The sequence below is a fragment of the Streptomyces sp. NPDC001933 genome (assembly GCF_042890955.1).
GTDB lineage: Bacteria > Actinomycetota > Actinomycetes > Streptomycetales > Streptomycetaceae > Streptomyces.
Genome location: NZ_JBIASS010000011.1, coordinates 114,450 through 342,636, shown reverse-complemented (window position 1 = coordinate 342,636; position 228,187 = coordinate 114,450). Strand labels below are relative to the sequence as shown.

Sequence of the window (228,187 nt, the reverse complement as noted above, 5' to 3'; positions counted from 1 at the left end):
CACCGTCAGGTCATCGGCGAAATGCCGGTCACCGGTGGCGTCGGGCACGTACTTCACACAGACAACGATCCTCAAGCTCACGCCGGCTCTCCTACCTGGGTGTGGTTCGTAGGGACGACATTATGGCACTCAGTACCCTCTGTAAAGGTACCCAGTGTCGGATTCGGCCTTCCGGTGCTACGTTCCCGGCATGACTGACGCGCGCAGGCCAGCGAAGAAGGCACCGATGCGGGAGGTGCTCGCCGAGGCGGCCTTCCAGCTCTTCCTGGAGCGGGGCTTCGAACAGACCACGGTGGACGACATCGTGGCGCGGGCGGGGGTCGGGCGCCGGTCGTTCTTCCGGTACTTCCCGTCCAAGGAGGACGCGGTCTTCCCGGACCACGAGCGGTGCCTCGCCGACATGACCGCGTTCCTGGAACGGGCCGGCGACGCCGATCCGGTGGACGCGGTGAGCGACGCAGCCAGGCTGGTACTGCGCATGTACTCCGCCAACCCGGAGTTCTCCGTCCAGCGGTACCGGCTCACCCGGGAGGTCCCCGGACTGCGTACCTACGAGCTGTCGGTGGTGCGGCGGTACGAGCAGACGATGGCCGGATATCTGCGTGGCAGGTACGGGGAGTCGGGCGACGGGGCGCTGCGCGCCGAGGTGATCGCCGCGTCCGTGGTCGCGGCGCACAACAACGGACTGCGGACATGGCTGCGTTCGGGTGGCGAGGGGGATGCGGAGGCCGCCGTCGACCACGCACTCGGGATGGTGCACCGGGTGTGGGGGAGCGAGGCGGAAGAGGGGGCATCGATGCCTTCGACGGACGGTGATGTGGTGGTGATGGTCGCCTCGAAGGGGGCTCCGATGTGGCGCGTGGTGCAGCAGATCGAGTCCGTCATCGGGCAGGGCTGACCATGCTGTCGGGCTCGGTCTGGCACTGAGTGTCTTTACGTTCCGGCACTCAGTGCCCTATGGTGCGGACGCGCCGACGCGAGGTGCGGCGCATCCGAGCCGAGCGCAGGGGGTCGAACGTGTCCCAGTCATCAAGTGGCACCGTGCAGACGGTGCATGAGGAAGCCGGGCTGGAGTACCACCGCTGCCGCTGGTGCGGCACGGCCTCCTTCCGCAGGCTGCTGTGCCCGGTGTGCGCGTCGGGTGACCTGAAGCCCGAGCGCAGCGCCGGCCTGGGTGTCGTGGTGCGGTCCGGTGTCATCCACCGCTACACGGACGCCGCACGCAACGAGTCCCTCGTCCGTCTCCCCGAGGGCTTCGTGTTCCGCTGCCGTGTCGTGGGCGCGGCCCCGCACCGAGTGGCGGTCGGCGCCCAGGTGCGTCCCGTCGTCGCGGACGGCCCGGACGCGGGCGAAGTGGTCTTCGAGCTCTGCGACCCGCCGAGGGACGACGGCTGGCTCTGAGGGCCCGCCCGCCCGACCTCGCCCTGCATCGGCCTTCCAGGACCCGGTTGTGGTCCTGGAGGGCCGACGTCGTTGAGGGAGGGGGAGGGGATGTTCGCCGACCTCCGGCGCGACCGCGGCTTCGGCTGCCTGTTCATCACCCACGACCTGGCCGCCGTCGAATGCCTTGCCGACCGGATCGCCGTGATGTGCCTCGGGCAGATCGTCAACAGGCCCCGGCCGCCGAACTGTTCGCCTCCCCGGCGGCCGACAGGTCTCCTGCCGCCTCCTCGGTGACGACGGCACCGCCCCGGACGCCGCCGCACGACCCCGCGTACGTACGATCCGTTCCACCCCATCCGCATGCCGCAGCAAGGAGCCGCAACCGTGTTCACCACCCGGCCCACCCTCCAGGGCACATTCGGCATGGTGTCCTCCACCCACTGGCTCGCCTCGCAGTCCGCGATGGCGGTTCTGGAGGACGGCGGCAACGCCTACGACGCAGCCGTCGCCGCCGGGTTCGTCCTGCACGTCGTCGAACCGCACCTCAACGGACCGGCAGGCGAGGTGCCGATGATCCTGGCACCGAAGGACGGCGAGGTACGGGTGCTGTGCGGCCAGGGCCCGGCCCCCGCGGGCGCGACCGTCGCCCACTACCGCTCCCTCGGCCTCGACCTGGTCCCCGGCACCGGACCGCTCGCCGCGGCCGTACCCGGCGCCTTCGACGCCTGGATGCTGCTGCTGCGCGACCACGGCACGAAGTCCGTCGCCGAGGTGCTGCGGTACGCGATCGGCTACGCCGAGGACGGCCACGCCCCCGTCGAGCGGGTCGGCCAGACCGTGGAGACCGTCCGCGAACTCTTCGAGACCGAGTGGCAGTCCTCCGCCGACGTGTACCTGCCCGGCGGCAAGGCGCCCAGGCCGGGCGAGCTGTTCCGCAACCCCGCACTCGCCGCCACCTGGCGCCGGCTGATCACCGAAGCGGAGGAGACCGGAGGCGAGGACCGGGCCGCCCAGATCGACGCCGCCCGCAGGATCTGGAGCGAGGGCTTCATCGCCGAGGCCCTGGTCCGCCAGGCCGCCCGCCCCACCATGGACACCAGCGGCACCCGCCACACCGGCACCCTCACCGCCGCCGACCTGGCCGGCTGGTCCGCGTCCTACGAGGCCCCCGCCACGTACGACTGGAACGGCTGGACGCTCGCCAAGGCGGCGGGCTGGAGCCAGGGCCCCGCCTTCCTCCAGCAGCTCGCCCTGCTCCCCGACGAACTGCCCCGGTACGGCAGCGCCGACTACGTCCACCTGCTCATCGAGGGCTGCAAGCTCGCCATGGCCGACCGCGAGGCCTGGTACGGCGACGCCACCGACGTACCCCTGGACGCACTGCTCTCGGAGCCGTACAACGCCGAGCGCCGCGCCCTCATCACCGCCGAGGCCTCGCACGAGCTGCGCCCCGGCAGCCCGGACGGCCGCACCCCCGTGCTCAGCCGCCACGCCCACGCGGTCGTCGCCGGCGGCGACGGCTTCGACGCCATGGGCATTCCGACGGCGGGCGTCGGCGAGCCGACCGTCGCCAAGGACGGCACGACCCGTGGCGACACCTGCCACATCGATGTGGTCGACCGCTGGGGCAACATGGTCTCCGCCACGCCCAGCGGCGGCTGGCTCCAGTCCAACCCGGTCGTGCCGGAGCTCGGCTTCCCGCTCGGCACCCGGCTCCAGATGGCCTGGCTGGACGAGGGCCTGCCCAACTCCCTCACCCCGGGCCGCCGCCCCCGTACCACCCTCACCCCGTCCCTCGCCCTGCGTGACGGCGTCCCGGTCATGGCGTTCGGCACACCCGGCGGCGACCAGCAGGACCAGTGGCAGGTGCACTTCTTCCTGGCGGTGGCGCTGCGCGCCGAGGTCCGCGGCGGACTCGACCTCCAGGGCGCCATCGACGCCCCGAACTGGCACAATGACAGCTTCCCGGGCTCCTTCTTCCCGCGCGGGATGCGCCCCGGCCGCGTCACAGTCGAGGAGGGCATGGCCCCGGAGGTCGTCGAGGAACTGCGCCGCCGCGGCCATGACATCACCGTCGGCGACCCCTGGTCCGAGGGCCGGATGTGCGCCGTGGCCCGCGACCCGGAGACCGGGGTCCTGTCCGCGGCCGCCAACCCGCGCGGCATGCAGGGATACGCCGTAGGACGCTGAGCGGCCACTTCCCGGACATGACCAGGTCGTCGGCGCCCCGGCGCGACATGATTGGCTGGAGACATGATCGATGAATTCCTGGCCGGAGACCTGACCGAGGTCGAGGCGGCGGTACGCGCAGCGGCCGCCGCCGAGATCATGCCCCGCTTCCGGCAGCTCGCCGCGCACGAGATCGTCGAGAAGAACGGTCCGCACGACCTCGTCACCACCGCCGACCGCCTCACCGAGGAACACCTCACCGCATCGCTGACCGGGCTGCTGCCCGGCTCGGTCGTCGTCGGCGAGGAGGCGGTCCACGCCGACCCGAGGGTGTACGAGGCGCTGGGCGGCGACGCACCCGTGTGGATCGTCGACCCGGTCGACGGCACCCGCCAGTTCGTCCGCGGCGAAGCGGGCTTCTGCACCCTGGTCGCCCTCGCCCACCGCGGCGAAATCCTGGCCTCGTGGACGTACGCCGCGGCCCTGGACGAGATGGCGGTCGCGGTCCGCGGCCGCGGTGCCACGCTCGACGGCGAGCGGATACGCTCCGGTTCGCCCGCCCCCGGGGACGCGCTGCGCGTGGCGATGTCGCACCCCGACTACACCACCGACGCCCAGAAGCGCGCCCTGCTCGGCCTGCGCACCGAGGGGATCGAGGCCCGCCCCTGCGGTTCGGCGGGGCTCGAATACCTCGCCGTCGCCCGTGGCGAGCTGGACGCGGTCGCCTTCAACTGGGAGTACGCCTGGGACCACGCGGCGGGCCTGCTGCTGGTCGCCGAGGCGGGCGGCTCCCAGGCCACCCTCTCCGGCGCACCGTTCCGCATCACCGGCGGCAACGCGCTGCCGTTCACGGCGGCCCGCGACGAGAAGACCGTCGAACGCGTCCTCCAGGCGCTCCGCGACGGGGCCTGAGCAGGACTCCGATCAGGATCGGGACCCCGATCAGGCCAGGAGCTCGCGGGCCGGCGTCGCGAGACGGGCGCGGGCCTGCGTTGCCCGTCGGCTCACCTCACCTGCCGCGGGCCCACCCCGCCCGTCGGCCCGTCTCACGCGCCGCGGACTCACTCCACCCACCGGCCCACCTCACCCGCCGCAGGCCGACCGGACCTCCCGCACGAGCTCCGCGGCCAGTTCCACCGCCTCCTCGTCCAGGCCCCGCAGCGCCTCGCCGATCCGCTCGGTGAACCGCGCGGGGGTGTCCGGCAGGGCGGCGGCCGCGGCCGCCGCGCCCTTCTCGTTCAGACACCAGGTGCGATGGTGGGCGTGCAGGGACTGGGCGAGGATGCCGAACGCCCGCGACAGGCACAGCGACACATGGAGCCGGTCGCCGCCGGGCGCCGACTTGCGGGCGGCCGCCACCGAGAACTCCGCCTCCCAGGCGGCATCGACGAGTGCCGTGCGCAGCGGCTCCGGATAGTTCCGGACCTCATCCTGAAGCACGGTCAACTCCCTTTGCGGGTCGGCGATCACCCGGCCCAGCGCGACCTCGCCGGGATACGCGGGGGACCAGAACCCGAGCGGGTGCCCCGGCTGCACGCCCACCTCGAAGCGCCCCTCACGGCAGTCGGCCCAGACCGCCTCCACCCGGTCCAGATCGCGCAGGATCCAGTCCACCGGGACGCCGTCCACCCGCAGCCAGGCCCCGCCGTCGACCCACGGCCCCCACCCGCCGGGACCGGCGACCTCGGCGGGGGAACCCTGCACCTCGGAAGCCAGCGCGGTCAGCGCGGCCACGTCGAGGGTGCCGCGGTAGTACAGACCCAGGTCCCAGTCGGAGTCCGGACGGTGGGTGCCACGGGCCCGGCTGCCGCCCAGCGCGACGGCCCGGATGCCGGGCAGTGCGGTGAGCCGGGCGGCCATGCCGGCGATACGGGCGGGCACGTCGGTGACGGGGGCGGCGGGTGCGGTCGCTTCGACGGCCGCCCGGGGCGTGGCCTGGGAGTCAGGTGTGTTCATCGCGCGGCGACCATACCCGCGCCCGCGCTGTCGGTGCCTCGGAATATCCTGGGTGCCCTGGCCGTCGGCTGACGAAGGAGTCCGAAGGTGCCGTCGATGCTCGATGCAGTCGTCGTGGGGGCGGGCCCCAACGGACTGACCGCCGCGGCCGAACTGGCCCGCCGCGGCTTCGCCGTGGAGGTCTTCGAAGCGCAGGACACCGTCGGAGGCGGTGCCCGCACCGAGGAGCTCACCCTCCCCGGGTTCCGTCACGACCCCTGTTCCGCCGTCCACCCGCTGGGCATCGGCTCACCCGCGTTCGACGCGATGCCGCTCGCCCGGCACGGCCTGGAGTGGCTCCAGCCCGAGCTGGCGCTCGCCCACCCGTTCCCGGACGGCACGGCCGCCGTGCTCACCGGTTCGGTGGGGGAGAGCGCCATGTCGCTGGGGCCCCAGGACGCGGGGGCGTACCGCAGGCTCGTCGCCCCCTACCTCGGCCACTGGGACACCCTCGCCCAGGACTTCCTGCGCACCCCGTGGGACGGGCTGCCCCGTGACCCCTACCGCTGGGTGCGCTTCGGTCTCGACGCGCTTCAGCCCGCGTCGCTGCTCTCCCGCCGCTTCGGCGGTGCGAAGGCGCGCGGCCTGTTCGCCGGGCTCGCCGCCCATGCCATAGCCCCCACCAGCGGAATCGCCACCGGCGGTATCGCCCTGCTGTTCGCGCTCGCCGCGCACGAGAAGGGCTGGCCCGTGCCGCGCGGCGGATCGCAGTCCATCTCCGACGCCCTCGCCTCGTACATACGCGAACAGGGCGGCACGATCCGTACCGGCACGGAGGTCAAGCGCCTCGACGAGCTGCCGCCCGCCCGCGCCTACATCTTCGACACCTCGCCCACCGCCCTCGCCCGCATCGCCGGACTGGGCCACGCCTACCGCGGCTACCGGTACGGAGCGTCCTGCTTCAAGATCGATTACGCCTTGTCGGGCCCCGTCCCCTGGACGGCGGAGGAGGCCCGGCGGGCCGGCACCGTCCACATCGGCCCCACGGCCGGTGAGATCGACGCCGCGCTGACGGCCGCTGTGACCGGCCGCGACCCCAGCGTGCCGTTCCTGATCACCGCGCAGCCCAGCCTGGTCGACCCGTCCCGCGCACCCGAGGGACGGCACGTCTTCTGGGCGTACGGACACGTCCCGTCGGGCTGGGAGGGTGACGCCACCGACGTCATCGAACGGCAACTGGAGCGCTTCGCCCCCGGCTTCCGCGACCTGGTGCTGGCCCGCGCGGTGGCGGGACCGCCCGAGCTCGCGACGCGCAATGCCAACTACGTCGGCGGCGACATCGCGTGCGGCGCCTTCGCCGGCCTGCAGACGGTGCTGCGCCCCAAGCTCGCCCGAGTGCCCTACGCGACGGCCCACCCCGCGGTGTTCCTCTGCTCCTCGGCCACTCCGCCCGGCCCCGGGGTGCACGGCATGTCGGGCCACCACGCGGCGAAGGCTGTCTGGCGGCGCCTGCGGGCGGCCTGAGCGGGCCGCGGGGCATCATGGTCCACATGCGTACACCCGAGGGCGTGACCGTCACCCTGGTCCGCGGCGACATCACCCGGCAGTCCGCCGATGTCATCGTCAACGCGGCGAACTCCTCCCTGCTCGGCGGGGGCGGGGTCGACGGCGCGATCCACCGCCGGGGCGGTCCGGAGATCCTCGCCGCGTGCCGGGAGCTGCGCGCGTCGCAGTACGGAAAGGGCCTGCGCACCGGCCAGGCCGTCGCCACGACGGCCGGGCAGCTGGACGCGCGCTGGGTCGTCCACACCGTCGGCCCGGTCTGGAGCAGCTCCGAGGACCGCTCGGCGCTCCTCGCCTCGTGCTACCGCGAATCACTGCGGACGGCCGGGGAGTTGGGGGCGCGTACCGTCGCCTTCCCGGCCATCTCGACCGGGATCTACGGCTGGCCGATGGACGACGGGGCCCGCATCGCCGTCCGCACGGTCCTGGAGGAGGCCGCGCCGCCCGTGGAGGAGGTGCGGTTCGTGCTGTTCGACGCGCACGCGTACGCGGAGTTCGAAGAGGTACTGGCGGCGCAGGGCTGATCCGGGGCGAAGCCGAAGGGGCCGGCCGGACCGGCGCGGGACGAAGCCGAAGGGGGCCGGCCCGGCCGGTGCGGGGCTTTCGCCGTCGGCCGGAGTCAGCGGACCGGGTCGAGGAACGAGTCGAAGGGGGCCGGGAGCCGTCTCCACGCCTCGGGGCCCGCGGCGTATTCGGCGTCGGTGAGCAGGCAGGCGTCGAGGAGCCGGGTCAGCCCGTCCCGGTCGAGGCCGGGGGAGGTGAAGACGAGGTGCTGGCAGCGGTCGCCGTGCTCGGGGTGCCAGTCCAGGGCGGCCGCCGCCCGGCGGACCGGAGGAACCAAGTCCCAGGCCGCGTCCGGCAGGGAGGCCAGCCACGGGCCCGCGCTCTCCACGCAGAGGGCGCCACCGGCGGCGTACCAGGCCAGCAGGGTGTCGGGGCGGTCGGCGAGCCAGAAGCGGCCCCGGCTGCGCGCTGCCGCACAGCACAGCTCCTCCAGCGCCTGGAAGAGCCGCTCGGGGTGGAAGGGGCGGTGGCGGTGCCAGACGAGTGTGGCGACCCCGGCCCCGTCCGCCTCCTGCGGCAGCAGCGCACAGGCCGGGTGCTGGGCCGCTGCCGCCGATTCCACGTCGAAGCCCGCGAACGCGAGCAGGCCCAATCCCTCTGATTCGACCGATACTTGACGAGCCGTCGGGTGAAGTTGTGTCAGCAGTGCGCGGTCCTCGTCGTAGGCTTCGTCGCCGTCCACGAGAACGAGCACCGGCGCGTACTCCAGCTGCCGTGCCCAGGTGTCGCCGACGGTCCGCCGGTCCGAGGCGGCCGCCGCCAGGCCGACGCCGGCCAGGTCGTCGCCGTTCCCGAGGCAGGGCATGACGAGAGCGGGGTCGACGGCCGTCATCACATTGGTGAGTTCGAGGGTGTCGCCGCCGTGCGTGACGACGGCCTCGGCCATCGCCCTCGGCTCGACGGAGTCCCACAGCTCGACCACCGCGAGCCGGGTCGCCCCGTCGGCGGCCAGCCGCTCCAGCTCCGGCACCAGGTCCTCGCGCAACGCGCAGCAGGCGCAGTCGTCGACGAGCGGGGCCTGAGCGCGCGACAGTTCGCCCGACGCGTCGCGGACGAGCCGCCGCACGGTGCCCTCGGCGGCCGTGGCCAGATCGTGGTGGAGCGCGACGCTGCCGGGGACGGTGCGCAGCAGCCGTTCCACCACCTCCCTGCGCGCGTCGGAGTGGAGCCCGCCGACGATGAGGACGGGCAGCCGGCGGGGCCTGACGGCCGGGCGTAGTTCGTTGCGAGCCATGACCGCTACTATATGGCAATGATTTCCATTTCCAATAGATGGTTCTCCGCAGAAAGCAGGTAGCACCGTGTCCGCCCACTGCCAACTGACCGGCGCCCGGCCGGGCTTCGGCAACAACATCTCCCACTCGCACCGGCGCACCTCACGCCGCTTCGACCCCAACATCCAGCGCAAGAGGTACTGGCTGCCGAGCGAGGGCCGGTACGTCCGGCTCACGCTCGCCGCCAGGGCGATCAGGACCGTCGACAGCATCGGGATCGAGGCGGCCGTCGCCCGCATCCGGGCGCGGGGAGGGAATGTCTGATGGCCAAGAAGAGCAAGATCGCGCAGAACGAGAAGCGCAGGGCGACCGTCGAGCGGTACGCCGCCCGTCGCACCGAGCTGAAGGAGATCATCCGCCGGCCGTCCACCACGGACACCGAACGCCGGGCCGCCGCGGACGAGCTCCGGCGCCAGCCGCGCGACGCCAGTGCGACCCGGGTGCGCAACCGCGACAGCGTGGACGGGCGGCCCCGCGGATACCTGCGGAAGTTCGGCCTCTCCCGAGTCCGCGCACGCGAGCAGGCGCATGCCGGATTCCTGCCGGGGGTCACCAAGTCCTCCTGGTGACAGCCGCCCCGGGCGGGGAGGCCGCGTCAGGGGTGCGGACTCCCCGCCCGGAAAACCGGGAGCCCGGGAGCCCGGGAGCCCGGAAGCCCGGGAGCCCGGCAGCCCGGGACCGGCCTCCGAAGAGTTCCTGGCAGCGCGAGGTCCATGTCGGATTCTCGCCAGCCTCCGGATGCCGGGTGACGGATCCTTGAGCCATGCACACCGACACCGAGCGCTGCGTACGGGCCGTCCACTCCAAGGACGCCCGCTTCGACGGCTGGTTCTTCACGGCGGTCCTGACCACCCGGATCTACTGCCGTCCCAGCTGCCCGGCCGTGCCGCCCAAGGTCGAGAACATGACCTTCTACCCCAGCGCCGCCGCCTGCCAGCAGGCCGGATTCCGTGCCTGCAAACGGTGCCGGCCCGACACCAGCCCCGGCTCCCCGGAGTGGAACGCCCGCGCCGACTCCGTGGCCCGCGCGATGCGGCTCATCCGGGACGGTGTCGTCGACCGCGAGGGCGTACCCGGACTCGCCGCCCGGCTCGGCTACTCCGCCCGGCAGATCGAACGCCAGCTGCTCGCCGAGCTCGGAGCCGGCCCGCTCGCCCTGGCCCGCGCACAGCGCGCCCAGACCGCGAGACTGCTCATAGAGACGACCGGACTCCCCATGGCGGAAGTCGCGTTCGCCGCCGGATTCTCCTCGATCCGGACCTTCAACGACACCGTCCGCCAGGTCTTCGCGCTCGCCCCGGGCGAACTGCGCAGCCGCGCCGCACGTTCCGGGACACCCCCGGCCACCCCGGGCGTGATCGCGCTGCGGCTGCCGTACCGGGCCCCGCTCAACCCCACCAACCTCTTCGGTCACCTCGCTGCGACCGCCGTCCCCGGCGTCGAGGAGTGGCGCGACGGCGCCTACCGCCGCACCCTCTCCCTGCGGTACGGACACGGCATCGTCGCGCTCACCCCGCACCCCGACCACATCGCCTGCCGCCTCTCCCTCACCGACCCGCGCGACCTCACCCTCGCGATCAGCCGCTGCCGCTGGATGCTCGACCTGGACGCCGACCCGGAGGCCGTCGACGAGCAGCTGTGCGCCGATCCGCTGCTCGCCCCGCTGGTGGGCAAGGCGCCCGGCCGGCGGGTGCCGCGTACCGTCGACGGCGCGGAGTTCGCCGTACGGGCGGTGCTCGGCCAGCAGGTCTCGACCGCCGCCGCCCGCACCCACGCGGCCCGCCTGGTCGGCGCGCACGGTCTGCCGGTCGACGACCCGGAGGGCGGCCTCACCCACCTCTTCCCGGACCCGGAGGCCCTCGCCGGACTCGACCCGGAACGGCTCGCCCTGCCCCGCAGCCGCCGCACCACCCTCACCACGCTCGTCTCCGCACTCGCCGACGGATCACTGCGGCTGGGCACCGACACCGACTGGGAGCAGGCGCGGACCGAACTGACCGCCCTCCCCGGCTTCGGCCCCTGGACCGTCGAGGTCATCGCGATGCGGGCGCTCGGCGACCCGGACGCCTTCCTCCCCACCGACCTCGGCATCCGGCGCGCCGCCGAGGAGCTCGGCCTCCCCTCGACACCCGCGGCGCTCACCGCCCGCGCGGCCGCCTGGCGCCCCTGGCGGGCGTACGCGGTCCAGTACCTGTGGACCGTGGACGACCACCCCATCAACCACCTGCCCACCGAGAAGAACCGGGAAGTCCAGCCATGACCGATCCGCAGCCACCCGCGGCGACCCGGCAGCACACCGTCGTCGACAGTCCGTACGGTCCGCTCACCCTCGTCGCCACCGACGGGGTCCTCGCGGGCCTCTACATGACCGGTCAGCGGCACCGCCCGCCCGAGGAGACCTTCGGTGAACGTGACCCGCGGCCCTTCACGGAGGCCGTCCGCCAGCTCGACGCCTACTTCGCCGGGGAGTTGCGCACCTTCGACCTGCCGCTGCGCCTGGACGGCACCCCGTTCCAGCGCAGCGTCTGGGAGCAGTTGCGGCTGATCCCGTACGGCGAGACCCGCTCGTACGGCGAACTGGCCGAGAACCTCGGCAAGCCGGGCGCCTCACGGGCGGTGGGGCTGGCCAACAGCAAGAACCCGGTGGGCATCATCGTCCCCTGCCACCGTGTCATCGGTGCCTCGGGCAGTCTCACCGGCTACGGCGGCGGACTCGACCGCAAGCAGCGGCTGCTGGCCTTCGAGAACGGTACGCAGGACGACACCCCGGCGCTCTTCTGACGCCGCCCGCGCCCTCTTCCATGAAGCCGACACGGGGACGGGCCCGGACACCGAGGTCCGGGCCCGTCCCCGAGCCACCTGCGTACGCGCCGGCCGTCAGCCGGTGAAGATCTCCACCAGGGTCCAGATCGCCAGCCCCAGCATGCAGAGCCCGCCGATCCGCTGGACCGTCTTCAGCGGTACCCGCTTGGCGATGAAACGCCCGGCGAGCAGCGCCAGCGCCGAGACGGACATCAGGGCGGCCGCGGACCCGATCGCCGTGGACCAGGTGCCGTTGCTCGCGGCCAGGTTGGCCGTGGTGATCTGGGTGAGGTCGCCCCACTCGCTGATGAAGACGGCCATGAACGCGGTCGAATAGACCGGCCAGAAACCGGTCACCGTCTTCGTTCCGCCGTCCTCGTCGTCATCGCCGCCGCCCGAGCGCAGCAGCATGAAGGCCCCGAACGCGAAGAGGGAGGCGGAGACGAGCTTGACGATCCAGTCGGGCAGCAGCCCGATCAGGCTGCCCGCCCCCACCGCGATGGCGACGTGCACGATGAACGCGGACGACGTGCCGAACCAGACGTACAGCGGTCGCATGCGGGTGCCCATGGCGAGCGACGCGAACATCGTCTTGTCGGGAAGTTCCGCAAGGAAGATCAGACCGAAGGCGGTGAGGATCGCCCAGGGGTCGAGGTGCATTCCGGGTGGCTTTCTGTGAGAGCCGGGCCCCGGATCTTCGCGAAGCGCCACTCGGGCTTCCGGAGGACCACTCGGCCCGGCATGACGTCAGCGCCCACGGGGGCGCGGGCGTGTCATACCTGACCGAAGGTCTCGCCCGCCCGTGATGATCCACGGGCCCGGCCACCGGGAACCCGGGGGTTCCAGTGTGTCGACGACCGGTTTGCGGGGCTACTCCCCTTCGCAGCCATCAACTGTACCCCACCTCCGCACGGGGGAGAGCAGGTGTTCGATCCGCCGGCGGGGATCGGTACAGTCCCCTGGTGATCATCCCCGCCCGCACCGGAGGCGTCCCCGCATGAGCCGCCGCACCCGAAGGGCGGCCCCCGCCGAGGGGACGCCCCGGCCCACCGTCAGCGTCTGCCGCGGCTGCTGCTGCGGGACGCCCAAGATCCCGGACGTGGATCACGCCGGTCAGCTCGCCGAGCTGCGGCGGTCGCTCGGCGCGGTCGCCGCCGTACGTGCCGTGGAGTGCCTGGACTCCTGCGAACGGGCCAATGTCGTCGTCGTGCAGCCGTCGGCCGAGGGCCGCCGGGCGGGCGGCCGTCCGGTCTGGCTCGGCCTGGTCAACGACCCGGACGCGGTGACGGACATCGTCACCTGGGTCGAGGCGGGCGGTCCCGGGCTGGTGGACCCGCCGGAGATCCTCGACCTGTACACGTTCCGCCCCTCGCGGCGCGTACAGCAGGAACTCGACCACTGAGGCCTGTCCGGCCGAGCACGGCCGGGCCGCTACGGTGCCACGGGCTTCACCATCACGAAGAAGGCCTGCGGCGTCTTCTCCCACTCGTCCGCCTCGCGGACCAGCCGGGACCGGACACGGAACCCGGCCTTCTCCAGCATCCCGGCCACGGCGTCGGGCACGAAGCGGTAGACGTCGAGCGTCACCGCGTGGCCGTACGCCTGCTCCAGGCGCACGCACTCGTCGCCGACCTTGAAGGCCATGAGCAGATGGCCGCCCGGGGCCAGGACCCGATGGATCTCGGCGAAGATGCCGGGCAGCTGCTCCGGCGGGGTGTGGACCAGGGAGTACCAGGCCAGCGCACCGGCCAGGCTGCCGTCCGCCAGGTCCAGGTCGGTCATCGAACCCTCGTCGAAGACGAGGTCGGGGTAGGTCGCGCGGGCCACCGCGATCATGCCGGGGGAGAGGTCGATGCCGAACGCGGTCAGTCCGAGATCGCGCAGATGGGCCGTCACACGACCGGGCCCGCAGCCCAGATCGCCCACCCGGCCGCCGCCGCCCGCCGTCACGATGTCCGCGAAGACGGCCAGCACGGCATTGTCGTACGGCTTCTTCGGCATCATGTCGGCCAGCAGCACGGCGTAGTCGGCGGCGACGGTGTCGTACGAGGCTCGGGTGGCGTCGAGTGGGGAGGGTTCTGTCATGCGGGGGACCGTACAGCCCTCCACCGACAACTCCCGGCCGGGCCGACCGCCTTCCGGCCCCACCCGCCCCACCGGCACCTCGGGCCCCCGTACCTCAGTCCCCGGAAGTTCCGCCCGAAGTCCCGCCGGGATCCCCGTCGGAACCCGCGACCGGCCCCGTCCCGGCGGCCAGACGGCGCAGCAGCGCGGGCAGCGCCGTGCCGATGGGCTCGCGGACGACCTCCTTGGCAAGCTCGTCGTACGGAGTCGGCTCCGCGTTCACCACTACGAGCCGCGCCCCGTTGTCCACCGCGATCCCGGCCAGCGAGGCGGCGGGCTGCACCTGGAGCGTCGTACCGACCGCGATGAACACCTCGCAGGCCTTCGCGATCGACACCGCCTGGCCCAGCACCACCGGATCGAGCCGCTCACCGAACATGATCGTGGCCGATTTCAGGATGCCGCCGCAGACCGCGCACGCCGGGTCGGCCTCTCCCGCCTCCACCCGGGCCAGCGCCTCGCTCATCGCCGAGCGGGCGTGGCAGCGGGTGCAGACCACCTCGCGCGCGGTCCCGTGCAGCTCCAGGACCTTGCGGTGGGGGAGCCCGGCGAGCTGATGCAGACCGTCGACGTTCTGCGTGATCACCCGCACCGGGACGCCGGACCGCTCCAGCTCCGCCACCGCGCGGTGCGCCGCGTTCGGCTCAGCGGACCAGGTCGAACTGGTGCGGCGCATCTGCCAGGAGCGGCGGCGGATCTCCGGATCGGCCATGTAGTAGTCGTACGTGACGAGCTTCTCGGCCTCCGGGTCCTTGCGCCAGAGCCCGTTGGGCCCGCGGTAGTCGGGGATGCCGGAGTCCGTGGAGATGCCGGCGCCGCTGAGGATCGCGACCAGAGTCATGGAGCGAGCGTAAGCAGCGCCGGTCACCGTCCGCGAGGCCATTTCGGCCTCGGGCAGCCGTCCGCCCCGTGGCGGACGTCAGGCCGCGGGGCCGGCAGGAGTGAACGGGGACGGGGTCAGGCCCGTCCAGGTGTTCAGCTCGGCCCGCGCCGTCTGCTTGGTGACACCGCCGTCCTGGAGCGTGCCGCTGCGCGCCACGTAGAACCGCCCGTCATCGAGCGAGACCAGCCCGTACTGCCCGTACTGTCCCGGCGCCGGCCACCCGTACGTACCCGTCGTGGCGTCGTGCGCCCCCTCGCGCAGCAGCGGGAGCAGCAGCCCGCGCTCCGGGCGCTGCTGCCCGCGCACCCAGCCGCGTACCGGCTTGTGCGCACCGTCCAGCGCGAAGACCGAGTAGTTGGGGAAACCGGACTTGGAGCCCTTGTAGGCGGCCATCAGCCAGTTGCCGCTGTGCCCGTCGTACTCCAGGTTCTGCACGCCGTAATTGGTGTTCCCGGTGTACGCGAAGAACTTGCCGCCGACGCGGGCGGGTCCGCTGGTGTGCGGGGCGGACTCGGTCAGCGGGCGTTCGTACTTCTTCCAGTGGGTGACGTCGTACTGGAGCAGCACCTGGTGGTCGTTGTCCGTGCGGCCGGTGTTGGCGTACACGCCGTACGCGACCGTCAGTCTCTTCGCGGCGCGGTTGCCGCGCCGGTCGCCGAAGGCCGGACCGAACGCGACGCCGTCGATGCCGCTGCAGCCGTAGCGGTGGTCGGGAGTGTTGCCCGTGTCGCCGTCGAAGACCCCGTCGCCGTTCATGTCGGCGGTGAAGTCCTTCACGACCTCCTTGAGGTAGACGGTCGAGACGACCCCGGTGGACTGGGCGTCCATGTCCATCCGGGTGATGCGGTCGACATCGAGGATCGCGATGTAGAAGGACTTCGCCTCCTTGTACTCCAGCGAGCCGTAGACCCGGCCGTCCTTCTCGTTGAAGTCCAGATCGCCGAGGTGGCCGGTGAATCCGGTGACCGAGCCGACCGGATTGCCCTTGAGGTCGGTCTTGACCAGCAGATTGGTCATCGAGAAGTACATGAAGCCCTTGCGGCGGTCGATGGCCATGCCCTGGACATGGCCGGACTGCCAGGCGCCGCCGTCGATCGACTGCGGCAGGCCGCCCGGTGCGGCCGGCACCGAGGCCGGTGCCGGTTCCGCGAGCGCCGTCGACGCCGTGGCGACAACTGCCGTACAGGCGAGCGCTGCGACGGTCGTGACCAGTCGCCCACCGAGGTGTCCCGTGTGCTTACGCATGATCCCTCCGCTGTCGTGGAGTCCGGATGATGCCGGTCGAGCGTGCACTGCGGACCAATGGCACATGAACTCAACGGTCCGGCAGCCGTCGACCGGACTATCAGTTGACGACCGGTCAGCACAACGGGACAGAAGGGTGATTCGGGTGGTATCCGGGTCCTGGCCGTCAGCGGTCAGCCGGGAGGCCGTCCTCCAGCTCCACCGCGCCGCCGCCGGATTCGAGCACCTCCAGCGCGGCCTTCACGCGCAGCGCGAGGGTGCCGAGCAGATAGCGGTCGATCTCCTCGCGCTCGACCAGCCGCCAGGACAGAAGCTCCTCCTCCTGGAGCCGGATCGCCTTCAACCGGGTCTCGTCCAGCACCCCGCCGTCGTACAGGTACGCGGCGATCGGCGGCCGTTGCGGGCCGCGAGCCCAGTCGACGGCGAGCAGCCGCCCCGGTGCCAGATCGAGGCCGATCTCCTCGGCCGTCTCACGCCGTGCGGCCTGGCGCGGGCTCTCGCCGTCGTCGGACTCGACCGTTCCGCCGGGCACCGCCCAGCCGTCCCGGTAGTTCGGCTCGACGAGCAGCACCCGCCCCCGGTCGTCCCGGAACAAGGTGGCCGCGGCGGCCAGCACCCGGGGGAGCCCCGCGATGTAGGAGGCGTAGTCAGTGGTGGTCACGCGGGAAGCGTAGTGGCAGGGGCGGAGTCCGGACGACGACCGCTCTGGGCAGCGGGTATCCGCTGCGGATAGGGTCGGGGGCGGCGCGACTGCCTGTTCGAAAGCAAGGGATGCAAGGTGGCGGACGGAGCAGTGATGGAGACCGCACGCGTGCTCGTCGCGGCGGACAAGTTCAAGGGCTCGCTCACGGCCGTACAGGTCGCGGAGCGGGTGACGGCCGGGCTGCGGCGGGTCGTCCCCGACGTGCGGGTCGAGACCCTGCCCGTGGCGGACGGCGGCGACGGCACGGTGGCGGCGGCGGTGGCCGCCGGATTCGAGCGCCGCGAGGCGCGGGTGACCGGGCCGCTCGGCGATCCGGTGACCGCGGCGTACGCGCTGCGCTCCACCACGGCGGTGGTGGAGATGGCCGAGGCATCGGGCCTCCAGCACCTGCCCGCAGGGGTGTTCGCCCCGCTCACGGCCACGACGTACGGCTCCGGCGAGCTGCTCTCCGCCGCGCTCGACGCGGGCGCCCGGACGATCGTGTTCGGCGTCGGCGGCAGCGCTACGACGGACGGCGGCGCGGGCATGCTGGCCGCGCTGGGCGCCCGCTTCCTGGACGCGGACGGCAAGCCGGTGGGCCCCGGTGGCGGCGGCCTGGCCGACCTGGCGGAGGCGGACCTGTCCGGCCTCGATCCGCGACTGACCGATGTGGACCTGATCCTCGCCAGCGACGTGGACAACCCGCTGACGGGCCCGAAGGGTGCCCCCGAGGTCTACGGCAGGCAGAAGGGCGCGACCGAGGACGACATCGCGACGCTCGACGCGGCGCTCGCCCACTACGCGTCCGTCCTCGGCCCGGACCACGCCGCGCTGCCGGGAGCGGGTGCGGCGGGCGGCATCGGCTACGGGGCGCTGGTCGCGCTCGGCGCCCGGTTCCGCCCCGGCATCGAGGTCATGCTCGACGTGCTCGGCTTCGCCCCGGCGCTGGCGCGCGCCACGCTGGTGATCACCGGCGAGGGCTCGCTCGACGAGCAGACCCTCCACGGCAAGGCCCCGGCGGGAGTGGCGGCGGCGGCCCGCGCCGCGGGGATCGAGGTCGTGGCGGTCTGCGGCCGCCTGGCCCTGCCGCCTCAGGCGCTGACCGCGGCGGGCATCCGCCGTGCGTACGCCCTCGCGGACCTGGAGCCGGACCCCGCGGTATCCATGGCCCAGGCGGGACCCCTGCTGGAGCGGGCGGCCGAGTCGATCGCGCGCGACTTCCTGCTGTAGCTGCGTGGCTTGCTCCGGTGGCCGGGCGGTGCGTCGATCCGATGCCCCGCCCGGTGGCCGGAGATCAGCCCGGCGACCCCACCGAGGGCGCCGCGTCCCCGGCGTCCCCCGTACCCTCTCCCGCCCCGTCCCCGCAGCTCAGCAGCTCGGACAGACTCTGGAGCTCCGAAGGCAGGTCCCGGCGCCAGGCCATCGTCACGAACGGCGCGAGAAGTATCATGCCGCCGTCCAGATGGGGCTTGACGGAGACGGTGACCGTCGTACCGAGCCCGCTCGGACTCAGCCGGAACTCCAGCTCCGGGGAGTGGCGGCCCAGTGGTGTCCACATGCCCGCACCGCGGAAGACGAGGTACTCGACGGGAGAGCTCGCGGTGCACCGCAGGCGGTGTGCCCGTCGTCTGCCCGGAAACTTGCAGGTGTACTCGTCACCCAGCTCGGCGGCGACCGGGCCCTCGATCACCCGGTCTATGCTCGATGACCACTCAGCAAGGTTCCGCGGATCCCGGAGGAACGAGAAGACCTCGTCGGCGGGGCGGGACACATGGACATTCGCAGACACATGGGGCATGGCTCCACCTCTTACGGCGCCCGTCCGCCTGAATTTCGGCTTCCGGTTGCCCTCGTCGCGGTGCCGTCGCCCCTCAGCCTGCTGCCGATCGCGGGCCCGCGCACCCGTCGCTGGACCGATCGAGTGACTCAGAGGTCCTGGCGGGTGACCTTCTCGGAGAGCTGCGCACAGAGCCGCTTGATCTCGCGGTAGGTGCGGTTCCGCTCGGTGACGACCGCGGCCAGCAGCAGGGAGACGAGCGCGGTGGTTCCGATGAACGCCTGAAGAGTGATCATGTTGGTCAGCAGACCGTGGTGGGCGAAGGGGCCGGTCATCCGTCCTGCGGCCAGGATCGCGAGCGTGGAGACGCCCAGTGCGCAGCAGGCGGCCCCGGCACGCTCGAAGCGGAAGGCGGCCCAGATCAGGCACGGGGAGACGAGGAAGAGCAGCGAAGTACCGGTGTCGGTCGCCACCACGGTGACGGCCACGGTGCACACCCCCAGCGCGACGGCCTCCGCCCACCTCGCCGGGTTGATGGCGTGCGGCAGGCGTGCGTTGCGCACGACGAGCAGGAATGGTGTCACGACCATGACGCCCATGGCGTCGCCCGTCCACCAGACCGACCAGGTCGGCCAGAACTCCTCGCTCGGGAGCGCCCCCGAGACGACCAGGGCGCCGGTCCCCACCGTCGCGCTGATCAGCATGCCCGCCAGCGCCCCCAGGAAGACCAGCGCCAGCGCGTCGCGCAACCGGTCGAGTTCGTTGCGGAATCCCGCACGCCGCAGCAGCAGGTAGGAACAGATGGGGGCGACCGTGTTTCCGGCGGCGATGACCAGTACGGGCAGCAGCGAGGGCCCGAGGATGATGTTGACGGCGAGTGCGCCGAGGGCGATGCCGGGCCAGATCCGTACCCCGAACACCAGCAGCGCCGCGACCGAGATCCCGGTCGGCGGCCACAGCGGGGTGACCTGGCCGCGCACCACTTGCTGGAGCAGTCCCAGACGGGCCGTCGCGTAGTAGCAGGCCGCCACCGCGAGGACCGTCAGGACCTGGACCGTGTGCTGTCGGAGCCGCGCTCTGTCCACCATTCCAGCATCGGACACCAAGCACCTGCGTGCCGCCGGGGCGGACACGCCGGTACCGGGCCGGTGAAGTCGGCGAACGCGGTACGTCCCGCCCTCGCCCGGGTACGCGAACGGGTCAGGCCCCGTCCACCGGCCCGGTCGTCCCCGACGGACCGTCGTAGCGGACGACGAGCACGGCGGCGTCGTCCTCGTGACCGGTCAGGTCCGCCACCTGGAGCACTCGCGTGGCCAGCTCGCCGGGGTCGACCCCGCCGGCCGAGGCGACCACCTCCGCCACCGCGGCGAGCCCCTCGTCGATCGGGTACGACGGCCCCTCCACGACCCCGTCGGTCAGCAGGACCAGATACCCCGGCCGCGCCAGCCGCCGACGGGTCACGGGGTACCACTGGTCGTGCAGGATGCCCAGGGGCACCCCGCCGTCGTCCTGGGAGATGCCGGAGTCGCCGTCGTCGGTGCCCCATACGAGTGGCACGTGTCCGGCCCGTGCCACGGACAGCTCGCCGCTCTGCGGGGTGACGCTCAGCAGGCAGCAGGTCGTGAACAGGTCGCCGCCCAGCGAGATCAGCAGATCGTTGGCGCAGGCCAGCACCGTGCCGGGGTCGGTCGTGACGCTGGCGAGCGCCCTGAGGCTGGCGCGGGCCTCACCCATGAAGGCGGCGGCCTCCACCCCGTGCCCCTGTACGTCGCCGATGGTGATCCCCGCGACCCCGTCCCGCATCGGGAACGCGTCGTAGAAGTCGCCGCCGACAGCCATGCCGTCCTGCGAGGGCGCGTACCGGGCCCCGATCCGGATGCCAGGGAAGTCGGGCAGTTCGGTGGGGAGCATGTGCCGCTGCAGGGCCAGGCCCATTTCCGCGCGGGCGCGCTGGAGCCTGATGTTCTCCAGGGCCTGATCGACAAGGCGCCCAAGAGTGAGAAGGAGCTCCTGGGTGCTGTCCGATGTGCTGCGGTGTCGGTGCATGGCGTCCTTGCACGGTGCGATGCGATGCGCTCCTTCTGAAACCTTAGCCCTCCCGCAGCCATCCGCAGCCGGGCCCGTGGCCGGGACACGGAGCCCGCGGCGGGTGGCCGGGAGGCCGCAGGTCTCCGGAGTCCCCCGCCGCGCCGGTACATCCTTTGACATACCTATGGCCAGATATCTATTGTCCCAGTCATGCCCGACTCCCGCGCGTCCGCCCAGGACCTCGACCGTGTGGCCGCCGCGCTCGCGGAGTGCCTGCCGACGCTGAACCGGGCTCTCGACCGCAGGGTCGCCCAGGACTTCCGGCGTCCCAGGCCGCCCGAGGGGCAGCTCGCGCTGCTGCGCTTCGTCGCGCAGCGGGAGGGCGTCACCGTCCGCGAGGCCGCCGACGCCCTGCTGATGCGGCCGAACAACGTCAGCGCCCTGATCTCCCAGCTCACCGGTGAGGGGCTGCTGGAGCGCCGCCAGGACACCGGTGACAAGCGGATCGCCCACCTGCACCTGACCGCAAGGGCCCGGCGCGAGCTGACCGAGGTCCAGCACCTGGAGCGCGCGCACATCGCCGATGCCCTCCAGTCCCTCACCGACGGCGAGACGGGCGCGCTCGGCTCGGCCGTCGGCGCGCTGACGTCGCTCACGCGCAGCCTGCGCCCCGCGCCCGCCGCCGAGTAGACCCCGCGTCCCCCGCCGAGGGGACACGACGACCACGCGCCGTACGACCGCATCCGCCGCCGTGCGTGCCCCTGGAGCCTCCCGCGCCCGAGAACGGACCGCTCCGGGGCCATCCGGGGCATCTCCGGGCACTCCGGAGCCTCCCGGCGCGCTCAGGCGCCTTCAAGTACTCCGACGTATCCCACGTAACCCAGCACTCCCGACAGACAAGGCACACCCATGCCGTCCACCACCGTGGATCACTCCTCCCTGCCCGCACCCTCCCCGCAGCCGGCGAAGCCGACCCTGGGCAGGCGCTCCAATCCCTGGCTGACCCTGCTCGCGGTCGCCTTCGGCCTCTTCATGGTCCAGCTCGACGCGTCCGTGGTGGCGATCGCCAACCCCGAGATCGGCCGCGCCCTCGAAGCCTCCACCGCGGACCTCCAGTGGGTCACCAACTCCTACCTGCTCGCCCTCGCGGCCTCGCTGATCCTCGGCGGCAAGCTCGGTGACCGCTTCGGGCGGCGCACCTTCTACATGGCGGGCATCGTCGGATTCACCCTCTCCTCGGTCGCCATCGGCCTGTCGGGCTCGATCGACGGCGTCATCGCCTTCCGGGCCGCACAGGGCCTCTTCGGCGGTCTGCTGATGCCCAACACCCTGGGCCTGCTGCGTGCCGCCTTCCCGCCGCGCAGGTTCGGCATGGCCGTGGGGATCTGGGCCATGGTCTCGGCCGTCTCCACGGCGCTCGGCCCCATCGTCGGCGGGCTCCTGGTCGAGCACGTCAACTGGGAATCGGTCTTCTACATCAACGCCCCGATCGGCGTGCTCGCACTCCTGATCAGCGCCGCGGTCCTGCCGCAGAGCAGGAACTCGACCGGGCACCACCGCTTCGACGTGCCCGGCGTCGTACTGCTCGCGCTCGGTCTGCTCTGCGTGGTCCTCGGCGTCGTCAAGGGCGAGACCTGGGGCTGGGCCTCGGCCGGCACCCTGGGCACCATCGCCGCCGGTGTGCTCGTCCTGGCGGTCTTCGGCTGGTACGAGAACCGGATCGAGCACCCACTGCTGCCGATGCGGCTGTTCCGCATCCGGGCGCTGACCGTCGGTACCGTCATCACCGCGCTCAACTTCTTCGTGATGCTCGGCGTGATCTTCTTCGTGATGCTCTACCTCCAGAACGTACGGGGCTTCTCGCCCGTGGAGGCCGGTGTGCGCACACTCCCGCTCAGCCTCGCGTCTCTGGTGGCCTCCCCGCTCGGAGCGGCGCTGACCGGCCGCTTCGGGCCCCGGCTCACGATGCCGCTGGGCATGCTGCTCCAGGCCGCCGCGACCTTCTCCATGCTCAGCTGGGACACCGCCTCTTCCTACGCCACGATGTGGCCGCCGTTCATCGCGCTCGGCCTGGGTGTCGGCATGGTGCTCGCGGCCTCCTCCGACGCCATCGTCGGCCAGGCCCCCGTCAGGGACGGCGGCGTGGCAGGCGGCCTCCAGGCCACCGCCCTCCAGATCGGCGGAGCGCTCGGCACCTCGGTGCTGGTCTCGCTGATCAGCGGCCGGGTCGGCGCCACCCTGGGCGGGGAGCTGACCGGGGCGGGCGTCCCCGCGGGCGTCGCGGCCGGACTGGAGGAGGCGGGGGACGCGGTGGCCATGGGCATCGCCCCCGTCTCGCCCGGCATGCCGACGGGGCTCAGGGCTGCGGTCGTGGAGGGCAGCAGCCAGGCGTTCATGAACGGGGTGCACACGGCCGTGCTCGTCACCGGCGTCCTCTGCCTGCTGGGAGCCGTACTCGCGGCGGCCGGACTCCGGGGCATCTCCCGGGGCGCCGGGCACTGAGCGGAACGCGACCTCGCACAGCCCTCGGCAGCGACCGCGGCGAACGCACCCACGGGGCGGCCGCGGCGGTCGCCGCTACTGGATGAACCGGGGGAGCCACCTGGCCCGGTACCCGGGGTGGCCGGCGTGTTCCGCGGCCAGCTGCCGGACGGCGAACCCCAGCCCGACGGCCCGGCCGGACCGGAAGTCGTGATCGGGGCGGTCGGTGTCCAGGCCGGAGACCTCCGCGTACTCGTCGAGGAGCACCCTGCTCGTCTCGATGCGGCGCAGCGTACGCGCCGGGTCCTGGAACGCGATGTGCTGGTCGAAACCGAGATTCCGCACGCTGAACGCGATGCCCCCGGACCGGTCGTGGACTTCGCCGGGCACATCGGCCGGACACCGCCAGCTGTCGCTGCCCGCCGCCTGCGCGACGAGCTCCTCCTCGGCGAGGCGCGCCCGTACGAAGTCGATCATGTCGGAGTTGTCTGTCATCGGGTTCCGAGTCCTTCGTCATCAAGGCCTGGTTTCCGGGGACGGCGCCCGTCAGCCGGTTGGGCCCCAACATACTGGGCGGAGCCCCACGGCAGCGCGGACCGCGGCCGTGGGCCCCGCGGATACGGAAGGACCCGGGTGCTGGGGAGCACCCGGGTCCTTCTCATGTGTCTTGCGTGCCGCTACGGCAGCTGCGCGGTCCGTGCCTCGCGCCGGTTGCCACGGAAGGTGTTCACCCGCCGTGCCGTCGCGAAGAGCGGGATGACCGCTCCCAGGACCACCTGCAGCGCACAGCCGGTCTGGAGGAGCAGCTGGCCGCCGGGGGCGTCGAACGCCCACGCGGCGAGGAGCCCCATCGCGGCCACGATCCAGCTGAGCATCGCCACCGCGAGGACACCCCGCGGCTTCGGGTACTCGACCCGGCTGACCATCAGCCACGCCACTCCGACGATCGCGAGCAGCGTCGGCACGAAGGGAAGCTCCAGGAGCACGATCGAGACGACCGTGAGCGCTCCGAAGGGGCTCGGCATGCCCTGGAACATGCCGTCCTTCATGGTCACACAGGAGAATCTCGCAAGCCTGAGCACCACCGCCAGCAGCACCACGATGGCCGCCAGCGCCGAGACCCGCTGGTGTGCGTCGTCCGCGACCATGCCGTACACGAGGACGAAGTACGCCGGGGCGAGCCCGAAGCTGATCAGGTCCGAGAGGTTGTCCAGCTCGGCACCCATCGGTGAGGAGCGCAGCTTGCGCGCCACGAGCCCGTCGAAGAGGTCGAAGACCGCCGCGAGGAGCATCAGGATCACGGCGGTGGCCGCGGAGTGCCGGGCCATGCCGCTCTCGTCGCTGCCCGTGAGGTGCGGGATCAGGATTCCGGTGGTGGTGAAGTACACCGCCATGAAACCGCACGTGGCGTTGCCGAGAGTCAGGGTGTCCGCTATCGACAGCCGCAGAGAGAGCGGCATGTCCTCGCCGGCATCCTCCTCGGACTCCGACTCGGGCACCCAGCCTGCCTGTGTGTCGGGATCAATCACGGTCAATTCGAGTCACCCCCGCGGTGGTGGCCTGGCCGACCTCGACCGCGACCTCGACGCCTTCCGGAAGGTAGATGTCGACCCGCGAGCCGAAGCGGATCAGACCGATGCGCTCGCCCTGCTCCACCTTCGTGCCCTGCGGGATGTACGGGACGATGCGCCGGGCGACCGCACCCGCGATCTGCACCATCTCGATGTCGCCGAGCTCGGTGTCGAAGTGCCAGACGACGCGCTCGTTGTTCTCGCTCTCCTTGTTGAATGCCGGAACGAACCCGCCGGGGACGTGCTCGACCGAGGTCACCGTGCCGGCCAGGGGCGCACGGTTGACGTGAACATTCAGCGGGCTCATGAAGATCGCGACGCGGGTGCGCCCGTCCTTCCACGGCATGATGCTCTGCACCACACCGTCGGCCGGCGAGATGACGCGGCCCTGGGTGATCTCGCGCTCGGGGTCGCGGAAGAACCACAGCATGCCCGCCGCGAGCGCGGTGGTGGGCACGGCCACCGCGGCCCAGCGCCCGGACTTGCGGGCCCGGGAAAGGCTGAGCGCCGCGGTGGCGACGGTCGGGAGGAGCCACGGCGAAGCTCCGCGCGCAAGGCGGACTCCGCCGCGTGGTGCAGAGGTTTGGCTGTCGGGCATGGATGACCTTCGTAGCGGATGATGCCGCGCTGGCAACGGGGGACGGCGGCTTTTCCGGCGATGTTATCGGTTGCGAGCAACAACTGGGCAAGCCAGCAGCCGAGTCGGACGGTTGGAAGGCACCGGCCGAGGGTGACAGGGTGTGATCTTCTTCGCGGCTAAATCGCCTCGAAAGGGACAATCACCCCTGGAACCGGTACTCCTCGAGGAGTCGGCGCCCGATGATCATTTTCTGGATCTCGGCGGTACCTTCACCGATAAGCAGCATCGGGGCCTCCCGGTAGAGGCGCTCGATCTCGTACTCCTTGGAGAAGCCGTAACCGCCGTGGATGCGGAAGGCGTCCTCGACGACTTCCTTGCAGTACTCGGAGGCGAGGTACTTCGCCATCCCTGCCTCCAGATCGTTTCGTTCCCCGGAGTCCTTTTTGCGCGCTGCGTTTACCATCATCGCATGGGCGGCTTCCACCTTGGTGGCCATTTCGGCCAGCTTGAACTGGATCGCCTGGTGCTGGGCGATCGGCTTTCCGAAGGTCTGCCGCTGCTGGGCGTAGGAAACACCAAGCTCGAATGCACGCTGTGCGACACCACAGCCACGCGCCGCCACATTCACCCGGCCGACCTCGACGCCGTCCATCATTTGGTAAAACCCTCGGCCGGTGGTGCCGCCCAGTACTCGATTGGCCGGAATTCGTAGTCCGTCCATGATGAGTTCGGTCGTGTCGACGCCCTTGTAACCCATTTTGTCGATTTTGCCGGGAATGGTGAGTCCGGGCCGGACCTTGCCGAAACCGGGCTCCTTCTCCACCAGGAATGTGGTCATCGACTTGTGCGGGGCGGTCCCCTCGGGGTGGCCTTCGTCACTCCGGCACAGGACGGCGACGAGCGAGGACGTGCCACCGTTCGTCAGCCACATCTTCTGGCCGTTGAGGACGTACTCCTCGCCGTCCCTGACGCCCTTGGAGGTGATCGCGGAAACGTCCGAGCCCAGCGCCGGCTCGGACATCGAAAAGGCGCCCCGGACCTCGCCCAGCGCCATGCGCGGCAGGAAGGTGTCCTTCTGCTCCTGGGTGCCGTGCTGCTTGAGCATGTACGCCACGATGAAGTGCGTGTTGATGATTCCCGAAACGCTCATCCAGCCGCGGGCGATTTCCTCCACGCACAGCGCGTATGTGAGAAGCGACTCACCCAGGCCCCCGTACTCCTCGGGGATCATCAGCCCGAACAGGCCGAGTTCCTTGAGTCCCTCGACGATCTCGGTGGGGTACTCGTCACGGTGTTCCAGCTGGGTCGCGACAGGAATGATCTCCTTGTCGACGAAATCCCGGACCGTGGAGAGGATTTCCTGCTGGACGTCGGTGAGACCGGCGGTCTGGGCGAGTCGCGTCATGGCTACTTCTCCACGTTCTTCTGCGAAGGCTGGTTCAGCTCGGGGCGGCCTGGCTGCTCACCGCCGCGCTCCTTGATGTACGTCTCGGTGGGGACCATCACCTTGCGGCGGAACACGCAGACCAGCGTGCCGTCCTGCTTGTACCCCTTGGTCTCCACGTAGACGATTCCGCGGTCGTTCTTGGACTTTGACGGAGTCTTGTCCAGAACCGTCGTCTCGCCGTAGATCGTGTCGCCGTGGAAGGTCGGGGCGACGTGCTTCAGCGACTCGACCTCGAGATTGGCGATCGCCTTTCCGGAGACGTCCGGAACGGACATGCCGAGCAACAGCGAGTAGATGTAGTTGCCGACGACAACGTTCTTCCCGAAATCCGTCGTCCGCTCCGCGTAGTTGCTGTCCATGTGCAACGGGTGATGATTCATGGTCAGCAGACAGAAGAGGTGGTCGTCGTACTCGGTCACCGTCTTCCCGGGCCAGTGCTTGTAGACCGCACCGACCTCGAACTCCTCGTATGTGCGTCCGAACTGCATGATCAGGCCTCCGGCGCTTCGAACTTGGAGGTGCGCTGCATGCCGGCCGCGCGGCCCTTGCCCGCGATGACCAGGGCCATCTTGCGGCTCGCCTCGTCGATCATCTCGTCGCCCAGCATGGCCGAGCCCTTCTTGCCGCCCTCCTCGGAGGTGCACCACTCGTACGCGTCGAGGATCAGCTCCGCGTGGTCGTAGTCCTCCTGCGAGGGCGAGAACACCTCGTTGGCCGCATCGACCTGACCCGGGTGCAGTACCCACTTGCCGTCGAAGCCCAGCGCCGCCGCACGGCCCGCGACCTCGCGGTACGCGTCCACGTCACGGATCTGCAGGAAGGGGCCGTCGATCGCCTGGAGGTCGTGCGTACGGGCCGCCATCAGAATGCGCATCAGGATGTAGTGGTAGGCGTCCGCGCCGTAGCCGGGCGGCTGCTGACCGACGACCAGGGTCTTCATGTTGATCGACGCCATGAAGTCGGCCGGGCCGAAGATCAGCGTCTCCAGGCGGGGCGAGGCGGCGGCGATGTCGTCGATGTTGACGAGGCCCTTGGCGTTCTCGATCTGCGCCTCGATGCCGATCTTCCCGACCTCGAAGCCCATCGTCTTCTCGATCTGGGTCAGCAGCAGGTCCAGCGCCACGACCTGCTGGGCGTCCTGGACCTTGGGCAGCATGATGCAGTCGAGGTTCTGGCCGGCACCCTCGACGACCGTGATGACATCGCGGTACGTCCAGTGCGTGGTCCAGTCGTTCACCCGCACGACCCGGGTCTTGCCCGTCCAGTCACCGTTGTTCAGCGCGTCGACGATGGTGTGCCGGGCGCCCTCCTTGGCCAGCGGCGCGCAGGCGTCCTCCAGGTCCAGGAAGACCTGGTCGGCCGGCAGGCCCTGGGCCTTCTCCAGGAACCGCGGGTTCGAGCCGGGCACTGCCAGACACGAACGGCGCGGACGCAGGCGGTTGACGGCAGTCATGCGGGGACCTCCAGAGGGTCGAGCTTGTTCGCTTTCCGGATCTCGTCGACGATACGGCCGATGATCTCCGTGATACCGAAATCCTTCGGGGTGAATACGGCGGCGACACCGGCCCCGATCAGGGCCGACGCGTCGGCGGGCGGAATGATCCCGCCCGCGATGACCGGGATGTCGGCGGCGCCCGCCTCGCGCAGCCGGGTGAGCACGTCCGGTACGAGTTCGGCGTGCGAGCCGGACAGGATCGACAGACCGACGCAGTGCACGTCCTCGGCGAGGGCGGCCGAGACGATCTGTTCGGGGGTCAGCCTGATCCCCTGGTAGACGACCTCGAAGCCGGCGTCACGGGCCCGTACGGCGATCTGCTCGGCGCCGTTGGAGTGCCCGTCCAGGCCCGGCTTGCCGACCAGCAGCCGCAGCCGCCCGGCGCCCAGGTCGGCCGCGGTGCGGGCGACCTTCTCGCGGACCAGGGCGAGCGGGGTGCCCGCCTCGGCGGTCACCGCGACCGGCGCTGACGAGACGCCCGTCGGGGCCCGGAACTCGCCGAAGACGTCGCGCAGCGCCCAGGACCACTCGCCGGTGGTGACACCCGCGCGGGCGCACTCCACGGTCGCTTCCATCATGTTCTCGGTGCCCGCGGCGGCCTTCTTCAGCGCCGCCAGCGCCTCCGTGGCGCGGGCCTCGTCGCGGTTGTCGCGCCACTCGTGCAGAGCGGCGACGACCCTGGCCTCGTTGGCGGGGTCGACCGTCATGATCGCCCCGTCGAGGTCCGCGGTGAGCGGGTTCGGCTCCGTCGTCTCGTAGATGTTGACGCCGACGATCTTCTCCTCGCCGCCCTCGATCCGGGCCCGGCGGGCGGCGTGCGAGGAGACCAGCTGCGACTTGAGGTAGCCGGACTCCACGGCGGCCATCGCGCCGCCCATCTCCTGGATCCGGTCGATCTCGGAGAGCGACTCCGCGACGAGCTCGTCGACCTTCTTCTCGATGACGTGCGAGCCCGCGAAGATGTCCTCGTACTCCAGCAGGTCGCTCTCGTGCGCGAGCACCTGCTGGATGCGGAGCGACCACTGCTGGTCCCAGGGCCGGGGGAGCCCCAGCGCCTCGTTCCAGGCCGGCAGCTGGACGGCGCGGGCGCGGGCGTCCTTGGAGAGCGTGACGGCCAGCATCTCCAGGACGATGCGCTGGACGTTGTTCTCCGGCTGCGCCTCGGTCAGACCGAGGGAGTTGACCTGGACGCCGTAACGGAAGCGGCGCTGCTTGGCGTCGGTGATGCCGTACCGCTCGCGGGTGATCCGTTCCCAGATGCGGCCGAAGGCGCGCATCTTGCACATCTCCTCGATGAAGCGGACGCCCGCGTTCACGAAGAAGGAGATCCGGGCGACGACATCGCCGAACTTCTCCTCGGGCACCTGCCCCGAGTCACGGACCGCGTCGAGCACGGCGATCGCCGTCGACATGGCGTACGCGATCTCCTGGACCGGAGTGGCCCCCGCCTCCTGCAGGTGGTAGCTGCAGATGTTGATCGGGTTCCACTTCGGGATGCGGTTGACCGTGTACGTGATCATGTCGGTGGTCAGCCGCAGCGAGGGACCGGGCGGGAAGACGTGCGTCCCGCGCGAGAGGTACTCCTTGACGATGTCGTTCTGCGTGGTGCCCTGGAGCCTGGTGGGATCGGCGCCCTGTTCCTCCGCGACCACCTGGTAGAGCGCCAGCAGCCACATCGCGGTGGCGTTGATCGTCATCGAGGTGTTCATCTGCTCCAGGGGGATGTCCTGGAACAGCCGGCGCATGTCACCGAGGTGCGACACCGGCACGCCGACCCGGCCGACCTCGCCGCGGGCGAGGATGTGGTCGGGGTCGTACCCGGTCTGCGTCGGCAGGTCGAAGGCGACCGACAGGCCGGTCTGGCCCTTGGCGAGGTTGCGCCGGTAGAGCTCGTTGGACGCCTCGGCGGTCGAGTGACCGGCGTACGTCCGCATGAGCCACGGGCGGTCCTTCTGACGCCCACTCATTTCAGACATTCCTGAAGCGATTGATGGCGTCGATGTGCTGCTCGCGCAGTTCCTCGTTGCGCACGCCGAGCCCCTCGCGCGGGGCGAGCGCCAGCACGCCGACCTTGCCCTGGTGGAGGTTGCGGTGGACGTCGTACGCGGCCTGGCCGGTCTCCTCCAGCGAGTAGACCTTCGACAGCGTGGGGTGGATCTTGCCCTTGGCGACGAGGCGGTTGGCCTCCCAGGCCTCGCGGTAGTTGGCGAAGTGCGAGCCGATGATGCGCTTCAGGGACATCCACAGGTAGCGGTTGTCGTACTCGTGGTTGTAGCCGGAGGTGGAGGCGCAGGTGACGATCGTGCCGCCCTTGCGGGTCACGTACACCGAGGCGCCGAAGGTCTCGCGGCCCGGGTGCTCGAAGACGATGTCGACGTCCTCGCCGCCGGTGAGTTCACGGATGCGCTTGCCGAAGCGCTTCCACTCGCGCGGGTCCTGGTTGTGCTCGTCCTTCCAGAACTTGTAGCCCTCGGCGTTGCGGTCGATGATCGCCTCGGCGCCCATCTTCCGGCAGATGTCGGCCTTCTGCTCGCTGGAGACGACGCAGATCGGGTTGGCGCCGCCGGCCAGCGCGAACTGCGTGGCGTACGAGCCGAGTCCGCCGCTGGCGCCCCAGATCAGCACGTTGTCGCCCTGCTTCATCCCCGCGCCGTTGCGCGAGACGAGCTGGCGGTACGCGGTGGAGTTGACCAGGCCCGGAGCGGCGGCCTCCTCCCAGCTGAGGTGCTGAGGCTTCGGCATCAGCTGGTTGGACTTGACGAGCGCGATCTCCGCCAGGCCGCCGAAGTTGGTCTCGAAGCCCCAGATCCGCTGCTCGGGGTCGAGCATCGTGTCGTTGTGGCCGTCCGAGGACTCCAGCTCGACCGAGAGGCAGTGGGCGACGACCTCGTCGCCGGGGTGCCAGGCGTTGACGCCGGGGCCGGTGCGCAGGACGACGCCCGCCAGGTCGGAACCGATGACGTGGTACGGCAGGTCGTGGCGCCTGGTGAGCTCGCTGAGCTTTCCGTAGCGCTCCAGGAAGCCGAAGGTGGACATCGGCTCGAAGATCGAGGTCCAGACGGAGTTGTAGTTCACCGAGCTGGCCATGACGGCCACCAGGGCCTCGCCGGGCCCGAGTTCGGGCACCGGGACCTCGTCGAGGTGCAGCGACTTGCGGGGGTCCTTGTCGCGAGTGGCGAGCCCGTGGAACATCTCGGTCTCGTCCTTGTGCACGGTCACCGCGCGGTACGACTCGGGGATGGACAGGGCCGCGAAGTCCGCGGCTGTGCTGTCCTGCGATTGGATCGCGTCCAGGATTTCCTTCACGAGGTGCCTCCGGCGGATGGGGGCGCTGAGGGAACGCTTGCGATCCCTGCGAGCAGGAGCGGGAACGGGGTGGAGGTGCTGCCGTCGGTTCGGCTGTCAAAGCTTCGGCTTGCTCTGTGGAGCAGAAGGGTTCGCCTGTGACGCAGGCGTCCGGGCGCGCAGGCAAATCGCTTGCGGGGACAGCCGGCGTACGTGAGTTCGCAGCACGCCGGCCGCCCGGACAACTTCAACGTATGGCACTCCGTGACACCTGGCAAGGCACTCGGTGCCAACAATTTCTCTCACTTGTCACCCGCCGGGCACTTATGAGCAAGGAGAGGGGGGTTTCATAGGCAAATGCCCCGTGAAATACCGCGAATGATCGATCAGCGCGAGCGGTACACATAGGGCGTCGTGGTGCTCAGCGCGAGGAATCCGAGCCGCCGGAGGATCGGAGCGCTCATGTCGGTGGCATCGACCTGAAGGTAGCCGTAGCCGCGCTCCGCCGCGATTTGGGCGCGGAAGGCCACCAGAGCCCGGTAGAGGCCCTTTCCGCGCCACGCCTCGACCGTGCCGCCGCCCCAGAGCCCCGCGAAGCCCGTGCCCCGGTACAGCTCCATCCGGGCCGAGCTCACCGGCTCGTCACCCGCCATGGCGAGCACGCCGACGAAACCGTCCGGGTCCTCGGTCAGCCGGGCCAGCACCTGATGCCGCAGCCGCGACCAGTCGGAGCCGAACGCCCGCTCATGGGCGCGGGCCATCAGCTCCACGTCGTCCGCGTCACGCACGGTGCGCAGCCGAACGCCGTCGGGGAGTGCCACCCGCGTCGAGAGCTCCGCGACCGGGGCGACCAGCAGGGTCTCCGGCTCCTCCGCCTCGAAACCGGCCGCCAGCAGCCGGCGGTCCAGATCGGCAGGCCGGTCGTGCGCGTACAGCTTCCACTCGAATTCGCCGTGCCCGAGCGCCGTGTAGTGCGCCACCTGGGCCGCGATCACCGCGTCCGCCCGAGCGGGATCCAGGTCCGGGGCCGACCAGACGACACCGTTCCAGTCGGCGGCCGCGCCGACCTGCCGTACGACGTCGCCGGTGCGTTCCACCCGGACGCCGGGGCCGTCGGGGCGGGCGTGCTCGCGCATCTCGCGGTCGAAGAGGGTCAGCAGAGCTTCGTGATCGTGATTCATCCGCCCACCACAACACCGGTGAGCGGGCCGGGCAACCAGGTTTCGGCGCGGGCACGGGCGGGGGCGTGCCCGCCCCCGCCCGCGCCCGTTCAGCGGTCCTGGAGCGCCTGCTGGATCGTGCGCATCACTTCGTCGAGCGGTGCGTCGGTCCGCGCCACGGCGACCAGCACCTCGCCCTGGGAGGCCACCGAAGCGGCGGGCTGCTTCGCGGGCTCGGCGCCGACGGTCCGGCCGGCCCCGATGCCGCTCCCGAAGGTGTCGCGGACGATCGCGAAGGCGTGGTCGAGCTGCGCCTCCACGTCGCCCTCGCCGCCCGCCCGCAGCCAGCGGCGCAGGACGTGGTTGTGCGCGGTGACCACGGCGGACGCCGCGACCTCCGCCAGCAGCGGGTCGTCGTTGCCGACATGGTGGTCGCGCTCGTCGAAATGGCCCAGCAGATAGCGGGTGAACAGCCGCTCGTAGCGGGCCACCGAGGCGATCTCCGCCTCGCGCAGGGTGGGGACCTCGCGGGTCAGTTTGTAACGGGCCACGGAGACCGCGGGCTTCGCCGCGTACATCTTCATGACTTCCTTGATGCCGCGGCAGACGGTGTCGAGGGGGTGCTCGTGCGCCGGTGCGGCATTGAGGACGGCCTCGGCCCTGACGAGGGTGTCGTCGTGGTCCGGGAAGATCGCCTCTTCCTTGGAGCGGAAGTGCCGGAAGAAGGTCCGCCGGGCGACCCCGGCGGCGCCCGCGATCTCGTCGACCGTCGTCGCTTCGTACCCCTTCGTGGCGAAGAGTTCCATCGCCGCGGCGGCCAGTTCACGGCGCATTTTGAGCCGCTGGGCGGCGGCGCGCGTGCCGGCGGCACTTTCCTGTGCGTCGGGCGCGGCGGAGACACGGGGGGACCTGGCGGGCTGGGACATGGTGTGAACGTACTGCATCGGGTCGGGGGAGTGCGCCCGTGGGGGCGGGCCGCCCGAAGGATCGAGCAGCCCGCCCCAACCGGCACCTTTCTCAGCGCCGGGCATATTCGCGGAAGCCGCGCCCCGTCTTGCGGCCGAGGCAGCCAGCGGCCACCAGGTGTTCGAGCAGCGGCGCCGGGGCCAGGCCCGGGTCGCGGAACTCGCTGTGCAGCACCTTCTCGATGGCCAGCGAGACATCGAGACCGACGACGTCGAGCAGTTCGAACGGGCCCATCGGGTAGCCGCCGCCCAGCTTCATCGCCGCGTCGATGTCGTCGAGCGTCGCGTAGTGCTCCTCGACCATCTTGATCGCGTTGTTGAGGTACGGGAACAGCAGCGCGTTCACGATGAAACCGGCCCGGTCCCCGCAGTCCACCGGGTGCTTGCGGACCTTGCCGCACACCTCGCGGACGGTGGCGTGGACATCGTCGGCGGTGAGCACCGTACGGACCACCTCGACCAGCTTCATCGCCGGCGCCGGGTTGAAGAAGTGCATCCCGATCACGTCCTCGGGACGCGAGGTGGCCCGCGCGATCGCGACGACCGGCAGCGACGAGGTGGTGGTGGCGAGCACGGCACCCGGCTTGCAGACCTTGTCCAGGGTCCCGAACAGCTGCTGCTTGACCACGAGGTCCTCGGCGACGGCCTCCACCGCGAGGTCGACATCGGCGAAGGCGTCCAGCGAACCGGCCGCGGTGATCCGGGCCAGGGCGGCGTCCCGCGCCTCGGCCGTCAGCCGCCCCTTGGTGACGGAGCGCTCCAGCGACTTGGCGATCCGGCCCTTGGCGGTGTCCGCCTTCTCCTGGCCGCGGGCGGCGAGCACCACGTCGTACCCGGCCTTCGCGAAGACCTCGGCGATGCCCGAGGCCATCGTCCCGGAACCCGCGACACCCACCGAACGCACCGTGCGCCCGGCCGATGCCGACCCGTCGTCGCCCGGCGTCAGCGCGTCCGGCACCACGGTCTGGCTGCCGGGCCCCTCGTACGTGTAGAAGCCGCGGCCCGCCTTGCGGCCGGTCAGCCCCGCCTCGCTCAGCTGCCTGAGCACCGGCGCCGGGGCGTGCAGCCGGTCGTGCGACTCGGCGTACATCGCCTCCAGCACGGTGCGGGCGGTGTCGATCCCGATCAGGTCGAGCAGGGCGAGCGGCCCCATCGGCAGACCGCAGCCGAGCTTCATCGCCGCGTCGATGTCCTCCCGGGAGGCGTAGTTGGCCTCGTACATCGCGGCGGCCTGGTTGAGGTAGCCGAACAGCAGCCCGTCGGCGACGAAGCCCGGCCGGTCGCCGACCGCGACCGGCTCCTTGCCCAGGCTGCGGGCGAGCGCGGTGACGGCCTCGACGGCCGGCGGCGCGGTCAGCACCGAGGAGACCACCTCGACCAGCTTCATCGCGGGCGCCGGGTTGAAGAAGTGCAGGCCGAGCACGCGCTCCGGGTGCAGCGACTCGGCGGCCAGCCGGGTCACCGACAGGGCGTTGGTGCCGGTCGCCAGGATCGTGGTGGGGGAGACGACCGCGTCGAGCTCCCGGAAGAGCTGCTGCTTGATCTCGTACGACTCGGGCACGACCTCGATGACGAGCTCCGCCTCCGCGGCGGCCCCCAGGTCGGCGGAGGTGCGGAAACGGGCGAGGACGTCGCCCCGCTCCTCCTCGGTGATCCGCTCGCGCCGCACGGCGCGGGCGGTCGCGGCTTCCAGGGCGGCGACGGCCCGGCGCGCGGCCGCGTCGCTGATGTCGATGCCGATGACCTCGTGGCCGGCGCGGGCCAGGACCTCGGCGATGCCGGTGCCCATGGTGCCGAGACCGACGACGGCAATGGTGCTGAGCGGGGTGTCCATCACGGGACTCCAGAGAATGAGTGACGACTGTGAGGAGGCACGGAACGCGCACTGTGAGAAGGGAGAACCGGCGCGACACGTGCGGGAGTTGCGTGTCGTGGTACTCGGGGCCGGCGCGCCGTGGGCGCGCCCGGACCCGGAAGGGGCGACGGACTCTGTCCCGGAGTCACGTCTGCAGAACTGCCGAACCGACAAGCACTCCGGGTGGCTGCGTCACCAGGCCACCGGAGCAAGCGGGGATGGTGTCCCGCTCACTTGAGGTTAACTGCCGGGTAACGAGCGCGCCAGCCCCCGGTCGCTGTGCCCCATGCCACATTTCCCCCGCCCTCGATACGCAGAGTCCCCGCCGATACGCTGACGGTCATGGACGAGGAGTTCCGGTCGCTGGCGGACCGGCTTGCTGACGAGGCGGAAGCGGCGGGGGAGTCGGCGCAGTGCCGCGGACTGCTCGCCACCGAGGACGAGGAGGAACTGGCCCGCGTCCTGGTGGAACGCGAACGCCCGCTCTGGGCCCGTGAGATCGCCGCCTTCCGGCTCGGCTGCGGCGGAGACCGGCGGGCCTTCGAGGCGCTGGTGCTGCTGCTCAACCACCGCGACCCGGAGCGCTGTGTCTCGGCCGCCCACGCCCTGGTGCGCCTGGGCGACCCCCGTACGCCCCGGGCCGCCGCGGCCCTGGCGACCAACGCCCTGCGCACCGCGTACGCCCTGCACCCGGTGCGGCTGCTCACCGCGCTCCGGGCCCCGGAGTCCGTACCGGCGCTGATGAGCACCCTGGAACGGCTGCTCGCCCCCGGCGATCCGCACTGGCGGGTGGCGCTCGCCTGCGTCGAGGGGCTCGGGCAGCTCGGGGACGGGCGGGCCCGCCCGCTCCTGGAGGCGGCCCTGCCGCACCCGAGGCTGGGCGGCGCGGCCCGCGACGCGCTCGGCAGGCTGGGCGCTTCCTGAAGGAGCGCCGGACTCAGGAGGCGGCGGAGGCGCCGAGCGTGCGCAGGTACCGCACCTCGGGCACCAGCGCGCCGCCCGCCTCGAAGGACTCCTCGGCGCCGTCGGGACCAAAGCCCGCGCGCTCGTAGAAGCGGCGGGCCGGGGCGTTCTCCTTCAGCACCCACAGCGCCAGGTCCTGGAAGCCGTCGGCCGTGGCGCGGGTGAGTATCTCCGCCATCAGGGCGCGGCCCGCCCCGGTCCCGATCTGCTCGGGCGCCACGTAGAGCGCGTACAGCTCGCCCCGCGCGATCGGCCCGCCCAGCTCCCGGCGCGGGCCCAGGGCCTGTCCGGCGGATCATGGCCGGGGTCGCGGCGTCTGGCACGGCACCTCGCGGCGTTGCCGAACCGACCGAATAGCTCCGCTATTAGGCCGCTCCGGCGCCTTGCGATGTACCGCACCAGACGCCGCGCCCTGACCGGCCCTGATCCGCCGGACAGGCCCTAGCAGCCCCAGCCGATCACTCCGAGGTCCGGGCGTTCGGCCACCACGTTCACGAGCGTGGTGCCCTGCGCGAGGGACGCGCGGCGCCGCTCCACGTCCTCGGCGACGGTGAGGTCCATCCCGTCCAGATACGACTGCGGCACCAGCCCCGCGTACGCGGCCTGCCAGCCGCGCACCCGGACCCGGGTGACGGCCTCGCAGTCGTCGACCGTCATGTCCCGCACATGTATTCGTGTCGTCATACGGGCCATCCTGGCGCATCCGCCGGGACGGCCCGTACGCGAGCCGGAGGGGGCCGTCAGCCGCGGAAGCCGAGCAGCCCGTGCAGGGTGGCGCCCCTGCTGCCGGTGCCCGTCCGCAGCACCGACTTCGAAGCCGCCTCGCCGGTCAGCGGCTGCGGGTCGGGGGACTTGGCGCACACCGCGTCGGCGCCGGCCCGGCTGCCCTCGCCGCGCGGGACGGTGCCCTTGGCGAGATAGTCCACGAGGTAGGTGTCCAGGCAGTCGTTGCCGCTCAGCGTGATGCCGTGATTGCCGCCGCCCTGCTCGACGACCAGACTGGAGCCGCGCAGGCTGCGGTGCAGGGTGACCCCGCCCTCGTACGGCGTGGCCGCGTCGTCGGTGGCCTGGAAGAGCAGCACCGGCGGAAGGTCGTTGTTGGAGACCCGCACCGGATTCAGCGGCTCCACCGGCCAGTCGGCACAAGGGGCGTTGTACCAGTTGTTGTTCCAGGTGTAGAAGGGCGCCTTGGTGTGCACCCGACTGCTGTCGGCGCGCCAGGTGTTCCACTGCCGGGGCCACTGGGCGTCGCGGCACTGCACGGCCGCGTAGACCGAGTACCCGTTGTCGTCCTCGGCGTCGGCCGCGCCGAACTTCTTGTACGCCTTCACGAGCGCGTCCTGGTCGCCGTCGGCGGTGTACGCGGCGAACGCCTCGGCCAGGTACGGCCAGTACCCGTTGTAGTAGCCGCCGGGCAGGAAGGTGTCCTCCAGCTCGCTCGGGCCTACCTGCCCGCCCGCCGGCCGTGCCTTGACGGCCTCGCGCATCGCGTACCAGGCTGCCTCGACCTTCGCCGGGTCGCTGCCGAGCCGGTACGTGGAGTCGTGTTTCGCCACCCAGGCGGCGAACGCCTTGTGGCGGGCGTCGAAGGCGTAGTCCTGGCCGATGTTGGCGTCGTACCAGACACCGTCGGGGTCCACGTTCGAGTCGAGGACGAAGCGCCGCACCCGCTCCGGGAACAGCTTTCCGTACACCGCGCCGAGGTAGGTGCCGTAGGAGTACCCGAAGTAGTTGAGCTGCCGGGAGCCGGTGGCCCGCCGGATCACGTCGAGGTCCTTCGCGGCGCTGACCGTGTCCATGTACGGCAGCAGGTCCGGGTACTTGCGCCCGCACGCCTCGGCGAACGAACGGGCCCGGTTGCGGTTGGCCGCCTCGACGCCGAGCGAGTCGGGCACCGAGTCGGGGCGCACCGGGGCGAAGTAGTCCGGTACGCAGTCCAGAGCCGGCCTGCTCTTCCCGACGCCGCGGGGATCGAAGCCGATCACGTCGTACTGCGCGGCGACCGCCTTCGGTAGTGCGGACGCCACGAATCCGGCCATCGACAGACCGCTGCCCCCGGGGCCGCCCGGGTTGACGAGCAGAGGGCCCTGGAAGGTCTTCGCGGTGTGCGGGACGCGGGACAGGGCGAGGGTGATCTGCCGGCCCGACGGATTGTCATGGTCGAGCGGTGTACTGACCGATGAGCACTGCAGCCGCGGATAGGACTTGGTGGCGCAGTCGGTCCATTCGAGCTTCGCGGCGGCGGGCCGCGCGCCGTTGTCGGCGGTTGCCGTGGCCGGTGCGGTGGTCACCAGACCGGCGACCGTCGCACCGACGGCGAACAGAATTACCGGACGTTTCGTCATATGGCCTCCCGTGGTGGGGGAAACACGGCTGCGGGTGGCGCAGCCCCCGCCGCATGCTCCCCGCATTCGCGTCGGGAAGGGCCTGTTGTGTCAAGAGTTGACCCGTTTGCCCGTGCCGGTTCCACCGGGCCGTCCGCGAAGGTCCGGGCGGACCGGGGCGGGTCGGGGCCGGCCGGGCGGATCAGAGGAGGGTCAGCTGCGTGGGCCCGGGGCCGTCGAGCGGTGCGTGCTGTTCCGGTCGCTGTTTCCGGGTGGGGAGCCGTCGTGCCGTGCCGCGGTGCGAGGGGCCGATGTCGAACTCGGCCGCCAGCTCGTGGACGTACCGGGTGATGCGGCGCTGGTACCACTTGGGCGCGTAGGCCCCCTCGGCGTACAGCCGCTCGTACCGCCGCACCAGGTGGGGGTGGTGCTTCCCGAGCCACTGCGTGTACCACTCCCGGGCGCCGGGCCGCAGATGGAGGACGAGCGGGGTCACCGAGGTCGCCCCGGCGGCGGCGATCGCGCGGACGGTGGCGCGCAGCTGGTCCGGATGGTCGCCGAGGAACGGGATGACGGGGGCCATCAGTACGCCGCAGTCGATGCCGTTCTCGCTCAGGGTGCGGACGGCGTCGAGGCGGCGCGCGGGGGAGGGGGTGCCGGGCTCCACGGTGCGCCACAGCGCCTCGTCGACGAAGCCGACGGAGACGGAGATGCCCACGTCGGTGACCTCGGCGGCCTGGCGCAGCAGTTCCAGATCGCGCAGGATCAGCGTCCCCTTGGTCAGGATCGAGAACGGGTTCGCTTGATCGCGCAGGGCCGAGATGATCCCCGGCATCAGGCGGTAGCGGCCCTCGGCGCGCTGGTAGCAGTCGACATTGGTGCCCATCGCGATGTGCGCGCCGTGCCAGCGGCCGGACGCGAGGTGGGTGCGGAGCAGCTCGGGGGCGTTGATCTTGACGACGATCTGGGAGTCGAAGCCGAGGCCGGTGTCGAGATCCAGATAGCTGTGGGTCTTGCGGGCGAAGCAGTAGACGCAGGCGTGCGAGCAGCCGCGGTACGGATTGACGGTCCATTCGAACGGCATCCGCGACGCGCCCGGCACCCGGTTCACGATCGAGCGGGCCCGGATCTCATGGAAGGTGATCCCCCGGAACTCGGGGGTGTCAAAGGTGCGCGTGGTCACCGCGTCGGCGGTGAAGAGCGCGCTGTTCCCGGGCGCGGCGGGGTTCTCGACCAGATTGTCCCAGCGCATGGACGCCTCCTCGGTAGCACTGGACAGAGAATAGAACACTTGTTCCCGTGATCGTTTTCTCCCCTTCGTCCCGGCCCGGATTTTGAGCGGCGTGCCCGAGGTGGTTGGCTCAGCACACCCCCGAACAACCGAGTGCTGGAGGAACAGCCATGGCGCAGGTCGAGGCCACGACAGAGCGAGTCATCGCCGCGGACGCGGAGACGGTGTTCGACGCGCTGGCCGACTACAAGGAGGTCCGCGGCAAGGTGTTGCCCGGACACTTCAGCGAGTACGAGGTGCGCGAGGGCGGTGACGGCGAGGGCACCCTCGTCCACTGGAAGCTCCAGGCCACCAGCAAGCGGGTCCGCGACTGCCTGCTGGAGGTCAGCGAGCCCACCGACGGCCAGCTGGTGGAGAAGGACCGCAACTCCTCGATGGTCACCACCTGGACCGTCACCCCGGCCGGCGAGGGCAGGTCGAAGGCCGTCGTCTCGACCGTCTGGAACGGTGCCGGAGGCATCGGCGGATTCTTCGAGAAGACCTTCGCGCCCAAGGGCCTCGGGCGGATCTACGACGAGCTGCTGCAGAACCTCGCCGCCGAGGTCGAGAAGTAGCCCGCCGGGCTCTTGACCGGCCTCACCGGTTCGGGTGGTTTTCCTGGCCCGTCCAGTGGTGCGCCGTAGTGGCTCCCACCGGGGGCTAAGCCCCCCGAGTGCGCCGTCAGCGCCCCCCGTCGCGTTTGCCCTTCCTTCTCGCCCGATGGCAGAAATGGGCGGCGCAGATGCGACGAGGGGAGCGGCACGTGGTGGGTGGGATCACTCTGTTGGAGGAGGAGCCGGGCGGCACGGGGACCGCCCAGGCTGCGGCCGCGTCACCCGCCGGGCCGCCCTCGCCGCCTTCCGCCGAGGCGGAAGCCGCGGAGGGGGACCGGGCGTCGGTCCCGTACGACGGACCGGAGACCAGTCCCCGGCGCATCCGGCTGATCTTCCTCGGGCTGATGCTCACGCTCCTGCTCGCGGCGCTCGACCAGATGATCGTCGCCACCGCGCTGCCGAAGATCGTCGGCGAGCTGCACGGCCTGGAGAAGATGTCCTGGGCCGTCACCGCTTATCTGCTCGCCTCCACGATCGGACTGCCGATCTACGGAAAGCTCGGCGACCTCTTCGGCCGCAAGGGCGTCTTCCAGTTCGCCATCGTCGTCTTCGTCATCGGCTCCGCGCTCGCCGGCTGGTCCCGCACCATGGGCGAGCTGATCGCCTTCCGCGCCGTCCAGGGCATCGGCGGCGGCGGGCTGATGATCGGGGTCCAGGCGATCATCGCGGATGTCGTGCCGCCCCGGGAACGCGGCCGGTTCATGGGGCTCATCGGCGCCGCGTTCGGCCTCGCGTCCGTGGCGGGCCCGCTGCTCGGCGGCTTCTTCACCGACCATGCCTCCTGGCGCTGGTGCTTCTACATCAACGTCCCGTTCGGCCTGGTCACCCTCGCCGTCATCACCGTCGTACTGAAACTCCCCAGGCCCACCGTCCGGCCCCGGCTCGACGTCCTCGGCGCGCTGCTGCTCGCGGCCGCCTCCACCTGCCTGGTGCTGCTGACCAGTTGGGGCGGTACGGAGTACGCGTGGGGCTCGCGCACCATCCTGGCGCTGGGGGCCGGCGCCCTCGGAACGGCCCTGCTGTTCCTGGTCGTCGAGCACCGGGCGGCCGAACCCATCATCCCGCTGCGGCTGTTCCGCGACTCGATCTTCAACGTCACCGCGCTCGTCGGAGCGATCGTCGGGGTGGGACTGTTCGGTGCCGCCAGCTATCTGCCGACCTTCCTCCAGATGGTCGACGGGGCCACGGCCACCGAATCCGGACTGCTGATGCTCCCGATGATGGGCGGCATCGTCATCGCGTCCGTCGTCTCCGGCCAGCTGATCTCCCGCACCGGGCGCTACCGCGTCCACCCGATCCTCGGCAGTGCGATCTCGGTGGTCGGGATGTGGCTGCTCTCCCGCCTCGAAACCGACACCCCACGGCTCGAATACAGCGTCGCGCAGGCCGTGCTCGGCATCGGGATCGGGCTGATCATGCCGGTCCTGGTGCTCGCCGTGCAGAACTCCGTCGAGCCCGCCGACATCGGCTCCGCCACCAGCGCCAACAACTACTTCCGGCAGATCGGCGGCAGCGTCGGCGCCGCCGTCTTCGGGACGCTCTTCGCGGGCCGTCTCGCGGACGCGCTCGCCGTCCGCCTGCCGTCCGGCGCCGACCTCCCCGACCCCGAGTCGATCACCCCGCAGCTGGTCCACGCCATGGAGCCCGCGCTGCGCGACAGTTATGTCCAGGCGTACGCCGACGCGATGCCGCGGATCTTCCTCTACCTCGTGCCGGTGCTCGCGCTCGGCCTGTTCTTCGCCTTCTTCCTCAAGGAGAAACCGCTGGTGTCCCATCACAGCCCCGAAAACGCCGCCGAGTCCGTGACCGTTCCGGCCGCCCGCACCACCTTCACGAACACGACCACCGAGGCCGCCGCCGCGCCGCCGCCCGTCTACCTGTCGGGAGTGCCGGTCTGCGGCAGCGTCCAGCACCCCGACGGCACGAAGGTACCGCGCGCCGCCCTCACCCTCATCGACGTCCAGGGCCAGCAGGTCGGACGGGGCGCGAGCGGCGACGACGGGCGGTACGCGCTGAGCGTGCCGGGCGCCGGTTCGTACGTGCTCATCGCCGCGGCCGGCGGTCACCAGCCGCAGGCCGTCAGTGTCACCGTGGGCGAACGGCCCGTCGAGCTCGATGTGGTGCTCGGCGGGGCCGGGCGCCTCGCCGGGACCGTCGTCACCGCCGACGGCATCCCCGTGCGCGACGCCGCCGTCACCCTCACCGACGTCCGCGGCGAGGTCGTCGCGTCCACCCGCAGCGGCCGCGAAGGCGGCTATGTGATCTCGGAGCTGGTGGCCGGGGAGTACACCCTCGCCGCCAGCGCCCCCGCCTTCCGGCCCGCCGCGCTGCCGGTGAGCGTGCAGGCGGCCAGGGAGACCCGGCAGGACATCGAGCTCGCCGGCGGCGCGGTGCTGCGCGGCGTCGTACGGGCGAGCGGCGGCCGGCCGGTCGAGGACGCCCGGGTCACGCTCCTGGACGCGGCGGGCAATGTGGTCGACACCCTCACCACGGGCCCCGACGGCGCCTTCCGGTTCGTGGACCTGTCCACCGGCGAGTACACGGTGATCGCGGCGGGGTATCCGCCGGTGGCCACCGTGCTCCAGGTGGCGGGCGGCGGACGCACCGAACGCGACCTCCAACTGGGGCACGAGGACTGAGCGTCCGGAGGGACGACGGGCCGGCCGTCGGCTTCCCCGGCCGGCCCGGACTCATGGCCGGGCCGCTCCGTGGGCTGCCCGGTGCGCCGGGCGGTCGAGCGGCGCGAGACGGTTCTTCGGCGTCACCAGGCACGAGGCGGTCGGCTGCCCCGCCGGTGAACTCCTCCCGATCTCCGGTGTGTTGGTGCGGGCGGAAGAAGAGGGCCGCTCCGGAGGCGCGCCCCGGACCGGACTGCGGACTTGGCCCCGAATTCGACGGACCGCCGGGCGGGAACCTCTCGTATCCGGCGGCGGGCCGGGCCCGGGTGGACGAGCCGGAGCGCGGCCGGATCGACGTCCTGTGGTGGGCCTGCGCACTGGTCGGTCCCGGTGCCGAGCGCCTCCTGGTGCTCGCCGCGGACGTCGGCTGGCCGGGCGGGGACCAGCGGTATCCGGCGACGTGCCTCTACGCCCTCTACGACCCGATCCGTTCCGAGGTCCAGATCGCCGACGCCTTCGAGACCGCGACCGTATGGGTGCGGCCCGGCGACCGTCTGATCCTGTGCACCGTTCGAACAGGCACTCAGTGGGATCCCGGGTCCCGGGTCGCACACCTGGTGAAGTCCCCGCCACGAGCGGGTGGATGCTGTGGGGGTCTTGCCGCGGCCGTTCCGGGAGGGTAGTCCGGTCCTGAGTGGAACGCCGCACGACGAACGGACCCGGGAGCGCGCATGGACGTGTCACAGCATTACCGCGAGGCGTGGGAGGGCTTCTGGGCCGCCACCTCGGACACGCCCGGCGAGGCGATCTGGGACTCCGACCCCTCTCTCACCTCCGTACCCGACACCGAACGTCTGCTGCCGCACGCCGACACCTCGCTGCCCGTCGTCGACCTCGGCTGCGGGAACGGTACGCAGACCCGCTATCTCGCGACCCGTTTCGCCCGCGCGATCGGTGTGGACCTCGCGCACGCGGCCATCGCGCACGCCCGCCGCGCGGACACCGCGGACGTCGCCGAGTTCGCCCAGCTCGATCTTGTCGATGAGGAAGCCGTGGCGGACCTGCACAAGCGGATCGGCGACACCAATGTGTACATGCGAGCGGTGATCCACCAGAGCGAGCCCGGGGCCAGGCCCGCCGTCGCCGCGGCGGTCGCGGCGCTGCTGGGGAAGCGCGGACGGGCCTTCGTCGTCGAACCGACCCCGGCCTCCAAGGATGTGCTCCAGCTGGTGGCGCAGGGGCCGGACGGCCCGCCGGAGAAGCTGCGCCGGGTGCTCCAGCACGGGCTCAAGCCGGCGAGCGCCACGGAGGATGAGGTACGGCGGCTGCTCCAGGAGGCCGGTCTCACCGCACTGGCCGGCGGTGCGACCGCCCTGGCCCAGACCGAGTTCCTGCCCGACGGGTCCCGCGTCGAGTTGCCGTCACGCTGGTTCGTGCTGGCGCCCGCGGTGCGTGGGGACGCAGACCGGCGGTAGCGCGGCGACCTCGATCCCGGCCCGGCCGGAGAGGAGGGCCGCCGCTGTCCGGTCTTGCGGGAGGGGGTGGTGTGGTGGGTGGTGTGCGGGAGTTGGCGGCGCCGTTCTTGGTGTCCGGGCCGTGTGGGGGTGGCCGTCCGGGACCGTCTCCAGCGCCTCACGCCCCTGGACGAGAGGGTTCTGCGCCTGGTGGGTGAGCATCAGACGTCTGGCCTCCCGCGATCTGAAGGCTCGTTGTGCGGATGGTCTGGAGCACGGTGCGGAGACGTGGGCGTCGCGCAAGCGGGGATTGACCGGCGTGTCGTCGTCGCGGATCGCGGGTGCGGCACCAAGGCCACGCGCGACCAGTGGGCGCTCGCCCGCCGCAACGACCGGGCGGACCTGCTCCGGGAGCGTATAGACGGCGCCACCGGCGAGTAGCCGGACCGGACCCGGCCGAGTCGGGCCGGGGTCCGGTCGGGTCCGGTCCTGCGGCGGTGTTCCGCTCAGGCCAGGTCCGCCGCCGGTGTCCGTGTCCCGGCTCGCTCGCCGTAGCGGTGGGCCCACGGCAGGGCCTCCTCCAGTGCGGCCGATATGCCGAGCAGCAGGTCCTCGCGGCCCCATCCGGCCGTGAGCGAGACCCCCAGCGGCAGGCCCTGCGAACTCCAGCCCAGCGGAAGGCTGATGGCCGGGAACCCGGTGGCGTTCGCCAGGACGGTGTTGCCCGTGAACGCGGTCATCGCGGCAAGCTCCGCCGCCGGGTCCGAGTCGTCGCGGAGCCGGCCGACGAGCGTGGGCGGGGCGGTCACGGTCGGGGTGACCACCACGTCCGCTTCCGCGTAGTCGAGCGCCCAGGCGCGGGCGCGGGCCTGCACCAAGCCGATCGAGGCGGCCAGCTCGGCCGCGGTGAACTCCTGTGCACGGGAACGGAGATGGCGGACGATCGGACGCAGGGCCGACTCGTCGAACGCCATGGTCCTGGACCCCACCAGAGCCGTGAACATCACCCGGAAGCCCTCGGTGAGCTCGGGGTCCGGCGCCTGGTCCCGGACGAACACGTCATGGCCGAGCCCGGCCAGCGTACGGGCGGTGAGCTCCGCGGCGGCGGCGACCTCCGGATCCACGGGCGTCCCCGAGACCGACCCCTGGGCGAGTGCGATCCGCAGCCGTGGCACGGGTGCGTCGCAGGCGCGCTCGTAGCTGCCGACCCGGGGCGGATGCACGGTGCCGGCCCCGGTACGGGTGGTCAGCGCGTCCAGGAACGCGGCGGTGTCGCGGACCGTGCGGGCCAGCGGGCCGCGCACGGAGAGCCCCATCCCGTCATTGCCGGCCGGGCCCGCGGTGACGAGCCCCCGGCTGGGCTTGAGCCCGACCACCCCGCAGGCGCTCGCGGGGGAGCGCACCGAACCGGCGGTGTCGCTGCCCTGCGCGATCGGCACCAGCAGCGCACCGACCGCCGCGGCCGCGCCGCCGCTGCTCCCGGCCGCACTCCGGGCGAGGTCGAACGGGCTGCGTGCCGGGGCGGACACCTCGGGCTCGGTGTAGCAGGCGGCCCCGAACTCGGGAACCGTCGTCTTGCCGAGGCTGATCAGCCCGGCGTCGGCCATGACCTCGACGATCTCGTCGTCGTGCTCCGGAACCCAGTCGCGGAACAGCGCGGAGCCCAGCGTGGTGCGCACCCCCGCGGTGGCCTCCAGGTCCTTGACCGCGGTGGGCACGCCGAACAGGCGCGGCAGTCCGGTGCGGTCCGCCGAGCGCAGTACGCGTTCGGCCCCGGCCGCCGCGGTGCGGGCCCGGTCGGCCGACACGGTGGTGAACGCCCCCACCCGGTCGCCGTCCCCGATCCGGGCCAGCAGGTGGTCCACCACCTCGGTCGGGCTCGTCTCGCCACGGTCGTAGGCGGCGGCCAGCTGTAGAGCCGTGAGGTCGTGCAACTCCGTCATGCGCGCTCCCATTGAAGTTTCGTTACGCGTATCGATATGGTGCGGGCATGGTGGTCGAGAAGGCAAGCACTCCCAAGAACGGCCGTCCCCGGGCGGTGACGCTCGACGCGATCCTGGACGCGGCGACCGAGCTGGCCGACGACCGGGGGCTCGATGCCGTGACCTTCCGGGCGCTGGCCGACCGGCTGGAGGTGTCACCGATGGCGATCCACCGCACGACGGGCGGTATCGACGCGCTCCAGCACGCGCTGGTGTCCCGGATCGTCGGCGAGGTGACCCGGTCGGTGGACTGGCCGCAGGACTGGCGCGGCGTCCTCCGGCTCTTCGCCGACACGCTCCACGACCTGCTCATGCGGCACCCCGTCATCCTTGAGGCGCACCGCCGCGCCTCGCTCGTCGGGCCCGGCGCCGACGACGTCGCGTACCGGGTCGTGGCGGCGCTGCGCGACGCGGGGCTCGACGAGGAGGCCGCCGCGTACGCGTACGGCACTCTGCACGACTTCGTCACCGGCCATGTGGCGATCCGCCTCGGCCGGGGCGACCTGGAACTGCACCAGCTCCCGCCGGAACGACGGTCCGCGTCGGTGTTCGCGGACCACCACGACTACGACCGCCGGTTCTCCTTCGGCCTCGACTTCGTCATCGGCGGGATCGCCGCCGCTGCCGCCACCCCCGTATCCCACGAGGAGCAGAGATGACCCCCTCCCCGCAGGACCCGCCGAAGACCTCGCAGACGCCGAAGACCTCGGAGACGCCGGATACGGAACTGCCCGTGACCGACCTGCCCGTGACCGACCTGCCCGTGACCGATCTGCCCGAGACGCACCGTCTGACGGCCCCGGGCGGGCGCCGCATCACGTACTGCTCGTACGGCGACCCCGCTGCCCCGCCCGTGATCGTGCTCCACGGCACCCCCGGCAGCCGCTACGAGGGGCTCGCGCTGCGGCAGGCGGCGACGGACGCGGGCCTGCATCTGGTCTTCCCGGACCGTCCGGGCTACGGCGGGACCGACCCCGTACCCGGTCGCGGCTTCCACCGCTGGAACGACGACTTCGTGGCCCTGCTCGACCACCTCGGCCACGAGCGGGCCACGCTCGTGGCGATCTCGGGCGGAGGCGGGTACGCGCTGTCGGCGGCCCAGCAGCACCCCGGGCGGGTCACGCGGCTGATCCTCGCGTGCGCCGCCGTCCCCGGAGCGCCCCGCTCGGCGTACGCGCGCCGGATCCCGCTGGTCAAGTGGCTGAACCGGATCGTCGTCCGGGCCCCGGTGATCGCCCGGCCGATGCTCGCGGGGAAGGGGATCTTCAAGAAGACGAGGCGCGAGCCGAACCTCGACGCCTGGCCCCGCTCCGACCGGCTGATCATGAGCACCCCGGCCTTCCGGGCCCTGTCCGAGGTGGACACCGCCGAGGGCCAGCGGCAGGGCGTGGACGCAACCATCACCGACCTCGCCGGTTACTCCCGGCCCCTGCCGGACCCGCTGGGCTCGGTCTCCGTACCGACCCTGTTCCTCCACGGCGACGCGGACGGCAACGTCCCCGTCGAGGTGGCGCGCTGGGCGCACGCGCAGATCCCGGGTGCCGAGCTGCGCACCGTCCCCGACGGCGGTCATCTGTTCCTGCTCGCGGACCCGGAGCCGCTCCTGCGGGAATTGACCTGAGCCGGTGGGTCCGGCGGTGTGAGGATGGCCGCCATGACATGGACGGCACCTCACATCGAACGCACGACGGACGACGGCGACCAGCTGAACGTCCCGAGCGCGGCGGACGAGCGGGTCATGCTGGAGGGCTGGCTCCGGTGGCATCGCCAGACGCTGCTCACCAAGTGCGCCGGGCTGACCCCGGCACAGCTCGCCCGCACCACCGCCCAGCCCTCCGGCCTCACCCTCCTCGGCCTGGTGCGGCACATGGCGGAGATCGAACGCTGGTGGTTCCGCCGGAGCTTCGCGGGTGAGCCGATCGGTGATGTCTTCACCGGTCCGGGCGACGGCGACGAGGGGATCGAAGGCGTCGACGCCGCCCACGCCGAGCGCGACTTCGCCGCCTACCGCGCCGAGACCGAGGCGTGCGAGGCCGCCGTGGCGGGGCGCGGCCTCGACGAGACCTTCGTGTACGCCACCCGCGGCCGGACCGTCAGCCTGCGCTGGGTGTACCTGGTGATGATCCAGGAGTACGCCCGCCACAACGGCCACGCGGACTTGCTGCGCGAGCGGACCGACGGCGCCACGGGCGACTACCCCGCACCTTGATGAAGGCGGCCGGCCCCCCACCGGGGGACCGGCCACCACTCGACACGAGGCATACGGTGCCGCGCCTCAGCCGGTGTCCGCCCCGGCCGGATACACGGCCGCGAAGGCCGACCGGAAGAGGGCGTCGACCTCCGGACCGCTGAGGCCCTGTGCCCGCGCCTGGTCCAGCCACTGTGCGAGCGACGTGCGCAAGGGGGAGTCGGCGCCCGCCTGGGGCGGGACGAGGGAGCGGGTGATGAAGGTGCCCGCCCCCTGCCGGACCTCGGCGAGCCCCGCGCGCTCCAGCTCGCGGTACGCCTTGAGGGTGGTGTTCGGGTTGACCTTGGTCTCGGCCGCCACCTGAGCGGCCGTGGGCAGCCGGTCCCCCTCCTCCAGGGCGCCCATGCGCAGCGCCTGTTCGACCTGGCGCACGATCTGGAGGTATGTCGCCACTCCGCTGCGCCGGTCGATACGGAACACGACCACTGCCTTCACCTCCCGTTCGAACGCCGAAACCCTGAGTACCTGCGTCGGCAGGTCCTAGAGGGGCCGACGGGACACCCGCCACAGGACGAACGCGGTGAGCACGACGGTACCCGCGAGCAGGATGCCCGCCCCGGTCCACTGCATGGCCGGCATCTGGTCGAAGCCGAGGTACTTGTACACATTGTTCACGATGCCGTGCTCCTTGACGCACGCGTCCGAGGCCGCCTCGGTCGTCTTGGCGCACAGGCCCCAGCCGTAGAGATGGCCGTCGGCGGAACCGATCCAGCGGTCCACCTCCAACGACTCGTCGAGCCGGGCGGGCATGTCCGCGTCGAGCGGATAGGTGATCGTCCGGGCCGGGGCGAGGTGGACGAGCATCTGGTCCCAGAAGACCCCGACGGCCCCGGCGAGGACGAAGGTGATCGCCATGGACATCAGGACACGGCGGACCAGCACACCGACGGTGATGCCGACGGCGGTCATGAAGAGACAGAGTGCGGGGAGCACCGGACCGGTGGCATCGAACACCGACCCGTCCGACCACTGGCTGGGGAACACCGAACGGTAGGGCTTCCACCACCAGGTGAACAGCGCCGAGAGCACCACGGTGGTCACGAGCACCGACGCGTAGACCCAGGTGAACTTCGTCGCCACCCAGCGCAGGCGTGACACCGACTGGGTGGTGACCAGCTGCGCGGTGCCCTGTTCCTGGTCCCCCGCGATGAGCGGGGCGCCGACGAAGACGGCGAGGATCAGCGGCAGTCCGCCCAGCGCTGTGAGGACGAGTCCCACACCGTCCGAGTCGAACATCGGCTGCGCCAGTTCCTTCCCCGGCCAGCCCGCGGCGTCCAGGATGTCCTTCATGCGGCCGCGCTCGTAGACGAGCCAGGCCGAGCCGAGGACCGTCGCGGCGAGCAGGCTGAGCAGCGCGGCCCGGTGCTGGCGCGCGACGAGCCAGCTCAGCCCGCGCAGCATGCGGGGCCGGGGGGTGCGCCCGGTCCGGGGCGCGTCGGTCAGGGTGGTGCTCATGAGGTGTGGCTCCCTTCGGCCTCGATACGGGCACCGGGCGTGAACAGCGGGGGCGCGTCCGGCGAGCGGAGGTGCGCCAGCAGGACCTCCTCCAGGCTCGGTTCGGCGACCACCCAGTCACCCGACAGCGGGCCGTTCGGGCGGATCAGCGCGTGGAACTGCCGTCCCTGGACGCGGTACTCGATCACGGTGTGCGGTGCCAGCGCGGCGGCCGGGTCCCCGTCCGTGGCGAGTCCGGTCACCAGCGAGTGGGCCGGGACGAGCGCGTCCGCGTCGCCCGCCATCCGGATCCTGCCGTCGGCCAGGACGAGCAGGTAGTCGCACATGTCCTCCAGCTCGGAGAGCATGTGGGAGGACATCACGACCGTGGTCCCGCGCTCGACGGCCTCCGACATCAGCAGGGTGCTCATGTCGTGGCGGGCCAGCGGGTCGAGGTCGGACATCGGCTCGTCGAGCAGCAGCAGGTCGGGCCGCTTGCCGAAGGCCAGGGCGAACGCGACCCGGGTGCGCTGGCCGCCGGAGAGCGTGCCGACCCGGGCGTCCATCGGCACCTGTCCGGACCGCACGATCCGCTCCGCCGCGGCCATGTCCCAGCCGGGGTTGAGCTCGGCGCCCATGCGCAGCGTCTCGGCCACGGTGAACCGCTTGAACAGCGGCTTGTCCTGGCCGAGGAATGCGAACTTCGGCATGACCTCGGGGTCGTCCACGGGTACGCCGAAGATACGGAGGTCACCTCCCGTGGGCTGCACCTGACGGGTCGTGATGCCCAACAGGGTGCTCTTTCCCGCTCCGTTGGGGCCGACGAGACCGCAGATCCGGCCGGCCGGCAGCCGGAACGAGATGTCCTGCAGCGCCCAGCCGCGACGGTAGCGCTTACCCAGACCGCGGGCCTCCAGGGCCCATGCTCCGGACCCGCCGTCCGGAGTGAATGCGTCTGCCATGCACCTAGCCTCAATTCCATTAGTTAATTAATGGAATCATGGTCTTGGGTGGTGGAAAGTGTCAAGGCGCGGCAGGTGGCCGCCCCGGCGGGATGTCCGTGATGCGGCTGTTCGGGGTGTGCGTCGCACTCTCTTCGGAGGACTGGACCATTGAACGTCTCTGTGGCTCTGGCCTGGCGGTTCCCGGGCGCGTAGCGTGGCCCGGCATGAAGATCCTGATCAGCGCGGACATGGAAGGCGCCACCGGTGTGACCTGGCCGGGCGATGTGCTGCCGGGCACTCCCCAATGGGAGCGGTGCCGTTCCATGTTCACCTCCGACGTGAACGCGGCGGCGCTCGGCTTCTACGACGGCGGCGCGGACGAGGTCCTCGTCAACGAGGCCCACTGGTCCATGCGCAACCTTCTGCTGGAACGGCTCGACGACCGGGTCCAGATGCTCACCGGCCGGCACAAGACGCTCTCCATGGTCGAGGGCGTCCAGCACGGTGACGTCGACGCCATCGCCTTCATCGGCTACCACACGGGTGCCGGCACGGAGGGCGTGCTCGCGCACACCTATCTCGCCAACTCCATCACCGGGGTCTGGCTCAACGGCGCCCGCGCGAGCGAGGGGCTGCTGAACGCGCATGTGGTGGCCGAGTACGGGGTGCCCGTCGTCCTCGTCACCGGCGACGACCTGACCTGCGTGGACGCCGAGGGCTACGCCCCGAGGGCCCGCAAGGTCGCCGTCAAGGACTACGTGTCGCGGTACGCGGCGGTCTGCCGCACCCCGGCCCGTACCGCAGCCGACATCCGCGCCGCCGCGAAGGAAGCCGCCGCGCTCGCCGTGCGGCACACACCGGTGGAGGGCGGACCCTTCACCGTGGAGCTGGAGTTCGACGCCGAGCACCTGGCCCAGGCGGCCACCGTCGTCCCCGGCGTTGCGGCCGGTGGCGAACGGCGCGTCGCCTACACCAGCGCGACGATGTACGAAGCAATCCGCACGTTCAAGGCGGTGACGACGATCGTGTCGTCCGCCGTGGAGGAGCAGTATGGCTGAGCCGACCGGTCCCCGGGAGAGCGTCGACCAGCAGGCGCTGGACGAATCGGTGACGTTCACCTCCGAACTGATCCGGATCGACACCACCAACCGCGGCGGCGGCGACTGCCGGGAGCGCCCGGCCGCCGAGTACGTCGCCGAACGGCTGGCCGCCGCCGGTCTTGAGCCCACCCTGCTGGAGCGCACCCCCGGGCGTACCAATGTGGTCGCCCGGATCCCCGGCACCGACCCGTCCGCCGACGCCCTGCTCGTCCACGGCCACCTCGACGTGGTCCCGGCCGAGGCGGCCGACTGGACCGTGCACCCCTTCTCCGGCGAGGTCCGCGACGGAGTCGTCTGGGGACGCGGCGCCATCGACATGAAGAACATGGACGCGATGGTCCTGGCCGTCGTACGCGCCTGGGCGCGGGCCGGCATCCGGCCCCGCCGCGACGTCGTGATCGCGTACACCGCCGACGAGGAGGCGAGCGCGGAGGACGGCTCCGGCTTCCTCGCCGACCGGCACGCCGGGCTCTTCGAGGGCTGCGCGGAGGGCATCAGCGAATCCGGCGCCTTCACCTTCCACGCCGGACCCGACCTGCCGCTCTACCCGATCGCCGCCGGTGAACGCGGCACCGCCTGGCTGAAGCTCACCGCACACGGCAAGGCCGGGCACGGCTCCAAGGTCAACAGGAACAACGCGGTCAGCTCCCTCGCCGCCGCCGTGGCCCGGATCGGCGAGCACGAATGGCCCGTCCGGCTCACCCCGACGGTCCGCGCCGCGCTCACCGAGATCGCCGCGCTGCACGGCATCCACCCCGACCTGGACGCCCCCGGCTTCGACGTCGACGAACTGCTCGGCAAGCTCGGCCCCGCCGCCGACCTGGTCGCGCCGACCGTCCGCAACAGCTCCAACCCGACCATGCTGGAGGCCGGGTACAAGGTCAACGTGATCCCGGGCCACGCCACCGCCTTCATCGACGGCCGGATGGTGCCCGGCGGCGAGGACGAGTTCCACGCCACCCTGGACCGGCTGACCGGCCCCGACGTCGACTGGGAGTTCCACCACCGCGAGGTCCCGCTCCAGGCCCCGGTCGACTCGCCGACCTTCGCGAAGCTGCGCGCCGCGATCGAACGCTTCGACCCGGCCGGCCACACCGTCCCGTACTGCATGTCGGGCGGCACGGACGCCAAGCAGTTCTCCCGGCTGGGCATCACCGGATACGGCTTCTCACCGCTGAAGCTGCCCGTCGGCTTCGACTACCAGGCGCTGTTCCACGGCGTCGACGAACGCGTCCCCGTCGACGCCCTGCACTTCGGTGTCCGGGTCCTCGACCACTACCTGCGTACTGCCTGACCGCTACAGGGGGAATCGATCATGCTGCCCACCGGGGCTCACGGAACCTGGCCGTCGCCGATCGACGCCGCGCTCGCCGCCTCCCACGACGGACGCCCGGAGTACGTCGGCGCCGTCGGCGACGAGGTGTGGTGGACGGAGCCGCGCCCGGCCGAGGCGGGCCGCCGCGCCCTGGTCCGCCGCCGGGCGGACGGGAGCACAGACACCGTGCTGCCCGCACCGTGGAACGTACGGAGCCGGGTCATCGAGTACGGCGGAGTGCCCTGGGCGGGGACCGCGCGGGCCGAGGGCGGCCCGCTGATCGTCTTCGTCCACTTCGCCGACCAGCGGCTGTACGCCTACGCCCCCGACGGGCCGGGCGAACCCGTGCCGCTCACCCCGGCCACGGCCACCGGTGGCGGGCTGCGCTGGGCCGACCCGCAGCTCCATCCCGACCGGGGCGAGGTGTGGTGCGTCCTGGAGGAGTTCACCGGAGAGGGCCCCACCGAGCTGCGCCGGGTGATCGCCGCCGTACCCCTGGACGGCTCGGCCGCCGAAGACCGCGGCGCGGTACGTGAACTCACCGACGACAGCAGCCGGTTCGTCACCGGGCCGAAGCTCTCGCCCGACGGGCGGCAGGCTGCCTGGATCGCCTGGGACCACCCCCGGATGCCGTGGGACGGCACCGAGGTGATGCTCGCGGACGTCGCCGCGGACGGCACCTTCCACCACCCCCGGTCCTTCGCCGGCGGACCCGAGGAATCGGTGCCGCAGATCGAGTGGGGCGCCGACGGGCAACTGCTCCTCGCCAGCGACCACAGCGGCTGGTGGAACCTCTACCGGGCCGATCCGGACCGGGGCATGGTCGCGCTCTGCCCCCGCGAGCAGGAGTTCGCCGGACCGCTCTGGAAGATCGGGCTCAGCTGGTTCCGGCCGCTGGACAACGGGCTGATCGCCACCATCCACGGCAAGGGCACCACCACGCTCGGCATCCTCGACCCGCAGACCGGCGAACTCGTCGACGTCGCCGGACCCTGGACCGAATGGGCCGAGACGCTGGCCGTGCACGGCAGCCGGGTCTTCGGCGTCGCGGCGAGCCCGCACAGCGCCTTCGAGGTGGTGGAGCTGGACACCGCGACCGGCCGCACCCGGGTCATCGGGGCACCGCACAAGGACGCCGTCGACCCCGCGTACTACCCCCGCCCCGAGGACCGCACCTTCACCGGGCCCGACGGACGTGAGATCCACGCCCACATCTACCCGCCGCGCAACCCCGACCGGACCGGCCCCGAGGACGAGCGGCCGCCCTACGTGGTCTGGGCGCACGGCGGCCCCACCGGCCACGCCGCACTCGTGCTCGACCTGGAGATCGCCTACTTCACCTCGCGCGGCATCGGCGTCGCCGAGGTCAACTACGGTGGCTCCACCGGCTACGGCAGGGCCTACCGCAACCGGCTGCGCGAACAGTGGGGCGTCGTCGACGTCGAGGACTGCGCGGCCGTCGCCGAGGCGCTGGCCGACGAGGGCACGGCCGACCGGCGGCGGCTCGCCGTCCGGGGCGGCAGCGCCGGCGGCTGGACCACCGCGGCCTCACTGACCGGCACCGATGTCTACGCCTGCGGGACGATCATCTACCCCATCCTCGACCTGACCGGCTGGGGAACGGACGAGACCCACGACTTCGAGTCGCGGTACCTGGAGTCCCTGGTGGGCCCGCTCGCCGAAGTCCCGGAACGCTACCGCGAACGCTCGCCGGTCGGCCGCGTCGACCGGCTGGCCACCCCCTTCCTGCTGCTCCAGGGGCTGGACGACCCGATCTGCCCGCCCGTCCAGTGCGAGCGGTTCCTGGCCGCGCTCGACGGACGCGGCATCCCGCACGCCTACCTCACCTTCGAGGGCGAGGGACACGGGTTCCGGCGCGCCGACACCATGATCCGCGCCCTGGAGGCCGAACTCTCCCTGTACGCACAGACCTTCGGGATCGACCGCACCGACGTACCGCGGCTGGAGCTGAAGAAGTGACCCTCGCACCGCTGACCCGCCCGGCCCGGCTGCGCCCGGGGGCCAGGATCGCCGTCGTGTCACCGAGCGGACCGGTGCCCGCCGACCGGCTCGAAGCGGGCCTGGACATCCTGCGCGGCTGGGGCCTGGAACCCGTCGAGGCACCCCACGCCCGCGACGTCCACCCGGAGCTGGACTACCTCGGCGGCACGGACGGGGCGAGGGCCAGGGATCTCCAGGAGGCCTGGTGCGACCCGTCCGTGGACGCGGTGATCTGCGCCCGGGGAGGGTACGGCGTGCACCGGATGGTCGACCTGGTCGACTGGGCGGCGATGCGCGCGGCCGGACCCAAGGTCTTCGTCGGCTACAGCGACATCACCGTGCTCCACGAGGCGTTCGCGCAGCGCATGGGGCTCGCCACCCTGCACGGCCCGATGGCCGGCACCGAGACCTTCCTCAAGGACCCGGACACCCAGGAGTCCCTGCGGGCCACCCTGTTCGAGCCCGAATCGGTGCGGACCCTCGGCCTGCCCGCGGCGCGGGCGCTGGTCCCCGGCCGGGCCCGCGGGATCACCTACGGCGGCTGTGTCAGCCTGCTCGCCGCCGACCTCGGCACACCGCATGCCCGGACCTCGGCCCGGGGCGGGCTGCTGGTGATCGAGGACACCACCGAGGACCCGTACAGCATCGACCGCATCCTCACCCAACTGCTGCGGGCCGGGGCGCTCGACGGGATCGCGGGGGTGGCCTGCGGCTCCTGGGCGGGCTGCGGCCCGTACGAGGAGGTGCGGGCCGTGCTCGCCGACCGGCTCGGCCCGCTGGGCGTACCCGTCGTCGAGGAGCTGGGCTTCGGGCACGGCCCGACGACGCTCACGATCCCGCTCGGGGTGCCCGCCGTGCTGGACGCCCCGGCCGGCGGCGGCCCCGCCACCCTGACCGTCGAGCTGCCCGCACTGCGCTGAACGGCGGCGAATCGTAAAGAAGTTGGGCATCGTTCGGGAAACGCCCTTCCGGTCGTTGACATCACTATGACGCGTGTCACAGCATGAGCGCGGTTCATTACTTACTGGTTGGTAAGTCGTCCTCGGTGTGGAGGTCTTCGTGTCGCGTGCTGTTTCCCGCCCCCGGTCCGGCTATCGGAGGTTCTCCCGGAAGTCGGTCGCGTACGTGGCCGGGGCCGCGCTCGCCGCACCGCTGGTCCTCACCGGTGCGGCGCGCGCGACCGCGGCCGAGCCTTCCCAATACACTGTCACCCCGCTGAAGTTCACCATTCAGGCGGGTGGCCGTTCCTGCACCGTCGACGCCGATCTGTACCGCCCCGCCGGGGTCGACGCACAGCATCCGGCCCCCGCCGTACTCGCCACCAACGGCTTCGGCGGCAGCAAGTCGGACGGCTCGACCGACGCCATCGGCAAGGCCTTCGCCTCCCGCGGCTACGTCGGCCTCGTCTACTCCGGCCTCGGCTTCGGCAGGTCGGGCTGTCTCATCACCCTCGACGACCCGGCCATCGACGGCAAGGCGGCCGCCGGGCTCATCGACTTCCTCGCCGGGACCCGCGCCGCCGACGACGGGGCCAAGGCCGACTACGTCACCCGGGACGGCAGCGGCGACCCCAGGGTCGGCATGATCGGCGGCTCGTACGGCGGCGCCATCCAGATGGCCACCGCGGCCGTCGACCGGCGCGTGGACGCCCTCGTACCACTGATCACCTGGAACGACCTCGCATACGCGCTCGCCCCGAACAACGCCGGAACCCGCGCAGGCGTCTCGTCCGACACCGCCGGGGTCTTCAAATGGCAGTGGACCAACGGCTTCTACCTCATGGGGGAGGGGCAGACGATCCTCAACGCAAGCCTCGACCCGTCCCGGTTCAACAACCTCACCTGCCTGCACTTCGCGTCCAAGGCGTGCGACACCATCCGGCTGCTCAACTCCGGCCGCTACCCGGCCGACCGGACCACCGAGATGCTCGACTACGCGCGCAGCGTCTCGCCCGTCGACCACCTCGGCAAGGTCAAGGCGCCCACCCTGCTCGTCCAGGGCCAGGCCGACAGCCTGTTCAACCTGAACGAGGCCACCGCCACGTACGAGACCCTCAAGGCGCAGGGCACCACGGCCAAGATGATCTGGCAGGCCTGGGGCCACAGCGGCGGGCAGGCGCCCGGCGAACTCGACCTGGGCAAGGGCAACCTGGAGACCAGCTACGTGGGGCAGCGCGTCCTCGCCTGGTTCGACCGCTACCTCCAGCACCGGAAGAACACCGACACCGGGCCCGACTTCGCCTACTACCGCGACTGGCAGAGCGGATACGGCACCGCGGACTCCGTACCGGCGCTCTCGCAGAAGCTGTACCTGTCCGGCGACGGGAAACTCGTCGACAACCGGTCCAAGGTCGCCCGGGGCAGCCGCCAGTACGCCAACTGGCTCGTTCCCACCAGCCATTCGGAGAGCTCGCTCGCCGGACTGATCGGGCTGCCCGACCCCAAGCCCTATGACACCAAGGGCACCTACCTCGGCTGGACCAGCGCCCCGCTGACCTCGCCCCTCGATGTCGTCGGCGCCCCGAAGGCCACCCTGAAGGTCGTCTCGCCGAAGACGGAGCGGGTCCAGAACAGCGGCGACGCCGCCGACAAGCTCGTCCTGTTCGCCAAGGTCTACGACGTCGCCCCGGACGACGGCAGGACGCTGGTGAACCGGCTGGTCTCCCCGGTGCGGGTGCCGGACGTCACCCGCCCGTTCACCGTGCACCTCCCGGGCGTCGTCCACCGGTACGAAGCGGGCCACCGGCTCGAATTCGTGATCGCGGCGAGCGACAGCGCGTACTCGGGCAACCGGGGGATCAAGCCGGTCACGGTGGTCAGCGCCCCGGAGGACACCGGTGTGCTGGAGCTTCCGGCGGTCGGCGGCCGGCTGAAGTGACGTCGTCGGCCGGGTGACCGGTCCGGACGCTCTAAGCTGCCGGGATGCCTGAAAGCGACTACCTGGCCGTGGGGCGGCGCACGGCGATCCGCCCCATCACGCAGGCCGATGCCGAGGAGTTCACCACCCGGGCGCGGGAGAGCCGGGACACGCACCGTCCCTGGCTCTTCCCGCCCGACGACGCCCGCGCGTACGCCGCCTACGCGGGCCGGCTGATCGACGACCCCACGAGGGCCGGCTTCCTCGTCTGCGAACGCGGCGGCGGCAGCACTCCCGCCGACCCGATCGCGGGGTTCATCAACATCAACAACATCGTCGCCGGAGGGTTCCGCTGCGGCGCGCTCGGCTACGGGGCCTTCGCCCACGCGCTGGGACGCGGTCTGATGAGCGAAGGGCTGGAACTGGTCCTGCGGTACGCCTTCGGGCCGCTCGGGCTGCACCGCCTCGAAGCCAACATCCAGCCCGGGAACGAGGGCTCGCTCGCCCTGGTGCGACGGGCCGGATTCCGTCTCGAAGGCTTCTCGCCGGACTTCCTCTTCATCGACGGAGCCTGGCGCGACCACGAGCGGTGGGCGATCACGGCCGAGATGGCCGGCCAGAAGTCCTGAGCGCGGTGGGTGCGCCGGCCGGCCGGTGCACCCCACTGGCCCACTCGGGGTTGGGCAAGTCTTTGCCGATGGCCGATTCGGCATCCCCGCCGGGCCCACGAGCCCTTCCCGCACGGGTTCCGGCGTACGGCACTCCGTACAGGAAGCGGAAAAGCGCGGCCGAAAGTATGGGGGCGCGCCGCCGTCCAAGTAACGACCGTGTTGACCGTACGCAACCGTAGGAAGAGGCTCGTCATATAGCTGCTAGATACAAGTGGTTCTGCCGGGCGGGACCGGATCGGGAGGACGCGTATGTGTGGCATCACGGGCTGGATCTCCTTCGACCGCGATCTACGGGCGGCGGAGGCGGCCACGACCCTGGACGCGATGACGGAGACCATGTCGTGCCGGGGCCCCGACGACCGGGGGACCTGGACCGACGGGCACGCCGCGCTCGGCCACCGGCGGCTCGCGATCATCGACCTCCCCGGCGGACGCCAGCCCATGGCCGTCGACACCCCCGAGGGGCCGGTGGCCCTCGTCTACTCCGGCGAGGCGTACAACTTCACCGCACTGCGCGGCGAACTGACCGCCCGCGGCCACCGGTTCACCACCGACTCGGACACCGAGGTCGTGCTGCGCGGCTACCTGGAGTGGGGCGAGGCCCTCGCCGAGCGGCTCAACGGCATGTACGCCTTCGCGCTCTGGGACGGCCGCCACGACCGGCTCGTCATGATCCGCGACCGGATGGGCGTCAAGCCCTTCTACTACTGGCCGACCCCCGACGGTGTGCTCTTCGGCTCGGAGCCCAAGGCCATCCTCGCCAACCCGCTGGCCCGCCCCCGGGTGACCCTCGACGGGCTGCGGGAGCTCTTCACCGTCGTCAAGACCCCGGGCCACGCCGTCTGGGACGGCATGCACGAGGTGGAGCCCGGCACGGTCGTCACCGTGGACCGCGGCGGCCTGCACCGGCACGTCTACTGGCGGCTGGAGACCCGCCCGCACACCGACGACCGCGACACCACGGTCGCCACCGTACGGTCACTGCTCGACGACATCGTCCGCCGCCAGCTGGTCTCCGACGTACCCCGCTGCGTCCTGCTCTCCGGCGGACTCGACTCGTCGGCGGTCACCGCGCTCGCCGCCCGGCAGCTCGCCGAGAGCGGCGAGAAGGTCCGCACCTTCGCCGTCGACTTCGTGGGACGCACCGAGAACTTCGTCCCCGATGAACTGCGCACCACCCCCGACACCCCGTTCGTGCACGACGTGGCCCAGCAGTCGGGCACCCTGCACCGGGACATCGTGCTCGACCCCGACACCCTCGCCGACCCGGAGGTACGGGCCAGGATGATCCGGGCCCGGGACCTGCCCATGGGCTTCGGCGACATGGACGCCTCGCTCTATCTGCTCTTCCGGGCCATCCGCGAGCACTCGACCGTCGCACTGTCCGGCGAGTCCGCCGACGAGGTCTTCGGCGGCTATCTCCAGTTCTTCGACGAGCGGGCCCGCACCGCCGACACCTTCCCCTGGCTGGTGCGGATGGCCGAGCACTTCGGCGAGGACTCGGACGTGCTCCGCGACGACCTCGGCCGCGCCCTCGACCTGGAGGGCTACGTCCGCCGCAGTTACGGGGCCGCCGTCGCCGGCATCGAACGGCTCCCCGGCGAGAGCGACTTCGAGTACCGCATGCGCAGGATCTGCCACCTCCACCTGACCCGGTTCGTGCGCGTCCTGCTCGACCGCAAGGACCGGGCGAGCATGGCCGTCGGCCTGGAGGTCCGGGTGCCGTTCTGCGACCACAGGCTCGTCGAGTACGTCTACAACGCGCCCTGGGCCCTCAAGTCCTTCGACGGCAGGGAGAAGAGCCTGCTGCGCGAGGCCACCGCCGATCTGCTGCCGCAGTCGGTGTACGACAGGACCAAGAGCCCCTACCCGTCGACCCAGGACCCCAAGTACGCCCTGGCCCTGCAGGAGCAGGCCCGCGAGCTGCTCGCACGTCCGGACCACCGCGTGTTCGACCTGATCGACCGAGACCGGCTCCGCAGGGCGGCCGACCACGGTGCGCCCCAGGTCACCGCGGCCTCCCGCCGCGGCCTGGAACGCACCCTGGACCTCGCCACCTGGCTGGACCTGTACGAACCCGAGCTGGTCCTCGGCTGAGCGGCCCGCCCGGCCGGGCGCTATCCGCCGTCGCCTCCCCGCCCACGGTCCAGCCAGGTGCCGAACTCGCTCTCCCGGACCAGCCGGCCGAGCTTGCGGTACTCCTGGATCACGGCCGAGACGATCTGCTCCATACCGAGCGGACTCCCCGATTCCGCTGCCAGGTAGGCAGCGGTCACCGCACAGGCGCGGATCGACCCGCCCGCCAGCTCGAAGCGGCCCGCGCAGAACTCCAGATCGAGCCCGGCCTCGCGCGGGAGCGCCGTCCCCAGGCAGCGGTCCCACAGGGCCAGCCGCTGCCGGGCGTCCGGCATGGGGAACTCCGCGATCACATCGAGGCGCCGGGTGAACGCCTCGTCGAGATTGCCGCGCAGATTGGTGGTGAGCACCGCGATCCCGTCGAAGGACTCCATCCGCTGGAGCAGATAGGCCGACTCCACGTTGGCATGCCGGTCGTGCGCGTCCTTGACCTGCGAGCGCTTCCCGAAAATGGCGTCCGCCTCGTCGAACAACAGGATGCCGTTGACATCGGAGGCCTCGACGAAGATCCGTTCCAGGTTCTTCTCGGTCTCACCGACGTACTTGTCCACCACCGTCGACAGATCCACGACATAGAGCTCCATGCCGAGCTCCGACGCCACCACCTCTGCCGACATGGTCTTGCCGGTGCCGGACTCACCCGCGAACAACGCGATGATGCCGCGCCCCCGGCCACCGCCCGGCCGCATCCGCCACTGACCGAGCACCTGCTCGCGGTGGCGGGCCCGCAGGGCGAGTTCGGACAGCTCGCGGCGGGTCGCGGCGGGCAGCACGAGGTCGTCCCAGCCGACCGCCGGCTCGATGCGACGGGCGAGCCGTTCGAGCCCCGCCCCGTTCTGTGCCCGGACCGCCGTGCGCAGGTCCCGCACGTCCACCGGGCGGTCCTCCAGGACGGCCAGCCGGGAAGCCACCGCGGCGGCCTTGCGCACCTGCTCGGAGTCGAGCCGGTACGAGGCGGTGGCCTCGATGAGCTCCTCGTCGGCCGACCCGCTCACGGCAGGCAGCCCGACGGACGTGCCGGCCTCCGCGAGCGCCTGCCGCCACCGCCGCGCCAGGCCCGCGGGGCCGGGGGAGTGGACCTGGACCGGGACCGGGCTCTCCCCGGCCCACAAGGGGTCCCAGTTCTTCTTCCCGTACGCGAGCAGCGGAGCACCGCCGACCGCCGCGCACAGGGCCCCGAGCAGCCGGGCCCGCTCGGGGCGTTCGGGGGCGAGCGCCTCCAGCGGCCCGAGGACGATCCCGCCGTCGCCCAGCCGGACCTCGGCCGCCAGCGTCCGTACGGCCTCCGCCGGTTCGGGAAGCGCGGCGAGCTCCGCGATGTCGACCACCAGGGGACGGCGCCCCGCGGCGAGCAGCGCCTCTACCGCCAGCCGGCCGGGGTCGCCGCCCCGGTCGAGCAGATGCACCAGCCCGCTGCCCGTGCCCAGCGCCGCCGCGACCCGCAGCACCTCCGGCCCGGTGTCCGTCCCGGAGTCCGGGGCTGCCCCGGGCCCGACCGCGCGGACCAGGCCGCGCAGCCTTCCGTCGATCTCGTCGTCGCCGAGCAGATACGCGCCGATCCGGTCCGGCACCCGCAGCACCCGTGAGAGCAGCGGGCGTTCGGCGTCGCGGACCTCCAGCAGCCCGCCCGCCACCAGCGGGGCGGACGGCGCGAAGCGGAAGCGGCCGGAACTCGCGGCGGGCAGTCCGCACAGTTCCAGTGCCAGGCCGATGGTGGGCCTGCGCCGGGTGAGGTCGTCGTTGAGATAGCCGTAGAGCTGCTCGAACCGGCTGTCGATGTCCGGGGCCAGCGCGACCAGCAGCAGGTCCACGTCCAGCTCCACCAGGCCGAAGCGCTCGGCGAGCCGTGCGATCCGGCTCCCGGGCGGGGACTGCGGCGAGGGCCCGGAGCCGTACCCCGGTACGGGCGCGAACGCGTCGCGGGCGTCCACGATCCGTTCGGCCGCCTCCGGGGTCAGGTACTGCCCCCGGTACGGATCGTCCGGCTGCGGGTCGGTGGCCCGCCGGACGGCCACGGCGTTCCTGACCCGCTGCTCGACGTGGACCAGCCGCTCCCAGAGGTCCTCGATGACCGCTGTCGGGGCCTCGGCCGGTTCGTGGACGGCACGGGTGCCCTGTGTCGTGGTCACCGGGCCGCGCCCCCGCGCCTGCGCCGGCCGGGCGGCAACTGCCGTTCCCGCTGCGCCGCGAAGCCCCGGTCGCCGGGGTCGGACGCCCCGTCGTAACGCAGCCGGCGCCCGGGCTCCGCACCGTCGCCGTCCCGGCCCGGCGCGCTCCGCACCACCAGTCCCTCGGTGACCGGCGGACCCGCGGTCGTCCGCTCACCGGCCAGCGGTGCCCACACCCGCAGGTCGATCGCGGCCTTGAGCTCACCGCCGAGCGCCGACCAGACGTCCGAGGCGGACGGCCCGTCGGTGCCCGGACCCGCCGCCTCGATCTCCACGGTCAGCCCCAGCTCGGCGAGGCTGCCGGTGTGCATGTGGGCGGGCAGCGCGTCCGACCGCACGAGACAGCGCAACGCCTCGGAGAGCAGGCGGTGTTCGTCCTGCGGGCGATTGGTCCAGGCGGTCACCAGGTACGTCAGCTCGTACCAGCGGGGCGGGGTCCGCCAGCCGATCACGACCCCCTCGTCGTCGTGCTCCTCGGCCGCGCCGGTACGGCGGCGGCCCGCGTCCTCACGGATGCGGTGCAGGAAGACGCTGATGGTGGGGGCGTTGCGCCGGGCGGACCAGTCCTTCGTCGGCGCGTCGAAGACCAGGTCGACGCCGCTGTCCTGGAGCCCGGCCTCGACCAGCAACAGCCGCAGCCCCTCGTCCACTTCGTGGATCACCGGCGTCCCACCTCGTCCGGCGGGACGATGGTGCCGGCCACTACCAGGAAGCGCGTGGTGACGGGGCCGAACCCCGGTCCCGAGGCGGTGATCGTGCGCGGCCCGGTCTGGTCCTTCGCCAGGATCAGCAGCTGCGCGATGAACGTTCCGTCACGGTGCGGGAAGGCGGGCGGCGCGGCCGCCGTGATCCCGGGTTTCCAGGTGAGCTTCACCGGTGCGCCGGGCGGGAAGTCCTTGCCCCGCACGGAGGTGACGAATCCCGGCTTGCCGACGGCGGGCACCGAGACGATCCGGGGCTGGAGGATGCGCAGCGGCTTCCTGGAGACGTTGTCACGGGTGTCGGCGTCGGTGCCGGTCGTGGTCAGCGTTCCGGTGATGGTCGTCCTCAGCGCCCGGTCGGGCTTGAGCACGACGCGGACGACCGTGGAGGCACCCGGTGCCAGATCGGGCAGTGTGCACACGCCTGCCGTGCAGCCCGGCGGAAGCGGATCCGCCGGGATCGACGCGGGCAGCCCGAGCTTCAGCCGCAGTCCGGTGGCGAGCGCGTTGCGGCCGTTGCGCACGGTGTACGTCACCACCACCCGGCCGCCGACGTAGCCGGGGCTGGGCTGTGCCCGCACCGTGACCCCGGGCCCCGCCTCGGGCTCGGGCGGCTGGGGGGCCGGCTTGGGCGGCTTGGGCGTCGGGGTGGGAGCCGGGGGCACGTCCTGGACCGGGACGGTGGTGGCGGTGGCGTTGTCCGTGGGGTTCGGGTCGACCACTGCCCCGGTGACCGACCAGCCGATCTGCTGGTCCCCGCTCGTCACTCCGGTGAGCGTGGCGGTGACTTCGATGCTCTCTCCGGGCCGGAGCACGCCCAGGTCGCACTGGGGCGATCCGGTGGCGCAGGTGCCGGCCGGGGTGGTGAGCTCCTCCAGGCGCACGCCGGGCGGGGCATCGACGGTGAGCACGGTGCCGGGCGATGCGGCGGGGCCCCGGTTGGTGACCGTGACCGGCACCGTGACGGAGGAACCCACCTCCACCGAGGGGCCGGTGGGGGGTGCGGTCAGGGCCAGGTCGACCGACTGCTGGAAGGCGGGCTCCTTCTGCCGCCCGCCGAGCCGTTCGCCGAACGGAGTCAGGGTGCCGGAGGCGAGGTCGAGCATGGACAACTGCTCCGGGGAGTTCGGACCCACCTCCCTGCGCGAGCTCAGCACCAGCCGCTCCGCATCGGGCGACCAGGCCACGTCACGGGGCTGGAAGGGCCCGGTCAGCGTCGTGTCGGGGATCTCCTGGTGGCACGCGTCGGGGTTGTCCCGCTGCACGGAAGGCAGCACGACCCGGCAGTCGTCGCCGCTCAGCGAGGTCACGACGATGCCGGAGCGCTCGTTGACCCGGCCGCCGCCGTCCTTGCGGTTGAAGGCGATCCGGGTGCCGTCGGGGGAGAAGGCGGGGCTGTCGTCGATCTTCTTGCATTCGCCGGAGCAGACGGTGACGCTGAGGTCCCGCTGCTGGTCGAGCGCCGCCACCGGCACCGTCCAGACGTGCTTGATGCCGCCCAGGCCCCGGATCACATGGTTGCGGGTGAAGGCGAGGGTGGTGCCGTCCGACGACCAGGTCGGCTGCGCGTCACCGCCCGTCAACTCCCCCTGAGGCGGCACGATCCTGCCCACGATCGCTCCGGTGGCGACATCCGCGATGAGAATGCTGCTCGGCCCGGCGGCCTCGCCGACCCCGCCGGGCGAGGTCCTGGTGAACGCCAGCTTCGTACCGTCCGGCGAGAACGTGGGGTCGGTGTCCCAGTCGCGGGGACCGCGTCCGGCGAGCGGCAACGCCGTCTTGTTCTGGCCGTCGGCGTCGGTCAGCCAGATCCGTTCGACGCGCTCCTTCGGCTGCCCCTCGAAGCGGGTCACGACGATGCGCCTGCCGTCCGCTGTGTAGTTCTGCCGTTCGGTCCACGGGTCGTAGTCAGCCGCCGGGTTGAACAGCGGGTCCTTGGCGGGGTCGGTGTTCGTGCTGGCCTCAGGGTCCTCCCTCAGGATCTCGACCCCGAGGTCCCGGGGGTCCGAACCGTCCTGCCGGACGTCCTGGAGCGTCACGTCGTTCGCCAGGAGCGGGGTCCGCCGGGCCACGACGACGGTCCCGGGGTCCATGGGGCCGACCCAGGTGGGCGATTCGACCGCCCGGTCCTCGCCGAGCGTCAGGCCCGGCTCGTTCCCGTCGAAGGCGGTCGCCCGGTAGACGTGGTCGTAGTCCTTGCACCCGCAGGTCGTGTCGGGGCTGAGGAAGAGCAGATCGTTGCCGTCCGGCAGCCAGGCGGCCGAGCGGGTGCGCCAGTCGGCCTGGACACCGGCCAGCAGGGGACGGTCGGCTCCGATGCCCTCGGTCACCCGGAGCCGGGGACCGGTCTCCTCGTCCGTGGTGAGGGTGTACGCGATTTGGGCGCGGTGGGTGTCGTCGTCCACCGGGTTCCATACCGGCTCGGTCGCGTCGCCGGCCGGGCCGTCACTGATCACCCTCGCCGCGCCGCCCGCCACGGCCCGTTCGTAGATCAGCCCGTTCCCCCCGGGACCGGAGTCGCAGGAGTACGCGATCCGCGAGCCGTCCGGGGAGAACGTCGGGGAGGTCTCGTTGTTGGGGGTGTCCGTCAGCCGCCGCAGTCCGGAGCCGTCGACCCCGACGGTCCACAGCTCGCGCTGGACCACGTCGCCCGGTCCCCGCTCCGCGGAGTCGAACACCACGGTCCGCCCGTCCGGGGAGAGTTCGGGATGCGCGGCGTCCCGGTCGGTGGTGAGCCTGCGCACCGCTCCGCCCGCGTCGCGCACGTACACCTGCGGACGCACGCTGTCGCGCAGGCTGGTGAAGACCACCACCTCACCGCGCGCGGAGGGGTCCTGGTCGTAGTGGGCGGGTCCGGGGCCGAACAGCGGCGCGGTGGTGGCCTGGTCCGAGACCCGGCCGAGGCTGCGGTGCTCGGTACCGGCGTAGGCGATGCGTCCGGCGTCCACGGGGCTTTCGTCCGCCGCCGCGGCGAGTCTCGGCGCGCCCTGGGGGGCGGACGCGGAACCCGCCACCAGCAGCGGTGCCAACAGCACCACAGCGCCTGTCAGTCGGCCCAGCCGGGTACGGCTCGCCGGGCCAGCGGTGCCGGTCACGGCCCACCTCGCAGTTCTGTCGATGACTCTCCATGACGAGCATCCCGCTCGCGCGGGGGCAATCACAGGTCCCAGGGACCCGGCCAGGGGGAAGGGACGGTTGCCCTTTGCGGCGCCTTCCTGCCCCGCCCGGCCGTTCCTGCCGCCGGCATCGGCGCGCCCCCGTGCGGCGACGTCGTCACGCCGTCCGCACGGGAGCCCGCGCCGGGTATCAGATGAGCCCGTGTCGCATGGCGTAGCCGACGGCATGGGCCCGGTTGCGCAGTTCGAGGCGGGTTGCCACTTCGTGCAGCACGTTCTTGACGGTGCGTTCGGAGTACGAGGTCTTCTGCGCGATCTCCGCGGTGCCGTAGCCCTCCGACACCAGCCTGATCATCTCCGCCTCCCGCGTCGTGAGGGTGGAGAGCGAGAGCCCCCGGGGGTCGAGGACCGTGCGCTGAAGGCTGCTGACATGGGTGAGGAGCTTTCCGAGCAGGTCGCCCGGCAGCACCCCTTCTCCGTTCGCCATCGCCGTCACCAGGTGGACGAGACTGTCCTGGTCGGCCTCCCCGCGCCTCAGCACGGCGGCGACACCGCACTCGATCATGGTCTGGAGCGCACCCGATTCGAAGAAGCCGACGACGAGTCCGGTACGGGTCGAGGTGTTGCGCTGGAGGCGGTTCAGGAGCTGGACGGTGGGCTCGTTCACCATGTCCACCACCACCAGGGAGACTTGGGCCCGGTCCGCCTCGGAATCGGCTATCAGCTCTATCTCGGGCCGTGGACGTAATTGGTGCACCACACCGGTCTGCAGGATCAGGTCCTCCGCGTAGACCGCCACGGAGACTCTGCCCCCGGGGGCTTCGGGGGTGCCTCTGCCGGCGGCGTACGCCGGCGAGGCGGACCTGCGGAACAGGCCGCGATCCACTGCTCGTTCGTTGGTTTCTGCTGCTGTCGTCGTCATTCTTCTGCGTGCCTGTCTTCCTCAGCTGCTTCCGTCCGATACGCCTGGTTCCGATCTCGACCGCCCGGGTCTCCGGCACGGGGACCGGGCCCGGGGAGGGCTCGCCGGGACATCGTGCCGTTGGGCCGCCGGGGCACCACCCCTGCCCGTTCGTTGCCCTCGCGTCTCTGCTGCGCGGCCGGGGGCTCGGCCTAACGTCGCATCGTGACCACATCTGCCGAACTCGAAACGCCCACGGTGACGGTGTCGCCCGGCACCGAAGCGACGACGACCCTGACCGTGCGCAACGACGGCGACATCGTCGAGGCGTACACGCTCGAAGTGGTCGGCGACTGCGCCGCTTGGAGCACCGTCGAGCCGGCCCGCGTGTCCCTCTACCCGGGCACCTCCGAAGTGGTGACCGTACGGCTCGCGCCGCCCAGATCCCACGAGGTCCGGGCCGGCGAGATACCCCTGGGCGTCCGCGTCCTGCCCGCCGAGCACCCCGAGTCGGTGGCGGTTCCCGAGGCCACGGTGGTCGTCGGGCCCTTCCACGAACTCCGGGCGGAGCTCGACCCGCGCCGACGCTCCGGCTGGCTGGGCGCCCGCTTCCGGGCCGCGGTGCAGAACAGGGGAAACACCGCGGTCGATGTCGCTCTCACCGGCAAGCAGGCCGGGGAGGAACTCCGCCTGGCCTTCACCGAGGGCCAACGGCGCCTGGAACCGGGCGAGTCCGCCGAGGTGGGCCTGCGGCTCCGGGCCCGGAAACTGATCTGGTTCGGGCAGCCGGTCGCCTGGCCGTTCGAGGTCGAGGCTGCCGAGACCACCGAAGGGGGCACCGACGGTGAGCAGCCCGGCCGCTCCGAGACGCTGCCCGGTGAGTTCTCCCAACTGCCGGTGCTGCCCCGCTGGTTGCTGATCGTCCTGGCCGCGCTGCTGGCACTGTTGCTCGCGTGGTTCGCGCTGGTGAGGCCCGCGGTGCGGAGCACCGCGAAGCAGGCGGCGAACGAGGCCGCGCAGGAGAAGACGCCCCCCGGCGGGAAACAGGACGCGGCGGCGGGCGGCACGGGTGACCCGACCGGCGGCCAGGGGCAGGAGAAGGGTGACGGGAAGGGCAAGCCGAACGGCTCCGGGGGCGCCGGCTCGGGAGGTTCCAGTTCGGGAGCGGACGGCGGGACCGGCGGTACCCAGCAGAGCTCGGCGACGATCGATGTGCAGACCCGGTCCGGCGGCGAGAAGAAGGGGACCTACCAGGTTCCGGAGGGCAAGGTATTCGGAATCACGGACATCGTGGTGGCGAACTTCCAGGGCGACGAAGGGGTGCTGACGATCTCCTTCGGGGAACGGAAGATCACCACCATCGCACTGGAGACTTTCCGCAACCAGGACTATCACTGGGTCACCCCCATCCAGATTCAGCAGAACGACACCGTCACCGCATCCGTGACCTGCAACAAACCCGGCACCCCGGCGACCGGAACTCAGGCTTCCGAATGCCATCAGGTGCTCAATGTCAGCGGTGTGCTGAGCGACCTCGCACCGTAGGAACAAAGCGTCTGGCCTCCTGCTTCCTCCACGGGAGATGAGAACAGCAGAGATCTCGTTCCAGGGAAAACCGGCTTGCCGGTCTTTGACGGTTTCCTTCCCCTGCGCACATTAAGAGGTGAGGAGGGGCGGTCAAGGACCGGATTCGGTCACCAAAGCCCGACAGAGCCGTCGGGGCCCGACAATTATGGCTGATTTCCGCCTGTGCGACACCGGCGGCCGGGCGCCCGAATTCTCCTCGGGGGCATCGGCCGTTGCCCCGGTGAGCGCCTTCCGGAGATCCACTGTTCACACCGGTGTCACATGGCTGGAACAGAGAATGTTCCGGCCGTCGGGCCCGGCCCGCAAAGGGAAGCGTTTCCTGCCCCGCGGGTGCCTGGGAAGGCAGCACCCTTGCCCCGTGCCCAGGACCTTGAGACCTACTGTCCGCCACCGCCGCCGGGGAAGACTCGGCGACGAACGAATGACCACGCGAAGGAGCGAGCATGCCGTCGTACCTCACCCCGGGTGTTTACGTGGAGGAGGTGCAGTCCGGTGCGCGGCCCATCGAGGGAGTCGGCACCGCGGTCGCAGCCTTCGTCGGTTTCGCGGAGTCCGGCCCCTTCCACCAGCCGACGCTGGTGACCAACTGGGACCAGTACGTCCAGACCTTCGGCACCTTCACCGCCGGCACCTATCTGACCCCCGCGGTCTACGGCTACTTCGCCAACGGCGGCGGCGCGGCCTACATCGTGCGCATCGGCGGCCCCGCGCAGGACCAGACGCAGCAGTCCGTGGCCGGGCCGGCCACGCCCGCCGCCCTCGGAGGGTTCCAGGTCTCCGCGCGGCCCGGCGCGGGCGCCGACCTCTCCGTCGAGGTCACCGACACCGAGGGCGAGAACCCTCCGGAGGACCGGTTCCGGCTGCTGGTGCGGCAGGCCGGCAAGGTCGTGGAGACCTACGACGTCTCCAGCCGCAAGAACGTCAAGGGCTATCTCGTCACCCAGGCCCGCCAGTCCAAGCTCATCGAGGTCACCGAGCAGCCCGGCGCGGCCCAGACCCGCCCCGAGAACCAGAGCCTCGCCCTCGCGGCCGCCGCTGCCGCCCCCGGAGCCGGTGTCGCACGGCTCGACCCGTCCGAGTACGTCGGTGACGCCGCCGCCCGCACCGGGTTCGCGGGACTCGAAGCGATCGACGAGATCACCATGGTCGCCGTCCCGGACCTGATGAGCGCCTACCAGCGCGGGGAGATCGACGCCGACGGCGTCAAGGCCGTGCAGCTGGCGGTGATCTCGCACTGCGAGCAGATGGGCGACCGGGTCGCCGTCCTGGACACCCCGCCGGGCATGAACGCCCAGCGGGTCCGTACCTGGCGCAACGACGACGCCGGATACGACTCGCGCTACGCCACCGTGTACTACCCGTGGCTCAAGGTCTTCGACCCGGCGACCGGCCAGAACGCCCTGGTGCCGCCGAGCGGTCACGTCGCGGGCGTCTGGGCACGCAGCGACGGCGAGCGCGGTGTGCACAAGGCCCCCGCCAACGAGGTCATCCGCGGCGCGCTGGACCTGGAGATCCGCCTCAGCAAGGGCGAGCAGGACCTGCTGAACCCGATCGGGGTCAACTGCGTGCGCGCCTTCCCCGGGCGCGGCATCCGGATCTGGGGCGCGCGCACCCTCTCGTCCGACCCGGCCTGGCGCTACCTCAACGTGCGCCGCCTCTTCAACTACCTGGAGGAGTCGATCCTCCTGGGCACCCAGTGGGTGGTGTTCGAGCCGAACGACGACCGTCTCTGGTCGAGCATCCGGCGCAACGTCACCGCCTTCCTCACCGAGGAGTGGCGCCGCGGTGCGCTCTTCGGCCGCACGGCCGAGGAAGCGTTCTACGTCAAGTGCGACCGCGACAACAATCCGCAGGAGTCGATCGACCTCGGCCAGGTCGTGTGCGAGATCGGCGTGGCTCCGGTGAAGCCCGCGGAGTTCGTGATCTTCCGCCTCGCGCAGTTCTCCGACAGCACGAGCCTCGTCAACGAGTGACCCGACAGGGTCCCCGAACGGAACAGGTGACACAGAGTCATGGCAGAGGGCGACGCTCTTTCCACCCACGTCTTCGGCGTGCAGCTGGGCGGCTATCTCGTCGAGTCGATCCAAGAGATCAGCGGATTGACTGTCGAGGAGGAAGTCGTCGAGGTCCGTCAAGTGACCGCCGAGGGCAAGCAGATCATCCGCAAGCAGCCCGGCGCACGCCAGGCGGGCGAGGTGACGATCACCCGCGGGCTCGACAAGAGCAGCGAGTTCACCAAATGGATCAAGGAGACGCTCAACAACGGTGCGGTCGACACCGCGCGCCAGAACCTGACCATCGAGATCAAGGACTCGAAGGGTGAGACGGTCCGGCGCATCCAGCTGATGCAGGGCTGGGCCAGCAAGTGGGAGGGGCCCTCGCTGAAGGCCGGCGAGTCCAGTGCCGCCACCGAGTCGGTGACCATCACCTTCGAGGAGATCGTCGTCGAATGAGGCGCAGGACCGTTACGTCGGGCGGGCTCGACGAAGTCCTCGACAGCCTCGCGTCCACCCAGCCCGCCGCACGCGAGGAGGCGGCTCCCGCGCCGCCGCCGGCCCGTGACCAGCAGGCGATGCGTTCGGAGTTCGAGTTCGAGCTCCCGCGCGGATACGTGGACGACGAGGGCCAGGTCCACCGGCGCGGCTCGATGCGGCTCGCGACGGCACGGGACGAGCTGCGCCCGCAGATCGACCTGCGGGTGAAGGAGAACCCGGCGTACCTGTCGGTGGTGCTGCTGAGTCAGGTGATCACCCAGCTCGGCACCATCACCGATGTGCACGCCGGGGTCGTCGAGCGGATGTACGCCACGGATGTGGCGTTCCTCCAGGACTTCTACCGCCGGATCAACAGCGAGGGGCACACGCACGCCGCGGTGACCTGTCCGCTGTGCCACGGATCGTTCGAGGTGGACCTCTCGGGTGGGCGCCTGGGGGAATAGTGACGTACGCGCTTCCCCGGTTGCGGGAGGAGATCGCGTACGTCGCCTACCACTTCCATTGGCCACGAGAGGACATCCTCGACCTCACCCACGCCGAGCGTCAGGAGTGGGTACGGGAGATAGCGCGGATCAACACCCGCGTCAACGAAGGCGGGTGATCGTGTGGGTCTCGGGAACTGGTTCCGCCGAGGGGACCGCCGGCAGTCCCCAACGCCCTCCAGGGACGGGGACGTGGCCGGCTCCGGCTCCGTCGCTGCCGCCGGCACTCAGGAACCGGAGGCCGGCCGGAGCGACAGCGGGGCCGGTCCGCGGGACAGCGGCCCGGGTGGCGCCGGGGATGGTGGCCAGGACGGCGGCTGGGACGGTGGCTGGCGGCGGGTCGCACCGCCGGCGGTGACCGTCGCCCGGTCCTCGATCGGGGTGAGCGACGGTCTGCGGTTCCGGGACGGCCTCGCCTCGTGGCAGAACCTCGCGTTCGCGGGCGAACTCGGCCATGCCGTGCTGCCGTCCGCACCGGTGGGCCTGATCCACGGCGTCGCCCGTCCGGGCGGCGCGCGGTCCACTGCTCCCGGCGGACCGCTGCTGCTGCGTGCCGCCCGGACCGGGACGGACGGGGAGGCGGAATCCGCGGCGGGTGGGAGGCCGGCTACCGAGACCGTTCAGAGGTCCGGCGGTGCGACGACCACTCGCTCCTCCGGGAGCGGGACACCGGTGCGGCAGAGCCGCGGCGGCGGTTCGACCACGCGGGAATCCACGGCAGGGGCGGCCCCGGCGAGGAGCACGGCGCGGGCGAGCGGTACGCCGTCGGCCTCGGCTCCGGGAACGGACGCGGCGTCGGGAAAGGCCTCTGCTCCGGGAACGGACGTGGCTCGGGGAACGGCCTCGGCTGCGGGAACGGACGCGGCTCGGGGGCCGGTCGCCGCGTCGGCGTCGCAGCAGCACGAGGGCATCGCATCATCGGCACCGGTTTCGCTCCAGCGCGCCCGGCCCGCCGCCGTACGCCCTCGGCGGACCGCCCCGCCCCTGATCACGGCCCGGCGTCCGGCGATGGCGTTGCGGCAGATCGCCGGGATCCTGCCGCCCGAGGCTTCCGAGCCTTCCGTACCGGCCACTCCCGTCGCCACCGCCGACACCACAGCCACCCCTGCCCTGCCGACGGACCACACCGCCGATCGGCCGGCTGCCGCACCGGTACGTCCCGCTCTGGGCAAGCCCCTGCGGGAGCTGCCCATCGGGGCGGTCGCCGCCGACACGACGGTGCCGGGCGGGGTTGTGCCTTCCGCCCCGGCAGGGCAAGAGCCGGTGGGCATGCCCGTGTTGCAACGCCAGGCGTCGGAGACGGCAGCCCCTGCGGCGAACACACCGTCGCCGGAGGCGGCGAAGCCGTCGGTGCGTCAGCCGCCGCCCCTGGACGGCCGAGTTCCGAAGACCCAGGCTCCGCAGTCGTCGCAGCCGTCGCAGGCTCCGCACTTGTCACAGCCACCTCAGCCACTTCAGCCGTCACAACCTTCGCGGCCGTCTCAGCCGGATGTGTCCGGTTCACCGGCTCGCACCCGTGGCGGTATCGGTGCCCCGCTCACCTCGCTTCCGTCGACCGCCAGGCTCCGGAGCGACGCACCGCTGCTCGGTGACCGCCGCAGGGCGCAACCGGGAAGCGCGGGCCCTCGGCCGAACACGGCGTCGGCGGGAGGGCCCGGGGCGGCCCCGCTCCAGCTCTCCTCCTCGGCACCGGCACCGGCCGATCCGGCGTCGAAGGCCCTCAACACGTCTGCCGAGATGCCGGTGCGCTCGTCCGGAGCGCCCGCTCGGCCCGGCGCGTCCACGCCGGAACCTGCCGCCGTCCAGCGCGCGGCAGACACCACACGTCCGAACACCCCCCTCAGTGCCCCGCCCCCGTCCGTGTCTCCTTCCGCTCCCGCTGGGCCGGTACGTGTCCGGAGGATCACCCCGGAGCGGGAGAAGGGACCGGCAGCCGGGGCTGCGGCCGGCCCCGGGGGATCGGCATCCGTCGTTCAGCGCTCGCGGGCTCTCCTCGCGGGCAGGGCCCTGGACGTGAGCACCGGCTCAGCCGAGGGCTTCTCGGCGCCCACGACGGCGGGCAGCACGGCCCGGCCGGTCGTGGCAGCCACCTGGCGCCGTGATGCACAGCAGTCCGGGCGTGACGCGTCGCCGTCGCCGGCGCGCGGGAACGCGCGTACCGGGGAACACCGGACACAGCCGGATGCCGCACCCCGGCCCTCGGCTCCCGGCGGGCCGACGCCCGGTGGCGCGGGGCCGGGTGGGACCGTCCAACGCCTCGTGTCCGCAAGCCCCTCGACCGGCACCATCCCGAGCAGCGGTACGCCCTCGGACCGTACCCCCGCCGGTGCCCCCGGCCGCGTTACGCGTACCGGCGCCGGAGCCGGAACCGAATCCAGGACCGGTACCGAATCCAGGACCGAAACCGGAAGCAGGACCAAGCCCGACCCGCGCCCCGGTCGTGGACCGGCGGCGGCCCGCTCGCTCCTGCGGCTCGTACAACGTTCGCCGCGCGGCAGCGTGACAACGCCACCCTCGCGGTCGGACGTACACCCCCCGGGGCAGAGCCCCGCAAAGTCACACTCCGCACCGCCACCGCCCCCGGCGCCACGCCGCCCCGTACCCGACGTCCCGTCCACGCCGTCCGATGTCCCGTCCATGCCGTCCGCCGTGACGTCCGCGCCGTCCGCTGCCCGGCCGGTCCCGGTCGTGCGCCCGCATCCGCCCGGGACCGGCCGGCCAGGAGCAACCGCCGTACCCGTACAGCGGATGGCTTTCCCGGTGGTGCCGGAATCGGCCGCCCCTGCGACCACCGGACCGGTGCCCGAGTCCGCCATGTCCGCGCCCACCGGACCTCCGGCCCTGGCGGTACGGATTCCACAACGCGCACAGACTCCGCCTCCGAATCCGACGCCGGTCCCGAGTCCGCCTCCGGCTGCCGGGGCCCGTGCCTCCGCCGCCACCGCCGAGGTGCTCCAGCGCGCGGCGGCCGACGCCGGGATCACCGGCGTTCCGGTACGGGCGGCCCCGGTGAAGCGCGCCGAGCCGCCGGGCAGGACCGCCTCGACCGGACCGGACGCCTCGGCCACCGCGGACCCGCCGGCCGCACACCGGGTCACCGGGGCGGACATCGAGGAACTGGCCCGCCGGCTGATCGATCCGGTGAGCCGCCTGATCCGCGCGGACCTGCGCAGAGGGCGGGAACGTACCGGACGGCCGTACGACGGCCGTCGCTGACAACGCTCCGGCCCCCTCCGCAACGTACGTGGCAACAGCAGAGAAGAAGAGAAGCACATGACGGACAACATCTTCGCGACGAGTGTGTTCTTCAAGCTCGTCATCGGAGGCAGCGACCTGGGGGCCTTCCACACCTGCTCGGGTCTGGGCGCCGAGGTGGAGATGGAGCAGTACGCCGAGGGCGGCAACAACGGCTTCACCTGGCAGCTGCCGGGGCGGATCACCTGGACCAACATCACACTGACCCGCCCCGTCACCGCCGACACGCTCAAGATCGCGCGATGGCTGAACGAGACGATCCAGCGGGTCGAGCCCAAGGACGGCGAGATCGTCGCGCTCCGCCCGGACCTCAGCCGCATCATCAGCTGGCAGGTGCACGGCATCGTGCCGGTCCGCTGGCAGGGGCCGTCCTTCGACCCCGCCAACTCCCAGGCGGCGATCGAGACCCTGGAGATCGCGCACGAGGGCCTGGAACCGTCCTGATGAGCCGTCATGTTCCATATCGCGCACGGCAGTAGCCGCAGGTAGCAGAGAAGATTCGGGAAGGAGGAGCGCAATGTCACCCGCTGTCCGTACGAGCCGTGCCCGCGCCCAGCTGACCATCATGGAACCGCCGACGACCGTCGGCGCCAAACCGGGCGGGAGCCTCGCCCGGCTCACGTTGCAGTTCAACCCCGCGAAGCTGTCGCTGAGTAAGAGCACCGAGTGGCGGCGCACGCCGTCCCGGATGGCCGGGCAGTCCGCGCTGCCCGAGTTCGTGGGCAGCGGGCCCCGGTCGTTGTCCCTGGAGGTCTTCCTGGACGCCACCGCCACCCATGACAACTCGGTGGAGAAGGCGGTGGAACAGCTCATGACGGCCTGTGTGCCCACCCCGAGCAGCCTGGCCCGCAAGACGCCCGCCAGCCCCTGGGTCCGCTTCGACTGGGGCACGTCGAAGACGACCTCGTTCGACGGCGTTATGTCCAACCTCTCCGTCTCGTACACCTTGTTCGACGTCGACGGAAAGCCGCTGCGCGCCACCTGCTCGCTCTCGATCGAGGAGGCGAGCGTCGATCCGGCCGGGCAGAACCCCACCTCGGGCTCGCGGGAGGCGCGCCGTACCCACCGGGTGGTCGCAGGTGACAGCCTGCCGCTGCTCGCGTGGCGGGAGTACGGCGACGCCACCGCGTGGCGCACCATCGCCGAGGCCAACGACGTCGACGACCCGATGCAGTTGATACCCGGCAGGGAGCTGGTCGTGCCCGGACTGGAAGACCACACCCCGGAGGGTGGCCGATGACCGCCGCCGGCCGATCCTTCGCCGCGGATCCGATCGTCGAGGCCCCCGGTGAGCTGCCCGCCGCCTGGGCGGCCCAGCTGGTGAGCTGCGTGGTCGACGAGAACGTCGGCCTGCCGGACACCGCCGTGCTGATGTACCGGGACCCCGATCACAAGCTGCTCACCGCCACCGGAATCACCATCGGTACCCCGGTGAAGATCTCGGTGGTCACCGTGCAGGAGCGGGTGCGCGAGCGGCTGTTCACCGGTGAGGTCACCGCCGTCGAGCTGGACAGCGACACCACCGGTTCGTTCACGGTGGTCCGGGCCTTCTCCAAGGCCCACCGGCTCCAGCGCGGCCGGAAGGTGGTGGCCTTCCGCAACATGAAGACCGCCGACATCGTCCGCAAGGTCGCCTCGGGTGCCGGGCTGGCCTGCGGAAAGATCGAGGCCGCCCCGATCACGTACAAGCAGCTGACCCAGCCCAACGTCTCCGACTGGGAGTTCCTCCAGTACCTCGCGGGCGAGAGCGGTGCGCACGTACGGGTGGACGACAAGGGGCTGTTGCAGTTCGTGAAGCCGAAGCCCGCCTCCTCGGCACCCTCGCCCGCCACTTCCGCCACCCGCCACCCGATGGTTCTGGAGTACGGGCGCAACCTGCTGGCCCTGCGGGCCGTGCTGACCGGTGCGGACGGGGCGGACAGCGTGGAGGTGCGCGGCTGGAACGTCGACACCAAGACCCGGCTGGTGGCCCGCGAGCAGTCCATCCGCAGCGACACCGTGTCCCCCGGGTTGAGCCCGTCGCTGGCCGCCGGGGCGTTCGGCCCGAACGCGCGGATGACGGTCGCCGACACCCCGTACCGGACCCAGGCCGAGGCCACCGCCGTGGCCGGATCGGTGGCCGCCTCGGTGAGCTCCGGCTTCGGCGAGATCGAGGCGGTCGCCGAGGGCAACCCGCAGCTGCGGGCGGGCCTGCCGGTGGCCCTCGGCAACGTCGGGCCCGCGTTCGCCGGGCGCTACACGGCGACCGCCGTGCACCACGTGCTCGAACCGAACGGTGGCTACCGCACCACCGTGCTGGTGAGCGCGGCGCCCGACCGCTCGCTGGCGGGACTGACCAGTGGCTCCGACGCGTCCTCGCGCGGCCCGCGCATGCCGGGGCTGGCGATCGGTGTGGTCACCGACATCCGGGAGGGCAAGACCGAACGGGGCTGGGTCCGGCTGAAGTTCCCCTGGCTCGACGACACCTATGTGACCGACTGGGTCCGGACGGTGCAGTGGGGTGGCCAGGGCGGCGGCGGGGTGTTCAGCCCCGAGGTCAACGACGAGGTGCTCGTCGGGTTCGAGCAGGGGCTGCTGGACAGTCCCTATGTGCTGGGCGGCCTCTACAACGGGGTCGACAAGCCCTCGCCGCACGACGTGCCGCTCGTCGACCCGACCAGCGGAAAGGTCAACCGCCGGTCGCTGGTGTCCCGTTCGGGCAACCGGCTGGAGCTGCTGGACGCCCCGCGCGGACCGTCCGGTGTCCGGCTGGCCACCGGCGACAAGCGGCTCGAAGTCACCCTGGACGAACGGCGGAGCGAGATCGCGGTGACGGTGTACGCCCGCGGCGGCACCCGCGCGCTGAGCTCCGTGACCCTCTCCTCGTCGGGCATCACACTCGACGCCGGTACGGGCGACGTGAACATCAAGGGCCGCTCGGTGAACGTCAACGGCAAGACGGGCGTCACGATCGACGGCGGACTGCTCGGCGTGCTCAAGGCCAAGCTCATCAGGATCAACTGACGCCCCCACCAACCCTCCGAGACCTCCAGAAGTCCCTTTCCCAGCAAGGAGAACACCGACCATGCCCCCCGCAGCCCGCACGGGCGACAGCACCGCCCACGGCGGCGTCATCGGTACCCCGCCCCCGGGTGCGGTGGCCGTCGCCACCGTGCTGATCGGCGGCCGGCCCGCGGCCGTCACCGGGAGCCTGCACGTGTGCGTGGTCCCCCCGCACGCCGCGCTCGGACCGGGGAACGTGATCATGCCCAACCCGGCCGCCGCGGTCGCCGGTCAGGTCCTGATCGGCGGGCTGCCCGCCGCCCGGATGCGGGACAACACCAGCTGCGGCGCGCCCATCATCAGCGGTGCGCCGAACGTACTGATCGGGGGCCCGGTGTGAGCGGCAGCGGGTTCATCGGACGCGGCTGGGGCTTCCCGCTGCGGGTCGGCGCCACGGGCGGTATCGGCATGGTCGAGCGGGACCGGGAGATCGAGGAGGCGATCGGGCTGGTCCTCGGCACGGCGCCGGGCGAGCGGCCGATGCGCCCGGAGTTCGGCTGCGGCATCCACGACTACGTCTTCGCACCCGGTGACGGCGCCACCGCCGGGCGCATCGCCCAGGAGGTCCGCACATCGCTGGAGCGGTGGGAACCGCGCATCGAGGTGACCGACGTGGTGATCGCGTTCGACGCCATCGAGGAGGGCACCTTGTACATCGACGTGCACTACACCGTGCGGGCCACCAACGACCTGCGCAACCTCGTCTTCCCCTTCTACACGATTCCGTCCTCCGAGGGCTCCGAAGAATCGGGAGTGCGCTGATGGCCCTGCCCGCACCCAACCTGGACGACCGGCGCTTCCAGCAACTCGTCGACGAGGCCAAGCGGTACGTACAGCAGCGTTCTCCCGAGTGGACCGACCACAACGTGTCGGACCCCGGGGTCACGCTCATCGAGACGTTCGCGTACATGGTCGACCAGTTGCTGTACCGGCTGAACCGGGTCCCGGACAAGAACTACTCGGCCTTCCTCGACCTGTTGGGCGTCACGCTCTTCCCGCCGACGGTGGCGCGGGCGGAGGTCGACTTCTGGCTCTCCGCGCCGCAGCCGGAGACCGTGCGGCTCCCGACGGGCACGGAGGTCGCCACCGCACGCGGCGAGGCCGAGGAGGCGGTGGTGTTCTCGACCTCCGAGGAGCTGCCGATCGTGCCGAGTTCGCTGATCCGGCTGGTCACCGCGCCGGTGTCGGGCGACCAGACCGACCGCACCGCACCGCTCGGCGCGGGCAAGGACATCCCGTGCTTCCAGCCCCGGCCGGAGCCCGGTGACGCCATGCTGTTCGGGCTGCCCACCGCCGTGCCCCGGTGCATCGTCGCCGTGCGGCTGGACAGCCGGGTGGAGGGCGTCGGCGTCGACCCGAGGCAGCCGCCGCTGGTCTGGGAGGCGTGGGACGGGGCCCGCTGGGTCGTCTGCCGGACCGGTACCGACAGCACCGGCGGGCTCAACAGGCCCGGTGAGGTCATCGTGTTCGTCCCCGCCGGACACACCGCCTCGGTGACCGCGGGGGTCCGGGCGGGATGGCTGCGCTGCCGGGTCACCGCGCCGGAGCCGGGCCAGCCGTTCTACTCCGAGTCGCCGACGATCCGGGAGGCCGAGGTGTTCACCGTCGGCGGCACCACGGGCGTCGAACACGCGGAGACCGTCCTCGACGTGCCGCTCGGCACCTCCGAGGGCGTCGCCGGGCAGCGCTTCTCCGTGAGCCGGGCGCCGTTGCTGATGGACGGTGAGCCGCCGGTCGTCCAGGTCTCCTCCGCGGAGGGCTGGCAGGTCTGGACCGCCGTGGAGCACTTCGGCGCCTCCGCCCCGCACGACCGGCACGTGCGGATCGACGCCGTCTCCGGCGAGTTCGCGTTCCCGCCGGAGGTACGCGATCCGGACGGCACGATGCGCTCCTACGGTGCGGTGCCCGAGAAGGGCGCCCAACTGCGGGTCCCCCGCTACCGGACGGGCGGCGGGGCGGCCGGGAACGTCGCGCGCGGCGCCATCTGCGTACTGCGCAGCTCGGTGCCGTACGTGGCGGGCGTGGACAACCGCGAGGCGGCCCGGGGCGGGGTCGACGGCGAGACCGTGGAGAACGCGAAGGTCCGGGCGCCCAACATCCTCCGGGTGCAGGAGCGGGCGGTCACGGCCGGGGACTACGAGGCCATCGCCCGCGAGGCCGCTCCCTCCCTGCGCAGGGTCCGGTGCGTGCCCGCCGTCGCGGGGGAGGGCGGCGCGGTACGGGTACTGGTGGTGCCCGACGCGGTCGTCGACGAGGGCGGCCAACTGCGGTTCGAGCAGCTGATCCCGTCGGACTCCGTGCTCTCGACGGTCACGGCACGACTCGACGAACGGCGCCTGGTGGGCACCCGGCTGGTGGTGGAACCGCCCGCGTACCAGGGCGTCACGGTGGTCGCCAGACTGGTGACGAACGGCGGTGACGTGGACCGGGTCCGCGCGGACGCGATCGCGGCACTGTTCGGCCACATCGACCCGCTGCGGGGCGGGGCAGACGGAACCGGGTGGCCGTTCGGCAGGCCAGTGCAGTACGGCGAGATCTTCGCCGTGCTCCAGGGCGTGCCGGGGGTGGGCCTGGTGGACGAGGTGCGGCTGTTCCCCGCGGACCCGATCACCGGCCGGCGCGGGGCGGCGGTCGACCGGATCGATGTCGCCCCTGGCGCCCTGGTCTTCTCGCACCAGCACCAGGTCGAGGTCACCGCGAGCACGGCCGGTGACGGCTCATGACCAGGGCCGCGGTACCCGGTCTCGCGAGCCGCTACCCGATCGGCGGGCTGCTGCCCGCGCTGTACGCGGACGACGACCTGGCCCAGCGGTTCACGGCGGGCCTGGACACCGTCCTGGCACCGGTCCTGTCCACCCTGGACAACCTCCCCGCCTACTTCGATCCGTCGCTGGCCCCGGCCGACTTCCTGCCCTGGCTGTCGTCCTGGGTGGCGGCCGAGGTCGATCCAGCGTGGCCCGAGGAGCTGCGGCGGGCCGTCATCGCCCGCGCCGTCGAGCTGCACCGGTGGCGCGGCACCCGCCGCGGCCTGATCGAACAACTCCGGCTCTGCTTCGGTGTGCACGCCGACATCCGGGACGGCGGCGGTGCCACGTGGTCGGCCGAACCGGGCGCCCAGCTGCCCCCGGCCCCGACCGGGGAACTGCTGGTACGGGTCTGGGCGCCGCACGGCGGACCGGTGGACGCGAACCGCGTCCGGGACGTCGTCGCCGCCTCGTGCCCCGTACACCTCACCTGCCGGGTGGAGATTCTGCCGGGCCCACCGGACGAGACAGGAGGCTGACGCGATGCGCTCGTGTCCGGCGTGCGGTACCGCCAACCGCGAGGACGACGAATTCTGCGGAAACTGCGGCTCCTACCTGGGCTGGTCCTCCCGGACGCCGCGAACCCCTCCCGCCGCGGCGGAACCCGCCGCCCCCGAAACGGAGCCCACCGCCCCCGCGACGGAACCTGCCGGCCCGTCAGCGCCGGCACGCCCGGCCGCCGAGCCGACGACCGGTACTCCTCCCGACCCCGACCCCGAGCCCGTGCCCGTGGCCGGTACCGCACCGGAGACCGCGACACCCGCGCCCGGAGCCCCGCCTTCCGTGCCCCCGGAGCCGCCGGTACCGGATCTCCCGGCACCGCGTTCGTCCACACCTCCACCATCCACACCTCCACCACCCGCACCGCCCGCACCGCCCGCACAGGCACCGGAGCCGCCCGCGCGACCGGTTCAGCCCGCACCCGTACGGCCGGAACCACCGGCGCAGCCTGCCCCCGTGAGGCCGGCGCCGGCGGCTGAGGAGGAGCCCGTGGTCGCGGTGCGGCCGGCCGAGCCGATCGCCCGGCGGCCCGTCGTGCGGCCCGTGGCGGCGGACGAGGAGCCGGACGGGCCGCCGTGCCCGGCGTGCGGCACCCCGAACCTGCCGGGACGCCGGTTCTGCCGCCGCTGCGCTGCACCGTTGCAGACCCGGGAGCAGCCGGCGCCGCTGCCGTGGTGGCGCACGGTGTGGCCGTTCCGCCGCCGGGTGCGGAGCGGATCGGGCCGGGTGTTCCGGCGGACGGTGCTGGTGCTGGTGGTCGTCGGGCTGCTGTTCGCGGGCTTCCTGCTCGTACCGGCCGGGCGTTACGTCTTCGAGGACGTGCGGGACAAGCTCGGCGGAACGGCGGAGATCAGCCCGGCCAAGGCCACGGCGAGCGCCCAGGCCCCCGGCCACCCGGCATCCGCCGCCATCGACGGGCTGACCAACAGGTACTGGGGCGCACCCACGCTCGACTCGTCACTGACATGCGTCTTCGACAAGCCGTTCCGGCTGGTCGGCGTCGTGGTGTACACCGGTGTGTCCACGAAGCCCGAGGAATTCCGGCAGGGGGCCAGGCCCACCAAGGCCGACCTGATCGTCACCACGCAGGACGGCGAGGTCCGGAAGAAGGCGGTGACGCTCACCGACAAACCGGGCAAGCAGACGGTACGGACCGGCATCAGCGACGTCGTCTCCGTCCGGCTGGTGCTGAGGGCCGCGTCCGGCCAGGGCGAGGGACGGCCGATCGCGGTCGGGGAGGTCGAGTTCTTCAAACGCACCTGACCGCCGGGCGTCAGGCCGTCGCCGAGCCGCGCCGTCCCTTGTAATTGATCTTCATGGTGTCCATGTCCGTCACCGTGGACCGCAGTGCGCCATGGCCGTACCCGCGCTCGTCCAGGTAGGTCTCGGCACGGTCCTCGGCGATCGCGGCCGCCAGCTCCTCGCCGTCCTCGGCGTCGGAGACGACCACGTACCGGAAGCTGAAATGCTTGAGCACACGGTCGTACGCGAGCGAGCCCTCCTCGGAGAACTGCATCGCGGTCAGGCCGTGTGCGTCCACCTCGGACAGCAGCCGGGCACGCGCCTCGTCCGTCAGCCCGTCCCAGGTGCCGCGCACGATCACTCGGTAGGTGTGCTGCGTGCTCATCGTGTTCCGCTCCGCGTTCCGTCCGGGCATGCCGCACCGGCCCATGCCACCGATCTCCGTCGAGGGCCAAGGTTACGGCGGTGCGGACGGAACGCACCCGAATTAACGGGCGGGGTGGGGCCGGTCGGGACGCGCGCCCCGAAGCCGCCCGGGTCCGTCCTTGCCGGAAGAGCGTATTTGCAGAAGTCTGGCAGCGAAGCCCCTGGCAGGAGCGTTGCCGAACGTGTTCCATGGTCATCGGGGGCGCCCGGACCTGTGGCGGCCCGCGTGAGGGAGCGAGGTTGCCTTGGCCACGACCGTACGACGTGCCGTACTGACCCTGCCCGCCGGGCCGCTGGGCCCGGAGAATCCGTTGCCCGCGTTGCGGCCGCTCGACGAGATGCATGTGATCGACGAACGCGACCGGGCCGCACTGCCACGTGACATGGCACGCCAGATCGGCTTCGAACCACTGTCCACCGTGCTGCCGGTGCGCATCCTCGACGGCTACGGGCGAGAGCGCACCCCCACCGCACTCGACGCGATCGTCATCGAGAACGACCGGCTGCGGGCCACCGTGCTGCCCGGTCTCGGCGGCCGTGTCCACTCCCTCCACCACAAACCGACCGGCCGGGAACTCCTCTACCGCAACCCCGTGCTCCAGCCCGCCGACTTCGCGCTCAACGGCGCCTGGTTCTCGGGCGGCATCGAATGGAACATCGGGGCCACGGGCCACACCACACTGTCCTGTGCCCCGCTCCACGCGGCCCTGGTTCCCGCGCCCGACGGCGGCGAGATGGTCCGCCTCTGGGAGTGGGAGCGGCTGCGCGACCTGCCGTTCCAGGTGGACCTGTGGCTGCCGCACGACTCCGACTTCCTGCACGTCGGCGTACGGATCCGCAATCCGCACGAGCACACCGCGCCCGTCTACTGGTGGTCCAACATCGCCGTACCCGAAGGCGAACGCACCCGCGTCCTCGCCCCCGCCGACGAGGCCTGGCACTTCGGGTACGAACGGACCCTGACCCGGGTCCCGGTCCCGGTCCCGGTGTCCGGCTCGGTCGACCGTACGTACCCGCTGCGCGGCGACTTCCCCGCCGACTACTTCTACGAGGTGCCCGACGGCGCCCGCCGCTGGATAGCCTCGCTCGACGAGGACGGCCACGGGCTCGTCCAGACGTCGACCGATCTGCTGCGCGGCCGCAAGCTGTTCCTCTGGGGCAGCGGCGCGGGCGGGCGGCGCTGGCAGGAGTGGCTCACCGAGCCCGGCACCGTCGGATACGCCGAGATCCAGGCCGGGCTCGCCCGTACCCAGTTGGAGCACGTCCCGCTCGAACCGGGCGCCGAGTTCAGCTGGCTGGAGTCGTACGGCCCGCTGTCCGCGGACCCGCTCGCCGTGCACGGCGAGGACTGGGCGGCGGCCCGTTCCGAGACCGAACAGCGGCTCGCCGAGGCGCTGCCGCGCGCCGATGTCGATGCCGCCTACGCCGCCTGGCGCCCCTGCGCGGACACCGAACCCGGTGAGTCGCTCGCCACCGGCTCGGGCTGGGGCGCGCTGGAGGTCAGGCGGGGCAAGTACGAGCTTCCCGGTACCCCGTTCGCCGACTCCACCCTCGGTGAACAGCAGCGCCCCTGGCTGGAGTTGCTGGACCAGGGCACGTTCCCCGAGCCGCGCCGGGTGGTCCCGCCCGGCCCCTCCCTGGTCTCCCCGCACTGGCGCGACATGCTGGAGACGGCCCCCGCCGAACCGCTCACCGAGTACCACCTGGGCGTCGCCCAGTGGCATGCCGGTGACCGCGCCCAGGCGGTCCGCAGCTGGGAGCGCGGGCTGGTGCTCGCCCCGTCCCGCTGGCCGTTGCTGCGGTGCCTCGCCGTCGCCGCCCGGGAGGGCCGGCAGCGGGACCGGGCCGCGGACCTCTACGGCGAGGCGTTCGACGACCTGTGCGCGGAACGCCGCGACGACGGCGAGGAATGGACGGCGGCCGCCGCGGCGCTGGGCCGGGAGGCGGTGGAGGCGCTGCTGACGGCCGGCCGCGCCGCGGCGGCCAGGTCCGTATGGGCGGCCCTGCCCCCGGCGATCCGGCAGCGCGGCCGGTTCCGTCTGCTGGAGGCCCGGCTGCTGCTCGCCGAAGGCGACCGGGCCGCGGCCCGAGCCGTCTTCGACGAGGGCTTCGAGGTCGAGGACCTGCGCGAGGGTGCGCAGATCCTGGACGAGCTATGGGCCCGGCTCACGGACGAGCCACTGCCCGGAAGGTACAACTTCCGGATGCGCCCCAGGAGCTGACGGAATATCACCGATGCCGTCCGGCCCTCACCGGCCGGACGGCAGGCTCCGGTCGACGTACTCGAAGACCGAGCCGTCCGGGTGCACCGCGATCAGATTGCGGCCCACCGGCGTCGGCACCGGACCCGCGATGATCCGGGCACCGACGCGGGTGAGGGAGGCGTGCGCGTCGTCGACGTCCTTGACCGCGATCGTCGCCGTCACCTTGCGCAGGATCTCCAGCTCCGACTCCGGGCCGCTCATCAGGAGAAAGCAGCTGATCGCGGCGACCGAGACCCCGCCGCGCTCGAAACGGAGCGCCGAACTGCCCGTGAGGTCCTCGTAGAAGGCCACCGCGGCCTCCAGGTCGTCGACGCAGATGCGCAGCGTGGTTCCCAGAATGTCCATGCGAGCCAGGGTAGTTGGCGGCACATCGGCGTGTGATCGATTCGTCCGGGGGAGAGGGCGGCGCGCTCAGACCCGGCAGAGCACCTCGCCGTGCGGGACCAGGAACCAGGCGTCGTCCCTCGTGCCCCACTCGCGCCACGCGTCGGCGATCTCCGCCAGTTCCTCGGTGCTCGCACGGCCGCCCTTGACTGCGATCTCCGCGTACACCGAACCGACCGTGCGGTCCGCCCACAGGCCGCTCCACCAGACCCTGCTCTCCGGGGTGGCGAAACACCAGTTGGCGGCGGTCGGGGTGATGTCGGTGAAGCCGGCCCGGCGGGCCCAGGAGAGCAGCCGGCGGCCCGCGTCCGGCTCGCCGCCGTTGGCGCGGGCGACCCGGCGGTACAGGTCCAGCCAGTCGTCCAGGCCCGGAACCTCCGGGTACCAGGCCATCGCCGCGTAGTCGCTGTCGCGGGCCGCGACGATGCCGCCGGGGCGGCAGACACGCCGCATCTCGCGCAGCGCCTGCACCGGGTCACCCACATGCTGGAGCACCTGGTGGGCGTGGACGACGTCGAAGGAGTCGTCTGGGAAGTCCAGCGTGTGCACATCGGCGACGGCGAACTCGATGTTGTCCAGCCCGCGTTCGGCCGCGACCCCGGCCGCCTGGGACAGGATCTCCTCGGCGGTGTCGACGGCGGTCACCCGGCCGGGTGCCACCAGCGCGGCCAGATCCGCAGTGATGGTGCCCGGTCCGCAGCCCACGTCCAGCAAGGCCAGGCCGGGGCGGAGCTCGTCGGTCAGATAGGCCGCGGAGTTGGCGGCGGTGCGCCAGCGGTGCGAGCGCAGCACCGACTCGTGGTGGCCGTGGGTGTAGACGGCGGTCTCCTTCGGCATGGCCGTGGATCCTTTCTCGGAACGCGGCCGGAAGCGTTCCGGAGCGTGCCTGGAACGCGAGCCGCGAAGCGGTGATCGGTAAGGCCACCGTACGCCGGAGTTCCGGAATTTGAGATCACTGTCTCGACATGTGGGCGGCGCCCGCTCGCGCCCCGGCCCCGGGCCGGGGAGAGTGGACGCATGGCATCTGCTTCCGTCGCTTCCGTCAGCGAAATCCTCGAACGCCACGGCGAGGCGCTCCGGCTCTTCACCGACCGGGTGCACGCGGTGCGCGAGGACCAGTGGTCCGCACCGACACCGTGCACCGAGTGGACCGTCCGGGACCTGGTCGCCCATCTCACCGCCGAACAGCTCTGGGTGCCGCCGCTCGTCACCGAGCGCCGCACCGTCGCCGAGGTCGGCGACGCCTTCGACGGCGATGTGCTGGGCGACGACCCCGTGGCCGCGTGGGACCGGGCGGCGGCCGCCGCGCGCCGGGCGTTCGAGGCGCCGGGCGCGCTGGAAGGGACGGTGAACCTGTCGTACGGGGACAGCGCCGCCGACGCCTACTGCGCGCAGATGGTGGCCGACGCCGTGGTGCACGCCTGGGATCTGTCCCGGGCGATCGGCGCCGACGAGCGGCTGCCCGCCCGGCTGGTCGACTTCGCCGGCCGTGAGGTCGGACCGTACGCGAAGGACCTCTCGCAGAGCGGTCTGTTCGCCGCGCCCGTCGAGACCGCACCGGACGCCGACCCGCAGACCCGGCTCCTCGCACTGCTCGGCAGGCAGGCCTGAGAACTCGGCTGTCAGCCGCCGGTCCCGAGGGCCGTGCTCGTCGGGTCACGGCAGTGCCGTGGCTACGAGAAGGTGGGCGAATCCTTCGCCAGGGTGCTCTCGTGGACCTCCAGCCACTCCCGCAGTTCCCCGCAGTCGGTGAGCCCCCGCCCCGGGTAGTCCACCCGGTAGCCGTGCGTGTTGCCCGGCAGGCCGGTCTCCAGGCACTGGGCGGCGTAGGGCATCGTGAAGGCGATGCCGTGGGAGTTCTCCCGCACTGCCTTGCTCGCATGGCTCTGCAGGATCACCGCCGCCGAATTCGCCTTCGCCGCCAGGTCGTCGGTGCCCGCCGTGAGTTCCCCGACGATCGCCGGATCGCGTCGGGACTTCGCGTCGAGCCTTTCGAAGCGCTGCATCAGGAGGCGCATGCGGGTGGAGGACTGGATCAGTTCGCCGTAGCGGGTCACCTGCTCGCGCGCCCTGTCCCGGTCCTGTCGGCCGTCCGCCTCGTTCCTCGTCGCTTCCAGGACGCTTGCCGCCTGTCTCTCTCCCGTCTCCAGGATGCCCTGTGCCTGGAGATGTCCGGCCAGGACCGTGCCGACGACGGCTGCGAGGGCGACGTAGGTGGGTGCATGCGCCCGAAGGTGATTGCTCAACTGCGTTGCTGTCAGCATGGGTTGAAATTACCTCTCGGGTCCGGCGGCCACGTTGCGGACCGACGGTCCCGGGAGGCCCCTGGGCGCCTTGGTGTTACGGCATCGTTTCCGATCACGCGGATGGAGACAGCTGTTCGCGCACCCATCCGACATCCGGGTTGACATGGGACCGGCCGGCCACGACGACCATCGGCACGGTCTCGTTGCCGTCGCTGGCCGCCCGCACCGCCGCCGCTCCGTCCGGGTCGCGCCAGATGTCGACCCAGTGCAACCGGCGGGCGCTGCGGCCCAACCGGAAGCGCAGGCGCAGACAGTACTTGCAGCCCGACCGCCAGTAGACGACCGGCCGGCCGTCGACCGCGCTGCGGCGTTGTGCCTCCAGCGCACCGATGGACCTGGGAAAGACCAGAGGCGAGTTCACGCCTGCGAGCAGCACGAACACCAGCAGGATCGCCGCGGCTTCGCCGGGACTTCCCCGGAGGATCGGCCCGGTCGCGACGGCTGAGCCGCAGAGCACGAACAGCATCGGCAGAATCCACGCGCGCATCATGACGACGCAGGTTACCGATGGGTCGGAACACGTCTCGGACCAGGTCGCTCAGCCGGGCGTTCGACAGACCAGGCCGATGCGGGAGGGTGCTCATCGCCCCGCGACTGCCGAAGGGCCGCAGAACAGGATTAGTGTGTGCTCGGCATTCCGGCATTCCGGCATTCCGGCATTCCGGCACTCCGGTCACGAGAGGCAGAAGTGAACACACCGCACCTGGACGTGGCCGTGCGCGAGCGGGCCGAGCTCGGCGAGGGCCCGACCTGGGACCCGTCCACCGGACGGCTGATCTGGGTCGACATCGTCTCCGCGCGCGTGCACACCTACGACCCGGTGAGCGGCCGCCGTACGGTGCTGGCGACCGAACAGCACGTCGGCGCCGCCAAACCGCGCTCCGGCGGCGGACTCGTGGTCAATCTGCGTGACGGCGTCGGCCTGTACGACGCCGACGGAGCCTTCCGCTGGCTGGTCCACGACCCGGTGCCGGGCCGGCGCGGCAACGACGCGGCGGTCGCGCCGGACGGGGCGCTGTGGGTGGGCACCATGCGCTACGACGGGGCCCCGGACGGCGGCAGCCTCTCCCGGGTCGCGGCCGACGGCACGACGAGCGCGGTGCTGCCCGTCGTGGCGTGCGGCAACGGCATCGGCTGGAGCCCGGACGGGCGGCTGATGTACTTCATCGACACACCGACGCGCCGTATCGACGTCTTCGACTTCGACGGGGAACACGCCATGAACCGGCGCCCGTTCGCCACCGTCGAGGAGGGCGCGGGATTCCCCGACGGGCTGACGGTCGACGCCGAAGGGGCCGTCTGGGTCGCGCTGTGGGACGGCGCCGCAGTGCGCCGGTACACGGCCGACGGCGCGCTGGACCGGATCGTCGCGGTGCCGGTCAGGCGCCCGACCGCCTGCGCCTTCGGCGGCCGGGACCTGAACGACCTGTACATCTCCACCGCCCGGACCGGGCTCACCGCTCCGCACCCGCTGTCCGGTTCGCTGCTGGTGCTGCCGGACGCGGGGCGCGGAATGCCCCAGGCGGCCTTCGCCGGCTGACGCCGCCTCAACGGCGCCCCACCGCTCCGTCGGCGGGCGCGGTCGGCCGAACCCTCGTATAAAGGGCCCTGAGTGCGAAACGGCGCGACAGGGTGACGGGGCGGCGGCGAAGGAGGCCCGGATGGCGCGGCAGCGGACCGAGCGGCCCGGACGGGCCGGGGACGGCGCGCCCTCCGTACGCGAGGACCGGGGCCCCGTCCGGTACGGGCCGCCCGCCCCCGATCCGGGGCTGCCGGTGCTGCCCGAGCTGGCCGAGGTGCTCGCCGCGGCGGCGGGCCGGGGCGAGCCCGAACCGACCGGTGGCGGCCAGGCCCTGCGCACGGCCGCGGCCGCCTACTGGGAGCGGCGCGGGCTGCCCGGCAGCCCGGAGCACGTCGCCGCGGCCCCGGGCGCCTCGCCGCTGCTGCTCGCGCTGATCGCCGCGCACGGCGGCGACGTACTCATGCCGCGCCCCTGCCCCGCCACCTGGATCCCGCAGGCCCGGCTGCTCGGCAGGCCCGCCTACCACGTGCCGACCCCGGCCGAGTGCGGTGGCGTGCCCGATCCGTACGCGCTCCTGGAGACCGTGCGCAGGGTCCGCGCCGAGGGCGGCCGGCCCCGGCTGCTGATGATCTCCGTCGTCGACGACCCGACCGCCACCGTCGCCCCGCCGGAACTGGTGCGCGAGGCGTGCGAGGCGGCGATCGCCGAGGGGCTGCACGTCGTGAGCGACGAGACCTGGCGCGACACCCTGCACCGGCCGCGCGACACGGTCCTGCTCAGCCCGGCCGAGATGTGCCCGGACGACGTCACGGTCGTCTGCGACCTCGCCGGAGCGCTGACCCCGTCCGCCTGGCCGGTCGCGGTCGCCCGGTTCCCGGACACCGAACGGGCGGCGGTGCGCCACGCCCGTACGCTCGACATCCTCACCGCGCTCGGCGCGCTCGTCGCGGGGCCGGTCGCCATGGCCGCCGCCCACGCGCTGCGCGAACCGGACTCCGTGACGGAACGGGTCCGCCGGGCCGCCGCGCTCCAGGCACGGATCGCCGCCGCCGCCCACCGCGCGGTCCTGGCGTCGGGCGCGCTGGCCAGGCCCCCGCAGGCGGGCCGGCACCTCTACGCCGATCTCGGCCCGCTCAGGTCCCGGCTGGCCGCCCGTGGCGTCACGGACTCGCTGGAGCTGGAGGAGTACCTGACTGAACGTCTCGGCGCACCGACACCGGGCGGACACCGGTTCGGCGACGAATTGGGGGCGCTGCGGGTGCGGCTGGGCACCGGGTCGCTGCTCGGATCGGCCCCGGAACAGCAACTGGAGTCCCTCACCGCTGTGGCGCCCCTTGAATTGCCGCATGTGGCCGAGGCGCTGAGCATTTTCGCAACGGCCCTCGACGAACTCCGATGAGGAACTGCGAGACGGGAGTCTCTCGATGACGGAACAGACCGAGCGCTCCCGCACCGGGACCGCACAGCCGCAGCCGCACCGCCCAGCCCGCGGCCGGATCGTCGAACCACGTCCGCTCGGCGAGATCCGGGAATGGCCCAGGAGCTTCGCGGACCGGCTCACCGCGCCCCTCCCTGGTGTCATGAGCATGTCCCGACTGGCCCGCGAGCACTCCCTGCGGCCCAACGCGGAGGGACTGCGCGGCATCCACCGGCTCCCGTACGCCCCCGAACCCCTGCCGGTCACCCCCGCGGGCAGCACGTCCGTCACCTGGGCCGGGCACGCCAGCTGGATCATCCGCACCGGCGGGCTGACCGTCCTCACCGACCCCGTCTGGTCCAGGCGGATCCTCGGGACCCCGGCCAGGATCACCCCGGTCGGCGTCCGCTGGGAGGACCTGCCGCCCGTGGACGCCGTCGTCATCAGCCACAACCACTACGACCACCTCGACGCCCCCACCCTGCGCAGACTGCCCAAGGACACCCCGCTCCTCGTCCCCGCCGGGCTCGGCCGCTGGTGCCGCCGTCGCCGCTTCACCTGTGTCACGGAGCTCGACTGGTGGGAATCGGCCGAGCTCGACGGGGTCCGCTTCGACTTCGTGCCGGCCCACCACTGGTCCAAACGGACCCTCACCGACACCTGCCGTTCCCTGTGGGGCGGCTGGATCATCTCCGCCCCCGGCCCCGGCGCCAGGCGGATCCACTTCGCCGGGGACACCGGCTACGGGCACTGGTTCGGCGAGATCGGCAGCCGGTACCCCGGCATCGACCTGACCCTCCTGCCGATCGGGGCGTACGAACCGCGCTGGTGGCTCGGCGACGTGCACACCGATCCGGAGGAGGCCGTTCAGGCGTACGAGGACCTCGGCGCGCGTGCGATGGCGCCGATGCACTGGGCCACCTTCCTGCTCTCCGCCGAGCCCGTGCTCGAACCGCTGACCCGGCTGCGCACCGCCTGGCAACGCGCCGGACACCCCCGCGACCTGCTCTGGGACCTGCCGATCGGCGCCTCGCGCGTACTGGAGCCGGCACCCCGCACGATCAGTGGCTGAACCGGGTCCGCATCCTCCGCAGCACCGCGGGCGCCCCGCTGATCAGCAGGGTCAGACCCACCGCCGCGACCACCCCCTGCCACGGCTCCGGGAAGAGCGAACCGCCCAGGATCCCGATCACCTGATACGTCGCCGCCCACGCCAGACATGCCGGCACATCGCCACGGGCGAACCGCCGCAGCGGCATCCGGCTCAGCAGGCAGGCCAGCATCACCGGTATCCGCCCGGCGGGCACCAGCCTGGACAGCACCAGCACCATCGACCCGTGCTCGTCCAGCTTCCGCTGCGCCTGTGCCAGCCGGTCCGGAGCGGCCCGGTCCCGGATCGTCCGCAGCCACTTCGAACCGTTCTTCGACCGCACCCCCCGTTGGCCGAGCCAGTACAGACAGATGTCGCCGAGGAACGCCGCGGCCGAGGCCACCGCGAAGACGATCAGCAGCGAGAACGGCGACGACTGATGCAGCGCCACCACCCCGGCCGAACTCACCAGCGCACCCGTCGGCACCACCGGCACCAGCGCCCCCAGCGTCACCAGCAGGAACAGGGACGGGTAGCCGACCGCCTGCTGCGTCGACTCCGGGGGCAGCTGTCTCACGACCTCCTGGATCACCTGGCGCCCTCCGGCCGCACGTGTTCGCCGTGGGACAGCCGGTGCACGGCCACCTCCGGCGCCAGCAGCGCCGCCTTGCGGACGAACTCGTCACCCGGCGAGTGGAACTCGTGCGGCCTGACCCCGTCCATGCCGATCGGCCAGTACGTGCCGTAGTGCACCGGCACCGCCGACCTCGGTGCCAGCCGGGCCAGCGCCTGCGCCGCCCTCCCCGCGTCCAGATGGCCGTGGCCCAGATACGGGCCCCAGCCGCCGACCGGCAGCAGCGCCGTGTCCACCGGCCCGACGGCCTCGGTCATGTCGTCGAAGAGCCCCGTGTCCCCGGCGAAGTACGTCCGCGCCTCGCCCTCGACCACGAAGCCGAGCGCGGGGGAGCGATGCGGGCCCATCGGCAGCCGCCTGCCGTCGTGCATCGCCGGAACCGCCCGTACCCGCACCTCACCGACCCGGACCTCGTCACCCGCGGCGACCTCGGTGATCCGCAGCCCGCGCTTCGAGCCCAGGCCCCGCAGTCCCGGCACCGAGCGCACCGCGCCCAGCGGCACGATCAGCCTGCTGCCGGGGGCGAGTCTGGCCAGGGAGGGCAGATGCAGATGGTCGGAGTGCAGATGCGAGACGAGCACGACGTCCGCGACCGCGGCCTCGGGACCGGGCAGCTCGCCGCGGCGGCGGCGCAGATGCGCCAGACGCCGTACGAAGAGCGGATCGGTCAGCACCCGGACCCCGGAGTCCTCGATGGTGCAGGTGGCATGACCCCACCAGGTGACTTCCACCGGCACGCGACGCCTCCTCGTTCCCGACCTCCCGGAGTTCTCCGGCTCCCGGAATGCTTCCCCCGGCATCGAGCCTAAGCGCTGGGGGCGCACAGGCGTCCCGGGCCCGGGCTTCGCGCTCCTCCCGTCCCCGCACGCGCCTTCTTGCGCGGGTGACCGGAGGGTAGGGTCGCCCGTACGCCAAGCACGGGGGGAACGCCCATGGGGGACGTGACGGACGTACGGGTGGCGGCCATCGCCAGCCTCACACCGCTGGAGGAGCTCGACAGCGACCCGTTCCTCGTGGACACCCGCGGTCAGCAGGACATGTGCGCCCGCTGGGCCGCGGACAAGGGCTACGTCGTCACCCGGCAGCTGCGGCTCTACGGACTGCGCCCCGACCACCACGCCCTGTGGACCGACGTCGAGAGCGGCGACGTCGAACTGTTCGTCGCCGCCAACGACCGCGTGCTGGCGCGCGCACTCACCTCGGTGCCGGAGTTCGCCGCGGAGTGCGAGCGGCGCGGCGTACGCCTGGAGCTCGCCGGACTCGACGAGCCGCCGTACAACGCCCGTACGAAGGCGAGCGTGCACCGCAGGCTTTCCATGCCGACCGCCGGCTACGACGGCTGCTGACCCTCCGGCCACCTTGGCCCGCGGCCCCGCTGTGAAAAGCTGGGGGCCGAGGCCCGGAACGGCGGGGGCCGGACGTGAGGTGGAAACGGCGTGGGTGACGGGCGATGGCGAGCAGCCGGCAGCGCCCTGATGCGAGTGGTCGTGGTGTGGGCGGTATCGACGCTCACGATGCTGGCGCTCGCCGGGATTCTGCCGGACTTCCAGCTCCAGTCGGACGACGGCGACAGCATAACCAAGACCGCGTTCACCGCCGCCTGGGGCGCCGGCGCGTTCGGTCTGCTCTCCGCACTGGTCTGGCCGGTCGTGGTCAGGGCGCTGCTCATCGTGCCCGCACTGGTCCTCGGGCTGCTCGTCTTCTTCCTGAACGGCTCGCTGCTGCTGCTCGCCCTGCGGCTCATCCCGGACGGGCGCGGCGCCGCCGACCCGGAGACGGCCGTCGTCGTCGCGGCCGTGATGTCCGCCGTCGCCTCGGCGACCTCCACGGCGCTCGCCGTCCGCGACGACAACGCCTACCGGCGCAGGCTCTCCCGGCTGGCCGTCCGCCGCCGGCGCCGCACCGGCACGGACAGCGGGCGCAGCGGACCGCCGGGCACCGTCTTCATCCAGCTCGACGGAGTCGGCCACGACGCGCTCGCCCGTGCCGCCGAGGAAGGGCTGATGCCGACCGTCGCGCACTGGCTGGCCGACAAGGAGAGGTACCGGCTCACTCCGTGGCGCACCGACTGGTCCAGCCAGACCGGGGCCAGCCAGCTCGGCATCCTGCACGGCAGCAACCACGACGTCCCCGCCTTCCGCTGGTACGAGAAGGAGACCGGCGACGTCATGGTCTCCAGCAGACCCGCGAGCGCCCTCGAACTCCAGCGCAGGGCCATAGCGCGCACCCACGACGGCGGGCTGCTCACCCTGGACGGCGCCAGCCGCGGCAACCTCTTCAGCGGCGGCGCCGACCAACTGGCGCTCGTGCTGTCCATGGCGGCCCGGTTCGGCAAGGGCCGCCGCTCCAGGGCCGGGTACTTCGCGTACTTCTCCGACCCGGCCAACGCGGTGCGCACCGCGTTGTCGTTCGTGGCCGAGGTCTGCCGCGAGGTCGGCCAGTCGACCCGGGCGCGGATGCGGAAGGTGGCGCCCCGGATCAAGCGCGGCGGGCTGTTCCCCTTCATCCGGGCCTTCGCGACCGTCGTCGAGCGCGATGTGGTGGTCTCCGCCGTCATCGGGGACATGTTCGCCGGCCGGACCGCCGTCTACGCCGACCTGGTCGCCTACGACGAGGTGGCGCACCACTCCGGACCGAACAGCCGCGACGCGGCGAAGGTGCTCGCGCGCCTGGACCGCTCGCTCGCCCTGATCGTCAAGGTCGCCGAACACACCCCGCGCACCTACCGGATCGTGCTGCTCTCCGACCACGGACAGAGCCCGGGGGAGACCTTCGCGGGGGCGTACGGGCTGACCCTCAAGGACCTGGTGCGGGCCGGCTGCGGGCTGCCGGTGTCCCGGCGGGCGCAGCGCACCCGCAGCGGCTCGGAGGCGCGGGACGCGGTACGGATCGCCCTGCACCGGCCGGTCGGCGAGGGAGCGGCGGAACCTCTCGCCAAGCCGTCCGACCCCGTGGTCCTCGCCTCCGGGAACCTCGGCCTGATCTCCTTCCCCGACATCGCGGGACGCGCCTCGCGCGAACAGCTCGACCGCAGCCACCCCGCCCTGCTCGGCACCCTCGCCAACCACCCCGGCATCGGCTTCCTGCTGGTCCGCAGCGAGCGGCACGGATCGGTGGTGCTGGGCCGCGGCGGGGCACAGATCCCGGTGTCGGAGCTGGTGGACGGGGAAGGGCCGCTGGCCCCGTTCGGTCCGGGGGCGGCCGCGGCGGTGCGGCGGACCGACACCTTCCCGCACGTCGCCGACATCATGGTCAACTCGATGTACGACGGCGCCACGGGCTGCGTGCACGCCTTCGAGGAGCAGATCGGCTCGCACGGCGGCCTGGGCGGCGAGCAGTCCAGGCCCTTCCTGCTGTGGCCGGCCGACCTCTCCGCGCCGGTGGAGCCGGACACGGAACTGGTCGGCGCCGAACAGGTGCACAAGGTGCTGCGGCGCTGGCTCCGGGAGTGTTCGGGGCCGCAGATACCGCTGGCCGCGCCGGGCGAGGCGGAGGGCGCCGACGAGGAGGACGGAACGGCTCAGGCAGCGGGCTGAGGGCCGTTGTCAGTGGTGGGCGGCAGGATGGGGGCCATGACGAACTCAGCTGTTGTGCTCGCCGACACCGCCGCCTACGCCGCCGCTGTCGAGGAGGCCTCGCGGGCCGCCGCCGCGTACTACGCCACGGGCGAGAGCACGCTCGACGACGACGCCTACGACCGGCTGGTGCGGGGGATCGCCGCGTACGAGCAGGAGCACCCCCAGGAGGTGCTGGACGCCTCCCCGACCGGCAAGGTGGCAGGCGGCGCCGCGACCGGGGACGTGCCGCACACCGTTCCGATGCTGTCCCTGGACAACGTCTTCTCGGCCGAACAGTTCGTCACCTGGACGGCGTCGCTGGAGCGCCGGATAGGCCGCCCCGTCGCCGCCTGGAGCGTGGAGCCGAAGCTCGACGGACTGGCCGTCGCGGCGCGCTACCGGGCGGGCCGCCTGGAGCAGCTGATCACCCGGGGCGACGGCACCGCGGGCGAGGACGTCTCGCATGCGATCGGCACCGTGGCGTGCCTGCCCGAGCAGCTCGCCGAACCGGTGACGATCGAGATGCGCGGCGAGATCCTCATGACGACCGAGCAGTTCGAGCAGGCCAACGCCGTGCGCACCGAACACGGCGGCGCCCCCTTCGCCAACCCGAGGAACGGCGCGGCGGGCACCCTGAGGGCCAAGGACCGCGCGTACACGGTTGAGATGACGTTCTTCGCCTACGGCGCCCTGCCGCTGCCCGACTCCGGCGAGCTCACCGACACCCTCGCCGAACTCCCGCACAGCGAGGTCCTCGCCTACGCCGCCCGGCTCGGCGTGCACACCGCGGCGGACACGGACGTGGCGCCGCGCACCGTCACCACCGTCGAGGAGGTGCAGAGCCGGGTCGAGGAAGTCGCGGCCCTGCGCGCCTCGTTGCCGTTCGGCATCGACGGCATCGTCATCAAGGCCGATCTCGCCGCGGACCAGCGCGAGGCCGGATCCGGGAGCAGGGCGCCGCGCTGGGCCATCGCGTACAAGCTCCCGGCCGTCGAGAAGGTCACCCGGCTCCTGGCCGTCGAGTGGAACGTGGGCCGGACCGGCATCATCGCGCCGCGCGCCGTGCTGGAGCCGGTCGAGATCGACGGCTCGACCGTCAGCTATGCCACGCTGCACAACCCCGCCGACATCACCCGCCGCGATCTGCGCCTGGGCGACCGGGTGATGGTCTACAAGGCGGGCGACATCATCCCCCGGATCGAGGCCCCCGTCGCCCATCTGCGCACCGGAGACGAGAAGCCCATCGAGTTCCCCGAGTCGTGCCCGCAGTGCGGCTCCGAGATAGACACCAGCGAGCAGCGCTGGCGCTGTGTCCGTGGCCGTGACTGCCGGCTCGTCGCCTCCGTCTCGTACGCGGCGGGCCGCGACCAGCTCGACATCGAGGGCCTCGGCGCGACCCGTGTCGTCCAGCTCGTCGACGCCGGTCTGGTGGCCGACTTCGCCGACCTGTTCACCCTCGGCCGCGAACAGCTGCTGGGCCTGGAACGGATGGGTGAGACCAGCACCGACAACCTCCTGGCCGCCATCGAGACGGCCCGTACCCAGCCGCTCTCCCGGGTCTTCTGCGCGCTGGGCGTCCGTGGCACCGGGCGCTCCATGTCGCGGCGCATCGCACGGTACTTCGCGGACATGGACCGGATCAGGGCGGCCGACGCCGAAGAGCTCCAGCGGGTCGACGGCATCGGCAAGGAGAAGGCCGCGGGCGTCGTCGCGGAGCTGGTGGAGCTGGCCCCGCTGATCGAGAAGCTGGTGGCCGCCGGGGTCAACATGACGGAGCCCGGCGCGACGCCGCCGCCCGCGCCGGGGGAGGAGAGCGCGGAAGCGGACGCCGCCGGGGACGGGGAGGGCACGGGTCTGCCGCTGGCGGGGATGACCGTGGTGGTCACCGGAGCCATGACCGGCGCGCTGGAGAAGCTCTCCCGCAACGAGATGAACGAGCTGATCGAGCGGGCCGGCGGGAAGTCCTCGTCCAGCGTCTCCAAGCGCACCTCGCTCCTGGTCGCCGGGGAGAAGGCCGGATCCAAGCGCACCAAGGCCGAGGACCTCGGTGTCCGGATCGCCGCGCCGGACGCGTTCGCCGAACTGGTTGCCGCCTTCCTGCCGTCGGAGGTGTGACACACGACAGACTCTGGCCCTTGGATTTTGCTGGGGAGTGGCTTTCTTTGCCTCCCTATTGCATAGTGAGGGCTCGGCCATGCCTCGCTATCAGCGGGTCCATGGATGGTCTGCGTGGCTGTGGTGCCAGGGCGGCGGAGGAGAGGCGATGCGTTCTCTGCACGACGGGCGGCGCCCCGTCCCGACCGCCCGCCGGGGCCACCGGGGTGTCACCCGTGGACTCGCCCTCGATCTCGGCAGCTCCCGCACCCGCGTCTGGGTGCCCGGACACGGCGTCCTGGCCGACACCGACGTCCGCGACGGCTCCGGCACGGAGTCGGGGCACGGCAGCCCGGTCCGGCGGGGGCGCATCGTCGACCCCGAGTCCTGCGGCCGGCTGCTCGGCCGGATCGCCGACACGGCACTGGGTGCGGACCGCACCGGCTCCGTGATCGTGGTCAGCCACCCCGTCCTCGCCGGCGCCCGGCACCGCGCCGAGGCGGCGGAACTGATCGCGGCCCTGGGGCCGACGACCGTCATCGCCCTCGACAGCGCGCGGGCCGCCGCCGCATGCGCCGGACCAGGGACCGGCGGGCCGCTGCTCGTCGTCGACATCGGCGCCGGGCTGACCGAGGCGACCGTGCTCGTCGACGGACAGGTCCGCGACGCCCGCCAGGCCGAGACCGGGCTGGACGACCTCGACCCGGCACAGCCGCCCACCGCGGTCGTCCGCACCGTCCTGGACATGGTCATGGAGATGTGGAAGCAGGACCGGCACGGTGCCGTCCTCGGGGCCCTGCGCAAGGGCCCGTTGCTCGCCGGGGGCGGGGCCGCCCGGCCCGACATCACCAACCGGATCGCGGTCCGCCTCGGCGTACCGGTCCGTCTCGCCGACGACCCGGCGACCGCGGTCGTACGCGGAGCGGGTCTGGTACTCAGCTCCGTACTCCGCCAGGCCGGCGCGGCACCGGCCCTGACCGGCCGAACCGGGTGACCCCCCTCCCGGGGCCGCCCCCGGGGAATGTGCCCCCGAGGGCGCGCCCGGCCCTGATCCGCCGGACAGGCCCGAGGGCACGGCCGGACGCCCCGGCACGCCTCGGCACCGCGCAGGCGGCCCGGCTGCTCCTCGCCGCCCTCCTGCTCTCAGTCCTCACCGTCGTCGGCGGCACCCCAGCAGCCGCCGGATCCGCACTCCCCGCCCGGCCGTTCGCGGGGGTGCCGCCCTCCGCCGCGTACACGCCCGGCGCCCATCAGCCCACCCAGCACACCGACCGGACCGCCCGCACCGGCACCGGCGCCGCCGGCACCGTCCACGACACCCGGCGCAGCCGCACGGCCACGGCGACCGACCACCACCGCTCCCAGCCGCCGCCCGAACCCCGGCCCCAGCCCCGGGCCGGCAGCGACCAGGCCCGCACCGCACACCACCTCCCGCCGCCCGGCCCGGACCTCCTGCTCCCCGGCACCTCCGGCGTCCGAGCACTGCTCCGCGCCCACGGCCCGGTCCCTGCCGCGCCCCCACATGCCACCGACCGCTCCCGCGTCACGCTCCCCGGCGTACGCGGGCCTCCGTGGACGGCCGTTCACCGGCCACCGGTCCTGCCACCGGTCCCGTCCCGCTGAACCGCCGTCCCGTCCTCGCCGAGGTGAGGGCGCCCGGCGCCCCCTCGGAGGAAACCCATGACTCGCGCCACCACGGTGCGAGCGGTTCTGGCTGCGGCCGTACTGCTCGTCTCCGTGCTCATCACGCTGACCATGTCACCCAGACTCGGCCTCGATCTTCAGGGCGGCACCAGAATGGTGCTCCAGGCCAAGGACTCGGACACCGCGAAGGCGGACCGGGACAGCACCGACCGCACCCTGGAGGTGCTCCGCCAGCGCATCGACTCCCTCGGCGTCGCCGAACCCACGCTGACCCGCTCCGGCGAGGACCGGATCATCGTCGAACTCCCGGACGTCCAGGACCCCCGCAAGGCCGCCGAGGTCATCGGCAGAACCGCCCAGCTCAGCTTCCACGCGGTCCAGGGGCAGGGCACACCGACCGACGAAAAGCCCGGCGCGTCCGGCCCGCCGAGCGGCGAGAAGTCGGACACACCGACCGACAAGAAGTCGGACACGCCGGGCGGCGAGAAGTCCGGCGACGGGCCGACGCTCCCCGACGAACAGGGCCGCGCCCTCGACCTCGGCCCGGCCAGGCTCTCCGGCGCGGGTGTCAAGGACGCCACCGCCGCCTTCGACGCCCAGCAGGGCGCGGGCTGGACCGTCTCGCTGGACTTCCACAAGGACGCGGGCCGGGACTGGACCCGGCTGACCGGCGAAGCCGCCTGCCACCCGGTCCAGGACGACCGGCGCCGCGTCGCCATCGTCCTCGACGAGCAGATCATCTCCTCGCCGCAGGTATCGCCCTCCGTCGCCTGCAATGCCGGACTGCCCTCCGGATCCACCCAGATCACCGGATCGTTCAGCGCGGACGAGGCCCGCGAACTGGCCCTGCTGATCAAGGGCGGTGCCCTGCCGCTCCCCGTCGAGATCGTCGAGCAGCGGACCGTCGGCCCGACGCTCGGCGCCGCCGCCATCGACGCCAGCGCACGGGCCGCCCTCATCGGCGCCGCCGCCACCGCGCTCTTCATCACCATCGTGTACCGGCTCTTCGGCGCACTGGCCGCCGTCGCACTCGGCGCCTACGGACTTATCTCCTACGCGGCCCTGGTGGCCCTCGGCGTCACCCTCACCCTTCCGGGCCTCGCCGGCTTCGTCCTGGCCATCGGGATGGCGGTCGACGCCAATGTGCTGGTCTTCGAGCGGGCCAGGGAGGAACACACCCAGCACCCGGGCCGCTCGCTGCGCTCCTCGCTGACCGCCGGATTCCGTGGCGCCTGGAGCGCCGTCGCCGACTCCAACGTGACGACGCTGATCGCGGCCGGGCTGCTCTTCTTCCTCGGCTCGGGACCGGTGAAGGGCTTCGGAGTCACCCTCGCCATCGGCGTGCTGGCCTCCATGTTCTCCGCGCTCGTCATCGCCCGCGCACTCACCGAGATCGCCGCCGGCTCCCGGTTCGTCGGCGACTACCGGGGCGTCAACGGCATCACCGGCCCCGGCCGGGTGCGCACCTGGCTGAACCGCCGCGACCCTCAGCTGATGCGGTCCCCGCGCCGCTGGCTGCTGATCTCCTCGGCACTGGTCGCCGTCGCCGTCCTCGGCATCTTCGTACGCGGCGTCAACCTGGGCGTCGAATTCACCGGCGGCCGGCTCGTCGAGTACTCGACCAGCCGGCCCGTCGACGTGGAGCAGGCCCGCACCGCACTGGCCGGCGCCGGCTTCGGCGACGCCGAGGTCACCACGGCGGGCGCGGGCGACATCTCCGTACGGACCGGGAAGCTCGACAACGACGGCGAACACGCCCTGCGCGCCGCCCTCGCGGAGGAGGGCGGCAAGACCACCAAGGTCCGCGACGAACTCATCGGCCCCAGCCTCGGCGACGAACTGCGGCGCAACGCCCTGATCGCGCTCGGCATCGCCGTCCTCGTCCAGCTGGCGTATCTGGCGGTCAGATTCCGCTGGACGTTCGCGGTGGGCTCGGTCGTGGCGCTGGTCCACGACGTCATCATCCTGGTCGGAGCCTTCGCCTGGCTGGGGCGCACCGTCGACGGCATCTTCCTGGCCGCACTCCTCACCGTCATCGGATACTCCGTCAACGACTCGGTGGTGGTCTTCGACCGGGTGCGGGAACTGTGGGCGAAGGCCCGTCGCGCACCCGTTGCCGAGGTCGCCAACCGGGCCGTCCTCCAGACCGTCCCGAGAACACTCAACACCGGAATGGGCGCACTCTTCATCCTCACCGCACTCGCCGTACTGGGCGGTGACTCGCTGGCCGACTTCGCGCTCGCCCTGCTGATCGGCATCTGCGTCGGCACGTACTCCTCGGTGATGACCGCCGTCCCGGCCGCCCTGCTCCTGGAACGGAGCAGCAAGGCACCGCCGCCCGCCCGGAAGCGGGCCCCCGGCCGCCGCTCCGGCACGAGAACGGCGCGTCGCGACCCGCTCGACAACGGAGCACGCGTCTAGCAACAGGTGCGCCGCCCCGCCCGCCGGGCCGGGCGGCGCACCTGCGCCGGTCGTGGTGTTCCACGGGGCCGGGGCGGAGAATTCCGAGCAGTCGCCCCCGTGATCGGAGTGTGCCCGTGTCCGTGCCCGGCCTGCTGCGTGAGGCATGGTCCACCGTCGTTCCGGACCTGAACGACCGTCATGGACCGCTGCCGCCCCTGATGCTCGCCCTGACCGTCGTCACCGGCCTGGTCGACGCCGTCAGCTATCTGGAACTGGGCCGGGTGTTCGTGGCCAACATGACCGGAAACGTGGTCTTCTCCGGCTTCGCCATCGCCGGAGCACCGGGGTTCTCGCTCGCCGCGTCGCTCGTCGCGCTCGCCGCGTTCGCGGTCGGGGCACTGCTCGGCGGCCTGATCGTGCACCGCACCCTGACGCACCGCGGCCGGATGCTGCTGTACGCGCTCCTCGTGGAGACCGCCTGCGTCCTGGCCGCGCTGATCGTCGCCGTGGCCTCCGGCCACCCCTTCACCGGCGGGGTCCGCTTCGCGCTCGTCGCGCTGCTCGGTCTTGGACTCGGCTTGCAGAACGCGGTCTCCAGGGCGTTGGCGGTACCCGACCTCACCACGACCGTGCTGACCCTGACCATCACCGGCATCCTCTCCGACAGCCGGTTCGCCGGCGGAGGCGGCAGCCGGGCCGGACGGCGGTTCCTCTCGGCCGCCGCGATGATGCTCGGCGCGGTCGCCGGCGCCGCGGCCGTACTGCACGGACACCCGAGACTTCCGCTGCTGCTCGCCGTGGCCGTGCTGGCCTGCGTGACCGTCGCCGCGATCGCGCCGGCGCGCTCCGGGGCACCGTGGACCGCTCCGGTCGTCAGGAAGTGAGCGAGCGCAGGTGGTCGGCGGTGGCCCGGTCGGCGGGCAGGAACGTCTCGATCGCCAGCTCGGCCACCGTCACATCCATCGGTGTGTTGAACGTCGCGATGGAGCAGACGAAGGAGAGCACCTCGCCGTGGTGCTCGATCTGCAACGGCAGCGCGAAGGGCAGCGACGGAGCGGTCACGGAGCCGGTGGAGCCGGTGCTCTCCGGTACGGGATAGCCCGCGACCTCCTCGTACAGCTCACGCAGCTGCGCCGAACGGGCCAGGGCGATCTGACGCTCCATCTGGGACAGCAGATCGGCCCGCCATTCCCGCAGATTGCGGATGCGCGGGGCCAGACCCTCCGGGTGCAGGGTGAGCCGCATGGCGTTCAGCGGCGGTACGAGCAGGTGCTCGGCCACCGGGTCCAGCAGCATCGCCATACCCCGATTGGCCGCCACCACGTCGTACGTACCGTCGACGACCAGCGCCGGATACGGTTCGTACGCCTGGAGCAGCCGGTCCATCCCCTCGCGCAGCGCGTCCAGCGCCGGGTCGTCGAACGCGGTCTGTGCGTAGCGGGGCGCGTAACCACCCACCAGCAGAAGGGCGTTGCGCTCCCTGACCGGGATGTCGAGATGCTCGGCCAGCCGCAGGATCATCTCCTCGCTGGGGCGGGAGCGGCCCGTCTCGATGAAGGAGATGTGCCGGGCCGAGGAATCGGCACGGAGCGCCAGCTCCAGTTGGCTGATCCGGCGCTGCTCCCGCCAACTGCGCAGCAGCGGCCCTACCCCCGTGTCAATCGCCACAGTCGTCATACCGAGACCGTAACGTCACCGGCACCGCCGACCGGCACCGATCGTCGATGAGGAGTCGCCGTATGCCCGCCGCACCGCTGTCGCAGCAGGAGATCGAGGACCGACTGGGTGAGCTGCCCGGCTGGTCGCTGGAAGGGGACCGGATCACCTGCACCTACCGGCTCCACAGCCACTTCGCCGCCCTCGGGCTGACCGCGCACATCGCCGCGATCCAGGACGAAATGAACCACCACTCCGATCTGACGCTCGGCTACAACACCGTCTCCCTCTCCGTGAACACGCACGACGCGGGCGGTGTGGTCACCGAGTCCGATCTGAAGCTGGCCGCGCGGGTGGCGGCGATCGCCGACGGGCACGGGGTGCGATAGGGCCTCTCGTCTGGATCACGCCGGGCTCGCGTGCCCCGCTCCCCGATCAGGCCTGATCCAGACGGAAGACCCTGGCCACGGCGGTGCACGGCATTCGGCACGCCGTCACATCGCCGCGCCGAACCGTGGGTGCGCGGCGAGCCAGCGCGTGTAGCTCTCGCTGCGCTTCACCGCCTCCGCGTACGCCGCCCGGGTGTGCCCGCTCACCGCGCCCGCCGCCGCGTCGGCAGCCGCCGACCGCGGATGCCGGCCCAGCAGATGGCGCCAGCTGAGCGGCGAGCCGGTGATCGGCCGTGTCACCACCCCGGGCGTCGGCGGGAACGTCGCCCGGCACAGCCCGACCGCCCGGCCCACCTGCACGAGGTGGACGACGGACGCCGTGTCCGTCTCGTACACCGAGACCGGACTGAACCCGGCCCGCGCGCAGGCGCTGACGAAACAGTCGGCGAAGCAGCCCTCGCCCGGTACGTCCGCCCAGCACTCGTCGGCCAGGGCGGAGAGGCTGAGCTCCTGCTCACCGGCCAGCCGATGGGTGTCCGGCAGCATCACGAAGACCGGGTCGATGCCGATGACCTGCCAGGTCAACCGGTCCTGCGCCGGCGGCGGGCTCTCCCCGCAGGCCCCGATCAGCGCGAAGTCGAGCCTGCCGTCGATGAGCTGGGAGGCGATCTCGCCGACCGACCAGGAGGTGTACGTCGACACGGGCGCGGCCGGGTGCGCGGCGGCCAGCCGGTCCACCAGGCCGCCCAGCAGCGGTCCGTGCGTGCCGCCCAGCCGGAAGCGCTCCATGGTGCCCCAGGCATTGGCGAACCGCACCGCCTCCTCCTGGAGTTCGCTCACGGCGGGCAGCACCACCCGGGCCCGTTCCAGCACCAGCTCGCCCAGCAGCGTGGGCCGGGCGCCGGTGTGGTCCCGGTCGAAGAGCGGGCCGCCGAGCGCCTTCTCGATCCTCCGCAACTGTGCGCTCAGCGCGGGCTGTGCGAGCCCGAGGGTAGCGGCCGCCTTGGTCAGGCTGCCGGTGTCGGCGATGGCACGTACGGTTCGCAGATGGCGCAACTCCAGCTCCATAAACGCAAGTTATGGGCCAGGGGGCCCACCGGCAATAAGCCGGTGTCCATTCGGTGAAGGTCTGTCCGGAACGGCGACGGACAGACCCTGGTCCGCGCCCGGTCACCCGTCGGTGAGCTTGACCAGCCGCACGCCGCTGTACGCCGGTATCCCGTCCCGGGCGACGACCGCGCGGGCACGGCGGCGGTTCCGGTAAGGAAGGTGCGGCGCGTCATGAGTATGCTCCGGCGCCGGCTCGACGGGGGCGGGCGAGTGCACCGTACGGGCTCGGTCATAACGCTTCAACACCGTTGCCGAGCAAGCGTGTTGGGCCATTAATCAGCGCGCTGAGGCCCGCGTGGGGGTGGCGCCCGGGGTGCGGGGCCATCGCCTGCCCCGCCCATCAGGGGAAACCCCTCGTCGGCCGGAAGGCCGTCGCGTCCCGGGGGAGTCCCGGCCCCGAGGGGCTTGACGCGTGAATGAGGCGCCGTGCGGGAGAGGTGTGACCGGCATGCATAAGACTTGCTGAACCGGCAACGGAACTTGCCAGGGGGTCCGGCCCGAGGTGAGGCTGTCCCCATGAGTCAGCACACCGATCACGCGAGTCAGCCCACCGGTCACGGCCATCACCAGCACACCGCCCACGGCCACCGCCACGGCGCCCCGCAGGGAAACCACCACGACCACGGCGACCTCGACTGGGACGTCATGGGGCCGATGCTGGAGCAGGAGGCCGAGATCAGCCGGCCGCAGTACGAGGAGGCAGCCCGCTGGATCGCCGGGCTTCCCACGGCACCGAAGGTGCGCAGGGTGCTCGACATCGGCAGCGGACCGGGCGTCATCGCCTGCCTGCTCGCCGAGGTGTTCCCCGAGGCGGAGGTCGTCGCCGTCGACGGCACCGCGGCACTCCTGGAACGCACCCGCGCCCGCGCCGAACGGCTCGGCCTCGGCGACCGGGTCGGCACCCGGCACGCCGACATCCCCGACGACCTCGAAGGGCTCGGCGAGGCGGACCTCATCTGGGTCGGCAACGCCCTGCACCACATGGGAGACCAGCGCGCCGTCCTCGCCGGATTCGCCGCACTGCTGCGCCCCGGCGGAACGGTCGCCCTGGCCGAGGGCGGTCTGCAGCCCCGCCGCCTCCCGCGCGACATCGGCATGGGACGGCCCGGTCTGGAGGCCAGGCTCGAAGCGGTCAACGCGGACCGGTTCGAGAACATGCGGGCCGCACTGCCCGGCACCAAGCGGGAGACCGAGGACTGGAGCGCCCTGTTCACCGCCGTGGGGCTGGAGCCGCAGGGCACCCGCAGCTTCCTGCTCGACCTTCCGGCACCGCTCCCCGAGCGGGCCCGCGACCATGTCGTCGCCGAACTCGCCCGTCGCCGCGAGATGTTCGAGGACGACCTCTCGGCCGAGGACATCACCGTACTCGACCGGCTGCTCGACCCCGAGGACCCGGCCGGGCTGCGTCGGCGCCCCGATGTCTTCCTGCTGTCGGCGCGGACCGTGCACCTGGGCCGCCGGAGCTGACGCCGACCGGATCCCCGGCCCACGGCCCATCGACGGATTGGAGTGGTACCCGGGGGCCGGACAGGACATCTCGTCCACTGGCACGGGGTGTGCGGCATGCCCAGGATGAGGCTTCGCGATCGCGGCCATCAGCGGCCCGGCGCGTGACAGGCCTTGTCGAGAGGGAGCCGAATGCAGCACACCCCAGCCACCCCGGACACCGGCGCGACCCCGTCGGCCGCCCCGTCGCAGACGCGCATTCCGGACGGTCGCCCGGTGGGCACGCCCGTTCCCGGCCCCCTGTCGGGTGTCGTGGTCGCCGACTTCGGGCGGGTGCTGGCCGCTCCGTACGCCACGATGCTTCTCGCCGACCTCGGCGCCGACGTCATCAAGGTGGAGCGTCCCGGCGCGGGCGACGACACCCGGGCCTGGGGACCACCCCACGCGCATGGGGAGTCGACGTACTTCCTGTCCGTGAACCGCAACAAACGGTCCTTCGCCATCGAGCTCGGCACACCGGAAGGACGCCGCGACGCCCATGCGCTGGTGCGCCGGGCCGATGTGCTCTTCGAGAACTTCCGGCCCGGCACGATGGACAAGTACGGACTCTCCTACACGCAGGCCGAGGCGCTCAACCCCGGCATCGTCTACTGCTCGGTGACCGGATTCGGATCCGGCGAGGGCGCCGGGCTGCCCGGCTACGACTTGCTGCTGCAAGCGGTCGGCGGGCTGATGAGCGTCACCGGGCCCGCGCCGGGACAGCCCGTCAAGACGGGTGTGGCGCTCGTCGACGTGCTCACCGGACTGCACGCTGCCGTGGGTGTCATGGCGGCGCTGCGCCACCGCGACGCGACCGGTGAGGGCCAGCACGTCGAGGTCGATCTGCTGTCCTCGCTGCTGTCGAGCATGGTGAACCAGGCGGGCGGCTACACCCTGGCCGGTCAGGTGCCGGGCATCCTCGGCAACCGTCACCCGTCCATCGCCCCGTACGAGGTCTACCGGGCGGCGGACCGGCCGCTCGTCGTCGCCGTCGGGAACGACCGGCAGTTCCAGGCCCTGTGCCGGGGCCTGGGCGCCGAGGAGCTGGCCACCGACCCCCGGTTCGCCTCGAACGCGGACCGGGTGGCACACGTCGACGCGCTGGCCGAGGAGATGTCCACGCGGCTCGCCGCGCGCACCGCGGCCGAGTGGTTCGCCCTGCTCACCCCGCTCGGGGTGCCCTGCGGCCCGGTCAACGACCTCGCGGGCGCCTTCGATCTCGCCGAGCGCCTGGGCCTGTCGCCGCAGGTCACACCGGCCGACGCGGACCCCGACGACCCCATGCGCCTGGTGGCCAACCCCATCGGACTGTCCCGCACCCCGCCGCGCTACGAACGGCGGCCACCGCGTGTCGGTGAGCACACCGAGGACCTCAGGCGCTGGCTGGACGGCTGACCTGGGCTTTTGCGGCACCAGTGTCTTGCCCGGCCCGTGTCAAGGCAAGACACACTGCCGCCAGGGTGAGTGAGCATCAGAAAGTCCCCTGTGCAGCCTAATGGCGAGTCAACCCACCCGCGAACAGGGGCAGTTGGAACTCATCTAATGATGTGAAAATCGCATATCGCGTATTTCGTGTAACCCGACTGGCGCTCGGGCGCCGACCTTCGACGTGTCTGAAATGACACGTATTCGGATCGTCAGTAATTTCATCCGCAGATCGACCGCATCGGTCGGTCTCTCTGAGACAGGAGAAGCGAAATGATTACGCGTTCCACGATCGTTACGGCTGCCGTCGCGGCCGCCGCGGCCCTGGCCGCCACCGGCATCACCTACGCTTCGGCTGCCACCTCCGAGCCGGCTCAGGCGGCTGCCCCGGCCGTCCAGCAGGCTGCTCCCGTTTCGGCTCTCGGCGGCGGCGACGTCGGCAAGGGCAACGAGGGCAAGGGTGGCAACGAGCGAGGTGGCGGCGGCGGCGGCGGTGGCTACGGTGGGGGCCACCACTACGAGGGCCGGATCCACATCAACGAGCGGACGTACAGTGACGAGCGCGGCGGCTGCGTGACCGTGGTCAGCGGCCTCGGCTCCAAGACGCTCAACATCCGCAACGACAGCCGCCACACCGTCGAGGTCTTCCGCGGGGTCACCTGCGACAACGGCGCCCCCATCGCCACCGTCGGACCGCACAGCGACAGCAACGGGGTGCACCCGGGCCACGTCGACGGCGGTGTGTGGGTCAAGAACGGTGTCGTTGGCAGCTTCCGCGTGATCGAGCGTCACTACGACGACGACCGCGGTGGCAAGGACTGGTAAAACCGAGTCACTCAGGTGACGTAGAACCCCGGCCCGCCGTAATCGGGCCGGGGCTCCATTCAGGCTATCCGACCGGGGCGACCCGGTCGGATAGCCTCACCTGAACGACCACCACAGGTTCGAACACCTGCTAGGCCATATTAAAGCCGGACGGCGAGGCTCTGCCAGCCGACCGGTACGGCCCTTGGCAGGGCCCGGCGACCGGGCGGCAGAACGTGGCGTCGGCGCGGCAGACGCCGCCCATGTCCCAGCCGCCAGGGGGTCGGCGGGTCGTCTTGACCCAGGCGAGTGAAGGCCCGGGGCGGGACGGCCCCGAAGGGCCGCCGGAACGGCGGTCCGCACCACGCGCAGCCGCACATGTCCCCGTGCGGGCCTGTATCCGGCCTACGCGCCGGTGGCGTCCCGCACCGGCTCCAACCGCCACCACTGGCCGGGGGAGTCGGTGTCCTCCCACTGCTGGACACGCGCGCCGTCGGCCTTGCTGCCGTCGGCCACTTCGAGGACGAGCCCGCTGATGAAGCTGACCAGGGTCACCACCCCCGGCGCCTCCGGATGCCGCTCGATCAGCCATTCCTGGGCGCCGTAGTTGTTGGCCCGCCACTGCTGGATCACGGCGCCGTTCTCGGTGGAGGCGTTGGCGACGTCCAGACGCTTTCCGCTGTGGACATTGACCAGATAGTGGAGCGCGGCGCCCTCGTGCACGGGCGAGAGCTGCCACTGCTGGGCCGCCGAACCGCTCTCCGAGCCCTGCTGGACCGGGGCGCCGCCGCCCTTGGCGGAGCCGCGCACCTCCAGCAGCAGCCCGCTGGCCACATTGCGCAGCAGGTAGCGGCCCGCCGCGACGGCGGGCGCGGTGTCCCCGCTCATGTTCCGGTCCCTTCGGTACCAGGGCTGTCCAGTGGCGGACCGCCGCCCGGCTCGGCAGCCGGGCGGCGATCCGTTTCGCCGGTGGTTCAGGCGAGGTTGAACTCGCCGGGGTTCGGGCCGAGGCGCTTGCCCTCGTCCAGTGCGGCGAACGCGGCCAGGTCGTCGGCGTCCAGCTCGAAGCCGAACACATCGAGGTTCTCCGCGATCCGGGACGGCGTCACGGACTTCGGGATCACCACATTGCCGGTCTGGATGTGCCAGCGGAGCACCACCTGGGCGGGCGTGCGGTCGTGCTTGCGGGCGATCGCGACGACCGTCGGGACCTCCAGGAGGCCCTTGCCCTGGCCCAGCGGCGACCACGCCTCGGTCGCGATGGCGTGCTTGGCGTGGAAGGCGCGCGACTCGGCCTGCTGGAGCTGCGGGTGGAGCTCGATCTGGTTGATCACCGGGACCACGGCGGTCTCGCCGAGCAGCCGCTCCAGGTGCTCGGGAAGGAAGTTCGAGACACCGATGGCCTTCGCACGTCCGTCGGCATGGATCTTCTCGAACGCCTTGTACGTGTCGACGTACGCGTCCTTGGCCGGCACCGGCCAGTGGATCAGGTACAGATCCACGTACTCCAGCCCCAGCTTGTCGAGCGAGGCGTCGAAGGCGCGCAGGGTCGAGTCGTAGCCCTGCTCGCTGTTCCACAGCTTCGTGGTGACGAACAGCTCTTCGCGTGCGACACCGGAGGCCGCGATCGCCCGTCCGGTGCCCCGCTCGTTCTCGTAGATCGCGGCGGTGTCGATGCTCCGGTACCCGGACTCGATGGCGGTGCTGACCGCCTTCGTGGCCTCGTCGTCCGGCACCTGCCAGACACCGAAACCGAGCTGCGGCATCTCGACGCCGTTGTTGAGAGTGATGGAGGGGACCTGGCTCACGTGCGGTCGATCCTTACGTCGTCGGTTGGTACTCCCTGGCTCAACGATCACGGGCCGCCAGGCATTCCCCCGCCGCCCGAACTTCCGCGGCCCGCGTCATCGCCCCTTCGGCGCCCCGCCCTCGCTCCGGCCTCTTCCGCCCGGGCCATTGACCGGGACCCGCCGGCACGCAACGCTTGAGCACGTCACTGAACAACGGACACTCCTGTGAACGCGGCATCTCCGAGATCCTGCGGTACCTCCGAGATCCTGCGACGACTCCGAGATCCCGAACGAACGACTCCGAGCGAGGTCGAAGTGACGAACCCTTCCAGGCGAGCCCTGCTCGGCGCGGCCGTCGGCACCGTCGCCGCCACCGCCGGGCTCCCCGCCACCGCGCACGCGGCGGGCTGGAAACTGCACTGGTCGCCCTCGGCGAGCAGCGGCGGACTCGGCGCCTTCGAGACCGTCGAGGACGACCGGGCCGACTCCCATCCGGCCGGGCAGCCGCACATCCTCACCGAGGGCGACAACTTCCGGTTCCTGCTCACCCGCATGCGCGGCTACCAGCTGCTCTGACCGGCCCGTTCCGGCCGCAGGGTCCGCCCGCACCCGGTCCAACCGCATTGCCCCGCAAGAGATTTGGGCCCACGCGGGGCATTGACAGAAAGCTCCGCAAGGAATCCCATGCAGTGTCGGTTAGGAACCTTTCCTAACACCGAACCGGAAGGGATCACCCGTGCACCCTGCCGCACCCCCACGCCGCTTGGTCGCCGCCCTCACAGGACTCAGCTGTCTGCTCCTGCCCCTGCTGGGCCATCTCCCCAAGGCCACCGCCGCCGACGCCCCCGCGGTGCCCTTCGGCAGCCATCGACTTCCCTACGCCACGGGGATGCTGAAACCGTCGGGCACGCAGACGTCGCTCGACCGGGCCGTGATCAAGACGTACAACGCCTGGAAGTCCGCGTTCGTGAAGAAGAACTGCGGCAACGGCTGGTACGAGGTCATCTCGCCGGACGCCGACCACCCCTACGTCGCCGAGGCCCAGGGCTACGGGATGGTCGTCACCGCGACGATGGCGGGCGCCGACCCGGAGGCGAGGACCGTCTTCGACGGCATGGTGAAGTACATGCTCGCGCACCCCTCGGTGAACAACGCCGACCTCCTCGCCGCCGAACAGAACGCCTCCTGCAAGAGCGTCGACGGCTCCGACTCGGCGACCGACGGGGACCTCGACGTCGCCTACGGGCTGCTCCTCGCCGACAAGCAGTGGGGATCCACCGGCACGTACGACTACAAGGGCCTCGCGGTCAAACACATCAACGCCATCAAGAAGAGCGAGGTCAACCCGACCACGCACCTGATGCTGCTCGGTGACTGGTCGGACTCGGGGGAGTCCCACTACTGGATGACCCGCTCCTCGGACTGGATGATCGACCACTTCCGCGCATTCAAGGCCGCCACCGGTGACAGCACCTGGGACACCGTGCGCACCGCGCACCAGAACCTGATCACCTCCCAGCAGTCCAAGTACGCTTCCGCGACAGGTCTGTTGGCCGACTTCGTCGTCAACACCAACGCCACCGCCAAGCCCGCACCGGGCGAGGTGCTGGAAGGCCCCAACGACGGCGACTACTCCTGGAACGCCTGCCGCGACCCGTGGCGCATCGGCGCCGACGCCGTCACCAGCGGGGACAGCGCCTCGCTCGCCTCGGCCCGCAAGCTCAACTCCTGGATCAAGGCCGAGACGGGCGGGAACCCGGACAAGATCGCCAGCGGCTACCACCTCAACGGTTCGGTGTTCGACAGCGGCAACGACATGGCGTTCACCGCCCCGTTCGTCGTGACCGCGCTGACCGACTCCGGCTCCCAGGCCTGGCTCGACGCGCTCTGGAACAAGCTCGCCACCACCTCCATCGACCCGGATCTCTACTACGGCGGCAGCGTCCAGCTCCAGTCGATGATCGTGGCATCCGGCAACTACTGGGTCCCGTAAGGAGGTTCGGATGCGGATAGCGACGCTCACCACGTCACGACGAACGGCGGCCGCCCTCACGGCCGTACTGCTCTGCACCGCCCTGGTGCAGGCGATACCGCAGCAGGCCGCCGCGGCCGCCACCCGGTACGAGGCGGAGTCCGCGACGATCGTCGAGGGCGCCGCCGAGTCCAACCACTCCGGCTACTCGGGCACCGGATTCGTCAACGGCGACAACGTCGTCGGCAGCTATGTGGAGTTCACCGTCACCGCGGCCTCCGCTGGCACCGGCAAGATCGCCGTCCGCTACTCCAACGGCACCGCGGACGCCCGGCCCGCCGATGTCGCCGTGGGCGGCACGGTCGTCTCGGCGGCCCGCGCCTTCAACGCCACCACCGACTGGAACACCTGGGCCACCTCCACCCTGACCACCCCCCTCAAGGCGGGCAGCAACAAGATCCGGCTGACGTCCACGACCGCCGACGGGCTGCCCAACCTCGACTACCTGGACGTCACGGTCACCCCGTCGGACACCGAGGCACCCACCGCACCCACGGCGCCCAGCTGCTCGGAGATCACCGAGAACAGCCTCACCCTCACCTGGGGAGCCGCCACGGACGACGTGGGTGTCGTCGCGTACGACATCTACGAACACGGCAACAAGTTCGGCGAGGCACCGGGCACCGCCACCACGAAGAACCTGACCGGGCTCAGTGCCGACACCACGTACAACCTCACACTGTTCGCGCGTGACGAGGCCGGCAACGTGTCGTCGGTCAGCCCCGTCGTGGACTGCACCACCCCGAAGAGCGACGACACCACCGCACCCTCGGCACCGGGCACCCTGTCCGCCTCGGGCCTCACCGTGAACAGCGTCGCCCTGAGCTGGGGGGCGTCGACGGACGACAAGGCCGTCACCGCCTACGAGGTACGCAGCGGCAGCACCGTCTACAAGACCGTGACCGGCACACCGCCCGCCACCACGACCACGCTCACCGGGCTCGCCTGCGCCAGCCCGTACAGCCTGGACGTCGTCGCCAAGGACGCGGCGGGCAACGCCTCACCGCCGAGCAATACGGTCGCCTTCACCACCCCGGACTGCACCACCGACGGCGGGGTGCCCTCCGGCATCACCACCGTCTCCAGCGGCTGGTCCATCCCCTGGGGCATCCACTGGATGCCCGACGGCAAGTCCGCGCTGGTGACCGAGCGGGACAGCTTCAAGGTCCTCAAGGCCACCCCCGGCGGCACCCGGACCCAGGTCGGCACCGTACCCGAAACGGTCACCACCGACGGCGAGGGCGGACTGCTCGGCGTCGCCGTCGACCCGAAGTGGTCCGCCAACCACTACGTGTACTTCATGCACACCGCCTCCGAGGGCAACCGCGTCGCCCGGATGACCTACGACGGCAGCTCGCTCAGCGGCTACAAGGTCCTGCTCCAGGGGATCAAGAAGAGCAGGTACCACAACGGCGGACGGCTCGCCTTCGGCCCCGACGGCTATCTGTACGCATCGACCGGTGAGGCGCAGACACCCGACCTGGCCCAGGACAAGAACTCGCTGAACGGCAAGATCCTGCGGATGACGACGGACGGCAGGGCCGCCCCCGGCAACCCGTTCGGCAACTACGTCTACAGCTACGGACACCGCAATCCGCAGGGCCTCGCCTTCGACCGCAACGGCCGTCTGTGGGAGGCGGAGTTCGGCGACAGCAAGAAGGACGAGCTCAACCTGATCAAGCCGGGCAAGAACTACGGCTGGCCCGTCTGCGAGGGCACCTGCACCACCACCGGCATGACCAACCCGAAGAAGACCTGGAACATCTCCGAGGCCTCGCCCAGCGGGATCGCCATCGTCCGCAACGTCATCTACATGGCCGCGCTGAAGGGCGAACGGCTGTGGCGGGTGCCGATCACCGGTGACACCGAGGAGCTGGGCACACCGAGCGCGTACTACGTCGGTACGTACGGCAGGCTGCGCACCGTCACCGAGGTGCCCGGCCAGGACCAGCTCTGGCTCTCCACCACCAACTGCGACAACAAGGGGAACGAACCCGACGGCTCGGACAAGCTGTTCCGCGTCTCGATCACGTAGCACGTAGCACGTAGCACGGGGCGCCGTACGCGCTGTACCGTCGGGGCCCGCCGGGTCTCAGCGGTACAGCGCGTCGACCTCCGCCGCGTACGCCGTCTCGATCGCCCGGCGCTTCAGCTTCAGCGACGGGGTGAGCAGACCGTGCTCCTCGCTGAAGGGGTGCGCCAGGATCCGGAACGTACGGATCGACTCGGCCTGCGAGACCGCCGTGTTGGCGGCCACCACCGCCCGCCGGACCTCCGTCTCCAGATCCGGATCGCGCACCAGCTCCTCCGGCTTCAGCGGCGCCCGCCCCTGCATCGTGAGCCAGTGGTCCACCGCCTCCTGGTCGACCGTGACCAGGGCCGCGATGTACGGCCGGTCGTTGCCGACCACGATGCACTGCGCGACCAACGGATGCGCCCGCACCCGCTCCTCCAGACCGGTCGGCGACACACTCTTGCCGCCCGACGTCACCAGGATCTCCTTCTTCCGCCCGGTGATCGTCAGATAGCCGTCCTCGTCGAGCGAGCCGAGATCCCCGGTGGCCAGCCAGCCCTCGCGCAGCACCGCGTCGGTGGCCTCAGGGTCGCCGAGGTAGCCACCGAACACATTGCCGCCGTGCAGCCACACCTCGCCGTCCTCGGCGATGTGCACGGTCGTCCCCGGGATCGGCAGCCCGACGGTGCCGTACCTGGTGCGCTCCGGCGGATTGGCCGTGGCCGCGGCGGTCGACTCGGTCAGCCCGTAGCCCTCGTACACCGTGACGCCGGCGCCCCCGAAGAACAGGCCGAGCTGCCGCTCCATCCCCGAACCGCCGGACATGGCGTGCCGAATCCGGCCGCCCATCGCGTCGCGCACCTTCCTGTACACGACCTTGTCGAAGAACTGGTGCTGCATCCGCAGCCCGGCGGACGGCCCCGGACCGGTCCCGAACGCCCGCGCCTCCAGCGCCTCCGCGTACTTCACCGCGATGTCCACGGCCTTGTCGAACGCCCCGATCCGGCCCTCCGCCTCGGCCTTGCGCCGGGCGGCGTTGAACACCTTCTCGAAGATGTACGGAACCGCCAGGATGAACGTCGGCCGGAACGTCATCAGGTCCGGCATCAGCGCCCTGGCCGACATCTCCGGCTGGTGGCCCAGCCGCACCCGGCCGCGGATCGCCGCGACCTCGACCATCCGGCCGAAGACGTGGGCCAGCGGCAGGAAGAGCAGCGTCGCCGCCTCGTCGCCCGGCCTGGAGCGGAAGACCGACTTCCAGCGGCCGACCATGGTGTCCGTCTCGAACATGAAATTGGCGTGTGTGAGCACACAGCCCTTGGGGCGTCCCGTCGTCCCCGAGGTGTAGATGACGGTCGCCACCGAATCGGGCGTCACCGCGCGGCGGTGGCGGTGCACCACCTCGTCCTCGACGTCCGCCCCCGCGTCGACCAGCTCGGACACCGCGCCGGCGTCCAGCTGCCAGAGCCGCTTGAGTCCGGGCAGCCGGTCGATCACCGAGGCGATCGTCATGGCGTGGTCCTCGTGCTCGACCAGGACGGCCGACACCTCGGCGTCGTGCAGCATCCACAGCACCTGCTCGGCCGAGGACGTCGGATAGACGGGTACGGACTGGGCGCCGACCGTCCACAGCGCGAGGTCGAAGAGCGTCCACTCGTAGCGGGTACGCGACATCAGCGCCACCCGGTCGCCGAACCTGACGCCGTGCGCGATCAGCCCCTTGGCCAGCGCCAGCACCTCGTCACGGAACGCCGCAGCAGTGACATCGCGCCATTGTCCGCTCGCGTCTTTCCGACCGAGCGCGACCCGGTCCGGGTCCTCTTCGGCATGGTCGAACACCACATCGGCCAGGCCGCCCACGAGGGGCGCGGCCGCCATGGGTGGGACAGTGAACTCGCGCAATGACCTGCTCCTTGTGGCGCTCCGCACAGCGCCGTGACGCTACCCCACCGGGCGGCGCGGCGGGAGGGCCCCGAATCGGTGGACAACCTGGCATATGCACAGGCCAGTCACCGAAATCCGGCCAGATGGGCAAGGCTCGGGCGTGGCCGGACACGTAGGGTGAGCGACAGGCACCGGAATCTCCACCGAATCTGTACGCCGCTACCACTCCCGATTCGGACGAATGTGCGGTGTTCTGCCCTCATCCGTCCCGAATAGGGTGGACCGGTTCCGTGACCTCTGCCGTCCATTGCTTCCCGTGCGCGCAGGCGGTCATGCGCTCTCCCGGCCGTTGACCGAACCGATCGTGCCGACGCCCCGGATCAGCCGCTCGCCGCCCGCCAGGATCGCCGCCGCCAGGGCGTCCGCGGCCTCGTGCGCCCCGTCGCGACGGCGGCCGTGCGACAGGACGAAGTCCACCCCGCCCAGCTCCGGCAGGCCCGCCCTGGCCGGCACCTGCGCAAGGCCCGGCGGGATCAGCCCCCGGCTGTGGGCCATCACGCCCAGCCCCGCGTGGGCCGCCGCGATCAGCCCGCTCAGGCTGGTGCTCGTGCAGGCGACCCGCCAGGACCGGCCGTGCTCCTCCAGCACCTCCAGGGCGCGGGCCCGGGTGATGCCCGGCGGCGGGAAGAGGATCAGCGGAACCGGACGGTCCGGGTCGATCCGCAGCTGCGGTGCGCCGATCCAGGTCAGCGCGTCCTGCCAGACCAGTTCGCCGTGCGTGTCACCCGCGCGCCGCTTGGCGAGCACCAGATCGAGCCGGCCGGCAGTGAGCCGCTGATGCAGCGTCCCGGAGAGCTCCACCGTCAGCTCAAGCTCGACCTCCGGGTGGTCGCGGCGGAACGACTCCAGGATCTCCGGCAGCCGGGTCTGCACGAAGTCCTCGGAGGCCCCGAACCGAAGCCGCCCCCGCAGCCGGGTGCCGGTGAAGAACGCCGCGGCCCGCTCATGGGCCTCCAATATCGTCCGGGCGAAGCCGAGCATCGCCTCGCCGTCCACGGTGAGGTCGACCCGGTGGGTGTCCCGGGTGAACAGCTGCCGCCCCGCCGCATCCTCCAGGCGCCGCACGTGCTGGCTCACCGTGGACTGCCGTACCCCCAGCCGGCGGGCGGCCCGGGTGAAGCTCAGCGTCTGGGCGACGGCGAGAAAGGTACGGAGCTGTGCCGGTTCGTACATGACACCAGGCTATCGCGCAGCGTGATGACAGTGAGAGCGGTGTGCGGGATTCCCGATCGCCCCGATCGGGAGCAGCATGGAGCGGGCACGACCAGAACCAAGAGAACATGTGGAGCACATGAGCCGCCGCACCCTGAAGCTGCCGTCCTGGCTGCCGCTCGACCCGTACATCCTGGCGCTGATCGGCACCGTCGTGCTCGCGGCGATACTGCCCGCGTCCGGGACCGCCGCCGACGTGGCCGGCGGTGCCTCGACCGGAGCGGTGGCCTTCCTCTTCTTCCTGTACGGCGCCCGGCTCTCCACCGCCGAGGCGCTCGACGGACTGAAGCACTGGCGACTCCATCTCACGGTGCTGATCTGCACCTTCGTGACGTTCCCGCTGCTCGGACTGGCGGGCCGGGGGCTCGTTCCGTACGTCCTGACGCCGCAGCTCTACAGCGGCTTCCTCTTCCTCTGCCTGGTCCCGTCGACCATCCAGTCGTCGATCGCCTTCACCTCGATCGCCAGGGGCAACGTGCCCGCGGCGATCTGCGCGGGCTCCTTCTCCTCGATCGCCGGGATCTTCCTCACCCCGCTGTTCGCGGCGACCCTGCTCGGCAACGACGGCGGCGGATTCTCGGCGGACGCGCTGCTGAGGATCGGGGCCCAGCTGCTGCTGCCGTTCGTCGCCGGGCAGCTGCTGCGCCGCTGGATCGGCGGCTTCATCACCCGCCACAAGAAGGTCCTCGGCTATGTCGACCGCGGCTCGATCCTGCTCGTCGTCTACACGGCCTTCAGCGAGGGCATGGTCGCGGGCATCTGGCATCAGGTCACCCCGGCCCGGCTCGGGGCGCTGCTCGGCGCCGAGGTGCTGCTGCTCGCGCTGATGCTCTCGCTGACCTGGTACGGGGCGAAGCGGCTCGGCTTCGACCGGGAGGACCGGATCGCCATCCAGTTCGCCGGTTCGAAGAAGAGCCTGGCCTCGGGGCTGCCGATGGCGAGCGTGCTCTTCGGGGCGCAGGCGTCCCTCGCCGTGCTGCCGCTGATGCTCTTCCACCAGATGCAGCTGATGGTGTGCGCGGTGATCGCCAAGCGCCGCTCGCGCGATGCGCAGGAGGAGCAGCCGGTGAGCGGGCCGGTGTCGCCCCGGCCCGCCGTGGCGAGCTGACGGCGCGGCCCGCCCGGGGGCGCTCCGCCGGGCGGGCCGGCCGCCTCAGTCCTGGCCCACTGCCGCCCCCAGGGCGATGCGGTGCTCACCCGCGTACACGTTCATCGACGGACCCCGCAGGAAACCGACCAGGGTCAGTCCGGTCTCGGCCGCCAGGTCGACGGCGAGGGACGACGGCGCCGAGACCGCCGCGAGCATCGGGATCCCGGCCATCACCGCCTTCTGGGCCAGCTCGAACGAGGCCCGCCCCGACACCAGCAGAATCGCCCGGGACAGCGGCAGCCGGTGGTCGGTCAGGGCCCGGCCGACCAGTTTGTCGACCGCGTTGTGCCGGCCGACGTCCTCCCGGATGTCGAGCAGTTCGCCCGTCTCGGAGAACAGCGCCGCCGCGTGCAGCCCCCCGGTCCGGTCGAAGACCCGCTGGGCGGCGCGCAGCCGGTCGGGGAGGGCGGAGAGCAGTGCCGGTTCGACCCGGAGCGGGGGAGTGTCGGCGACCGGGTGCCGGGTCGTGGTGCGTACCGCGTCGAGACTCGCCTTGCCGCAGAGCCCGCAGGACGAGGTGGTGTACACATTGCGTTCGAGCGTGATGTCGGGGACCGCGACGCCGGGGGCGAGCTTCACGTCCACCACGTTGTACGTGTTGACGCCGTCGGCCGTCGCGCCGGCGCAGTAGACGATCGACTGCACCTCGGAGCCGTCACCGATGACGCCCTCGCTCACCAGGAACCCCGCCGCCAGCGCGAAGTCGTCGCCCGGCGTGCGCATCGTGATGGCGAGCGGCCTTCCGTTCAGCCGGATCTCCAGGGGCTCCTCGGCGACGAGGGTGTCGGGGCGGGTGGAGACGGCCCCGTCCCGGATGCGGATGGTGCGGCGATGCTCGGTGACCCGTCCCATTGCGGTTGAACCCGATTCTGTACGTGGTGGAAGCCGGGACGGGTTGGAAGCCGAACCGGACGTGTTCTTGCTGTTCCTGCTGTCCTGTACATGGAGTGTGACATCGCAGCCGGTGCCGCAGCATGCGCAGAGAGCGGTGGTCACCGCCCGAAACTGCCGGTCGACAGAATATTGTCTGCAATATTTCTTCCGGAGGATCGGGGCTGTTGTCAACTCTCCAACGGCCGAGCGCTATTCCTGTGGGAACACGTGCACGTGTACCGAGCGGTAGCGACCAAGACTGGATGGTTCCTGCCATACGTAGCGAGGGGACCCCGTACATGACCGGCTCACGTGTCGTGGCGCTCGGCCACTATCAGCCCGCCAAGGTGCTCACCAACGACGATCTGGCGGCCATGGTCGACACCAGCGACGAGTGGATCACCAGTCGCGTCGGCATCAAGACCCGCCACGTCGGTGGACCGGACGAGCCGGTGGACGAGATGGCCGCGCACGCGGGGGCCAAGGCGCTGGCCGCGGCGGGGCTCCAGCCGGCCGAGGTCGATATGGTCCTGGTCGCCACCTCGACCGCGATCGACCGGTCGCCGAGCATGTCGGCGCGCGTCGCCGCCCGGCTCGGGATGGGCTCGCCCGCGGTGATGGACATCAACGTGGTCTGCTCCGGCTTCACCCATGCCCTCGCCACCGCCGACCACGCGATCCGGGCCGGGGCCGCCGAACGCGTCCTGGTCATCGGTGCCGACAAGATGGCGGACATCGCCGACTGGACCGACCGCAGCACCTGCGTCCTGCTCGGCGACGGTGCCGGCGCGGCGGTCGTCGTCGCGGAGCCGGATGCGGAGGGCCGGCCCGGGATCGGGCCCGTGCTGTGGGGTTCGGTGCCGGGGATGGGGAACGCGGTACGGATCGAGGGGACGCCGCCGCGGTTCGCGCAGGAAGGGCAGTCCGTCTACCGCTGGGCCACCACGCAGCTGCCGCCGATCGCCCGCAAGGTGTGCGAGAAGGCCGGTGTGGCCCCCGAGGAGCTGGGGGCGGTGGTGCTGCACCAGGCCAACCTGAGGATCATCGAACCGGTCGCCAGGAAGATCGGCGCGGTCAACGCGGTCATCGCCAGGGACGTCGTGGATTCCGGCAACACGTCCGCGGCCTCGATCCCGATGGCCCTGTCCAAGCTGGTGGAACGCGGCGAGGTCGACAGCGGCGCGCCGGTTCTGCTCTTCGGCTTCGGCGGGAATCTCTCGTACGCGGGTCAGGTGATCCGCTGTCCCTGAGGGGCATTGTGCTCGGTAGTCTGTAGACGATATGCAATGGGTGCTTGTCGGCTGGAGGGGGACCGGGATGTTGTCCGCAGGACTGCCGCAGGGGGCCGTGCCGAAGCTGGAACGGCCCGGTCCATTGCGCGAACGCGTGTATGAGGCGCTGCTCGAACTCATGACGACGCGTGCGCTCCGCCCCGGCCAGCACCTGGTCGAGAGCGAGTTGGCAGGCCAACTCGGGGTGTCCCGCCAGCCGGTGCGCGAGGCGTTGCAGCGGCTGAACACCGAGGGCTGGGTCGATCTCCGGCCCGCCCAGGGCGCGTTCGTGCACGAACCCACGGAGGAGGAGGCGGACCAGCTGCTCTCGGTCCGCACCCTTCTGGAGGCAGAGGCCGCGCGCCTCGCCGCGGCCGACTCCGACGCGGCCGGCATCGCGGCCCTGGAGGAGCTCTGCGCCAAGGGCGAGCAGGCCGTCGCCGGCGACGACGTGGACCTGGCGGCCGCCACCGACGCGGCCTTCCACGCCAAGGTCATGGAGCTTGCGGGCAACGTCGTCCTGGCCGAGCTCGCGGGCCAGGTGGACCGCCGCGTCCGCTGGTACTGCACCCCGGTTGCCAGCCGGCGCGGGACCCGGACCTGGATCGAGCACCGCTCGCTCATCGAGGCGATCTCCTCGCGCGACGGACAGCGGGCCACGGAGATCATGCGCTCCCACACGGAACACACGCGCGCGGCGTACCACCAGCGCGACGAGAGCTGAGGGCTGTCCCGCGCGGGCCGTGTGTGCGGGGCTGCAGGCAGACTTGCCGGTGTGACGATACTGAGCAAAGGCGCCAACGTGCCGGTCGCGGCCGCCGCGGTCAGGGCCGTACTCGACTGGTCGGCGGGGCCCGGAGTCCCGGACGTCGACGTTTCCGCACTGCTGCTGACCCGCGGTGGGCGGGTGCGGTCCGATGACGACTTCGTCTTCTACAACCAGCCGCAACACACATCGGGCGCCGTGAGTCACCTCGGCAAACGGCCCGGCAGCGAATCGCTGGACGTCCGGCTGGGCGCGCTGGGGCCGGACGTCGAACGTGTCGCGCTCTGCGCCTCGGCCGACGGCGGCACGTTCGGCCAGGTGCCGGGACTGTGCCTGCGGCTGCTCGACGCGGCGTCCGGTGCCGAGCTGGCACGCTTCGACATCGCCGCCGGTACGGAGACCGCGTTGGTCGGCGGCGAGCTCTACCGCCGTGACGGCGGCTGGAAGTTCCGCGCGATCGGCCAGGGGTACGCCGACGGACTGGCCGGACTGGCGACCGACTTCGGGATCAGTGTCGACGAGGAACCGCCCGCGGCCGGGCCCGGCCCGCACCCCGCGACGACTCCGGCCCCCACCCCCGCCCCGCTGTTCCCCCCTCCCGCATCGCCTCCGTGGCCCGCACCGGAGCGCACCGGGGGCGGCGGGCCCGGCCCCCGGCTCACCAAGGGCGAGGAGCGGCTGCCGGTGGACATGCGCAAGCGCCTGTCGCTGCGCAAGCAACAGGTCCTGGTCAGCCTGAGCAAACACGGCGTACCGCAGCTGCGGGCACGCGTCGTCCTCGTCCTCGACGCATCGGGTTCGATGGGCGGTCTCTACCGGCGGGGCACGGTGGCGGGTGTCGCCGAGCGGATGGTGGCCGTCGCGGCGCAGCTCGACGACGACGGCCGGATGCAGGCGTGGACGTTCGCCACCAACCCCGCCCGCTTCCCCGACCTCGCCGTGGGTGACCTGCCCGAGTGGCTCGGGCTGCACGTACGCGTGGGCCAGACCTTCGGCTTCGGCCGCAGGAAGCCGCCCAGGGGACTGGTGCCCGGTCAGATCGACATGCGTACGGTCGGCATCCAGAACGAGGAACAGAAGGTCATCGCCGAGGTGCGGGCCTTCGTGCGGGACCGTCCGGTGCCCGACCCGACGCTGGTCCTGTTCTTCTCGGACGGCGGTGTCCACCGCAACCGGGAGATCGAGCAGGAGCTGCGGGCGGCCGCCGAGGAGCCGGTGTTCTGGCAGTTCGTCGGGCTCGGCAGCTCTCAGTACGGTGTGCTGGAACGGTTCGACACCATGCCGGGCCGCCGGGTCGACAACGTCGGCTTCTTCGCCGTCGACGACATCGAGCAGATCTCCGACCAGGAGCTGTACGACCGGGTCCTGTCGGAGTTCCCGTCCTGGCTCCGGGCCGCCCGGCAGGCCGGAATCCTGCGCTGAGAAGGCCGGTCGGCCGGTGGGGCGGCGACCCCACCGCCCGCCTTTGTCCTCGGTGTGGAGAAAGTTGTGGTGGATTCCTGCGCAACTTCTTCCCACTCCCGGCAACCGCTGCTACGTTCCCCTCGAAAGCCCGACGGACAGGCCGATGTGGCGGGGAGGGGCGCGTGAGACGTATGACTGCACGACCCGCGAATGCGCATCAGGCGCGACTGCTGCGGCTGTTGCGCGACGGCGGGCCCAACTCCCGGGCACAGCTGGGGGATCAGGTGGATCTCTCCCGTTCCAAGCTCGCCGTCGAGGTCGACAGGCTGCTGGAGACCGGACTCGTCGTGGCCGACGGCCTCGCCGCATCCCGCGGCGGGCGCCGCTCGCACAACATCCGGCTCGCTCCGCAACTGCGCTTCCTCGGCGTGGACATCGGAGCCACATCAGTCGATGTGGCCGTCACCAACGCCGAGTTGGAGGTACTGGGCCACCTCAACCACCCGATGGACGTACGCGAGGGCCCCGTCGCCATCTTCGAGCAGGTGCTGTCCATGGCGGCCAAGCTCCGGGCCTCGGGGCTCGCCGAGGGCTTCGACGGCGCGGGCATCGGCGTACCCGGCCCGGTCCGCTTCCCCGAAGGCGTACCGGTCGCACCGCCGATCATGCCCGGCTGGGACGGCTTCCCGGTCCGCGAGGCGCTCAGCCAGGAACTGGGCTGCCCCGTCATGGTCGACAACGATGTGAACCTGATGGCGATGGGGGAGCAGCACGCGGGTGTCGCGCGCTCCGTGGGCGACTTCCTCTGCGTCAAGATCGGAACCGGCATCGGCTGCGGCATCGTCGTGGGCGGCGATGTCCACCGCGGTACGACGGGCAGCGCCGGAGACATCGGCCACATCCAGGTGGAACCCGAGGGGCGCGCCTGCGCCTGCGGAAACCGGGGCTGCCTGGAGGCCCACTTCAGCGGCGCCGCGCTCGCCCGCGACGCCGAGGACGCGGCCCGTACCGGGCGGTCGGCGGAGCTCGCCGGCCGTCTCGAAGCGGCCGGGAAACTCACCGCCGCCGATGTGGCGGCCGCCGCGGCCGCCGGTGACGCCACCTCGCTCGACCTGATCCGCGAAGGCGGCAACCGGGTCGGCCAGGTCATCGCGGGACTCGTCAGCTTCTTCAACCCCGGTCTGGTGGTGATCGGCGGCGGTGTGACCGGCCTCGGCCACACCCTCCTCGCCAGTGTCCGGACCCAGGTCTACCGGCAGTCACTGCCGCTGGCCACCGGCAATCTCCCCATCGTGCTGGGCGAGTTGGGGCCGGCCGCCGGAGTGATCGGCGCCGCCCGGCTCATCAGCGACCACCTCTTCTCACCGGCCTGACCCCGGGCCGGCCACGCACGGGCGCGCCCCGGAGAACACCGGGAGCGCCGGAACACGCACCACCGCACCTGGTACAGCCCTGCCCGCTCATCGGCCTTCCCCGAGCTCCCGGCCGCGTCCCGACAGGCGTGTCCGAACAGGGGAGACCCCATTCGCCGAGGGGATTCGTCATGGCACCAGAACCACCCCTGCTCACCATGTCCGGCATCACCAAGTCGTTCCCCGGAGTGCGCGCCCTCGACGGCGTGGACCTGGAGGTCCAGGCCGGCGAAGTCCACTGTCTCCTCGGGCAGAACGGCGCCGGCAAATCCACCCTCATCAAGGTGCTCGCCGGGGCCCACCAGCCCGACGACGGCCAGATCACCTGGCGCGGCGAACCGGTCGCGCTGAAGTCGCCCATCGCCGCCATGCGGCTGGGCATCGCCACCATTTACCAGGAACTCGACCTGGTCGAGGGGCTGTCCGTGGCCGAGAACGTCTTCCTCGGCCATGAACCCACCACCGCCCGCTTCGTCGTCCGCACCCGTGAGGGCCGCACGGCCGCCGCCGCGCTGCTGAAGCGGCTCGGCCACCCGGAGATCGACCCGGCCCGCCCGGTCGGCGAACTGTCCGCCGCCCAGCAGCAGATCGTCTCCATGGCGAGGGCGCTCTCGCACGACGTACGGCTCATCGTCATGGACGAGCCGTCCGCCGCACTCGACCCGGACGAGGTCGACAACCTCTTCCGTACCGTCGCCTCGCTCACCGCCGACGGCGTAGCCGTCGTCTACATCTCGCACCGCCTGGAGGAGATCCGCCGGATCGGCGACCGGGTGACCGTGCTCAAGGACGGCCGGGCCGTGGCCGTCGGACTGCCCGCCGAGTCCACCCCGACACGCGACATCGTTGCCATGATGACCGGCCGCAATGTCGAGTACGTCTTCCCGCCGCGCACCACGGACCGTGCGGGCACGGCCGGGGCGGAGCCCGTGCTGAAGGTCGAGGGGCTGACCAGGAAGGGGGAATTCGCCCCGGTGGACCTGGAGTTGATGCCGGGCGAGATCGTGGGGCTGGCCGGACTCGTGGGCTCGGGGCGCTCCGAGATCCTGGAGACCGTCTACGGCGCCCGCAGGCCGAGCGCCGGACGGGTGACCGTGGCCGGCAAGCAGCTGAGGCCCGGCAGCGTCCGCGCGGCCGTCGCCGCCGGAATCGGCCTCGCCCCCGAGGAACGCAAGGCGCAGGCCCTGCTGATGCTCGAATCCGTCACCCGCAACGTCTCCGTCTCCGCCATGTCCCGCTTCTCCAGGGCGGGCTGGATCGACCGCGGGGCCGAACGCCGGGCGGCCCGCGAAGCCACCCGCGAACTCTCCCTGCGCCCCGACAACCCGGACACCCCCGTCCGCACGCTCTCCGGCGGCAACCAGCAGAAGGCGGTCCTGGCCCGCTGGCTGCTGCGCGGCTGCCGGGTGCTGCTGCTCGACGAACCGACCCGCGGTGTGGACGTCGGCGCCCGCGCCGAGCTGTACGCCGTGATCCGCCGGCTGGCCGACGAGGGCCTCGCCGTCCTGCTCGTCTCCAGCGAGGTGCCCGAAGTGCTGGGCCTCGCCGACCGTGTGCTGGTCCTCCGCGAGGGCCGCGTCGTGCACACGGCCGACGCCCGGGAGCTCGACGAGCACCGCGTACTCGACCTAGTGATGGAAGGGAGCCCGACGTCATGACGCAGCCCGTTTCCCCGACGCAGCAGGGCGGGCCGGACAAGGGGGCCGTCGCCCCGGTACCCCGCCCCAGAGAGAAGGACGGCCCCGCACGCACCAGTGGCCTGCGCCTGGATGTCCGTAACCTCTCGCTCCTCGGCGTCCTCGCCGCGCTGGTCGTCGTCGGTGGGTTCACCGAGCCCGACGCCTTCCTGGACACCGGGAACCTCCAGCTGATCCTGACCCAGTCCTCCGTCATCGGCGTCGTCACCGTCGGGATGACCTTCGTCATCACCAGCGGCGGCATCGATCTGTCGGTCGGCGCGATGGTCGCACTCGCCTCCGTCTGGGCGACCACGGTCGCCACCCAGGAGTACGGCTTCGCCGGGATCCTGTTCACCGCGGTGATCGTCGGACTCGGTGCCGGGCTGGTGAACGGGCTGCTCATCGCGTACGGGCGGATGGTGCCGTTCATCGCGACGCTGGCCATGCTCGCCTCGGCCCGTGGGCTCGCCCTGCAGATCACCGACGGGAAGACCCAGATCGTCACCGTCAAATCGGTCCTCGACCTGGGCCTGCCCGACTCCTACTTCCTCGGCATTCCGCCACTGGTGATGATGTTCGCCGCGGTGACCGTCGTCGGCTGGCTGGTGCTGAACCGCACGACCTTCGGACGGCGCACGGTCGCGGTCGGCGGCAACGCGGAGGCCGCCAGGCTGGCCGGCATCGACGTGCGGCGCCAGCGGCTCTTCCTCTATCTGCTCTCCGGGCTGTGCTGCGGCATCGCCGCCTTCATGCTGATCATCCTGTCCGGCTCGGGTCAGAACACCAACGGAAATCTGTACGAGCTCGACGCCATCGCGGCCGCGATCATCGGCGGCACCCTGCTCAGCGGCGGGCGCGGCACCATCGTCGGCTCCGTGCTCGGTGTCCTGGTCTTCACCACCATCACCAACATCTTCGCGCTCAACAACCTGCAGAGCGACGTCCAGCAGATCGCCAAGGGCGCGATCATCGTCGCCGCCGTCCTGGTCCAGCGCCGCACATCGGCGCACGGCGAGACCTGACCCGTCACCGCCCCACCACCCCTCCCGCCAAGCCAGATGCCACGCACCGGATGAAGGGTTCGACAGCCATGCCAGAAACCAGCCGCAGACGACTGCTCTTCGGCACCGCCGCCGTCTCCGCGGGCGCCCTGCTCACCGCCTGCACCAGCAACGACCCCAAGCCCGAGGACACCGACACCGCCAAGAACACCGGCCCCGCAGCCGACGACAAGCCCGGCAAGCCCGTCACCATCGGCTTCGCCGGTCCCCAGGCCGACCACGGCTGGCTCAACGCCATCAACGAGAACGCCAAGTCGCGGGCGGCCAAGTACTCCGAGGTGACACTGGAGTCCACCGAGGGCTCCAACGACACCGCCGCCCAGATCGGCCAGGTCAAGACCCTCATCAACAAGAAGGTCGACGTCCTCGTCATCCTCCCCGCCGACGGCAAGGCGCTCACCCAGGTCGGCCTGGAAGCCATGCGGGCGGGCATTCCCGTCGTCAACCTGGACCGGATCTTCGCCTCCCCGCAGGCCTACCGCTGCTGGGTCGGCGGCGACAACTACGGCATGGGCCTCAACGCCGGCACGTACATCGGCGAACAGCTCAAGGACAAGGCGGACGCCAAGGTCGTCGAGCTGGCGGGGATCGACAACCTGGAGCTCACCAAGCAGCGCAGCCAGGGCTTCGCCGACGCGCTGAAGAACTACCCCAACATCAAGCTGGTGGCCCGTCAGGCCGCCGACTTCACCGTCGAGTCGGGCCAGGCGAAGATGGCCCAGCTCCTCCAGGCGCAGAAGAAGTTCGACGCGCTGTGGAACCACGACGACGACCAGGGCGTGGGCGCGCTGCGCGCCATCCAGCAGGCGGGCCGCGACGAGTTCCTGATGGTCGGCGGCGCCGGGGCCAAGTCCGCGATGGACACCATCAAGGCCGGTGACAGCGTCCTGAAGGCCACGGTGCTCTACCCGCCGACGATGGCCGCGTCCGCCATCGACCTGGCCCGTGCGCTGGCCCAGGGCAAGGGCGTCGGCGGCCTGGCCGAGCTGGAGATCCCGACCAGCCTCACCCTCTACTCGGCCGTGGTCACCAAGGAGAACATCGACCAGTACCTGCCGACGGGCTTCAGCTGATCCGCCCCGCAGGAGGGCGCTGACCAGCTCTCCTGCCGTATTCATCGAACGACCGACGAGGAGGAAGCCCCGATGGCCCGTAGGGAAGAGACGGATCAGGAGGCCGCAGCGCCACCGACGCGGCGGCCGGCGACGAGTGTGCCGGTGCTCGGCGTCGGCATGGTGGGATACGCGTTCATGGGCGCCGCCCACTCACAGGGCTGGCGCACCGCGGGACACGTCTTCGACCTGCCGATGAGGCCGGCTCTCGCCGCGATCTGCGGACGCGACCGGGCCGCGGTCGACGCGGCCGCCGCCCGCCACGGCTGGGCGGCGGCGGAGACCGACTGGCGCGCCCTCATCGCCCGGGACGATGTGCAACTCGTCGACATCTGCACCCCCGGCGACAGCCACGCCGAGATCGCCATCGCCGCCCTGGAGGCGGGCAAGCACGTGCTGTGCGAGAAGCCGCTCGCCAACACGGTCGCCGAGGCCGAGGCGATGACCGAGGCCGCGGAGCGGGCCGCCGCCCGCGGCCAGGTCGCGATGGTGGGCTTCAACTACCGCCGGGTGCCCGCGATCACGTACGCCCGGCAGCTGATCGCCGAGGGGCGGCTCGGCACCCTGCGGCACGTCCGCGCCGCCTACCTCCAGGACTGGCTCGTCGACCCCGAATCACCGCTCACCTGGCGGCTGGAGCGGGAACGCGCCGGCTCGGGCGCCCTCGGCGACCTGGGCGCCCACATCGTCGACCTGGCCCAGTATCTGGCGGGGGAGCCGCTGGTCGGGGTGTCGGCGGTCAGCGAGACCTTCGTACGCGAACGGCCCCGGCTCGCTGGCCCGTCGGCCGGGCTCTCCGGGGCGGCGGACACCGGTGCGCTGGGGGCGGTGACCGTCGACGACGCGGCGCTGTTCACCGGCCGGCTCGCCTCCGGGGCGCTGGCCTCCTTCGAGGCGACCCGGATGGCGGCCGGGCGGAAGAACGCACTGCGGCTGGAGATCAACGGGGAGCGCGGCTCGCTCGCCTTCGATCTGGAACGGCTCAACGAGCTGTCCTTCCACGACCACACCGAACCCGCCGCCACGGCGGGGTTCCGGCGCATCCTGATCACCGAACCCCAACACCCCTACCTGGAGGCGTGGTGGCCGCCGGGCCACGCCCTCGGCTACGAGCACACCTTCGTGCACCAGGCCCGCGACCTGGTGCGCACGATCGCCGAAGGCACCGCTCCCGCACCGTCGTTCGCGGACGGACTCCAGGTGCAGCGGGTGCTCGCAGCCGTCGAGGAGAGCGCCGAGAAGAACTCCGTACACACACCCGTGGTTCTCTAGGAGGCCTGCCCATGCCCCGTCCCTTCACACTCTTCACCGGCCAGTGGGCCGACCTTCCGCTGGAGGAGGTCTGCCGGCACGCCCGGGACTTTGGCTACGACGGCCTCGAACTCGCCTGCTGGGGCGACCACTTCGAGGTCGACAAGGCACTGGCCGACCCCGGCTATCTGGACGGCCGGCGGCAGCTGCTCGACAAGTACGGACTGAAGTGCTGGGCGATCTCCAACCACCTGGTCGGCCAGGCCGTCTGCGACGACCCGATCGACGAGCGGCACCGGGGGATCCTGCCCGCGCGGATCTGGGGCGACGGCGAGCCCGAAGGGGTCCGCCGCCGGGCCGCCGAGAAGATCAAGGACACCGCGCGGGCGGCCGCCGCCTTCGGGGTGCGTACCGTCGTCGGCTTCACCGGCTCGTCGATCTGGCACCTGGTCGCGATGTTCCCGCCCGTTCCGCCGCACATGATCGAGCGGGGGTACGAGGACTTCGCCGAGCGGTGGAATCCGATCCTGGACGTCTTCGACGCGGAGGGTGTGCGGTTCGCCCACGAGGTGCACCCCAGTGAGATCGCGTACGACTACTGGACCACCCACCGCGCACTGGAGGCCGTCGGCCACCGGGCGGCGTTCGGGCTGAACTTCGACCCCAGCCACTTCGTCTGGCAGGACCTGGACCCGGTCAACTTCCTGTACGACTTCCGGGACCGGATCTACCACGTGGACTGCAAGGAGGCACGCAAGCGCCTCGACGGCCGCAACGGCAGGCTCGGCTCGCATCTGCCGTGGGGCGATCCCCGGCGCGGCTGGGACTTCGTCTCGGCCGGACACGGCGACGTGCCCTGGGAGGACGTCTTCCGGATGCTCCGGTCCATCGACTACGACGGGCCGGTCTCCGTGGAGTGGGAGGACGCCGGGATGGACCGGCTGGCCGGTGCGCCGGAAGCGCTGGCCACGCTGAAGCGGTACGACTTCGATCCGCCGGTGGCGTCGTTCGACGCGGCCTTCGGGGGCGGCGACTGACCGGCTCCCCGCCGGGGGTGGCGGGACGGGCCGGGAAGGAGCTCCGTGGCCGTCCCGTGCCCGACCCTGCCCTCCCCCCGCTTTGTCCTGATGCGGGAAAAAGTTCGACCGGACCGCTGCTCAAGGGCTTTCCGTCCCGGACGAACAGGTCTACGGTCCACAACGTGTACCTCACTACATGTACATGACATGACTCGGGTCGCCGGTGTCCCGCACACCCCCAACGACCCGCGCGGCAGTCCCCGCGCAGAACGGCACGGCAGCACCCCGCCCGTACAACCGGCACACTCCGGAGGACACTCGTGCACCGAACCACCACCAGAAGCAGGAGCAGAACCCGGCTCCGCGTCCGTAAGTCCCTCGCCCTGTTCACCGGTGGCCTGCTCGCCGCGGCCACCCTGGCCCTGGGCGCCACGCCGGGAGCAGCCGCGACGGGGCCGTCCTCGCCGGCCGCCACCGACGCGGCGGCCGAGGAATTCCAGCAGGTCACCCTCGCCAAGGGAGTCGCGGAGACCGGCGAGCCCATGACGCTGGCGGTGCTCCCCGACCGCAGCGTCCTGCACACCGCGCGCGGCGGCGAACTCTGGCTCACCGACAGGGGCGGCGACACCACGCTCGCCGGTGTCCTGCCCGTCTACTCCCACGACGAGGAGGGCCTCCAGGGCGTCGGTGTCGACCCGGACTTCAGCAGGAACCGGGCGATCTACCTCTACTACGCGCCCCCGCTGGACACCCCGTCGGGCGACGCCCCCGAGAACGGCACCGCCGCCGACTTCGCCAAGTTCGACGGAGTGAACCGGCTCTCGCGCTTCGTCCTCAAGGAGGACGGCACGCTCGACACCGCCAGCGAGAAGAAGGTCCTCGACATCCCGGCCTCGCGCGGCATCTGCTGCCACGTCGGCGGCGACATCGACTTCGACGCGCAGGGCAACCTGTACCTGTCGACCGGCGACGACTCCAACCCGTTCGCCTCCGACGGCTACACCCCGATCGACGACCGGCCGGACCGCAACCCCGTGTTCGACGCCCGCCGCAGCTCCGGGAACACCAATGACCTGCGCGGCAAGATCCTCCGCATCAAGGTCGCCGACGACGGCACGTACACCGTCCCCGAAGGCAACCTCTTCGCCCCGGGCACCGACAAGACCCGGCCCGAGATCTACGCGATGGGCTTCCGCAACCCCTTCCGCTTCACCGTCGACAAGCCCACCGGCATCGTGTACGTCGGTGACTACGGGCCCGACGCCGGCGCCGCCGACCCCAAGCGCGGACCGGGCGGCCAGGTCGAATTCGCCCGCGTCACCAAGGCCGGCAACTTCGGCTGGCCGTTCTGCACCGGCAAGAACGACCCGTTCGTCGAATACGACTTCGCGACCAAGACCTCCGGCGCGGCCTTCGACTGCGCCGCACCCAAGAACACCTCCCGGTACAACACCGGCCTGGTCGACCTGCCGCCGGCCCAGCCCGCCTGGATCCCGTACGACGGCGCGTCCGTGCCCGAGTTCGGCACCGGCTCGGAGTCCCCGATGGGCGGACCCGTCTACCACTACGACGCCGACCTCGACTCGCCGGTGAAATTCCCCGAGGCCTACGACGGCAACTTCTTCGCCGGTGAGTTCGGCCGGCGCTGGATCAAGCGCATCGACCAGGACACCGACGGCACGGTCAAGTCCATCAACGCCTTCCCGTGGTCGGGAACCCAGGTGATGGACATGACGTTCGGCCCCGACGGTGCGCTGTACGTCCTGGACTACGGCACCGGCTACTTCGGCGGCGACCAGAACTCGGCGCTCTACCGCATCGAGAACGCCACCGGCGGACGCTCGCCGATCGCCGAGGCGTCCGCCAACAAGACCTCCGGAACCGCTCCGCTCAAGGTCGCGTTCTCCTCGGCCGGAACCACCGACGCCGACGGCGACACGCTCAGCTACAGCTGGGACTTCGGTGACGGCGGCACATCGACCGCCGCCGACCCCACGTACACGTACAAGAAGAACGGCACCTACACCGCCACCGTCACCGCGACGGACCCCACCGGCCGCACCGGCTCGGCCAACGTCCATGTCACGGTCGGCAACACCGCTCCCAAGGTGAAGCTGGAACTCCCGGGTGACGGCCAGCTGTTCTCCTTCGGCGACGAGATCCCGTTCAAGGTGACCGTCACCGATCCCGAGGACGGAACCATCGACTGCTCGAAGATCGAGGTCCGCTTCATCCTCGGCCACGACAGCCACGGCCACCCCATCACCTCGGCGCACGGCTGCACCGGAACCATCAAGACGGAGATGGACGGCGGACACGACCCCAACGCCAACATCTTCGGCGTCATCGACGCCTCGTACACCGACGGCGGCGGAGGCGGCCAGGCCCCCCTGTCCGGCCACGACCAGTCCGAGCTCCAGCCCCGCCACCGGCAGGCCGAGCACTACAGCGCCTCCCAGGGCGTCGCCCCGCAGAACAAGGCGACCGCCCACGGCGGCAAGACGGTCGGTGACATCCACAACGACGACTGGATCTCCTTCAAGCCGTACCTCCTCACCGGATCCACCAAGCTGACCGCACGGATCTCCTCCGGCGGAGCCGGCGGCTTCCTCGAAGTCCGTACCGGCTCGCCGACCGGCAAGATCCTCGGTTCCGCACCCGTCCCGGTGACCGGTGCCTGGGATAACTTCCAGGACATCGACGTACCGCTGCGCGGCGTCCCGAAGACCTCCACCGAGCTCTTCCTGGTCTTCAAGGGCGGCGCAGGGGCGCTCTACGACATCGACGACTTCGAGCTCTCCAACAGCGCCCCCGACAAGACCGCCAAGCGGGTGCTGGTCTTCTCGAAGACGGCCGGATTCCGCCATGACGCGATCCCCGACGGCATCGCGGCGCTGAAGGAACTCGGCAAGGACAGCAACATCACCGTCGACGCCACGGAGACGGCAGGCCAGTTCACCACCAGCAACCTGGCCCGCTACGACGCCGTGGTCTTCCTCTCGACCACGGGCGACGTCCTCAACGCCGACCAGCAGAAGGCCTTCGAGAACTACGTGGCCACCGGCGGCGGTTACATGGGCGTCCACGCGGCGGCGGACACCGAGTACGACTGGGCCTTCTACGGCGGACTCGTCGGGGCGTACTTCTCCTCGCACCCCGCCATCCAGCCCGCCACCGTCCGCGTCGAGGACCACAGCCACCCGGCCACCGCGCACCTCGGCGACGAGTGGAACCGCACCGACGAGTGGTACAACTACCGGACCAATCCGCGTAGTCAGGCCAAGGTCCTCGCCACCCTCGACGAGGCCACCTACACCGGCGGCACCATGAAGGGCGACCACCCCATCACCTGGTGCCAGACCTACCAGGGCGGCCGCTCCTTCTACACCGGCCTCGGCCACACCAAGGAGTCCTACGCCGAACCGGAGTTCCGCAAGCTGCTTCTCGGCGGCATGCGGTACGCGGCCGGCCAGGTGAAGGCCGACTGCAAGCCCGACACCGGCTACCGGTCGATCTTCAACGGCAAGACGCTCGAAGGCTGGAAGCAGGCGGGCCCCGGGAAGTTCGACGTCGTCGACGGCGAGCTGCGCTCCGAGGGCGGCATGGGACTGCTCACCTACCAGGCCAAGGAGCTCGGCTCGTACTCGCTCAAGCTCGACTGGAAGATGCAGGGCGACGACAACTCCGGTGTCTTCGTCGGCTTCCCGGAGTCCGACGACCCCTGGTCCGCGGTGAACAACGGGTACGAGGTCCAGATCGACGCCACCGACGCGGCCGACCGCACCACGGGATCGATCTACACCTTCAAGGCGGCGAACGCCAAGGCCCGCGACCAGGTCCTGCGGCCGCCCGGCCAGTGGAACAGCTACGAGATCAAGGTCCAGGGCGAACGTCTCCAGGTCTTCCTCAACGGAGTGAAGATCAACGACTTCACCAACACCGATCCGGTCCGGAGCCTGAAGAACGGCTACATCGGCATCCAGAACCACGGTGCCAATGACCATGTGTCGTTCCGCAACATCCAGCTGAAGGAACTGCCCTCGGCGTAGGGCACCCAACCCGGCGACGGCGGGCGGGGAAGGGGCCGCCCCTCCCCGCTCGGAGGGACCACCCCTCTCCGTCCGGAGGGACGCCCCTCCCCGCCCGCCGGCCCTGCCGGCCCCGCCCTCGCCCTTCCGTCGCACAGCGCCACCCGCTCTGCCCAGCCAGCACCCCCAGCCAGGGAGGCAGCCCGTGTCAGCACCCGCCGTACGTACCGGAGTCTGGTTCATCGGAGCACGCGGCTCCGTCGCCACCACCGCCACCGCGGGGTGCGCGGCGGTCGCGGCAGGGCTCCACCCGGCGGCAGGCATGGTCACCGAGACCCCACCCTTCACCGACAGCGGGCTGCCCCCACTCACCTCACTCGTCTTCGGCGGACACGACACGGCCGGATGCCCACTGCCCAAACGTGCCGAGGCACTGGCCGTCGGGGGAGTGCTGCCGCACGGACTCCCGTCGGCGGTGCGCGCCGAACTCGCCGCCGCGGACGCCGGGATCCGGCCCGGCGGACCACTGCCCGGCGACACCCGCGGAGACGAGGAACTCATCGCCGCCTTCGCCGCCGACCTCACCGACTTCACCCGCCGCAACGACCTGGCCAGGACGGTCGTCGTCAACGTGGCGTCCACCGAACCCCTCCCGGACCCCGGCGCACAACGGCTGCCCGCCAGCTCGCTCTACGCGGCCGCGGCGCTGCGGGCCGGCTGCCCCTACATCAACTTCACCCCCTCCACCGGGCTGCGCACCCCCGCCCTCCAGGACGCCGTCGCGGACTGCGGACTTCCTCACGCGGGCCGCGACGGCAAGACCGGTCAGACGCTGCTCCGCTCCGTACTCGCCCCGATGTTCGTGCAACGCGCCCTGCCCGTACGGGCCTGGTCGGGCACCAACCTGCTGGGCGGCGGAGACGGAGCGGCGCTGGCCGACCCGGGCGCGGCGGCCGCCAAGAACGCGGGCAAGGAACGCGTCCTCGCCGACACCCTGGGGACCGCCCCCGAGGGCGAGGTCCACATCGACGACGTACCCGCCCTCGGCGACTGGAAGACCGCCTGGGACCACATCGCGTTCGATGGATTCCTCGGTGCGCGGATGGTGCTCCAGACCACCTGGCAGGGCTGCGACTCGGCACTGGCCGCACCCCTGGTCCTGGACCTCGCCAGGCTGGTGGCCCGCGCCCACGAGCGCGGGCTGAGCGGCCCGCTGCCCCAGCTCGGCTTCTACTTCAAGGACCCGGACGGCGGTCCGGCCGCACTCTTCGAGCAGTATCAGGCGCTGCTCGCCTTCGCCGGGACGCTGCGGGGGGAACGATGACGGCACGCGCCTGGGCCGAACTGCTACGGGTTTCCGCGCTGTTCACCGTCCCCGGCGACGCGCTGGCGGGGGCGGCGGCGATCGGCCGGCGTCCCGACCGCGGAACCGTGCTCGCCGTCGGCGCCTCGCTCTGCCTGTACGAGGCGGGCATGGCGCTCAACGACTGGGCCGACCGCGAGGAGGACGCCGTCGACCGCCCGCACCGGCCGATCCCCTCGGGCCGGATCGCACCCGCTGCGGCGCTCGCGGCGGCGGGCGCGCTGACCGCCGCCGGGCTGGGGCTCGCCGGCCGGGCCGGCCGCCCGGCCCTCGCGGTGGCCACCGGACTCGCGGCGACCGTGTGGGCGTACGACCTCCGGCTGAAGCACACTCCGGCCGGGCCCGCGGCGATGGCCGCCGCACGCGCACTGGACCTGCTGCTCGGGGCCACCGCCACCGGAGGGGCCGGACGGACGACGGGGGCGGTGGCTCCGGTCGCGCGCGGCTCCGTTCTCGGCGCGCTTCCGGCCGCCGGTCTGCTCGGTGCGCACACCTACGCCGTCACCGCCGTCTCCAGGCACGAGGCACACGGCGGATCGACCACCGCCCCCCTCGCCGCGCTCGCGGCCGTCGCCGCACTGGGCGCGGCGGCGCTGCACACGCGGCAAGGGCGGCGCGAAGACCAGGAACCGGCCCCGCACACGGGATTCGGCGGGCAGGACGAGTCGCCCCGACCGCGTCCCTCGCACCGCTCACCCGCAACCCCGGCCCGCACCGCTTCCGGCCTCGTGCGCACCGCGCTCACCGGATCCTACGTCCGGACCGCCGCGGTTCCGCTCCTGCACGCCGCGCTCAACCCCTCCCCGGTGCTCACCCAGCGCGCCGTCGGCGGTGGTATCCGGGCGATGATCCCGCTCCAGGCCGCACTCGCCGCCCGCACCGGAGCGGTCGGCACGGCACTCGCCGTCATGGGACTCGTACCGATCGCCCGCACCCTCGCCCGGAAGGTGAGCCCGACATGACGATCCGCCTCGGCTACGGCACCAACGGGCTCACCGACCTCCGCCTGGACGACGCCCTCGGACTCCTCGCCGACCTCGGGTACGACGGGGTCGGCCTGACCCTCGACCACATGCACCTCGACCCCCTCGCCCCGGACCTCGCCGCCCGCACCCGCCACGCGGCGTCCCGGCTCCAGGAGCTGGGGCTCGGTGTCACCGTCGAGACCGGCGCCCGCTATGTCCTCGACCCACGCCGCAAGCACGGCCCCTCCCTCCTCGACCCGGACCCGGAGGCCCGCGCCGCCCGCACCCGGCTGCTCGTCCGGGCCGTCCAGGTCGCCGCCGACCTCGGCGCCCACGCCGTGCACTGCTTCAGCGGCATCACCCCACCGGACACCGCCCCCGACACCGCCTGGCAGCGGCTCACCGACTCCCTCGCCCCGGTCATCGAAGCCGCCGACCGCTCCGGCATTCCGCTGGCCGTCGAACCCGAGCCCGGACACCTCCTCGCCACGCTCGCCGACTTCCACCATCTGCGCGTCCTCAGCGGAGACCCGTCACCGCTCGGGCTCACCCTCGACATCGGCCACTGCCAGTGCCTGGAACCCGCCATGCCCGTCGACTGCATCCGCGAGGCCGCGCCCTGGCTGCGCCACGTCCAGATCGAGGACATGCGCCGCGGAGTCCATGAACACCTCCCCTTCGGCGAGGGCGAGATCGATTTCCCGCCCGTACTCGAAGCACTCGACACCCTCTCGGACACCGGCTACCAGGGCCTCACCGTCGTCGAACTGCCCCGCCACTCCCATGCCGGTCCCGAACTCGCCCGCAACTCGATCGACTTCCTCCGCAAACACATCCCATCAAGTCACAGCCCGTCGAAGCACAGTCCGTCGAAGCACAGCCCATCGAGGCGCTGAAACCGCCGAAGGGAGCGACGCCATGCCGATATCCCCGACGAACCCACCGATGCTGACCCGCAAGGACCTCGACGCACAGCTCGGCGGAGCCGCGCGCGCCTGGCTCGACGAGGCGCTCGCCGAGGCCGAACACGCAGCCTCCCACCAGGACACCGAGCAGCCCGGCAGCCCCTACGCCGCCCCACCGTGGGAACTGCGCTATGCCGCGGCCGGCCGGCAGTGCGGACTCGAACACGCCGACTCCGTACGCGCCCTCCTGCTCATCGAAGCCCGTGCCACGCTGCCCGCTCTGACCAGGCTCTACGAACAGGGCACCGCCGCCGAACGGCGCGCCGTCCTGCTCACCCTGCACCGGCTGGACCTCGGCCCCACCGCCCTTCCGCTCGTCGAGGACGCCCTGCGCACCAACGACACCCGGCTGATCGCCGCGGCCGTCGGCCCGTACGCCGCCACCCATCTCGATGCGCACAACTGGCGCCACGCCGTTCTCAAATGCCTCTTCACCGGTGTCGAAGTCGAAGCCGTCGGCCAACTGGCCCGACGCGCCCGGGGAGACGCCGAACTCGCCCGCATGCTGGGCGACTTCGCCGCCGAGCGCATCGCGGCGGGCCGCAGTGTCCCCGCCGGCCTCACCCGCGTCCTCGAACTCACCACCCCCGGTGCCGCCGCCCCCACGGAGGAGTCCTGATGCGCATCTTCGACCCGCACATCCACATGACCTCCCGCACCACGGACGACTACCAGGCGATGTACGACGCGGGGGTCCGCGCCCTCGTGGAACCCTCCTTCTGGCTCGGCCAGCCCCGCACCTCGCCCGCCAGCTTCTTCGACTACTTCGACGCCCTGCTCGGCTGGGAGCCCTTCCGCGCCGCCCAGTACGGCATCGCCCACCACTGCACGCTCGCCCTCAACCCCAAGGAGGCGAACGACCCGCGCTGCGTCCCTGTCCTGGACGCCCTGCCCCGATATCTCGTCAAGGACTCCGTCGTCGCCGTCGGCGAGATCGGCTACGACTCCATGACCCCGGCCGAGGACACCGCCCTGGCCGCCCAGCTCCAGCTCGCCGCCGACCACGGCCTGCCCGCCCTCGTGCACACCCCGCACCGGGACAAGCTCGCCGGGCTGCACCGCACCATCGACGTCATCCGCGAGTCCCGCCTTCCCCCGGAGCGGGTACTGCTCGACCACCTCAACGAGACGACCGTGAAGGACGCCAGGGACAGCGGCTGCTGGGCCGGCTTCTCCATCTATCCCGACACCAAGATGGACGAGGAACGCATGGTCGCGATCCTCAGGACCCACGGCACCGAGAAGGTGCTGGTCAACTCGGCCGCCGACTGGGGCCGGAGCGATCCGCTCAAGACCCGCAAGGTGGCCGACGCGATGCTCGCCGCCGGGTTCGACGACGACGACGTCGACAAGGTGCTCTGGCGCAACCCCGTCGAGTTCTACGGGCAGAGCGGCCGGCTCCAGCTCGGCACCGCCACGCCACAACCGCTCCATGAAGGCAACTCCATCCTGCGCGGCGGGGAGTGAGGCGATGCGCTTCCGCCATCCCGACGGCTCCATCGTCCACCTCTCGTACTGCACCAACGTCCACCCCGCCGAGACGCTCGACGGCGTCCGCGCCCAACTGCGCGACCACTGCGAACCCGTCCGCAGACGCCTCGGCCGGGACCGGCTCGGCATCGGCCTCTGGCTCGCCAGGGACGCCGCCCGCACCCTGATCAACGACCCGGCCGAGCTGCGGTCCCTGCGCGCCGAACTGGACCGCCGCGGCCTGGAGGTCGTCACCCTCAACGGCTTCCCGTACGAGGGATTCGGCGCCGACGAGGTCAAGTACCGGGTGTACAAGCCGGACTGGACGGACCCGGAGCGGCTCACCCACACCACCGACCTCGCCCGGCTCCTGGCCGGCCTGCTCCCGGACGACGCCACCGAAGGAACCGTCTCCACCCTCCCGATCGCCTGGCGCACCCCCTTCGCCTCGGACCCGGAAGCGGCCCGCACGGCACACACCGCGCTCACCACCCTCGGCGAACGCCTCGACGCACTCGCCGAACTCACCGGCAAATCCATCCGCATCGGCCTCGAACCCGAGCCGGGCTGCACCGTCGAGACCACCGCCGACGCCATCGCCCCGCTCACCGCCGTCGGACACCCACGCATCGGCATCTGCATCGACACCTGCCACCTCGCCACCTCCTTCGAGGACCCCGACACCGCCGTCGACGCGCTCGGCGCGGCGGGCATCCCGATCGCCAAGGCACAGCTCTCCGCCGCCCTGCACGCCGAACACCCCCACCTCCCCGAGGTACGCACCGCACTCGCCGCCTTCGCCGAACCCCGCTTCCTGCACCAGACCCGCACCCGTACCGCCGCCGGACTGCGCGGCACCGACGACCTCGACGAGGCCGTCACCGGCCGGGCCCTGCCGGACGGAGCCCCCTGGCGCGCCCACTTCCACGTCCCCCTGCACACACCACCCGAACCACCGCTCACCTCCACCCTTCCCGTACTCCGATCCGCACTGACCCGCCTGGTGGGCGGCGGACACCCTCTCACCAGGCACCTGGAGGTCGAGACGTACACCTGGCAAGCGCTCCCGGCCGCGCTTCGCCCCCGTACCCGCACCCAGCTCGCCGACGGCATCGCCGCCGAACTCACCCTCGCCCGCGACCTCCTGGTCGACCTCGGCCTCAAGGAGCTCCCATGACCACAGCCGAGCAGCCCGCCGGGACCGTCACACCCACCCCTCTCCTCGTCGTCGACGTCGTCGGCCTCACCCCGCAGCTCCTCGACCACATGCCGCAGCTCAAGGCCCTGGGGCAGTCGGGCACCCGTGCCCCCCTCGGCACCGTCCTCCCCGCCGTCACCTGCGCCGCCCAGTCCACCTTCCTCACCGGCAGCACCCCCGCCGAACACGGCATCGTCGCCAACGGCTGGTACTTCCGCGAGCTCGGCGACGTCCTGCTCTGGCGCCAGCACAACGGACTGGTCGCGGGCGACAAGCTCTGGGACGCCGCCCGCCGTGCCCACCCCGGCTACACCGTCGCCAACATCTGCTGGTGGTACGCGATGGGAGCCGACACCGACATCACCGTCACCCCGCGCCCCGTCTACTACGCCGACGGACGCAAGGAACCCGACTGCTACACCCGGCCACCCGCCCTGCACGACGAACTCACCGAGAAATTCGGCACATTCCCCCTCTTCCACTTCTGGGGTCCCGGCGCCGACCTCGTCTCCTCGCAGTGGATCATCGACGCGACCCGGCACATCCTCGACACCCGTCACCCCGATCTGGCCCTGTGCTACCTCCCGCACCTCGACTACGACCTCCAGCGCTACGGCCCCGACGACCCGCGCTCCTACCGGGCCGCGGCCGAACTCGACCGCGCCATGGCCCCCCTCCTGGACGACGCCCGCCGCGAAGGCCGCACCGTCGTCGCCCTCTCCGAATACGGCATCACCCGCGTGGACCGGCCCGTCGACATCAACCGGGCCCTGCGCCGCGCCGGCCTCCTGGAGGTCCACACCCAGGACGGCATGGAGTACCTGGATCCGATGGCCTCCCGGGCCTTCGCCGTCGCAGACCACCAGCTCGCCCACATCTACGTACGCCGCCCCGAGGACCTCGAAGCCACCCGCGAAGCTCTCCGGGACGTCCAGGGCATCGAGCAGCTCCTCGACGACGAGGGCAAGAAGGCACACGGCCTGGACCACCCGCGCTCGGGCGAGCTGGTCGCCATCGCGGAGCCGGATGCCTGGTTCACGTACTACTACTGGCTCGACGACGCCCGCGCGCCCGACTTCGCCCAGCTCGTCGAGATCCATCGCAAACCCGGCTACGACCCGGTCGAACTCTTCCTGGACCCCCAGGACCCGTACGTCAGGGTCAAGGCGGCAACGGCCGTCGCCCGCAAGAAGCTGGGCATGCGCTATCGCATGGCGGTCGTGCCGCTGGACCCTTCACCTATTCGCGGCAGCCACGGCCGCCTTCCGCAGAGCGACGAAGAAGGTCCGCTCATCCTGTGCTCCACCCCCCATGCGTTCACCGGCCCCGTCCGGGCCACCGAAGTGAAGTCCTTGCTTCTCGAGCTTGCCGGACTGCACTGACAACGTCCCGCCCCCCAGAAGGAGTTCCCCCATGAGCCGCCGCACCCCCGTCGACGCCGAACTCGCCCACAAACTCAGCCGACGCTCCATGCTCGGCGTGGCAGCCGGAGCCACCGCAGCCGCCCTCCTCGGCGCCGCCGCCCCGGCCGCCACCGCCCAGGGCAAGCCCCAGGGCGACCCCCTGCTGCCGCCCGGCCGTCTCGGAATCCAGCTCTACACCCTCCGCGACAAGGTCTCGACCCTCGGCTTCGACAAGGTCTTCGCCGAACTCGAGGCGTACGGCTACGACGAGGTCGAGTACGCCGGCTACACCCAGGGCTCGGCCGGCGCCATCACCCTCGCCCAGCTCAAGCAGCTCACCCGTGACCACGGGCTCAAGGGCATCGGCAGCCACGTCGGCTACTACGACAACAACAACCCCAATGCCTACACCTTCGCGCAGAACCTCACCAAGGTCCTCGACGACGCCCAGGCTCTCGGCCTCAAGCACGTCGGCACCGCCTCGGGGCCGTTCCGCTACGGATCGACGGTCGATGCCTGGAAGCGCGCCGCCGCCGACTTCAACGCCTACGGCGCCGCGGCCAGGGAGCGCGGCATGAAGTTCTACCAGCACAACCACGCCGAGGAGTTCTCCTTCGCCACCGACCGGCCCGGCGTCCGCCTCTACGACGTACTGCTCGCCGAGACCGATCCCGAGCTCGTCTTCCTCGAGATGGACATCTACTGGGCCTACGTCGGCCAGTTCCGGTTCGGCAAGCGGGCCGACGGCACCCCCGACACCTTCGACCCGCTGCACTACGTACTGAAGCAGCCCGAGCGATACCCGCTCTTCCACGTCAAGGACGGCGAGCACGACATCGCGGCCCGCGACGGCTACCGCATGGTGGACGTCGGGGACGGCGACATCGATTACAAGAAGTTCCTCTCCGCCGTCACCAGGACTCACGGCGGCCGCCGAGACCACCACTGGCAGGTGGAGCACGACCAGCCGATAGTCGACTCCTTCACCACGGCCCGCCGCTCGGCCGCCTACCTCCACACCCTGCGCCGGAAGGGCTGCTAGGACCCGCGCGTACGACGGTCCTCCTCGCAAGGGGGCGGGGAGGACCGTCGTCGTCCGTTCCTGATGCCGCGACCACCGGGCGGCCTTGCACTATGCGTACGGGTGTGACTACGGATCGTGGGTGGAGTGGGTGAGATGCCGCGGGATCACGTCGACCGGATCCGCCGCACCGCACTGACCACCGGAAATGCAGGTGAGAGCCACCCTGAACCCCTGGTATTGTTTTCCATGTCGCCGCGGGAAACCGAGGCCGACCACCTGGTCCGGGTGGCGGAATGGCAGACGCGCTAGCTTGAGGTGCTAGTGCCCTTTATCGGGCGTGGGGGTTCAAGTCCCCCCTCGGACACCAGTAGACCAGTAGAAACCCCAGTTCACCTGGGGTTTTTCTGTTTCTCCGGCTGTGGCGCGACCAGCCGCGTGACCAGCAGCCGAGCGAACTCCCTGGTCGGACCAGGGGTGACAGGCCGATCCGGCCGTCACGACGTGCGTGCGGTGCGTCACCTGGAACCTCGCATGCAAGGTCGCGGCCATGTGCGTTGTGGCATGGAGTCGCTTCGCCGAGCACGGCGAAGCAGTGACCGACGGGTGACCAGGAGTGCCCTGGTGCGCCGTTCGGGCCCGGGGCAGTCGCCGTGAACCCCGACTGTCAGAGGCGGCGGCTAGCGTGCGCCCATGAGCGATGACCAGCAGGAGCCGATGGCGGCTCGGTCCTCTCGCCCCGAGGCCATGCAGAACGCAGGCCCTGCTGGGCGGCCGGGAGACGATGCGAAGCCGAAGGGCATCGCGATGTATCACGACATGCGGGTCGAAGAGGACTTCACCAAGTGCGCCACCCGCCTCTTCTCGATCCTCAAGAAGGCCGCAGCGACAAGCCCCGGTGCCCCCCGTTACGTCTACCTCGACATCCAGGGGCACCGCAACGCCGCCGGTGACTATGACGCCGATGCCCTGGAGATCATCAACGAGTTCCTGCCGGGGTTCCTCGGCCCGTATCTCTCGGAGATCACCACACCGCTCTACCGCTTGAGGAACCCCGAGCCGCAACGCGAGGACATCCCTGACGTCCTCAACATTCGAGACCCCGACCGTGAACACTCCTACGACCACCGAGAGCTGCTCGTACGCAACCGGGACAGCAGTCCTGACGGGCGCCGGTCCAGACCCCCGGTCCGGGCCATCGCCGACTACCTCGGTCTCGATGAGCCGATCTGCCTGATCTGCTGGCAGGCGCCGGTGGAGAGGGCCCATGTAGTCCCGGAGTCGCTCGGCGGTTCCAACGATGTGCGCAACTTCGCCCTCCTCTGCCCGCGCCATCACCGCGATGCGCCCGATGTCGCGGACGCCGAGGCGTTCTGGTCCTGGGTCGACTATGCCTGTGAACGCGACGGCCATATGAAGTGGGAGGGCGTGGACCCGGAGGTGCTGGCGAACGCGGAACGCGTCGGCCTCCACATCGAGACGCGCGGACCGGTGCGGAAGAGCCTGCGTCATTTCGACCGGGTCCGTGACGAACTCATGCGTCACTACGGCTGGTGCCCGGAGGACTTCGCCGGCGGCTACCACTGGGGAGCGCTGATGGAGGAGTTCCACACGGTGATGGACTCGGCCACCAGCACTCACTTCAACGTTTCCAAGAAGGCATCCACCGAGGCATGGGCCTTCGAAGTGGCCCGCAGGCGCCTGAGGGACGGAGTTGCGGAGCAGGAGGCCGGCGATGACCGGTCGGCGGTGTCGAGCCGTCCGTCGGTTGAACTGGCGGAACGGGCGGTGCGCAAGTCGCCCGACAGCGATGGTGCGCAGAGCCTGGTCGATGCCGCACGGCGGGCCGGCATCGCGATCGAGGCGGCGGCACTCGTGCGCGACATCATCGGGTCGGCGGGGGCGTCCAGTGCCGAGGAAGTACTGCGGGGCATCAAAGAGGAGGTGGCGGTCCGCACCGCGCAATTCGAGCGGCTGAATGATGAGTTGGTGGGTCATACGGCCTGCCGGCACTGCGGCCACGCCATAGCCCGGATCGGGGACGCTGCCTGGCGTCACAGCGCTGCGGCGCCCATGTCCCGTGGCTGCCGTGCCGCGAGTTTCGACCGGGACGGCACTTGGGACGATTCCCTGGACCGAGCGTGGAAGGCGAGTCCGCCGAAGACGTATCGGTGAGCTGTTGCTTGTGTTGTGACCGCATGGGTTCGCCGGTCGATTCGGTCGAGAGAGGTCCAGCGGTCCGAGTAGCCTCGTCCTGTGGTGGATGAGGTGTACGTCCGGTATCGGGAAGACTCGAAGTTGCTGGCAGCGATCGGGGAGCATGTCGACGCCCAGGTCGGCCGTGTCACGGTGCGACTGCCCAGGGTTGTGGCGGAGGCCGCGGTGGACGCCTGGGAGCGTGACGAGTCGGGTGATCTCGGTGAGGAGACCCATGAGCAGTACGCGCTGCGGGACCGGGCTGGTGATCTGGCGCTGATCGGCCTTGTGATCTCGGAGCGTGGCCGCTGGGAGGGTGAGGAGGTCGTGATTGACCTGGATGTCGTCTCCGCGGGGGCAGCCGTGCGGGCGTCGCTGTAGTCAGGCCGCGGCGGCCACCGGTCTGCCGCCCCGGCGGAGGCCCTTCTCGATGCGGATGCAGGCGCGCGCGGTCGGCCGGACGCGCTTGCGCGCGACCGGCAACAACAGCTCCAGCACAGCCCGTCGACCCTCGGTCAGGATTCCCGTCCCGCACGACGCCCCCCCGGATCGAGATCCACTTTCGTGCGGACCTCAGGCGGCTGCCGGCCGCTCGCGCAGCAGCAGTCCCGCGGTCACGGCGACCGTCGCCGCAGCCAGTCCGTGGACGCCGTACGCGGTCGCCGCCGGGCCGCCTGCGTTCAGCACGATCAGCATGTCGCCGACCGGGACGACGGCCATGGCCGCCATGGCCACCCCGAGCGCCTTGCGCTGCCCGGCCGGCAGCAGCGCGAGTATCACCAGGCCGAAGCCGATGTCCCGCATGCCCTTGACCGCCAGGAAGCCCTCCCCCTGGTCCTGCGGCCAGGTCGGCAGCCCGAACCCCTCGGCCGTCGGCTGCGGTGCGAGCAGGAAGCTGAACCCGGTGTAGAGGAGGAACAGGCCGCCGAGGACGGCGAGGACGGTTGCGAGGCGCTTCATGGTCATGGCGGGACTCCTGAGGGTGTCGTACGGCGGGGCAGAACGGAACGGATCGACGGCGGGCATCGCATCGCCTCGCGAGGCATCGCAACCGCATCACTGACAGCAGGGAGCGGGCTGAGACTTCGTCTCTTGCCCCCGGGCGCCTCGGCGTTGTCCCGGCCGGCGTCGTGATGGCTGGGGCTGTTGCAGCTCGCCGGTGTCGGCGATGCCGCCGATGTCGTGGCCGGGCCGGCGGTCGGCTGCGCAGCAGGGACCGGTCCCTGGCGTTGGAGGCTTCCGGCGGGCAGGTGCCGGTGAGCCCGGTCGGCGGCGCACTCGGGGCCGGGCTGGTCAGGGGCAGATGACGTAGCGGCCGCGGAGGCCGCCCTTGGCGGTGGCCCGGTGGGCTTCGGCGGCCCGGTCCAGAGAGACGACCGCGTGGACGCGGGCCGAAAGTTCGCCCGAGGCGGCGCGGGCGAGGAGGTCGGCCAGTCGCGCGCTGTCGAAAGCGGTGACCACGGAGGCGACCGAGATCCCGCGCTCGGCGGGCGGTTCGAGGCCTGGCCGCAGCCCGACGTAGGCCCCGCCGTCGCGGACCAGCTTGAGCGCTTCTTCATTCAACTGGGCCGGGTCGACGGCTGCGTCCCATTCCGGCTCGGCGTGCGTGGTGAAGTCCGCGCCGAGGTCGCGGACGAACTCCTCGTCGCCGGTGCGGGCTAGCCCGGTCACCTGCCAGCCGCGCTCCCGGGCGAGGACGGCGACGTTCGCTCCGACCGCCCCCGCGGCGCCGGTCACCAGCAGCCGGGCGGCCCCGGCGGGCGCGTCGCCGAGGAGGTCGACGGCCTGCGCAGCGGCCAGCCCGTTGAGGGGGACCGTGGCCGCGGCCAACAGGTCCAGCTCACCGGGGACCTGGACGACGTCGGCCGCTGCGACCACGATCTGCTCGGCGTAGGTTCCGTAGTCGCGGTCGAAGCCGACCACCAGACCGGCCACCCGGGTGCCGACCGCCAGGTCGGCGCCCGGCCCGGCCGCGTCCACGACGCCGGCGAACTCCCAGCCCAGGCCCGTGTGCTCGGGCTGATCGACCAGCCCCATCGAGTGGAAGAAGCCCGCCGCGACGCCGAGATCGGTGGGGTTGACCGTCGCGGCGGCGATGGCGACGCGGATCTGGCCGGGGCCGGGATCGACGACGGGCACCTCGATGACCTCGATCGAATCGGGCCCGTTCGGGATGCGGACGACGGCGGTGCGGAAGGTGGCGGTGCCCATGGTTCTGTTCCTCTGCGGTGAGGTGATCGTTTCCGTGCTCCATGCTCGTTTCGTGGATTCCACGGCGGAAGAAGGCACTTGAAAGTGCGTAAGCTGCCGCCAGGTACGGAAGGGGATATCGATGTCGACGCAGACGGCGGCTCAGCAGCGGGCCGATGCGAAAGCGAGCTACAACGCGTTCATGGACGGCTGCCCCAGCCGCCAGTTGCTGGACCGCATCTCCGACAAGTGGGTCGCGTTGATCCTCGCGGCGCTCGGCAGCGACGGCCCGCACCGCCCCGGGGTCGACCACGAGGACGGGCCCCGGTCGATGCGCTATTCCGAACTGTCCCGCCGGCTCGCGGGCGCCAGCCAGAAGATGCTCACCCAGACCCTGCGCTCCCTGGAAGTCGATGGCCTGGTCACCCGTACCGTCACGCCCACCGTGCCCGTCACCGTCACCTACGAACTGACCGCCCTCGGTCTGTCCCTGAACCACGTCATGGCCGGCCTCAAGGACTGGGCCGAAACGCACATGACCGACGTACTCGCCCACCGCGAGGAACACCACCGCAGGGCAGCCGAACACTGAGCTTGCTGGTCCGGAACCACTGGTCCCGGGATTGTTCAGGGTGCCGATGGAATGGCGACGGCCCGCAAAGACTGCAGGTGGGCCACCAGGAAGTCGTCGAACGTTCGCGGCAGTTGGCCCGTGATGTCGCGGACCGTGGTCGTGGTCGTGGCCTGGGATCCGGCGGCGACCTCCTTGACCAGGAAGGCGAGATCCTCGGCGAACCGGCGCGGCAGACCCTGGTACGCCATGGCGGCGGCCAGAGCGTCGGGGGGCAGTTCCACACGGGCCACGGCCCGCCCCAGCGCGGACGAGATCCTGTCCGCGACCTCGGCGTCGGTGAGGGCCTCGGGGCCGGTGAGGACGAAGGTCTCTCCCTCGCCCCGCGGTTCTGTCAGCAGGACGGCCGCGCAGGCGGCTATGTCGTGGCAGTCGATGTGGGCGACGGGGGTGCTGCCGTAGGAGCTGATCAGATTTCCGTCAGGGGTGAATGCCCCCGGCGCGATGAAGTTCTGCATGAAGCCGGCGGGCTGCAGCAGCGACCAGGCGAGGCCGGACGCCTTCAGGTACTCCTCGATCTCCCAGTGCGCGCCCTGAGAGAGCTTCGCCCCCTGGCGGGCGTGCCAGACCGACACCTTCACCACATGGGTGACTCCAGCCCTGCGTGCCGCGTCGATCACGGTCTTCTGCCGGCGGATCAACGGCTGCTCCCAGTCCAGCGGCTGGGCGCCAGGACTGTTGAGGAACAGCTGGTCCGCGCCGACGATCGCCGCGGCGATCGAGTCCGGGTCGTCGAAGTCACCGACGACGAAGTCACAGTCCAGCGCCTGCCCCTTGGTCTCGTCACGGACCAGTGCCCGGAACGCCGTTCCGTCCTGGCGCAACCGGCGCACCAAAGACCTGCCGATGGAGCCGGTGGCACCCGTCACCAAGATCATGTGAGCCCCCTCAAGGATGCGGCGGCCCCCGGGCAACTAACCTGAGGGGCCCTCGAAAACGCTAACATGAGGATGCCTCGAAAAAACAAGGAGCGGAGAGAAGATGGCCGAGCCCTCGCGTCGCAAGCCGCGTGCCGACGCACGGCGCAACAAGGACCGCCTGCTGGCCGAGGCCGACGCGGTCTTTCGCAAGGACGGGACGGACGCGTCCCTGGAGAGCGTCGCCCGGCGGGCCGGCGTCGCGATCGGAACGCTGTACGGCCATTTCCCCAGCCGCCGCGCCCTGATCGGTTCACTGCTGCGTGAACGCAACCAGGCCCTCTTCGAGCACGGACAGGAACTGCTCACCAGCTCCGCACCCGCACGAGCGCTCGTCCGGTGGGTTCACGCGGTGGTCGAGCACGCTGCTGCCTACCAGGGGCTGGCCGCAGTGTTGGCCGACGGCCTGGACGACCGGGAATCCGAACTCCATGCCTCCTGCGTGCGCATGACCGACATCAGCGACCAGTTGATCGTCAACGCGCGAGAGGCCGGCGCCCTCCGACGTGACGTGACCGGTGCCGACATCTTCGCCCTGATGAACGCCGCCGCCTGGACCCGCGAGCACATGCCCCCCGAGCAGGCGGACCGGCTCGTGGCACTGACCATGGACGGCATGCTGACCCAGGCGCCGAGCAGGAGCGGAACGGTGGAACAGGGTCGCGGTCGGAACCCTTGATCACCGATGGGTCGGTCATCGGGGGCGCCGCGGACGAAGAACCGAAGACCGCACGCGCCGCCGCCATCGTCCGCGCACGTGGTTCATGCGCATAAGTGAGACGGCTTCGCCCCCCGTGGTTCATACGCATGAGTGCGGCGGCTTCGCCCCCCCCGTGCGCGACGCCTTCTCCAGCTGCGGCAGCGTCGACAGCCGCTCCTGCTCCGTCTTCCGCTTCGCCGTGCCCAGCAACCTGGTGGCCATGAGGATCTGGAACGGGTCCAGGGCCTCGTCGGCTCCTCGGCGAGCCTGCTCTCCGCCGCCCGCGCTTCCGTCACGCTCGTCACGATCCGGTCTCGGACAACGGGTGGGGGCTTGTTTTCGGCCATGTAATCGTTTCCAATCTTCCGTGTAATCGATTCCACGGGTTCGGCCCGCTGGTTTCGAGGCTCACGGAAACCACAAGGAGGTGGTCCGGACATGACGAGCATCAAGGACGTCGCGGCTCAGGCAGGGGTCTCTGTCGCCACGGTCTCCCGTGTTCTCAACAGTCATCCCTCCGTCAGCCCGGACGCGCGGACCCGGGTCCTCGCCGCCGTCGACGCCCTCGGCTACCGGCCCAACGCCGTCGCCCGCTCGCTGCGCACCGATCAGACGCGCACCCTCGGCCTGGTCATCAGTGATGTGCTCAATCCGTACTTCACCGAGCTGGCCCGCTTCGTCGAGGAGGAGGCCCGCGCCCTCGGCTACAGCGTCATCATCGGCAACGCCGACGAGCGGCCGGAGCTGCAGGACCACCACGTCCGTACGCTCCTCGACCGAAGGATCGACGGGCTCCTCGTCTCTCCCGCCGACGGCGACTCCCCGCTGATGGCGGACGTCGCGCGCGCCGGAACCCCGATGGTCTTCGTGGACCGCTGGATGCCCGGCGTCGACGTCCCCGTCGTACGCGCCGACGGCCGCCACGCGATCCGCGACCTGGTCGCCCATCTGTACGCGCTGGGCCGCCGCAGGCTCGCGATCATCGCCGGCCCCGCGGCCACCACCACGGGCGACGAGCGCGTCGAGGCCTTCCGCGAGGCGCTGCGGGCGCACCAGCTCGGCCTGCCGGAGGTCTACATCGGCCAGGGCGACTTCCAGGCGGACAGCGGCCGGCGCGTCACCGAACGCTTCCTGGCGCTTCCCGAGCCGCCCGAGATCGTCTTCGCCGCCGACAACCTGATGGCGCTCGGCGCGCTGGACGCCATCCGCGCCGCCGGCCTGCGTGTCCCGCAGGACATCGGGCTCGCCGCATTCGACGACATCCCGTGGTTCGTCCACACCGACCCGCCGATCACCGCGATCGCCCAGCCGACCGGCGAACTCGGCCGCGCCGCCGTCCGCGCACTGGTCGACCTCGTCGAGGGCCGGTCCCCGCAGTCCGTCACCCTCCCCGCCCGCCTCGTCGTACGCCGTTCGTGCGGCGAGCCCGCTTCGGACCAGAGGAGCAACTTGTGAGCAAGCCGGACGAGTTGCTGCGCATCGAAGGCGTACGCAAGACCTTCCCCGGTGTGGTCGCGCTGGACAGCGTCGACTTCGACCTGCGCAGCGGCGAGGTGCATGTCCTGCTCGGCGAGAACGGAGCGGGCAAGAGCACCCTCATCAAGATGCTCTCCGGTGCCTACCGCCCGGACAGCGGGCGGATCTTCGCCCAAGGGCGCGAGGTCCGCATCCACGGCGCGCAGGACGCCGAACGGCTCGGCATCGCGACGATCTACCAGGAGTTCAACCTGGTGCCCGATCTGACGGTCGCCGAGAACATCTTCCTCGGCCGGCAGCCGCGCCGTTTCGGGATGATCGACCGCCGCCGCATGGAGGCGGACGCCGAGGTGCTGCTGCGCCGGGTCGGCCTGCACGTCTCGCCGAAGGCCAAGGTCCGTGAACTGGGCATCGCCAGGCTCCAGATGGTGGAGATCGCCAAGGCGCTCAGCCTGGACGCGCGTGTCCTGATCATGGACGAGCCGACCGCGGTCCTCACCTCGGAAGAGGTCGACAAGCTCTTCCGGATCGTGCGGCAGCTGCGCGAGGACGGGGTCGGGGTCGTCTTCATCACCCACCACCTCGAAGAGATCGCGGCGCTCGGCGACCGGGTCACGGTGTTGCGCGACGGCCGGAGCATCGACCAGGTCCCGGCCTCGACGCCCGAGGCGCAGCTCGTACAGCTGATGGTGGGACGCAGCATCGACCAGCAGTACCCCCGTGAACGCCCGGAGACCGGCGAGCCGTTGCTCGCGGTGCGCGGTCTGACCCGCAACGGTGTCTTCCACGACATCAGCTTCGAGGTGCGGGCCGGTGAGGTGGTCGGTCTCGCCGGTCTCGTCGGCGCGGGCCGTACCGAGGTCGCCCGGGCCGTCTTCGGCGCCGACCCCTACGACGGCGGCACCGTCGACGTGCTCGGCGAGCGGCTGGCCAAGCACGATGTCACCGCCGCGATGGGCGCCGGGATCGGCCTCGTGCCCGAGGACCGCAAGGGGCAGGGCCTGGTGCTCGACGCCTCGGTGCAGGAGAACCTCGGCCTGGTCACCCTGCGTTCGGCGAGCCGCTCCGGACTCGTCGACCTCAAGGGGCAGCGCCTGGCCGCCGCCCGGATCGCCGAACAGCTCGGCGTACGGATGGCGGGTCTCGGCCAGCACGTCCGTACGCTCTCCGGCGGCAACCAGCAGAAGGTCGTCATCGGCAAGTGGCTGCTCGCCGACACCAGAGTGCTGATCCTCGACGAGCCGACCCGCGGCATCGACGTCGGCGCCAAGGTCGAGATCTACCAGCTCATCAACGAACTGACCGCATCGGGCCACGCGGTTCTGATGATCTCCAGCGATCTGCCCGAAGTCCTCGGCATGAGCGACCGGGTGCTGGTCATGTCCCAGGGCCGGATCGCCGGAGAGCTCCCCGCGCACGAAGCCACCCAGGACGCCGTGATGGCCCTCGCCGTCAGCACGGCCCCCATGACACACCTGCCGGCCGACCCGACCGGTCCGGCAGCGAACGAAGAGGAGAGCCCCCGTGGCCACTGACACGCTCAAGAGCGATACGGGCGCCAGTGGCGCCGCAGGGCGCACCGTCCGCCGGCTCCTGCTCGACAACGGCGCCCTGAGCGCCCTGGTCGTACTCCTGGTCGCGATGTCGCTGCTCTCCGGCGACTTCCTGACCACGCAGAACCTGCTGAACGTCGGTGTACAGGCCGCCGTCACCGCGATCCTCGCTTTCGGTGTCACCTTCGTCATCGTCTCGGCGGGCATCGATCTGTCCGTCGGCTCGGTGGCCGCGCTCTCCGCGACGGTCCTCGCCTGGTCGGCCACCTCGCAGGGGCTGCCGGTCTGGCTGGCGCTCGTCCTCGCCGTCGTCACCGGCATCGCCTGCGGCTTCGTCAACGGGGCCCTCGTCTCGTACGGCAAACTGCCGCCGTTCATCGCGACCCTGGCGATGCTGTCGATCGCGCGAGGTCTGTCCCTGGTCATCTCCCAGGGGAAGCCGATCGACTTCCCCGGCTCGGTCTCCGTGCTCGGCGACACGCTCGGTGGCTGGCTGCCCGTCCCCGTCCTCGTGATGGTCGTGATGGGACTGGTCGCGGCGCTGATCCTGGCCCGCACCTACATCGGCCGTTCGATGTACGCGATCGGCGGCAACGAGGAGGCGGCCCGCCTCTCCGGACTGCGCGTCAAGCGGCAGAAGCTGGCCATCTACGCACTCTCCGGGCTCTTCGCCGCCGTCGCGGGCATCGTTCTCGCGTCCCGGCTGACCTCCGCGCAGCCGCAGGCCGCGCAGGGGTACGAACTCGACGCGATCGCCGCGGTCGTCATCGGCGGCGCCAGCCTGGCCGGTGGTGTCGGGAAGGCGTCCGGGACGCTGATCGGCGCGCTCATCCTCGCCGTGCTGCGCAACGGGCTGAACCTCCTCTCCGTGTCGGCCTTCTGGCAGCAGGTCGTCATCGGTGTCGTCATCGCCCTCGCGGTGCTGCTGGACACCGTCCGCCGCAAGGCCGGATCCGGAGCCGTCGCACCGGGCGGTTCGTCCGCCGCGCCGGGCTCGCCGGGATCCGGCCGAAAGGGGGCGGGCGCGGTCAAGTTCGGCATCGCCGCACTGTGCGTGGCCGTCGTCGTGGGCGCGGTGTCCTACTTCAACTCCGGTTCCTCCGGCGGCAACACCAAGGTGGGCATGTCGCTCTCCACTCTCAACAACCCCTTCTTCGTGCAGATGAAGGCGGGCGCGCAGGCGGAGGCGAAGACGGCCGGGGTCGACCTCACCGTCACCGATGCGCAGAACGACGCCTCGCAGCAGGCCAACCAGCTCCAGAACTTCACGAGTTCGGGCGTGAAGTCGATCATCGTCAATCCGGTGGACTCGGATGCGGCGGGCCCCGCCGTCCGGGGCGCCAACAAGGCGGACATCCCGGTGGTCGCCGCCGACCGAGGGGTCAACAAGGCACGGACCGCGACGCTCGTGGCATCCGACAACGTCGCCGGTGGCAGGCTCGCCGCCAAGGCGCTGGCCGACCGGCTCGGCGGCAAGGGCAGCATCGTCGTGCTGCAGGGGACGGCCGGTACCTCGGCCAGCCGTGAGCGCGGCGCGGGCTTCGCCGAGGGGCTCAAGGCGTATCCGGGCATCAAGGTCGTGGCCAAGCAGCCGGCGGACTTCGACCGCACGAAGGGGCTGGACGTCATGACCAACCTGCTCCAGTCCCACCCCGGGATCACCGGTGTCTTCGCCGAGAACGACGAGATGGCGCTCGGTGCGGTCAGGGCGCTCGGCAGCAAGGCGGGCAAATCGGTCTCCGTCATCGGATTCGACGGAACTCCCGACGGCCTGAAGGCGGTCGGTGCGGGCACGCTGTACGCGTCCGTGGCCCAGCAGCCGAAGGAACTGGGCCGGATCGCCGTGCAGAACGCGGTGAAGGCCGCTGAGGGCAAGAAGGTCGACAGCATGGTGAAGGTGCCGGTCAAGGTCGTCACCAAGAACAACGTCGCCGATTTCTCCTGAACCGCGCCCCCTCGCGCAGCGTCCGACCTCGGAAAGCAGGAACAATGCACGTCAACGATCACGACCGGTACGACCTGCTGGTCGTGGGCTCCGCCAATGCCGACCTGGTCGTCGGCGTCGAACGGCGCCCCGCCGCCGGTGAGACCGTGCTCGGCTCCGATCTGGCCGTCCACCCGGGCGGCAAGGGCGGGAACCAGGCGGTCGCCGCCGCCCGCCTCGGAGCCCGCACGGCGCTGCTGGCCCGGGTGGGGGACGACGCGCACGGCCGACTGCTGCTGGAGTCGCAGGAGGCGGCGGGCGTCGAGACCGCCGGCGTCCTCGTGGGCGGGGCCCCCACCGGGGTCGCGCTGATCACCGTGGACCCCTCGGGTGACAACAGCATCGTGGTGTCGCCGGGGGCCAACGCCCGCCTCACCCCGCAGGACATCCGGGCGGCAGGCCCGCTGTTCGCTGCCGCCCGGGTCGTCTCCGTACAGCTGGAGATCCCGCTGGAGACGGTCGCCGAGGTGGCCGCCGCGATGTCGGCCGGTACCCGGCTGGTGCTGAACCCGTCCCCGCCCGCGCCGCTGCCCGATCATGTGCTGGCCGCCTGCGACCCCCTGGTGGTCAACGAGCACGAGGCGCGCTGCATGCTGGGCGACGACGCAGGCAGCACGCCCGAGGAGTGGGCGCGCGCACTGCTGGGTCGCGGCCCGCAGTCGGCCGTGGTCACGCTGGGGGCGGCGGGGGCGCTCGTCGCGGACGGCCGCACGGGCGAGGTCGTGACCGTGCCGAGCCTCAGGGTCGAAGCCGTGGACACGACCGGGGCGGGCGACGCCTTCACGGCAGCCCTGGCCTGGCGGCTCGGCCTCGGCGAGGAACTCGCTCAGGCCGCCGCGTTCGCCGTGAGGGTGGGGGCGGCGGCCGTCACCAGGCAGGGCGCGCAGGCGTCCTTCCCGACCGCGCAGGAGGTCCCGGCCCCGTGAAGAGAGCAGGAATTCTCAACCGGCACCTCGCGGGGGCCCTGGCCGAACTGGGCCACGGCGACGGAGTGCTGATCTGCGACGTGGGCATGCCCATCCCGGCCGGCCCCCGCGTCGTCGACCTGGCCTTCCGGGCCGGCGTCCCGTCGTTCGCCCAGGTGCTCGACGGCCTGCTGGACGAGCTCGTGGTGGAGGGAGCGACGGCAGCCCACGAGGTCATGGAGGCCAACCCGGAGGCCGCGCGTCTCCTGGACGATCGCCTCCCGGGACTCGTCCACGTACCCCACGACGGGCTCAAGGCAATCTCGGCTGGAGCCCGGCTGGTGGTACGGACGGGGGAGGCGCGGCCGTACGCGAACGTGCTCCTTCGGTGCGGGGTCTTCTTCTGACAGGGACACGCGGCGAATGACAGGGACACACCGCGAAGGAACACACCATCAGTAACCCACGGCCGAGGTTGCCTTGGGGCGGACGTGACGTAGCGTTGCCCTTTTGGCGGTGTTCGAAGGAGCACCGCGAGGCACCGTTGTGCCCCCATCAGCCATGGGGCACCGAGGGGTTTTGGGATGAAGCTCTGCTTCCTCGTCGAAGAGCTGTACCGGCATGACGGCATGCCGCTCGACGTCGTCCGGCAACTGACGTCGTGGGGACACCAGGTGGACGTGGTGCGCCCCGGCGGCTCACTCCTGCGGATATCCGAGGAGGTGCGGGCGGGGACCCACGACGCCTGGGTACTCAAGACCGTGTCCGGCGGCCCCGGGCTCACCCTGCTGGAGGCCGCGGCGGCGGTGGGACTGACCACGGTGAACGACGCGCGGTCGATCCGCGCGGTACGTGACAAGGTCCTCGCCTCGGTCATCGCCCGGCAGCACGGGCTGCCGGTCCCGGTGACCTATTCGGCACCGAGGGCCACACTCTTCGCGGACGTGCCCGAGGAACTCTTCCCCCTGGTGGTCAAGCCCGCGGACGGCAGCTCGGGGCGCGGAGTACGGCTCGTGGCGGAGCCGGGGCGGCTGGCGGACGCGGAGCAGGCGGACGATGGGCAGCTCATCGCGCAGCCCTACGTGTCCAATGCGGGCTCCGACCTCAAGGTCTACTGTCTCGCGGGCGAGTTCCACGCGACCGTGCGCCGCTCCCCGCTCCACCCGGATGCGCCGGTCGACGAGAGAGCCGTCCCGCTGCCCGCCGAAGTGGCCGAGGCGGCGGCGAAGGTGGGAGCGGTCTTCGGCCTCGATCTCTACGGCATCGACGTGGTGCTCGGCCCGGACGGCCCCGTGATCGTCGACATCAACGACTTCCCGAGTTTCCGCCAGGTCCCGGACGCCGCATCCCGTTTGGCCGGTGCCGTTCTGGAGCTGGCCAGGACCGGCGGCACGGACCGGAGGGGCGCCATCGCCCCCGCCCCGCGCGTTCCCGTGCAGCCGGAGATCTCCCACGGACGGCACCGTCCGCACCCCACCGTCGGCCCCGAAGCGGACTTGGTGGCCGCCGTACCGGAAGGCGCGCGGATATGAGGGTCTGTGTGCTGACCGACAAGCCGGACCATCCGCTGCTCGTCGCGGCCGCCGCCGCGCTGACCGGGGCGAAGCACCACGTGACGTTCCTGAACCCGGACGCCGTACCGGGATCGCCGTCGCAACCGGTGGCCCCGGACGATCTCGCCGACGTCTACCTCCTGAAGGCCCATACCCGCCGGGCACTCGCGCTGGCCCGTCTCCTCGAAGGGCTCGGCGCCCGGGTGGTGAACTCCGCTGCCGCGACGGAGCTGTGCCAGGACAGGAGCCGGATCGCCACCGTGGCGGAAGGGGCCGGTCTGCCGATGCCCCGCACATGGACACTGAACGCGCTGTCCGAAGCCCTCCACGGACCGGAGCCTGCGGAGAGCGGCTATCCGCTCATGGTCAAGAGCCGCCACAGCCGCCGCGCGGACCTGGTCGCCCGCGTGGACGGACCGGCCGGACTCCGGGCCCTTGCGGCAGAGTGGTCCGACGAGCCCGTCGTGCTGCAGGAGTTCATCGCGAACAGCGGCTGGGACCACAAACTGTGGGTGATCGCGGGAGAGGTGTTCGCCGGGGTGCGCCCCGCGGCGGTGGGCGCACCGCCGGACGGCGCGCGACCCGCCCCGCTGATACGCGACCTGCCGCGGAGCTGGACCCGGCTCGCCCTGCGCGCGGGAGACGTCTTCGGCCTGGACGTCTACGGTGTCGACCTGCTGGACCGGGAGGGGGCGCCCGTGGTCGTCGACATCAACGCCTTCCCGGGCATCCGCGGCCCGGAGGGCGCCCCGGAGGCGTTGGCGGCCCTGGCGCTGAAAAGTCCCGGGCAAGGGTCCTGGTCGCCCGCCGTCAGCTCCGGTTCGCGTAGACGATGAGGTTGTCCACCGGGTGGCCCTGGGCGTCGAAGGCGCCGTCGCAGGTGATGAGGCGCAGGGTGCGTGTGCCGGTGGCACCGTAGACCTTCTCGGTCGGGAACGCCTTCTTGCTCACGGTCTCGGTGCCGGTGACCCGGAAGTGGAGTTCCGCGCCGCGGTCGTTGCGGACGGCTATGTCCGCCCCCTTGTCGATCTCCTTCAGATCGTGGAACACGGCCTTCCCGTAGCGGGTGTCGTTGTGTCCGATGATGACCGCGGCACCCGGCTCGCCGGGGGTGGCGCCGCCGGTGTACCAGCCGGCGGTCATGCCCTTCTCGGCCGGCGGCACTTCGACGGTGCCGTCCCCGTTGAGGCCGAGGCGCATCAGCTCGCTGTGGATGCCGAGCGACGGGATGCTGACGCTGACGGGGACGGCTGTGGAGGAGTGAGGACCGTCGGGCTTGCCCACCCCCTTCGTACCGGTCTGCTTCGGGGCGTCGGAGGCGGTGCTCGCGGCGGTGCCGGGTGCGGCGGTGGACGAGTCGTCCACGGCCTCGGCGGAGCAACCGGCGAGAAGGAGGCAGGCGAACACCGGAAGCAGAGCGCGTCGGAGCGAGGGCGAGGATGAGGGTGAGGTACGGGGCATGAGGGCTCCAGGGCCGGACGCAGATGGGCAGTGGCGCCGCCCGGGAACGGACGGCGCCACGAAGTGAAGGGCGGTCGGTCGGTCAGCCGTTGCGCTGTGCGGCCGAGCGGCGGCGCAGTACGACGGTTCCCGCTCCGGCGAGGAGAAGCGCGGCGGCGGCCGAGCCGGCGATCGTGGCGGTGCTGTCGCCCGAGGTCGAGGTTCCGACCGTTCGCTCACCCGCGGCGACACCACCGCGCGGCGCGGGCACGGGCGAAGCCTCGGCGCCGCCCTTTCCTTCCCTGGCCACGGCGGGAGCGGGGCGGTCGCCGGCGGCCACACCACCACGCGGCACCGCGGACGGCTGCGCCCTCTCGGCGGGCGCGCTGCCGGACTTGTCGGCAGCGGCCGCCGCGGCCGACCGCTCGACGGACGGAGCCGACGGCGAGGGCGCGGCGTCGGCGAACGCCGCGGCGGACGGGACGAGCACCGCGCCCGCCGCGACGGCGGCGAGGACGGCGGTGCGCAGGGACAGACGGTTGGGCATGGGGATGACTCCATTCCAGTTCGGCCTCGACGGCGCCCGGCGTCCTGTCGCCGTGGCTGGTCCGCGGCGTCTGGATCGCACCGGGCGCGAGGCATGCCGACAGGCTGGCGTGAAGTTATGAAGAAGCTGTCAGAACGCTGTGGTCATCGCATCAGACCTGGTCCGGGCCGTACCGACCCCCGTCGTCCGGCCTCGTGGTGCCCGCGGTTTCTGCTGTTCCCGCTGTTCCCGCTGCTTCCGCCGCATCCGTCGGCAGGCGGAGTGTGAACACCGAACCCTGTCCTTCGACGCTCGCCGCGCTCGCCGAACCCCCGTGTGCCTCCACCAGTTTCCGTACGATCGCCAGTCCCAGCCCGCTGCCCCCGGTGCGGCGGCTGCGTGACTTCTCGGCGCGCCAGAAGCGGTCGAAGACGTGTGGCAGGTGCTCGGCCGAGATGCCGCTGCCGGTGTCCGCGACCTCGACCACGACTTCCCCACCCGGCGCCGTCGCGGACGACGCCCCGTACGCGCGCACCGTCACACGTCCGCCCGACGGGGTGTGCCGCACTGCGTTGGCGACCAGGTTGCCGATGGCCTGGCGCAGCCGGACCGGGTCGGCCAACAACGCGGGGGAGGGGGCGTCGGCCATCGCCGGGAGCGCCGTGAGCGCGACCCCCGCCGTCTCGGCCCGTGCCTGGTGTGCCGCGGCCACCTGTGCGAGCACGTCCTCGATGCGTACCGGTTCGGGGTGCAGACGCAACGCGCCCGCGTCCGCCGCGGCGAGGTCCTGGAGGTCGTCGATGATGTGCTGGAGTTGCACGGCCTCCGTGTGCAGCGAGGCGATGAACGCCGGGTCGGGCTCCGCCAGGCCGTCCTGGGCCGCCTCCAGCCAGCCCCGGATGTTGCTCAGTGGGGTCCGCAGTTCGTGGGCGACATCGCTGACCATGTCCTTGCGCTGCGCCTCCAGACGCGCGCGGTGGTCGGCCATGTCATTGAAGGCCGCGGCGAGCCGGCCGATCTCGCTGTCGTCGGTGACCTGCACGGGCGCGGAGTCCTCCCCGTCCCGCATCCGCTGCGCCGCGCCCGTCAGTGCGTGCAGCGGCCGTACGAGCCGGGATCCGGCGAGCACCGTCGCTCCGACGGTGAGCGCCAGGACGAGAGCCGCGGCGCCCGCGATCTTCGCGGTGTTGGCGGGGGAGAGGTCGAAGCCGGGAACGGTCGTGCCGCCCTCGTCGCCGATGAACAGCAGCGCGGGCGAGGCGACATAGGAACCGAGCTGTTCCCGGCGGGCCGTGTCCACGCACGAGGCGGCGGCACGGTCGTCCTCGCCGGTCCGGACGCTCGGCACGGGGACGGGAACCGCGGCCGGGACATCCGCGGCCCTCGGTACGGAGCCGTCGCCCCAGGACAGGTCCAGGTTGAGCTGTATGCCCGTGCGGTTCTGGCGCTTCAGGCAGGCGTCGGCGAGTTCATCGAGGGTGGCCAGGGCCTTCCGCTCGGTCGTGGTCGGGGCGTCCAGGTCCTCGGACGCGCACCGGGTGTCCTGAACGCGGTCCGGGTCGTTGCCCACGACCTGCACGCGCGGGCGTCCGCTCGGGCCGCGGACGACATCCGCAGCGATCCCGACCCGGCTCAGGCACTCCGCGTTCCGTTCGGCGGCGCGCTGCAACGCCGTACGTTCGGCGGTGGGCAACCGGAACGGGCCGACCGCACGTGGGTCGACCCGGTCGGCCGGGCCACCCGTCCGGTCGGCCGTCCGGGAGAGGGCCGTGTCCACGGACAGCGGGTCGACGATCGCCGACGCCTGGGGCGGCAGCGCGGGCGGTGACGACCGGGAGGCGGAATCGGCCAGCGGGCGGCGCTGCTCGGTGGTGAGCGCGATCCGCCGGCCGGACTGCCGCGCCAGTTCGCGCACCGTGCTGTCGACGCCCTCCCAGGTGGGATGGCCCGCCGCGTAACCGAGCAGGCTGTCGTAGATCCGGGCGTCGGCTGTGAGGTTCTGGCCCTGCTCCTGTCTGATGGCGCCGGAGGTGGTCTGTACGGCGATCCAGGCCGTGGCGGCCACCGAACAGGCGGCCACCAGCGCGGACACCGCCAGCAGCCGGCCGAACAGGCTCTTGCGGAGCGGCGGCCGGGTCCGCCGCCGGTCACGAGGCACGCGAAGCATTCCTCGCCGGGTCCGTCAGCTTGTAGCCGACACCGAAGACGGTGAGCAGCCGGGCGGGCCGGCGCGGTGCGGGTTCGATCTTCTTGCGCAGGTTCATGATGTGCACGTCGACCGTGCGGAAGCTGATGTACCGGTCGAAGCCGTGCAGCTCCTCCAGGAGCCGCTGCCGGGTGAAGACCCGGTCGGGCTCGGTCGCCATGGCGGCGAGGATCCGGAACTCACCGGGTGTGCAGTCGACCGGCCGGCCCTCCACGGACACCTCGTGCCGGTCCGGATCGACGACGAGCGCACCGACTTTCAGCGCCTGGTCCGCGGCGGGCCCGGCGCCCTCCGCGCCCCGTCGGCTGCGCCGCAGCAGGGTCCGTACCCGGGCCATCAGTTCACGCGGGCTGTACGGCTTGGTCATGTAGTCGTCCGCACCGAGATCCAGCCCCAGCAGCAGGTCGTCCTCGGTGCTGCGGGCCGTCAGCATCAGCACCGGCAGCTCCCGGTGCTCGGCGCGCAGCACACGTATCACGTCCAGACCGTCGGCCCGCGGCATCATCACATCGAGCACCAGCAGATCGGGCTCCCGGTGCCGGACCTCGGCGAGCGCCGCGAGGCCGTCACCGACGACCGTGACGGTGTGACCCTCGTGTTCGAGGTAGCGGCGTACGAGTTCGGCCTGCTTCTCGTCGTCTTCGGCGACCATGACGTTTGCGCACACGCGAACGATCGTAGATGACCACGAAGAGACCATTCATGGCGCCGGATTGCGCGAGCCGGACCACCGCGGTGCGGGGAGTCCGCACCGCGGCCGGGAGCCGGCTCGCTCCTGAACGCGCGCTGCCGGTACCGCTACCGCACCGACGCGACCACCGGGTAGTGGTCGGAGAGATTGGTGTACGTGTAGCTCGTGCCCCAGCTGGACACGGTCCAGGGCGCGCTCTTCTCCTTGACCACCTCGTTCGTCCACCCGGACGGCTTCGCGTGCCCGGCGCGGTGCAGCACGTGGTCGAGGTCCTCGCGGGGGTCGTCGGGGTAGCGGTCGGCGGCGATCGAGTTGTCCTGGGTGTCGAAGGAGTACGGGTGCCCGGTGCGGGCGGCGGCCGCGGTGAGTCCCGCGTCGGTGAGCATCGAGGCGTACTCGGAGGAGTGCGAGTCGACGTTGAAGTCCCCCGCCACGACGACCTGTTCGGAGGCCGGAATGTTCTTGGCGTCCAGGAAGGCGTCGATCTGCTTGAACTGCAGGCTGCGCTTGGCGGCGGCCTCACCCGCCTTGCAGCCGGGGTCGGTCGACTGCGCGTGGGTTCCCACGACATGGACCCGTGTACCGCCGACGTTCAGCTCGACGTAGGCGAACCCCTTGTTGGACCAGCTGTCGCTGCCGCAGGCGTCCTTGTAGATGTGCTGCTCCTTGCGGACGACGGGCCACTTGCTCAGCACGGTGACACCCCCGTCCTCCGGAGTCACCACCGAGTACGCCCCGCTGGTCGCGTCCCAGCCGCTCTTGCTCCGGCCCACCACGGGGGTCTGGTACGGGTACTGGGCGGACGCGTTGCGCAGCAGGGCGTCGGAGGCGGAGTTGTCGAAGGCCTCCTGCAGCACGACGACGTCATTGCCCTGGAAGAACGACGTCTTCGGTATCTCCGCGGCACGGTGGTCCTGGCCCCAGTTCGGGTACAGGGTTTTGCTGAAGATGAACGCGTTGTACGTGAGGACGCGCAGCGACGGAGTCTCGGCCGCCGATGCCTGTGGTGCGTTGGCGGCCAGCGTCGCCGCGGCGAGCGCGGCGGCCAGAGTCGCGCCGGAGATGCGGCGGATCGCGGGATTCGGCACAGGATCTCCTCATGTGGGGGGAGGGGGCGGAAGATGGTGCCGCCCATCAAAGCAGGGGCAGTTACTCACGGGTAGACATTGGATGCCCTCGGACTTGCCACGACCGTACGAATGGGTAAGTTCGGCGCAGCGGGTTCGGCCGAGGTGGGGAGAAGCGTGGAACCAGTGACCGGAAGCGACGTACGGGGCACACTGCCCGAAGGGCTCGGCGACGCACTGCGGTCCACCGCCGAGGAGATCGCGGCGGTGGTCCGCGGGTTCGCCGACACCGGCGTTCCGGTGCCCCGGTCGGAGTGGACCGTCGGGGAGGCCGCGGCACATCTGGCGCAGGCCAACGAGCTGATGGCCGACCTCGCGGCCGGGCGGGAACGCCGTTACGGGGACGGGACGCCGCAGAGCCTGGCCGCCGCCAACGAGCGCGCGCTCGCGGAGTTCGACGAGCGGGCCGCCGAGCCGCTGGCGGAGATGATCGTGGCGCACACGGATGCCTACCTCGCAGCCGTGGAGCGGTGCGCGACGGACGGCACCGGGGCCGACGGCGCGGCCGGGGCCGTGGCCACGCCGCTGGGGCCGATGAGCCGGGCGGTGCTGGGCTCGTACCTGCTGACGCACATGCTCGGGCACGGCTACGACCTCGCCCGTGCGGGGGGCCGCCGGCACATGGTCGACCGCACACGCGTCGAGCTGTCCCTGCCGTTCCTGATCACGGCGATGCCCCGGGTCACCGATGCCACCACCACCGCAGGGCTCACCGTCGGCTATGCGATCCGTCTGTGGGGCGGCGCCCGATTCGGTGTCACGTTCACCGACGGCGCCGTGACCGTCACTTCCCGACCGCCGGCCCGCCCGGACTGCACCATCCTCATCGAGCCGGTCACCTTCTTCCTGATGGCGCTCGGCCGCGTCGACCCATGGGGCGCCATGGCCCGGGGCCGGGTGTTCGCCTGGGGCCGCAAGCCCTGGCTCGCACCCCGTTTCCCCGGGCTGTTCAAGGCACCCTGATCCGCCGGACAGGCCCGCCCTACGCCGGATTCCCGTGGGACTCCATGAGCTCCTGGTGCGCCGCCGTCACGTCCTCGGTGAGTACGGTGACGATCTCCTGCCTGGTGGGCGTCGTCCCGCCCGAGTGTTCGGCGTACAGACGCAGATCCCGTTGCGCGGCGGCCTTCTGGCAGAGCTCGCGGGCGAAGCGGGCGTTGCCCAGGGTGTCGGCCATGCCTCCGTCCACGGCCGAGGCGAAGAAGGAGCCGAGGGCTGCCGCCGCCCCCTCGTCGGGTTCGTCGCCCTGACCGGACAGGACGGACCGGGCGATCAGGAGCAGCTCCTGCGCGGAGTAGGAGGGGAAGTCGACGCGGGTGTTGAACCGGGAAACCAGGCCCGGGTTGGCGGCGAGCAGACCGGTCATCTCCTCGCGGTATCCGGCAAGTACGACGACTAGCCGGTCCCGGTCGTCCTCGGCCCGCTTCAGGAGTACCTGGAGCGCCTCGTCGCCGAACGCGTCGCCACCGCTGTACCCGCTGTTGGACAGGGCGTACGCCTCGTCGATGAACAGCACGCCGTTCAGGGCGGAGTCGATGACCTTGCTGGTCTTGATCGCGGTGGAGCCGAGGTGCTGCCCGACGAGGTCGACGCGCTGGGCCTCGATGACATGGCCGGACCGCAGCAGCCCCAGCCCGGCGAAGACCTTGCCGATGATGCGGGCGACGGTGGTCTTGCCGGTGCCGGGCGGTCCCGCGAAGACGAAGTGCCGGGGCCGGGCGCCGCTGGGCAGGCCCTGCTCCTCGCGGAGCGCCGCCATGCGCAGCTGCGCGATCAGCGTGAGCACCTGCCGCTTCACCGGCTCCAGACCGATCATGCCGTCCAGCGCCTGCTGGGCCTCCGCGAGCAGGCGCGCCATCTCCTCCCGCGACAGCCCGCCCGTCCCGTCCGTCTCCGCCGACGCGGAGTCCGGTCCGGCACCCGGAGCGGCCACCGGGGCAGCGGGTGCAGCGGGTACGGGGGAGGGCGGCGCGGCCGTGCGGGGCGGCGGGGGTCCCACCGGGGACGAGGGCGCGGGGGACTCCCCGGCCACGGACGAAGCCGTCGGAGCCGTGGAACGTGCCTGCGCCCGTACGTTCACGTCCAAGAGGTTCGGCGCACACCGGAACGCGTACTGGTACCGCTTCAGCGCTTCCTCCGGCCGGCCCAGCGACTCCAGGGACCGGCCCATGAAGTACTTGACCTCCGCGTCGAAACGGCTCCCCGCCTCCAGCTTCTTCGGCAGCTCCGCCAGCACGTTCAGGGCCTCGTGGCAGACGCCCTGCGCGAACAGTGCCGCCCCCACGTACAGTTGCGCCTCGTCGTGCAGGAACGCGTCACGGATGCCCGGGGCGAAACGGAGCACGAGGGCCCAGTCCTCCTTGAGGAAGGCATACCGCGTACAGACGAACCGGGTCTCGTCGCAGTCCAGTTGGGCCGTGGAAAGGCCGGCCCAGGCCTCGTCGAGCTTGCCGGCGTCCAGCAGCGAGGTCATGGCCGCCACCCAGAGGTCACGGGCGTTCTCCAGCCGGAACGTGACGTAGTGGCCGAGCTGGAACCGGGACCGCAGCGGCATCCCGAACTTCGAACGCAACGCGCCGAAGGAGCCGGACGCCCGGACCATGCCGTCCAGCGCCTCCTTCTGACGCTGCCCGGTCGCATGCAGCCCCAGCCATGCGTCCGCTGCCAGGGGATCGTGCGCGGCGGCGAACGAGAACCGTTCGGCGGCGGCCGCTTCATTGCCCTGGTTCAGCAGGGCCACTGCCTGCTGCCAAGCCTGCTCGGCCTTTCTGGGCGAACCCCGGCCTGCGGCTGTTCCCTGCACCGTTACTCCCCTCGACGGGCCCCCGGCCCGCGCGCCGACGGCCGACGGGGCTCGCCGTGACGACCTGGAACAACCGCCAGGATATCCAAGACATCCATCATGACGCGGCGGTCGGTGAACACACTCGGCGCCCCTTCGACCGCGTCGGCACAAGGGTGGCGAAGGGCGGCGACGAACCGGACGTCGATGTCGACGAAAGGTCGCTTTCAGGACAGTTGGACGGTTGGCGCACGCCAGGACGGCGATCACCCCGCGATGCCCGGGGGAGATCGGCCCGTCTGACGCTAACGTTGATCCGCACGGTGACAGCGACGGTGCCGGGGAGGGCGCACCGCGCGGAACACCGGGAACGAGGAGTGCGCGACATGCTCGATCCCACTTCGGTGGCGGCGATTTCGGCGGTGCTCGGTGCGGTCGGCTCGGGGATGGCCAACGAGGCCGGCAAATGGGCCTGGGAATCCACCGGTGGTGTCGTGCGGAGAATCGTCGGCCGCGAGGTCCCCGCGCCCGAGGCCCCGGACGAACGGGACGACGTGGCCCGCATGGTCCACGACCGGATCCGCACCGATCCGCAACTCGCCGCCTCCTGGACCGCGTTCGCCACCCGCATGCGCCGCGAGCCCGCCCCGGTCCGGGCCGCGCGGTCGAACCTCCCCGCCTCGATAAGGTTCTTCACGGATCGCAAGGAGGCGCTGAAGCAACTCCAGCGGGAGGCGTCCCGCCGCCCGGACGGGCGGCCCCGGCTCGCTCTGGTGCACGGTCCGGACGGCATGGGTTCCAGCACCCTCGCCGTGCACTTCGGCGCACAGCCGACCCGCCTCTTCCCGGACGGCCAGATCTACGCCGACCTCGGGGGCCGTGGAGCCGGTGGCGCGCGCGACGTCGGAACCGTACTGCGTGCCCTGCTGCGCCAACTGCGGGTGCCGGATGAAGAGATGCCGACCGGGACCGATGAGCTCGGCGAGTTCTTCCACCACCGCGTGGCGGACCTGAGACTCCTGATCGTGCTCGACCACGCGTACTCCGCCTCGCAGGTGCGGCCGTTCCTCACCCCGGCGCCCGGGGTGTTCACGGTCCTGGTCGCCCGCGCGCCCTTCCCCGGCATCGACGCCGTGCGGGTGCCCGTCGGCCCGCTCTCGGACCGGGACGCGGTGCGGCTGCTCACCGACATCACCGACAAGTCCACGGTCGCCGCCGCCCGTGCCACCCTGCCGTCGCTGCTCCAGCGCTGCGGCGGGTCGCCGTACGCCCTGCGCGCCGCGGCGTACCAGCTCTCCGCGCCCACCCTTCCGCCACGTCGCGCCGAGCCGGACGGCGACCCGGTCCGGGGCGCCGCCGAGGACAACTACCGGCTCCTGACGCCGGAATCCGCCCGGCTGTACCGGCTGATGGCGCTGCGCGACTGGCCCGCCTTCGATGCCGCCACCGCCGCGCGGACCACCGGCCAGGACGCCGACCTGGCGGCCGGACTCCTGGAGGAACTGGCCGACCGGATGCTGCTGGAACGAGGCTCCGGCGCGGCCGGCAGCGGCCGCTACCACTACCGCCACGCGGTCCGTGTTCACGCCGAGGCGGCGGCGATCCGGGACGACGGGATCGCGGCGTGCTCCGCGGCGCTCGCCCGCACCCTGAGCGCCTACGCCGACCTGGCCGCATCGGCCGCCCACCAGGCGCTCCCGGAGAGCTGGCGGGTCCCCGCGCCCGCCGAGGACCGCGTCGGGCGGACGTACGCGGACCGGGGCGCCGCCCTCGACGCGCTGCTCGCGGAATCGGGCAATCTGGTCGAGGCGGTGCGCTGCGCCGAGGAGTCCGGCGACCCGGACACCGCCGTACGCCTGTGCCGTGCCCTGTGGCCACTCCAGCTCAAGGCCGGCCACCACGAGATGCTGCTGCCGGCGCTCCGCATCGGCACGCGTCTGGCAGACACCCATCGGCCCATGAGTCCCGTCGCCGGAGCACTGCACGCGCAACTCGCCCACTCGCTGACCGAGTTGAGGCACTGGCAGGAGGCGGGGACTCAGGCGCGGGCGGCGGCGGGGGCCGAGGAGGTGGCGGGCCACAAGCGGGGCCATGCCTCGGCCGTCGAGTTCCTGGGGCTGCTGCGACTGCGGCAATGGCGGTACCAGGAGGCGTACGACTGCTTCGAGGAGGCCGGCGCCATCCTGGGCACCATGGGCGGGCAGGACGAGGGGACTCGCGACGTGCCGCGCGCCGAGGCCCTGCTGGAGCGCCATCGCGGACGGGCGCTGCGCGGCCTGGGGCGACGCGAGGAGGCCCGGCGGAGGCTGGAGACCGCGCTGTCGTACTTCCGGTCGAGCGGCGACACGTACAACACGGCCCGGACCCTCACGGATCTCGCCGAGACCTGGCTGGACGAGGAGGACACCGGGGCGGCGTTCCGGCTGGTCGAGGCGGCTATCACCACCCTCGACGGCCAGCGCGCGACGTACCACCTGGCACATCTGCGAACCCTGCGGGAGCGCTGCGTGGCCGCCTGACCGAGTGGTCGCGGTCCTCGTACCGCGGTTCTCCTAGCCGGCCGGGTCCGGTGGTGTCAGAGGAGCGACGCGTACGCGATGGAGCCGGTCGCCCGTCCGCAGGACGAGCCCGTCGGTCACGGCCCGCGCCAGCCGCGCCCGGGAGGTGACCGGCTCCCGGCTGTCCGAGGCCAGCCAGGCGTGCAGGGCGCAGGCGTACGCGGCGGGGTCCGCGCCGGACACGTCCTCCGTTCCGGCGTCGGGCACCGCCACCATCCGGAGCGGCTCCTCGCCGCGCACCCGGACCACGCACTCGGACGGGCCGGTCACATAGGCCGCCAGGGAGCAGCCCCGATGGCGGCGGAGCACCTCGGCGGTCCAGAGCGACGGCGAACCGAAGCGCGGATCGTCGGGTTCGCCGTCCCGGAAGATGACATCGGCCAGCTCCAGCCGGTCCACCTCGCGGGTGTCCTCGTGCACGGCGACGTGCAGTTCGCCACCCCGATCCGCCCCCGGGCCGGACCACTGGCCCGCCCACCGGCTGACCGCGACCTCTCCCGGCCCGAGCACCCGGGTCAGGACCCGCAACGGCACGGTGACCGTTCCGGCCTCGTACCCGGGCAGCGGGAGCGGCTCCAGCGAGGCGGGCCGGCCGGGCTCCGGGACCCCCATCATCGAGTAGAAGAGCTTGCGGAGCCGGACCGCGGATTCGCCCGGCACGGAGGTGGTGAACTCGGCGGGGCCGGGCAACGGACGGTGAGAGCCGATGACTTCATCGATCTGTGCCGCCAGGGACGCGTCGGGGTCGAGCCTCGGTGCCTCCCGCATGAACGCGGAGATCGGCGCGTCGGGGTCCAGCGCGTGGAGGGGCGCGGCGCCCAAGAGCACCGGGGTGCCGAGGGCGGCCGCGTAGAAGGTGACGGATCCGTGGTCACCGATCACGGCATCGGCCGCCAGCAGGGCCTGTCGCCACCCCGTCAGCGGATCGATCAGCGCCAGCCCGCCGCGCCGCGCCCGATCGAGCCAGGCGCGGATCTGACCGGGGCCGTGCCCGTGCCAGACGTTGGGGTGCAGTACGGCCGCGAACCGGTACTCGTCCACGGGGAACTCGTCTGCGACCCGGTCCAGCAGGGCGGCGACCACATCACCCCCGCACCAGCCGTCCCCCGGGACCTCGTCCCCGTCACCGAAGAGCGACTCGGAGTTCCAGGTCGAGTTGAGCAGGACGAGCCGCTGACCGGGCCGGACTCCCAACGCGCGGCGGAAGCGTTCGCGGTGGGGTCGTGCGGCGAGCATCCGGTCGAAGCAGGGGTCTCCGGCGAGCACGGCGGTCGGTGCGGCCTCGGGGCAGGCGAGGCGCAAGCGCTCGAACTGCTCGGGGTGGGAGAGCACGAGAGCGTCCGCGACGGGAGTGCCCCGGCTCGACAGCAGCCACGGAGGCGCGAGCCCGAACACGGGCGCAGGCGCCCCCGCCCCCGATCCGGTGTCCGGTGTCCGGTGTCCGGTGTCCGGTGTTGCCAGCCTTTTAGTGTATCCAACACCGTGCGAGAGGACGGCCAACTTCCCGGACAATGACTCCAGTTGACCGCCGAAGCTGGCGGAGACGACCAGGTCCACCCCGGTCTCGACCGCCTGCTCCCACGGCAGCACCGGCACCCCCGTGTCGGCCAGCAGCTCGGCCGTGCCGGCCGCGAAGGCCGAGGAGCCCGTGCAGGTCACCAGCAACTGGACCCGCAGATCGTCGTCGAACAGGGGCAGCACATCGAGCAGCCGCGTCGCGGCGGTCACGTTGTGCACGACGACCAGCACCCGCAGGCACTTCCCCCGGGTCGCCCACCGTGCGGCGTCGTCCCCCACCGGCACCCGGACCCACCCGGCCCGCCCGTACTCCATCCGCACGCCCCTCATCCGCCCCGGCCCGCCCGCGGGCTCCGTGTAGCCCGTGCGACCGGCCACGCCAGTCAACCAGCACGATCGCCGGTCCGGCCACCGAGGGTGCGTCACACGGCCATCGCCACCGAGGACTTGCCCAGTGCGTCGTCGTGCGGAGCGCGCCCGCGCCCCCTCCGCGTGCGGTTCCCGAAGACGACGACCCGCAGCAGCACGAACCGTCCGACCCCAGCCAGAGCGGACGCCGACAGATAGACCGACTGCGCGAGCAGGGGCGAGGGAGCGGGCTGCACGGCGAACAGGCACAGCAGCGCCCCCGTCGTGAACGCGTAGCTCACGGCGACCGTCGCCCCGGACCGGAGATGGACCCCCCACCCCCCGCGTTCGCTACGGAACGAGATCCGTCGGTGCAACTCGGTCGCGACGACCGTGGAGACGACGGTGACCAGCGCGTTCGCGACGGCCATCGGCATGCGGGCGCTGAGCAGCACCACCGCCGCGCTCGATGCCAGCCCGACCCCGCCACCACACACGACGAACCGCGCGAAGGCCGCGAGGAGTGGCCGAAGGGCGCGCGTCCGCGGACGCGTTGGGGCGGTCACTGACGGGCCTCCGGAAGATCTGGGTGGACGGTGGATCGACTCCACTCCAGAACCTACGGATTCGGCGCCGTTCGAGCGACTAGATAATGTCCGGCTCAAGCGGGGGACAACCCGGAACCCACCCCGGGCCGAACACGGGAGACATGTTCGGTGACGTATGTGGCCATAACTCTCGCGACGCCCAGGTAGGTTAAGGCCATAGCTTGATCACTTTCGCGTCCGGAGGTCTCCATGAGTGAGCAGCAGCCGTCCGTCACCCCTCCCGCCAAGCCGGTGTCGGACCGGATCGACACCACCAGGCCTCATTCCGCCCGCTTCTGGAACTACTTCGTGGGCGGGAAGGACAACTACGAGGTCGACCGTGAGATCGGTGACCAGATCAAGGCGTTCTTCCCGGGGCTCGTCGACGTGGCGGTGGCGGGGCGGCAGTTCCTGCGGCGTTCGGTGAGCCACCTCGTTCAGGAGCGGGGGGTCCGGCAGTTCCTGGACATCGGGACCGGCCTGCCCACCGCGGACAACACCCACCAGGTGGCCCAGGACATCGCGCCCGAGGCGCGCATCGTGTACGTCGACAACGACCCGCTCGTGCTGACGCACGCCCGTGCGCTGCTGACCAGTTCGCCCGAGGGCGTCACCGACTACATCGACGCCGACCTCTACGACCCGGACAGCATCCTGGCCGAGGCGGCGAAGACGCTCGACTTCGACCGGCCCGTGGCTCTGATGCTGCTCGGCATCCTCGGTCACGCGGACGACTTCACCAAGGCCCGCGAGGTGGTCGGCCGGCTGATGGCGGGGCTGCCGGACGGCAGCTACCTGGTGATGTACGACGGCACGCGCACCAGCGAGGGCATGATCGCCGCGGAGAAGGCGTACATCGAGAGCGGCGCGGTTCCGTACTACGTGCGCGAGCCGGACGAGATCGTCACGCTCTTCGACGGGCTGCGGATCCTCGACCCCGGCTTCGTACGGCTCAGCGAGTGGCGGCCCGACGCCGACAGCGCGACCGTGCCCGCGGACGTCGACGCCTTCGGGGGGATCGGCGTCAAGGAGTGACGTGGTCCGCAGCCCGATGTGGATGGCCGGCCGTCGGATCACGTGTGTCCGCGCGGCCGGCCGGGCGACTGCTGCAAGATGCTGGTGCAGGTAGTTGATCAGTACCCAGGAGGGACGCCGGATGACAGGGTACGGATCCGGTGCGGACCGCATCGACACCACCAGGCCGCATCCCGCGCGGGTGTACGACTGGTTTCTCGGCGGGACGGACAACTATCCCGCCGACGCGGAGCTCGGGAGACAGATCGCCGGGCTCTCACCGGACACGAAGCGCATCGCACGGCACAACCGGTGGTTCATGCACCGTGCGATGCGCTGGCTCGCGGGCGAGGCGGGGATCCGGCAGTTCCTCGACATCGGTTCCGGAATTCCCACCGAGCCCAATCTGCATCGGATCGTCCAGAGCACGGCTCCCGATGCCCGGGTCGTGTACGTGGACAACGACCCCATCGTCCTGGCCCATGCAGGGTCGCTGCTGAGCGGGAGTGCCGAAGGAGTGACGGCGTACGTCGACGCCGATGTGCGGGAGCCGGAGAGGATCCTCGAACTGGCCGCCGACGTCATCGACTTCGACCGGCCCGTCGCGCTCTCCCTCATCGCGCTCCTGCACTTCCTCGGCGACGGCGACGGCGACGGCGATGAAGGTGGCGGCGGCGGCGAGGGGGCGTATGCGCTGGTGGAGCGGTTGACGGAGCGGCTTCCCGCCGGAAGCTGCCTGGTGCTGTCGCAGCTCACCGGTGACTTCGACCCCGAGAGCGTGGAGAAAGGGGTGGCCTCGTACGCGGCGGGCGGCGTGACGCTCGTCCCGAGGTCGCACCGGGGCGTCAGCCGGTTCTTCGACGGGCTGGAACTGGTCGAACCCGGCCTGGTGCCGGTCGTCGACTGGCATCCGGAGCTCAGCCTGGGTGAGCTTCCGGTGGAGACACAGCCGGTGCCGATCTACGGTGCGGTCGCCCGCAAGCCGTAGCGGGAGACGGGCGTGGGGGCCGGGGACCGTCCGGAGACGGCCCCCGGCCCCCACGCTGCCGGGTTCGTCGGCTGCTTCCGCTGCTACTTCCACTTCCGCAGTTCGACCGTGAAGCCGCGCCCGGTGGAGACGGACGGTGTCCTGACCTCCGTGATGCCGGTCGCGGGGTCGGTGAACCAGCCGGATCCGGCCCTGGCGAGCTCCGCCGCCGAGTTCACCCGGTGCAGGCGGCTGTGGCCCATGACGACCTGCGACGGTGCGTGCTCGCCGTGCACGGTGAGGTCGTACGAGCGGGCGGCCACCTTGCCCTTGTAACTGCCAACGCTCGCACCGATCCTGACGGTGGTGCTGCCCTCCTTGCCCCGGGCGGGTGCCTCGACCCGCACGTGCTGGGTGGCCGAGGCGCCCTGCGCGTACTGCCTGGTCACGCCGTCGTCCTCGTAGAGCGTGTACTGCGTGGTGCCCTGCGGGTGGATGTCGTAGCCGAGCCGGGTCCGGTCCCGGGACTCCCAGGACATGGTGCCCTCGGGCCACATCGGCACGATCGATCCGCCCTTGACGAAGAGCGGCAGGGTGTCGAGCGGCGCCTCGTAACCGTCGATCGTGGTCGGGCCCTGGTACGTCCGGCCCGTCCAGTAGTCGGTCCAGGTGCCCTTCGGCAGGTAGATGCCGTTACGGACGTCCGTGTCGCTGTACACCGGCGCCACCAGGAAATCGGGGCCGGCCAGGAACTCGTACTTGGCGTCCGGACCGAGCGCCGCCGGGTCGTCGGGGTACTCCAGCGCGAGCGGCCGGACCGCGCCGACACCGGTCTTCGTGGCCTCCTTCGACAAGGTGTACATGTACGGCAGCAGCCGCTCCTTCAGCATCAGGTACTTGCGGTTGATCGAGGTGTACGGCTCCCCGTCCAGCCACGGCTGCTGGTCGTGCGGCTTCTTTGTGGTGATGTCACTGGCCCAGCCGTCCATGGTCATGATGGCCGGGAGGAACGCCTTCCACTGGAGGTCGCGGGTGTACATCTCGGGGTCGTGACGGTAGATGCTGCCGACGTCACCCGTGTTGTACGCGATGCCGGACATGGTCGCTCCGGCGTACGTCGGGATCTGCCAGCGGATGAAGTCCCAGGACAGGCTCTGGTCCCCGCTCCACAGCACACCGCAGCGCTGCGCACCGGCCCAGGAAACGGGCAGCCAGACGAAGCCGCGGGCGTCGCTGTTGTTCTCGATGCCGGCCTTGGCCTGGTCGCAGGCGTCCAGCGCGAAGCCGTAGCCGCCGCCGACCCAGGCGACGTCCAGCTTGCGGACGCGTACCCCGGCCTTGGCCTCCGCGGCCTCGTCGGGCAGACCGTTCTGGGTCCAGAGCCCGAGCTGGGCGTGGTTCTTGTTGAGCCCCGCACCCGTCTCCGACAGGTTCTCGTAACCGCAGCCGTAGCCGTCGTTGACGAGCATCCAGCCGAGCGGCATCCCGTTGCCGACATAGCTGTCGGAGACCTTCAGGGCGTCCAGGGTGTGGCGCTCGCCCCGGTTGGCGTTGTGGAGGTAGCAGTCGGCGGAGCCGGGCTCCAGCCCGTACACCGGGGGCATGAACGGCTTGCCCACCAGGGAGGTGTACTTGCCGATGACCGACTTGGTGTCACCGGTGAAGTAGTAGGCGTCCAGGCGCCGTTCCTGCTGACCGGTCCGCACCGGGGAGTTGAAGTCGTAGATGCCCGGCGTCATGGTGTTGCGGAACACGCCGTAACCGGCCGTGGAGATGTAGAATGGCTGGGAGTTGTTGTAACCGCCCTCGTTCCAGTTGGTGTTGTTGCCGACGTTCATGAGCCGGCCGCGGTGGGAGAAGCTGCCGTTCTGCTCGCCGCCACCGAAGAACTGCTCGTCCGCGCCGCGCTTCAGGCTCTGCCGCATGCCACCGCCGGTCCAGCGCAGCGGATCGTCCTCCTGCCAGATGGCCGTGCGGTTGTCGGCCTTGTAGAGGCCGAACCGCAGCGGCTTCTTGTACACGCGAAGCACCACGCCCTTGGAGCGGATGCCGTAATAGGTGCCCGCGTCGAAGGACTTGGTGTGCGGTTGCGCGGTGGGCTGCTGCCGGATCATGTGGCTGCCCCTCGGGTCGGCGAGCACACCGTCCGGGGATGCCTGGAGCCGCAGCGTGTCGTCGGTGAAGAACTCGGCGCGGGCCTTGAGCGCACCCGCCTCGATCTCGTACCTGCCGTGCGAGCCGCTGAGACCGGTCAGGTTCCCGGCATCGGTGGCCTCGGGCAGATACGCCTTTCCGCTGAAGGAATTGTTGTGCACGTCGTAGGGGACGACCACCACGTGGTACGTCCCGGAAGCCTTCGGGATGACCGCGGACTCGGGGTCGGCGGTGCCGGCGCTGGAGGCCACCTGCTTGTTGGCCGAGTCGTAGATGTACATGTCGAAGTCGTCCGTGGGCGTCTCCCACTGGATGGAGACGGGGACGCCGCCCTCGGGGTTGTCGTCCCACTGGCCCTCGGGCGGGTCGACGGTCAGGTCGAACCGGGCACAGACCGCGTTCTCGGGGTCTTCGGCGGCCGTGCCGCACTTGCTGGGCGAGTCGACGGTTCCCTTGGCGTACACCGGGCTCTGCCACGTAACGGTCTTCGTCGCGCTGTCCAGGGTGCCCGAGGGCGTGGCCGCTGCATGGGCCTGCGGGGCCGGGCCGGTCAGGGCGGTGAGTGCCAGGACGATCACCGACAGCGTGCCGAAGGCCGCTTGGACGGGACGGTTCTTGAGTATCCGCAAGGAGGGTTCTCCGTTCGTACCGAACAGCGAAATAGGTGACACCTGCGCAGTCGTGATTGGAACTCTGGAGATTCGAGCATCAGAATTCACCGTACGACCGGTGCATGTCAACGCTCGGCCGATGCTTCGGCCGGCGTTCCGGGTGCCACCCGACACCGGCTACGGCCCGCAGCCGCAGCTCACTCGAAGGGCGCGCCGCTCACCGCGGCGCGCCCTTCACCTCGGTGTGCCCCGCTCACCTCGGCCGGCCCGTCACCCCAGTGCGTCCGCCAGGGCGCTGTCCGCCGCCGCGCGCGAGTGCTGCCAGACGGTTGTCACCGGCACCCACACATGGACGCCCTCCGGCATGCCGACGGTGGCCGCACCGAAGGTGACGCCCAGGTGGGAGGGGTCCGCGGCCACGGAGAGGCTGCCGACGACGTGGCCCTCGGTGGCCGCCGGGTCGGCGGTCCGTACGGCGGCGTACGCCCGCTCGCCCGGGGACAGCTCGTAGGGGCCGCGCCCGCCGGGCGGGACGACTTCGGCGGAGCCGTCGAGGCCCCGGAAGGTGATCGTGGGGATCCGGTCCACCACACAGGCCCGGCCGCCGTTGTTGACGACGCTGATCCGGGCCGTGTTCCGCTGTCCGCCGGGTGCGGCGTGCACCGCGAGGGCCTTCTCCTGGCAGGTCGCCGGGCGGCCGGCGGTGCCGGTCGTCGCCGACGCCGTGGTGCCGGTCAGCGGCAGGGTGGCCGCGACGGCGAGTGCGGCGGTGAGAGCGGGGCGCAGACGCATGGTGTTTCTCCCGTTGGATCGACAGCCTGCGGGTACGGCCGGACGGCCCGCCGGCCGGTGCGGCCGACATGGACAGTGTGAACCGCATGACCTGATCTCCGCGACAGATCGGACATATCGTTTCGCTGTGTCCGGTGCGGGGCGGGCCCGCAAGGGACCGGCGCGGCCACCGGGCCCGCCCCGAGCGGCGTCAGCGGGTCCGGACCGTCGCCATCACTTCCCGGTCCGGTTGCAGCGTGAGCGAGGGGACCGGCTCGATGACGCCCGGGTCCACATCCAGCTCGAAGCGGCGGGCCAGCACGGCCAGGATCAGCACGGACTCGACCATCGCGAACCGGGCACCCAGACAGACCCGGGGGCCGCCGCCGAACGGGAACCAGGCGTACTCCGCGATGCTGTCGCCCTCCTCCGGGTCCCAGCGCTCGGGGCGGAACTCCTCCGGCTCGGGGAACCACCGCGCGTCGCGCTGGGTGGCCCACTGGCTGGTCCACACCCGGGTGCCCTCCGGCATCGGCACACCGCCGATCTGCGCACCGGCCTTCGCGACACCGGTGACCAGCCAGATCGTCGGGTAGAGGCGCAGTGTCTCCTTGACCACGGACTGGGTGTACGTCAGCCGCGCGTAGTCGTCGAACTCCGGTTCCCGGTCGCCGAGCACCCGGTCCAGCTCCTCGGCGAGCGCGGCACGCACCCGCGGGTTGCGGGCCAGCAGATACCAGGCCCACACCAGAGTGGAACTGGTCGTCTCGTGCCCGCCGATGTACAGCGTGACCGTCTCGTCGCGGATCTCCTGATCGGTGAGACGCTCACCCGTCTCGTCGACCGCCGTCAGCAGCCGGCTCAGCAGATCGGGGCGCTCGTCCCCGCCGTCGCGATGACGGGCGACGACCCGGCTCACCTCGGCGTCGATGACCGCCGCGGCCTTCTTGATCCTGGCCCTGCCGGGGGTCGGTACCCAGTCCGGCAGCAACGCGCCGATACCGGCGAACTCCTTGCCGATCTCCTGCTGCGCCACATCCATCGCCCGGCCCATCGCCTCGGCGTCGGCAGCCGTGTCGACCCCGAAGATGGTGCGCACGGCGATCCGCTGGGTCAGCGCCGCCATCTCCCGCTTGATGTCGATGCGTTCACCGCCCGACCAGGTGTCCGCCAGCTCCACCGTGCTGCTCGCCATCGTCGTCGCGTACGACCGCACCTGCTTGGGCCGTACGGAGGGCTGCACCAGCGACCGCTTCCGCCGCCAGTCCGTGCCGCGGGCGACCACCACGCCGTTGCCCATCACGGTCCGGAAGGCGATGCCCAGAGCCGGCTGGTCGAAGGAGCGTTCGGTCTCGGTGAGCAGCTCGCCTATGCAGTCCGGATCGGCTATGTACACACAGGAGTTGGGGCCGAATCGCCAGCCCACCATGTCCCCGTGGGAGCGCAGCCGCTCGAAGAAGGCGAGGGGGTTCTTTCCGAACTGCGGCAGATTCCCGATGAACGGCAGCCCCTTCGGGCCCGGCACGATCCGGTGGCTCCGCGGCTCGGCGTCGATGGCCGGGCCGGTCTCCGTGGACATGAATGTCTCCGCTCCCTTGTGGCGCACCCGATTCGGTGCGCTGCGACCTGACTTCAGCGGTACCGCACGCCCTGGAACCTGTCATCGGCCTTGTGCGGTACGTGAGTTGTCGAGGGTAGTCGCTGTCAACCACCGCCGGCCCGGCCCGGGAGCGGGCCGGGCCGGCGATGTGCCGGGCCCCTGTCCGGAGCCCGGCCCGCGCTGTGCGGTCAGGCGCCCGGCGGGACCCGGGAGGGGCGGCCGCTGCCGCGCGTGAGGCGGTAGCCGAACACGGCCGCGAGCGCTCCGAGCACTCCGCCGCCCACCGTCCACAGCCAGCGGTCGGTCCACCAGCCCGACGCCCAGCCGTCCTCCGGCGCACTGGCGAGCGGGACCTCGGACGAGCTGTCGTCGCCGTCGGCCGAGTCGTCCGAGGCCTGAGCGGCGGAGGACACACCGGGGACCAGCGGCTCGGCGAGCGTGCCGTCCACATCGCCCGCGCCGCCCTTGTCGGCGGCCGTGACCTCGATCTCGGTCTTCACCGGCAGACCCAGGTCGGCCGACGGCAGATCGACGACCGTGAGGCGTATGTAGTAGCTGCCCGGCAGCGGGTCGTCGGCCCACGGCTCGGACCAGGCGCGGACGGTCCGCAGTACGCAGGTCAGCTCGACCGCCGACGCGTCTGCCGCGGCCTTGCCGGTCTGGCGGCCGTACATGCAGGCCTGGCGGCGCCGCAGCCCGTCGTACACGTCGACCTGCCAGGTCGACGTGCCGTGCCGGGTGGCGCTCTCGGGCAGGGCGATCTTCGCCTTGACGGTGGCCCGCTGGCCCGCGTCGGCGGGGAACACCCAGTACAGGTAGTCACCCGTGGACGCCCCGGCGGTGGCGAGCTGGTCCGGCTTGATCGCCGTCGCAGTACGGAAGGTGGTGCCGGCCTCGGTGGGGCCGGAGCCGTCCTCCGAGGCGCTCGGGCTCGGGCTCGCCGACGGGTCGTCGGCCACCGCGGCGCCCGCCGACGTCAGCAGGGCGATCCCGGCGAGCAGCGCGCCCGCCAATACACGTGTCCTACGCATCATCAGTTGGTCCTCCAGACAGCGACGCGCCAGCGCGAGATCCAGCCGAAGACCAGGCCCGCGACCAGCCCGGTGAGCACCAGAACACCCAGCAGCCACCAGCCGCGGCCGAGGCCGAACGCGGCGGCGTCGGCGGCGTCGTCCGGGGCGTCCACCAGGTCCACGGTCAGCTCGACCGGCATACCGGGCGAGGTCTTCACCGAGGCGGGCGCCGAGAAGGAGTTGCTGACCTGGAGGCACACGGTCTCGGCGGCCGGCTTGTCGCTGTCCGAGCCGTCCACATCGGGCTTCGGGTAGCGCAGGCCGGAGGAGATCGCGTCCGTACGGCCGGTGCCCGACTCCGAGCCCCGTACGATCTCCCGGCCGTGCACGGTCAGTGCGCGCATCAGCACGCCGTAGTCGTTGTTCACGGCGCGGTCGGCGAAGACGCTGACCGAGGCGCGCAGTTCCTGGCCGGGCAGCACGTCGACCCGGTACCAGCGGTGCTGGCCGAACTTCTCGCGGTCGGTGTAGAGGCCGGCCTCGAGCTTCGGAGCCGAGGAGCAGCTGTCCGCACCCTCGGTCGCCACCGGGGTGACGACGGGTTCGGCGGCCCGGTCGACCAACTGCTTTACGCGGCCGGAGAGTTCATCGGTGTGCTGGACCGCGGTGTACGTTCCGCCGGTGGCCTCGGCGATGCAGGTCAGCTGTTCGCGGATCTTCGCGTTGGGCACCAGGCCCAGGGTGTCGATGACGAGGTGGATGCCGCGGGCCGCGATGTCACGTGCGACCTCGCACGGGTCGAGCGGGCCGCAGGTGTCCTCGCCGTCACTGATCAGTACGATCCGGCGGGTGGAGTCTCCGCCTTCGAGGTCGTCGGCGGCGCCCAGCAGGGCCGGGCCGATCGGGGTCCAGCCGGTGGGGGCCAGGGTGGCGACCGCGGTCTTCGCCTCGGTGCGGTCCAGCGGGCCGACCGGGTAGAGCTGTTTGGTGTCCTTGCAGCCGACCTTGCGGTCATCGCCCGGGTAGTCGGCGCCGAGCGTCCGGATGCCGAGCTCCACCTGCTCGGGCACCGCGTCCAGAACCTCGTTGAACGCCTGCTTGGCGGCTGTCATCCGGGACTGGCCGTCGATGTCACGGGTCCGCATGGAGCCGCTGACGTCGAGCACCAGCTCGACCTTGGGGGAAGCTTTGGCGGGGGCTTCGTCGGCGGCGGCGGGGAGTGCCGTGCCGAGCCCGGCGGTCAGGGTGGCGAGCAGGATGCCCACCCCGGCCGTCAGCCTTTTTCTTATGATCATCGCCGGATACTAGTGAAGATCGCGGTGCTTACCCAAACCGGTCCCGGGGCCGCTGGGGAACCGTCAGAAACCGCCGAGCAACGGCCCCGAGGCCCGTTCCAGCACCGATCCGACCCGCTCCCAGGTGGCCGAGTCGCGCTGGACGGGCGGCAGTCGGATGTCCTCGCCGGTGCCCCAGCCGGCGGCGATCGCGACCGGGTCGGCGCCGGTGGCCGCGGCCGCCGCCAGTGCGGCGGCGCCCAGGGCCACATGCTCGTCGCTCCCGGGCACGATCACGGGGCGCCCGGAGAGCCTCCGTACCGTCTCCACCCAGGCCCGTCCCCGGGCGCCGCCGCCGATCAGCCGCAGTGGGCGGGCGGCCACCCCGGGATCGGCCGGGTCGCGACCGCAGGCCCGCAGCAGCTCGTCCAGGGCGCGCAGCACGGTGACCACGGCGCCCTCGTAGGCGGCGCCGAGGAGCTGACGGGGCGTCGTGTCGTGCCGGAGCCCGGTGAGCAGGCCGGCGGCGGTGGGCAGATCGGGGGTGCGTTCGCCGTCCAGGTAGGGGAGGAGCACCGCCTCGCCGCCGGGGGTGATGTCGTCGCGGTCCAGGCCGAGCAGCGCGGCGACCTTGTCCACGGCGAGCGTGCAGTTGAGGGTGCAGGCCAGCGGGAGGTACGTGCCGTCCGTCGCGGCGAAGCCCGAGAGCGCAGGGGACGCGGGCCGGGTCCGGGACGCCGCGAAGACCGTTCCCGAGGTGCCGAGGCTGAGGACGGGGTGGTCGAGCAGTCCGGCGCCGCCCAGCCCGAGGCCGACGGCTGCGCTCATGTTGTCCCCGGTGCCCGCGGCGACGGCGGTCGTGGCGGGCAGACCGAGGGCGTCGGCCGCCTCGGCGGTCAGCGAACCCACCCGGGCCGCCCCGGTCGGGGCCACCTCGGGGAGCAACGCGGCGTCCAGGCCGAGGAGTTCGAGGAGTACGGGGTCGTAGGCGCCGGTCGCGGTGGAGTACCAGCCGGTGCCCGAGGCGTCGCCGGGGTCGGTGGCTGCGGCACCCGCGAGCCGTTCGGTCAGGAAGTCGTGGGGCAGGCGCACGGCCGCGGTCGCGGCGGCGATGTCCGGCTCGTTCTCCCGCAGCCACCGCCACTTCGACGCGGTGAGGGCGGCCACCGGCACCGATCCGGTCCGCGCGGTCCAGGCGTCGGGGCCGCCGAGCGCCGCGGTGAGCGCGGTGGCCTGCGGGGCGGAGCGGGTGTCGTTCCACAGCATCGCGGGGCGCAGCGGGCGGCCCTTGCCGTCGAGGACGACCAGTCCGTGCTGCTGTCCGGCGACCGCGATGCCGGTCACCGCCGACGCGGCGGCTCCGGACTCCTTCAGCCCGGCGGCGACGGCGTCGCGCAGCGCCCGCCACCACACCTCCGGGTCGCTCTCGCGGGCCCCCGCCGCACCATGGACGACATGCGGCGCGCGGCCGACGGCGAGCAGCCGGCCGCTCGTGGCGTCGACGAAGGCCGCCTTGGTGGACTGGGTGGAACTGTCCACACCGATGACGACGGTACGCGGCGGCATGGCGCCCTCATTCCTGTGCTTCGGTCCCTTGCGGCGGTACCGCGCGGATTTTGGACATGGTCAAAACAAAATACGCGACGGGATCTCCATCGAACAGTGGTCGTGTGAGGGGTTACGCGCCCGAGGTGGCACATGCATCATTAGTCATGACAGTGAACAAATAAGGTCCGGGCGGTTCGGCCGGCCCAGGGCCCGAAGGCACCGAAGGCGGTCACACGATGACGGAACGCTTCACGCCCACCCCCGAGGACCGGTTCACCTTCGGACTCTGGACGGTGGGCTGGCAGGGACGCGACCCGTTCGGCGACGCGACCCGCGCCGCGATCGACCCGGCCGACTCCGTGCGGCGGCTCGCGGAACTGGGTGCGTACGGCGTGACGTTCCACGACGACGACCTGATCCCGTTCGGCTCGACGGACACCGAGCGCGAAGGGATCGTGAAGCGGTTCCGGCAGGCGCTGGACGCGGCCGGGCTCGTTGTCCCCATGGCGACGACGAACCTCTTCACCCACCCGGTGTTCAAGGACGGCGCGTTCACCGCCAACGACCGCGACGTACGCCGTTACGCCCTGCGCAAGACGCTGCGCAACATCGACCTCGCCGTCGAGCTCGGCGCCACCACCTACGTCGCCTGGGGCGGCCGCGAGGGCTCCGAGTCCGGCGCCGCCAAGGACGTCCGGGTCGCCCTCGACCGGATGAAGGAGGCCTTCGACCTGCTCGGCGACTACGTCACCGGACAGGGCTACGACCTGAGGTTCGCCATCGAGCCCAAGCCGAACGAGCCGCGCGGCGACATCCTGCTCCCCACCATCGGCCATGCCCTCGCCTTCATCGAGCGCCTGGAGCGGCCGGAGCTGGTCGGCGTCAACCCGGAGACCGGGCACGAGCAGATGGCCGGGCTGAACTTCCCGCACGGCATCGCACAGGCCCTGTGGGCGGGCAAGCTCTTCCACATCGATCTGAACGGTCAGTCGGGCATCAAGTACGACCAGGACCTGCGCTTCGGCGCGGGCGATCTGCGCCAGGCGTTCTGGCTCGTCGACCTGCTGGAGACGGGCGGCTACGAGGGCCCCCGGCACTTCGACTTCAAGCCGCCGCGCACCGAGGACCACGACGGGGTCTGGGCCTCGGCCGCGGGCTGCATGCGCAACTATCTGATCCTCAAGGAGCGCGCCGCCGCGTTCCGCGCCGACCCCGCCGTCCGGGAAGCGCTGCGCGCCTCCCGCCTCGACGAACTGGCCCGCCGTACCGCCGAGGACGGTGTCGCCGGTCTGCTGGCCGACCGGTCGGCGTACGAGGAGTTCGACGTGACGGCCGCGGCGGAGCGGGGGATGGCGTTCGAGGCCCTGGACCAATTGGCGATGGACCACCTGCTCGGCGTCCGCTGAACCCGGGGCGCCCGGCCGCTCAGCCGGCCGGGCGCCCCGCGTACGCCACCGGGTCGGCCAGCACCTCCGTCAGCACCAGCGCCGCCGCGCCCCGGGCCGCGTCACCCGCGACGGACGAGGCGCGCAGCCGCCCGCTCCCAGGGGACCAGAGCCCCGACACCACACGGCCGGTCAGCTCCTGGTCGGCGGGCGGCGACAGCCACGGCATCAGGTTCCGGTAGATCCCGCCGAGCACCACCGCGTCCGGGTCGAGCAGATTCACCGCCCCGGACAGCACCCGCCCCAGCATCCGGCCGGCCTCCGCGACAGCGGCCACCGCCCGTTCGTCTCCCGCGCGGGCGCGCCGTTCCAGCTCGGCCACCCCGGCGCCGCTGCCGGACTCCGCGATCCCGGCGGCCCGCAGCAGCGCCGCCTGTCCCGCGTACTGCTCCAGGCAGCCGCGCGAGCCGCACCGGCACTCCGGCCCCTCGGCGTCCACCACCACATGCCCGATCTCCCCGGCGAATCCGTGCGCCCCGCGCAGCAGTTCACCGTTGACGACCAGCGCACCGCCGACACCGATCTCGCCGGTCAGGTAGAGGAAGCTGCGCAGCTCGTCGAGTCCGCCGAACCAGAGTTCGGCCAGCGCCGCCAGATTGGCCTCGTTCTCGGAGGCCACCGCCAGCGCCTCGTGTCCGGGGCGGGCGCGGGCGAGCGCGGCCGCGAAGAGGTCCTCGGCCGGAACCCGGTTCCAGCCCAGGTTGGGCGCCTGGCGCACCGTACCGCCGGAAACCAGTCCGGGCAGGGCGAGGGCCACGCCGACCGGGCGGAGTTCCTGCTCGCGCGCCGATTCCAGGGTGCGTGCGGCGATGCCGGCGGCCCGCGCCAGGACCTCCCCGGGCGGCGCGCCGCGGTTGTCGAGGTGCTCGGTGAGCCGCACCCGTCCGGTGCCCGCCAGGTCCACGACGCACACCGACACGTAGTCGATGTTGACCTCCACACCCAGCCCGGCGGGCCCGGTGCGTGCCACCTTGAGCGCGGTGCCGGGGCGGCCCGCCTGACCGCTGAACGTCTTGCCGGACTCGGTGAGGAAACCGGCGGCGAGCAGCTGCTCGACGAGCGAGGACACCGCGGCCCGGGTCAGCCCCACCCGTGCGGCGACCCCGGCCCTGGTCGCCCCGCCCTCGGCCTCGTCGCGGACGGCACGCAGCACCAGGCTGAGGTTGCTCCGGCGCACGGTGTCCTTGTCGGCCTTGGGCCCCAGCGGTGTGACGTTGCTCTTCATGTCGGAGCCGAGCCTATGCGATTCCTTGTGCGACTCCCGGGTGCGATCGCTTCCGCGCTGCCCCGGCCCGCTCAGAGCGCGCAGCGGAATCCGCCGTGGCCCGTCGTGCTGTCCGGGGTGTTGGAGGTGCGGGCGGCCACCCGGTAGCGGGTGCAGTAGGAGCTGTGACAGAGGTAGGAGCCGCCGCGCAGGACCCGGTTCGCGCCGACCGGCGGTCCGACGGGATCGACGCGGGAGGCCGGGCGGTCGGCGACGTGCCAGTCGGCGCTGAACCGGTCGGCGCACCACTCCCACACATTGCCCGAGGTGTTGTACAGGCCGAAGCCGTTGGGCGGGTAGGAGTTGACGGGGGCCGTGGAGAGGAAGCCGTCCTCGCCGGTGTTGCGCACGGGGAAGTCGCCCTGCCAGATGTTGCAGCGGTGCCTGCCCCCGGGGGTGAGCTCGTCGCCCCACGGGAAGCGGGCCCGTACCAGTCCGCCACGGGCCGCCTTCTCCCACTCGGCCTCGGTCGGCAGCCGCTTGCCGGCCCATCGGGCGTACGCCGTCGCGTCGTTCCACGACATATGGACCACGGGGTGATTCCGGCGGTCGCCGATCGAGGTCCCGGGCCCCTCGGGCGCCCGCCAGTACGCACCGCTCACCGCTCGCCACCAGGGGGCGCCGGGGACGATGCCGGGCAGCACCGCGTGGAGTGCCTGCGGGGGTACGAAGGAGCCGAACACATAGGACCAGCCGATGAGTTCGGCCTCGGTGCGGTAGCCGGTGGCCTTCACGAACACGGCGAACCGGGCATTGGTCACACAGGTCGCGTCGATGCGGAACGGGCGGACGGCGACCTCCCGTACCGGCCCCTCACCGTCCGCCGCGAACCCGTCCTCGTCCTCGCCGCCCATCAGGAACGGGCCGCCCGGGACGGCGACCATGCCCCGAAGGACCTCGGCCGGACGGCGTACGGGGACGGCGAAGTCCGCCGGCGGAGGGCAGGGCGAGCCGTCCGGCGGCGGGGCGGCGAGCGCGGAGTCCGCAGGGTCCGTCGCCTGTGCCCGGGACGGTCCGCAGCACGCGTTCACCGTGACGCCCCGGTGACGAGGGGCGAGCCGTCCTCGGTGGCGTCGCCGGGGACGGACCTGTCGTCGAGCAGCCCGGCCAGTTCCTGCCCGGTGGTGCGAAGCAGCAGGGCCACCCCGCCGAGCGCGGCCGCGTCGCCACTGAGCGCGGAGCCGCGCACCTCGACGGTGCGGGGCGCGGTCGGCAGGGAGAGGGCGGCGAGCTGTTCCCGGATCGGGGCGAGGACGAGTTCGTCCAGGGCGGCCGGTTCACCGCAGACCACGATGCACTCGGGGTCGACCTGTGCCGCGAGGGCCGCGAGGACCCGTCCGGCGGTGACGGCCGCGCCGCGGAACACATCGGCGACGTCCGGCCGGCCCGCCGCCGCGAGAGCGACCATCTCCTCGGCGTCCTCGACCACCACGCCCCGGTCGGCGCAGGCCGCGAGCAGAGCGGGAAGGCTGATGAGGCCCTCCAGACAGCCGCGGCCACCGCAGTGGCAGGGCTTTCCCTCCGGATCGCAACTGGTGTGGCCGATCTCGCCGGCCGCGCCGTGGGCGCCGCGCACCAGCTGGCCGTTGACGACGAGCCCCCCGCCGACCCCCTGGGACCACCCCAGGTAGACGGTGTTGTCGAGGCCGCGGGCTGCACCCCAGGTGACCTCGGCGAGCGCGGCGAGCCTGGAGTTGTTGTCGGTGAGTACGGGGGCGTCGAAGTGCCGGCCGAGTTCGGCGGCGACATGGCTGGCGAAGGGCGTCATGTTGCGCGGATCGCCGGAGGCCGGATTCTGGACGAATCCGGGGAGCCCGAGGCCGATGCCCTGGACCGGAGCGAGGCTGATGTTCTCGCGCCGTACCAGCTCCTCCACGGCGGCGACGGCCTGCGCGGCCCGCTCGGGGGCGCCGCTGTCCGGCGGGGCGGGGACGCTGTACCGGCCGACGATCTCATGGGCGCAGTTGGCGACGACCACATGGATCCGGTGGCGCTGGAGGTCGATGCCGATCAGCTCGGCACCGCGCGCGTTCAGCGCGATCTCCAGGGCGGGCCTGCCCCGGCCGCGCGGATGTTCCGGGTCCGGGGCGGGCTGCTCCACGACGGCCTTGCGTTCCAGCAGATCGGAGACGATCGCGAACAGGGTGGTGCGGGAGAGCCCGACCCTCGCCTTGAGCTCGCCGCGGCTCAGCGCGCCCGACCTGCGCAGTTCACCGAGTACGGCGGCTTCATTGGCCCTGCGCAGACGTTGCAAGGCATCGGTGCGTTCCGTCATGCACGCATGGTCGATCGGTCAAGGTGTTTCTGTCAACGCGCCGGAAGAATTCACACGCTTTTTATTCCCAAGGGTTGACGTAAAAAAGTCGCCGTCCTTACAGTTCCGGTCACTTGCCTGCCCGAGCACGTGCTTCGGCACCGGTCCGAGCGCCTGCCCGGGCCCTCGGCGGCACCACCGTGAGCGACCCGTCGAAAGGGCGACCAGCCAGTGGCTCCGCGCAACGTCCTGTTCCTGATGACCGACCAGCACCGGGTCGACACCCTGGGCTGTTACGGCAATCCACTCGTCGACACCCCGGCTCTGGACGCCCTGGCGGCCGAGGGGACCCGGTTCGACCGCTTCTACACGCCGACCGCCATCTGCACCCCCGCCCGTGCCTCACTCGCCACCGGCCTCCACCCGTTCCGCCACGGCATGCTGAACAACCCCGAGCGCAACGGCGGCAGCAAGGACGAACTCTCCGACGAAAGCCCCATGATGTGGCGCCAGTTGATGGACCGGGGCTACCAGGTCGGCCACGCCGGCAAATGGCACATCGGCCGCGAGCGCGGCCCCGAGTTCTACGGCCTGGACGGCGAGCACCTGCCCGGCGCGCTCAACCCCGTACACCATCCCTCGTACGAGAAGTGGCTGGAGGACAACGGCTTCCCGCCCTTCGCCGTGCGCGAACCCGTCTTCGGCACCGCCGCCAACGGCACCGGACGCGGCCACCTCATCGCCGGCCGGCTCCAGCAGCCCGTCGAGGCCACCATCGAGGCGTTCCTCACCGACCGGACCCTCGCCCTGCTGGACCGGTACGCCGCCGACTGGAAGGCGAGCGGCACGCCCTTCATGCTGTCGTGCCACTGGTACGGCCCCCACCTGCCGTATCTGATCCCCGACGAGTACTACGACCTGTACGACCCCGACGACGTGCCGTTGCCCGCCTCCATGGCCGAGACCTTCGCCGGCAAGCCCGATGTGCAGCGCCAGTACAGCGCGTACTGGTCCTCGGACGATTTCGACGACGCCGCCTGGCGCAAGCTCATCGCCGTCTACTGGGGCTACGTCACCATGATCGACCACCAGATCGGGCGGCTGACCGACGCGCTCCGGGAGCACGGGCTCCTGGACGACACGGCGGTCTTCTTCACCGCCGACCACGGCGAGTTCACCGGCGCCCACCGGCTGAACGACAAGGGCCCGGCGATGTACGAGGACATCTACCGGATCCCCGCGATCGCCCGTGTCCCGGGCGCCCCCGCCCAGGTCAGCGACGACTTCGCCAACCTCATCGACCTCAACCCGACCATCCTCGACCTGGCGGGCGCCCCGACACCCGAACTCTGCGACGGGGAAAGCCTGTTGCCACTGCTGATGGGGGAGAAGCCCGGGGCCGCCGGGACCACCCAGGACTCCGCGACACCCGCCGGGAAAACCCGTGACCAGATCGTCGCCGAATTCCACGGCCACCACTTCCCCTACTCCCAGCGCATGATCCGCGACCGGCGCCACAAGCTGGTGCACAACCCGGAGAGCGTGCACGAGCTGTACGACCTGGAGACCGACCCGCACGAACTGCACAACGTGTACGAGGCACCTGCCTACGCCGGTGTCCGGCGCGACCTCACCGTGCGGCTCTACCGCGAGCTGCTGCGCCGCGGCGACCCGGCCTACTCCTGGATGAGTTACATGGCGGACATCGGTGGAGACCGCGCGGCGGACGTCGACGGAGTCGCGGAGGAGGTCGCATGAGACAGAAACTGCTGCCCGGCCCCGCACCGGCGGACGAACCGGCCGCGGCCGCACCGGTGAAGAGCCCGAATCCGGCGAAGCACCCGGAGAAGAAGGCCCGGGGCACGGGCCGGCTCCGCTCCCTGCTGCTCGGCCTCGCCTCCGCCGCGCTCGGCCTGGCAGCCTGGTTCGTCCTCGCCAACAGCGGCATCGACGGCTTCCCCGGACCCGTCGAAGTGGCCCGTCGGGCCATCACCCTCATCGGTGACGGCACGCTCCTCGCCGACGCGGGCGCCAGCCTGAGACGCGTCCTCATCGGCTACGTCCTCGGCGTCGCCCTCGCGATCCCCGTCGGCTTCCTGATGGGCTGGTACCCGGTCGTCCGCCGGCTGATCGAACCCTGGCTGCAGTTCTTCCGCATGGTGCCGCCGCTCGCGATCATCCCGCTCGCCATCGTCCTCATGGGCATCGACGAGACCCCGAAGATCTTCGTCATCTTCCTGGCCGCGTTCCTCAGCTCCGTCGTCTCCACCTTCCAGGGCGTCGTCGCCGTCGACGTCACCCTCGTCAACGCGGCCAGGGTGCTCGGCGCCCGCGACCCACAGGTCTTCCTCGGCATCGTCGTCCCCGCGTCCACGCCGTTCATCCTGGTCGGCATGCGGATCGGCCTCGGCGCCTCCTGGGCGACCGTCGTGGCGGCCGAACTCATCGCGGCCCAGGGCGGACTGGGCTTCCGCATGCAGCAGGCCCAGCTCTACTACGACCTGCCGACCATCTTCGTCCAGCTCATCGCCATCGGGGCGATCGGCCTCGTCATGGACCGGCTGCTGCTCCTCGCCGAGCGCCGGCTCACCCACTGGCAGGAACGGCGGTAACCATGCCCACCATCAACTTCCACGAGGTGTCGAGGGGCTTCACCGTCAAGGACGGCGAGTTCCTGGCCCTGGACCGGGTCGGACTGGACATCGAGGACGGCGAGTTCGTCACCGTCGTCGGCCCGTCCGGCTGCGGCAAGAGCACCCTGATGAACATTGCGGCGGGTCTCCTGGACGCGACCGACGGCGAGGTCACCGTCGACGGCGTCCCCGTCCGCGGACCGGCCCCCGAACGCGGCGTCATCTTCCAGCAGTACGCGCTCTTCCCCTGGATGACCGTCACCGCCAACGTCGAGTACGGACTGAAGGTCGCCGGAGTCGGCAGGGCCGAACGCCGCCGCCGGGCCCAGGAGGTCATTGAACTCGTCGGCCTCACCGACTTCGCCGACGCCCTGCCCAAAACCCTCTCCGGCGGCATGAAGCAGCGCTGCGCCATCGCGCGCGCCTACGCCGTCGACCCGAAGGTCCTCCTCATGGACGAACCCTTCGGCGCGCTCGACTCACTGACCCGGGTCCGGATGCAGGAATCCCTGCTCGACACCTGGAGCCGCGACCGGCGCACCGTCATGTTCATCACCCACGACGTCGACGAGGCGGTCTTCCTGGCCAACCGGGTCGTCGTGATGGCCGCCCGTCCGGGCCGCATCCACACGGTCGTCCCCGTCACGCTGCCCTACCCGCGCACCGAGGAACACCGCCTCTCGCCCGAGTTCGCAGCGCTGCGCGCCCAGGTCTGGCATGCCGTCCACCGTCAGCCCGCTCCCCTCGAAGGAACAGCGTCGTGAAGAAATCCCGGTTCATCGGCCGCCGCACGGCAGGTCTCCTCCTCGCCCTCGCCATCGTCCCCGCCGCCACCGGATGCGGCGGCGACTCGTCCGCCGGTTCCTCGGGCGGTGGCAGCGACAAGGTCCGCTTCGGCTACATCGCCGACTACAGCGGCTCGGCGGCGCTCGCCGTCGCCCAGAAGCAGGGCCTGTGGAAGAAGGCGGGCATCACCCCCGAGCTGAAGGTCTTCACCAACGGCCCGCTCCAGGTCCAGGCACTGGGCTCCGGCGACCTGGACTTCGGCTACGTCGGTCCGGGCGCGCTCTGGCTCCCCGCCTCCGGCCGTGCCTCGATCGTCTCCGTCAACATGCTGGGACTCGCCGACCGGGTCATCGCCCGGCCCGGCTCCGGCATCGACAGGCCCGCCGACCTCAAGGGCAAGAAGATCGCCGTCGCCGAAGGCACCTCCGGCGACATGATCCTCGATCTGGCGCTGCGCGAGGCCGGGTTGAAGCAGAGCGACGTCACCAAGGTCGCCATGGACGCCTCGACCGTCGTCACGGCCTTCTCCTCCGGCCAGGTGGACGCGGCCGCCACCTGGTACCCGCTGATCGACACGATGAAGAAGAAGGTCCCCGATCTCAAGGAGATCAGCCGGACCGAGGACTACTACCCCGAGCTGACCTTCCCGAACGTCTTCGTCACCCAGCCGAAGCTGGCCTCCGGAAACCCGGAACTCGTCAAGAAGGTGACCGGGGTCCTCAAGGCGGCCGGCGACTGGATCGCCGCACACCCACAGGAGTCGGAGACCGTCGCCGCCGACTTCCTCGAACTGCCCGCCGGTCAGCTCAAGGGGTCCACGAAGTACGTGAAGATCCTCCCGTCCGCCGAGCTGACGAAGCTCAGCCAGGACGGCACGGTCGACGGCTGGTTCGACGGACTCGCCGATGTCTTCGTCCGGATGAAGAAGCTGCCCGAAGCAGGCAGGGCCAAGGACTACTACCTCGCGGACCTGTACGCCACAGCCGGAAAGGCGGACCACTGATGAACGACCCGAGAGCCGCGGACGACGGATACGCGTCCCGCCACCTGAGCACCATGTGCGCGCCGGGACGACGGGGGTTCCTCGCCGGAGCCGCGGGCCTCGCCGGTGCGGCCGTGCTGCCCTGGACCACCGCCACCGAAGCCGCGGCGGCCGCACCCGCCACCACGGCCGCACTCCGTGTCGTCACGGGCGGACGCGCCCGTGCCACGGTGCTGTGGTGGGGAGCGGGCAGCGCCCGGTTCGCTGCCACCGAACTGCGGGACTACGTCCAGCGGATCACCGGTGTCCGGCTGCCGCTGCGAGCCGCGAACGCCCCCGGCGCCGCTGTCCCCGAAGGCATCACCGGCCTGGTGAGCCTCGTCCCGGGCACCGGCCGGGAGACCGCGGTCCCCGCGAGCCGGCTCGCCGACGCCGGCCGGGAACTCTCCGGCTCCCCCGAGGACTCCTTCACCCTCCTCGGCGACCACACCCACCTGCTGCTGACCGGGATCGGCGACCGGGCCCCGCTCTACGCCGTCTACGCGCTCCTGGAACGGCTCGGCGTACGGTTCTTCGCCCCGTCCTTCCCCGCGTACGAGGGCCACGCCGAACAGATCCCCAGCACCCCGGCCCTCACCCTCCCGCCCGTACGCAGCACCGACCGGCCCGACTGGCAGCTGCGCCGGCAGTACGCCGAGGAGGGCTTCAGCCACACGGAAGCCAGCCTGCCGCCGCTGCTCGACTGGATGGCGAAGAACCGGCTCAACACCTTCGTCCACCCGACCGACTACCTGGGCCTCGGCGTCACCACGTACGACAAGGTGCGGACCGTCCTCACCCGCGAGGCCACCAAGCGCGGCATCCGCATCGAGACCGGCGGCCACGGCTACGACAGCTTCCTGCCGAAGGCCGACCACCCGCAGTACTACGAGTCCGGCGGGCCGCTCTTCGACATCTACAACCCCGAGGCGCTCGACGCCTACATCGACCGCGTCGTCACCTTCCTGCGGGAGCGTCCCGAGATCACCGTCTTCGACTGCTGGCCCCCGGACGTCGGCGCGTTCCAGAAGGCGATCCTCGACCGGTACGGCAAACCCGCCAACGCCGAATCGGTGGTCGTCAACAAGCTCGTCCAGGTCTTGCGGAAGGAGCTGCCCGGTGTCCGGGTCGAACGGATCGCGTACGCGTCCACCGTCCGGCCGCCCGATCCGGAGTACGCGTGCGACCCCGAGGTCATCGTCGACTTCGCCCCGTACTCCCGCAACTACGACGGGAATCTCGGCGATCCCGCGGTGAAGGCCAACACCGGGCTCGCCGACGCGCTGCGCGAGTGGCGGTCCGCGTTCCGCGGTTCGCTGGTGATGTACGAGTACTACCGGCGCTACCGCTGGCGCAGCCTGCCGGTGCGTCCGATCGCCACGATCGAGGGCGACGTCGCCTTCGAGTCCCGGCTCGGTCTGAACGGCATGGGCATGTACAGCGAACCGGGCGACTGGATCACGTACGAACCCGTCCAGAGTCTCGTCGCCGCACTGGCCTGGGACAACAGCCTGGACGCGGACGCGTATCTCGACGGCTACCTGCTGGCGCGCTTCGGCGAGGAGACCTTCACCGCCGTACGCCGCTACTACGACCTGACCGGCCTCGACCCCGACACCCACGCGGTCACCCGGCTCACCGACAGCTACACACAGGCCCGCGACGCGCTCAAGGAGGCCACCGGCCTGGCGAAGGGCGCCGCGGCCCGCACGGTGCTGGACCGGCTGACCCGCAACATCGACATCGCGCTGGCCGACATGCGCATCGGCCTGGCACCGGCGAACAGCGCCGAACTCGACGCGGCCCGCCGGGAGTACCGGGCGCTCGTGCACCGCAACCGGTTCAACGGCGTCTGCCTGCCCAATGTGCAGGCATGGTGGCGCTGGAACGGCCCGGCGGGGCAGACGCCGTACGACGACGCCACGGTCCGCCAGGACGTCGTCGACAGCTACGCCGCCCCCGCCGCCGGATTCGGCGACCCGGGATTCCTCGCGCTGGTACGGGACGGTGACGCCGTGGCCCTCGTCGTGGAGGCACAGGACGTCGACTTCACCGGTCACACCGTCCGGTGGACGGCGACCGCGCCCGACGGCGTGGTACTGGAACCGGCGAGCGGCACGCTGAAGGTGCACGGCACCCGGGGCGCGGCCGCCACGGTGACGGTGCGCGCCACGGCCGGGGCGGCGACCGGAGCCCAGCGGATCACGCTGGACTTCCGGCTGCCGGACGGGACCGAGCTGGTCCCCGCGCGGGTGCAGGTCGCCGTGTCATGACCGGGGCCGGCCCGTTCGAGGCGGAGGAGTCCGCCGCGAACGGGCCGGCCGTGAGGGGGTGCGGGAAGCAGGAACGTCCGGCGCTCAGGCCTTCGAGCCGCGCTCCTTGAGCATGTCCGCCATGAGCGCCATCTCCGACTGCTGGCCGCGCACCATGCCTGCCGCCAGGTTCCTGATCTCATCCGTGTCCGCCGAGGTGGCCGCCGCGGCGGCCATCTCCACACCGGCCTGGTGGTGCGGGGTCATCAGCTTCAGGTACAGCACTTCGGCCGCCCTGCCCTTCGCCGCCCGCAGCTCGTCGAGTTCGGTGTTGGTAGCCATGCCGGGCATCAGCGAACCGTCGCCCCTCGGTGTGAAGGGGTGGTTCATCCACTTCATGGGCACGGCCGAGGAGGACTTCGCCCGGCCCCACATCTCCAGCCAGCCGAGCATCATGCCCCGCTGATTGGCCTGCGTGTTGATGATGTCGTACGCGAGTCGGCGCACCGCCTCGTCGGACGTGCGGTCCCGGACGATGAAAGACATCTCGACCGCCTGCTGATGGTGGATCGACATGTCACGGGCGAACCCGACATCGACCGAGGTGTCCGAGGGGGTGGTCGCGGCGGAACCCCCGGCGGAGGGGGAGCCCGCCGACGAGGACGGCCGTACGAGCATGAGAGCGACCAGGGCCGCCGCCAGCAGCAGCACCACGCCGCCGGCCAGCATCATCGGGCGCGAGGAGCGGACCATGGACGTCACTGGGCGACCCCGTTCGTGCAGGCCGCGCCCGGCTCCGGGGTCTGCGGGCCCTGCACGTACTTGGTGAAGAACTGATCGACGCGCGCGTCGGCGGCGCCGTTCACCGTGACCTGCTTGCCCCAGGCGCTGAGCATGAGCGGGTCGGCCTGGTCCTCGACCGGGCTCATCAGGGAGTACGGCGTCGACTTGACCCGCTCGCTGAGCTTCTCGATGTCGGCCGGCTTCGCCTTGCTCGTGTACGTGACCCAGACCGCGCCGTGCTCCAGGGAGTGGACGGCGTTCTCCTTCGGTATCGCCTTGGTGTAGACGTCGGCGTTGCAGTTCATCCAGATCGGGTTGTGATCGCCGCCGACCGGCGGGTTCATCGGGTAGTCGACCTTCTTGTCGACGTGGTTCTGGGCGAGCTTGTCCCAGGTCCGCTCGCCCTTCACCGGAGAGGACTTGGCCTCTGTCTCGGCCTTGTCCTTGTCGTTGGCGGCGGACATCAGATAGCCGCCGCCGGCGACGAGCGCGGCGACCACGGCGACGGACGCGGTGATCGTGATGAGGCGATTGCGGCGCTCGCGGGCCCGTTCCTTGCGGCGGGCCTCCTCCAGCTTGGCGCGGCGTGCGGAGGCAGAGGCGTTCTGTTGACTGGCGGATGCCATGAGGGGGTCCTTCGGTTCAACGGAAGTGAGGGAGCTGAGGGCATGCGGAGTCTGTTCCCCGGGTGTCGCGGGGAACGGGTCCTGCCTCTAGATCCGCTGAACCTGCAGACGGAGATGGTCGACTTCCCGCACGGCGTCGTTGGACGGGCCGCGGATCGCGGCCGCGCCGGTGAGCGGGGCGACAGGAACGGTGACGGTCGTGCCGGGAAGGGCGGCGGGTGCGCTCTGGCCGGGCAGCACGACCGGGGTCGAGTGCTCGGAGCTTCCGTGGCAGGAGCTGCCCATGCCCCGGTCCTCGGGGGAGTCGGCCACCACGATGCGCGCGAGCGCCTGGTGCGTGGGCGTGATGGTCCGGGCGACGGCCGCCGGCCCGGCGGCGGAGGCGTGCACGGCCGGGGCCGTGATCGAGCAGCACGAGACCATGGCGAAGAGCACGAACAGCCAGCCGAACACGGCCGACGCGCAGGTGCCCTGCGTCCGTCGGCGCGTCGCTTCGCTCAGGCCGGTCATCCCGTCATCGTACGCGGTGTGTGAAGTTTCAATGAGGGGTGGGAGGGAGTGGATCGGGCGGATGTCGTATGGGTGCCCCCTGGCACGATCGTCCGTGCAAGGGGGGGGGCACCAGGGGCAGCGGGACGTCACGGGGCGGAGCCCACCTGGGCCCCGGCCGAGGGCTCCTCCGCCGGTTTCGCCCGCGGCTTCTCCTCCTTCGGCCCGAGCCGGCCGAACACGGCCGCGAGGACCACCGCCGCCGGCGCCCCGGCGGCGACGCCGCTGCCGAAGACCGTGCGGGTCCGTACACGCTCCACTGCACGAGCGGCCTCGTCCACCGGTGGCGCCCCATCGAACCGAACACCCGGGTCCTCGTCGCAGGCATCGCCGACCACGTACAGGCGACCGACGAGCAGACCGGCTGACGGGCTGGCCTGCGGGCGGTCCTACGGGCGGGCAGGCCGGCTGACGGGCAGGTCGACCGGGCGGGTCCGGGCCGACCGGCGCGCGATCGGCCGCGACGGCTTCCGCCCCGTGCCATGATGCGCCCATGCCGTACTTGGTGCCGCCCCACATTCCCCCGGGTCGCCTCGCGGACTCCGCCCAACCGGCTCTCGCCGCCGACGACGACCTGCTGCTGCGGCCGTGGCAGTGCGCGGACGCCCCGTCGGTCGTCGCCGCCTTCTCCGATCCGGCCATCCAGCGCTGGCACATGCGCCGGGCCGACAGCGAGGACGAGGCGCGCGGCTGGATCGAGCAGTGGCAGGAGGCCTGGCGCGGCGAGACCGCGGCCCACTGGGCCGTCGTGCGTCCCCGGGGGGCGGGCGACGGAACCGGGGAAGTCCTCGGCCGGATCTCGCTCCGTTCGCTGATCCCGGAGGGCGGCCAGGCGGAATGCGCCTACTGGGTGCTGCCGGCCGCCCGCGGACGGGGCGTGGCGCCGCGGGCCGTCTCGGCACTCGCGCGCTGGGCGTTCGACGAGATCGGGTTCGAGCGGCTGGAACTCGATCACTCCGTGCTGAACGAGGCGTCCTGCCGGGTGGCGGCCAAGACGGGGTTCGCCCTGGAGGGCACCCGGCGCCACTCCCAGCTCCACTCCGACGGCTGGCACGACATGCATCTGCACGCCAGGCTCCGCGGGGACGACGCGAAGGGCTGACAGCGACCTGGGCGGTGCAGGCCGTTCGCGTCGTCCTCGCGGAGCCGCGCGCTCAGTCCCGTTCCACGTCCACCTCGGTGAGCCGCGCGTACCGTCCGGGGTCGGCGTGCCTGATGCGCAGCGCCACCACGGCCCCGGCCACGAGCACCACCGGCAGCGGCAGCAGCAGCGCCACATTGACCGCACCCGTGCGCCCGGTGAGCAGGTCGAAGTGGAGTATCGCGAGCACCGACAGGACCGCGAGACCCACGAAGGCGATCAGCGGTGCGACCGCGACCCGCCAGACCGACATGCCGCGCCGCTCCCGGCGGAAGAAGAAGCAGACGGCGAGCGCGGCCAGCGCCTGCATGATCATGATGCCGAGTACGCCGGTGCTGTTGGTCCACAGGAAGATCTCGGCGTACGGATCCGCGTCGATCAGGGCACCGCCCACCACGATCACCAGGCCGAAGACGGTCTGCACGACGACGGCCGCCACCGGTGAGCCCTGACGGGGCGACACCCGGCCCAGCCGGCGCGGCAGCAGACCCTCGCGGCCCAGGGCGTAGAGGTAGCGGGCCGCGGCGTTGTGGAAGGCGAGGGTCGCGGCGAACGCGCTGACCACGATCAGCACATGCATGGAGTCGGCGAGCCACGGGCCGACGAACCGGTCGGCCGCGTGGAACGTCAGCTGCGGGCCGTCCGAGGAGCGGGCCATCGAGACCGACTCGTCCGTGCCGAAGCTGCCCATCAGGATCCACACCCCGGCGGCGTAGAACAGCGCCAGGAATCCGATCGCGACAAAGGTGGCACGGGGCACCGTGCGCTCCGGGTCGCGTGCCTCCTCGGCGTAGATCGCGGTCGCCTCGAAGCCCGTGAACGCGCCGATGACCAGGACGAACATCCCCGCCATGCCGCCCGAGGAGGTCAGCACGGACGGGTCGAAGGACGTGACGTCCAGGGCGGCGGTCCCCCGGTCCGCCAGCACCCCGACGTCCATCACCAGCAGCACCAGGACCTCCAGGACCAGCGCCACCCCCAGCACCTTCGCGCTCAGGGTGACCCGCAGCCAGCCCAGTACCCCGGTGCCCAGCACGCAGATCGTCGCCAGCGGCCACCAGGGCAGTTCCGCACCGGTGAGATCGCTCAGGGTCGTCGAGGCGAAGTAGCCGAACCCGGCGGCGACACCGGGGGCGATGAGGTTGTACGAAAGCGTCGCCAGATAGGCCGTGGCGACACCGAGCGTACGGCCGAGCCCTCGGGCCACGTACGCGTAGAAGGCCCCGGCGTTGCGCACGTAGCGGCTCATCGCGGTGAACCCGGCGGCGAAGAGCACCAGCAGCGCACCGGAGACCAGATAGCCGAGCGGGGTGCCCGGACCGCCGATCCCGATGGCGAACGGTGCGACACCTGCCAGCACCGTCAGCGGTGCGGCCGCCGCCACGACGAAGAAGACCAGATCGAAGGTGCCGATCTGCCCCTTGGCGAGGCTTCCGGACGGACCGCCGGAAGGCAGGGCGGTATCCCGGAGGGCCTCGGGGGCCGAGGCGGGGGAGGCGGGCGGCGGGACGGCCGTCGAGGGTTGCGTCATCGGTGGTTCCTCAGGTGCGAACGGGCGGCTGGACGCCGAAGCCGATGCCTGCTCCAGGCATGGGGCGGCGGAAAAGACCAGTTCAGGGCGGCCGGATTGGGCGCGGCGCTCAAGCTATCTGGTATACCGAATACCAATCAAGGGGGTACGGAAGGTTTCCGGAATCTGCGATGATCGCGGCACGGGAGCCGGAAAGAGACCGGCTCCGACGGGCAGGAAGCGAGTCCATGAGCAGCAGCCGAACCGCCGGCCCCAACGCCACCGGCACCATCGGTGCGGCACATCAGTCGCTGCGCGACCAGGTCTATGTGGAACTGCGCGAGCGGATCATCGACGGCCGCTACCCCTCCGGGCACCGGGTCGTCGAGCGGGAACTCGCGGACGAGCTGGGGGTGTCCCGTATCCCTGTACGGGAGGCCATCCAACGGCTGGAGACCGAGGGGTTCATCGCGGCGCAGGCGCGCAGGGGCGCGTTCGTCGCCCCGCTCGGCCCGGCCGAGGCCGCGGACTTCTTCGACATCCGGGAACACCTGGAGGCGCTGGCGGCCTCGCTGGCCGCCCAGCGCGCCGACCGGGCCAGCCTGCGCACCCTGGAGAAGCTGCTGGAACGGGCCCGCCGCGCCGCCGACTCCTCCCGCCGGACCCGCGAACTGGGCTCGGTCCATGCCGACTTCCATCAGCAGATCGTCGTCATGTCCGGCAATCCGCTGCTCCAGGGCCTGATGGCACCGCTCGACGGCCGGCTGCGCCGCCTGTTCAGCCTCACCTCCGAGCCGGGCGACGGTCCCATGATGTGCGGGGAGCACGAACTGCTCTACGAAGCGATCCGCAGCGGTGACGCCGAGGCGGCGGAACGTATCGCCCGCCGTCATGTCGCCGGGACTCGCGAGACCGCGATGCAGATGCTCGCCGCCGGCACCGCTGACTCCTGATCCGGAACAGCCCCTGCCGCCAGACCCGTGGATCCCGGCCCCGGCCCGGACGACCGACCCGCGCACGACGTCGCGCACCACCTGTCGCGCACCACCCAAGGAGACCCCCGCCCATGGCGACGCCCGCCCCCGCCCGCCCCCACGTCCTGTTCACCGCCGTCCGCTGCGCCGACGGGCGCACCCGTGACCTGCTGGTCTCCGAGGGCCGGATCGCCGCGTACGACCCCGCGGAGCTGCCCGACGGCTGCGTGACCGTGGACGCCCAGGGGGCCCTCGCCCTGCCCTCGCCCGTCGACGCGCACATCCACCCCGACAAGTCGACCTGGGGCGGGCCCTGGCTGAGCCGTGAGCCCGCCGACACGCTCCGGGACCTGATCGAGGGTGACGTACGGGCCAGGACCGCCTTCACGGATCCGGTGGCGGAGCGGGTCGGGGCACTCATGGACCGGGCCATCGCCCGTGGCACCCGCGCCATGCGGGCCCATGTGGATGTCGCCCCCGTCCACGGCCTGTCCGGAGTGCACGGAGTGCGGGCGGCGGCCGATGCCCGCAAGGACCTCATCGACGTCCAGATCGTCGCCTTCCCCCAGCTCGGCCTGTTGAGCGAGCCCGGCACCGCCGAACTGATGGAGCAGGCCCTGTCCGAGGGCGCCGATGTGGTCGGCGGCCTCGATCCGATCGGCATCGACGGCGACATGGAGGGCCAGTTGGACTTCGTGTTCGGGCTGGCCGCCCGCAAGGGCGTACCGCTCGACATCCATCTGCACGACGGCGGACCGGCAGGCATCCGCCAGGTCACCGAGATCGCCCGGCGTACCGTCGCGGCGGGGATGCAGGGACACGTCACCCTCGGCCACGCCTTCGCCGTCGCCGAGCTGGACGGTGCCGGGAACGAGTCCGTCGCCGCGCTGTTGGCGGGGGCCGGTGTCTCCCTGGTCACCTGCGCGCTGGGCGGTGACCCGGTCCTGGACCCCGCGCGGCTCACCCCGCACGGTGTGCGGCTCGCCGTCGGCTCGGACGGTGTGCGCGATGCGTGGACGCCGTTCGGTGACGGCGACATGATCGCGCGGGCCCATCTGCTCGCGTACCGCACGGATGCCCGCACCGATGCCGAACTCGCCGCCTGCTACGAGGCGGTGGCGCAGGGCGGCGCCGCCCTGCTCGGACTGCCCGCCTCCCGGCTGGAGACCGGCGACCCGGCCGACTTCGTCCTGGTGGCCGCGGGGTCGCTGCCCGAGGCCGTGGTGGACCGCCCGGTCCCGTCCGTGGTCGTACGCGAGGGCCGGATCATCGCCCGCGAGGGCCGGCTGGTCCGGTGAGCGCGGGGCCCTGCGGGCGACGGGGGCCCGGCATGACGACGGGGCCGGTCAGCCGCGATCGAGCGCGCGATCGGTGAGGGCTCCCGCGCAGCCGGTGTAGCGGGCGGGGTCGGTCAGTTCGCCCAGGTCGAGACCGGCGAGTTCGGGCTCCTCGTCGAGCACGTCGGCGAGGACGTCGGACAGGTCCGTGGTCTCCGCGCGGGCCCGGTCGGCGGCGCCGGCCAGAACCTCCTGGGCGCGCTTGCGGCCGATCCGTTCGGCGAACACGGCGGCCAGCCGTTCCGAGACGATCAGCCCGTCGGTGAGCTGGAGATTTTCCCGCATGGCGTACGGGACGACGCGCAGGGCCCCGGTGAGTTCGGCGGCGCAGCGCGCGGCCCCGCCGACGAGCCGCAGCAGCTCGCGCAGCGGCTCCCACTCGGCGTGCCACGCCCCGGCCGGCCGCTCGTCCTCGGCGGCGAGCGATCCGTACAGCGTCGCCGCCAGCCCCGGGGCGCGACGGGCGGCCGCCGCGATCAGCGTGGCGTGCACCGGACCGGCCCGGTGCGCCATGGCGGACGGATCATCGCCCTGCCCCTCGGCGACCTCACCGATCTCGGTCCGGGAAAGGCTGAGCACATCGGCCGCCGTCTTGCCGAGCGCACCCGCGGTGAAGGCGAGCGCGCCCGCCAGGTCCGCGATCGGGGTACGCAGGGTGTGCCACGGCAACAGCGGTTCGGCCAGGCCGAGTTCGCTCGCGAACGCCTGGACGAGGGGCAGCCCCGGATCGATCGCGTCGATGTCGTTGGTGGGTGCGTACGCCTCGAAGGCGGCCAGCGTTCCCGCCACCCCGCCGAGTTGAACGGGAAGCGACTCCCGTACGGCCGAGAGGCGGTCCCTCGCGTCGAGGATCAGCGCCCGCCACCCCGCCGCCTTGAGCCCGAAGGTGGTCGGTACGGCGTGCTGGGTGAGGGTCCGGGCGGCCATCGGGGTGTTGCGGTGCACGGTGGCGAGCCGGGCCACCGCGTTCGCGGTCCGTGCCAGGTCGTCCAGGAGCGGGGCCAGGGTGCGTGCGGCGACCAGCATGGCGGCGGTGTCGAGGATGTCCTGGCTGGCCGCGCCCCGGTGCACGTACGGCCGGTTGTCCGGCGACACGGCGGCGACGAGGTCCATGACCAGCGGGATGACCGGATCGCCGCCCGCGCGTGCGCGCAGCGCCAGATCCCGTACGTCGAACCGGCCGGTGTCGGCCGCCGCGGCCGTCACCGCCTGCCCGGCCCCCGCGGGGGCGAGCCCGCACTCGGACTGGGCGCGGGTGAGCGCTGCCTCGGCGTCGAGCATCGCCTGCAGGAAGGCGCTGTCGCCGGTGGTCGTCTCGGCGGGGGAGCCGGCCCGCCCGGGGGCGAGCAGTCCGGCATCGCTCTCGTACATCGACTCAACTCCAGAAGACCCCGGCCATGATCCGCAGGACAGACCCTAGCCTTCGCCGCCCGTCCGGTGGATGCCGAACACCGCACCCTGCGGGTCCCGCACGACGGCGATCCGCGGCCCGTCGGGGATGTCGGTCGGCGGCATCAGCAGTTCGCCGCCCGCCCCCTGGGCCGTGGCGGCCGTCGCGTCGACGTCCGCCACGGCGAAGTACGGCAGCCAGTTCGGCGGTGCCTCCGGCGGGAACCGGTCGTCCATGACCAGCATCCCGCCGAAGTCCTCACCGGCCACGCCCCACTGCGTGTACCGGTCCGACACGGCGTTCACCGTCCACCCGAAGACCGCGGGGTAGAAAGCGAGCGCAGGGTCGGCCTCGCGGGTGACGAGCTCGACCCAGCCGAGCGCTCCGGGGTCGTTCAGCCGCTCGGCACCGGCGAAGGCGCGCCCCTGCCACAGCGAGAACACCGCGCCGGACGGATCGGTGACCACCGCGAACCTGCCCTGGTCGAACACATCCATCGGGCCGACCAGGAGCGAGCCGCCCGCCGACTTCACCCGCTCGACGGTGCCGTCCGTGTCGTCCGTGGCGAACGAGACCGTCCAGGCGGTCGGCTGACCGGGCTGATAGATCGGGCTGAGCGCGGCCACGCGTGCGTCGCCGAGGTGCGCCATCGTGTAGCCGCCCGCCTCCTCGCGCGGGTCGGTCTCCGGGCGCCAGCCGAAGAGTGCCGTGTAGAACGACTTGGCGGCCGGGATGTCGGCGGTGCTCAGCTCGACCCAGCAGGGGCCGCCGGTCACCGGTTCGGTGAGCTTCATTCGGTTCCTCCGTGGCTGCGTGGACACGCACGTGGGCCTGCGGCTGCCGGTCCTCGCGCAGTTGAACGCTATGACCTCGGGCAGGGCGCGGCCATCGGGGAAAAATATTTTATGGGTGTAATACCTGTTAAGATATTTGGGTGAGCGATACAACCACCTGGTCCCGGCAGCCCTCCGTCCGCAGACTCCCGCTGGCGGCCCCGCTGCGCCTCGCCAGGCCCTCGGACATGTGGTTCAAGCCGGCACTGAGCGTGGTCGTCGCCACCGCCGTACCGGATCTGGTGCTGTTCGCCATCGACCGGCTCGACCTCGTGATGTACACGATGGCCGGTTCGCTCTGTGCGCTGTACGGCCACAACCTGCCGTACGCCCGGCGTGCCCGCGCCGTCGCCGGAGTCGTCGTCTCCATGGTCATCGGCCTGGCGATATCCCTGGTCGCGGCCTCTCTCACCGGGTCCACCGCCGTACTGATCGCGGTGGGGGCGCTCCTCGCGGCGGCGCAGAAGACGCTCTGCGACGCCACCCGCATCGGCCCGCCCGGACCGGTGATCTTCACCTTCGTCACCTCCGCCGCCCTCTTCGTCCCACAGCAACCGGGCCAGGTGCCCGGCCATCTCGCGCTGACCCTGGCCGCGGGCGCCATCGCCTGGCTGGTCACGGCCGGCCCCGCGCTCGTCCGCCGGGAGGGCCCGGAGCGCCGGGCGACGGCCCGCGCCCTCGACGCCGCCGCGGCGTACCTCACCGACCCCGGCCACCGCACCCGGCACGCCGCGGCCGCCACCGTGCACGCGGCCTGGCAGACCCTGCTCGCCGCCGGACGCCCCTCGCCCGTACGCCGGTCACTCGAACGGCTCGTCGTGCACGCCGAAGCCGCCCTCGCCTCAGGCACCCTCGGCGACGTACTGGCCCTCCCCGCTCCCGCCCCCGACCCGGAACAGCTCCGCGCCTGGGCCCGGCGGACCCGCGCCCGGGGCCCCGTTCCCACACCGCCTCCCGCCCCCGGCACGACGGAAGAACTCCTCGGCATCGACGCCGAACGGGCCGCCCGCGGCACAAGCCGTCGCGAGGCCCGCCGCGTGCTGCTGCGCAGCCTCGCCCCGGGCTCCCCGCTGCTGCCCATCGGCGCCCGCGCCCTCGTCGGCTGCGCCCTGGCCGGCTACGTCTCCCAGGCGGCCGGCGTCGGCCGCCCCTACTGGGCGATCGTCACCGCCGCCTCCCTGTACCAGGCCAATGTGACCCTGTCCTGGAACCGGGCCCTCCAGCGCACCCTCGGCAATCTGCTCGGCGTCCTCGTCTTCGCCGCGATCCTCCCGGTCAGTCGCACCGGCCCGCTGGCCCTCATCGGCTTCTGCCTGTTCTTCGGCTTCGCCGCCGAGGCCCTGATCACCCGGAACTACTGGCTCGGCTCCGTCGCCGTCACCCCGATGGCACTGCTGGTCCTGGAATTCGGCGGCACCCACCCGGCCGGTGAACTCATCGGCGACCGGGTCCTGGACACCGTCATCGGCGCCGGGGTGGGCATCCTCGCCGCCATGCTGGTGACCAACCGCCGCGCCGCCGGACGGCTGGAGAAGGCGCTCGCCGCCACCGACCTGGCCCGCGCCCACGCCGTACACGCACTGGCCGCCCCGCAGCAGACGCCCGCCGCGCTCGACGCCGCCCGCCGCAGGCTGACCGGATCGCTCGTCGAACTGCGCGAGGCCGACGACACGGCGGCGGGCGAATGGTGGCAGCGCGCCCTGCCCCAGGAGCGGGTCCTCGCGGCCGAGCAGGCCGGACACCGTACGCTCGCCGCTACAGCAACACGGCGGGGGTCGATCGCCCGCGCCCCGGAGAACGGAGCGGTGTGACCGACGACATCGTCGCCACGGTGGTACGGCAGTGGCAGGCCGTCAACCCGGAACTGGACACCGGACCGATGGAGCTCATCGGCCGCATCAACCGCTGCGCGGCCCTGCTCCAGCAGGCCGAGGACGCCCCGCTGCGCGAGGCCGGGCTGACCCGGGCCGAGTTCGACCTGCTCGGTGCCGTACGCCGGACCGACCGCGAACTCACCCCCGGCGAACTGGCCAGGGAGACGTTCTCGTCCGGCGCCGCCGTCACCAAGCGGCTGCGGGTCCTTCAGGAACGCGGTCTCGTCGACCGCCGCGGCGACGACCGCGACCGCCGGGTCAACCACATCCGCCTCACCGAGGAGGGGCGCGCGCTGGTGGACATGCTGCTGCCCCGGCAGCTCGCGTACGAACGCGCGGTGCTGTCCGGTCTCGACGAGCAGTCTCGTGCGCAGCTCAGCGCCCAGCTCAGCGAGTTGCTGCTGCAGTTGGAGGGGCGGATCGGCGGCGGCCGGCGCTGAACCGGCGCCGGTGCACGGGGCCGTGCCCGCGGCACCGGGAAAATGCCGTGCGGACGGTGGTGCACCGCTGCTAGCGTCCACCGCATGAAGCGCGCTGCCATGACGACGACGCCGGAGAATGTCCCGGCGCGCTGACAGCTGTGCAGTGAGAAGCCCCGGGGCGAGTGCCCCGGGGCTTCGCCTTGCGGTCACCCGCCCGACGACCGCGAGGAGACCGCCATGCACGACCACCGCAAGCTCGGCCGCGAACTGGGCCTGTTCGACACCGACCCGCTGATCGGCGCGGGACTGCCCTACTGGCTGCCCGACGGCGCCGCCGTGCGCCACACCCTGGAGGAGTACGTCCGCACCGCCGAACGGCGGGCCGGATACCGGCAACCGTCCAGATCGACTTCCATCAGCCGGGCCGGTTCGACCTGCACTACATCGGCGCCGACGGTGCGAAACACCGGCCGGTCATGATCCACCGCAGCATCATCGGCAGTGTGGAGCGAGCCGTCGCCCATCTGATCGAGGTGCACGGCGGGGCCCTCCCCGCCTGGCTCGCCCCCACCCAGCTGGCGATCCTCCCGATCTCCGACGCCGAACTGCCGGACGCCGAGGCGCTCGCCCGGAAATGCGCCGACCTGGGGCTGCGGGCCGAGATCGCCGGACCGGAACGCGGCACCCTCGGCGCCCGCATCCGGGAGGCCCGGCTGGTGCCCTGCCAGGCGGTCATCGGGGCGAGGGAAGCCGCCGAGGGGCAGGTGGCGCTGCGGCTGCGCGACGGGTCCCGGCTGGAGCCACGGTCCGCGGACGGCGTTCTCGCGCGGATCGCCGCCCTGGTGGAGGCGCACGCCATCGAACTCCCGATGTAGCCACCCGGGCGGAAGCGGCTCACCGGAGCGGACCGCCGGAGCGGGACGGCGCACTCCGGCGGTCCGCTCCGGCGCGCGCTCGCCCGTGGCCGAACGACCGGGGCCGGTCAGACCTCGTCCAACAGCGCGGCGGACAGGCGGAGTTCCCCGGCACGGCGGACGAGCGCCGCGTCGTCGCCGCGATCGGAGGGTGCCGATGCCATCAGGGCGAGCCGGTCACGCCGGCTCGACCCGGTCAGCGGCACGGCCACGGTGTTCATGCCCCGGACCGACTCCCCGCGGCTGAGCGCGTATCCGACGGAGCGGATCTCCTGGAGCTCGGCGAGCAGCGCGGAGCGTGAGATGACGGTGGACGGCGTGGCCGCAGGCAGCTCCTCATGCGGGTAGAGCGAGCAGACCTGTTCCGGCGCCATCCGGGAGAGCAGCAACTTCCCGCCCGACGTGGCGTGGGCGGGGTGCGTACTGCCGGGTTCCGGCATCACCCGTACCGGCTGCGCGGACTCGCGGCCGTCGGTGACGATGATCCGGTCGCCGATCAGCGCGGTGCACTGCACGGTCTCGCCGGTGCGCAGCGCCGCGTCGTCCAGCACCGCCGCGAGCCGTTCACGGACGGCCGGGCCGAATCCCGCCGGGCTGCCGAGCCGGACCAGCTCCGGCCCGGCCGAGTAGCCGCGGCCGGAGAAGTCCCGCGTCGCGAAGCCGCGTCCTTCCAGGGTGCTGAGGACCCGGTGCGCGGTGGACCGGCCCACGGAGAGCAGTTCGGCGGCCTCGGAGACGGTGAGCGTGTCGTGGGTGAGGAAGAGCTGCATCAACCGGAGCCCGGTGTCCAGCGATTCGATGGTGTAGCCACGATTCGACCCCATGGTGTGTCGGTTCCCCTTCGGTGCAGGTGTGTTCAGCGGTGCGCGGGATGCCGGTCCGTACCGTCCGTCAGTTCGGTGACCGCACCGTCCACCCGCCCCCGAGTCACGAATGCGTTGCTTTCGATCCGGTTCGATCGCATGTGCGTCTGTCCTGCATCAAGGGACAGATGAGTGTGTCCAGCAGGGGGAAAGTCCCTGAACTCGCTTGAAGCAGCCGTATGTTGTCCCGCTCTCCGGTACCAGTTCCTTGCTCTCGCATCGAATCACCTCTGCTGTAACTCCTTGTGTGCGTATGACGGCGGTGCGTGCAAAAACTCGTGAGTGTATTACCGCTGGAGCGCTCGCGCAGGGGGTTGGGTGAATGTGCCGAAGCACTGATTCGATCTGACTAAGCTCACGCGCAGTGAAGTCGAGTTGATATGAATTCGAGCGCTTGTTCCCGACTGCCCTGCAAGCGTGCATACCTCCCGAATCAACCGCCAGAGGTCTTAGATGGTTCGTGTTGAATCACCGCCGATCGACCGAGAACCCTCCGTCGCTCGTGCCGTGCTGCTGCCCGTGTTCCTGATGGGCGGCGCCACCGCCGCCGCGGCGGCACTGGTTTCCACGGCCGCGCGGATACCAGTCGTCTGGTGCGGTGCCGTCGCCACCGTCGTGGTAGCCGCCCTGAGCGTCCAACTCGCCCGCCGGGCACGCGATCTGCTTACCCAGCGCGCGGTGTACGAACGGCGCTTCGCCGACCTGGAGCGGCGCATCGCCACCCATGACGACGAGACCGTGCGGATCAGCAAGGAGCTCCTGCCGGCCGCCATCCACCGGCTGCGCGTGGGGAATTCGCCCGAAGAGGTGCTCCGCGACGTCGTCGACGCGGACGAGCTGTACCACGACCTGCCCGACGCCCAGCGCACCCTCGTCTACACGGTGCTGCACATCATCGACAACGAAGAGGCGATGCGTGACTCCGCGCAGCGCGCGTTCGTCAACGTCGCCCGGCGCGTCCAGGCGATCGTCCACCGCCAGGCGAGTGAACTGCGCGAGATGGAGGAGCACCACGGACGCAACCCCGATGTCTTCGACGACCTGCTCCGCATCGACCACGGCACCGCGCTGATCGGCCGCCTCGCCGACTCCATCGCGGTACTCGGCGGCGCCCGCCCCAGCCGTCAGTGGCCCAAGCCCGTACCGCTGTTCAGCGTGTTGCGCGGTGCCATGTCGCGGATCCTGGAATACCCCCGCGTCGATCTGCACTCGATCGCCAAGGTCGCCATCATCGGCACCGCAGTCGAGCCGCTCATCCATGCCTGTGCCGAACTCCTCGACAACGCCACCCGTTACTCGCCCCCGCAGACCCGGGTGCACGTCACCGCCGTCGAGGTGCAGACCGGCATCGCCATCGAGATCGAGGACGGCGGCGTCTCGCTCAGCGAGGAGGCCCGCTCGCGGGCCGAGAACATGCTCGCCAGGGCCCAGGCCGGCTCCAACATGAACGACCTCGGCGAGTCCCCGCGCCTCGGCATGGCCGTCGTCGGCCGGCTCTCGCGGATGTACGACCTCCAGGTCTCGCTGCGGCAGTCCGCGTACGGCGGCGTCCGCGCCGTGCTCATCGTGCCCCGCGCCATGATCACCACCGGACCCGCTCCCGGCATCGCCCACGGCATCGGTGCCACGTCGAGGCCCACCAGCGACATCGACCAGGAGGCGATGAAGCACGTCGTGCCGGCCCGCCGCCGCAAGCCCCGTACCCCCGTGGCCCAGCGACCCGCCACCGGGCCGGTCGCACCCGCCACCCGGCCGGTCCTCCCCGCAGCCGCCATGGAGGACGACGTCCCCGTGGTGACCGAATGGACCGCGGGCGGGCTCCCGCAGCGCCGCAGTCGCGGCAGGGCGCCCCTCGGCTCGCACAACCTCCCGGCCCAGCCCGCCGACCCCACCGCGGGCCAGCGCAACGGCTACACCAACGGCCACACCAATGGTCACGGGCCCGGCGGATCCGGCGGCAAGGAACAGCCGCCCGGACTCTGGCTGGAGGCCTTCACCAACGCGGTCAACGGTGTGCCGCAGGACCCGAAGACCGACGAAGACTCTGACGATGCGTGGGACAAGGGAGACCTGAAGTGATCCAGCAGCGGGGAAACATGGACTGGATGCTCAAGGAACTGGCCGACGACGTACCGGACATCCACCAGATCGTGGTGCTCTCCGCCGACGGTCTGCGCATCGCCCGGCACGGCGGCGACCCCGATGTCGCCGACCGCCTCGCGGCGGCCTGCGCCGGCCTGCAGAGCCTGGCCGCCGCCGTCGCCTCCGAGATCCCCTACAGCGACGGGCTCATGCGGCTGGTCGTCATCGAGGTCACCGGCGGCTTCTTCTACCTGATGGCCGCCGGAACGGGCGCCTACCTCGCGGTGCTCGCCGGTGAGACGGTCGACGCGGGGCTCGTCGGCTCGCGGATGCGCGACATGGTCGTCAGGATCGGTGCCCACCTGACGAGTCCGCCGCGCCATGACGGGCAGGCCGGATGAACTCTCCCCGACGAGAACGCCGAGAAGCCGATCCGGCACTGAGCGATCCGGAACGGCTGTACGTGATCAGCGGCGATCCCGACGGCAGCGAGAGGGCGCAGCTCGACCTGGTCACGATGATCGTCGCCCAGGCAGAGCCGTCACCGACGGTCCAGCCCGAGCAGGCCGTGATCCTGCGGCTCTGTCAGGCACCGTTATCCGTCGCCGAGATCTCGGCATATCTCGGTCTGCCCTTCAGCGTGGTGACCTCGCTCCTCACCGAACTCCTCGCTGCCGAGCTCATCGAATCGCGCGCACCCATCGTCCGCGCCACTCTCCCGGACAGGTCCCTTCTCGAAGCGGTGATGCATGGACTTCAGAAGCTCTGACACGATCACCGGCCCCCGGCGCGAGGACGTCCTTCCCACCACGGCGACAGCCGCGGTGAAGGTCGTGATCGTCGGCGGGTTCGGGGTCGGCAAGACGACCATGGTCGGTTCCGTCAGCGAGATCCGGCCGCTGACCACCGAGGAGACCATGACCCAGGCCGGTGTCGGCGTGGACGACAACTTCGGGGTGGAGAGCAAGACCGCCACCACCGTCGCCATGGACTTCGGCCGGATCTCCATCAGTGAGGAGCTGATCCTCTATCTGTTCGGCACCCCGGGCCAGGAACGGTTCTGGTTCCTGTGGAACGGGCTGTTCGAAGGTGCCCTCGGCGCGGTGGTCCTCGTCGACACCCGGCGCCTCGAAGTCAGCTTCGACGTCATCGGGAGACTGGAGGAGCGCGGCGTGCCGTTCGTCGTCGCCGTCAACACCTTCCCCGGTGCCCCGAAGCACCCCGTCGAGGCGCTGCGGAGCGCCCTGGACCTCCCCGACGAGGTCCCGATGATCGACTGCGACGCCCGACTGCGCGGCTCCAGCCGCGATGTGCTGATGACCCTGATGCGCTATCTGCACAGTCTGGCCCTCCCGCTCGCCTGACCGCAGCACCACCCGCACCTCGCGCATCCCCACCCGCACCTCGCGCATCCCCGTCCGTCCGGATGCTTGGCCTGATCCCTGGAGCGATCGTGACAACCCCATTCCACTACGAGCCCGGAGCGGCCCCCGGGCCGGTTCCGCCCCCCGAATGCCCGGCCCACGGCCTCGGCATCGGCCCCGGCGGAGTGCGCCGGTTCTACGGCCCGGAGGCCGAACGGGACCCCCACGGGCTCTACGACAAGCTGCGCGCCGAACACGGTACCGTGGCCCCCGTGTTGCTGCACGGGGACGTACCCGCCTGGCTGGTCCTCGGACACAGCGAGAACCTGCACATGACGCGCACCCCCTCGCAGTTCTCCCGCGACTCCCGGCGGTGGCAGGCCCTGCAGGACGGCAGCATCGCCCCGGACCACCCGCTGGCCCCGATCTTCACCTGGCAGCCGGTGTGCGTGTTCGCCGACGGGGCCACCCATGAGCGTCTGCGCGGCGCGGTCACCGACAGCATGGGCCGGATCGACACCCGCGGCGTCCGCCGCCACGTCAACCGCTACAGCAACCGGCTCGTCAACGACTTCTGCCAGCAGGGCCGCGTCGACCTGGTCTCCCAGTTCGCCGAGAGGCTGCCGATGATGGTGATGTGCGCGATCATCGGCATGCCCGAGGAGTACAACGACCGGATGGTCCAGGCCGCCCGTGACATGACCCGCGGCACGGCGACCGCCGTCGCGAGCAACGCCTATGTGCTCGACGCGCTGACCCGGCTCGTCCAGCGCCGCCGGCGCGAACCCGCGGACGACTTCGCCACCTGGCTCACCGAGCACCCCGCCGGGCTGAACGACACGGAGGTCAGCGAGCATCTCCGGCTGATCCTCATCGCCTCCTACGAGGCGACCGCCAACCTGATCGCCAACGTCCTGCGGATGGTGCTCACCGATCCGCGATTCCGGGCCAGGCTCAGCGGCGGTCACATGACGGTCCCCGAGGCGGTCGAGCAGACGCTGTGGGACGAGCCGCCGTTCACCGCGGTCTTCGGCCGCTGGGCGGTCGGTGACACCGAACTCGGCGGCAAGCAGATCAAGGCCGGCGACGCGCTGATCGTCGGCATCGCACCGGCCAACTCCGACCCGGTGGTCCGGCCCGATCCGGGCTCCGACATGGCGGGCAACCGCGCCCACCTCGCGTTCAGCGGCGGCCCCCACGAATGCCCCGGACAGGACATCGGACGGGCCATCGCGGACGTCGGCGTGGACGCGCTGCTGATGCGGCTGCCCGACCTCGAACTCGCCGTCGAGGAGAGCGAGCTGAGCTGGGTCGGCAACATCATGAGCCGGCACCTGGTGGAACTGCCGGCCGACTTCGCCTCCCGCCCGCCGCAGGACGACAAGGAACCGCCGTCCATGGGCAGGCCCAACCTGCCGCGCCAGGACTGGGAGGTCCAGTCGACGGTCCGGCACACCGCACCCACGCCCGGACGTGCCTCGGCCGCCGCCCCGATGAGTACGACATCCACGGCCACCGCCGTCGACGACTCCGGGAGCCCCGCCGCCGCGTCCGCCGTCGGCGGGATCCCGCAGCAGCGCGGCGAATCCGCACCGGCGAGGATCTGGCGGGCCGTCTCGCGGTGGTGGAGCGGTAACTGACCCGACACGCCCCCCCCCGGGAGTGAAGGCAGCACCGGCGTACGGCCCGGTGGCGGAGGACCTCCGGGTCCGCGGCCACCGGGCCGTACGCCGTATCCGGCCACCGGGTGAACGCGGCCGCCCGAGGTCGCTCGGCCCGGGACCGGGCCCGCCCCCGTACCATGCACAAGCGTGAAGCTGACAATTCTGGGCGGCGGCGGATTCCGGGTTCCACTCGTGTACGGGGCGCTGCTCGCCGATCACGCCGAAGGCCGCGTGTCCGCGGTCACCCTCTACGACACCGACGCCGACCGGCTCACCGCCGTGGCGCGGGTGCTCGGCGAACAGGCCGCCGGCGTCCCGGACGCACCCGCCGTCACCGCCACCACCGAGCTCGACGAGGCGCTGCGCGGCGCCGACTTCGTCTTCTCGGCGATCCGCGTCGGCGGCCTCGAAGGCCGGGCGGCCGACGAACGGGTCGCCCTCGACGAGGGCGTACTCGGCCAGGAGACCGTCGGCGCGGGCGGCATCGCGTACGGACTGCGCACCGTGCCCGTCGCCGTCGACCTCGCCCAGCGCATCGCGCGGCTCGCCCCCGAGGCCTGGGTCATCAACTTCACCAACCCGGCGGGCCTGGTCACCGAGGCCATGTCCCACTACCTGGGCGACCGGGTCATCGGCATCTGCGACTCGCCGGTGGGGCTCGGCCGCCGCATCGCCCGGGTGCTCGGCGCCGACCCCGACCGGGCCCGGATCGACTACGTCGGGCTCAACCATCTGGGCTGGGTCCGCGGACTGTACGTCGACGGCCGGGACGAACTCCCGCGGCTGCTCGCGGACCCGGAACTCCTCGGCTCCTTCGAGGAGGGCAGGCTCTTCGGCACCGACTGGCTGCGGTCGCTGGGCGCCGTCCCCAACGAGTACCTGCACTACTACTACTACAACCGGGAAGCGGTCCGCGCCTACCAGGACGCCGAGCAGACCCGCGGCGCCTTCCTCCGGGAGCAGCAGGAGGGTTTCTACGCCCGGATGAAGGACCCCGCCACCCCCGCCCTGTCCGCCTGGGACCGCACCCGCGCCGAGCGCGAAGCCACCTACATGTCGGAGAACAGGGAGGTCGCCGGGGTCGGCGAGCGGGAGGAGAGCGATCTGGAGTCCGGCGGCTACGAGCAGGTGGCGCTCGCCCTCATGCGGGCCGTCGCTCGCAACGAACGGACCTCGCTCATCCTCAACGTCCGCAACCGCACCACGCTCCCGGTGCTCGACGCGGACGCCGTCATCGAGGTGCCGTGCCTGGTCGACGCCAATGGCGCCCACCCCGTCGCCGTCGACCCGCTGCCGTACCACGCCGTCGGGCTGGTCACCGCGGTCAAGGCCGTCGAGCGCGCGGTGCTGGACGCGGCGGCGAGCGGCTCCCGCAGCGCCGCCGTGAAGGCCTTCGCCCTGCACCCGCTGGTCGACTCGGTGACCGTGGCGGGACGCCTCGTCGACGGCTACATCAAGGTCCATCCCCAACTCGCCTATCTGAACCGTCCGTAGCGGTTCCGGAGCTATTGCGGTGTCATGGACTCCGTTCCCGAGGAGCGGAGTTCGCTGCTGACCAGGAGGTGGAGCTGGGCGTCCAGCCATGCCCCGGAGCGGGCCGCGAGGGCCTCCTCGGCCGGCCGGGCCCCGTCGTCCAGTGCCGCGACGAAGGCGCGCAGCAGCGTCGCGGCGCGCGTCAGGCCGGTGCGGGACAGTGCGGTCGCCGCTTCGTCGATCCGGGCGCGGGCGGGGACGTTCAGATGGCGCAGCCCGCTGTGCGGCACCGCCGACATGGCGGATATCGCCTCCTCCAGCGCCGCAGTCAGCGGATCGGACGGCCGTCGCACGACCGCCGCCAGGGCCGTGGAGCCGTCACCGGCGGCGAGATCGGGCACGACTGTTTCCGCCGGGGTGAGCACCCCGAGCGGATCGATCCGCACACCACCGCCGGAGCGGTGCAGCGAACCGCTGATGTGCGTGGCGCCGCCCTCCAGCGCGTCGGCCAGGGCGTCCAGCGCACCGGGGCACTCCGGGCGGTACTCCGACACCACCAGCGCCCGGCCGCCCGACGCGTCGCGCACCACGGCTTCGAGCCGCTGCTCGGCGGGGTCGTAACCGACGCTCTCCACCTCGGACAGCGCGACGACATGGACGGCCTCCGCCTCGACCCGCGGCCGGATCAGCCGCGGCGGCCTGCTGCTCCAGCCTTCCGTCAGGGCCGTCAGATCCCGTACCAGCAACGGCTCGGGAAGTTCCGTCCAGGCGGCGCCGACCGGGGTGATGGTCGTCGTGCCGATCCGGCCCCTGGCGACCGTCAGCGCATGGCTCGGGGTGCGCCGGACGCTCTCGCTGACCAGGCTCCCGGTGGCCAGCGAGGCCAGCGGGGTGGCGAGGACCCGACGGGTGGCCAGCCGGTGCGCGGAGAGCTCCTTGCCATCGGGGGCCGTCCAGGTCTTGCGCAGTACGAGGACGGTGCCCGCGCCGGGGTGGGCGAAGTACACCTCGGAGACCAGGGACTGACCGGTGCCGTGGACGCGGCAGCCGAGCGAGACCAGCCGGACCCGGCGCAGCGGGGTGTCGCCGGCCTCGCGGCTGCCGAGCACGCCGGGATGAGCGGCCGCCCGCCGCCGGGCGTGCACCTCGGTGAGCAGGGCGGCGACCGACTCGGGGCGGTACTGGGCGGTGCGGTCGGCGTACGCCGTCAGCTGGTCGGCCAGCTCGGCGATCGCACCCGCCGGCCAGTGCAACGACCCGGTGGTCAGCGCGGCACCGGCACGCGCGAGGGCTCCGCCGTGCACCGGTCCGACATGGGCCACGCCCTCCGCCAGCAGCTCGTCCGCCAGCGCGAGGGCCGCGTCGAGCGCGGGCAGCGCCGTGGACGGCGCGGCGGCACGGCCGCCGACCTGGACGGGTACGGAACGCTCGTCGGTCCGAGTGGCGTCGGCGGCCCGGAACGCCCACACCGCGAGCGCCAGCACCTCACCGCGCAGCGCGGCGGCCGCGTCCGTCAACGCGTAGGCGATCTCGCCGGGGACCGGGAAACGCACCGTGCAGGTGGGGAGCTCGACCCGGGGCTCGGGGTGATCGGGGGACGGGCGGTGCACGACGGCGGCATAACCCCGGTCGAAGGTGCGCCTCGCCGAGGCGACCGGACGGGTGCCGACGGCGTCGGTGAGCGCGTCGTCGTCGGTGCTGCCCGGGGACCAGTCGGTGAACGCGGCGGGGGCGCCGTCCGGATCGGCCTCGGCACCGCGCTGATGGGCCAGGACCAGGGCGATGAGATGGCGGCACACACCCGGTGCGGCGCAGCTGCAGTCGCCCTCGTCCAGGCCGGTGCCGGGCGGCAGCGACGTGGTGGTGCCGTCGTCGAACCTGGCTCGCACCGTGGTGTCCGGATCGGTCGTGAGCACGGGCACCGTCCCCGCGTCCAGCTCCTTCGTGGCACGTTTGACCAGGCCGCGGTTGGCGAGTGCCGCGAGCGTATCCGGGGTGAGGGCGAGCAGATCGGGGCGCAGGGCGGCGCCGTTCCCCGCAGCGGTCAGCGGCCCGGTCATCGGCCCAGCCTCTCGGCGACGAACTCGGCGAGCCGGCCCGGCGTCATCGCTCCGACGTGGGCCCCGGCCGCGGCGAGCTTCCCGGCCGTCACCCGGTCGTAATCCGGGTCGGCGTCCTCGTCGAGCGCGGCCAACCCCAGCACGGTCGAGCCCTGCTCCACCAGCCCCCGCACCGCACGCACCAGCCGGTACGGGTCGCCGCCCTCGTAGAAATCGGTGATCAGCGCGACGACGGTGCGCCGCGGGTTCTCCACGAGACCCGCGCCGTACTCCACGGCCCGTGCGATGTCGGTGCCGCCGCCCAACTGGACCCGCATCAGCAGCTCCACCGGATCGGTCACGTCGGAGGTCAGGTCCACCACCTGGGTGTCGAAGGCGACCAGATGCGTTCTGAGACCGGGCAGGCCCCACAGACACGCGGCGGTCACCGCGGAATGGATGACCGATCCGGCCATCGAGCCCGACTGGTCGACCAGCAGGATCAGCTGCCACTGCGTCACATGGCGTCGGGTACGGGAGTGGAAGTGGGCGCGCTCGATGAGCAGGCGCCGTTCGTCCGGCTGGTAGTGGGCGAGGTTGGCCTTCACGGTCTGCCGGAAGTCGAAGTCCCTCGCCAGCGGGACCCGGCTGGGCTTGCGGGAGCGGGTGCCGTGAAACGCCCGGCGGATCTCCGGCCGGAGCCTGGCCAGGAGCTGTTTCACCACCGACTCGACGATGCGCCTGGCCAGTTGCAGCACCTGCGGGTTCATCAGATGCTTGGTGCGCAGCACGGCGCGCAGCAGCGTCTGGCTGGGTTCGACCCGCTCCAGCACCGCGGGGTCGGTGACGATCTCCTGGATGCCGTACTTCTCCACGGCGTCCCGTTCCAGGCGTTCGATGGTCTCCTTCGGGAAGAGCCGGTGGATGTCGTCGAGCCAGTCGACAGCGGTCACCGGTGACGGTCCGTCGCCGCCCGTCCGGGGGGCCGAACCGGAACGGCGCACCCCCCGGCGGGTGAGCTCGGGGTCGCGGCCGTAGAGCCAGTCGAGTGCGGCGTCCCGGCCGGCGTCGGCCGGACCCAGCTGTCCGGTGTGCCGCTCGGCGGCGGCGCCGAGGACCAGCCGCCAGCGCTCCAGCCCCGCGTCGGGAGCCGTGCCGGAACCCTTCTCGGGCCCGGGTGCCAGGCCGGGTGCCTGTTCGGGCGTGGTCATGGGGTGGCTTCCAGTTCGTAGCGGGCCAGCAGTCGGGACACGGACTCCTCCAGGGCGCGGGCCCGGGCGATCAGCAGGGGGTCCGCGGTGGTCCGCAGCAGGGAACGCGAGGAGCCGCGCACCCCGCGCCGTTCCAGCAGACGGGCGGCGATCCGGTCCCGCTCGCGCGGCGGGAAGAACGCGAACGCCTGGCGCAGCGCGGGCAGTCCGGACAGGAACTCGTCGTCGGACAACGCACCGACCAGACCGTCCAGCACGTCGATCAGCGATTCGGCCCCACCGCCCGGTCCGTCGCCGTCGTCGTCGCCCACCACGCCCGTCACCTCGTCGCGGGCGAGTGCGAACAGCCCGGCCAGCCAGTCGCCGAGCGCATCCGCACCGGTCCTGGCCACCGCCCGAACCGCCTCGGCCGGGTCCCCGGACACGCCCGGGGATCCCGGGACCCGGCCGAGGGACCGGGCCAGCCCGAACGAGGCCCCGCGCAGATCGACCGGCGCCTGCGGATCCTCGGAGATCCGCCGCGCGACCCCGGTCGCGACCTCCCGGGTGACGGAGAGCAACTCCGGTGCGTGCAGCACCGCGTCACGCACCGAGACCACGGCCCGAAGACGGGGGAAGTCCACCCCCGACGAGCCGCGCGCACCCTCCAGCAGCCACAGCAGCCGCTCCGTCGCCCCGTCGATCACTGCCGCGAGCAGCGGACCGCGCGCCATGCCGAACACCCGGTCGTGCCGCCACAGACCGAGAGCCGTGGCGAGTATCTCCCCGAGCGGGCCGCTGACCTGCAACTCACGTACGCAGGAGGAAAGTTCGCCGAGCAGCTGCTCCGAGAAACCGCCCATCCCGCACAGCACGGCGTCGAACAGCGCCCCCGCCAGGCCGTCGGCCTCCGCCGCGCCGCCCCGCGTCCGCCCGGTGAGGGCGACGGCCGCCGCCTCGGCCAGAGTCGCCCCGTACGCCCCGGCTTCCACCAGCGCGGCCTCGCGCCCCAGGACGGGCCGCGCCTGCCAGCGCTCGGTGAACACCGGGTCGACACCGTGCGTGGGACCGGCGGTCCGCTCCAGGCCGGGGATTCCCAGCACACGCAGCCGGTGCAGCACCCGGCTCCGTTCCAGATCGGCGGCGTCCGTCAGATCGAGGCGGTACGTCGCCTCCGGGCCGCCGTCCAGCGCCAGCGCGGCCAGCTGCGCCGCCACGTCGTGCACCAGGGGCGGCGCCGGGGTATCGGGATGGAGCCGCCCGATGCGGTCGCCGCCGCAGGCCGCGACCATCTCGACGACCGCGGGATGCGCCCCCGCCGTCAGCGTGCCCCGGCCCGTCCATGGCAGCGGCTGGTCCAGATCATCCGTGATCAGGGCGCCCGCCAGACCGTCCAGCACATCGATCCGGGCGGGGCTCGGATGGCCGCGCAGTGCCGTGAGCCCTTCGGCCAGGCTCCGGGCGGCGATCAGATCGGCGGTGGACACCGGGTACTTCCGTGCCCGCAGCCGCTCGACGACCACCCGGAGCAGGCCGTCCGCCGCGGCCTCGGGGCCCGCCTCCCACACCTGCTGGTAGTAGCCGGGCGACGGCATCCCCGACTGGTACCCGGCGAACGCGTCCAGCTTCCGGAAGGAGTACGGCACCAGGAAGCTCCCGGCCATGGCGTCGTCCGGCGGGGCGGGCACCACCGGCCACCCGTCCGCGCCGCGCTCCCAGCCGTCGCCGTCCGCCCCGTCCCGCGCACCCGACCCGGTCAGCGCACGGAGCGCCGGCTGGTGGAAGCCACCGGTGACCACCAGGACCGGCCGGTCACCGGCCGCCTCCACCGCCGCCCGCACCCACGCGGCCATGTACATCTCCCGCGCCCGGTCGCCCGCGTCGGCCTCCGCGTCACCGCGCACCAGCGCGAAGTACGCGTCGAGCCGTTCGGCGAGACCGCCGTCCGGCTCGACCTCGAACAGGCGGTCCCACAGGGCGTCCGAGGAATCCACCGCGAACTGCCGGCACAGCCGCTCCGTCGCCTCCGCGTAACGGGCCTCCGCGTCGGCGTAGCGGTTGGTGCGCTCGGCGAACGCCGGATGCCAGGCCGGCAGATCGATGAACCGGACCTCCGCTCCGGCTGCCCGCCCAGCCCGCAGCGCGACCCACTCCGGCGAGTAGTCGCAGAGCGGGGCCCAGGACGTAGCGGCCCGCTGCCCGTCGCGGTAGTGGCTGAACACCGCGACCGGCAGCTCGTGCCCGAGCAGCAGCTCGTCCAGCCGGCCGTTCATCTCCGCGGGCCCCTCGATCAGCACCTGGGCGGGCCGGAGCTCCGCGACGGTCCGCTCGACGAGCCGTGCGCAGGCGGGGGAGTGGTGACGCACCCCCAGGAACACCGCGGACATCAGTCGGCCAGCAGATGGCGTGCGTCGTGCAGGGCCTTCCACTGCGGTCCGCGACGGCGCGGCACCTGCTGCTCCAGATAGCGGCGCAGCCGGGCCAGGTCCTCCGGGCTGTCCTTCGCCGCGGTACCCGCCAGGCACGCCACCACATCGGCGGCACTGCCCGGCTCGCCGCGCAGGAACCAGCCGCGCACCCCCACGGCATGGGCGACGGACACGGCCTCCGCCGTACTCATCACCGCCGACGGGCGGTCCGAACCGGCACCGCCCTTCTCACCGCCCCCCGCACGCAGCTCCCGGAACGTCCCGACCAGGACCTCCAGCACATCCCGGTCCGGCGGCGGCTCCACCCCCGAGCGCCGCAGCAGGGTCGTCACCTCGGCCTCGACCAGGGCCAGTTCGGTGTCCAGGTCGGGGATCGGGAAGACCGTCTCGAAGTTGAACCGCCGCTTGAGCGCCGCACTCATCTCGTTGACGCCCCGGTCCCGGGTGTTGGCGGTGGCGATCACATTGAAGCCCTGCCGGGCGAAGACCATGCCGTCCGGCCCGGTCAGCTCGGGGATGGCCACCACCCGCTCGGAGAGCAGCGACAGCAGCGAGTCCTGCACCTCCAGCGGACAGCGGGTGATCTCCTCGAACCGGACGAGCCTGCCCTCCGCCATGCCGCGCAGCATCGGGGCCGGAACGAGCGACCGGGGAGAAGGCCCCTCGGCGACCAGCAGCGCGTAGTTCCAGCCGTACTTGATCTGGTCCTCGGTGGTGGCCGCGCCGCCCTGCACCGTCAGCGTCGAGTCGCCGCTGACCGCGGCCGCGATCAGCTCGGAGAGCAGCGACTTGGCGGTGCCCGGCTCGCCGACCAGCATCAGCCCACGGCTCGTCGCCAGCGTCACCAGGGCCCGGTCCACCAGCGAGGGGTTGCCGACGAACTTCCGGCCGATGCCCGTGTCCGCGTCACCGATGATGAACCGGCGGGCCGCACGCAGGCTCAGCTCCCAGCCCGGCGGCCGCGGATCACGGTCGTCCGCCCGCAGCGCCGCCAGCTCCTCGGCGTACCGCACCTCGGCCGGAGGCCGCTGCACGGGCTCCTCCGCCCCGCTACCCGGCGCACCGGCACGGGTCTCTTCCCTCATGGTCACGGCGCGACGCCCTCGGTGAGTTCGGCCAGGTCACCCAGGAATTCGGACACGGTCACCGCGTCCAGCCCGGTGAAGCGGAGCCGGTATTCGCCGCGGTTCCAGTGATCGTCGGGCCGGCTGTCGAGCCAGACCGTCTCCAGGGTCTGGTCGGGGAACATGTCGACCACGCCGACCGCGATGCCCGGGTCCAACGCGATCACGAGATAGCAGTCGTCGCTCAGGCGCTTGGAGATCCAGCGCTCCACCCCGGCGTCCTGCGGCATCCCGCGCTCCCAGCCGCGCCGCTGCAGTCCGAGAACCTTCCCGACCGGAACCTTGAGTCCCTCGAACCGGGTGAGCCGATACCCGTCGGTCTCCTCCCCGGAGAGCGCGAGCACGCTCCGCCCGAGCTGCGGGAACGGCTGCAGGATCTCGTAGTCGGCGAACAGCTCGGACCAGGCGGCCAGTTCGTCGCCGAGGTGCAGCGGGTGCGCGAGCCGCACCGTCGCGTCATCGGCCAGGACGAAGACGTCGTCCTCCGCGTCGGCGAACGTACGGTCCTCCGCCACCCGGAACGCGGTGCCCGTCCCGTCCTCCGTGCCGCTCAGCCACACCAGCCGGCGCACCAGGTGCCACAGCAGCGGATGACCGACGAACAGCTCCTGGAACTCCTGGGCCGTCCAGGAACGCCCGGTCACCATCGCGGCCTCCAGGCGCCGCACCTGCTCGGAGGAGATCGTCCGGACATCCTTCTTGAGCGCCATGAACCGCTTGCGCTCCGCCGGCGCCAGCTCCTCGTCGTCGCGGGCACCCGGCTTCGGCAGGTCCTTGCGGCGCTTGCCGTCACCGTCCAGCACGTACGGCCGCAACTGCTCGTCGAAACCGACCGTGAACGATCGGGTGCCGTAGTCGATGACCGTCGATCCGTCCGCGTCCAGCCCGAGGTCGGGCACGAGACGGTCGGAGAGCTGTTCCCCGGTCAGCCCCAGCCCTGCGGCCACCTCTGCGATCTTCTCCCCGGCCCGTACCTTGAGCCCCTTGAACTTCACCCGCTGGGAGATGCCGTGGAGATGCAGCAGCGCCACGTCGGTGCCGATGGCGGCCAGCACGTCGAGCCCTTCGACGGCCCGGTGGTGCGCCGACTCACCGGGCCAGGACCGGATCACCGGAGTGAGCCGGCGGACCGTCTCGTCGTCGCCCAGCAGCCCCAGCGCGTGCAGCGCCCACGACTCCTTCGCGGGCATGTTCGCCAGCCGCCACTGCTCGAACACGGCCCAGGCGAACTCGGCGAGCGAAGCGGCTTCGGCCGTTTCGGTCAGCGAGGCGATTCCCGGGTACACCTCACCGGGCTTCGACAGAGCCAGCATCATCAGGGCGTGGCGCACCGCCGCCGCCGGCAGCGCACCGCCGGACCGGACCATGATCTGCGGCAGCACCGAGGGCTCCGCCCAGCCCGGCAGCACCGGCATCTTGGCGGGCAGCGCACGCTCCAGCGGGTCGGCGGCCAGCAGCTCGTCCACCGCTGCCGCGGCCTCAGCGCCGTACGCCCGGGCGGCCTCGCGCACCACGTCGTCGCCGTGCGTCGTGGCGATCGACGTCAGTGCCTGCTCGGCGGCGTTCCGCGCGGCGCCCGCCTTGCCCACGGCGGCCGGCACCAGGAGCGTGGCGGCCGCCACGCCGTGCCGGGCGAACCAGGCACGGGCGGTCGCCGAGGTGGACTTGAGCCTGACCGACCAGTCCGCCATGTGCCGGGCGACATCCGCATCGACGAACGGGAGCAGCAGCGGGGCGAGCGTGCTCGGCTGCCTGGGCACGGCGCGCAGCAGCAGCGGCAGCGCGGTCAGACCGAAACGCGCGGCGATCGGCTTGAGCGTGTCCTCGGCGTCCCAGAGATCGGTCGGGTTCCAGTTGGCGAGCAGGGGGGTGACCACTTCCTCGTCGCCGTGGACGAACACCCACGCCGGTCGCAGATCATCCGCGGCCGTACCGTGACGCAGGACGTCGATGTACTCGTTCATGTCGCCTTGGTTGCGATCGCGGGTGTACCAGGAGGAGGCGGCCGCCCAGGCCGCCTGCTCCTCGGGCAGCCACTCCAGCCTGGGCTCGGACACCGGGATCAGCCCGGTCACGGGCTTGGCCCTGACCGTGGTGCGGGGCCGGGACCACGGCGGAGCCGTCAGCACGGCCGGGAGTGCGTCCACCGGTGCGTCGGCGACCAGATCCACCGGATCGAGCAACGGTTGGACGATCTCCACGACGTCGGGGGCGAGCTCGCCGAGCGCCAGTGACACCACCTCGTGGTGGGCACCGACATGACCTCGGAGCAGCTGCAAGGACAGGGAAGCTGCTGCCGAACCGCCGCCCGTCCCGGCGGCCAGCAGCCGCACCGCCCGCACCGGGTAGCGGCGCATGGCTTCGAGGAGCGAGGGGCGGACGTGCTTGGAGTCCGCATGCGCCAGCAGGCCGAGGAAGGCCTCGTCCGTGGGCAGCTCCACCAGGGCTTCGGCGGCGAGCTTCAGGCTGTCCGAGTAGTAGTGGTTGGCGTCGAGCGCGCCGGCCAGCGACGGGGCGATGGCCGGGCCGACGCCCTCGGCGACCGTGGCGATGGTCGCGACACCGAGGGTGTGGTCCGGGCCGTAGGGCAGCAGCGGCAGCTGGTCGGGCGAGTACAGCGAGCTGAACACCATGGCGCGCAACGTGCGGTCCTGCTCCGCGTGCACCGCCGGATCGGCGACGAGGTCGTCGACCCAGTCCGTCTCGCTCGGGACCAGATAGGAGACGATGATCCTGCGCAGGGTGTCGGTGCGGCACTTCGCCAGCGCCTCGACCGCCGCCCGGTACGTGGCGTCGTCGGCCGCGGCGAGCAGCGCGCGGACCCGGTCGATCGGCGACCGGTGGTGGTGGGCCCAGTACGAGTGGCGCGGGCCCGCGAGTGCCAACAGCCGGGGCGCGCCCCGCTTGAGACCGCTCTGCTGCCAGGTGGCGTCGACGGAGAACACCTCCGTCGCGGCCCGTGCGGCGAACGGAAGGCCGTAACGCTCCGACCAGAAGTCCGCCCACCCCGGAATGTCGGCGATCGCGGTCAGCGCGGCCGCACCGGCCGGTGTGGGGGCTCCGTCGAGGTGTGCGCGCAGTGCCTGGGCCGTCACCGTGTCCGAATCCGGCGAGTCCGCGAACTCCTCGATCCAGGCCGCGTCCTCGGCGAGCCTGGTCTCGATCGCGACGATCGCCTCCCGCCGCGGCTTGGACGGCCCGCGGCGCACTCCGCCCCGCCGCGGGTGGAGCACCCGCTTCCAGTTGTCGGGCAGGGTGAAGGTGTCCTCGTCGGGGAGAACGGGCGCGCCCGTGTCCGCGACCACGTCAGGGGAGGCCGCAGCGGCCGGGGCGGCGGGTGCCGAGGCGGACGCCTCGACCTCGCGGTACCCCTTCTTCTCCTTCTCCGCGATCGTCTTCACGACCTGGGCGGCGGCGGACTCGGCCGACGCGTACTCCTTGGTCTGCGTACGTCCGTCGCTTCCGCACCGCCCGTAGCGCACCGTCACCACGGCGCCTTCGGCTTCGGTCTCCCAGAACTTCGACGCAGTGCCCTCGACATACTCCCAGCGGCGCACAGCTCCGCCCCCTTCCCGCCCACAGCCCGCTCCGCCGCGGGCTTTTCGATCAGTGGTGCCACAGTAGAACGGAGCACTGACAACGCAGCGTGACCGGGGCGTCCTGACGGTGAATCCGCAGGTCAACAGCTATGTTGCAGGCTTGCGCGGGCCACGCGGCTCCGGACGGTGACGAGTGGCGCGTCACCCGGGCCGCACCGGAGAACCCGTGACCGCGCCCGGCCGTGTCAGGGAGCGGAGACGGCGCGCTCGCCGCCGGACGGTGCCCAGGACGGCGCCACACCGGTGACCTGGCACACCATCAGGAAGAGCGGGATGGGCGGGGTGTAGGGCGTGCGGTTGTCGGGCTGGTGGATCAACCGGGGCCGGACCGCGGGGACGTACAGCCCCTGCGCGTAGAAGGCCTGCGCGGGCCAGTCCAGATCCAGGTCGGAGCCCGCTGGCACGATCCACCACCAGCGCTCGGCGTCCGCGAAGACGCAGCCGGTGCGCGGCAGGTGGGACATCAGCCGGAAACCGTACCGGGCCGGCACCCCCACCGCATCGCAGCCCAGGCTCGCAGACAGCGTGGGCGGCAGCGGCAACGGCACCGTACCTGCCGCACCGGAGAGGGGCCGCAGTTCACGCGGGCGGCGCGTGCCGAGCAGGTGGGACATCGCGTTCTTCAACATGACCGCTCCGAGCCGTGCGGCAGTTCCGCCCAGACGATGCGGCCCGAGCCGTTGCACGCGTCGCGGGAACCCCACGAACTGGACATCGCGTCGACGAGCAGCAGGCCGCGTCCGTGCTCGTCGTCGGCGGTACGGCACAGCTGTGGCCCGCCGGGCTGGTGTCCCTGGTCCTGCACGGCTATCCGCAGCCGTCTGTCGAGGCAGCGCAGCTCGCACACGACACGAGTGCTCATGGTGTGCACGACCGCGTTGGTGACCAGCTCGGAAACGATCAGGATCGCCGATTCGTGGGCGTCCGCGTCGAGCTGCCACAGGTCGAGCCGGGCCCGGGTCAGCCGCCGTGCGCCGGCCACCGATTCGGGGTGCGCGGGCAGGGCGAAGCAGTACCGGAGCGCCTCCGTCCCGGGACTGAGATCCATGAGCCGGGGGATGAGCGCACTGCCAGGTGCCACAACCGATTCCTCACAGTGGGGGCTGCGTCACGCTCCGCGCACTCACCTGAATGAGGGCGGTCGCGACATCGTGAACTGGTTCACTCACCAACTCTCCCCCTGTCGTGAACACTTGGCAAGGGGCACTCTGAAAATTTCAGAGTGGCTGTGTTCTGGTCGGCCCGCGCATGGCACACTGCTCAAAAACAGCGCATGGGGAGGTCTGAAGTGAGCGAACCGCGGTCCGCCCCGACCGTGGGTCAGGTCGTTCTCGGCAAGCGCCTGCAGGATCTGCGGGAGCGCGTCGGCCTGAGCCGTGACCAGGCTGCAAAGGTGCTGCGGGTCGCCCCTGCGACGATACGCAGGATGGAGACCGCCGAGGTCGCTCTCAAGATCCCCTATGTGCAGATGCTGCTGAAGGCATATGGGGTCTCCGACGACGAGGCCGACGCCTTCGTGGAGCTCGCCGAGGAGGCCAACAAGCCGGGCTGGTGGCAGCGGTTCCACGATGTGCTGCCCGACTGGTTCAGCATGTACGTCAGCCTTGAGGGCGCCGCGAGCCTGCTGCGCATGTACGAACCGCATTTCGTCCCCGGACTGCTGCAGACCGAGGACTACGCGCGCTCGGTGATGCGCACCGGAGCCGTGGGCCAGACCAGACCCGAGGACATAGAGCGCCACGTGGCGCTGCGGATGGAGCGTCAGTCCCTGCTGACGCGGCCGGACGCCCCGAAGCTGTGGGTGGTGATGGACGAGACGGTGCTACGCCGTCCCGTCGGCAGCGTCGACGCCATGCGGGAGCAGATCGACCGGCTGCTCGAAGCGACCGAGATGCCGCATGTGACACTGCAGATCGCGGAATTCTCGACGGGACACCACCCGGGCACCTACGGCCCGTTCGTACTCTTCCGCTTCGGTGTTCCCGAACTCCCCGACATGGTCTACAGCGAGTACCTGACCGGTGCCGTCTACTTCGACGCGCGCCCCGAGGTGGCCTCCTACCTCGAAGTCATGGACCGCATGGCGGCTCAGGCCGCGACTGCACAACGCACGAAGGAAATCCTCCGGGACTTCCGCAAGGAGCTGTGATGGATCCCATATACAACGGCATGCCGGCCGCCGAACTCGGCTCCGAGGGCTGGCACAAGCCGTGGAGTGGTGGGAACGGGGGCAATTGCGTCGAAGCGATGAAACTGTCCGACGGCAGGGTCGCCGTACGCCAGTCCGCCGACCCGGACGGCCCGGCCCTGATCTACACTCCGCGCGAGATCGCCGCGTTCATCCAGGGTGCCAAGTCCGGTAAGGCGGACTTTCTGCTCACCTGATCCGCGGCCTTCGGCCCGGCCCGCATCCGGACCGGCTTTCTTGCCCGAATCACCGGCGCCCGAGCCGTGCCGGCCGCACACTCTTGTTGTTCGCCGACCTCTGGACCCATGGAGCGCGCTATGACCGGGCACGACCCCCGAGCCATCGAGATCGACACCACCAAGCCTCATCCCGCCCGGATGTACGACTGGTTCCTCGGCGGCAAGGACAACTACCCGGTCGACGAAGAGATGGCCCGGCAGCTGCTCGCCCTCGACGCGCGCGGGCGCGACATGGCCCGGGTGAACCGAGCCTTCATGCACCGGGCCACCCGATGGCTCGCCGAGAACGGCATCCGCCAGTTCCTCGACATCGGCACCGGCATACCCACCGAGCCGAACCTCCATCAGATCGCCCAGCGGACCGCCCCGGACGCGCGCATCGTCTACTGCGACAACGACCCGATCGTCCTCGCCCACGCGGCGGCCCTGCTGCGCTCCACCCCGCAGGGCGCCACCGAGTACATCCAGGCCGACGCCCGCAAGCCGGAAGCCATCCTCGAAGAGGCCGGCAGGGTGCTCGACTTCGACAAGCCGATCGCCCTGTCGCTCCTGGCCCTGCTGCACTTCCTGGGCGACGAGG

General features: G+C 71.7%; 200 protein-coding genes, 1 tRNA gene and 5 pseudogenes (1 of these 206 running past the window's edge). 122 read left to right on the top strand and 84 right to left on the bottom strand.

Annotated elements, in window-relative coordinates; translation table 11 throughout:
• Window positions 1–81, bottom strand: a pseudogene (locus ACFYY7_RS26780) (electron transfer flavoprotein subunit beta); the annotation flags it as partial.
• Between the two features lie 145 nt (window positions 82–226).
• Between ACFYY7_RS26780 and ACFYY7_RS26775 the strand changes: the two are divergent.
• The 5 genes from ACFYY7_RS26775 to ACFYY7_RS26755 all read left to right on the top strand — a co-directional run bounded on the left by ACFYY7_RS26775 (window position 227) and on the right by ACFYY7_RS26755 (window position 4,464).
• Entirely contained in the window at window positions 227–898 is a 672-nt protein-coding gene (locus ACFYY7_RS26775) for a TetR family transcriptional regulator (protein ID WP_383718593.1), read from the top strand.
• 143 nt (window positions 899–1,041) lie between these two features.
• Window positions 1,042–1,401: a Zn-ribbon domain-containing OB-fold protein gene (locus tag ACFYY7_RS26770; RefSeq protein ID WP_388665214.1), complete on the top strand. Its 360-nt coding sequence runs from the start codon at window positions 1,042–1,044 to the stop codon at window positions 1,399–1,401.
• Window positions 1,402–1,491: 90 nt separating this feature from the next.
• The gene (locus ACFYY7_RS26765; protein ID WP_388665212.1) at window positions 1,492–1,677 is read left to right on the top strand and encodes a hypothetical protein; all 186 of its coding nucleotides are present in this window, start codon (window positions 1,492–1,494) and stop codon (window positions 1,675–1,677) included.
• A gap of 90 nt (window positions 1,678–1,767) precedes the next feature.
• Window positions 1,768–3,573, top strand: a complete 1,806-nt coding sequence (locus ACFYY7_RS26760) for a gamma-glutamyltransferase family protein (RefSeq protein WP_388665210.1) — start codon at window positions 1,768–1,770, stop codon at window positions 3,571–3,573.
• A 63-nt stretch (window positions 3,574–3,636) separates the two neighbouring features.
• A complete protein-coding gene (locus ACFYY7_RS26755; RefSeq protein ID WP_388665208.1) occupies window positions 3,637–4,464 on the top strand; it encodes an inositol monophosphatase family protein in 828 nt (275 codons plus the stop codon).
• Between the two features lie 171 nt (window positions 4,465–4,635).
• Here the strand turns inward: ACFYY7_RS26755 and ACFYY7_RS26750 are convergent, their stop codons facing one another.
• Complete coding sequence (locus ACFYY7_RS26750) at window positions 4,636–5,412, bottom strand: nucleotidyltransferase domain-containing protein (RefSeq protein ID WP_388665241.1); 777 nt, start codon at window positions 5,410–5,412, stop codon at window positions 4,636–4,638.
• A 183-nt stretch (window positions 5,413–5,595) separates the two neighbouring features.
• Between ACFYY7_RS26750 and ACFYY7_RS26745 the strand changes: the two genes are divergently transcribed.
• Both ACFYY7_RS26745 and ACFYY7_RS26740 read left to right on the top strand, forming a co-directional pair.
• Complete coding sequence (locus tag ACFYY7_RS26745) at window positions 5,596–7,011, top strand: NAD(P)/FAD-dependent oxidoreductase (RefSeq protein ID WP_356086950.1); 1,416 nt, start codon at window positions 5,596–5,598, stop codon at window positions 7,009–7,011.
• Between the two features lie 26 nt (window positions 7,012–7,037).
• Complete coding sequence (locus ACFYY7_RS26740) at window positions 7,038–7,574, top strand: O-acetyl-ADP-ribose deacetylase (protein ID WP_351258157.1); 537 nt, start codon at window positions 7,038–7,040, stop codon at window positions 7,572–7,574.
• A 95-nt stretch (window positions 7,575–7,669) separates the two neighbouring features.
• On the opposite strand, the gene ACFYY7_RS26735 is transcribed toward ACFYY7_RS26740, so the two are convergent.
• A complete protein-coding gene (locus ACFYY7_RS26735) occupies window positions 7,670–8,848 on the bottom strand; it encodes a CobW family GTP-binding protein (RefSeq protein WP_388665206.1) in 1,179 nt (392 codons plus the stop codon).
• Between the two features lie 67 nt (window positions 8,849–8,915).
• On the opposite strand from ACFYY7_RS26735, the gene rpmB reads away from it, so the two are divergent.
• From rpmB to ACFYY7_RS26715, 4 genes are all read left to right on the top strand, one after another.
• A complete protein-coding gene (gene rpmB, locus ACFYY7_RS26730) occupies window positions 8,916–9,152 on the top strand; it encodes a 50S ribosomal protein L28 (RefSeq protein WP_388665204.1) in 237 nt (78 codons plus the stop codon).
• Window positions 9,152–9,457: a 30S ribosomal protein S14 gene (rpsN, locus tag ACFYY7_RS26725; RefSeq protein ID WP_388665202.1), complete on the top strand. Its 306-nt coding sequence runs from the start codon at window positions 9,152–9,154 to the stop codon at window positions 9,455–9,457. The genes rpmB and rpsN overlap by 1 nt, the downstream gene beginning before the upstream one ends.
• A 194-nt stretch (window positions 9,458–9,651) precedes the next feature.
• Window positions 9,652–11,148 (top strand): AlkA N-terminal domain-containing protein, encoded by a 1,497-nt coding sequence (locus tag ACFYY7_RS26720; RefSeq protein ID WP_388665200.1) that lies wholly within the window; start codon window positions 9,652–9,654, stop codon window positions 11,146–11,148.
• Window positions 11,145–11,669, top strand: coding sequence for a methylated-DNA--[protein]-cysteine S-methyltransferase (locus tag ACFYY7_RS26715; RefSeq protein WP_388665199.1), 525 nt, complete (start codon window positions 11,145–11,147; stop codon window positions 11,667–11,669). The genes ACFYY7_RS26720 and ACFYY7_RS26715 overlap by 4 nt, the downstream gene beginning before the upstream one ends.
• 96 nt (window positions 11,670–11,765) lie before the next feature.
• Here ACFYY7_RS26715 and ACFYY7_RS26710 read toward each other — a convergent pair whose 3' ends face one another.
• Window positions 11,766–12,350 carry a TMEM165/GDT1 family protein gene (locus ACFYY7_RS26710; RefSeq protein ID WP_388595107.1) on the bottom strand — a complete coding sequence of 195 codons (585 nt, stop codon included), beginning with the start codon at window positions 12,348–12,350 and terminating at the stop codon, window positions 11,766–11,768.
• A gap of 337 nt (window positions 12,351–12,687) precedes the next feature.
• Here ACFYY7_RS26710 and ACFYY7_RS26705 point away from each other — a divergent pair, with 337 nt between their 5' ends.
• Window positions 12,688–13,092: a (2Fe-2S) ferredoxin domain-containing protein gene (locus ACFYY7_RS26705; protein ID WP_388665197.1), complete on the top strand. Its 405-nt coding sequence runs from the start codon at window positions 12,688–12,690 to the stop codon at window positions 13,090–13,092.
• A 29-nt stretch (window positions 13,093–13,121) separates the two neighbouring features.
• Here the strand turns inward: ACFYY7_RS26705 and ACFYY7_RS26700 are convergent, their stop codons facing one another.
• The 4 genes from ACFYY7_RS26700 to ACFYY7_RS26685 form a co-directional block, all read right to left on the bottom strand.
• Complete coding sequence (locus tag ACFYY7_RS26700) at window positions 13,122–13,775, bottom strand: class I SAM-dependent methyltransferase (RefSeq protein WP_388665195.1); 654 nt, start codon at window positions 13,773–13,775, stop codon at window positions 13,122–13,124.
• 94 nt (window positions 13,776–13,869) lie between these two features.
• Window positions 13,870–14,655, bottom strand: coding sequence for an NAD-dependent deacetylase (locus tag ACFYY7_RS26695; RefSeq protein WP_388665193.1), 786 nt, complete (start codon window positions 14,653–14,655; stop codon window positions 13,870–13,872).
• A 78-nt stretch (window positions 14,656–14,733) separates the two neighbouring features.
• Window positions 14,734–15,942, bottom strand: a complete 1,209-nt coding sequence (locus ACFYY7_RS26690) for a hypothetical protein (protein ID WP_388665191.1) — start codon at window positions 15,940–15,942, stop codon at window positions 14,734–14,736.
• Between the two features lie 166 nt (window positions 15,943–16,108).
• Window positions 16,109–16,603, bottom strand: coding sequence for an NUDIX domain-containing protein (locus ACFYY7_RS26685; protein WP_388665190.1), 495 nt, complete (start codon window positions 16,601–16,603; stop codon window positions 16,109–16,111).
• A gap of 135 nt (window positions 16,604–16,738) precedes the next feature.
• On the opposite strand from ACFYY7_RS26685, the gene ACFYY7_RS26680 reads away from it, so the two are divergent.
• Window positions 16,739–17,854, top strand: a complete 1,116-nt coding sequence (locus ACFYY7_RS26680; RefSeq protein ID WP_388665188.1) for a glycerate kinase — start codon at window positions 16,739–16,741, stop codon at window positions 17,852–17,854.
• 64 nt (window positions 17,855–17,918) lie between these two features.
• Here ACFYY7_RS26680 and ACFYY7_RS26675 read toward each other — a convergent pair whose 3' ends face one another.
• The 3 genes from ACFYY7_RS26675 to ACFYY7_RS26665 all read right to left on the bottom strand — a co-directional run bounded on the left by ACFYY7_RS26675 (window position 17,919) and on the right by ACFYY7_RS26665 (window position 20,447).
• A complete protein-coding gene (locus tag ACFYY7_RS26675) occupies window positions 17,919–18,422 on the bottom strand; it encodes an SRPBCC family protein (RefSeq protein WP_388665186.1) in 504 nt (167 codons plus the stop codon).
• A 128-nt stretch (window positions 18,423–18,550) separates the two neighbouring features.
• Window positions 18,551–19,489, bottom strand: coding sequence for an MASE1 domain-containing protein (locus ACFYY7_RS26670; RefSeq protein ID WP_388665184.1), 939 nt, complete (start codon window positions 19,487–19,489; stop codon window positions 18,551–18,553).
• A gap of 112 nt (window positions 19,490–19,601) precedes the next feature.
• Window positions 19,602–20,447, bottom strand: a complete 846-nt coding sequence (locus tag ACFYY7_RS26665) for a PP2C family protein-serine/threonine phosphatase (RefSeq protein ID WP_388665182.1) — start codon at window positions 20,445–20,447, stop codon at window positions 19,602–19,604.
• Between the two features lie 192 nt (window positions 20,448–20,639).
• On the opposite strand from ACFYY7_RS26665, the gene ACFYY7_RS26660 reads away from it, so the two are divergent.
• Both ACFYY7_RS26660 and ACFYY7_RS26655 read left to right on the top strand, forming a co-directional pair.
• Window positions 20,640–21,119 carry a MarR family winged helix-turn-helix transcriptional regulator gene (locus ACFYY7_RS26660; protein ID WP_388665180.1) on the top strand — a complete coding sequence of 160 codons (480 nt, stop codon included), beginning with the start codon at window positions 20,640–20,642 and terminating at the stop codon, window positions 21,117–21,119.
• A gap of 219 nt (window positions 21,120–21,338) precedes the next feature.
• Window positions 21,339–22,931, top strand: coding sequence for an MFS transporter (locus tag ACFYY7_RS26655; protein WP_388665179.1), 1,593 nt, complete (start codon window positions 21,339–21,341; stop codon window positions 22,929–22,931).
• 75 nt (window positions 22,932–23,006) lie between these two features.
• Here ACFYY7_RS26655 and ACFYY7_RS26650 read toward each other — a convergent pair whose 3' ends face one another.
• The 11 genes from ACFYY7_RS26650 to ACFYY7_RS26600 all read right to left on the bottom strand — a co-directional run bounded on the left by ACFYY7_RS26650 (window position 23,007) and on the right by ACFYY7_RS26600 (window position 35,247).
• Window positions 23,007–23,405 carry a DUF6221 family protein gene (locus tag ACFYY7_RS26650; RefSeq protein ID WP_388665177.1) on the bottom strand — a complete coding sequence of 133 codons (399 nt, stop codon included), beginning with the start codon at window positions 23,403–23,405 and terminating at the stop codon, window positions 23,007–23,009.
• 182 nt (window positions 23,406–23,587) lie between these two features.
• Complete coding sequence (gene pssA / locus ACFYY7_RS26645; RefSeq protein WP_266728447.1) at window positions 23,588–24,445, bottom strand: CDP-diacylglycerol--serine O-phosphatidyltransferase; 858 nt, start codon at window positions 24,443–24,445, stop codon at window positions 23,588–23,590.
• Complete coding sequence (locus ACFYY7_RS26640) at window positions 24,432–25,079, bottom strand: phosphatidylserine decarboxylase (RefSeq protein ID WP_266728445.1); 648 nt, start codon at window positions 25,077–25,079, stop codon at window positions 24,432–24,434. Before ACFYY7_RS26640 ends, pssA begins: the two co-directional genes overlap by 14 nt.
• Window positions 25,080–25,260: 181 nt before the next feature.
• Window positions 25,261–26,466, bottom strand: coding sequence for an acyl-CoA dehydrogenase family protein (locus ACFYY7_RS26635; protein WP_388665175.1), 1,206 nt, complete (start codon window positions 26,464–26,466; stop codon window positions 25,261–25,263).
• Between the two features lie 2 nt (window positions 26,467–26,468).
• Window positions 26,469–26,996: a MaoC family dehydratase gene (locus ACFYY7_RS26630; RefSeq protein ID WP_351258097.1), complete on the bottom strand. Its 528-nt coding sequence runs from the start codon at window positions 26,994–26,996 to the stop codon at window positions 26,469–26,471.
• Window positions 26,997–26,998: 2 nt separating this feature from the next.
• On the bottom strand, window positions 26,999–27,961 hold the full coding sequence (locus ACFYY7_RS26625) for a CoA ester lyase (RefSeq protein ID WP_266728439.1): 963 nt from the start codon (window positions 27,959–27,961) through the stop codon (window positions 26,999–27,001).
• Window positions 27,958–29,970, bottom strand: a complete 2,013-nt coding sequence (locus ACFYY7_RS26620; RefSeq protein ID WP_388665173.1) for a protein meaA — start codon at window positions 29,968–29,970, stop codon at window positions 27,958–27,960. Before ACFYY7_RS26620 ends, ACFYY7_RS26625 begins: the two co-directional genes overlap by 4 nt.
• 1 nt (window position 29,971) lies before the next feature.
• Entirely contained in the window at window positions 29,972–31,309 is a 1,338-nt protein-coding gene (ccrA, locus tag ACFYY7_RS26615; protein WP_388665171.1) for a crotonyl-CoA carboxylase/reductase, read from the bottom strand.
• Between the two features lie 365 nt (window positions 31,310–31,674).
• Window positions 31,675–32,469 carry a GNAT family N-acetyltransferase gene (locus tag ACFYY7_RS26610; RefSeq protein ID WP_388665169.1) on the bottom strand — a complete coding sequence of 265 codons (795 nt, stop codon included), beginning with the start codon at window positions 32,467–32,469 and terminating at the stop codon, window positions 31,675–31,677.
• An 89-nt stretch (window positions 32,470–32,558) separates the two neighbouring features.
• Window positions 32,559–33,374: a TetR family transcriptional regulator gene (locus ACFYY7_RS26605; protein ID WP_351258081.1), complete on the bottom strand. Its 816-nt coding sequence runs from the start codon at window positions 33,372–33,374 to the stop codon at window positions 32,559–32,561.
• A gap of 91 nt (window positions 33,375–33,465) precedes the next feature.
• Entirely contained in the window at window positions 33,466–35,247 is a 1,782-nt protein-coding gene (locus tag ACFYY7_RS26600; protein ID WP_388665167.1) for a 3-hydroxyacyl-CoA dehydrogenase family protein, read from the bottom strand.
• A 363-nt stretch (window positions 35,248–35,610) separates the two neighbouring features.
• Between ACFYY7_RS26600 and ACFYY7_RS26595 the strand changes: the two genes are divergently transcribed.
• Entirely contained in the window at window positions 35,611–36,192 is a 582-nt protein-coding gene (locus ACFYY7_RS26595) for an adenylosuccinate lyase (RefSeq protein WP_351258076.1), read from the top strand.
• 13 nt (window positions 36,193–36,205) lie between these two features.
• Here ACFYY7_RS26595 and ACFYY7_RS26590 read toward each other — a convergent pair whose 3' ends face one another.
• From ACFYY7_RS26590 to ACFYY7_RS26575, 4 genes are all read right to left on the bottom strand, one after another.
• Window positions 36,206–36,451, bottom strand: a complete 246-nt coding sequence (locus ACFYY7_RS26590) for a GNAT family N-acetyltransferase (protein ID WP_388665164.1) — start codon at window positions 36,449–36,451, stop codon at window positions 36,206–36,208.
• 221 nt (window positions 36,452–36,672) lie between these two features.
• Window positions 36,673–36,915 carry a hypothetical protein gene (locus tag ACFYY7_RS26585; RefSeq protein ID WP_388665162.1) on the bottom strand — a complete coding sequence of 81 codons (243 nt, stop codon included), beginning with the start codon at window positions 36,913–36,915 and terminating at the stop codon, window positions 36,673–36,675.
• A gap of 56 nt (window positions 36,916–36,971) precedes the next feature.
• Window positions 36,972–38,576 carry an alpha/beta hydrolase gene (locus ACFYY7_RS26580; protein ID WP_388665160.1) on the bottom strand — a complete coding sequence of 535 codons (1,605 nt, stop codon included), beginning with the start codon at window positions 38,574–38,576 and terminating at the stop codon, window positions 36,972–36,974.
• A gap of 181 nt (window positions 38,577–38,757) precedes the next feature.
• Entirely contained in the window at window positions 38,758–39,807 is a 1,050-nt protein-coding gene (locus ACFYY7_RS26575; protein ID WP_388665158.1) for an Rv2578c family radical SAM protein, read from the bottom strand.
• A 149-nt stretch (window positions 39,808–39,956) separates the two neighbouring features.
• Here ACFYY7_RS26575 and ACFYY7_RS26570 point away from each other — a divergent pair, with 149 nt between their 5' ends.
• From ACFYY7_RS26570 to ACFYY7_RS26550, 5 genes and pseudogenes are all read left to right on the top strand, one after another.
• Window positions 39,957–40,400 carry an SRPBCC family protein gene (locus tag ACFYY7_RS26570; protein ID WP_329817577.1) on the top strand — a complete coding sequence of 148 codons (444 nt, stop codon included), beginning with the start codon at window positions 39,957–39,959 and terminating at the stop codon, window positions 40,398–40,400.
• 188 nt (window positions 40,401–40,588) lie between these two features.
• Window positions 40,589–43,078: an MFS transporter gene (locus ACFYY7_RS26565; RefSeq protein WP_388665156.1), complete on the top strand. Its 2,490-nt coding sequence runs from the start codon at window positions 40,589–40,591 to the stop codon at window positions 43,076–43,078.
• Between the two features lie 305 nt (window positions 43,079–43,383).
• A complete protein-coding gene (locus tag ACFYY7_RS26560; protein WP_388665155.1) occupies window positions 43,384–43,740 on the top strand; it encodes a hypothetical protein in 357 nt (118 codons plus the stop codon).
• A 48-nt stretch (window positions 43,741–43,788) separates the two neighbouring features.
• The gene (locus ACFYY7_RS26555; RefSeq protein WP_388665153.1) at window positions 43,789–44,532 is read left to right on the top strand and encodes a methyltransferase domain-containing protein; all 744 of its coding nucleotides are present in this window, start codon (window positions 43,789–43,791) and stop codon (window positions 44,530–44,532) included.
• A gap of 74 nt (window positions 44,533–44,606) precedes the next feature.
• Window positions 44,607–44,916, top strand: a pseudogene (locus tag ACFYY7_RS26550) (IS200/IS605 family accessory protein TnpB-related protein); the annotation flags it as partial.
• Between the two features lie 101 nt (window positions 44,917–45,017).
• Here ACFYY7_RS26550 and ACFYY7_RS26545 read toward each other — a convergent pair.
• Window positions 45,018–46,454 (bottom strand): amidase, encoded by a 1,437-nt coding sequence (locus tag ACFYY7_RS26545; protein WP_388665152.1) that lies wholly within the window; start codon window positions 46,452–46,454, stop codon window positions 45,018–45,020.
• Between the two features lie 47 nt (window positions 46,455–46,501).
• Between ACFYY7_RS26545 and ACFYY7_RS26540 the strand changes: the two genes are divergently transcribed.
• Genes ACFYY7_RS26540 through ACFYY7_RS26530 form a run of 3 tightly spaced genes read left to right on the top strand, consistent with a single transcriptional unit; the run spans window position 46,502 to window position 48,702 of the window.
• Complete coding sequence (locus ACFYY7_RS26540; RefSeq protein WP_388665150.1) at window positions 46,502–47,152, top strand: TetR/AcrR family transcriptional regulator; 651 nt, start codon at window positions 46,502–46,504, stop codon at window positions 47,150–47,152.
• Window positions 47,149–48,114 (top strand): alpha/beta fold hydrolase, encoded by a 966-nt coding sequence (locus tag ACFYY7_RS26535; protein WP_388665148.1) that lies wholly within the window; start codon window positions 47,149–47,151, stop codon window positions 48,112–48,114. Before ACFYY7_RS26540 ends, ACFYY7_RS26535 begins: the two co-directional genes overlap by 4 nt.
• Window positions 48,115–48,147: 33 nt before the next feature.
• Window positions 48,148–48,702 (top strand): DinB family protein, encoded by a 555-nt coding sequence (locus tag ACFYY7_RS26530; protein ID WP_388665146.1) that lies wholly within the window; start codon window positions 48,148–48,150, stop codon window positions 48,700–48,702.
• A gap of 66 nt (window positions 48,703–48,768) precedes the next feature.
• Here the strand turns inward: ACFYY7_RS26530 and ACFYY7_RS26525 are convergent, their stop codons facing one another.
• From ACFYY7_RS26525 to ACFYY7_RS26515, 3 genes are read right to left on the bottom strand one after another with little or no spacing between them, the layout of a single operon-like run.
• Window positions 48,769–49,176: a GntR family transcriptional regulator gene (locus tag ACFYY7_RS26525; protein ID WP_388665144.1), complete on the bottom strand. Its 408-nt coding sequence runs from the start codon at window positions 49,174–49,176 to the stop codon at window positions 48,769–48,771.
• A 45-nt stretch (window positions 49,177–49,221) separates the two neighbouring features.
• Window positions 49,222–50,196 carry an ABC transporter permease subunit gene (locus ACFYY7_RS26520; protein ID WP_388665143.1) on the bottom strand — a complete coding sequence of 325 codons (975 nt, stop codon included), beginning with the start codon at window positions 50,194–50,196 and terminating at the stop codon, window positions 49,222–49,224.
• Window positions 50,193–51,137, bottom strand: coding sequence for an ABC transporter ATP-binding protein (locus ACFYY7_RS26515; RefSeq protein ID WP_388665141.1), 945 nt, complete (start codon window positions 51,135–51,137; stop codon window positions 50,193–50,195). The genes ACFYY7_RS26520 and ACFYY7_RS26515 overlap by 4 nt, the downstream gene beginning before the upstream one ends.
• 206 nt (window positions 51,138–51,343) lie before the next feature.
• Here ACFYY7_RS26515 and ACFYY7_RS26510 point away from each other — a divergent pair, with 206 nt between their 5' ends.
• The 7 genes from ACFYY7_RS26510 to asnB all read left to right on the top strand — a co-directional run bounded on the left by ACFYY7_RS26510 (window position 51,344) and on the right by asnB (window position 61,159).
• The gene (locus ACFYY7_RS26510; RefSeq protein WP_388665139.1) at window positions 51,344–52,177 is read left to right on the top strand and encodes a M55 family metallopeptidase; all 834 of its coding nucleotides are present in this window, start codon (window positions 51,344–51,346) and stop codon (window positions 52,175–52,177) included.
• Entirely contained in the window at window positions 52,170–53,513 is a 1,344-nt protein-coding gene (locus ACFYY7_RS26505; RefSeq protein WP_388665137.1) for a M20/M25/M40 family metallo-hydrolase, read from the top strand. The genes ACFYY7_RS26510 and ACFYY7_RS26505 overlap by 8 nt, the downstream gene beginning before the upstream one ends.
• Before the next feature lie 21 nt (window positions 53,514–53,534).
• A complete protein-coding gene (locus ACFYY7_RS26500; protein WP_388665135.1) occupies window positions 53,535–55,514 on the top strand; it encodes a prolyl oligopeptidase family serine peptidase in 1,980 nt (659 codons plus the stop codon).
• On the top strand, window positions 55,511–56,455 hold the full coding sequence (locus tag ACFYY7_RS26495) for an LD-carboxypeptidase (RefSeq protein WP_388665134.1): 945 nt from the start codon (window positions 55,511–55,513) through the stop codon (window positions 56,453–56,455). The genes ACFYY7_RS26500 and ACFYY7_RS26495 overlap by 4 nt, the downstream gene beginning before the upstream one ends.
• Before the next feature lie 127 nt (window positions 56,456–56,582).
• Entirely contained in the window at window positions 56,583–58,412 is a 1,830-nt protein-coding gene (locus ACFYY7_RS26490) for a CocE/NonD family hydrolase (protein ID WP_388665132.1), read from the top strand.
• Window positions 58,413–58,456: 44 nt separating this feature from the next.
• Complete coding sequence (locus ACFYY7_RS26485; RefSeq protein ID WP_388665131.1) at window positions 58,457–59,020, top strand: GNAT family N-acetyltransferase; 564 nt, start codon at window positions 58,457–58,459, stop codon at window positions 59,018–59,020.
• A gap of 291 nt (window positions 59,021–59,311) precedes the next feature.
• Entirely contained in the window at window positions 59,312–61,159 is a 1,848-nt protein-coding gene (gene asnB, locus ACFYY7_RS26480) for an asparagine synthase (glutamine-hydrolyzing) (RefSeq protein ID WP_388665129.1), read from the top strand.
• Between the two features lie 20 nt (window positions 61,160–61,179).
• Here asnB and ACFYY7_RS26475 read toward each other — a convergent pair whose 3' ends face one another.
• From ACFYY7_RS26475 to ACFYY7_RS26460, 4 genes are all read right to left on the bottom strand, one after another.
• A complete protein-coding gene (locus ACFYY7_RS26475) occupies window positions 61,180–63,327 on the bottom strand; it encodes an ATP-binding protein (RefSeq protein ID WP_388665128.1) in 2,148 nt (715 codons plus the stop codon).
• Window positions 63,324–64,028 carry a DUF4255 domain-containing protein gene (locus ACFYY7_RS26470; RefSeq protein WP_376307425.1) on the bottom strand — a complete coding sequence of 235 codons (705 nt, stop codon included), beginning with the start codon at window positions 64,026–64,028 and terminating at the stop codon, window positions 63,324–63,326. The genes ACFYY7_RS26475 and ACFYY7_RS26470 overlap by 4 nt, the downstream gene beginning before the upstream one ends.
• Window positions 64,025–67,162 (bottom strand): hypothetical protein, encoded by a 3,138-nt coding sequence (locus tag ACFYY7_RS26465; RefSeq protein ID WP_388665126.1) that lies wholly within the window; start codon window positions 67,160–67,162, stop codon window positions 64,025–64,027. Before ACFYY7_RS26465 ends, ACFYY7_RS26470 begins: the two co-directional genes overlap by 4 nt.
• A gap of 211 nt (window positions 67,163–67,373) precedes the next feature.
• Window positions 67,374–68,105, bottom strand: a complete 732-nt coding sequence (locus ACFYY7_RS26460; RefSeq protein WP_388665124.1) for a response regulator transcription factor — start codon at window positions 68,103–68,105, stop codon at window positions 67,374–67,376.
• Window positions 68,106–68,309: 204 nt separating this feature from the next.
• On the opposite strand from ACFYY7_RS26460, the gene ACFYY7_RS26455 reads away from it, so the two are divergent.
• From ACFYY7_RS26455 to ACFYY7_RS26435, 5 genes are all read left to right on the top strand, one after another.
• The gene (locus tag ACFYY7_RS26455; protein ID WP_388665122.1) at window positions 68,310–69,629 is read left to right on the top strand and encodes a hydrolytic protein; all 1,320 of its coding nucleotides are present in this window, start codon (window positions 68,310–68,312) and stop codon (window positions 69,627–69,629) included.
• A 485-nt stretch (window positions 69,630–70,114) separates the two neighbouring features.
• The gene (locus tag ACFYY7_RS26450) at window positions 70,115–71,644 is read left to right on the top strand and encodes a phage tail sheath family protein (protein ID WP_388665120.1); all 1,530 of its coding nucleotides are present in this window, start codon (window positions 70,115–70,117) and stop codon (window positions 71,642–71,644) included.
• A gap of 39 nt (window positions 71,645–71,683) precedes the next feature.
• A complete protein-coding gene (locus tag ACFYY7_RS26445; RefSeq protein WP_072486912.1) occupies window positions 71,684–72,124 on the top strand; it encodes a phage tail protein in 441 nt (146 codons plus the stop codon).
• A complete protein-coding gene (locus ACFYY7_RS26440; protein WP_388665119.1) occupies window positions 72,121–72,609 on the top strand; it encodes a hypothetical protein in 489 nt (162 codons plus the stop codon). The genes ACFYY7_RS26445 and ACFYY7_RS26440 overlap by 4 nt, the downstream gene beginning before the upstream one ends.
• On the top strand, window positions 72,609–72,767 hold the full coding sequence (locus ACFYY7_RS26435; protein ID WP_164495324.1) for a DUF6760 family protein: 159 nt from the start codon (window positions 72,609–72,611) through the stop codon (window positions 72,765–72,767). Before ACFYY7_RS26440 ends, ACFYY7_RS26435 begins: the two co-directional genes overlap by 1 nt.
• A 501-nt stretch (window positions 72,768–73,268) precedes the next feature.
• On the opposite strand, the gene ACFYY7_RS26430 is transcribed toward ACFYY7_RS26435, so the two are convergent.
• On the bottom strand, window positions 73,269–73,733 hold the full coding sequence (locus ACFYY7_RS26430) for a hypothetical protein (protein ID WP_388665117.1): 465 nt from the start codon (window positions 73,731–73,733) through the stop codon (window positions 73,269–73,271).
• 1,663 nt (window positions 73,734–75,396) lie between these two features.
• Between ACFYY7_RS26430 and ACFYY7_RS26425 the strand changes: the two genes are divergently transcribed.
• The 10 genes and pseudogenes from ACFYY7_RS26425 to ACFYY7_RS26380 all read left to right on the top strand — a co-directional run bounded on the left by ACFYY7_RS26425 (window position 75,397) and on the right by ACFYY7_RS26380 (window position 83,513).
• Window positions 75,397–75,864 (top strand): hypothetical protein, encoded by a 468-nt coding sequence (locus ACFYY7_RS26425; RefSeq protein ID WP_388665115.1) that lies wholly within the window; start codon window positions 75,397–75,399, stop codon window positions 75,862–75,864.
• Between the two features lie 57 nt (window positions 75,865–75,921).
• Entirely contained in the window at window positions 75,922–76,347 is a 426-nt protein-coding gene (locus tag ACFYY7_RS26420; RefSeq protein ID WP_072486909.1) for a phage tail protein, read from the top strand.
• 73 nt (window positions 76,348–76,420) lie between these two features.
• Window positions 76,421–77,143 (top strand): LysM peptidoglycan-binding domain-containing protein, encoded by a 723-nt coding sequence (locus ACFYY7_RS26415; protein ID WP_266728345.1) that lies wholly within the window; start codon window positions 76,421–76,423, stop codon window positions 77,141–77,143.
• Window positions 77,140–78,906 (top strand): VgrG-related protein, encoded by a 1,767-nt coding sequence (locus ACFYY7_RS26410; RefSeq protein WP_388665113.1) that lies wholly within the window; start codon window positions 77,140–77,142, stop codon window positions 78,904–78,906. The genes ACFYY7_RS26415 and ACFYY7_RS26410 overlap by 4 nt, the downstream gene beginning before the upstream one ends.
• 61 nt (window positions 78,907–78,967) lie before the next feature.
• Entirely contained in the window at window positions 78,968–79,285 is a 318-nt protein-coding gene (locus tag ACFYY7_RS26405; protein WP_388665111.1) for a PAAR domain-containing protein, read from the top strand.
• Window positions 79,282–79,707: a GPW/gp25 family protein gene (locus tag ACFYY7_RS26400; RefSeq protein WP_351257960.1), complete on the top strand. Its 426-nt coding sequence runs from the start codon at window positions 79,282–79,284 to the stop codon at window positions 79,705–79,707. The genes ACFYY7_RS26405 and ACFYY7_RS26400 overlap by 4 nt, the downstream gene beginning before the upstream one ends.
• Complete coding sequence (locus tag ACFYY7_RS26395; RefSeq protein ID WP_388665109.1) at window positions 79,707–81,668, top strand: putative baseplate assembly protein; 1,962 nt, start codon at window positions 79,707–79,709, stop codon at window positions 81,666–81,668. Before ACFYY7_RS26400 ends, ACFYY7_RS26395 begins: the two co-directional genes overlap by 1 nt.
• A complete protein-coding gene (locus ACFYY7_RS26390) occupies window positions 81,665–82,228 on the top strand; it encodes a phage tail protein I (protein ID WP_388665107.1) in 564 nt (187 codons plus the stop codon). Before ACFYY7_RS26395 ends, ACFYY7_RS26390 begins: the two co-directional genes overlap by 4 nt.
• Window positions 82,229–82,232: 4 nt before the next feature.
• Window positions 82,233–82,295: pseudogene (locus ACFYY7_RS26385) on the top strand (zinc ribbon domain-containing protein); the annotation flags it as partial.
• A gap of 444 nt (window positions 82,296–82,739) precedes the next feature.
• Entirely contained in the window at window positions 82,740–83,513 is a 774-nt protein-coding gene (locus tag ACFYY7_RS26380) for an NADase-type glycan-binding domain-containing protein (RefSeq protein WP_388665239.1), read from the top strand.
• Window positions 83,514–83,523: 10 nt separating this feature from the next.
• On the opposite strand, the gene ACFYY7_RS26375 is transcribed toward ACFYY7_RS26380, so the two are convergent.
• Complete coding sequence (locus tag ACFYY7_RS26375) at window positions 83,524–83,877, bottom strand: DUF6204 family protein (RefSeq protein ID WP_388665105.1); 354 nt, start codon at window positions 83,875–83,877, stop codon at window positions 83,524–83,526.
• A gap of 286 nt (window positions 83,878–84,163) precedes the next feature.
• On the opposite strand from ACFYY7_RS26375, the gene ACFYY7_RS26370 reads away from it, so the two are divergent.
• Window positions 84,164–86,140, top strand: coding sequence for a DUF5107 domain-containing protein (locus ACFYY7_RS26370; protein WP_388665103.1), 1,977 nt, complete (start codon window positions 84,164–84,166; stop codon window positions 86,138–86,140).
• A gap of 27 nt (window positions 86,141–86,167) precedes the next feature.
• Here ACFYY7_RS26370 and ACFYY7_RS26365 read toward each other — a convergent pair whose 3' ends face one another.
• Together ACFYY7_RS26365 and ACFYY7_RS26360 are read right to left on the bottom strand one after the other, a co-directional pair.
• Window positions 86,168–86,527 (bottom strand): VOC family protein, encoded by a 360-nt coding sequence (locus ACFYY7_RS26365; RefSeq protein ID WP_266728329.1) that lies wholly within the window; start codon window positions 86,525–86,527, stop codon window positions 86,168–86,170.
• A gap of 66 nt (window positions 86,528–86,593) precedes the next feature.
• The gene (locus tag ACFYY7_RS26360) at window positions 86,594–87,403 is read right to left on the bottom strand and encodes a class I SAM-dependent methyltransferase (protein WP_388665101.1); all 810 of its coding nucleotides are present in this window, start codon (window positions 87,401–87,403) and stop codon (window positions 86,594–86,596) included.
• A gap of 180 nt (window positions 87,404–87,583) precedes the next feature.
• On the opposite strand from ACFYY7_RS26360, the gene ACFYY7_RS26355 reads away from it, so the two are divergent.
• Entirely contained in the window at window positions 87,584–88,177 is a 594-nt protein-coding gene (locus ACFYY7_RS26355) for a TIGR03086 family metal-binding protein (protein ID WP_388665100.1), read from the top strand.
• 62 nt (window positions 88,178–88,239) lie between these two features.
• Here ACFYY7_RS26355 and ACFYY7_RS26350 read toward each other — a convergent pair whose 3' ends face one another.
• Window positions 88,240–88,830 carry a hypothetical protein gene (locus ACFYY7_RS26350; RefSeq protein ID WP_388665098.1) on the bottom strand — a complete coding sequence of 197 codons (591 nt, stop codon included), beginning with the start codon at window positions 88,828–88,830 and terminating at the stop codon, window positions 88,240–88,242.
• 94 nt (window positions 88,831–88,924) lie between these two features.
• Window positions 88,925–89,362, bottom strand: a complete 438-nt coding sequence (locus ACFYY7_RS26345; RefSeq protein WP_388665097.1) for a glutaredoxin domain-containing protein — start codon at window positions 89,360–89,362, stop codon at window positions 88,925–88,927.
• Between the two features lie 198 nt (window positions 89,363–89,560).
• On the opposite strand from ACFYY7_RS26345, the gene ACFYY7_RS26340 reads away from it, so the two are divergent.
• The 3 genes from ACFYY7_RS26340 to ACFYY7_RS26330 all read left to right on the top strand — a co-directional run bounded on the left by ACFYY7_RS26340 (window position 89,561) and on the right by ACFYY7_RS26330 (window position 92,883).
• On the top strand, window positions 89,561–90,412 hold the full coding sequence (locus ACFYY7_RS26340) for an SMP-30/gluconolactonase/LRE family protein (protein WP_388665095.1): 852 nt from the start codon (window positions 89,561–89,563) through the stop codon (window positions 90,410–90,412).
• 121 nt (window positions 90,413–90,533) lie between these two features.
• A complete protein-coding gene (locus ACFYY7_RS26335) occupies window positions 90,534–91,793 on the top strand; it encodes an aminotransferase class I/II-fold pyridoxal phosphate-dependent enzyme (protein ID WP_388665093.1) in 1,260 nt (419 codons plus the stop codon).
• Window positions 91,794–91,818: 25 nt separating this feature from the next.
• The gene (locus ACFYY7_RS26330; RefSeq protein ID WP_388665091.1) at window positions 91,819–92,883 is read left to right on the top strand and encodes an MBL fold metallo-hydrolase; all 1,065 of its coding nucleotides are present in this window, start codon (window positions 91,819–91,821) and stop codon (window positions 92,881–92,883) included.
• On the opposite strand, the gene ACFYY7_RS26325 is transcribed toward ACFYY7_RS26330, so the two are convergent.
• Both ACFYY7_RS26325 and ACFYY7_RS26320 read right to left on the bottom strand, forming a co-directional pair.
• Window positions 92,873–93,493: a DedA family protein gene (locus ACFYY7_RS26325; protein WP_388665089.1), complete on the bottom strand. Its 621-nt coding sequence runs from the start codon at window positions 93,491–93,493 to the stop codon at window positions 92,873–92,875. The genes ACFYY7_RS26330 and ACFYY7_RS26325 overlap by 11 nt on opposite strands.
• Window positions 93,490–94,272 (bottom strand): MBL fold metallo-hydrolase, encoded by a 783-nt coding sequence (locus ACFYY7_RS26320; protein ID WP_388665087.1) that lies wholly within the window; start codon window positions 94,270–94,272, stop codon window positions 93,490–93,492. Before ACFYY7_RS26320 ends, ACFYY7_RS26325 begins: the two co-directional genes overlap by 4 nt.
• 195 nt (window positions 94,273–94,467) lie before the next feature.
• Between ACFYY7_RS26320 and ACFYY7_RS26315 the strand changes: the two genes are divergently transcribed.
• From ACFYY7_RS26315 to ACFYY7_RS26285, 7 genes are all read left to right on the top strand, one after another.
• Window positions 94,468–94,881: a hypothetical protein gene (locus ACFYY7_RS26315; RefSeq protein WP_351257918.1), complete on the top strand. Its 414-nt coding sequence runs from the start codon at window positions 94,468–94,470 to the stop codon at window positions 94,879–94,881.
• A gap of 90 nt (window positions 94,882–94,971) precedes the next feature.
• Entirely contained in the window at window positions 94,972–97,071 is a 2,100-nt protein-coding gene (locus ACFYY7_RS26310; protein WP_388665085.1) for a phage holin family protein, read from the top strand.
• A 27-nt stretch (window positions 97,072–97,098) separates the two neighbouring features.
• Entirely contained in the window at window positions 97,099–99,207 is a 2,109-nt protein-coding gene (gene ligA, locus ACFYY7_RS26305) for an NAD-dependent DNA ligase LigA (RefSeq protein WP_388665083.1), read from the top strand.
• Between the two features lie 148 nt (window positions 99,208–99,355).
• Entirely contained in the window at window positions 99,356–100,180 is an 825-nt protein-coding gene (locus tag ACFYY7_RS26300; RefSeq protein WP_388665081.1) for a rod shape-determining protein, read from the top strand.
• A gap of 29 nt (window positions 100,181–100,209) precedes the next feature.
• Entirely contained in the window at window positions 100,210–100,809 is a 600-nt protein-coding gene (locus tag ACFYY7_RS26295; protein WP_388665079.1) for a hypothetical protein, read from the top strand.
• Window positions 100,810–100,866: 57 nt separating this feature from the next.
• Window positions 100,867–103,251 (top strand): protein translocase subunit SecD, encoded by a 2,385-nt coding sequence (gene secD, locus ACFYY7_RS26290; protein ID WP_388665078.1) that lies wholly within the window; start codon window positions 100,867–100,869, stop codon window positions 103,249–103,251.
• Between the two features lie 122 nt (window positions 103,252–103,373).
• On the top strand, window positions 103,374–104,117 hold the full coding sequence (locus tag ACFYY7_RS26285) for a DUF1275 family protein (protein ID WP_388665238.1): 744 nt from the start codon (window positions 103,374–103,376) through the stop codon (window positions 104,115–104,117).
• On the opposite strand, the gene ACFYY7_RS26280 is transcribed toward ACFYY7_RS26285, so the two are convergent.
• Window positions 104,107–104,910, bottom strand: coding sequence for a helix-turn-helix domain-containing protein (locus ACFYY7_RS26280; RefSeq protein ID WP_388665077.1), 804 nt, complete (start codon window positions 104,908–104,910; stop codon window positions 104,107–104,109). The two genes, ACFYY7_RS26285 and ACFYY7_RS26280, sit on opposite strands and share 11 nt — an antisense overlap.
• Before the next feature lie 62 nt (window positions 104,911–104,972).
• Between ACFYY7_RS26280 and ACFYY7_RS26275 the strand changes: the two genes are divergently transcribed.
• Window positions 104,973–105,278, top strand: coding sequence for a 4a-hydroxytetrahydrobiopterin dehydratase (locus ACFYY7_RS26275; RefSeq protein ID WP_388665075.1), 306 nt, complete (start codon window positions 104,973–104,975; stop codon window positions 105,276–105,278).
• 105 nt (window positions 105,279–105,383) lie between these two features.
• On the opposite strand, the gene ACFYY7_RS26270 is transcribed toward ACFYY7_RS26275, so the two are convergent.
• On the bottom strand, window positions 105,384–106,346 hold the full coding sequence (locus tag ACFYY7_RS26270; RefSeq protein WP_388665073.1) for a LysR family transcriptional regulator: 963 nt from the start codon (window positions 106,344–106,346) through the stop codon (window positions 105,384–105,386).
• A 558-nt stretch (window positions 106,347–106,904) separates the two neighbouring features.
• Between ACFYY7_RS26270 and ACFYY7_RS26265 the strand changes: the two genes are divergently transcribed.
• The 3 genes from ACFYY7_RS26265 (at window position 106,905) to ACFYY7_RS26255 (ending at window position 110,123) form a co-directional block, all read left to right on the top strand.
• The gene (locus ACFYY7_RS26265; RefSeq protein WP_388665071.1) at window positions 106,905–107,855 is read left to right on the top strand and encodes a class I SAM-dependent methyltransferase; all 951 of its coding nucleotides are present in this window, start codon (window positions 106,905–106,907) and stop codon (window positions 107,853–107,855) included.
• A gap of 171 nt (window positions 107,856–108,026) precedes the next feature.
• Window positions 108,027–109,268: a CaiB/BaiF CoA transferase family protein gene (locus tag ACFYY7_RS26260; RefSeq protein WP_388665069.1), complete on the top strand. Its 1,242-nt coding sequence runs from the start codon at window positions 108,027–108,029 to the stop codon at window positions 109,266–109,268.
• 303 nt (window positions 109,269–109,571) lie between these two features.
• Window positions 109,572–110,123, top strand: a complete 552-nt coding sequence (locus tag ACFYY7_RS26255) for a hypothetical protein (protein ID WP_388665067.1) — start codon at window positions 109,572–109,574, stop codon at window positions 110,121–110,123.
• Between the two features lie 384 nt (window positions 110,124–110,507).
• On the opposite strand, the gene ACFYY7_RS26250 is transcribed toward ACFYY7_RS26255, so the two are convergent.
• Together ACFYY7_RS26250 and ACFYY7_RS26245 are read right to left on the bottom strand one after the other, a co-directional pair.
• On the bottom strand, window positions 110,508–110,990 hold the full coding sequence (locus ACFYY7_RS26250; RefSeq protein WP_388665065.1) for an RICIN domain-containing protein: 483 nt from the start codon (window positions 110,988–110,990) through the stop codon (window positions 110,508–110,510).
• 86 nt (window positions 110,991–111,076) lie between these two features.
• Entirely contained in the window at window positions 111,077–111,910 is an 834-nt protein-coding gene (locus tag ACFYY7_RS26245; protein ID WP_388665063.1) for an aldo/keto reductase, read from the bottom strand.
• A gap of 297 nt (window positions 111,911–112,207) precedes the next feature.
• Between ACFYY7_RS26245 and ACFYY7_RS26240 the strand changes: the two are divergent.
• The 3 genes and pseudogenes from ACFYY7_RS26240 to ACFYY7_RS26230 form a co-directional block, all read left to right on the top strand.
• Window positions 112,208–112,432, top strand: a pseudogene (locus ACFYY7_RS26240) (Tat pathway signal sequence domain protein); the annotation flags it as partial.
• A 196-nt stretch (window positions 112,433–112,628) separates the two neighbouring features.
• Window positions 112,629–113,885: a glycosyl hydrolase family 8 gene (locus tag ACFYY7_RS26235; protein ID WP_388665061.1), complete on the top strand. Its 1,257-nt coding sequence runs from the start codon at window positions 112,629–112,631 to the stop codon at window positions 113,883–113,885.
• A 10-nt stretch (window positions 113,886–113,895) separates the two neighbouring features.
• On the top strand, window positions 113,896–115,959 hold the full coding sequence (locus tag ACFYY7_RS26230) for a PQQ-dependent sugar dehydrogenase (protein ID WP_388665059.1): 2,064 nt from the start codon (window positions 113,896–113,898) through the stop codon (window positions 115,957–115,959).
• Window positions 115,960–116,016: 57 nt separating this feature from the next.
• On the opposite strand, the gene ACFYY7_RS26225 is transcribed toward ACFYY7_RS26230, so the two are convergent.
• Both ACFYY7_RS26225 and ACFYY7_RS26220 read right to left on the bottom strand, forming a co-directional pair.
• Complete coding sequence (locus tag ACFYY7_RS26225; RefSeq protein WP_388665236.1) at window positions 116,017–117,816, bottom strand: AMP-dependent synthetase/ligase; 1,800 nt, start codon at window positions 117,814–117,816, stop codon at window positions 116,017–116,019.
• A gap of 336 nt (window positions 117,817–118,152) precedes the next feature.
• Window positions 118,153–119,055 (bottom strand): LysR substrate-binding domain-containing protein, encoded by a 903-nt coding sequence (locus ACFYY7_RS26220; protein WP_388665057.1) that lies wholly within the window; start codon window positions 119,053–119,055, stop codon window positions 118,153–118,155.
• A 118-nt stretch (window positions 119,056–119,173) separates the two neighbouring features.
• Between ACFYY7_RS26220 and ACFYY7_RS26215 the strand changes: the two genes are divergently transcribed.
• The gene (locus ACFYY7_RS26215; RefSeq protein WP_388665055.1) at window positions 119,174–120,202 is read left to right on the top strand and encodes a bile acid:sodium symporter family protein; all 1,029 of its coding nucleotides are present in this window, start codon (window positions 119,174–119,176) and stop codon (window positions 120,200–120,202) included.
• A 45-nt stretch (window positions 120,203–120,247) separates the two neighbouring features.
• On the opposite strand, the gene fdhD is transcribed toward ACFYY7_RS26215, so the two are convergent.
• Window positions 120,248–121,096 (bottom strand): formate dehydrogenase accessory sulfurtransferase FdhD, encoded by an 849-nt coding sequence (gene fdhD, locus ACFYY7_RS26210; RefSeq protein ID WP_388665053.1) that lies wholly within the window; start codon window positions 121,094–121,096, stop codon window positions 120,248–120,250.
• A gap of 320 nt (window positions 121,097–121,416) precedes the next feature.
• Here fdhD and ACFYY7_RS26205 point away from each other — a divergent pair, with 320 nt between their 5' ends.
• From ACFYY7_RS26205 to ACFYY7_RS26100, 22 genes are all read left to right on the top strand, one after another.
• Window positions 121,417–122,367, top strand: a complete 951-nt coding sequence (locus ACFYY7_RS26205; RefSeq protein WP_388665051.1) for a beta-ketoacyl-ACP synthase III — start codon at window positions 121,417–121,419, stop codon at window positions 122,365–122,367.
• A 67-nt stretch (window positions 122,368–122,434) separates the two neighbouring features.
• Window positions 122,435–123,112: a GntR family transcriptional regulator gene (locus ACFYY7_RS26200; protein WP_388665049.1), complete on the top strand. Its 678-nt coding sequence runs from the start codon at window positions 122,435–122,437 to the stop codon at window positions 123,110–123,112.
• Between the two features lie 51 nt (window positions 123,113–123,163).
• On the top strand, window positions 123,164–124,576 hold the full coding sequence (locus ACFYY7_RS26195) for a VWA domain-containing protein (protein WP_388665047.1): 1,413 nt from the start codon (window positions 123,164–123,166) through the stop codon (window positions 124,574–124,576).
• 173 nt (window positions 124,577–124,749) lie between these two features.
• The gene (locus ACFYY7_RS26190; protein WP_356086781.1) at window positions 124,750–125,931 is read left to right on the top strand and encodes an ROK family transcriptional regulator; all 1,182 of its coding nucleotides are present in this window, start codon (window positions 124,750–124,752) and stop codon (window positions 125,929–125,931) included.
• A gap of 170 nt (window positions 125,932–126,101) precedes the next feature.
• Window positions 126,102–127,628: a sugar ABC transporter ATP-binding protein gene (locus ACFYY7_RS26185; RefSeq protein ID WP_388665045.1), complete on the top strand. Its 1,527-nt coding sequence runs from the start codon at window positions 126,102–126,104 to the stop codon at window positions 127,626–127,628.
• Entirely contained in the window at window positions 127,625–128,671 is a 1,047-nt protein-coding gene (locus ACFYY7_RS26180; protein WP_351257848.1) for an ABC transporter permease, read from the top strand. Before ACFYY7_RS26185 ends, ACFYY7_RS26180 begins: the two co-directional genes overlap by 4 nt.
• Window positions 128,672–128,739: 68 nt before the next feature.
• Window positions 128,740–129,783, top strand: coding sequence for a substrate-binding domain-containing protein (locus ACFYY7_RS26175; protein ID WP_388665043.1), 1,044 nt, complete (start codon window positions 128,740–128,742; stop codon window positions 129,781–129,783).
• A 72-nt stretch (window positions 129,784–129,855) separates the two neighbouring features.
• Window positions 129,856–131,094 (top strand): Gfo/Idh/MocA family protein, encoded by a 1,239-nt coding sequence (locus tag ACFYY7_RS26170; protein ID WP_388665041.1) that lies wholly within the window; start codon window positions 129,856–129,858, stop codon window positions 131,092–131,094.
• Window positions 131,095–131,105: 11 nt separating this feature from the next.
• Complete coding sequence (locus ACFYY7_RS26165) at window positions 131,106–132,110, top strand: sugar phosphate isomerase/epimerase family protein (protein WP_388665039.1); 1,005 nt, start codon at window positions 131,106–131,108, stop codon at window positions 132,108–132,110.
• A gap of 302 nt (window positions 132,111–132,412) precedes the next feature.
• A complete protein-coding gene (locus ACFYY7_RS26160) occupies window positions 132,413–136,141 on the top strand; it encodes a ThuA domain-containing protein (protein ID WP_388665037.1) in 3,729 nt (1,242 codons plus the stop codon).
• 184 nt (window positions 136,142–136,325) lie between these two features.
• Window positions 136,326–137,444, top strand: a complete 1,119-nt coding sequence (locus ACFYY7_RS26155; RefSeq protein ID WP_388665035.1) for an inositol-3-phosphate synthase — start codon at window positions 136,326–136,328, stop codon at window positions 137,442–137,444.
• Complete coding sequence (locus ACFYY7_RS26150) at window positions 137,441–138,445, top strand: SCO3242 family prenyltransferase (RefSeq protein WP_388665033.1); 1,005 nt, start codon at window positions 137,441–137,443, stop codon at window positions 138,443–138,445. Before ACFYY7_RS26155 ends, ACFYY7_RS26150 begins: the two co-directional genes overlap by 4 nt.
• Window positions 138,442–139,344: a sugar phosphate isomerase/epimerase family protein gene (locus tag ACFYY7_RS26145; RefSeq protein WP_388665031.1), complete on the top strand. Its 903-nt coding sequence runs from the start codon at window positions 138,442–138,444 to the stop codon at window positions 139,342–139,344. Before ACFYY7_RS26150 ends, ACFYY7_RS26145 begins: the two co-directional genes overlap by 4 nt.
• A gap of 49 nt (window positions 139,345–139,393) precedes the next feature.
• Window positions 139,394–140,032, top strand: a complete 639-nt coding sequence (locus ACFYY7_RS26140; RefSeq protein ID WP_388665234.1) for an EboA domain-containing protein — start codon at window positions 139,394–139,396, stop codon at window positions 140,030–140,032.
• Window positions 140,032–140,880, top strand: coding sequence for a TatD family hydrolase (locus ACFYY7_RS26135; RefSeq protein ID WP_388665029.1), 849 nt, complete (start codon window positions 140,032–140,034; stop codon window positions 140,878–140,880). The genes ACFYY7_RS26140 and ACFYY7_RS26135 overlap by 1 nt, the downstream gene beginning before the upstream one ends.
• Before the next feature lie 4 nt (window positions 140,881–140,884).
• Window positions 140,885–142,060, top strand: a complete 1,176-nt coding sequence (gene eboE, locus ACFYY7_RS26130; RefSeq protein ID WP_388665027.1) for a metabolite traffic protein EboE — start codon at window positions 140,885–140,887, stop codon at window positions 142,058–142,060.
• The gene (locus tag ACFYY7_RS26125) at window positions 142,057–143,463 is read left to right on the top strand and encodes an alkaline phosphatase family protein (protein ID WP_388665025.1); all 1,407 of its coding nucleotides are present in this window, start codon (window positions 142,057–142,059) and stop codon (window positions 143,461–143,463) included. The genes eboE and ACFYY7_RS26125 overlap by 4 nt, the downstream gene beginning before the upstream one ends.
• Before the next feature lie 31 nt (window positions 143,464–143,494).
• Window positions 143,495–144,526: a sugar phosphate isomerase/epimerase family protein gene (locus ACFYY7_RS26120; protein WP_388665023.1), complete on the top strand. Its 1,032-nt coding sequence runs from the start codon at window positions 143,495–143,497 to the stop codon at window positions 144,524–144,526.
• Window positions 144,527–144,652: 126 nt separating this feature from the next.
• Window positions 144,653–144,817, top strand: a complete 165-nt coding sequence (locus tag ACFYY7_RS26115) for a hypothetical protein (protein ID WP_388665021.1) — start codon at window positions 144,653–144,655, stop codon at window positions 144,815–144,817.
• Window positions 144,788–144,875, top strand: a tRNA-Leu gene (locus ACFYY7_RS26110). Before ACFYY7_RS26115 ends, ACFYY7_RS26110 begins: the two co-directional genes overlap by 30 nt.
• 323 nt (window positions 144,876–145,198) lie before the next feature.
• Window positions 145,199–146,680, top strand: a complete 1,482-nt coding sequence (locus tag ACFYY7_RS26105) for an HNH endonuclease (protein WP_388665019.1) — start codon at window positions 145,199–145,201, stop codon at window positions 146,678–146,680.
• 81 nt (window positions 146,681–146,761) lie between these two features.
• Window positions 146,762–147,082: a hypothetical protein gene (locus ACFYY7_RS26100; protein WP_388665017.1), complete on the top strand. Its 321-nt coding sequence runs from the start codon at window positions 146,762–146,764 to the stop codon at window positions 147,080–147,082.
• 192 nt (window positions 147,083–147,274) lie between these two features.
• Here ACFYY7_RS26100 and ACFYY7_RS26095 read toward each other — a convergent pair whose 3' ends face one another.
• A complete protein-coding gene (locus ACFYY7_RS26095; RefSeq protein ID WP_388665015.1) occupies window positions 147,275–147,667 on the bottom strand; it encodes a DUF4267 domain-containing protein in 393 nt (130 codons plus the stop codon).
• A gap of 327 nt (window positions 147,668–147,994) precedes the next feature.
• Complete coding sequence (locus ACFYY7_RS26090) at window positions 147,995–148,912, bottom strand: NADP-dependent oxidoreductase (protein WP_388665013.1); 918 nt, start codon at window positions 148,910–148,912, stop codon at window positions 147,995–147,997.
• Window positions 148,913–149,033: 121 nt separating this feature from the next.
• On the opposite strand from ACFYY7_RS26090, the gene ACFYY7_RS26085 reads away from it, so the two are divergent.
• Window positions 149,034–149,483, top strand: coding sequence for a winged helix-turn-helix transcriptional regulator (locus ACFYY7_RS26085; RefSeq protein ID WP_388665011.1), 450 nt, complete (start codon window positions 149,034–149,036; stop codon window positions 149,481–149,483).
• A 35-nt stretch (window positions 149,484–149,518) separates the two neighbouring features.
• Here the strand turns inward: ACFYY7_RS26085 and ACFYY7_RS26080 are convergent, their stop codons facing one another.
• Window positions 149,519–150,400: an NmrA family NAD(P)-binding protein gene (locus ACFYY7_RS26080; RefSeq protein ID WP_388665009.1), complete on the bottom strand. Its 882-nt coding sequence runs from the start codon at window positions 150,398–150,400 to the stop codon at window positions 149,519–149,521.
• Window positions 150,401–150,503: 103 nt separating this feature from the next.
• Between ACFYY7_RS26080 and ACFYY7_RS26075 the strand changes: the two genes are divergently transcribed.
• The 8 genes from ACFYY7_RS26075 (at window position 150,504) to ACFYY7_RS26040 (ending at window position 159,446) form a co-directional block, all read left to right on the top strand.
• Entirely contained in the window at window positions 150,504–151,118 is a 615-nt protein-coding gene (locus ACFYY7_RS26075; protein ID WP_388665007.1) for a TetR/AcrR family transcriptional regulator, read from the top strand.
• 459 nt (window positions 151,119–151,577) lie between these two features.
• The gene (locus ACFYY7_RS26070) at window positions 151,578–152,594 is read left to right on the top strand and encodes a LacI family DNA-binding transcriptional regulator (protein WP_388665005.1); all 1,017 of its coding nucleotides are present in this window, start codon (window positions 151,578–151,580) and stop codon (window positions 152,592–152,594) included.
• A complete protein-coding gene (locus ACFYY7_RS26065; protein ID WP_388665003.1) occupies window positions 152,591–154,150 on the top strand; it encodes a sugar ABC transporter ATP-binding protein in 1,560 nt (519 codons plus the stop codon). Before ACFYY7_RS26070 ends, ACFYY7_RS26065 begins: the two co-directional genes overlap by 4 nt.
• The gene (locus ACFYY7_RS26060) at window positions 154,140–156,113 is read left to right on the top strand and encodes a substrate-binding domain-containing protein (protein ID WP_388665001.1); all 1,974 of its coding nucleotides are present in this window, start codon (window positions 154,140–154,142) and stop codon (window positions 156,111–156,113) included. Before ACFYY7_RS26065 ends, ACFYY7_RS26060 begins: the two co-directional genes overlap by 11 nt.
• 44 nt (window positions 156,114–156,157) lie before the next feature.
• Window positions 156,158–157,078, top strand: coding sequence for a ribokinase (locus ACFYY7_RS26055; RefSeq protein ID WP_388664999.1), 921 nt, complete (start codon window positions 156,158–156,160; stop codon window positions 157,076–157,078).
• Complete coding sequence (gene rbsD / locus ACFYY7_RS26050) at window positions 157,075–157,464, top strand: D-ribose pyranase (protein ID WP_388664997.1); 390 nt, start codon at window positions 157,075–157,077, stop codon at window positions 157,462–157,464. The genes ACFYY7_RS26055 and rbsD overlap by 4 nt, the downstream gene beginning before the upstream one ends.
• 177 nt (window positions 157,465–157,641) lie before the next feature.
• Window positions 157,642–158,589: a RimK family alpha-L-glutamate ligase gene (locus ACFYY7_RS26045; RefSeq protein WP_388664995.1), complete on the top strand. Its 948-nt coding sequence runs from the start codon at window positions 157,642–157,644 to the stop codon at window positions 158,587–158,589.
• Window positions 158,586–159,446 carry a RimK family alpha-L-glutamate ligase gene (locus ACFYY7_RS26040; RefSeq protein ID WP_388664993.1) on the top strand — a complete coding sequence of 287 codons (861 nt, stop codon included), beginning with the start codon at window positions 158,586–158,588 and terminating at the stop codon, window positions 159,444–159,446. Before ACFYY7_RS26045 ends, ACFYY7_RS26040 begins: the two co-directional genes overlap by 4 nt.
• Here the strand turns inward: ACFYY7_RS26040 and ACFYY7_RS26035 are convergent.
• The 5 genes from ACFYY7_RS26035 to sph form a co-directional block, all read right to left on the bottom strand.
• The gene (locus ACFYY7_RS26035; protein WP_388664991.1) at window positions 159,421–160,071 is read right to left on the bottom strand and encodes a class F sortase; all 651 of its coding nucleotides are present in this window, start codon (window positions 160,069–160,071) and stop codon (window positions 159,421–159,423) included. The genes ACFYY7_RS26040 and ACFYY7_RS26035 overlap by 26 nt on opposite strands.
• An 82-nt stretch (window positions 160,072–160,153) precedes the next feature.
• A complete protein-coding gene (locus ACFYY7_RS26030) occupies window positions 160,154–160,597 on the bottom strand; it encodes a hypothetical protein (RefSeq protein WP_388664989.1) in 444 nt (147 codons plus the stop codon).
• 151 nt (window positions 160,598–160,748) lie between these two features.
• Window positions 160,749–162,743: a sensor histidine kinase gene (locus tag ACFYY7_RS26025; RefSeq protein ID WP_388664987.1), complete on the bottom strand. Its 1,995-nt coding sequence runs from the start codon at window positions 162,741–162,743 to the stop codon at window positions 160,749–160,751.
• Complete coding sequence (locus tag ACFYY7_RS26020; protein ID WP_388665232.1) at window positions 162,724–163,434, bottom strand: response regulator transcription factor; 711 nt, start codon at window positions 163,432–163,434, stop codon at window positions 162,724–162,726. Before ACFYY7_RS26020 ends, ACFYY7_RS26025 begins: the two co-directional genes overlap by 20 nt.
• A gap of 146 nt (window positions 163,435–163,580) precedes the next feature.
• Window positions 163,581–164,561 carry a sphingomyelin phosphodiesterase gene (gene sph, locus ACFYY7_RS26015; RefSeq protein ID WP_388664985.1) on the bottom strand — a complete coding sequence of 327 codons (981 nt, stop codon included), beginning with the start codon at window positions 164,559–164,561 and terminating at the stop codon, window positions 163,581–163,583.
• 165 nt (window positions 164,562–164,726) lie between these two features.
• Here sph and ACFYY7_RS26010 point away from each other — a divergent pair, with 165 nt between their 5' ends.
• Window positions 164,727–165,563 (top strand): maleylpyruvate isomerase family mycothiol-dependent enzyme, encoded by an 837-nt coding sequence (locus ACFYY7_RS26010; RefSeq protein ID WP_388665231.1) that lies wholly within the window; start codon window positions 164,727–164,729, stop codon window positions 165,561–165,563.
• A gap of 19 nt (window positions 165,564–165,582) precedes the next feature.
• Here the strand turns inward: ACFYY7_RS26010 and ACFYY7_RS26005 are convergent, their stop codons facing one another.
• Window positions 165,583–167,403: an AAA family ATPase gene (locus ACFYY7_RS26005; RefSeq protein WP_388664983.1), complete on the bottom strand. Its 1,821-nt coding sequence runs from the start codon at window positions 167,401–167,403 to the stop codon at window positions 165,583–165,585.
• A 365-nt stretch (window positions 167,404–167,768) separates the two neighbouring features.
• Here ACFYY7_RS26005 and ACFYY7_RS26000 point away from each other — a divergent pair, with 365 nt between their 5' ends.
• On the top strand, window positions 167,769–169,901 hold the full coding sequence (locus tag ACFYY7_RS26000; RefSeq protein ID WP_388664981.1) for a tetratricopeptide repeat protein: 2,133 nt from the start codon (window positions 167,769–167,771) through the stop codon (window positions 169,899–169,901).
• Window positions 169,902–169,934: 33 nt separating this feature from the next.
• Here ACFYY7_RS26000 and ACFYY7_RS25995 read toward each other — a convergent pair whose 3' ends face one another.
• Entirely contained in the window at window positions 169,935–171,836 is a 1,902-nt protein-coding gene (locus ACFYY7_RS25995; RefSeq protein ID WP_388664979.1) for a hypothetical protein, read from the bottom strand.
• A gap of 44 nt (window positions 171,837–171,880) precedes the next feature.
• Complete coding sequence (locus tag ACFYY7_RS25990; RefSeq protein ID WP_388664977.1) at window positions 171,881–172,372, bottom strand: GtrA family protein; 492 nt, start codon at window positions 172,370–172,372, stop codon at window positions 171,881–171,883.
• A 231-nt stretch (window positions 172,373–172,603) separates the two neighbouring features.
• Here ACFYY7_RS25990 and ACFYY7_RS25985 point away from each other — a divergent pair, with 231 nt between their 5' ends.
• Window positions 172,604–173,428 carry an SAM-dependent methyltransferase gene (locus ACFYY7_RS25985; RefSeq protein WP_388664975.1) on the top strand — a complete coding sequence of 275 codons (825 nt, stop codon included), beginning with the start codon at window positions 172,604–172,606 and terminating at the stop codon, window positions 173,426–173,428.
• 121 nt (window positions 173,429–173,549) lie between these two features.
• Window positions 173,550–174,395 carry an SAM-dependent methyltransferase gene (locus tag ACFYY7_RS25980; protein ID WP_388664973.1) on the top strand — a complete coding sequence of 282 codons (846 nt, stop codon included), beginning with the start codon at window positions 173,550–173,552 and terminating at the stop codon, window positions 174,393–174,395.
• Between the two features lie 83 nt (window positions 174,396–174,478).
• On the opposite strand, the gene ACFYY7_RS25975 is transcribed toward ACFYY7_RS25980, so the two are convergent.
• From ACFYY7_RS25975 to xylB, 6 genes are all read right to left on the bottom strand, one after another.
• The gene (locus ACFYY7_RS25975) at window positions 174,479–177,157 is read right to left on the bottom strand and encodes a TIM-barrel domain-containing protein (protein WP_388664971.1); all 2,679 of its coding nucleotides are present in this window, start codon (window positions 177,155–177,157) and stop codon (window positions 174,479–174,481) included.
• 252 nt (window positions 177,158–177,409) lie between these two features.
• The gene (locus ACFYY7_RS25970; RefSeq protein WP_388664969.1) at window positions 177,410–177,931 is read right to left on the bottom strand and encodes a DUF4232 domain-containing protein; all 522 of its coding nucleotides are present in this window, start codon (window positions 177,929–177,931) and stop codon (window positions 177,410–177,412) included.
• A 190-nt stretch (window positions 177,932–178,121) separates the two neighbouring features.
• Entirely contained in the window at window positions 178,122–179,489 is a 1,368-nt protein-coding gene (locus ACFYY7_RS25965; RefSeq protein ID WP_388664967.1) for a cytochrome P450, read from the bottom strand.
• Window positions 179,490–179,698: 209 nt separating this feature from the next.
• Window positions 179,699–180,544 (bottom strand): hypothetical protein, encoded by an 846-nt coding sequence (locus ACFYY7_RS25960; protein WP_388664965.1) that lies wholly within the window; start codon window positions 180,542–180,544, stop codon window positions 179,699–179,701.
• The gene (locus tag ACFYY7_RS25955; RefSeq protein WP_266728176.1) at window positions 180,544–181,818 is read right to left on the bottom strand and encodes a VWA domain-containing protein; all 1,275 of its coding nucleotides are present in this window, start codon (window positions 181,816–181,818) and stop codon (window positions 180,544–180,546) included. The genes ACFYY7_RS25960 and ACFYY7_RS25955 overlap by 1 nt, the downstream gene beginning before the upstream one ends.
• Before the next feature lie 63 nt (window positions 181,819–181,881).
• A complete protein-coding gene (xylB, locus tag ACFYY7_RS25950; RefSeq protein ID WP_388664963.1) occupies window positions 181,882–183,363 on the bottom strand; it encodes a xylulokinase in 1,482 nt (493 codons plus the stop codon).
• Window positions 183,364–183,581: 218 nt separating this feature from the next.
• Between xylB and xylA the strand changes: the two genes are divergently transcribed.
• Window positions 183,582–184,751 carry a xylose isomerase gene (gene xylA / locus ACFYY7_RS25945; protein ID WP_266728172.1) on the top strand — a complete coding sequence of 390 codons (1,170 nt, stop codon included), beginning with the start codon at window positions 183,582–183,584 and terminating at the stop codon, window positions 184,749–184,751.
• A gap of 19 nt (window positions 184,752–184,770) precedes the next feature.
• Here the strand turns inward: xylA and ACFYY7_RS25940 are convergent, their stop codons facing one another.
• The 3 genes from ACFYY7_RS25940 to ACFYY7_RS25930 all read right to left on the bottom strand — a co-directional run bounded on the left by ACFYY7_RS25940 (window position 184,771) and on the right by ACFYY7_RS25930 (window position 188,329).
• A complete protein-coding gene (locus ACFYY7_RS25940; protein ID WP_388664961.1) occupies window positions 184,771–186,015 on the bottom strand; it encodes an ROK family protein in 1,245 nt (414 codons plus the stop codon).
• A 71-nt stretch (window positions 186,016–186,086) separates the two neighbouring features.
• On the bottom strand, window positions 186,087–187,085 hold the full coding sequence (locus tag ACFYY7_RS25935) for a formylglycine-generating enzyme family protein (RefSeq protein WP_388664959.1): 999 nt from the start codon (window positions 187,083–187,085) through the stop codon (window positions 186,087–186,089).
• A complete protein-coding gene (locus ACFYY7_RS25930) occupies window positions 187,082–188,329 on the bottom strand; it encodes an ROK family transcriptional regulator (protein ID WP_388664957.1) in 1,248 nt (415 codons plus the stop codon). Before ACFYY7_RS25930 ends, ACFYY7_RS25935 begins: the two co-directional genes overlap by 4 nt.
• 210 nt (window positions 188,330–188,539) lie before the next feature.
• Between ACFYY7_RS25930 and ACFYY7_RS25925 the strand changes: the two genes are divergently transcribed.
• The 5 genes from ACFYY7_RS25925 to ACFYY7_RS25905 are packed head-to-tail and all read left to right on the top strand — an operon-like array spanning window position 188,540 to window position 195,021.
• Window positions 188,540–190,066, top strand: a complete 1,527-nt coding sequence (locus tag ACFYY7_RS25925) for a sulfatase-like hydrolase/transferase (RefSeq protein ID WP_388664955.1) — start codon at window positions 188,540–188,542, stop codon at window positions 190,064–190,066.
• Window positions 190,063–190,920: an ABC transporter permease gene (locus tag ACFYY7_RS25920; protein ID WP_388664953.1), complete on the top strand. Its 858-nt coding sequence runs from the start codon at window positions 190,063–190,065 to the stop codon at window positions 190,918–190,920. The genes ACFYY7_RS25925 and ACFYY7_RS25920 overlap by 4 nt, the downstream gene beginning before the upstream one ends.
• A gap of 2 nt (window positions 190,921–190,922) precedes the next feature.
• Complete coding sequence (locus ACFYY7_RS25915; RefSeq protein WP_388664951.1) at window positions 190,923–191,705, top strand: ABC transporter ATP-binding protein; 783 nt, start codon at window positions 190,923–190,925, stop codon at window positions 191,703–191,705.
• The gene (locus ACFYY7_RS25910) at window positions 191,702–192,730 is read left to right on the top strand and encodes an aliphatic sulfonate ABC transporter substrate-binding protein (protein ID WP_388664949.1); all 1,029 of its coding nucleotides are present in this window, start codon (window positions 191,702–191,704) and stop codon (window positions 192,728–192,730) included. Before ACFYY7_RS25915 ends, ACFYY7_RS25910 begins: the two co-directional genes overlap by 4 nt.
• Complete coding sequence (locus ACFYY7_RS25905) at window positions 192,730–195,021, top strand: DUF4838 domain-containing protein (protein ID WP_388664947.1); 2,292 nt, start codon at window positions 192,730–192,732, stop codon at window positions 195,019–195,021. Before ACFYY7_RS25910 ends, ACFYY7_RS25905 begins: the two co-directional genes overlap by 1 nt.
• 84 nt (window positions 195,022–195,105) lie before the next feature.
• Here the strand turns inward: ACFYY7_RS25905 and ACFYY7_RS25900 are convergent, their stop codons facing one another.
• The 4 genes from ACFYY7_RS25900 to ACFYY7_RS25885 all read right to left on the bottom strand — a co-directional run bounded on the left by ACFYY7_RS25900 (window position 195,106) and on the right by ACFYY7_RS25885 (window position 197,218).
• Window positions 195,106–195,753, bottom strand: coding sequence for a DUF305 domain-containing protein (locus tag ACFYY7_RS25900; RefSeq protein WP_388665229.1), 648 nt, complete (start codon window positions 195,751–195,753; stop codon window positions 195,106–195,108).
• A 5-nt stretch (window positions 195,754–195,758) separates the two neighbouring features.
• A complete protein-coding gene (locus ACFYY7_RS25895; protein ID WP_388664945.1) occupies window positions 195,759–196,409 on the bottom strand; it encodes a DUF3105 domain-containing protein in 651 nt (216 codons plus the stop codon).
• Between the two features lie 87 nt (window positions 196,410–196,496).
• Complete coding sequence (locus tag ACFYY7_RS25890) at window positions 196,497–196,919, bottom strand: hypothetical protein (protein WP_388664943.1); 423 nt, start codon at window positions 196,917–196,919, stop codon at window positions 196,497–196,499.
• Window positions 196,920–197,047: 128 nt separating this feature from the next.
• A complete protein-coding gene (locus ACFYY7_RS25885) occupies window positions 197,048–197,218 on the bottom strand; it encodes a hypothetical protein (protein ID WP_388664941.1) in 171 nt (56 codons plus the stop codon).
• 233 nt (window positions 197,219–197,451) lie between these two features.
• Here ACFYY7_RS25885 and ACFYY7_RS25880 point away from each other — a divergent pair, with 233 nt between their 5' ends.
• Window positions 197,452–198,060 carry a GNAT family N-acetyltransferase gene (locus tag ACFYY7_RS25880; protein WP_388664939.1) on the top strand — a complete coding sequence of 203 codons (609 nt, stop codon included), beginning with the start codon at window positions 197,452–197,454 and terminating at the stop codon, window positions 198,058–198,060.
• A gap of 52 nt (window positions 198,061–198,112) precedes the next feature.
• Here the strand turns inward: ACFYY7_RS25880 and ACFYY7_RS25875 are convergent, their stop codons facing one another.
• Complete coding sequence (locus ACFYY7_RS25875; RefSeq protein ID WP_388664937.1) at window positions 198,113–199,630, bottom strand: APC family permease; 1,518 nt, start codon at window positions 199,628–199,630, stop codon at window positions 198,113–198,115.
• Window positions 199,631–199,857: 227 nt separating this feature from the next.
• Between ACFYY7_RS25875 and ACFYY7_RS25870 the strand changes: the two genes are divergently transcribed.
• Window positions 199,858–200,562, top strand: coding sequence for a GntR family transcriptional regulator (locus ACFYY7_RS25870; RefSeq protein ID WP_388664935.1), 705 nt, complete (start codon window positions 199,858–199,860; stop codon window positions 200,560–200,562).
• A 113-nt stretch (window positions 200,563–200,675) separates the two neighbouring features.
• Entirely contained in the window at window positions 200,676–201,881 is a 1,206-nt protein-coding gene (locus ACFYY7_RS25865; RefSeq protein WP_388664933.1) for an amidohydrolase, read from the top strand.
• A 48-nt stretch (window positions 201,882–201,929) separates the two neighbouring features.
• Here ACFYY7_RS25865 and pcaB read toward each other — a convergent pair whose 3' ends face one another.
• Together pcaB and ACFYY7_RS25855 are read right to left on the bottom strand one after the other, a co-directional pair.
• Entirely contained in the window at window positions 201,930–203,291 is a 1,362-nt protein-coding gene (gene pcaB / locus ACFYY7_RS25860; RefSeq protein ID WP_388664931.1) for a 3-carboxy-cis,cis-muconate cycloisomerase, read from the bottom strand.
• Window positions 203,292–203,336: 45 nt separating this feature from the next.
• On the bottom strand, window positions 203,337–204,104 hold the full coding sequence (locus tag ACFYY7_RS25855) for a VOC family protein (protein WP_388664929.1): 768 nt from the start codon (window positions 204,102–204,104) through the stop codon (window positions 203,337–203,339).
• A 227-nt stretch (window positions 204,105–204,331) separates the two neighbouring features.
• On the opposite strand from ACFYY7_RS25855, the gene ACFYY7_RS25850 reads away from it, so the two are divergent.
• From ACFYY7_RS25850 to ACFYY7_RS25840, 3 genes and pseudogenes are all read left to right on the top strand, one after another.
• On the top strand, window positions 204,332–205,954 hold the full coding sequence (locus tag ACFYY7_RS25850; RefSeq protein ID WP_388665227.1) for an FUSC family protein: 1,623 nt from the start codon (window positions 204,332–204,334) through the stop codon (window positions 205,952–205,954).
• Window positions 205,951–206,457: a MarR family winged helix-turn-helix transcriptional regulator gene (locus ACFYY7_RS25845; protein ID WP_266728132.1), complete on the top strand. Its 507-nt coding sequence runs from the start codon at window positions 205,951–205,953 to the stop codon at window positions 206,455–206,457. Before ACFYY7_RS25850 ends, ACFYY7_RS25845 begins: the two co-directional genes overlap by 4 nt.
• A gap of 219 nt (window positions 206,458–206,676) precedes the next feature.
• Window positions 206,677–207,314, top strand: a pseudogene (locus tag ACFYY7_RS25840) (His/Gly/Thr/Pro-type tRNA ligase C-terminal domain-containing protein).
• A gap of 107 nt (window positions 207,315–207,421) precedes the next feature.
• Here the strand turns inward: ACFYY7_RS25840 and ACFYY7_RS25835 are convergent.
• A complete protein-coding gene (locus tag ACFYY7_RS25835) occupies window positions 207,422–208,177 on the bottom strand; it encodes an IclR family transcriptional regulator (protein WP_388664927.1) in 756 nt (251 codons plus the stop codon).
• 492 nt (window positions 208,178–208,669) lie between these two features.
• On the opposite strand from ACFYY7_RS25835, the gene ACFYY7_RS25830 reads away from it, so the two are divergent.
• The 6 genes from ACFYY7_RS25830 (at window position 208,670) to ACFYY7_RS25805 (ending at window position 214,820) form a co-directional block, all read left to right on the top strand.
• Entirely contained in the window at window positions 208,670–210,295 is a 1,626-nt protein-coding gene (locus ACFYY7_RS25830) for a sensor histidine kinase (RefSeq protein ID WP_388664925.1), read from the top strand.
• Window positions 210,292–210,699 (top strand): roadblock/LC7 domain-containing protein, encoded by a 408-nt coding sequence (locus ACFYY7_RS25825; protein WP_093896207.1) that lies wholly within the window; start codon window positions 210,292–210,294, stop codon window positions 210,697–210,699. The genes ACFYY7_RS25830 and ACFYY7_RS25825 overlap by 4 nt, the downstream gene beginning before the upstream one ends.
• Complete coding sequence (locus ACFYY7_RS25820; protein ID WP_388664923.1) at window positions 210,696–211,067, top strand: DUF742 domain-containing protein; 372 nt, start codon at window positions 210,696–210,698, stop codon at window positions 211,065–211,067. The genes ACFYY7_RS25825 and ACFYY7_RS25820 overlap by 4 nt, the downstream gene beginning before the upstream one ends.
• A complete protein-coding gene (locus tag ACFYY7_RS25815; RefSeq protein ID WP_358942663.1) occupies window positions 211,048–211,662 on the top strand; it encodes an ATP/GTP-binding protein in 615 nt (204 codons plus the stop codon). Before ACFYY7_RS25820 ends, ACFYY7_RS25815 begins: the two co-directional genes overlap by 20 nt.
• Before the next feature lie 89 nt (window positions 211,663–211,751).
• Window positions 211,752–213,302, top strand: a complete 1,551-nt coding sequence (locus ACFYY7_RS25810) for a cytochrome P450 (protein ID WP_388664921.1) — start codon at window positions 211,752–211,754, stop codon at window positions 213,300–213,302.
• Window positions 213,303–213,473: 171 nt separating this feature from the next.
• A complete protein-coding gene (locus ACFYY7_RS25805; protein WP_388664919.1) occupies window positions 213,474–214,820 on the top strand; it encodes a 6-phospho-beta-glucosidase in 1,347 nt (448 codons plus the stop codon).
• An 11-nt stretch (window positions 214,821–214,831) separates the two neighbouring features.
• On the opposite strand, the gene ACFYY7_RS25800 is transcribed toward ACFYY7_RS25805, so the two are convergent.
• The 7 genes from ACFYY7_RS25800 to ACFYY7_RS25770 form a co-directional block, all read right to left on the bottom strand.
• A complete protein-coding gene (locus ACFYY7_RS25800) occupies window positions 214,832–216,859 on the bottom strand; it encodes a hypothetical protein (RefSeq protein ID WP_388664917.1) in 2,028 nt (675 codons plus the stop codon).
• The gene (locus ACFYY7_RS25795; RefSeq protein ID WP_388664915.1) at window positions 216,856–218,049 is read right to left on the bottom strand and encodes a VWA domain-containing protein; all 1,194 of its coding nucleotides are present in this window, start codon (window positions 218,047–218,049) and stop codon (window positions 216,856–216,858) included. The genes ACFYY7_RS25800 and ACFYY7_RS25795 overlap by 4 nt, the downstream gene beginning before the upstream one ends.
• The gene (locus ACFYY7_RS25790; RefSeq protein WP_388664913.1) at window positions 218,046–220,415 is read right to left on the bottom strand and encodes a DUF5682 family protein; all 2,370 of its coding nucleotides are present in this window, start codon (window positions 220,413–220,415) and stop codon (window positions 218,046–218,048) included. The genes ACFYY7_RS25795 and ACFYY7_RS25790 overlap by 4 nt, the downstream gene beginning before the upstream one ends.
• Window positions 220,415–221,542, bottom strand: coding sequence for an AAA family ATPase (locus ACFYY7_RS25785; protein WP_388665225.1), 1,128 nt, complete (start codon window positions 221,540–221,542; stop codon window positions 220,415–220,417). Before ACFYY7_RS25785 ends, ACFYY7_RS25790 begins: the two co-directional genes overlap by 1 nt.
• A 2-nt stretch (window positions 221,543–221,544) precedes the next feature.
• Window positions 221,545–225,138, bottom strand: a complete 3,594-nt coding sequence (locus ACFYY7_RS25780) for a DUF4132 domain-containing protein (protein ID WP_388664911.1) — start codon at window positions 225,136–225,138, stop codon at window positions 221,545–221,547.
• Window positions 225,139–225,365: 227 nt separating this feature from the next.
• Window positions 225,366–225,809, bottom strand: coding sequence for a hypothetical protein (locus ACFYY7_RS25775; RefSeq protein ID WP_388664909.1), 444 nt, complete (start codon window positions 225,807–225,809; stop codon window positions 225,366–225,368).
• Entirely contained in the window at window positions 225,803–226,261 is a 459-nt protein-coding gene (locus tag ACFYY7_RS25770) for an ATP-binding protein (RefSeq protein ID WP_383717926.1), read from the bottom strand. The genes ACFYY7_RS25775 and ACFYY7_RS25770 overlap by 7 nt, the downstream gene beginning before the upstream one ends.
• Before the next feature lie 207 nt (window positions 226,262–226,468).
• On the opposite strand from ACFYY7_RS25770, the gene ACFYY7_RS25765 reads away from it, so the two are divergent.
• From ACFYY7_RS25765 to ACFYY7_RS25755, 3 genes are all read left to right on the top strand, one after another.
• The gene (locus ACFYY7_RS25765; RefSeq protein WP_266728104.1) at window positions 226,469–227,329 is read left to right on the top strand and encodes a helix-turn-helix transcriptional regulator; all 861 of its coding nucleotides are present in this window, start codon (window positions 226,469–226,471) and stop codon (window positions 227,327–227,329) included.
• On the top strand, window positions 227,329–227,565 hold the full coding sequence (locus ACFYY7_RS25760; protein WP_266728102.1) for a DUF397 domain-containing protein: 237 nt from the start codon (window positions 227,329–227,331) through the stop codon (window positions 227,563–227,565). The genes ACFYY7_RS25765 and ACFYY7_RS25760 overlap by 1 nt, the downstream gene beginning before the upstream one ends.
• A 120-nt stretch (window positions 227,566–227,685) precedes the next feature.
• On the top strand, window positions 227,686–228,187 hold the 5' portion of the coding sequence (locus ACFYY7_RS25755) for an SAM-dependent methyltransferase (RefSeq protein WP_388664906.1). Its footprint extends 308 nt past the window's final position; the window shows 502 of its 810 coding nt (coding positions 1–502); it begins with the start codon at window positions 227,686–227,688; its stop codon lies beyond the right edge, outside the window.

Excerpts from the sequence above, each read along its gene's own strand:
- ACFYY7_RS26750 (WP_388665241.1), bottom strand. The coding sequence starts at position 5,412 with ATGGCCGCCCGGCTCACCGCACTGCCCGGCATCCGGGCCGTCGCGCTG.
- ACFYY7_RS25800 (WP_388664917.1), bottom strand. The coding sequence starts at position 216,859 with ATGACCGGGCCGCTGACCGCTGCGGGGAACGGCGCCGCCCTGCGCCCC.
- ACFYY7_RS26080 (WP_388665009.1), bottom strand. The coding sequence starts at position 150,400 with ATGATCTTGGTGACGGGTGCCACCGGCTCCATCGGCAGGTCTTTGGTG.
- ACFYY7_RS26345 (WP_388665097.1), bottom strand. The coding sequence starts at position 89,362 with ATGATGCGCGCGTGGATTCTGCCGATGCTGTTCGTGCTCTGCGGCTCA.
- ACFYY7_RS26350 (WP_388665098.1), bottom strand. The coding sequence starts at position 88,830 with ATGCTGACAGCAACGCAGTTGAGCAATCACCTTCGGGCGCATGCACCC.
- ACFYY7_RS26670 (WP_388665184.1), bottom strand. The coding sequence starts at position 19,489 with ATGGTGGACAGAGCGCGGCTCCGACAGCACACGGTCCAGGTCCTGACG.
- ACFYY7_RS26515 (WP_388665141.1), bottom strand. The coding sequence starts at position 51,137 with ATGGCAGACGCATTCACTCCGGACGGCGGGTCCGGAGCATGGGCCCTG.
- ACFYY7_RS25940 (WP_388664961.1), bottom strand. The coding sequence starts at position 186,015 with ATGAAGAGCAACGTCACACCGCTGGGGCCCAAGGCCGACAAGGACACC.
- ACFYY7_RS25790 (WP_388664913.1), bottom strand. The coding sequence starts at position 220,415 with ATGTCCGCGGTGTTCCTGGGGGTGCGTCACCACTCCCCCGCCTGCGCA.
- ACFYY7_RS26485 (WP_388665131.1), top strand. The coding sequence starts at position 58,457 with ATGCCTGAAAGCGACTACCTGGCCGTGGGGCGGCGCACGGCGATCCGC.
- fdhD (WP_388665053.1), bottom strand. The coding sequence starts at position 121,096 with ATGGGACGGGTCACCGAGCATCGCCGCACCATCCGCATCCGGGACGGG.
- ACFYY7_RS26300 (WP_388665081.1), top strand. The coding sequence starts at position 99,356 with ATGCGTTCTCTGCACGACGGGCGGCGCCCCGTCCCGACCGCCCGCCGG.
- ACFYY7_RS26680 (WP_388665188.1), top strand. The coding sequence starts at position 16,739 with ATGGAGACCGCACGCGTGCTCGTCGCGGCGGACAAGTTCAAGGGCTCG.
- xylB (WP_388664963.1), bottom strand. The coding sequence starts at position 183,363 with ATGCCGCCGCGTACCGTCGTCATCGGTGTGGACAGTTCCACCCAGTCC.
- ACFYY7_RS26705 (WP_388665197.1), top strand. The coding sequence starts at position 12,688 with ATGAGCCGCCGCACCCGAAGGGCGGCCCCCGCCGAGGGGACGCCCCGG.
- xylA (WP_266728172.1), top strand. The coding sequence starts at position 183,582 with ATGACGGAACGCTTCACGCCCACCCCCGAGGACCGGTTCACCTTCGGA.
- ACFYY7_RS26265 (WP_388665071.1), top strand. The coding sequence starts at position 106,905 with ATGAGTCAGCACACCGATCACGCGAGTCAGCCCACCGGTCACGGCCAT.
- ACFYY7_RS26700 (WP_388665195.1), bottom strand. The coding sequence starts at position 13,775 with ATGACAGAACCCTCCCCACTCGACGCCACCCGAGCCTCGTACGACACC.
- ACFYY7_RS26420 (WP_072486909.1), top strand. The coding sequence starts at position 75,922 with ATGACGGACAACATCTTCGCGACGAGTGTGTTCTTCAAGCTCGTCATC.
- ACFYY7_RS26040 (WP_388664993.1), top strand. The coding sequence starts at position 158,586 with ATGAGGGTCTGTGTGCTGACCGACAAGCCGGACCATCCGCTGCTCGTC.
- ACFYY7_RS25850 (WP_388665227.1), top strand. The coding sequence starts at position 204,332 with ATGTGGTTCAAGCCGGCACTGAGCGTGGTCGTCGCCACCGCCGTACCG.
- ACFYY7_RS25785 (WP_388665225.1), bottom strand. The coding sequence starts at position 221,542 with ATGAGGGAAGAGACCCGTGCCGGTGCGCCGGGTAGCGGGGCGGAGGAG.
- ACFYY7_RS26665 (WP_388665182.1), bottom strand. The coding sequence starts at position 20,447 with ATGCACCGACACCGCAGCACATCGGACAGCACCCAGGAGCTCCTTCTC.
- ACFYY7_RS26225 (WP_388665236.1), bottom strand. The coding sequence starts at position 117,816 with ATGGCGGCCGCGCCCCTCGTGGGCGGCCTGGCCGATGTGGTGTTCGAC.
- ACFYY7_RS26410 (WP_388665113.1), top strand. The coding sequence starts at position 77,140 with ATGACCGCCGCCGGCCGATCCTTCGCCGCGGATCCGATCGTCGAGGCC.
- ACFYY7_RS26275 (WP_388665075.1), top strand. The coding sequence starts at position 104,973 with ATGCCCGCCGCACCGCTGTCGCAGCAGGAGATCGAGGACCGACTGGGT.
- ACFYY7_RS26735 (WP_388665206.1), bottom strand. The coding sequence starts at position 8,848 with ATGGCTCGCAACGAACTACGCCCGGCCGTCAGGCCCCGCCGGCTGCCC.
- ACFYY7_RS26190 (WP_356086781.1), top strand. The coding sequence starts at position 124,750 with ATGACTGCACGACCCGCGAATGCGCATCAGGCGCGACTGCTGCGGCTG.
- ACFYY7_RS26715 (WP_388665199.1), top strand. The coding sequence starts at position 11,145 with ATGACCGATCCGCAGCCACCCGCGGCGACCCGGCAGCACACCGTCGTC.
- ACFYY7_RS26105 (WP_388665019.1), top strand. The coding sequence starts at position 145,199 with ATGAGCGATGACCAGCAGGAGCCGATGGCGGCTCGGTCCTCTCGCCCC.
- ACFYY7_RS26695 (WP_388665193.1), bottom strand. The coding sequence starts at position 14,655 with ATGACTCTGGTCGCGATCCTCAGCGGCGCCGGCATCTCCACGGACTCC.
- ACFYY7_RS25955 (WP_266728176.1), bottom strand. The coding sequence starts at position 181,818 with ATGATCATAAGAAAAAGGCTGACGGCCGGGGTGGGCATCCTGCTCGCC.
- ACFYY7_RS26365 (WP_266728329.1), bottom strand. The coding sequence starts at position 86,527 with ATGGACATTCTGGGAACCACGCTGCGCATCTGCGTCGACGACCTGGAG.
- ACFYY7_RS26775 (WP_383718593.1), top strand. The coding sequence starts at position 227 with ATGCGGGAGGTGCTCGCCGAGGCGGCCTTCCAGCTCTTCCTGGAGCGG.
- ligA (WP_388665083.1), top strand. The coding sequence starts at position 97,099 with ATGGGGGCCATGACGAACTCAGCTGTTGTGCTCGCCGACACCGCCGCC.
- ACFYY7_RS26220 (WP_388665057.1), bottom strand. The coding sequence starts at position 119,055 with ATGTACGAACCGGCACAGCTCCGTACCTTTCTCGCCGTCGCCCAGACG.
- ACFYY7_RS26540 (WP_388665150.1), top strand. The coding sequence starts at position 46,502 with ATGGTGGTCGAGAAGGCAAGCACTCCCAAGAACGGCCGTCCCCGGGCG.
- ACFYY7_RS25960 (WP_388664965.1), bottom strand. The coding sequence starts at position 180,544 with ATGATGCGTAGGACACGTGTATTGGCGGGCGCGCTGCTCGCCGGGATC.
- ACFYY7_RS26460 (WP_388665124.1), bottom strand. The coding sequence starts at position 68,105 with ATGACGACGACAGCAGCAGAAACCAACGAACGAGCAGTGGATCGCGGC.
- ACFYY7_RS26445 (WP_072486912.1), top strand. The coding sequence starts at position 71,684 with ATGGCAGAGGGCGACGCTCTTTCCACCCACGTCTTCGGCGTGCAGCTG.
- ACFYY7_RS25920 (WP_388664953.1), top strand. The coding sequence starts at position 190,063 with ATGAGACAGAAACTGCTGCCCGGCCCCGCACCGGCGGACGAACCGGCC.
- ACFYY7_RS25855 (WP_388664929.1), bottom strand. The coding sequence starts at position 204,104 with ATGAAGCTCACCGAACCGGTGACCGGCGGCCCCTGCTGGGTCGAGCTG.
- ACFYY7_RS25985 (WP_388664975.1), top strand. The coding sequence starts at position 172,604 with ATGAGTGAGCAGCAGCCGTCCGTCACCCCTCCCGCCAAGCCGGTGTCG.
- ACFYY7_RS25970 (WP_388664969.1), bottom strand. The coding sequence starts at position 177,931 with ATGCGTCTGCGCCCCGCTCTCACCGCCGCACTCGCCGTCGCGGCCACC.
- ACFYY7_RS26625 (WP_266728439.1), bottom strand. The coding sequence starts at position 27,961 with ATGACTGCCGTCAACCGCCTGCGTCCGCGCCGTTCGTGTCTGGCAGTG.
- ACFYY7_RS26580 (WP_388665160.1), bottom strand. The coding sequence starts at position 38,576 with ATGACGAAACGTCCGGTAATTCTGTTCGCCGTCGGTGCGACGGTCGCC.
- ACFYY7_RS25870 (WP_388664935.1), top strand. The coding sequence starts at position 199,858 with ATGAGCAGCAGCCGAACCGCCGGCCCCAACGCCACCGGCACCATCGGT.
- ACFYY7_RS26230 (WP_388665059.1), top strand. The coding sequence starts at position 113,896 with ATGCGGATAGCGACGCTCACCACGTCACGACGAACGGCGGCCGCCCTC.
- ACFYY7_RS26755 (WP_388665208.1), top strand. The coding sequence starts at position 3,637 with ATGATCGATGAATTCCTGGCCGGAGACCTGACCGAGGTCGAGGCGGCG.
- ACFYY7_RS26610 (WP_388665169.1), bottom strand. The coding sequence starts at position 32,469 with ATGAATCACGATCACGAAGCTCTGCTGACCCTCTTCGACCGCGAGATG.
- ACFYY7_RS25835 (WP_388664927.1), bottom strand. The coding sequence starts at position 208,177 with ATGGGGTCGAATCGTGGCTACACCATCGAATCGCTGGACACCGGGCTC.
- ACFYY7_RS26250 (WP_388665065.1), bottom strand. The coding sequence starts at position 110,990 with ATGAGCGGGGACACCGCGCCCGCCGTCGCGGCGGGCCGCTACCTGCTG.
- pcaB (WP_388664931.1), bottom strand. The coding sequence starts at position 203,291 with ATGTACGAGAGCGATGCCGGACTGCTCGCCCCCGGGCGGGCCGGCTCC.
- ACFYY7_RS26355 (WP_388665100.1), top strand. The coding sequence starts at position 87,584 with ATGGCATCTGCTTCCGTCGCTTCCGTCAGCGAAATCCTCGAACGCCAC.
- ACFYY7_RS26055 (WP_388664999.1), top strand. The coding sequence starts at position 156,158 with ATGCACGTCAACGATCACGACCGGTACGACCTGCTGGTCGTGGGCTCC.
- ACFYY7_RS26135 (WP_388665029.1), top strand. The coding sequence starts at position 140,032 with ATGCGCATCTTCGACCCGCACATCCACATGACCTCCCGCACCACGGAC.
- ACFYY7_RS25875 (WP_388664937.1), bottom strand. The coding sequence starts at position 199,630 with ATGACGCAACCCTCGACGGCCGTCCCGCCGCCCGCCTCCCCCGCCTCG.
- ACFYY7_RS26545 (WP_388665152.1), bottom strand. The coding sequence starts at position 46,454 with ATGACGGAGTTGCACGACCTCACGGCTCTACAGCTGGCCGCCGCCTAC.
- ACFYY7_RS25760 (WP_266728102.1), top strand. The coding sequence starts at position 227,329 with ATGGATCCCATATACAACGGCATGCCGGCCGCCGAACTCGGCTCCGAG.
- ACFYY7_RS26640 (WP_266728445.1), bottom strand. The coding sequence starts at position 25,079 with ATGCCCGACAGCCAAACCTCTGCACCACGCGGCGGAGTCCGCCTTGCG.
- ACFYY7_RS26390 (WP_388665107.1), top strand. The coding sequence starts at position 81,665 with ATGACCAGGGCCGCGGTACCCGGTCTCGCGAGCCGCTACCCGATCGGC.
- ACFYY7_RS25915 (WP_388664951.1), top strand. The coding sequence starts at position 190,923 with ATGCCCACCATCAACTTCCACGAGGTGTCGAGGGGCTTCACCGTCAAG.
- ACFYY7_RS26045 (WP_388664995.1), top strand. The coding sequence starts at position 157,642 with ATGAAGCTCTGCTTCCTCGTCGAAGAGCTGTACCGGCATGACGGCATG.
- ACFYY7_RS26440 (WP_388665119.1), top strand. The coding sequence starts at position 72,121 with ATGAGGCGCAGGACCGTTACGTCGGGCGGGCTCGACGAAGTCCTCGAC.
- ACFYY7_RS26710 (WP_388595107.1), bottom strand. The coding sequence starts at position 12,350 with ATGCACCTCGACCCCTGGGCGATCCTCACCGCCTTCGGTCTGATCTTC.
- ACFYY7_RS26035 (WP_388664991.1), bottom strand. The coding sequence starts at position 160,071 with ATGCCCCGTACCTCACCCTCATCCTCGCCCTCGCTCCGACGCGCTCTG.
- ACFYY7_RS26585 (WP_388665162.1), bottom strand. The coding sequence starts at position 36,915 with ATGACGACACGAATACATGTGCGGGACATGACGGTCGACGACTGCGAG.
- ACFYY7_RS26000 (WP_388664981.1), top strand. The coding sequence starts at position 167,769 with ATGCTCGATCCCACTTCGGTGGCGGCGATTTCGGCGGTGCTCGGTGCG.
- ACFYY7_RS26090 (WP_388665013.1), bottom strand. The coding sequence starts at position 148,912 with ATGGGCACCGCCACCTTCCGCACCGCCGTCGTCCGCATCCCGAACGGG.
- ACFYY7_RS26025 (WP_388664987.1), bottom strand. The coding sequence starts at position 162,743 with ATGCTTCGCGTGCCTCGTGACCGGCGGCGGACCCGGCCGCCGCTCCGC.
- ACFYY7_RS26120 (WP_388665023.1), top strand. The coding sequence starts at position 143,495 with ATGAGCCGCCGCACCCCCGTCGACGCCGAACTCGCCCACAAACTCAGC.
- ACFYY7_RS26570 (WP_329817577.1), top strand. The coding sequence starts at position 39,957 with ATGGCGCAGGTCGAGGCCACGACAGAGCGAGTCATCGCCGCGGACGCG.
- ACFYY7_RS26505 (WP_388665137.1), top strand. The coding sequence starts at position 52,170 with ATGGCTGAGCCGACCGGTCCCCGGGAGAGCGTCGACCAGCAGGCGCTG.
- secD (WP_388665078.1), top strand. The coding sequence starts at position 100,867 with ATGACTCGCGCCACCACGGTGCGAGCGGTTCTGGCTGCGGCCGTACTG.
- ACFYY7_RS26595 (WP_351258076.1), top strand. The coding sequence starts at position 35,611 with ATGGACGAGGAGTTCCGGTCGCTGGCGGACCGGCTTGCTGACGAGGCG.
- ACFYY7_RS26215 (WP_388665055.1), top strand. The coding sequence starts at position 119,174 with ATGAGCCGCCGCACCCTGAAGCTGCCGTCCTGGCTGCCGCTCGACCCG.
- ACFYY7_RS25980 (WP_388664973.1), top strand. The coding sequence starts at position 173,550 with ATGACAGGGTACGGATCCGGTGCGGACCGCATCGACACCACCAGGCCG.
- asnB (WP_388665129.1), top strand. The coding sequence starts at position 59,312 with ATGTGTGGCATCACGGGCTGGATCTCCTTCGACCGCGATCTACGGGCG.
- ACFYY7_RS25895 (WP_388664945.1), bottom strand. The coding sequence starts at position 196,409 with ATGGCATCCGCCAGTCAACAGAACGCCTCTGCCTCCGCACGCCGCGCC.
- ACFYY7_RS25830 (WP_388664925.1), top strand. The coding sequence starts at position 208,670 with ATGGTTCGTGTTGAATCACCGCCGATCGACCGAGAACCCTCCGTCGCT.
- ACFYY7_RS26605 (WP_351258081.1), bottom strand. The coding sequence starts at position 33,374 with ATGTCCCAGCCCGCCAGGTCCCCCCGTGTCTCCGCCGCGCCCGACGCA.
- ACFYY7_RS26315 (WP_351257918.1), top strand. The coding sequence starts at position 94,468 with ATGGGGGACGTGACGGACGTACGGGTGGCGGCCATCGCCAGCCTCACA.
- ACFYY7_RS26535 (WP_388665148.1), top strand. The coding sequence starts at position 47,149 with ATGACCCCCTCCCCGCAGGACCCGCCGAAGACCTCGCAGACGCCGAAG.
- ACFYY7_RS25865 (WP_388664933.1), top strand. The coding sequence starts at position 200,676 with ATGGCGACGCCCGCCCCCGCCCGCCCCCACGTCCTGTTCACCGCCGTC.
- ACFYY7_RS26375 (WP_388665105.1), bottom strand. The coding sequence starts at position 83,877 with ATGAGCACGCAGCACACCTACCGAGTGATCGTGCGCGGCACCTGGGAC.
- ACFYY7_RS26620 (WP_388665173.1), bottom strand. The coding sequence starts at position 29,970 with ATGAGTGGGCGTCAGAAGGACCGCCCGTGGCTCATGCGGACGTACGCC.
- ACFYY7_RS26020 (WP_388665232.1), bottom strand. The coding sequence starts at position 163,434 with ATGGTCGCCGAAGACGACGAGAAGCAGGCCGAACTCGTACGCCGCTAC.
- ACFYY7_RS26405 (WP_388665111.1), top strand. The coding sequence starts at position 78,968 with ATGCCCCCCGCAGCCCGCACGGGCGACAGCACCGCCCACGGCGGCGTC.
- ACFYY7_RS26360 (WP_388665101.1), bottom strand. The coding sequence starts at position 87,403 with ATGCCGAAGGAGACCGCCGTCTACACCCACGGCCACCACGAGTCGGTG.
- ACFYY7_RS26030 (WP_388664989.1), bottom strand. The coding sequence starts at position 160,597 with ATGCCCAACCGTCTGTCCCTGCGCACCGCCGTCCTCGCCGCCGTCGCG.
- ACFYY7_RS26170 (WP_388665041.1), top strand. The coding sequence starts at position 129,856 with ATGGCCCGTAGGGAAGAGACGGATCAGGAGGCCGCAGCGCCACCGACG.
- ACFYY7_RS26185 (WP_388665045.1), top strand. The coding sequence starts at position 126,102 with ATGGCACCAGAACCACCCCTGCTCACCATGTCCGGCATCACCAAGTCG.
- ACFYY7_RS26150 (WP_388665033.1), top strand. The coding sequence starts at position 137,441 with ATGACGGCACGCGCCTGGGCCGAACTGCTACGGGTTTCCGCGCTGTTC.
- ACFYY7_RS26720 (WP_388665200.1), top strand. The coding sequence starts at position 9,652 with ATGCACACCGACACCGAGCGCTGCGTACGGGCCGTCCACTCCAAGGAC.
- ACFYY7_RS26280 (WP_388665077.1), bottom strand. The coding sequence starts at position 104,910 with ATGACGACTGTGGCGATTGACACGGGGGTAGGGCCGCTGCTGCGCAGT.
- ACFYY7_RS26555 (WP_388665153.1), top strand. The coding sequence starts at position 43,789 with ATGGACGTGTCACAGCATTACCGCGAGGCGTGGGAGGGCTTCTGGGCC.
- ACFYY7_RS26530 (WP_388665146.1), top strand. The coding sequence starts at position 48,148 with ATGACATGGACGGCACCTCACATCGAACGCACGACGGACGACGGCGAC.
- ACFYY7_RS26330 (WP_388665091.1), top strand. The coding sequence starts at position 91,819 with ATGACGGAACAGACCGAGCGCTCCCGCACCGGGACCGCACAGCCGCAG.
- ACFYY7_RS25965 (WP_388664967.1), bottom strand. The coding sequence starts at position 179,489 with ATGTCCACGGAGACCGGCCCGGCCATCGACGCCGAGCCGCGGAGCCAC.
- ACFYY7_RS25900 (WP_388665229.1), bottom strand. The coding sequence starts at position 195,753 with ATGGTCCGCTCCTCGCGCCCGATGATGCTGGCCGGCGGCGTGGTGCTG.
- ACFYY7_RS26630 (WP_351258097.1), bottom strand. The coding sequence starts at position 26,996 with ATGCAGTTCGGACGCACATACGAGGAGTTCGAGGTCGGTGCGGTCTAC.
- ACFYY7_RS26660 (WP_388665180.1), top strand. The coding sequence starts at position 20,640 with ATGCCCGACTCCCGCGCGTCCGCCCAGGACCTCGACCGTGTGGCCGCC.
- ACFYY7_RS26145 (WP_388665031.1), top strand. The coding sequence starts at position 138,442 with ATGACGATCCGCCTCGGCTACGGCACCAACGGGCTCACCGACCTCCGC.
- ACFYY7_RS26095 (WP_388665015.1), bottom strand. The coding sequence starts at position 147,667 with ATGACCATGAAGCGCCTCGCAACCGTCCTCGCCGTCCTCGGCGGCCTG.
- ACFYY7_RS25815 (WP_358942663.1), top strand. The coding sequence starts at position 211,048 with ATGGACTTCAGAAGCTCTGACACGATCACCGGCCCCCGGCGCGAGGAC.
- ACFYY7_RS25905 (WP_388664947.1), top strand. The coding sequence starts at position 192,730 with ATGAACGACCCGAGAGCCGCGGACGACGGATACGCGTCCCGCCACCTG.
- ACFYY7_RS25795 (WP_388664915.1), bottom strand. The coding sequence starts at position 218,049 with ATGACCACGCCCGAACAGGCACCCGGCCTGGCACCCGGGCCCGAGAAG.
- ACFYY7_RS26635 (WP_388665175.1), bottom strand. The coding sequence starts at position 26,466 with ATGACGCGACTCGCCCAGACCGCCGGTCTCACCGACGTCCAGCAGGAA.
- eboE (WP_388665027.1), top strand. The coding sequence starts at position 140,885 with ATGCGCTTCCGCCATCCCGACGGCTCCATCGTCCACCTCTCGTACTGC.
- rpsN (WP_388665202.1), top strand. The coding sequence starts at position 9,152 with ATGGCCAAGAAGAGCAAGATCGCGCAGAACGAGAAGCGCAGGGCGACC.
- ACFYY7_RS26165 (WP_388665039.1), top strand. The coding sequence starts at position 131,106 with ATGCCCCGTCCCTTCACACTCTTCACCGGCCAGTGGGCCGACCTTCCG.
- ACFYY7_RS25775 (WP_388664909.1), bottom strand. The coding sequence starts at position 225,809 with ATGTTGAAGAACGCGATGTCCCACCTGCTCGGCACGCGCCGCCCGCGT.
- ACFYY7_RS26690 (WP_388665191.1), bottom strand. The coding sequence starts at position 15,942 with ATGCGTAAGCACACGGGACACCTCGGTGGGCGACTGGTCACGACCGTC.
- ACFYY7_RS26085 (WP_388665011.1), top strand. The coding sequence starts at position 149,034 with ATGTCGACGCAGACGGCGGCTCAGCAGCGGGCCGATGCGAAAGCGAGC.
- ACFYY7_RS26180 (WP_351257848.1), top strand. The coding sequence starts at position 127,625 with ATGACGCAGCCCGTTTCCCCGACGCAGCAGGGCGGGCCGGACAAGGGG.
- ACFYY7_RS26740 (WP_351258157.1), top strand. The coding sequence starts at position 7,038 with ATGCGTACACCCGAGGGCGTGACCGTCACCCTGGTCCGCGGCGACATC.
- ACFYY7_RS25890 (WP_388664943.1), bottom strand. The coding sequence starts at position 196,919 with ATGACCGGCCTGAGCGAAGCGACGCGCCGACGGACGCAGGGCACCTGC.
- ACFYY7_RS26200 (WP_388665049.1), top strand. The coding sequence starts at position 122,435 with ATGTTGTCCGCAGGACTGCCGCAGGGGGCCGTGCCGAAGCTGGAACGG.
- ACFYY7_RS26510 (WP_388665139.1), top strand. The coding sequence starts at position 51,344 with ATGAAGATCCTGATCAGCGCGGACATGGAAGGCGCCACCGGTGTGACC.
- ACFYY7_RS26395 (WP_388665109.1), top strand. The coding sequence starts at position 79,707 with ATGGCCCTGCCCGCACCCAACCTGGACGACCGGCGCTTCCAGCAACTC.
- ACFYY7_RS26425 (WP_388665115.1), top strand. The coding sequence starts at position 75,397 with ATGGCTTTCCCGGTGGTGCCGGAATCGGCCGCCCCTGCGACCACCGGA.
- ACFYY7_RS26655 (WP_388665179.1), top strand. The coding sequence starts at position 21,339 with ATGCCGTCCACCACCGTGGATCACTCCTCCCTGCCCGCACCCTCCCCG.
- ACFYY7_RS26600 (WP_388665167.1), bottom strand. The coding sequence starts at position 35,247 with ATGGACACCCCGCTCAGCACCATTGCCGTCGTCGGTCTCGGCACCATG.
- ACFYY7_RS26765 (WP_388665212.1), top strand. The coding sequence starts at position 1,492 with ATGTTCGCCGACCTCCGGCGCGACCGCGGCTTCGGCTGCCTGTTCATC.
- ACFYY7_RS26415 (WP_266728345.1), top strand. The coding sequence starts at position 76,421 with ATGTCACCCGCTGTCCGTACGAGCCGTGCCCGCGCCCAGCTGACCATC.
- ACFYY7_RS25880 (WP_388664939.1), top strand. The coding sequence starts at position 197,452 with ATGCCGTACTTGGTGCCGCCCCACATTCCCCCGGGTCGCCTCGCGGAC.
- ACFYY7_RS26450 (WP_388665120.1), top strand. The coding sequence starts at position 70,115 with ATGCCGTCGTACCTCACCCCGGGTGTTTACGTGGAGGAGGTGCAGTCC.
- ACFYY7_RS25930 (WP_388664957.1), bottom strand. The coding sequence starts at position 188,329 with ATGACGGAACGCACCGATGCCTTGCAACGTCTGCGCAGGGCCAATGAA.
- ACFYY7_RS26520 (WP_388665143.1), bottom strand. The coding sequence starts at position 50,196 with ATGAGCACCACCCTGACCGACGCGCCCCGGACCGGGCGCACCCCCCGG.
- ACFYY7_RS25820 (WP_388664923.1), top strand. The coding sequence starts at position 210,696 with ATGAACTCTCCCCGACGAGAACGCCGAGAAGCCGATCCGGCACTGAGC.
- ACFYY7_RS26255 (WP_388665067.1), top strand. The coding sequence starts at position 109,572 with ATGATTACGCGTTCCACGATCGTTACGGCTGCCGTCGCGGCCGCCGCG.
- ACFYY7_RS26260 (WP_388665069.1), top strand. The coding sequence starts at position 108,027 with ATGCAGCACACCCCAGCCACCCCGGACACCGGCGCGACCCCGTCGGCC.
- ACFYY7_RS26335 (WP_388665093.1), top strand. The coding sequence starts at position 90,534 with ATGGCGCGGCAGCGGACCGAGCGGCCCGGACGGGCCGGGGACGGCGCG.
- ACFYY7_RS26125 (WP_388665025.1), top strand. The coding sequence starts at position 142,057 with ATGACCACAGCCGAGCAGCCCGCCGGGACCGTCACACCCACCCCTCTC.
- ACFYY7_RS26575 (WP_388665158.1), bottom strand. The coding sequence starts at position 39,807 with ATGCGCTGGGACAATCTGGTCGAGAACCCCGCCGCGCCCGGGAACAGC.
- ACFYY7_RS26175 (WP_388665043.1), top strand. The coding sequence starts at position 128,740 with ATGCCAGAAACCAGCCGCAGACGACTGCTCTTCGGCACCGCCGCCGTC.
- ACFYY7_RS26270 (WP_388665073.1), bottom strand. The coding sequence starts at position 106,346 with ATGGAGCTGGAGTTGCGCCATCTGCGAACCGTACGTGCCATCGCCGAC.
- ACFYY7_RS26205 (WP_388665051.1), top strand. The coding sequence starts at position 121,417 with ATGACCGGCTCACGTGTCGTGGCGCTCGGCCACTATCAGCCCGCCAAG.
- ACFYY7_RS26140 (WP_388665234.1), top strand. The coding sequence starts at position 139,394 with ATGCTGACCCGCAAGGACCTCGACGCACAGCTCGGCGGAGCCGCGCGC.
- ACFYY7_RS26675 (WP_388665186.1), bottom strand. The coding sequence starts at position 18,422 with ATGCCCCATGTGTCTGCGAATGTCCATGTGTCCCGCCCCGCCGACGAG.
- ACFYY7_RS26650 (WP_388665177.1), bottom strand. The coding sequence starts at position 23,405 with ATGACAGACAACTCCGACATGATCGACTTCGTACGGGCGCGCCTCGCC.
- ACFYY7_RS26500 (WP_388665135.1), top strand. The coding sequence starts at position 53,535 with ATGCTGCCCACCGGGGCTCACGGAACCTGGCCGTCGCCGATCGACGCC.
- ACFYY7_RS26075 (WP_388665007.1), top strand. The coding sequence starts at position 150,504 with ATGGCCGAGCCCTCGCGTCGCAAGCCGCGTGCCGACGCACGGCGCAAC.
- ACFYY7_RS26070 (WP_388665005.1), top strand. The coding sequence starts at position 151,578 with ATGACGAGCATCAAGGACGTCGCGGCTCAGGCAGGGGTCTCTGTCGCC.